Consider the following 229,975-nt stretch of genomic DNA (forward strand, 5'->3'; position numbering starts at 1 on the left):
GAAAGCCCACGGCCGCCATCGCGATCAGGCCGATCATCAGCGGGAACGCGACGAAGTCCCAGCGGTTCGGCAGCACGCGCCACGCCGAGGCGTTGGCCGTGCGGTTCAGGTTGAAGCTGAACTCCATCTAGACGCCCTCCGCGCCGGGTTTCAGGAAAGCGGACGACGAGGCGTCCGTGCCGCCGGACAGGTGTGGGACTTGCTGCGGAGATGGCGGATCGACAAGGGCAAGACGCATGGACACAGTTTTCGTTGGCGTTGATGACACGGCGACGATGCCGCGGTGGTACGCACCGCCCGCGCCGTCAATGCAACTGACGGCCGACGGCTCGCGACTGGGCTTGCCTCGACTGAAACGGCACGACACTACTACAACCTTCATGACACTCACAACCGCGCGCCCCACACTGCGAAAGCCAGCCCCACGGGCTTTCGCGGCGCTTTCGCAGGCCTTCTGGCGAGCTTCCAGAGCGCGCCGCACACGGCTTCTGGGGGACATCGTGATGACGCATCGATGACGTCTTGATGACACAACAATCGCCCTGCTGGCTGCCCCCTGCCTCATCAGAGCCGCCAACGCCAGTGGGCGTCGCTTGCGCGCCACACGCTTGCTCACGCGCGAACCCCGTGCGCGAAGCCACACTGACCACGCTGGCGCTCCCTCCACCCCCGCTCACTGCCGCGTATCGCCGTGCTGACGGCATGCTGCTTGCATGTTAGCGATCCGCCAACGCGCCGCCGCCCCTCGCGCGCAGCCTCGCAAAGCCGCGCCGCCGCTTCGAGAGCGGGTTCGCGAGCCGCTTTCGAGGGGTAAAATCGACACGCTCTGTCAGTGGCGCTCCAAAGCCCACGGGCGCCGACAACCACGCCTCAATACCACTCACGAACCAGAAGGCCGATGAACAGGAGACTCTTGCGTCAGGCAGCCGGACCCCTCGGGGTCGTGGTGGTCGCGCTCGTCTGCTGGGCGGCGGCCGACTGGCTCGCGGACCGCATGGTCCGCCAGGAGTTCGCGGCGGCGCTCACCGCGCAGCGCACGATGATGCGCTCGGTCGTGGACAACATGGCCGAAGTGATCGCAAGCGACCTCGCCATGTCTCGCGCCATTCCGGCGACGATGGCCGAAACCCGCGTCGTCCAGCAGGCGCTCACCGGGGCCGCGCATTATGCCGCGTCGAGCGAGTCGACGGAACTGGCGCGGCGCAAGGAACTGCAAAGCGTGCCGGCGCTCGCCGGCGTCGACCGCTTCCTCCACGACGCCCAGGGCTTCTCCGGGCTCGATGCGATCTGGCTCGTCAACGCCAACGGCATCTGCATCGCGTCGAGCAATGCGCTCGAAAAAATCTCCTATGTCGGCGTGGACATGCGCCCGCGAGCGTATCTGAACGACACGCTGCTCGGGGCATTCTCCGAGGCCTACGGCGTGGGGACGGCCAGCGGCGAGCCCGGCATCTTCGTCGCCGCGCCCGCTTATGACGACGGGCTGCTGGTCGGCGCCGTGGTCGCAAAGGTGAGCATCGCGCGGCTGCGCCACTGGGTGACCCACCCGGGCACGTTCGTCGCGGACAGCAACGGCGTCATCATCATGGCCCATGACAGCGCGCTCGAAGGACGCGCACTGCCGGGCTCGCACGTCGCGGAAATGAACGCGGTGGACCGCGTGAACACCTATTTGCGCGAGCTTTTCGCGCCGCTCGAGCTGCGCTCGGCTTCGAAAGCCGCGTTGGGAATGGCGCCGTGGATCCCGAGCGCCGACGCAGCGCAAATGATCGAATTGCCGGGCCAGCGCTCGCCTGCCCTTTACGAGCAGCGCGGCGGCCTGAACTCCGGACTCTCGGCGCACCTCGTGGATCCGGTCAACTCGTGGTCCGAACTGATCGCGAACCACCAGCGCGACCGGCTTCTCATTTTCCTCACGCTCGCGGGCACGGCGGCGCTCGCCGCGGTGATCTCGGTCTCATGGGTGCGCGAGCGGCGTCTGCACCACGCGAGCCGCGATCTCGCCGGGCAACTGCAGGCCGCGAACGCCCTGCTCGCCGCCGAGGCGCGCCACGACGCCCTGACCGGCGCGCTCTCGCGGCGCTACTTCCTCGACCTGCTGCGCCGCGAGATCGACACGGCCTATGCGGAGAGTCAGCCACTGTGCATGGCGATCGCCGACCTCGACTACTTCAAGCAGATCAACGACCGCTTCGGCCATCCGGCAGGTGACCGCGCACTCCAGCATTTCGTGGAAACCTGCCGTGCCGAACTGCGCGCCGACGACGCCGTCGGCCGTCTGGGCGGCGAGGAGTTCGGCATCCTGCTGCCCGCGACCTCGCTCGCCGCGGGCCTCGCCGTGCTCGACCGCCTGCGCCAGCAGGTCGGCAAGCGCATTTGCGCGGAACTGCCCGAGGAAGCGAGCGTGAGCGTGAGCATCGGCGTGACCGAGCTTGCCGCCGCGCAGGATCAGCCCGAGCGTCTGATGAGCCGCGCCGACCTCGCGCTCTACATGGCGAAGGCGGCCGGGCGCGACCGATGCGAGGCCATGACGGCCGAGGGCGTCGTGCCGCCGCGCGCCGCGGCGCCGACATGGTGAGTGCGCAACGAGCTGACGCAACACATCAACCGGGTGATGTCCGTACCGGGCTGCGGGACTCGCCCGGCTCAACCGGCGAGGCGCGGTATGATGGGATGAACGGTGCGTGCCAGTCCAAGCGGCGCGCATGAGTCAAACCGCGCCACTTCGGTGTTCCGCATAAATCTGGAGGCATGCATGAAGGGAAATCTGGTCATTGTCTGCCGCGATCAGGATGCGCTCGCGTTCGACCAGTTGATGGTCGAGTACGGCGCGTTTCAGACGCGCCTGTCATCGACCGCGTGGTACCTGAAACTCGACGCCACGCCCGAGTTGATTCAGGAAGAGATTCTTGCCCGCCTCGGCAAGTACACCACGCACTACATCTTCGAGGCCGACACGGTGACCTATAACACGGTCGATAACGACGCCGCCGCCGCGCTCGACACGCTGTTCACGGCCTGAGCGGCTGCGTCCAATCTCACTTGGCGTCCCTGGCGTCGCTGAGGCGGCGCCTTCGGCCGGAAGGCCGGGCAAAGCCAGGTCACCCCAGGCACACCTGTCCGGCCATGCCCCACCTGAACGGTGCGGGCTCCCGCAAGCCATTCAAACGCGAATCACCAGATCTGCGCCGCTTCGGTCACGGTGCGCTCCACCACGTCGAACGCAAACGTCATGCGCACCGCGAGCCCGCCGCTCTCGCCGTTGCCGATCGAGAGCTCGCCGCCTGCACGGCGCACGAGGCGCTCGACGATCGCGAGACCGAGGCCGCTGTGGCCGTTGCCGCCGCGCGCGGGGTCGAGGCGCACGAACGGCCGGCTCGCCTGCGTGAGATCCTGGTCGGGAATGCCCTTGCCGTGGTCGCGCACGGTGAGCGTGAAACCCGTTGCGCCGCGCTCGCTCTCAATCACGACAGGCGGTGCGCCATACGCATGCGCGTTGTCGAGCAGGTTCGAGACCACGCGCTCGAGCGTGGCCGCGGGCAGGCGAAAATCCGGGCCCGCGCGCAGGCGCGTTTCGATCGCAATCGGCTCGCCATTCGCGGTGCGGTGGTTGCGCGCAATGCGCTCGCACTGATCGTCGACCTCGACGGGCTCGCTGCGATCGGCGCCGTCGTGCGCGAACACGAGGAACTGGTCGACGATGTGAGCCATCGACTCCACGTCGCGCACCACGCCGTCGCGCACCCGTTGTTCATCCATCATTTCGGCGCGCAGGCGCAGCCGCGCCAGCGGCGTCTTGAGATCGTGCGCCACGCCCGCCAGCATGACGGCGCGGTCTTTCTCGGTGCGCTCCACTTCCTTGACCATCTGGTTAAAGCCGAGCGTGAGCTGGCGCAGCTCGCGCGGCCCGCGCTCGGGCACGGGCGGTACCGGCTCGCCGCGGCCAAAGCGGCCCACCGCCTGAGCGAGGGCGCGCAAGGGCTGTTGCAGCATCCAGGCGGCTACGAGCGCAGCGATCACCGCCGCCGTAAAAATGATGACGAACCAGGGGATGAGCTTGTCGAGTGGCCGCATGATATGCAGCGGCTGGCCGGGCAGCACGATCCAGCGCGCGTCCTGCGGCCCGCGCACCCAGAGAGTGGGCGGCCGGCCGGGCGGCCCGGCGCGCACGTCGGTGCCAGGCGGCATGCGCTCGCGCATGTCGTCGATGAAATGGCGTAGCGGCTCGGGCATCTTGCCGTCTGCCACCGGCACTTCGGGGCTCGCCGGATCGACCAGTTGCACGCGCGAAGGCAACGGCCGGTCAGGCTCGGCGGCCACGTGCTGGCGCACCGCTTCAACGAGGAAAGTCGCTTCCTCGACGGCGTAGCGCGTCTGCATCTGGTTGTGCTCGAGGCGCATCAGCGCGAACCAGGCGACGTGCGAGATCAGGAGGACGCCGATGAAGAGGACCGCGAGGCGCCCGAACAGCGAATCAACCGGCCGGCGCATGGTTGCCCTGCTCTCCGTCTGGCACGAACACGTAGCCGCGCCCGCGCACGGTCTGGATGAAGCGCGGCGTGGACGGGTCGCTTTCGAGGATGCGCCGCAGACGCCACACCTGCACGTCGATGCCGCGGTCGGTGCCGTCGTACTCGGGACCGTGCAGCAATTCCAGCAGGCGCTCGCGCGTGAGCGTGCGCATGGGGTGATTCACGAAAATCTTCAGCAGCGCGAACTCGCTGCCCGACAGCATGATGGGCTTGCCTTCCTGCTGGAGCGTGCGCGACTGGAAATCGAGCGTGAAGCGGCCGAACGCGTACGGCTCGCGCTGCTCGGGCGCCGCCGCCGAAGGCAGCGTGCGGCGCCGGCGCAGCACCGCCTGCACGCGCGCAAGCAGCTCGCGCGGATTGAATGGCTTGCCGAGATAGTCGTCCGCGCCGAGTTCGAGGCCGACGATGCGGTCCACGTCGTCAGCGCGCGCCGTAAGCATGATGACCGGGATGTCGTCGCCGGACGCGCGCAGCTTGCGCAGCGCGGTCAGGCCGTCCACGCCCGGCATCATCAGGTCGAGCACGATCAGGTCGGGGCGCTCGCGCTCGAGCCGCCGCTCCAGCGAGCCGGCGTCGTGCAGCACCGAGACTTCCATGCCCTGGCGCGCCAGATAGTCGCGCAGGAGGTCGCGTAGTTCGAGGTCGTCGTCGACGACAAGGATTTGAGTAGCCATGGGATGAAGTGTAACGCGCGCGCAGGGGCCGTTTGCTTACAGGTCTTCCACCTGGGTTACGAGGTGTTACGGCGAAAGGCGTGTGTAATGTCACGTAATCTCGGCGGCTTGCCGCGTAACACGCGCTCCCTGCCCGGCCGATACGCTAGGGACACCGGTTGCGAGCGCCACCACTTTTCGAAAGCGCCGCGCCAGACCGGATAAAACCCTCATGGATTTGTCAGGAGCATCACCATGTACAAGACGACTTCGCGCCTTCTCGCCATCGCCGCTGCCTCGCTCGCGCTCACCGTGGGCGCCACCGCCGCCAACGCCCAGACCCCGCCGCCCCCGGGCGGTCCCGGCATGATGCACGGCGGCATGCATGGCGGCCCCGGCATGCACGGCGATTTCATGCTCGGCTTCAAGAAACTGCACGACAAGCTGAACCTGAACGCCGCGCAGGAAAAGCAGTGGCAGGCCGCGCTCGACACGATGAAACAGAACGGCCAGGCCATGCGCAAGAATCACGAGCAGATGAAGCAGCAGTTCGATTCGATGAAGAACCAGCCGATCCTCGACCTGAATGCCATGCACACGGCGCACGAGCAGGTCGAGCAGCAGAACCAGCAGCTGCGCGAACAAACCACGCAAGCGTGGCTCGCCTTCTACAACGGCCTGAACGACCAGCAGAAGACGACCGTGAGCACGGCGATCAAGGAGCGCTTCGCGAAGATGGAAGAGCGCCACGAAAAGATGCGTGAGCGCTGGGAGCAGCACAAGGGCGCAGCTTCGGCGCCGGCCGCGCAGCAGTAATCGGCCTGTTCACGCGCCGCCTTGCTGCGGCGCGCGACAAAGCGCCGCGGGATTCGCATCCCGCGGCGCTTTTTTCATGGCGCGGGCGGTTGCCTGCGCGTGGCGGTCAAACGTTCAGGCGCTCAGGCGAGATCGAACAGCAACACTTCGGCCGCTGCGCCGTTCGCGAGCGCGACACCCGCTTCGGCTTCGATCATCGCGGCATCGCCGGCTTCGAGGCGTTCGCCGTTCACGTCGAGCGCGCCGCGCGCCACGTGCAGATACACGCGCCGCCCGGCGGGCACCGCATAGTCGATGCGCTCCCCGCCGTCCACGAGCCCCGCGTAGATCGAGGCGTCCGACTGCACGGTCACCGAGCCGTCACGCCCGTCGGGCGAGGCGACGAGGCGCAGCCGTCCGCGCTTGTCGGCGTCCTCGAAACGCCTTTCCTCGTAGCCGGGCGCCCCGCCGCGCTCGCGCGGCAGCAGCCAGATCTGCAGCAGGTGCGCTTCCTCTTCCTTCGAGCCGTTGAATTCGCTGTGCATTACGCCCGTGCCGGCGCTCATGCGCTGCACGTCGCCGGGGCGGATGGTCGAGCCGTTGCCCATGCTGTCGCGGTGCGCGAGCGCGCCGGACAGCACGTAGGTCACGATCTCCATGTCGCGGTGGCCGTGCGCGCCAAAGCCCTGGCCGCCTGCGATACGGTCGTCGTTGAGCACCCGCAGCGCACCGTAGTGCATGTGCGATTCGTCGAAATAGTCGGCAAACGAAAAGCTGTGGTACGAGTCGAGCCAGCCGTGGTTGGCGTGGCCGCGTTCGTCGGCGCGTCGGATGGTCAGCATGGCAATCTCCGGTCAATCATGTCGATGTCAGAAGGTAAGGGCGGCGGCCCGCTTGCACAACCCGCAGCGGCGCACCGCATCGTTTCACCAGCGACATCAATGGGCTGCACTGCCGACATCGCCCTCTGTCAGACTGGCACGCACTCCGGCTTCGGGTAAAATACCGCGCTTTTCGGCCAGCGCGCGCCCAATGGCCCGGGGTCCACACCCCGGGGCGGCTACCCCGCCCCGCCAACGCGAGTTGCCACCGGGGCCGGAATGCATCGCGCTTTCCGACCCGCATTTTTGATCGCCTAGAATGGCGGCCAACGGCCACGAGCCGTAGCCGCCCCGCGCCGGCCGCGCGCCCTTTACCGCGCCGCGCCGCCCGTTTCAGCCGTGCATGGGACCGGAGTCAGTGGAAAACCACACACCCCGGCTCGACAGGAGAATGATGAAGACGTTTGCAGTGTGCGTGGCGCTCGCCCTGATCGCGGGCAGCGCCGCCGCCAAAGAGTGGAAAACGGTGCGCATCGGCGTGGACGCCAGCTATGCGCCGTTCGAGTCCAAAGCGCCGAACGGGCAGATCGTCGGCTTCGATGTCGACCTCACGAAAGCCCTGTGCGCACGCATGGACGTGAAGTGCGTCTGGGTCGAGAACGACCTCGACGGCATCATCCCGGCGCTCAAGGCCCGCAAGTTCGACGCGATCGTGTCCTCGCTGACCATCACGCCGCAGCGCGCCCAGCAAATCGACTACTCCGCGAAGATGTTCGATGCGCCCGCACGCATGCTCGCGCGCACCGGTTCGCCGCTTCTGCCCACGCCTGCTTCGCTCAAGGGCAAGAACGTGGGCGTCGAGCAGGGCTCGACCCAGGAAGCGTATGCGAAGGCGCACTGGGCGACGCAAGGCGTGAACGTGATCTCGTACCAGAATCAGGATCAGGTCTACCAGGATCTGATCGCCGGGCGCCTCGACGCCACGCTGCAAGACGAAGTCCAGGCGGACTTCGGTTTCCTGAAGACGCCGCGCGGCAAGGGCTTCGCGTGGGCGGGCCCGGAGGTGGAAGATCCGGCGACGATCGGCGACGGCACCGCAATCGGCCTGCGCAAGGCCGACGCCGACCTGAAGGCGAAGTTCAACACGGCGCTGGCCGCGATTCATGCCGACGGAACGTTCGACAAAATCGCGAAGCAGTACTTCGACTTCGATATCTACAAAGGCAAGTGAACGGGAAAGCACACGCAGGTAAATAAACAACGAGACATTACCGCTCGCGCCGCGCGCCACGACACATGAAAGCCCTGATGGATCGCCACCGGGCTTCGTATACAGTCACAGGCGCGCTCACGAGCGCAATCGCATCGGCCGCGCGCGAAAGCAGCACCCGCACAACAAACGCGCGGCCATGAACGGATTTGAACCGCGGCAGACAAGCGCCGCGCCTTTCGCGGTGTGAGAAGCGCACCGTCAAGGACTCGCCCATGTTTCTTCAAGGCTACGGCCCGCTGATCCTCGCCGGCACCTGGCAGACCGTCAAGCTCGCCGTGCTGTCGCTCGCGCTCTCGTTCGTGCTCGGACTGATCGGCGCGGCGGCCAAGCTCTCCAAAAACCGCGTCGCGCACGGCGCGGGCACGCTCTATACCACGCTCATTCGCGGCGTGCCCGATCTCGTGCTCATGCTGCTGCTCTTCTACAGCATCCAGATCTGGCTGAACAACCTCACCGACATGCTCGGCTGGGATCAGATCGACATCAACCCGTTCCTCGCGGGCGTGGTCGTGCTCGGCTTCATCTACGGCGCGTATTTCACCGAGACCTTCCGCGGCGCGTTTCTCGCCGTGCCGCGCGGCCAGCTCGAAGCGGGCCACGCCTACGGCATGACGGGCTGGCAGGTGTTCACGCGCATCATGTTCCCGCAGATGATGCGCTTCGCCCTGCCCGGCATCGGCAACAACTGGCAGGTGCTCGTGAAGTCCACGGCGCTCGTCTCGATCATCGGCCTCGCCGATGTCGTGAAGGCGAGCCAGGACGCCGGCAAAGGCACGCTGCGGTTCTTTTTCTTCACGCTGCTCGCCGGCGCGATCTATCTCGTCATCACCACGGTCTCCAACTTCGTGCTGATGTATCTCGACAAGCGCTACTCCACCGGTGTGCGCAAGGCGGATCTCTGAATCGCGCGAGGCCAAGACCATGCAAGACTTCGTCCAACTGATCCAGCAATACTGGCGCAACTACCTCTACTCCGACGGCTACCACTTCAGCGGCGTCGCCATCACGCTGTGGCTGCTCGTCATCTCGATCGGGCTCGGCTTCTGCCTCTCCGTGCCGCTCGCCGTGGCGCGCGTGTCGAAGAAGAAGTGGCTCGCCGGGCTCGTGTGGCTCTACACGTACATCTTCCGCGGCACGCCGCTCTACGTGCAGTTGCTGCTGTGCTACACGGGCCTTTACAGCCTCGAGATCGTGCGCAACCACGAACTCACGAGCGCGTTCTTCCGTAGCGGCATGAACTGCACGCTGCTCGCGTTCACGCTCAACACCTGTGCGTACACCACCGAAATCTTCGCGGGCGCGATCAAGGCAACGCCCTACGGCGAGATCGAAGCCGCGCGCGCGTACGGCATGTCGCAGTTCACGCTGTACCGCCGCGTGATCCTGCCTTCGGCGCTGCGCCGCGCACTGCCCTACTACAGCAACGAAGTCATTCTGATGCTGCACGCGACAACCGTGGCCTTCACGGCCACCGTGCCGGACATCCTGAAGATCGCGCGCGACGTGAACTCCGCGACGTACCAGTCGTTCGGCGCGTTCGGCATCGCCGCCCTGCTGTACCTGATCATTTCTTTCACGCTCGTGTGGCTGTTCCGCCGCGCCGAGCGCCGCTGGCTCGCATACCTGCGACCGCAAGGCAAGTGAGCCCGCTAGAGGTCAATAGATGAATTCCCAGAAGCAGAAGCTGTTCGTCGACTCCATCCACAAGAAGTACGGCGACAACGAAGTCTTGAAGGGCGTGTCCCTGCAAGCCAATGCAGGCGACGTGATCAGCGTGATCGGCTCGTCCGGATCGGGCAAGAGCACGATGCTGCGCTGCATTAACTTCCTCGAGCAGCCCAACGCCGGGCGCATCGTGGTGGACGGCGAGGAAGTCGCGACGCGCGCCGACAAGCGCACGGGCGCGCTGCATCCTGCGGACGCGAAGCAGCTCCAGCGCGTGCGCACCAAGCTCGCGATGGTGTTTCAGCACTTCAACCTGTGGTCGCACATGTCGGTGCTCGAGAACGTGATCGAAGCGCCGGTGCACGTGCTGGGCCTGCCGCGCAAGGAAGCGGAAGAGCGCGCGCGCACCTATCTGGAGAAGGTCGGTCTCGCGCCGCGCGTGGAGAAGCAATATCCCTCGCACCTCTCGGGCGGCCAGCAGCAGCGCGTGGCGATTGCCCGCGCGCTCGCCATGCATCCCGACGTCATGCTGTTCGACGAACCGACCTCGGCGCTCGACCCCGAACTCGTGGGCGAAGTGCTCAAGGTCATGCAGAAGCTCGCAGAGGAAGGCCGCACGATGATTGTGGTCACACACGAAATGGGTTTCGCGCGCAACGTTTCGAACCACGTCATGTTCCTGCACCAGGGACGCGTGGAAGAGGAAGGCCAGCCTGCGGAAGTCTTCGCCAATCCAAAGAGCGAGCGTCTGCGCCAGTTCCTTTCAGGCAGCCTCAAGTAAGACGACCCCAAGGGTCGCCGCCTTTCGGCGATGTAGTAAAAGTAGTTTTACAAGGCGCTTACAGCGCCTTTTCTTTTTTCCTCTTTTGCCCTCGAAAAGCCGTCCGTTTACGATCAAAAACCGCGTTTTTCGCATTACTCCTTGTGAAATCGCTCGTCAATAGTGGCAATCCTGAACTTAGCCATTCAATAGACGTGAGTCCCTTATTCCGTAAGGCTTTCGACCTATTTGTAGTACCTCTCTGACCACCATCCAGGAAGACCATATTGCAATTTGACGACATCCCGGGGTGCGAGCACGAATTAGTTCGCCAGCGCGGACCTTTTTTGCTAAATTAGTAACCAAAGTAGCAAAACAAAGTTCATTAAAAGTAGTTTCACTTCAAAAAGAACGGGAGATGCCAGTCAACCAGGGGACCTGCAAGACGACCCAGCCCGGGTCATGCAGCGGCACCAGCCCGTACGCCGGTCCTCAGGGTAATTCTCCCTCACGCGACGATTTCTGTTCGCGGCGCCGCCAAGCGCACGGACGTCTTTCGCAGTACTAAGGTTGACTCTTTGACAGGGTATGGAGGAGAAGATGAAGAAAGCTTTGCTCGCCGCAGCACTGATGTCGGCTGGCGTGATCGCGCATGCACAAAGCAGCGTCACGCTCTACGGCCGCCTCGACATGGGTGTGGCGTATATGAATGGCATTGGTGCCGGCAGCGGCGCGAATGGCCAAGCCACCCACGGCTCCAGCCAGGTTCAGCTCGAAAGCGGCTACTGGGGCACCAGCCTCTGGGGCATGAAGGGCGTTGAAGACATCGGTGGCGGCAACAAGGTTCTGTTCCACCTGGAAGGCAGCTTCAGCACCGCCAACGGCTCGCTCGGCTCGGCCGGCTCGCTCTGGAATCGCTGGGCAACTATCGGTGTCGCCAACGACCAGTTCGGTACGCTGCTCGCCGGCCGCATGCTGTTCATCTCGAACGGCATTTGGGACTTCGACCCGTTCGGTCAGTCGAACTGGTCGTCGGCTTCGATGGTCCGTGGCCGCAACTGGCCGCAATCGAGCAACAACATTTCGTACCAGTCGCCGAACTGGATGGGCTTCGACGTGTACGGCCAGTACGCGTTCTCGAACGCGACGAACTGGAACGGCAACAACACGACGCCGTCAGGTCGCGAGGCTGGCCTGCAACTGACGTACACGAGCTCGCTGTTCCAGATCCGCGGTCTGTATGACGAAATCCGCAATCCGAACAACGGTCAACTGGGCGGCCTCTACAACGCGCTCGACGGCAGCACGAAAACGCCGCTCGCGACCTCGCAAGGCAACGGCAACGGCGTGTTCGCGTACTCGCGCGACTACATGGCCATGTTCAACGTGTTCCTCGGCGCATTCAAGATTCAGGGCGGCTACGAAGCCATCCGTTCGTCGGGCATGAACCCGGGCATTGTTGGCCAGCCGACCACGCTCGACCACGAGTGGGGCGGTGTGACGTGGCAAATGACGCCGGCTGCAGCCCTGATCGCAGCGGTCTACCACGTCAATGCGAACAACGGCGGCGGCAACGCCACGCTGTACACGATTGGTGGTTCGTACAACCTGTCCAAGCGCACGCTGCTCGACATCCAGGCAGGCACGGTGCAGAACAGCAAGGCGGCCAACTTCGGTCTGAACGCCAACAACTTCGGTACGGCGGCAAGCACTGGCAACCCGGTTCCGGGCCACAGCCAGGTTGGTGTGTACGCAGGTATCCAGCACTCGTTCTAATTTGAAGCGAGTGTAGAAAGAACAGCTACATCGACGTTTTCACGCTGCTGCGAGAGGCGCGTATCGGTGCGATGTCCGAAAGGGTATCGCACCGTTTTTTATGCTGGGGACGGGCCGCGCAAGCGGCGCCGTCCCCTTTTCTATTGGTGCATCAGGTGCTTCGTGCGCTTCGGGGACCGGCGATGCGAAGGTCGCAGCCTCAAACCGCCGCTTCGTTCTCTTCGCCCGTGCGGATGCGGATCACGCGCTCCACGTCGGTCACGAAGATCTTGCCGTCGCCGATCTTGCCGGTGCGCGCCGCGCCGATGATCGCGTCGATCACCTGGTCGGCCTGAGCGTTCGCGACCACCACTTCGATCTTCACCTTCGGCAGGAAGTCGACCACGTATTCTGCGCCGCGGTACAGCTCCGTATGGCCCTTCTGGCGGCCGAAACCCTTGACCTCGGTGACGGTCAGGCCCGTGAGGCCCACTTCGGCGAGCGCTTCGCGCACTTCGTCGAGCTTGAACGGTTTGATCACGGCAGTAATGCGTTTCATGGCGAACCTCGTCTCGTTATCGGATTTGTCGGAAATTTCGGAACATATCGGGATTCTACGCTGTGCGGCCGGGGCTCACGCCGAGGGCTTGCCCGCAGGCGCCGCGCTCGCTTCATCGGGTACGCGCTCCAGATCGGCGAGCCACACCACCGACTCCGAATCGCTCGGCGCGCGCCAGTCGCCGCGCGGCGAGAGCGAGCCGCCCGAGCCGACCTTCGGCGCGTTCGGAATGCAGGTGCGTTTGAACTGGCTCTGGCGGAAGAAGCGGTCGAGGAAAATACGCAGATTGCGCTTGATCGCTGCGAGATCGTACTGATTGCGCGCGACCTTCGCGTTCTCGGGCCACGCGCCCGCTTCGCGATCGCCCCACGCGTGGCGCGCAAGAAACGCGACCTTCGAAGGCGCGAAGCCAAAGCGCAGCGTGTAGTAGAGGTTGAAATCCTGCAGCTCGTACGGCCCAATCGTGCTCTCGGTTTTCTGCTCGGGCGCGCCATCGGTCTTGCCGGGAATCAGCTCCGGGCTGATGTCGGTCGCGAGAATCGCTTCGAGCACGTCGCGGCCGCTCTCCCCGTTCTGGCCGATCTGGCCGGTTTCGGCCACCCAGCGCACGAGGTGCGTGATGAGCGTTTTCGGCACGCTGGCGTTCACGTTGTAGTGCGACATGTGATCGCCCACACCATACGTGCACCAGCCGAGCGCTAGCTCCGAGAGATCGCCCGTGCCGATCACGATGGCATGATTGAAGTTGGCGAGGCGGAACAGGTGGTTCGTGCGCTCGCCGGCCTGCACGTTCTCGAAGGTGATGTCGTAGGTTTCCTTGCCTTCCGAGTACGGATGGCCGAGGTCTTCGAGCATCTGCATGCAGCTTTGGCGAATGTCGATTTCGCGCGCAGTGCAGCCCACGAGCGCCATCAGTTCGCGCGCCTGGCGCAACGTGCGCTCGCTCGTGGCGAAACCCGGCATGGTGTACGCGAGGATGTTCGCGCGCGGCAGCTTCAGGCGATCCATCGCCTTCGCGCACACGAGCAGCGCATGCGTGGAGTCGAGCCCGCCCGACACGCCGATCACCACCTTCTTGATGCCCGCCTGCGAAAGCCGCTGCACGAGCGCCTGCACCTGGATGTTGTAGACCTCGTTGCAGCGCTCGTCGCGGCGCTTCGGATCGGCCGGCACGTAAGGGAAGCGTTCCACGCGGCGCGACAGCGCGAGCGTTTCGCGCTGCCACGCGCCCTCGCCCGCCAGCTCGCACGCGATCACGCGAAACTTCCCGGCTTCATCGGCGTGGCGGCGGATCGAATCGCCGAACGTGGTCTGGCGAATGCGCTCCTGCTGCAGCCGTGCGAGATCGACATCGGCGAAGATGAGGTGCGAGTCGTCGGAGAAGCGCTCCGATTGCGCGAGCAGCTCGCCGTTTTCGCACACGAGCGCGTGGCCGTCCCAGGCCATGTCGGTGGTCGACTCGCCCTTGCCCGCCGAGGTGTACAGATACGCGGCGAGACAACGCGCCGACTGCTGCGACACCAGCTGCTGCCGGTAACCCGCCTTGCCGACCACGACGTTCGACGCCGAGAGATTCACGAGCACCGAAGCACCCGCGAGCGCCGCGAACGACGACGGCGGAATCGGCACCCAGACGTCTTCGCAGATCTCCACGTGAAAGCGCAGGCCCGCGACCTGTGGCACCTCGAACAGCAGCGACGCGCCGAACGGCACGTCCGCGCCGGCGAGGCGTACGGTGTCGGTGCTCGCGACATCGGCGGGACTGAACTGGCGTGGCTCGTAGAATTCGCCGTAGTTCGGCAGGAAGCTCTTCGGTACGACGCCCGCCACGCGGCCGCCGGCTACCACCGCGGCGCAGTTGAAGAGCGAATGCCCCGCGCGCACCGGCAGCCCCACGATCATCACGAGCGGCAGCGTGGCCGACGCTTCCACGATCTGCGCGAGCGCGCGCTCGCACGCGTCGAGCAACGCTTGCTGATGGAACAGGTCGTCGCAGGTATACGCCGAAAGACCCAGCTCGGGGAACGCAACGAGCGCCGCGCCCTGCGCGGCGGCATCACGCGCGAGCGCCAGCGTTTCGGTGGCGTTGAATGCGGGCTCGGCCACGCGGCAGCGGGGCACGCCCACGGCCACGCGCGCAAAGCCGTGCGTATAGAGATTGAAGAAGCGCTCTTTCATTTCGATAACCTTGAGGCGGGCGCGCTGCGCACGAAAGCGCGCGCTCTGACGTTCGGGCTGCTTGATGACGCTTGCTGCCGCATGATGCCGGTTGGCTGCCGCCGCACGAGGCGCGGGGGTCCTCACCCGCTCGCGACGTTTGCTTTACCATGACCGTTTGCCGCGGCAGGCGCTCTTGAAACACCCATGCCGCTTCCCACGCCAACGGGCACGCAAGTTGAAACAGGAACATTTCGATTATCGCACGGGCATCCTCGGCTCACTGTCCGAGGTCGACGCCGCCGAATGGAACGCGCTGCTCGCCTGCCAGGCGCAGCCCACGCCCTTTTTGCGCCACGAATTCCTCGCGGCGCTCGACGCCACGCGCTGCACCACGCCGAACGAGGGCTGGGCCGCGCAGTTCGTCACGCTCACCGATACGCGCACGGGGCGCCTCGCCGCCGCCGCGCCGGCGTATCTCAAAGGCCACTCGTACGGGGAGTACGTGTTCGACTGGGCCTGGGCCGACGCGTACAAGCGCAACGGCCTCGAGTACTACCCGAAGCTCCTGTGCGCCGTTCCGTTCACGCCGGTGCAGGGCACGCGCCTGATCGCCGCCGACGCCACCGCGCGCCGCCATCTGGCCGCGACGCTGCTCGCGTTCGCCGAGCAGGCAGATGTCTCGTCATTACACGTGCTCTTCCCGACCACGGAAGACGCCGAGGCGCTGACCGACCTCGGCATGATGCAGCGCGAAGGCGTGCAGTTTCACTGGCTCAACGACGGCTATCGCGACTTCGAGGACTTCCTCTCGACGCTCGAGCAGAAGAAGCGCAAGAACATCCGCGCGGAACGCCGCAAGGTGCACGACGCGGGCGTGACGATGCGACGTGTGCGCGGCGAGGACATCAGCGACGCCGAGTGGCGCTTTTTCAGCCGCTGCTATCGGCAGACTTACCGCGAGCATTTCTCTTCGCCGTATCTGAATTTCGACTTCTTCCGCATGATCGGCGAGACGATGCCGGAGAATCTGCTGCTCGTGATCGCGGAACGCGAAGGCAAGCCGATCGCGAGTTCGCTCGTGGTCTGGCAGCGCGGCGAGAACGGCCAGGGCGGCACGCTCTATGGCCGCTACTGGGGCGCGCTCGAACACGTGCCCTGCCTGCACTTCGAGACCGCGTATTATCAGCCGCTCGAATTCTGCATCGAGGAAAAGCTCGACGTGTTCGAAGGAGGCGCGCAAGGCGAACACAAGATGGCGCGCGGCTTCCTGCCCACCGCCACGCGCTCGGCGCACTGGCTCGCCCATCCCGCGTTCTCCGATGCCGTCGCGCGCTTTCTCGAAAGCGAGACGAACCACATTCACGCCTACATGCACGAGCTCAATGAGCGCAATCCCTTTCGTGCGTGAAGCACGCGCGCAGTGTGGCCTGAACCGACCTCGCCCATAACGATCATCGCTTCCAGAACTATGCCGTGGTTCCTCTACATGCTCGAATGCGCCGACGGCAGCGTCTACACGGGCATTGCCATCGACGTGGCCGCGCGCTTCGCCCAGCACGCGAGCGGCACGGGCGCGCGCTACACGCGCTCGCGCAAGCCGGTGCAGGTGCTCGCGCAATTCGAATTCGCCGACCGCGCGCGCGCATCGAGCGCCGAATACTGGGTCAAGCGCCTCACGCCGCGCGAAAAGCGCGCGCTCGCGGCCGGCGCACGCACGCTCGAATCGGTCCTGCCTCCGCCCCCCGCTCCGCCCCTCGATACGGCCCCGGAAACGGAAGCGTCAGAATGAGCAAACTGAGCAAACGCCCCGCCGCACGGGCGTTTGCTCTTTTCGTCGAACAACCCGCCTAAAGCCTAAAGGCGCTCTCAGCCTCCGCCGTTATTGCTCACAAGACGCCGGTCTTAGCCCCCGGCGTGCGCTCTCATTTCACCTCGCCAGCCACAAAGGGACACCGGTGAAGCATGAAGAGACCCCATAAAACGGAGACGAGCCGGCTTGCCCCCGGTTGGCACGGATTGCGGCGCACGACCGCGGTCCTGCTGCCACTATGGCTGCTCGCTGCCGTCATGGCGGTGATCGCCGCGGCGAGCCTCGCGATCATGGCGATCCTGCTGGCCTATGTGGCGGGGGAAAGCAGCTGGTCGAAGGGCCAGAAGGACGCGGTTCACGCGCTGGAGCGCTACGCGCGCACCGGCGACGAGGCCGACTACCGCACGTTCCTCGCCGGCATTGCCGTGCCGCTCGGCGACCGCGCGGCCAAGCTGGAGATGAACCGCGCACAGCCGGACGCCGCGGCGATCCGGCACGGCTTCGAGCTCGGCCGCATCGCGCCCGACGATATGGACGGCATGACCTGGGGTTACCGCACGCTCAAGAACACGCCTTGGATGCGACCGGCCGTGGCGTTCTGGGACATCGGCGATCACTTTATTCTGCGTCTCGCCGATACGGGCGAACGCCTGCACGCGCTCGTGCAGGCGGGTGGACTGCACGCGCCGGAGTCCGCCAACCTCGTGCGCGAATTGCGCGAAATCGACAGCCAGCTCGCGCCCATCGAAAGCGGCTTCTCCCGCTCGCTCGACGACGCGGCGCGCGCCACGCGCTCGCTCCTCACACTCGCACTCGCCGCCTCGGCGATCTTGCTGCTCGGCGTGTTCTCGCAATTCATCCGGCGCGCGCTCGCGCGCAGCGACCGCCTCGAAGCCGAGGTGCGCAAAAACGAGGAGCGCCTCACGCTAGGCTTCGAAGGCATCAACGCCGGACTCTGGGACTGGGAGGTCGGCAGCCGCCAGTGCTACTTCTCGAACTGGCTCTACGAGCAGCTCGGCTACGACGTCGGCACGCGCTTCGAAAGCGACACGGGACTCACCCAACTCGTCCACCCCGACGATCTCACGCTCGTGCGCCACGCGCTGCGTCAACACCTCGCGCGAGCCACGCCTTTCGACGTCGAATTCCGCCTGCGCACGCTCGCGGGCAGCTACTGCTGGTGCCGCGCGCGCGGCCAGGCGGTGCGCGACGCGCGCGGACGCGCCGTGCGCATGGTCGGCTGCCTCTTCGACATCTCCGAACTAAGGACCGCCGAAGCGAAGGCCTACACGGAACGCGAACTGGCCGAGGTCACGCTGGCCTCGATCGGCGAAGCCGTGATCCGAACCGACGAAAACGCGCGCGTGACCTACTGCAACGCCGTGGCCGAACGCATGCTCGGCCGCGCGGCCACCGATATGCTCGCGCAGCCGTTCGATGCGATCTGCGATCTGCGCAACGATGCGCACGAACCGCAGTGCTTCGATATCCTGATCAATTCTCAAGCAATGTGTGGCGCAGGTGGCGCGACGCTCCAGGTGATGCGCCCGAACGGCACGCGCCTCGCGGTCGATTACTCGGTGTCGAAACTGCGCGATGCGCAACGCCGCGTGATCGGCACCGTGATCGTGCTCTACGACGTGAGCGCGCTGCGCGAGCACGCCGAGCGCCTCGCCTACCAGGCGACGCACGACGAGCTCACCGATATCTACAACCGCCGCGAGTTCGAGCGGCGCCTCGCTGCGTTGCTCGAAGATGGAGGCAATGCACAGTCCGGCCATGCGGTCATGTTCCTCGACCTCGACCAGTTCAAGGTCGTGAACGACACCTGCGGCCACTCGACCGGCGACGAGTTGATCCGCCAGGTCTGCCGCGTCCTCAAGAGCGAGTTGCGCGGCGACGACATCATTGCTCGCCTGGGCGGCGACGAATTCGGCGTCGTGCTGCCGCACTGCTCGGCGGCGCACGCGTCGCTGCTCGCGGAGAACCTGCGTGCGGGCATCGCCGCGATCCGCTTCACGGGCGCCGGCCGGATCGTGCAGACGAGCGTGAGTATCGGCCTGGTCGGCGACGCGGCCGGTCTCGTTTCCGTGAAAGAGGTGATGAAGGCCGCGGACGTAGCGTGCTACATGGCGAAGAAAAAAGGCCGCAACCGCGTGCACCGTTTTCGCTACGACGACGAGGAACTCTCTCAAACGCACGCGCAGATGGCGTGGGTCTCCGACATCAAGGCCGCGCTCGAAAACGGCCAGTTCTGCCTGTTCGGCCAGAAGATTCTCTCGCTCGCGCCAGCATCGTCAGCCGACGACACGCACGTCGAACTGCTGCTGCGCATGCAGACCGCGTCGGGCGCGCTCGTGGAACCATCTGCCTTCATCGGCGCGGCGGAGCGCTTCGATCTCATGCCGGCCATCGACCGCTGGGTGATCGCCAGCGCCTTCGCGATGATCGCAGAAGGCACGCACGATTACGGCACCTGGTCGATCAATCTATCGGGCGCCTCGCTCGGCGACGAGCAGCTCGCCAACTATATCGAGGAGCAGCAGCGCATCTGGTCCATCCCGTTCGAGCGCGTGTGCTTCGAGATCACCGAAACCGCCGCTATCACGAACATGGACGACGCGATCAAGCTCATCGAGCGCCTGCGCGCGCAGGGCTGCCGCTTCGCGCTCGACGACTTCGGCGCGGGCATGTCGTCGTTCAACTATCTCAAGCACCTGCACGTCGATTATCTGAAGATCGACGGCAGCTTCATCCGCGGCATCATCGACAGTCCGCTGGATCAGGCCATCGTGCGATCGATCAACCAGGTCGCGCACGCTGCCGGCAAGCTGACGATCGCCGAGTGCGTGGAGGACGCCGCCATCGTGGACTGGATGATCGCGATGGGCGTGGACTATGCGCAGGGCTATGGCGTGGGCATGCCCGCGCGGCTCGGCATTCTGCGCGGGCCGCAGCTGCGCGATGTCGCCGAAATCGACTAATCGAGCGCCCATGAAAAAACCGCACGGCCCTGGCAGGCGCGTGCGGCTTTTTTCAATCAAGCCGTGAGGCGTGCGATTTACTTCTTGAAGTTCGCGACGCCGTCGGTGATTTCCTTGTGGGCGGCTTCGATGCCGACCCAGCCTTCGACCTTGACCCACTTGCCCTTTTCGAGCGCCTTGTAGTTCTCGAAGAAGTGCTTGATCTGGTCCATCAGGTACGCGGGCACGTCTTCCAGCGACTTGATGTTGGCCGTCATCGGGCAGACCTTGTCGTGCGGGACCGCGATCAGCTTCGCGTCGACGCCCGACTCGTCGGTCATCTGCAGCATGCCGAGCGCGCGCGAGCGCACAACCGAGCCAGCCAGCAGCGGGAACGGCGTGATCACGAGCACGTCGACCGGGTCGCCGTCGCCGGAAAGCGTCTGCGGAATGAAGCCATAGTTCACGGGATAGCGCATGCCCGTGCCGACGAAACGGTCGACGACGAGCAGGCCCAGGTCCTTGTCGGCTTCGTATTTCACCGGATCGCTTTGCGCGGGAATCTCGATGATCACGTTGAAGTCTTGCGGCAGATCCTTGCCGGCGGGGACATTTGCAAAGCTCATGAGCGCTCTCTGTTGAGAAGGGAAAACCGACGGCTCGCGCGTAAAACCGGCGCAGAACCGAACATTGGAGGATGGACGCCATTATAGCCAATCGGCCAGGGCGTCCGGCGGATCGGCCCAGGGGTTTCCCGCACGCAGATGAAGTGTCTGCTGAATTCCTGCGCGTGGCGCCCGCAATTGGCGCGATAATGAACCTGCCGGCGCGGCCCTCCATCGGGCGATCCAAGGCACGCTCGCGCGGCGTTTCCCGTTTTGCGTTTCCCCTCCCTCGTTTCACCCCCATTTACGAGGCGCATGCATGGAAGAAGCGAAGCACTTCATCGGCGGCGAGTGGCAATCGCCCGCCAGCGGCGAGACGCTCGCCGCGATCGATCCCTCCACCGGCCAGCCGTTCGCGCAGCTCGCGCGCGGCAATGCTGCCGACATCAACGACGCGGTGAGCGCCGCACGCAAGGCCTTCGAAGGCGCATGGGGCGCATTGAGCGCCACTGAGCGCGGGCGGCTGCTGTTCGCGCTTTCGGGCCTCGTCCTCCAGCACAAGGAAGAACTCGCGCAGCTCGAAGCGCGCGACACCGGCAAGCCGCTCAAGCAGGCGCGCGCCGACGCCGCCGCGCTCGCGCGCTATTTCGAGTTCTACGCCGGCGCCGCCGACAAGCTGCACGGCGAAACGCTGCCCTACCAGGCGGGCTACACGGTGCTCACGGTGCGCGAGCCGCACGGGGTGACGGGCCACATCGTGCCCTGGAATTACCCGATGCAAATCTTCGGCCGCAGCGTTGGCGCAGCGCTCGCCACCGGCAACGCGTGCGTGGTGAAGCCCGCCGAGGACGCCTGCGTGTCGCTCTTGCGCGTAGCCGAACTGGCGCGCGAAGCCGGCCTGCCCGCCGGTGCGCTCAACATCGTCACCGGGCTCGGGCATGAGGCGGGCGCGGCGCTCTCATCGCACCCAGGCATCGACCACATCTCGTTCACGGGCTCGCCGCAAACGGGCAAGCTCGTCGCGCAGATGGCCGCCGAGCACCACGTGCCCGTCACGCTCGAACTGGGCGGCAAGTCGCCGCAGATCGTTTTCGCCGATGCCGATCTCGACGCCGCGCTACCCGTGCTCGTGGCCGCGATCGTGCAGAACGCGGGGCAGACCTGCTCGGCGGGCAGCCGCGTGCTGATCGAGCGCAGTGCGTACGAGCCGCTCATCGACCGGCTCGCCGCGTCGTTCGGCAAGTTGCGAGTGGGTCCGGCCAGCGCCGATCTCGACTGCGGCCCGCTCATCAACGAGAAGCAGCGCCAGCGCGTGCGCGGCTTTCTCGACGAGGCGGCCGCAGACCGCATCGCCACGGCGGCAAGCGGCAGGCTCCAAGCCGATGCGCCCAGCGGCGGCTTCTACGAAGTCCCGACGCTCCTGCGCGACGTGCCGGCGCAAAGCCGCCTCGCGCAGGAAGAGGTGTTCGGGCCGGTGCTCGCGGCCATGCCGTTCGAGAGCGAGGAAGAAGCGCTCGCGCTCGCCAACGGCACGCTTTACGGGCTCGTCGCTGGCATCTGGACGCGCGACGGCGCGCGCCAGATGCGTCTCGCCCGGCGCGTGCGCGCGGGCCAGGTGTTCATCAACAACTACGGCGCAGGAGGCGGCGTCGAATTGCCGTTCGGCGGTACGCGGCATTCCGGGCATGGGCGCGAAAAAGGCTTCGAGGCGCTCTACGGCTTCACGGTGCTGAAGACCATTGCGATCCGGCACGGCTGAACGCGTCCGCAGTCAATCAAGCGACACACAAACGGAGACACCATGCGACTCAAAGGCAAGACGGCTGTCGTGACGGGCGCCGGCTCGGGCTTCGGCGAAGGGATTGCAAAAACCTATGCGCGCGAAGGCGCGAACGTCGTCATCAACGACTTGAACGGTGAAGCGGCCGAACGCGTAGCGAGCGAGATCGCGCTCGCGGGCGGCAAGGCTATCGCGGTGCAAGGCGACATCACGCGCGAAGCCGACTGGCACGCGCTGCGCGAAGCGGCCATCGAAGACTTCGGCAGCGTGCAGATCGTCGTCAACAATGCGGGCACCACGCATCGCAACAAGCCCGTGCTCGAAGTGAGCGAAGCGGAATTCGACCGCGTCTACGCCGTCAACGTGAAGGGGCTCTACTGGAGCGTGCGCGCGTTCGTGCCGCACTTTCGCGAGCGCGGCGGCGGCGCGTTCGTCAACATCGCATCGACCGCGGGCATCCGGCCCCGGCCTGGGCTCGTCTGGTACAACGGCAGCAAGGGCGCGATGATCGTGGCCAGCAAGGCGCTCGCCGCCGAGCTGGGCCCCGACCAGATTCGCGTGAACTGCGTGAATCCCGTGATCGGCGACACGGGTCTCACGGCGGAATTCATGGGCGTGCCCGACACGCCCGAGAACCGCCAGCGCTTCGTCGCGACCATTCCGCTCGGGCGCTTTTCTACGCCACAGGACGTGGCCAATGCGTGTCTCTACCTCGCCTCGGACGATGCGGCATTCATCACCGGCACCTGCATTGAAGTGGATGGCGGGCGTTGCGTGTAGCTGTTTCGGGCGTTCGATAAGTCATTGACTGATCGGTATTTTCCCCGACTTTTACGCGCTGCCGCGCTGCGGCGGCGCGTATAGAATGATCGTGCTTTCGCGTCGAATACCCGCCATCACGAGGCGGCAATACAACAAGCACGACCGATCTGACTTGGAGACACCATGGCCAGTCCAGCGAATCATCTGCCGCAAGCGGGAGCGGGCGCCCCGCCCTCCGCCTTCGAAGAAGCCACATATCGCAAAGTCGCGTGGCGCCTCATTCCGCTTCTCATGCTCTGCTATGTGGTCGCGTATCTGGACCGCGTGAACGTGGGCTTCGCCAAGCTGCAGATGAGCAGCGCGCTCAATCTCTCCGATGCGGTTTATGGCTTCGGCGCGGGCATTTTCTTCGTCGGCTACTTTCTGTTCGAAGTGCCAAGCAATATCATCCTGCATCGCGTGGGCGCGCGCGTGTGGATCGCGCGCATCATGGTCACGTGGGGCCTCGTCTCCATCCTGACGATGTTCGTCACCACGCCCACCATGTTCTACGTGATGCGCTTTCTGCTCGGCCTGTGCGAGGCGGGCTTCTTCCCCGGCATCATCCTTTACCTCACCTACTGGTATCCGGCGCACCGGCGCGGACGCATGACCACGTGGTTCATGACGGCCATCGCGCTTTCGGGCGTGATCGGCGGCCCGGTGTCGGGCTGGATCCTCAAGTCCTTCGACGGCGCAAACGGCTGGCAAGGCTGGCAGTGGCTCTTCCTGCTCGAAGGACTGCCTTCGGTAATCGTCGGCGTGCTGGTGTTCTTCGTGCTCGACGACCGCATCGGCAAAGCCAAGTGGCTCACCGAGGAAGAGCGCGCGCTGCTCGAACGCAACATCGCCGCGGAAGACGCCACGAAAGAAGACCCGCCGCTCATGACCGTGCTCACGAGCGCGCGCGTGCTCGTGATGAGCTTCACCTACTTCTCGTTCGTGATGGGCCTGTACGGCGTGAGCTTCTGGCTGCCCACCATCATCAAGGCGACGGGCGTGAAAGATGCGCTCACGATCGGCCTGCTTTCGGCCATTCCGTTCGCCGCGGCCGTTGTCGGCATGGTGCTGGTGGCGAAGAGCGCCGACCGAACGCGCGAGCGCCGCTGGCACATCGCCGTTCCCGCCGCCATTGGCGCGCTCGGCCTCGTGCTTTCGGTCACGTGGGCGCACGACACCACGCTCGCCATGACGGCGCTCACTATCGCGACCATGGGCATTCTCACCACGCTGCCGCTGTTCTGGAGCTTGCCCACGGCCTGGCTCGCGGGCACGGGTGCGGCGGCCGGCATCGCGCTCATCAATTCGATCGGCAATCTCGCGGGCTTCCTGAGCCCGTATGCGGTGGGCTGGCTCAAGCAGGCCACCTCGGCCAACGACTCGGGCATGTACATGCTCGCGGCGTTCATGATTCTGGGCGGCCTGCTCGCGCTTTCGGCGCCCGCGAAGCTCGTGAACCGCTAAACGTTCTTCGAGGTCCCCAAAAACAAACGGCCGCCTGTTTTGCAGGCGGCCGTTTTCGTTGGGACTTGAGCTTACTTAAACCACGTTCATCGAGAGCGCGCTTTCGCGGTAGTGCGAGGCCGCCTTCTCGCCGTCGCCAAGCTGCTCGTGCAAACGCGCGAGCGCACGATGCGAGCGGATCTTGAGCGGCTCGTTCTGCGTTGCGTCGGCGGACTTGATCGCCGCTTCGAGGAACGATTGCGCCTTGCCCCAAAGCTGCTGCTTCAGGCACAGGCGGCCCAGCGCGAACAGCAGGTCGCCGTCCTCGGGGCGCTCCTTGCGCCACGCCTCGGCCTTCTGGATGAGCGGCAACGCGTCGCTGCCCGCCGTGTCCGGATAGCGGCGCAAGAGGCGCGCGTCCCAGTTCTGCGCGAGCGCTTCCTCGACGATCTTGCGTGCGTCGGCCTGGCGATCGAGCGCGATCAGCAGTTCGGCGGCGCAGTCGGCGAGACGCGGCGAGTGACGCTCGACGTTCGAGAGCGACTGCCACAGTTCGAGCAGCGCATCGGCGTTGTGACGACGGTCGCGCAGCAGGTTTTCCGCCGCGAGCTGGCGCAGGCGCACGGCGACGGCCGGGTGCAGCGCCTCGCGCTTTTCGAGCGTCTTCACGAGCTTGAGCACTTCGCTCCAGTTCTTGAGCTGCTGCTGCGCGCGCAGCGCGATCTGCTGCGCGTGAATGCGACGGCCGCCCTGCGTGCGCATTTCGGTGAGCGCGGCAAGCGCACCATCGGCGTCGCGGCCGTCGGCGCGCATGTCGGCGGTCGCCATGAGGCGCGCTTCCTGCAGGTCGGGATCGTCGACCTGGGTGAGCCATTCGTCGCGACGCGCGTATTCATGCAGACGATGCGCGGCCGTCGCGGCGATGAGGCCCGCGGCGCTCGTGTTCTTGACGTCGGCGAGCGAATCGCGTGCGGCCTTCTCGGCGCGCGAGAAGCGGCCCGCGTAGAGATTGCCCACGGCGTCGCGCAGCGCGGAGTTCGCCTTCTCGGCGCGCATGCGTGCGCGGTAGGCGGCCACGCGGCGCGGCATCGTCACGATGTTGCGCGCGAAACGCAGGATCGCGTACAGCAGCAGGAAGGCCACCACGATGCCGACCACGAACAGGTTGAGCGAGACGTCCACGCGATACGGCGGATAGACGAGCAGCACCTGCCCGGTGTCGAAGCGCCCGACGGTCGCGAGTGCGACGGCAATCGCGAAAAGGAGCGCGAGCCAGAGGAGTCCACGGATCGCCATGTCTTACCCCCGGCTCCGGTATTGCTGGATCGCCTTCAGGCTCGTGTCGAGCGTGGGCAGCGCGACGGCGGCCGAGCCGTCGTTCACTGCCTTGAGCATCTCGCGCACGGTTTGCGTGTCTTTCGACGCGCCGTCGAAGTAGCGCGCGAGCGTGGCGTCGGCGGCCGCGAGGTCGGACTTAAGCGTTTCCTGATTGCGCGAGAGGAGCGACAGGCGCGCCGAAAGCAGACGCAGTTTCAGGTTCTGGCGCACGAAGTAGCCTTGATCGGGCGAGACGAGCATCGCGTCCGCGTTGTCGATGCGGCGCACTTGCACGAGGCTCGCGATCTGCTTGCCCACGCCGTCGACGAATGTATGGACCCACACCTTCCATTTCGGCTCGTTGGTCGCGGCGGCAACCTGCGCGATGTCGGCAGGCGCGGCAGCTTCGGGCTTCGTATGCGCGACGATCGCTTCGCCCGAGAGCGGCAGCGAATCGATCTGGCCGAGCGCCGTGTCGAGCTTGATGGCGAGGCCCGTGAGGTCCGTTGAAGGTGCGGCCTTGAGCTTGTCGATATCCTGCGCGATGGCCTTGCGCACGGCGATGGCCTGCGCGTTGTCCGAGGCGGCGAGGCGCGTGTCGGCGCTTTGCAGCGCGAAGAGCGCGAGCTGCGTGTTGCCCGTGAGCTGGAGCTGTTCGCTCGCGCTCGAGAGCATCTGGCCGACTTCGGCGAGCGTCCAGTCGTCGCGGCTCTTCGAAAGATCGGAATATTGCTGCGCGAGCGCCTGCTGCGAATTCTGCGCGTCGGCGATCTTGCCTTCGAGCTGGGTGATCTGCTTGTCGAGCTGCTGCGAGCCTGCCGCGACCTGGTCGGCGCGCGCGCGCAGCGCGGCGATTTGCTGCTCGGCCGCCTGCTGGCGCTGGATGGCCTGCATGCCGAGGCCGTCGAGCTTGCGATTGAGGAGATACCCGCCCGCGCCCGAGCCCGCCGCGACCAGCACCAACACTAGCCACAGCAGCGCCGTGCCCGCGCCGCGCCGCCCGTTGCCCGCACCTGGCGGCTGGGTCGGCGGCACGGAAGACCCCGCGCCCGACGACGCATACGACGTCCGCGCGGAGGTGCTTCCCGAAGCCGACGCGCTGCCGGTGGAAACCGCCGCGCCCGTGGCGACGGCGCCCTGGTTGGTTGTGCTGCTTGAGTTGTTCGAATCTGTCATGCGTGCGTTGGTCGGCGTCTGGGCCGGAGTGTTCTGAACCGGTTGAACAACGGAAGAAGCGAGGCCTAGCAGCGTCTCGACGATGCGGTCGTCGCCCGCGCCGGACACCGTAATCCTATCAAAACCCATTGAGCGCGCCGTCTCGGCGATCCGCGGATGGGGCGCGACGAGCGGCGCGTGGCGCAGCTCGACGATCTCGCCCGCCGTGAGGTGCTCACGCGCGAGTTCGTCGAGGTTGCGCGCGCCCTCGGAGCTCGTGACGAGCCAGGCGTGCGGCGCGCCTTCAAGCAACGCGTGAATCTGTGTCCACGCGGCGATGGGCGGCTCGGGCACGACGCGGCGGTAGGCCGCGACGGTCTCCACCTCGGCGCCCGCTTCGCGCAGGCGCTCGGCGAGCCACTCGCGGCCACCGTCGCCGCGCACGATCAGCACGCGCTTGCCCGCAAAGGCGTTCGCGCCGAAGCTCTTTTCGAGCGCCGCGTAAAGCGACTCCGAATCGAAGCGCGCGGGCTCTTCCTCCCCCGCGCCCGACGGGCTCACCACCCGGTGCTCGGGTGCCGCCACGCCATGACGTTCCAGCGCGGCCACGCTAGCCGGGCCGACCACGGCCACGGGCAGCGCAGGCGGCCAGATCGAGGACACCGAGGCATAGCATGCGAACGCGCGATCGACGGCGTTGGGCGAAACGAACACGACGAGCGCATAGCGCTCCAGCGCACCGAGCGCGGCGCGCAACGGCGCTTCGTCGACCACGGGCGCAATGGCGATGAGCGGGAAGTCAAGCGTGCGCATGCCGTGCTGCGCAAGTTGCCCGGCGAGCCCATCCGACTGACCGACCGGCCGGGTAATGACGACGGTGAATGGTGTGCCGCCCTCATTGCCGCTGGCCGGCGTTGTGCGCTTCGCGCCTGCTGAGGCGTCGCCAGGGCCACCCCATTCGTCGGGTTGGCTGGCGTTGCCGCGCGGTTGCCAGGGGCCGGCCATCATCGGGAGGCCGGGCCTTCGCCCGTGCCGGTGGGGTTGATGGAGGCGTCGGCCTTTGCGGGCGCCACGTTCGGACCATCCGCGGCCTGGGCCGCGTCCGCGAGTGCGCGCACGATGTCGAGCGCGCCCTGAGCGATGAGGTCGTCGGCAACGCGGCGGCCGAGCGCCATGGCATCGTCGACCGTGGACGCCGCGGTGGATTCCTGCGCGGCGAGCACGCGGCTCGCGTCGGGCGTGGCGATGGTGCCGCGCAGCGCGAGCTTGCCGTCGTGCCACTGGGCGTAGGCTGCAAGCGGCACCGTGCAGCTGCCGCCCAGCGCGCGCGAAACCATACGCTCGGCCTCGACGGCTTTCGCAGTGGCGTCGTCGTGCAGCGGCGCGAGCCATGCCGCGATATCGGCCCGATCGGCGCGGATCTCGATGCCGAGCGCGCCCTGGCCCGCCGCCGGCAAGCTGTCCTCGGGCTCGATGAGCGCGCGGATACGCCCGCCAAGGCCAAGACGCTTCAAGCCTGCGGCCGCGAGAATGATGGCCGCGTAATCGCCGCGGTCGAGCTTGGCGAGGCGCGTGTCGAGATTGCCGCGCAGCGGCTTCACATCGAGATGCGGATAGCGCGCGCGGATCATCGACTCGCGGCGCAGGCTCGACGTGCCCACCACGCTGCCCGGCGGCAACGCGCCGAGCGAATCGTAGTCGTTGGAGACGAACGCGTCGCGCGGGTCCTCGCGCTCCATGATGGCCGCGAGCGTGAAGCCTTCAGGCAGCTCCATCGGCACGTCCTTGAGCGAGTGCACGGCGAGATCGGCGCGGCCCTCGGCCAGCGCCTGCTCGAGCTCCTTCACGAAAAGTCCCTTACCACCGACTTTCGAGAGTGTGCGGTCGAGAATTTGATCGCCGCGTGTCGTCATTCCAACAATTTTCACGTCACAGGCTGGATATAATTTGTGCAGCGCAGCTTGCACATGCTCTGCCTGCCACATCGCGAGGCGGCTCTCCCGCGAAGCGATCACCAGGGTGCGGGGCATGGGCGCGGATAACGTCTCGGAGTTCATGGCAAGTACATCGAATGACGGGATGAAAAGCAGGATCGGATAACAGGCAATGTTAGCACGCGCCCTTTTTACCGCCTCCCCGCTGGGACAGGCTTACAAGGCGCGGGCGGCGGCAAGGAAGAGACTCAGGCGTTGCAAGCGGCGCGTACAGTACCCATCGTAGGCAATTTGGTACGCAATGCGCTGCGAGCCCGACATTAGCGATACGTCTTGCGCACGGCGGCCCGAAGTGGCTGCGTGTCTGGTACGCGTGAGACACGTGTGACGCGTGCGCGGCCCGCGAGGCCCCGGCCATGGCCGCGGCACCGCTTCGGCTTGCGCTCGCCTTCGCAGCGGCGCACTCTCCAGCAAGGCCTGAACCCGGCGCACCGCGATGGGTACCGCCATTAGCGGCCCAGCCCGCCTCTGCCCTATCCGCACGGCTCGCACAGGGTGGCACCTTCCACCCTCCCCAGGTTGCACCCGCAGTACAAGGCCCGGCACGCGCCGCGGCCATGCAGTTGGCAGTCCTCCGACTAACCTGCCCATATCCTGGCAAGCCTCAAGGAAAACATCGTGAAGTCTTCAGGCTCGGCGCGCGCAGAGCGCCGCAACACCGCATCGCAGAACGCAACTTCGAAGGCCGCATCGGCCACGCCGTCCACGAAACCGGCGAAAACGACGAAGACCACGAAGACCACGAAATCCACGGCGACCAAACCGGTGGCCCAGACCAAACAGGCCGCCGAGGCCGTCAAGGCAGCCAAGGCGGTGAAGACGCCGAAGGCCGCAAAAGTCGCGAAGGCGCCGAAAGCGCCCGCAGGCGCCTCGCGCAATGGCCGCGCGCGCGACGACAAGGACCAGCCGCTCTTCGAAGACATCCGCTATCTCGGGCGCCTGCTCGGTGAAGTGCTGCGCGAGCAGGAAGGCGACGCCGTGTTCGACGTGGTGGAAACCATTCGTCAGACAGCCGTGCGCTTTCGCCGCGAAGACGACAACGCTGACGCACTCGCACTGGAAAAGCAGTTGCGCGCGCTCTCGCCCGAAGAGACCGTAACGGTCGTGCGCGCGTTCAGCTACTTCTCGCATCTCGCGAACATCGCTGAAGACCGCCACCGCAACCGCCGCCGCCGCATTCACGACCTCGCGGGCTCGGCGCCGCAGGCGGGCACCATCGCGCATTCGCTCGAACGCCTCGCACAAGTGGGCGCGGCGGCCACGCCGGTGCTCCAGCAGTTCTTCAACGACGCGCTCATCGTCCCCGTGCTCACCGCGCACCCCACCGAAGTGCAGCGCAAGAGCACGCTCGACTCGCAGCACGACATCGCGCGCCTGCTCACCGAGCGCGACCAGCCGCTCACGCATCGCGAACTCGAGCACAACGAGTCGCTCTTGCGCGCACGCGTGACTTCGCTCTGGCAAACGCGCATGCTGCGCGACTCGCGCCTGACCGTGGGCGATGAAATCGAGAACGCGCTTTCGTATTACCACACGACCTTCCTCACCGAGATCCCTGCGCTCTACAGCGAGATCGAAACGCAGCTGAAGGAACACGGCCTTTCGGCGCGCCTGCCCGCGTTCTTCCAGATGGGCAGCTGGATTGGCGGCGACCGCGACGGCAACCCGAACGTCACCGCCTCCACGCTCGAAGAAGCGAGCGAGCGCCAGGCGCAGGTGATCCTGCAGCACTACCTCGACGAAGTGCACCGTCTGGGCGCCGAGCTTTCGGTGTCGAACCTGCTCGCGGGCGCGAGCGTCGAACTGAAAGCGCTGGCCGATGCCTCGCCCGACCAGTCGCCGCACCGCGTGGACGAGCCGTATCGCCGCGCGCTGATCGGCGTGTACACACGCCTCGCCGCGAGCGCGCGCGTGCGCCTGGGCGAAGGCGTGGTGGCCGTGCGCAGCGCGGGCCGCAACGCCGCGCCCGTGCGCGCCAAGCCCTATGCCGACGCGGACGAGTTCTCGCGCGACCTGCATATCCTGATGGATTCGCTCGCCGAGCATCACGGGGCGTCGCTTGCGACCACGCGTCTCGCGCCGCTCATGCGCGCTGTCGACGTGTTCGGCTTCCATCTCGCGTCGATCGACCTGCGCCAAAGCTCGGATATCCACGAAGCCGTGATCACGGAGCTGCTCGCGCGCGCCGGTGTCGAAGCCGACTATGCGGGGCTGTCCGAAGAAGACAAGCAGATCGTGCTGCTCGCGCAGCTTAGCGATCCGCGCACGCTGCGCTCGCCGTACCTCGACTATTCGGACCTCGTGAAGAGCGAGCTGGGCGTGCTGGAAATGGCGCGCGTGACGCGCGAGAAGTTCGGCGCGCGCGCGGTGCGCAACTACATCATCTCGCACACCGAAACGGTTTCCGACCTGCTCGAAGTGATGTTGCTGCAGAAGGAAACCGGCCTCATGAGCGGGCGCCTCGGCCACGCGGAAGATCCCGCGAAGGCCGCGCTGATGGTGATCCCGCTCTTCGAGACGATTCCCGACTTGCGCCACGCGCCGGGCATCATGCGCGACCTGCTCGCGCTGCCGGGCCTCGACGGCATTGTCGAGCACCAGGGCAACGAGCAGGAAATCATGCTCGGCTACTCGGACAGCAACAAGGACGGCGGCTTCCTCACCTCGAACTGGGAGCTTTACCGCGCGGAACTGGCACTCATCGCACTGTTCAAGCAGCGCGGCATCACGCTGCGTCTGTTCCACGGCCGCGGGGGCACGGTTGGCCGCGGAGGCGGCCCGACCTACAACGCGATCCTCTCGCAGCCGCCGGGCACGGTGGAAGGCCAGATCCGCCTCACCGAACAGGGCGAAGTCATCGCAAGCAAGTTCGGCAATCCGGAGATCGGCCGCCGCAACCTCGAAACGGTGATCGCGGCGACGCTCGAAGCGACGCTGCTGCCGATGGGCGGGGCGAGCAACGCGCCCGATCAACTGCCCGCATTTGAAGAGACGATGCAGCAGCTCTCCGACGCCGCGATGGCCGCGTACCGCTCGCTCGTGTACGAGACGCCGGGCTTCACCGACTACTTCTTCGCCTCCACGCCGATCACGGAAATCGCGGAACTGAACATCGGCAGCCGTCCGGCCTCGCGCAAACTGCAGGACCCGAAGAACCGCAAGATCGACGACCTGCGCGCGATTCCGTGGGGCTTCTCGTGGGGCCAGTGCCGCTTGCTGCTCACGGGCTGGTACGGCTTTGGCAGCGCGGTGGCCTCATATCTCGACGAAGCGGGCAGCGACGCGGAGCGCACGCGCCGTCTGGCGATGTTCAAGAAGATGTACAAGACCTGGCCGTTCTTCTCGAACCTGCTATCGAACATGGACATGACGCTCGCGAAGACGGACCTCGCGGTGGCCTCGCGCTACGCGCAGCTCGTGGCGGACAAGAAGCTGCGCAAGCTCGTGTTCGAGCGCATCGTGGCCGAGTGGGAGCGCACGACGAAGGTGCTCGGCGAGATCACGGGCGCGCCCGAACGGCTTGCGGATAACCCGCTGCTCGCGCGTTCGATCAAGAACCGCTTCCCGTATCTCGATCCGTTGAATCACTTGCAGGTCGAGCTGATCAAGCGTTATCGCGCTGGTGACCCGAGCCCGCGCGTGCGCCGCGGTATTCATCTGACGATCAACGGGATCGCGGCGGGCTTGCGTAATACGGGTTGAGCGTTTGCGCTTGGTTCATGTGAAAACGGCGTCGTGTCCTCGCGGACACGACGCCGTTTTTTTGTTGCGCGAAGCGACGGACGTCAATCCCTGCGCGTCGCCTCGATCATCAGCGCATCGAGCTTGAACGACAAATCGCTCTGTACATCGAAGTATTGACGCACTTCATCGGGCGCGCGTTCCCACATCGAGCGGATCGCGGTGACGCGCTCGGGCGGCGTGCGCATGCGCGCCACCCACGAATCGAAATCGAGCGCGATACGCCAGCGCTCGCTCACCTTTGCGTCGAAGCCGGCGGCGTTGAGCATCGCGATCCATTCGTCGGCGCGGTAGTCGCGAATGTGCGAGGCGTCGCGCAACAGTTCGATCGCCTGAATATGCGTGTCGTAAAGCGGATCGTCGATGCCCGCGATGTCGATGAACTTCACCCGTCCGCCCGGCTTGAGCACGCGATGCACTTCGGCCAGCGCGCGCGGCACATCGCGCCAGTGGTGCGCGCTCATGCGGCTCACGGCCCAGTTGAAGCTCGCGTCGGCGAACGGCAGCGTTTCCGCCGCGCCCTGCTGCGTGCGCACGGTCGTCAAGCCGCGCTCCTTCGCGGCGGCTTCGACGGTGGCGAGCATCTGCGGCGCGATGTCGTAGGCCACGACTTCGCGCACGTGCGGCGCCACGGCGAAGCTTGCGTGGCCCGCGCCGCAGCCCATGTCCAGCACCGTCGCATTGCCGCAGGTGGCCGCGAAGGTCGCGGCGAGGTTCTCCAGATCCGCGCCGCTCGCGTGGACCTGGCTCGTGAGGTAGGCGGCGGCGGTCGAGCCGAATGCGTCGGCGACCTGATCGTGATGCTTCATCGCATGCTCCTTGTTCGGGTTCTTATGCGGCGTGTTATGTGGGGCGCGAAGCGTCGAGCGCTGCGTGCCGCGGGTTCTGCAATCTCCGGGCGGTCTGACGTGGCGGCCCGTCGCCGCGTCAGACGCTACAATAGAGGCCGTTTTGTACCAGTACAAGTTAAGCAATTATTCTGGTATCGCCGCCACCTGCCCCACATCCAATGAGCCTCGACACGCCCACCGGCACCGCCAAAACCCTCGACGCGACGCCCGCCCGCGCGCTGGGCGAATTCATCCGCGCCCACCGCGAACGTCTTTCGCCCGCGGAGGTCGGCCTGCCGCCGGGCCCGCGCCGCCGCACGCCGGGCCTGCGCCGCGAAGAAGTCGCGCAGCTGTGCGGCGTGAGCCCGACCTGGTACACGTGGATCGAGCAGGGCCGCCCCGTTTCGGCTTCGGCGGATGCGCTCGCGCGCATCGCGGTGGCGCTGCGGCTCTCGCGCGCCGAGCGCGCCTATCTGTTCGAACTGGCCGCGCAGCGCGACCCCGCCGAGCCCGATCCGGCCACTGCCGCCGACGCGCCCGCCACGCTGCTGCAAACGGTGAAGCTCGTTGACGCCCCCGCGTACGTGCTCGACCGCCAGTGGACCGCGCTCGCCTGGAACGCGCACGCCGCGGACCTTTTCACGGGCTGGCTCGACGGCGAGCACGACCGCAACCTGCTGCGCTTCACGTTCACCGAGCCGCTTGGGCGCGAGCTGATCGTCGACTGGGAAACGCGCGCGCGCCGGCTTGCCGCCGAATTCCGCGCCGACTCCATCCGCCACCTGAACGACGCCCCGACGCGTGCGCTGATCGACTCGCTGATCGCCGCGAGCGACGAGTTCGCGCGCTTCTGGGCCTCGCAGGACGTGTTCGAGCGCGAAGGCGGCCGCCGCGAGTTCAACCATCCGCGGCACGGCCGCATCGCCTACGACCAGATCACCTTCAAGCCCGCGCACCGCGAGGACCTCAAGCTCGTGGTGCTGGTGCGGCTCTGAGCGCCGCCTGGCGACGGTCAGCCAGGCGGCCAATGCTAAAATTGTGATCTTTCATGCCGTGCGTGGCGCCAAGCGCCGCGCGGCCCGCTTTCTTACGCTCGCTCACGCCCCATCACCATGACGTCCCAACTGCACAAAAAAGGCGAAGCCTGGTCGGCTCGCTTCTCCGAACCCATGTCGGAGCTGGTCAAGCGCTACACGTCGTCGGTCTTCTTCGACAAGCGTCTCGCGCTCGTCGATATCGAGGGCTCGCTCGCGCACGCGTCGATGCTGGCCGCGCAGAAGATCATCTCCGCCGACGACCTCGCCGCCATCCAGGGCGGCATGGCGAAGATCAAGGGCGAGATCGAGCGAGGCGAGTTCGAGTGGCTGCTCGATCTCGAAGACGTGCACCTGAACATCGAAGCGCGCCTCACCGCCCTGATCGGCGATGCAGGCAAGCGCCTGCACACGGGCCGCTCGCGCAACGACCAGGTTGCGACCGACATCCGCCTGTGGCTGCGCGGCGAGATCGACCGCATCGGCGGCCTGCTCGGCGACCTGCGCGGCGCGCTGCTCGACCTCGCTGAACAGCACTCGGGCACGATCATGCCCGGCTTCACGCACCTGCAAGTGGCGCAGCCGGTCACGTTCGGCCATCACCTGCTCGCCTACGTGGAAATGTTCACGCGCGACGCCGAGCGCATGGTGGACTGCCGCAAGCGCGTGAACCGTCTGCCGCTGGGCGCGGCGGCGCTCGCGGGCACGAGCTATCCGATCGACCGCTTCGCCGTGGCGAAGACGCTGGGCTTCGACGGCATCTGCGCGAACTCGCTCGATGCCGTCTCCGACCGCGACTTCGCGATCGAATTCACGGCGGCGGCCGCGCTCGTGATGACGCACGTCTCGCGCTTCTCGGAAGAACTGGTGCTGTGGATGAGCCCGCGCGTGGGCTTCATCGATCTGGCCGACCGTTTCTGCACGGGCTCCTCGATCATGCCGCAGAAGAAGAACCCGGACGTGCCGGAACTCGCGCGCGGCAAGACCGGCCGTGTGAACGGCCATCTCATGGCGCTCCTCACGCTCATGAAGGGCCAGCCGCTCGCGTACAACAAGGACAACCAGGAAGACAAGGAGCCGTTGTTCGATACCGTCGATACGGTCGCGGACACGCTGCGCATCTTCGCGGAGATGGTTGCCGGCATCACGGTCAAGGAGCAGGCAATGCGCGCAGCGGCGCTGCAAGGCTTCTCCACGGCTACCGATCTGGCCGACTACCTCGTGAAGAAGGGCCTGCCGTTCCGCGACGCGCACGAAGCCGTGGCGCACGCGGTTCGCATCTGCGTGGACCGCAACTGCGATCTCGCGGACCTCACGCTCGACGAAATGCGCCGCGAACTGCCGGCGGTGTCGAATCTGCTGGCCGAAGACGTGTTCGAAGTGCTGACGCTCGAAGGCTCGGTCTCGGCGCGCAACCATGCGGGCGGCACTGCGCCCGAGCAGGTGCGTGCGGCCATCGCGGCGGCGCGCGCGGCGCTCAAGTAAGCGCAGCGTAGCGGGCGCAAAGCGCCCACACTCGACGCTCAACCGGGCGCGCGACGGACAACGTCGCGCGCCCGGTTCGCTTTTGGGCGGCACACAACAGGGCAATGCGCATGACGACGCGCATGACAGCGCGCTGTACCCGCAGCAAAATGTCGGAAGTGTGCGCCCGGCAGTCACGCGTCATGGCCTACGATCCCGCGCCATACTGACGAATTGTTCCGTCAGGTTTTGTCCTCGCTCCGACCACCTGCCCCATGATCGTCCGCCCTCATCTCCACTGGTTCCGCATGCTGCTCGCGTGGCGCGGCTCCGTGCTGCCGCAGCTTCTGCCGCGCCTTTTCATCGTGCTGGCCCTCTCGATCGTCGCGGTGGCCGCGCACGATCACATCCTCAAGCTCACGGTGAACCTGAGCACGGTGCCGTTTTCGCTGATCGGCATCGCGCTCGCGGTGTTTCTCGGCTTTCGCAACAGCGCGAGTTACGACCGCTACTGGGAAGGCCGCAAGCTCTGGGGGCAAATGCTCAACGAAACGCGCTCGCTGGTGCGCCAGGCGCTTACGCTCCCGCGCGGCGGCGACGCAGCAACACGCGAGAGCGCCCACGAACTGATGAGTCTGCTCGCCGCGCTGCCGCATGCGCTGCGCCATCAATTACGCAGCACGGACCCGCGCGCCGATCTCGAATCTCACCTGCCGCCCGCACTCTTCGAGCGCGTGATGGCCGCGCGCTACCGCCCGGCCATGCTCATGCTCTGCGCTTCGGAATGGGTCCAGCGCGAGACGCGCGAAGGCCGCCTCGACGGCTACGCCGTGCTCGCGTTCGAACACAATCTCAATGGACTTTCGGATGTGATCGGCGGGTGCGAGCGCATCGTCTCCACGCCGCTGCCGTTCGCCTATACGGTGATGATTCATCGCACCGTGTACTTCTTTTGCGCGATGCTGCCGTTCGGCCTCGTGGACAGCATCGGCGGTTTGACGCCGATCTTCGCCGTGTTCGTGGCCTACGCGTTCATGGCCCACGAGGCGATCGCCTCGCAGCTCGAAGACCCGTTCGGCACCGAAGACAACGACCTCGCGCTCAACCTGATGTCGACCGGCATCGAGGTCGCGTTGCACGACCTGATGGGCGAGCCCACTTCGCTGCCGGCGCGTGCGCCGGAGCAGTTCATCATCGACTGAAGGCGCGGCCTCAGCGGTTGTTCACCGTTTCGGCCAGGCGCTTCAGGGTTGCAAGGCGCCCGCCTAGCAGATCGAGCCGCGCGTGCTCGTCGATGAGCGGCGTGGTCGCGTCGCGATACGCGCGCCAATCGCTCTGTGCGCGAGCAACCGCCGGCCGTGCGGGCTTCGGCATACGCGCATAGAACTGACGGTAGTAGCGATTGAGGTCGTAGCTCACGTGCTCGCAGCGCGCGTCGGCACTGCACGCGCGCGCCTTCGGCGTGTCGCCGTCGTACATGGCCGCCTGGTTGCGCAGCGCGAGCGCGCGGTCGCGCACCGGCTGCAGACGCATGTCCGCCTCGTACAGCTGATAGGTGCTCCCGCTCGTGGTCGCGAACGCGGCGCCGAGCATGGTGTCCTCGGCGTCGCGCCAGGCGGCCCACTTCTGCTGGCTCAGTTGCCAGCGCTTTTGCTGCGCGGCCGGCAACTTCGCGAGCAGTTGCGTGAGCGCGGTGTCGGCGGCCGTGCGCCATGCGGTGCGCGCGTCGTCCATGCACTGGATCTGACCGGCCGTCGACGACCGGTCCGCGCGCGCGAGACACGTGCGCATGGCCGTGTCGATCGGATCGGCCGCCGCGACTTCGGCGCGCGCCGCCGGCGCCACGGCGAACAGCACCGTGGCCACTGACACGAACGACAGCGCCGACACCATCGCAGCAAGGAAACGCGCTAGCCGCGCCGATGAGCCACCCAACATGCCCCTCCCCTCGCGCGTTCAGTCGCGCACGCAGTCCACGAAATACTCGATGCGGCCGTTGATGGTCTCGCCCACGAGCCCGTGGATGTCGGTGTGGAAGCCCGGGAAGCGCTCGTTGAACTCGCGCGCGAACTTCAGATAATTCACGATCGTCTTGTTGAAACGCTCGCCCGGAATCAGCAGGGGAATGCCCGGCGGATACGGCGTGAGCAGGATCGACGTGACACGGCCTTCGAGTTCGTCCACAGGCACGCGGTCGATCTCGCGGTGCGCGAGCTTCGCAAAGGCGTCCGAAGGCTTCATCGCGGGCTCCATGCTCGAGAGGTACATCTCGGTCGTGAGGCGCGCGATGTCGTTGGCGCGGTAGACGCTGTGGATCTGCTGGCACAGGTCGCGCAGGCCCACGCGCTCGTACATCGGATGCTGCGCGACGAACTCGGGCAGCACGCGCCACAGCGGCTGGTTGTTGTCGTAGTCGTCCTTGAACTGCTGGAGCTCGGTCACCATCGAGTTCCAGCGGCCCTTCGTAATGCCGATCGTGAACATGATGAAGAACGAGTACAGGCCCGTCTTCTCCACGATGATGCCATGCTCGGCCAGGTACTTCGTGACGATCGCAGCCGGAATGCCCGTGTCGCCGAACTCGCCGTCCACGTCCAGACCCGGCGTGACGATAGTCGCCTTGATCGGGTCGAGCATGTTGAAGCCTTCCGCCAGCGCGCCGAAGCCGTGCCAGTGGTCGTTCGGGCGCAGCATCCAGTCTTCGCGCGAGCCGATGCCTTCCTCGGCCAGCTCGTCCGGCCCCCAGACCTGGAAGAACCACTCGTCGCCGTATTCTGCGTCCACCTTGCGCATGGCGCGGCGGAAGTCGAGCGCTTCGGCGATCGATTCTTCGACCAGGGCCGGGCCGCCCGGCGCTTCCATCATTGCCGCGGCCACGTCGCACGACGCGATGATCGCGTACTGCGGGCTCGTGGACGTATGCATGAGATACGCCTCGTTGAAGCGGTGGCGGTCGAACGCGCTGTCTTCCGAGTCCTGCACGACGATCTGCGAAGCCTGCGAGATGCCGGCGAGCAGCTTGTGCGTGGAGTGCGTCGCGAACACGAGCGCCTTGGTGCGCGGACGGCCTGCGCCGATCGCGTGCATGTCCTGGTAGAACTCGTGGAATTCGGCGTGCGGCAGCCAGGCTTCGTCGAAGTGCAGCGTGTCGAGCATGTCGCCGAGCAGATCCTTGATCATTTCGACGTTGTAGACCACGCCGTCGTACGTGCTTTGCGTGATCGTGAGAATGCGCGGCTTGGCGTTCGGATTCTTCGCGAGCACTTCGCGGGCGAACGGGTTCGCCTCGATCTTCTTGCGGATGTTTTCCGGCTTGAACTCGTCGCGCGGAATCGGGCCGATGATGCCGAAGTTGTTGCGCGTCGGCGTGAGGAACACGGGAATCGCGCCCGTCATCGTGATCGCGTGCAGGATCGACTTGTGGCAGTTGCGGTCCACCAGCACGATGTCGCCAGGCGCCACGGTGGCGTGCCAGACGATCTTGTTCGACGTCGACGTGCCGTTGGTCACGAAGAACACGTGGTCGGCGCTGAAAATGCGCGCCGCGTTGCGCTCCGAAGCCGCGACCGGGCCCGTGTGATCGAGCAGCTGGCCGAGTTCCTCGACCGCGTTGCAGACGTCCGCGCGCAGCATGTTCTCGCCGAAGAACTGGTGGAACATCTGCCCAAGTGGATTCTTCAGGAACGCGACGCCGCCCGAGTGGCCCGGGCAGTGCCACGAGTACGAACCTTCGTCGGCGTACTTCACCAGTTCCTTGAAGAACGGCGGCGCAAGCGCGTCGAGGTACACGCGCGCTTCACGAATCACGTGACGCGCGACGAACTCCGGCGTGTCCTCGAACATGTGGATGAAGCCGTGCAGTTCGCGCAGGATGTCGTTGGGCAGATGGCGCGAGGTGCGCGTCTCGCCGTACAGGAAGATGGGGATGTCGGCGTTGCGCGTGCGCACCGCTTCCATGAACGCGCGCAGCGCGACGATGGCGGGCGCGTGCTCCGGCGCTTCGCCGTCCGAGCCTTCCACGTAGGGCAGCAGTTCGTCGTCGTCGATCGAGAGGATGAAGCATGCCGCGCGGCTCGACTGTTGCGCGAACGACGTGAGGTCGCCGTAGCTCGTCAGCCCGAGGACTTCCGCGCCCTCTTTCTCGATGGCTTCGGCGAGCGCGCGGATGCCGGAACCCGAGATGTTCTCGGAGCGAAAGTCTTCGTCGATGATGACGACGGGAAAACGAAACTTCATGGGCGATTCTCCAAAAGAAACGACCGCTGCATATGACGCGCAGCGGTCCCCGTATGTCGTTGTGTCCGGTGGTTGTGTGCGTCAGGTCTTCGGCAGGGTGACGCCGTGCTGGCCTTGATATTTGCCGCCGCGATCCGCGTAGGAGACCTCGCAGATCTCATCGCTTTCGAAGAACAGCACTTGAGCCACACCCTCGTTCGCGTAGATTTTCGCAGGCAAAGGTGTCGTATTTGAGAATTCGAGCGTCACATAGCCTTCCCACTCGGGCTCGAACGGCGTGACGTTCACGATGATCCCGCAGCGCGCATAGGTGGACTTGCCCAGACACACGGTCAGGACGTTGCGCGGAATGCGGAAATACTCGACCGTGCGCGCAAGCGCGAACGAATTGGGCGGGATGATGCAGACGTCGCCCTTGAAGTCCACGAACGACTTTTCGTCGAAGTTCTTCGGATCGACGATGGTCGAATTGATGTTCGTGAAGATCTTGAATTCGTCGGCGCAGCGGATGTCGTAGCCGTAGCTCGAGGTGCCGTAGCTCACGATCTTGCGGCCGTCTTCCGACATACGGACCTGATCGCGCACGAACGGCTCGATCATCTTCTGCTCTTCGGCCATGCGCCGGATCCACTTGTCGGACTTGATTGCCATGTTCGCTACGTAACGAAAAAATCGGGTCGGGAAAGCATGCGGACGGACCCACAGGGCGCGCGCCGCGTGCGAAAGGCGCCTATTTTACGCGATGTGGATCGGCATGCCTGGAACTGCGTTTCGCGCCACCGCAAACGCTACGCTCACTGGGCGCGGATCAGTCCGCAAGCGAGCGCCGGGCCCGTGCCGCGCTGCGGGTAAGCGTAGGGGTCGATGGCGTCCCGATGCACGATCACCGCGCGTTGCAGCACGGAGCGCACGCCGTCGAGCGAGACGTCGGGTGCGACGATAAAGCCCGTCGCCACGCCATTCGAATCCGCATGGATATTGCCGAGGTCGCCTTCCACGCGCGCGCCGGGCTTCAGGCGCTCCGCGGCGGGCGCGAACACCGCGCCGGCGCTCGAAGCGTCGGTGGCGTTGCAGTCGCCGCGCTCGTGCACCTGCAAGGCGTGATCGCTGTCGGGCGGCAGGCCCGCGAGGTTGTAGCTCACCTGCACGCCGTCCGAGTGTTCGACGAACGAGACCGTACCACGCACCTGGCTGCCGACAGTGGGCAGCAACTGCGCGACCGCGCGTTTGTCCTGCTGGCCCATGAAGCTCGTGCACCCCGCGAGCAGCGCGCAGCCGCAAAGCGCCACGAGGGCGATCATCCGTACGACGTGCGAATTCCCCGCTTGCCTGTCGTGTCCTTTATCCATGCGATCCTCTTGCCGGGCGGCGGCAGCCCCGTTGCTGCCGCCATACCGGACCCGATGAAGTCCACATGATACCGCGCACGCGGCGCGCCGCGCGCCTATCTGTCCCCATGCGCGGGGCGCCGCACAAGCGCCGCGGCCCCCACTGGAGCTCAGGTGTTCTGCACGACGATGGTCGGGAACTTCGAGGTCATGTCGCGGGCGCGCTCGGCGATCTGGATCGCCACGCGGCGCGCGATGGCGCGATAGATTTCCGCCACCGGCCCCTGCGGCGCGGCCACTACGGTGGGGTTGCCCGAATCGGCCTGCTCGCGAATGGCAATGTCGAGCGGCAGGCTGCCGAGCACTTCCACGCCGTACTCCTTCGCCATGCGCTCGCCGCCGCCCGCGCCGAAGATATGTTCGGCGTGGCCGCAGTTCGAGCAGATGTGCACGGCCATGTTCTCGACGATGCCGAGAATCGGAATGCCCACCTTCTCGAACATCTTGAGGCCCTTCTTCGCGTCGAGCAGCGCGATGTCCTGCGGCGTCGTGACGATCACGGCGCCCGTGACGGGCACTTTCTGCGAAAGCGTGAGCTGGATGTCGCCGGTGCCCGGCGGCATGTCGACCACGAGATAGTCGAGCTCGCGCCAGTTCGTCTGACGCAGCAACTGCTCGAGCGCGGAAGTCGCCATCGGGCCGCGCCAGACCATCGGGTTGTCCTGCTCGATCAGAAAACCGATCGAGTTGGCCTGCACGCCGTGGCCTTCGAGCGGATTCATCGACTGGCCGTCGGGCGACTCCGGGCGGCCCTCGATGCCGAGCATCATCGGCAGCGAAGGGCCGTAGATGTCCGCGTCGAGCACGCCGACCGATGCGCCTTCGGCCGCGAGCGCGAGCGCGAGATTCACGGCGGTCGTGCTCTTGCCCACGCCGCCCTTGCCCGAGGCCACCGCCACGATGTTCTTCACATTCGGCAACAGCTTCACACCGCGCTGCACCGTATGCGCGGTAATCTCGCTTCTGACCGCGACGCGGCTCACCTGCACGCCCGGCACGGCGGCGAGCGCCGCCTCGACCTGCTTGCGCACGCCTTCGAACTGGCTCTTCGCCGGATAGCCGAGCACGATTTCGACGCCGACCGTATCGCCTTCGACGGTGACGTTGCGCACGCCCTTGGCCACCGCGTAGGGGTGGCCCGTGTTCGGATCCGTCAAGGCCGCGAGCGCGGCGTCGACCAATGCCCGATCTATGCTCATTGAAACTCCGTGGGGAGAAATGCCGGTCTGCGTAAGCGCCTATCCGAGTGAGGACTGATCGCCTACGCGCCGGAAATCGAAAGAAATTGTTAAGCTGCATTGCGCAAAATCGCCCAAAAGGGCACGCTTCGCGCAGCATCGATTTCGTGTGCCAGCCAGGCGCTCGCAAAGCTGCTCTCCAGCAGCTTTTCGCCTGGCGGCGCAAACCTCAAGGCGTCATTGTAGTAGCTGCCGCCGCGTGCCGTTCGAAGACCCTGTTCACATACGGGACCGCGAACGCCGCGGGCAGCGTCCGTTCCACTCAAGAAAGGAAAGCAAATGAACACAAGAATCCTGACTCGCCTGTCCGTCTTCGCCGTTGCCGGCGCGCTCGTCGCCGGCTGCGCGACGCAGCAGGGCACCAACACGGCCGTCGGCACCGGTGTCGGCGCAGGCACGGGCGCGGCGATCGGCGCCATCTTCGGCGGCGGCAAGGGCGCGGCGATCGGCGCAGGCGCGGGCGCGCTGGTCGGCGGCGTCACCGGCTACAACTGGCAGAACATCAAGAACAGGCTGTCGGGCTCCACCAAGGGCACGGGCACGCAGATCACCGAGCAGCCGGACGGCTCGCTCAAGCTCAACATTCCGAGCAACGTGACGTTCGATACCAGCAGCTACGCGATCAAGCCGTCGTTCGCGCCGGTGCTCGACCAGGTCGCGCAGACGCTCCAGCAGAACCCGGAAGTCGTCGCGCAAGTCGTGGGCCATACGGATAACACCGGCCAGCCCGCGTACAACCAGACGCTGTCGGCCAACCGCGCGCAGAGCGTGGTGAACTACCTCGCCTCGCGCGGCATCCAGATGCAGCGCATGTCGGCCGAAGGCCGCGGCGACACCCAGCCGATCGCCGACAACAGCACGGAAGCCGGCCGCGCCGCGAACCGCCGCGTGGAAATCTATCTGCGCGCAACGGCGCAGCACCAGGGCGGCTAAGCCGGCCTGGCGCGGTTGCGGGCAACTGCGCAGGATAAATGGCGACACATCAGCGGGACGGCTTCCATGCCGTCCCGTTTGCATTCCGAGGGGCGGATGCGCGCGTCGAAACCCGTGCCGGACAGCCATCAAGCGCCCCGCTGAAAGTGCGGGCAGAGAATCGAAAAATTTTTCGAACTCTCGGGAAATCGTGCTGTCTGTCTTTACGGTACGTGTGCGGCAGTGCCGCCGCGTCACCATTCTCCTCTTGTCGTTGTTGCTCCGGGGCCATTCTTGCCCCGGTTTTTTTTGCCTGTAATTTGTGCAACGCAGCATGACGCTTGCTTGCGCGGCCCGCGTTCCTCCAGGCACTTCGCATAAGCGCGCCCACCCGCTGGCTGAACGGCGGTGCGTCCGCCCTGCTAAAATCGCCCTTTCCCCCCGCAACATCGGACTTCCCCTCACTTATGTCAGCACCCGCCACCGACCTCGCAGCAGCCGGCGCGCATGCCAATCAAAGCGGCCGCCGCCAGATTCTCGTTACGTCTGCTCTGCCGTACGCCAACGGTCAGATCCACATCGGCCACCTGGTCGAGTACATCCAGACGGACATCTGGGTCCGCGCGCTGCGAATGCATGGCCACGAGGTCTATTACGTCGGTGCCGACGACACGCACGGCACGCCCGTCATGCTGCGCGCGGAGAAGGAAGGCCTCACGCCGCAGCAGCTGATCGCGCGCGTGTGGCAGGAGCACAAGCGCGACTTCGACAGCTTCGGCGTGTCGTTCGACAACTACTACTCGACGGACTCCGAAGAGAACCGCGTGCTTTCCGAGTCGGTGTATCTGGCGCTCAAGGAAGCGGGTTTCATCGAGACGCGCGACATCGAGCAGGCCTACGACCCGGTCAAGAACATGTTCCTGCCGGACCGCTTCATCAAGGGCGAGTGCCCGAAGTGCGGCGCGAAGGACCAGTACGGCGACAGCTGCGAAGTGTGCGGCTCGACCTACCTGCCTACCGACCTGAAGAATCCGTACTCGGTGGTTTCGGGCGCGACGCCCATTCGCAAGACCTCGACGCACTACTTCTTCCGCCTCTCGGACCCGCGCTGCGAAGACTTCCTGCGCGGCTGGGTGAGCGGCCTGGCTCAGCCCGAAGCAACCAACAAAATGCGCGAGTGGCTGGGCGACTCGGGCGAATCGAAGCTCGCCGACTGGGACATCTCGCGTGACGCGCCCTACTTCGGCTTTGAGATTCCGGGTGCGCCCGGCAAGTACTTCTACGTGTGGCTCGACGCGCCGGTGGGCTATTACGCGAGCTTCAAGAACCTGTGCGAGAAGCGCGGCATCGACTTCGAAGCGTGGGTGAAGGCCGGTTCGAAGACGGAGCAGTACCACTTCATCGGCAAGGACATCCTGTATTTCCATACGCTGTTCTGGCCGGCCATGCTGCAGTTCTCGGGTCACCGCACGCCGACGAACGTGTTCGCGCACGGCTTCCTGACCGTGGACGGCGCGAAGATGTCGAAGTCGCGCGGCACCTTCATCACGGCGGAAAGCTATGTGACCACGGGCTTGAACCCCGAGTGGCTGCGCTACTACTTCGCCGCGAAGCTCAACAGCACGATGGAAGACCTCGACCTGAACCTCGAAGACTTCCAGGCGCGCGTGAACAGCGACCTCGTCGGCAAATACATCAACATCGCGAGCCGCGCAGCGGGCTTCCTGATCAAGCGCTTCGAAGGCCGCGTGCAGGACAGCGCGATGAACCATCCGCTCATCGCGCAGATGCGCGCCGCGATTCCGCAAATCGCTGCGCACTACGAAGCACGCGAATACAGCCGCGCGCTGCGTCAGACGATGGAGCTCGCCGACGCCGTCAACGGTTACGTCGATACGGCCAAGCCGTGGGAACAGGCCAAGGATCCGGCCAACGCGCTGGCGCTGCACGAGACTTGCAGCGTGAGCCTCGAAGCGTTCCGCCTGCTTTCGCTTGCGTTGAAGCCGGTGCTGCCGCAACTCGCTGAAGGCGTCGAACAATTCCTCGCCATCGCGCCGCTCACGTGGGCCGATGCAGGCAAGGCGCTCTCGTCGCAACAGCCGATCAACGCGTACAAGCACCTGATGACGCGCGTCGATCCGAAGCAGATCGAAGCGCTGCTCGCCGCCAATCGCGATTCGCTGCAGGCCACCGATGCGCCCGCCGCTGCGGCTGCGGACGCAAACAAGAAGTCGAAGGCTGCGAAGGAAGCGAAGAAGCCCGCCGCCGATGAAACGCCGGAAGTCATCTCCATCGACGACTTCGCGAAGATCGACCTGCGCGTGGCGCTGATCGTCGACTGCAACATCGTCGAAGGTTCGGACAAGCTGCTGCAACTCACGCTCGACGTGGGCGAGGAAAAAACGCGCAACGTGTTCTCGGGCATCCGCTCCGCATACAAGCCGGAGGACCTCAAGGGCAAACTGACGGTGATGGTCGCGAACCTCGCGCCGCGCAAGATGAAGTTCGGGATGTCCGAAGGGATGGTGCTCGCGGCCTCCGCCGCGAATGAGAAGGCCGAACCGGGCCTGTACATTCTCGAGCCGCATAGCGGCGCGAAGCCGGGCATGCGCGTGCGCTAAGGCGCACCAGCGTACGGACACATCGGCGCAAAGCACACCTTCGGGTGTGCTTTTTTTTCGCGCCGCGCGCAAGCCTTCCTACTTGCGAAACCGATCAAACCTTCGCGTATAAAGAATATCGGCGCCATTGAACGTGCCGCCGTACACAACCAGCGACCAGAAACGCGTGAGGTTGATCGTGGCCTTCACCGCGTTCGACGCCGACTGCAGGCCCTGCTCATAACCAATTACGAGACGTTGGTTGATGACCTTCGCGATCATCACGACCTCGGTGTCGGTCAGCCCTACCTCGCTGCGTCCGATCGAAAATTCGTCGAGACCGATGCTCTGCGCAATGCGCTTGCCTTGCGCGCTGCCGAGCAAGGCGAGCGCCGTCGTCATCGCGTTCTGCTGGCCGAGGTTGTTGCCCTGGTCGGTGCCGTGCCCGAACAGCAGCCATGAGAGCTTTTCGTTATCGGGCACGTTGGGCTCGGAAACGAGGCGCACCGCCGGCGTCTGCACGGTGCCGGTGACCTGCACACCGGCTTCGACCTGCTGGTTGCGCCGCATGGCGAGAATGTTGATGCCCGGATTGCCTACCGGCCCGTTGAACGTGAAGAAGCCGTTTTCGATGTTGAGCTTGGTGCCGAACGCCGTGTACGTGGAGCCTTCGGTCACGCGCACGTTGCCGACCGCGCGCAGCGGCACGTCCGGCGCGCTGTTGACCGAAATCATGCCAGCGAGGCCCAGATCCGCGCCCTGCCCGCGGAAACGGAAGTCGCGGCCGAGATCGATGTCGACGTTGGCGCGCGGAGCAAAGCGCGGGGCGGGCTTGGTCGAGGCCGTTTCTTCGATGGGCGGCCTGCCGCCGACCGTCGTGCCGTCGGGGCGCACGATCACGACGTCGTCGCCGAGCGAGGGTGCGGGCAACTGGGGCATGTCGAACAGCGCGTGATCGACAATGAACTTGCCGTCGATCTGCATGCCGCCCAGATGCCCGCCGTTGGCGATGCTCGCGCTGCCGGAAAGCGAGAGCTTGCGGTCGGGCGAAGCGAACAGCTCGAGCTTGTCGGCAACGATGCTCGCCGTGAGATCGGGTTCGGCGTTGTCCAGACGCACGCGGCCCGTCGCGCGCAGCGTGCCGCTCGTCGCGCCGTGGAACTCCACTTGCTGGAAGTCGACGAGGTTCTGCGAGAGCGCGATGCGGATCACGCCGTCCTTGAGCTCCAGGCCCTGATCGACCACGGTGGCCGAAAGCCCGTCGCCGATCAGCGAGCCCGTGAGATTCGGCTTCGCGACGGTGCCGCCGAGCGCGAGCTGCAACGCGAGATGACCATCGAGCAGATACGTCGGGCCCAGCATGCCGCCCGTGTTTCTGAGCGAGGGCACGTTCGCCTTGATGGTGCCGCCGATCGGCGCTTCGTCCGCGACGGTGAGGATGCCGTCGCGCGGCGCGAGCGTCGTGTAGGCGTCGATGTCGAGCGTGCCCACGCGGCTCGCCTTCGCCTGCACCGTGAGCGCGAGGCGGTTGCCGCCGCTGAAGGCCGCGCGCGCGTTGAGGTCGGCCACGCCGAGCGAGGCGAAACCGCGGCCGACCTCGGTCGTGACGTCGCCCGAGCGGCGCTTGATCTGCGCGTAGCCAGTGGCCGTCTGGCCGACGGAGAAGTCCCAGTCGCCGTCGAAGACCAGATCGGTCCTGAGCGTGGACGGCACGCCCGTGAACTGCGCCCGGATCTGCATGATGCGCGCGAGCGACACGTTGGTGAGCGTGCCCGCCGAGCGGATGCGGCCGTGGTCGAGATCAAACGATTTCAGGTCGAGCGACGCGCCTTCGCCCACCAGACGCGTCGCGCCCAGCGTGACCTTGCCGGGGCCCGCGCTCACCGTCATCGGCGATTGCAGCTTCACGCCGGGCACGCCGCGGTTCTCGAGCTGCGTGAGCGTGCCGTTCCAGCGCGTGCCTTCGCGCGTGTCCTGGAGGCCGCCGTTCGCCGCCACCACGAAGTCGATCGGCTGGCCCTGCACCTTGCCCTTCGCGCTCGCGCTGAGCGTGTGCTTCGCGCGCGTGCCGTCGAGGTGCGCGGTGAGCGTCGTGATATCGACGCCCGCCACGGCGATGTCGCTCGCGTCGGTGCTGAAGGCAAGGGCGCCGTTCGCGCCGTCACGCGCGAGCGCCCGGCCCTCGGCATGGCCGACGCGGTTCTCGCCGAACACCACGTGCTCGGCCTTGTAGTCGAGCGAAACGTCGGGATGCGCGAAGGTGCCGGTCACGTCGCCGTTGGCCGCGAGCTGGCCCGCAATGCCGAAGCCCAGGCGGTCAAGCTGCGGCGCATCCACGCGAAAGCGCAGACGGTCGCCACGCGCGCCGAAGCTGCCTTGCAGATCGACGGTATTGCCCGCGATCGAGAGGTTCGCGCGGCTTGGCAGAATGCGCGAGCCCGCCAGCTGGATGAGGCCCTCGCCCGTGAGCGGCAAGTCGTCGTACACGCTCGGGCCGAGCTTGAACTCGGCCTTCGTCGTGAAGGTGGGCGCAAGCGTGCCGCTCGCGTTGAGGGTTCCGTTCACGCGCGCTTCGATGCGCCGTCCGGCGGGACGCGCCGCGGGTCTCGGCTTTGCCTCGGGGTGGCCCGCCCCGCCCTGCTCGGTCTGCTTCGCGATCTCCACGCGCTTTTGCTCGGCTGCCTGCTCGCCCGATTCCGCGGCATTGAGCGACGGATTCAGCGCCGGATTGAGCGCGAGATTGCGTCTCGGATTGAGCGCGTCGGCGGCGGGCTGGGCCGCGGGCGCAGGCCGCGGCCGCGCAGCCGGGCCTGGCGCCTTCGGGGCCGTGCGCGCCGGGATCTGCGACGTGAGCGTCAGCGGGTCGAAGTTGGTCAGCACCGCCTTGAGTTGATACGTCGAACTGGCGTCGTGCTTGAGCGCCCCCGACAGGTCGATACGGCCCGCACCCGAAGTCAGCCGCACGTCGCTGAGCGACAGGCGCGCGGGGTCCTGCGTGACCTTGCCCTGCACGCGCAGCGCCGCGCGCGGATCGGCGAGATCGAGCGTGACGCTCTGCACGTCGCCGTTCAGCCGCACGCCGACCGGCCCCGCGAATTGCGTCGCGCGCACGCTCGACTGGATCGCGTTGAGGTCGAGCCCGGCCACCCTCAGATCGAAGCGTCCGTCGCGCCCGCTGATCGTGCCGCCGCCGGTGATCGTCGCGTTCTTCACGAGACGTACGGCGAGCTTCTGAATGCGCTGCATCTTCGCATCGAGCACGACGTCGGCGTGGGCGTCGATGAGCGGCAACAGCTTTTCGTCGATGGCGCCAGGCTTCGCGTTCACGATCGAGACCGCGCCCGCCACCGTGAAGCCCGCCGCGTTGCTGCGCGCGCGGGCCGCGGCGGCCGTGGCCGATGCAGCGGAGGCAGCCGCGGCATCGGGCTTCGCGCCCCCCGCAGGCGCCGATGCCAACATCGGCACGGAAGCCGGCGTCACTGCCGACGCGGCCGCAGCCCCCGAAGCCACCGCCGCGAGCGCTGCCGGCACGCCCGCCGCACCGCCCGGCACGGGCTGCAACTGCGCACGCACCGCGAGGTCTGCGAACGGCGCGCCCGGCGCGAACGCCTGCGGATTGACGTGATCGAACGCGAGCGTGGCGCGCTGCAAGGGCACGGAGGCGAACGGCGTGGCCTCCACATGCGCGCGGCCGGTGAGCTTCATGCCGCTCGCCTCGATGTCGGCCGTGAGCGCTTCGAGCGAGCCGGCGAGATTCGCACTCACCTGCACCTCCTCGCCGTTCACCTTGCCGGAGTAGCCCAGGTCGCCCGTGAGCGCAAACGGCCGCACGCCATCGAGCTTCGCCTCGGCGCTCACCGCGCCGAAGGGTGTGTCCAGACGCTCGATGGCGGCCTCGTGATGGCGGCCGTCGCTGCGCCCGTGGAACTGGAACTGCGAGAACTCGTTGGTCGAGGTGCCTTCGTGCAGCGTGAGCTTGTCCACCTGCAGGTCGCGAATCTCGAGCCCAAGCGGCAACTGCAGGTTCTCAGGCAGCTTCATGGGCGAAGAAGGCTCGTGCGACGGCACGATGCGCATCTCTGCATCGCCGACATGCAGATAGTCCACCACGAAGCGCCAGGGTTTCTGGCCGAAGCCGTGCAACTCCCATTGGCCGCCAATGCGGTCGACCTTGAGCGTGGTGCCGTCCGTGCCGCGCCAGCTCACGTTGGAAAAACGCACGCCGCTCGCGAGCGTGCCGCCTTCGAGCCTCCCCGCGAGCTTGCCGTCGAGCAGCTTGACCGCCACGCGCCAGGCGTAGGCCGTGCCGCGCTCGGTGGTCAGCACGCCATAGAGCAAGCCGGCGACGAGCCCGACAAGCAGCACCGGCATGACGATCGCCCACGCAAGCGCCTTCCAGAGCCTCGGCCCACGTCGCGGCGGCGGCGCACCGGCGTCACCGCCATTGCGTCCGGATTCACCGCGCGCTTCTTCGTCCGGGCCGCTGCCAGCCTCGCCCGGCGGAATCGCAAACGCGGCGGGCAGCCACGCCAAAGCAGCGAAACGACGCGCGCTCATACGACCACCTCGCCGTGCGGCGCAGCGGTCGTGGCGATTCGGGGCAGCGAGCGCGTCATCATCAGAAGGCGATCCCGAGTGTCAGATAAGGCTTCACGCTGTGAGTGCGGAAGCCATAGGCGAGATCGAGGTTGACCGGCCCGACGGGGCTGCGCCAGCGCGCGCCGATACCTGCGCCCGGATCGAACTCCTTTTCGCCCCAGGTGTCGGTGGCGGTGCCGACGTCGAAGAACGCCGCGCCGCCCCAGTCGTGGCTGAACCAGTGCTGGTACTCGGCTGACCCGGTGACGAGATACTTGGTCGGCAGGATCGAGCCCGACTGGTCGTTACCGATGCTCTGGAACGAGTAGCCGCGCACCGAGTTCGACCCGCCCGCGCGGAACAAGAGCGACGCGGGGATGCCGCTCGACGGGCCGCTCGTGAACACGCCGCCCAGTTCCGCGCGAAACACCATGATGTCGCTGCGGCCGATCGGCAGGTATTGCTGGCCACGCATGTAGGCGCGCAAGAAGCTTTGCTCGGTGCCTATGTTCTTGACCGCGAAGCCCGCCTCCATGCGAATGATGTTGCCCGAGCGCGGAAAGAGCGGGTCGTCGACGTTGCGGCGCGTCCAGCCCCAGGTCGGCACGAGCGCCCAGGCTCGCGAGGACGGCCCCACGTTCTGCGTGAGCCGGTCGTCGTAGAACATCAGCGCGTAGGCGTAGTCGATGTTCTGCGAGGTGCGCGTGCGCTGCACGCCAACGCGCGCGCTATAGATGTTCGTGTCCGAGACGTCGGTGGTCGTGTAGGACGCAACGAGGCTGTTGGTCCAGGCGCGCGGACCCGGCGGCATCGAAAGCTGGACCTGGCCGAACTTCTGGATCTGGTCGAGTCGCCCCTGCACCTGGAACGGCCATGCCGCCCCGAACGTATTCAGATACGTGTACGAGCCCTGGACGTGCGCGCCGGTATCGGTCGAATAACCCACGCCGCCGCGGAAGTTGTTGTACGGGAACTCGCTCACCTTCACGTGCACGGGCGTATCGAGCGGCTTTTGCGTGTTCGCGTCCACGTCGATCGCCACGCTCGCGTAGTACGGCGTGTTCTGCACCTGGCGCTGCAGTTCGGCCACGCGGTTCAGGTCGTAGATCTCGCCCGGCGAGAGCGGATTCACGTTGTCGATGATGTAGCCCGGATAGCGCCGCGGGCCTGAAACATCGAGCTTGCCCAGCGTGAAGGTCGGCCCGCTGTCGAACGTTACGGAAAGTTGCGCGTCGTGCCTGAGCGGATCGATTCGCGCTTCCGAGTACGCGATCTTGGCGCCGAGGTAGCGGCGCGCCTGCAGCGCCTTGAGCGACGCGTTCTTGGCGTCGTCCCAGCCGGACTGCGAAAAGGCGTCGCCGTCGTGCAGCGAGAACGCGAAGCGCGCGGTGTTCTCCTGCGCCGGGTCTTCCGTGAGGACGGGGCCGCGAAAGACGAGCTTCACCGACGAAATCGTCGTGCGCGGCCCCGAGTCGACGCTCACCCGCACGTGCCGCCTGCCGTCGATCGTGCGCACATCGGTGCGCACGACCGGCGTGAAATAGCCCGCGGTCGAGGCGAGGTCTCGCACCTGCTGCGGCGTCGCGGTCACGAGGAACTCGAACTGGTCCTCGTTCACGTCGGCGCGCGTGGCGAAGCGCGCAATGTCGAGGTGCGCCTCGAGGAGCTTGCGCAGATCGCGCGGAGTGGCCTGGATGTCGACGTCGTAGTAGGTGCGCGGGCGCATCCACGGCAGGAGGGTAGTCAGGATGTCGGCCCGAGCGGGCGTCGCCATGGCGCAGAACTCGGCGAGACAGACGACCAGGCACGCGGCGAGCCGTGGCCGCGCCGCCCGCGAGGGGCGCCGCCGTGCGCGCAATGCTTCGATCACCCATCCTGCCAAACGCCACCTCCGGCCGTCGTGGAACTGGTTGGCGCCGGTTGCGCCGCTCGCGCGCAGGGCACGGGGGGCGGCAACGGGCACAAACGCGTTATTTCACCACATCGGCGCGTCAAAACCCCAGGAGGAGGCGCAAAGGGGCGGGAAGACCACGGCACAGGCCATGCAGCACGAAAGTCGGCGCGGATGTTCCGCGGCCCTGGCTTGCGGTAAAATTGCCGCCGACAGAATTAGCGGCGCGGTGCAATCAGGCGCCCCGCCTTACTGGACGGACGTCAGCCATGTATCAGTCGGACATCACGCAGTTCATCAACCAGCTCAAGCAGCAAAAGCCGCAGCTCGAAGAACAGCAACGCAAGGGCCGCGCGCTCCTGTGGGACAAGCAGCCGATCGACCTCGACGAACGCGAGCGCCAGCAGGCTTCGCGCGTGAAGCAAACGTCCTACGTCTACTACCAGAACTTCTGATGGCCGAGGCCGACGGGGCCGGCGCGCCGCCAGCAGGCGAGCACGCGGCCAGTCACGCGGGCCACGCTGCCGGGCAAACACCCGGTGAGGCGCTGACCACACCCGCGACCGACTCGACGCCCGACACGGTCGACGGCGTCGCGTTCGCACGCCTTTACGGCGAGCCGCTCTTCAAGCTCCCGCAGGACCTCTATATCCCGCCGGACGCGCTCGAGGTTTTCCTCGAGACCTTCGAAGGTCCGCTCGACCTGCTGCTGTACCTCATCCGCAAGCAGAACTTCAACGTCCTCGACATCCCGATGGCGGAGGTCACGAACCAGTACCTCGGCTATGTCGAGCAGCTGCGCAAGACCAACCTCGAACTCGCGGCCGAATATCTGCTGATGGCGGCCATGCTCATCGAGATCAAGTCGCGCATGCTGCTGCCGGTCAAGAAGGCCGACACCGGCGAGGAAGCCGAAGACCCCCGCGCCGAACTCGTGCGCCGCCTGCTCGAATACGAGCAGATGAAGCTCGCCGCCCAGCGCCTCGACCAGTTGCCGCAACTCGGCCGCGACTTCCTGCGCGCCGAGGTGTATATCGAGCAGAGCATCACGCCGCGCTTTCCCGACGTGGACAGCAACGACCTGCGCGCCGCGTGGGCCGACGTCATCAAGCGCGCGAAGCTCGTCCAGCATCACAAGATCTCGCGCGAGGAGCTTTCGGTGCGCGAGCACATGAGCATCATCCTGCGCCGGCTCCAGGGCGAGCGCTTCATGGAGTTCTCCGAGCTGTTCGACACCACGCGCGGCGTGCCCGTCGTGGTCGTGAACTTCATCGCCATGCTGGAGTTGTCGCGCGAATCGCTCATCGAGATCACCCAGCCCGAACCGTTTGCGCCGATTTACGTGCGGCTCGCGTATCTGCCGGCCTGATTCCCGGCGATAAATAGGGCCACCTCGAGGACGGCATCGCACAGGGAGTTCCACCGGGCCGCTCAAAGGAACGCCAGGACAACCCCCTACCCGAGGCGGGTGCGCGGCATTCACAAATCCACTACAATCGCCCGCGCCTGCCCGGTCTCGTCCCATCTATGGGGCACACGAAACACTTGCCGCGCCACCTGCGCGGACCGGGCGCGCGACGTCCGCTCGCGGCCCATCGTCCGGGTCTCGCGCTTGCGGCCGTGCAACCCAAGTCTTGCCCCGCGCGAGGCATAAAGCACCCGATCATGAAAGTCATTAGCTCGATTCAGGAATTGCGCGACCAGTTGCGCGGCCAAAACCGCACCGCGTTCGTGCCGACCATGGGCAACCTGCACGAAGGCCATCTCTCGCTGATGCGCCTCGCGCGCCAGCACGGCGACCCGGTCGTGGCGAGCATCTTCGTCAACCGGCTGCAGTTCGGCCCGAACGAAGACTTCGACAAGTATCCGCGCACGCTCCAGGACGACATCGAGAAGCTGCAGAAGGAAAACGTCTACGTGCTGTTCGCGCCCACCGAGCGCGACATGTATCCGCAGCCGCAGGAATACCGCGTACGCCCGCCGCACGACCTGGGCGACATTCTGGAAGGCGAATTCCGCCCCGGCTTCTTCGAGGGCGTGTGCACGGTCGTCATGAAGCTGATGTCCTGCGTGCAGCCGCGGGTGGCCGTATTCGGCAAGAAGGACTACCAGCAGCTCATGATCGTGCGCGCGATGTGCAACCAGTTCGCGCTGCCCACCGAGGTGATCGCCGCCGAAACGGTGCGCGACGCCGACGGCCTCGCGCTCAGTTCGCGCAACCGCTACCTGACCGAAGCCGAGCGCGCCGAGGCGCCGCAACTGGCGGGCGTGCTGCGCGCGATCCGCGAGTCGGTGCTGTCGGGCCGCCGCGACTTCCAGCAGCTCGAGCTCGACGCCATGGCGACGCTCGCCGCGCGCGGCTGGAAGCCCGACTACATTGCGATCCGCAAGCGCTCGAACCTGCTGCCGCCAGCTCCTGGCGTGGCCGGTGACGCAGAGTCGCCGCTCGTCGTGCTGGCCGCCGCCAGGATCGGCGCCACGCGCCTGATCGACAACCTCGAGATCTGAGGCCCGCGGGACGGCCACGCCGCCCCGCTTTGCGCAGATTTCGCCAGATTCCGCTTACCCGCGGCGGGCCGCGCGCCCGCCCGCCTGAGGAGACCCTCCATGCAACGCCATATGCTCAAGTCGAAGATCCACCGCGTCGCGGTCACGCACTGCGAGCTGCACTACGAAGGCTCGTGCGCCATCGACGAAAACCTGCTCGAAGCGGCGAACATCGTCGAAAACGAGCGCATCGACATCTGGAACATCAACAACGGCGAGCGTTTCACGACCTACGCGATCAAGGGCGAGCGCGGCAGCGGCATGATTTCGCTGAACGGCTCGGCCGCGCGCCGCGCGCAACTGGGCGACCTTGTGATCATCGCGGCCTTCGCGAACGTGGAAGAGGAAGAGCTCAAGGCCGGCTGGAAGCCGGACCTCGTGTTCGTGGACGAGAACAACCGCATCAAGGGCAGCCGCGACCACGTACCGACGCAAAGCTGGAGCTAAAACGGGAGTCTGGCCGGCGCGGCACATCGGGCCCGCGCCGCCGTACCTGTTCGCTTATTTGCCGCTTATTTGCCGCTTATTTGCCGTCCACCCAGCCGATAATCGACTGCCACTGGTCGAGGTCCTTCTCGACCCGGCTCTTCGCGACGTCCCACAGCGTGAGGCCGTGTGCGGCGAGCTGCACGTAGTTCTGGGTGTCGCGCAGATAGCCCAGCACCGGCAGCTCCAGCCCCTCCACGAAGCGCTGCAGCTGCTCGGCCGAGCGCGTGCGCGCATCCACCCGCATCCCCACCACGCCCACCTTGATCGCGCCCTTGCGCACGGCCTTCTCCTTGGCGAGGCGGTTCAGGAAGTCCTGGGTGGCGAGGATGTCGAACATCGAGGGCTGCAGCGGCACGATCACCTTGTCCGCCAGTTCGATGATCGCCCCGAGCCGGTTGCCGTGCAGGCCCGCGGGCGTGTCGATGACGGCGTGCTCGAGCCCCTTGGGCGGCTTCGCCGGGTTGTCCAGATCGACCTGCCAGCTTTCGATGGGCGGCAGCGTCGCGGCCCGCAGATCGAGCCAGGCGTGCGAGGACTGCTGCCGGTCGAGGTCCGCAAGCGCCACCCACTCGCCTTGTGCGGCGAAATAGCCGGCCAGATTGGTGGACAGCGTGCTCTTTCCCACGCCGCCCTTGGGATTCGCCACCACGATTACCGTCATGAATGCTCCCGTCAGGATGGCTGGCGCATGGCCAGCCGGATTGCCGTGATTTTTGCGTAACGTTGTTCGATACCTTGCGAGGCGACTTGCGGACGAGCCTGCGCCCCGAATCAACCGTCCGATATTATCGGCAAATTGCGCGCCGCCGAAGTCCCTCACGTGCGCGCACCCGCATTGTTCATATCAAACCAAGGAGACTGACCGACCATGAGCACCCTACGCGACGACGTCACGATCGCATCCCTGCTCGAACGCCAGCGTGGCCGCCTGCCCGATTTGCTGGGCTTTCGCCCGATCGCGCTCGAGCAAGGCCTGCTGCGCGCCGAACTCGACGTGCGCAGCGACCTGCTCGCTCCCAACGGCTTCCTGCACGCCGCCACGGTAATCGGCCTCGCGGACACGGCCTGCGGCTACGCCTGCCTCGCCCACCTGCCCCCGAACGCGAAAAACTTCACGACCATCGAGATCAAGAGCAATCATCTGGGCACCGCGCGCGAAGGCACGATCTCGGCTGTGGCGACGGGCGTGCACCTCGGGCGCAGCACCCAGGTCTGGGACGCCACCGTAAGCGGCCCTGACGGCAAGACCATCGCCCTGTTCCGCTGCACGCAGATGGTGCTTTACTGAGCAGCGGGCGCGGCTCTCAGCCGCGCATTGGATCGCGCGCTAGCAGATCGCGCCGAACACCTTCTCCAGATCGAGGCTCGCCGCGAGCGTATCTGCCAGCCGCTCCAGCGATGCCTCTCGCAGCGCCGGATAGTCCACCGCACGCGCCTGCGCGAGCCCGGCCCAGTGCAGGAGCGCCGCACACGCCTCGGGCGTGTCGAACAGGCCGTGCACATAGGTCGCGAGAATCTGGCCGTCTGCCGAGCGAGCGCCATCCGGGCGCGTCGCCCCCTCTTCTCCCGCAGCAAGCCACAGCGCGGGCAAATCGAGTGCCCGCCCGCGCGTCTCACCCATGTGAATCTCGTAGCCCGCCACGCGCGCCGGGCCCGCGTCCGTGCCTTCCAGCGCGAGCGCGCCCGTCACGTTCTTCAGTGTCTTCTCGCGCGTGAGCACGGTCTCGTAGTCGAGCCAGCCGAAGCCCTCGAGCGCGCCCGGCTCGCCCTCCACGCCATGCGGATCGGCAATCGAGCGCCCGAGCATCTGCATGCCGCCGCAAATGCCGATCACGCGCCCGCCATATCGCAGATGCCGCGCGAGCGCCGTCTCCCAGCCCTGGGCGCGCAGCCACGCAAGGTCGTCGCGCACGTTTTTCGAGCCCGGCAGGATCACGAGGTCGGCGGCGGGCGGCGCTTCGCCCGTGCGCACATACGTGAAGTCGACTTGCGGATGGGCGCGCAGCGCGTCGAAGTCGGTGTGGTTGCTGATGTGCGGCAGCGCCGGCACGACGACGCGCAGCGTCTCGCCCTCGGCCTGCGCGCCGCTGTGGGCCGCGCCCGGCAGCATGTCCTCGGCGTCGAGCGTGAGGCCGTGCAGATACGGCACGACGCCGAGCACCGGCTTGCCCGTCTGCTCCTCGAGCCAGGCGAGGCCGGGTTCCAGCAACGTGCGGTCGCCGCGAAAGCGGTTGATCACGAAGCCTTTCACGCGCGCGCGCTCGCTCTGCGAAAGACAAGCCAGCGTGCCGATCAGATGCGCGAACACGCCGCCACGGTCGATATCGGCCACGAGCACGACCGGGCAGTCAACCGCCTCCGCGAAGCCCATATTGGCGATGTCGTTGGCGCGCAGGTTGACTTCGGCGGGACTGCCCGCGCCTTCCACGAACACCGTGTCGTAGCGCGCGCGCAGACGCGCATAAGACTCCAGCACGGCCTCGCGCGCGAGCGGCTTGTAGTCCTGGTACGCGCGCGCGTTGAGGTTCATGCGCGCCTTGCCGTGGATGATGACCTGCGAGCCAAGATCGCTATTGGGCTTGAGCAGCACCGGATTGAGGTCGGTGTGCGCCTCGATGCCCGCGGCGACGGCTTGCAGCGCCTGGGCGCGGCCGATTTCGCCGCCATCCACCGTCACGGCGCTGTTGAGCGCCATGTTCTGCGGCTTGAACGGCGCGACGCGCGCGCCCGCGCGGCGCGCGAGGCGGCACAGCCCGGCGACGAGCGTGCTCTTGCCGGCGTCGGAGGTCGTGCCCTGGATCATCAGCGTGCCGGTCGGTACGGGGGGCACGGCGGGTAGCGTGGCGGTCATGAAGCGGATGAATGGGCCTGAAGTGGGCGTGATAGTCACGAAAAGGCGAACGCGCATTATCCCATCGCCCCGCCACGCCATGCCGGACGCGTCCTCAACGTTGGCCGAACGGACAACGGCATGCCTAACCGCAGCCGTTACAATCACGCGATGAATTCGCGCGATCTCACCTTCATCGTCGGCGGCGCACGCTCGGGCAAGAGCGCGCACGCCGAACGCCTCGCCGCCGGGAGCGGCCTGCCGGTCACTTACATAGCCACCGCGCGCGTGACGCTCGACACCGAGTTCGCCGAACGCATCGCGCACCATCGCGCGCGGCGGCCCACGCACTGGGCACTTGCCGAGGCACCGCTCGATCTCGCGGGCGCACTCGACGCAGCAGCGGCGCACGGCCAGTGCGTTCTGATCGACTGCCTCACGCTGTGGCTCGCGAACCTGCTTTGCCCTGCCGATTCCGACTCGCCGCTGCCCGACTGGCGCGAGCGCCTCGACGCCTTCGCCGCCGCCTGCGAGCGCGCGCAAGGCACGGTGCTCGTGGTAAGCAACGAGATCGGCATGGGCGTCGTGCCGATGGGCGCGGCCACGCGCCTTTACGTCGACGAGCTCGGCCGCCTCAATCAACGCATCGCGGCGCTCGCCGACCGCGCCACGCTCGTCGCGGCGGGCCTGCCTCTGGTGCTCAAGGCGCCGCGCGAGACCTCATGATGCTCACGCTCCCCGTTACCGCCGCGCTCGCCGTGGCCGGCGTCGCCGTGGACCGCTGGCTCGGCGAGCCGCGGCGCGCGCATCCGCTCGTCGCCTTCGGCCGCTACGCGAGCCATATCGAAGCGCGCATGAACACGGGCCGCCGCGGCCGTCCGCTCGGCCTGCTCGCATGGCTCGCCGCTGTCGCGCCGCCTGTCATCGTCACCGCGTTGCTGTGCGCGCTCTTGCCGTGGCCGCTCACGTGGGCGTTGCATGTCGCGCTGCTTTGGTTCGCGCTCGGTGCGCGCAGTCTGACCGAGCACATCGCGCCGATCGGCGCCGCGTTGGCGCGGCGCGATCTCGCAACGGCGCGCGAGCTGACCGGCCGCATCGTCTCGCGCGACACGGCTGGCGCAGACGCCACCGCGCTCTCGCGCGCCGCCGTGGAATCGGCGCTCGAAAACGGCAACGACGCGATCTTCGGCGCGTTGTTCTGGTTCGCGATCGCGGGCGGTCCTGGCGCCCTCGCGTTTCGTCTCGCCAACACGCTCGACGCGATGTGGGGCTACCGCACACCGCGCTTCCTGCGCTTTGGCTGGGCGGCCGCGCGCATCGACGATGTGCTCAACTGGATTCCCGCGCGCCTTACCGCCGCGAGCTACGCGCTGCTCGGCGACACGCGCATGGCGCTGCGCTGCTGGCGCGAGCAGGCACATCGCTGGGAGAGCCCGAACGCGGGTCCGGTGATGGCCGCAGGCGCGGGCAGCCTGAACGTTCTTCTGGGCGGAGCGGCCGTCTATCACGGCACGCTGGAGGAGCGCCCGGCGCTCGGCGCGGGCTCGCCGCCGCGCGCGCAGCACGTGGATGCAGCTTTGCGGCTCGTCGAGCGCACCACCATTTTGTGGCTCGCGGCGATGCTCGCACTGGCCTTCGTGAGCGCGGCGACCCATGTCTGAGCATCCGACCGCTCTCGTCGCCCACGGCGGCAATCTGCACGAAGCCGCCGAGCGTTACGGCATCGCCTGGGACGCTTGGGTCGATCTCTCGACGGGCATCAACCCGCATGGCTATCCGGTGCCGCCCGTACCGCCCACGGCATGGCGGCGCCTGCCCGACGATGGCGACGGCTTCGCCGCGTGCGCCGCGCGCTACTACGGCGCGCCCGACGCACGCCACGTTTTGCCCGTAGCGGGCAGCCAGGCCGCGATCCGCGCGCTGCCCGCCCTGCTTGCGTCAGCACGCGTAGCGATCGCGCCGCTCACCTACGGCGAGTACGCGCCGGCGTTCGCGCGCGCAGGCCACGAAATCGTGCCGCTCGACGTCACGCACGACGCGCTGCCCGATGCCGTCACGCATGCGGTCGTCGTGAACCCCAACAATCCGACGGCCACGCATCTTACTGCTGCCCGCCTGCTGCAATGGCATGCGCAACTCGCGGCGCGCGGCGGCACGCTGATCGTCGACGAAGCTTTCGCCGATGCGTTCGGCCACGAGCGATCCGAAACGCTTGCGCACGCAACCAGCCGCGAAGGACTCGTCGTGCTGCGCTCCCCGGGCAAGTTCTTCGGGCTCGCGGGCGCGCGTTGCGGTTTCGTGCTTGCCGCACCTACCCTGTTAGGCGCGTTGCGCGCGCATCTGGGCGCGTGGACCGTGAGCGGGCCGGCGCGCCACGCCGTCACCCATGCGTTCGAAGACAGCGCATGGCAAAGCGAAATGCGCGCTCGCCTCGCCGCCGAAAGCGCGCGCCTCGTCGCGCTGTTGCGCGCTCACGGCTTCGCGCCGCACGCCACGCCGCTTTTCGCGTGGATCACGGACCCGCGCGCGGCAGCGCTGCAGGACGCGCTCGCGCGCCACGCGGTGTGGACGCGCCGCTTCGACGCGCCGGCCAGCCTGCGCTTCGGCCTGCCCGCCTGCGAAGACGAATGGCAGCGCTTTGAAAACGCGCTCGATCAATCCATGCGGGCGATCGGTTGATGCGCGCGTCGATCCTGGCGTTAGCGTTTGTCGTCGCGGCGCTCAGCCCGTGCGCCGCTAACGCGACCGTCACCGCCATCGACGACGCCGGTAACGCCGTCACCCTCCCCGCGCCCGCGCGGCGCGTCGTGAGCCTCGCGCCTCACGTGACCGAGCTGCTCTATGCCGCGGGCGGCGGTGCGAAACTGGTCGGCGCCGTGGCCTACAGCGACTATCCGCCCGAAGCCCAGAAAGTGCCGCGCGTGGGCGACAACCGCGCGCTGGACCTCGAACGCATCGCCGCGCTCAAGCCCGATCTCATCGTGGTCTGGCGTCATGGCAACGCGCAGCAACAGCTCGACCGTCTGCGCGCACTGCACATCCCGCTCTTTTTCAGCGAGCCGCACAAGCTCGACGATGTCGCGACCTCGCTCACGCGCCTCGGCGTGCTGCTCGGCACCGAATCTGAGGCGCAGGCTGCGGCGAACACTTACCGGCACGACATCGCGCAACTGCGCGCACACTATGCGCAGCGCGCGCCCGTGAGCGTCTTCTATGAAGTCTGGGATCAGCCGCTGATGACCATCAACGGCTCGCACATGATCAGCGACGTGATCACGCTGTGCGGAGGCCGCAACGTGTTCGCGGCGCTCGATCCGCTCGTGCCGACGGTTTCCACGGAAGCCGTGCTCGCCGCCAATCCCGATGCGATCGTCACCGCTTCGCAAGGCGCGACTTCGCCGGACCGCCCGCTGCCGAGCCTCGAGCGCTGGCGCGCCTGGCCCGCGCTCACCGCGGTTGCGCGCGGCAATCTCTTCGCCATCGACGGCGATCTGCTCACGCGCCCCGCGCCGCGCATCGCCCAGGGCGCGGCGCAACTGTGCAAGGATCTCAATCTCGCCCGCTCGCGCAATGCCGCGACAAATTGATTCGATATCCGAATCGATTGATCAGGCGTTCCAGCGCGCGAGCAGCCACTGCGCGTTATAGACGTCGTAACGCAGGCAGACAATCGCGCCCATCTCCAGCGGCCAGCGCACGCAACGCGCGAGCGGCATGCCGAGCGCGCGCGCCGTGACCGTGCGAATCACGCCCGCATGCGTGACGGCCCAAACGGTGGACTTCTCGGGCGCGTTTAGCGTGTCGAACCACCCGCTCACGCGCGCATCGAACTGCGCAACGCTCTCGCCGCCATGCTCGCGCGCGTGCTCGAAATTCGCGGCCCATGCGTCGATCTGCGCGCGTTCAATCGCGTCCCAGCGCTGCATTTCCCACGCGCCGAAATCCATCTCGGCGAGCCGTGATTCTGCTCGAGGCGTGTGGCCGCGCTCGGTGGCAAGCGCCACCGCAACGCTCGCGCAGCGCGTGAGCGGGCTCGTTTCAATCCGTTGCGGTTCGCGCACGCCGAGCGACGCGAGCCGTGTGGCAAGCAACGCCGCTTCCTGCGCCGCGTCGCCCGCGAGCCGCACGTCGCTTGCGCCGTAGCACACGCCCGCATCCACGGCCACGGCGGGATGGCGGATCAGAACGAGATCCATGCAAGCCCCACGAGGTAGATGGCGATCTCGAACACCTGCTGCGCGAAGCCCAGACAATCGCCCGTATAGCCGCCGATGCGGCGCACGAAGTAACGCCCCAGCACATAGCGCAATACGGCGAGCACGACGAGCGTCGCGACGCCCGCGCGCCAGTCGGGCGCGCCGGACCACATCGGCCAGAAAAGCCACGGCAGGCCGAACACGCACGCGCACAACCACGCGGGCACGCTCATGCGCTGCGCCACGGGCTTGGCCTTGCCCTCGGGACGCACATATTCGAGCGAGACGAGATAGCTGATCGCGCACGCGCGGCTCGCGGCGTGGCCGGCGATCATCAACATGGCGGCGCGCGCGGGCGGCAGCGCTGCGAGCGTCTGCCACTTGAGCGCGAGCGCCACCACAAGACCAATCGCACCGAATGCGCCGATGCGCGAATCGTGCATGATGCGCAGCACGTCCTCACGGGTGTAGCCGCCGCCGAATGCGTCGAGGCAATCGGCGAGTCCATCCTCGTGGAAGGCGCCCGTCGCGAGGAGCGTGACAGCCATCGAAAGCAAGACGGCCACGCTCGGCGGAAACACGCGCAACGCGGCGAGATACACGAGCGCCCCAAGCGCCCCGATCAACGCGCCGACGAGCGGAAAGTAGCGCGCCGCCGCATTGAGCCACGCAGGCTCGAAGCCCACCCAGCGCGGCACCGGCACGCGCGTGAAATAGCCCAGCGCCGTGAAAAAATAACGCAGTTCCGCAAGCGGATTCATCGTGCGGCGCTCAGGCGTGGCGATCGTTGCGATTGTCGACGCCGGCCGACTCGAAGCTCGCCATTTCGTTCAGGAACGCCACCGCCGCGCGCAGCAGCGGCACAGCGAGCGCCGCGCCCGTGCCCTCGCCCAGACGCAGATCGAGCGCGAGCAGTTCGCGCGCGCCGAAGTGATCGAGCATGCGGCGGTGCCCCGCTTCGTTCGATGCGTGCGCAAACACGCAGTAGTCGCGCACGCTCGGCGCGAGCGAGTCGGCCACGAGCAGCGCCGAGGTCGCGATGAAGCCGTCCACGAGAATTGCCATGCGCGAGCGCGCCGCTTCGAGGTACGCGCCCGCCATCATCGCGATCTCGAAGCCGCCGAACGCGGCGAGCACGTCGAGCGGCTCGCGCGCGTCGGCATGATGCGCAAGCGCCGCCGCCAGCACGTTGCGCTTTTTCGCGAGGCCCGCATTGTCGAGGCCCGTGCCGCGCCCGACGCATTCGTCGATCGGTACGCCGCACAGCCGGCTCATCAGGCACGCGGCCGACGACGTGTTCGCAATGCCCATTTCGCCAAAGCCGATCACGTTCGTGCCGAGCGCCGCGTGATGACGCACGCGCTCAGCGCCCGCCGCGAGCGCGGCGAGGGCTTCGTCGCGGGTCATGGCGCGCTCGTGCGCGAAGTTGCGCGTACCTCGCGCGATGGGCACGTCGACGAGCGTGGGCGACGGCGGCAGCGGTGTGGCCACTCCCGCGTTGACGACTTCGAGCGTAAGTCCCGCCACGTCGCTGAACGCGTTGATGGCCGCGCCCCCGGCGACGAAGTTCGCGACCATCTGCGCGGTCACGGCCTGCGGGTACGGGCTCACGCCTTCGGCGGCAATGCCGTGGTCGCCCGCGAACACGATCATCACAGGACGTTCGACGCTCGGGCGCGTCGTGCCCTGGATCATGCCGAGCTGGCGCGCCAGCGTTTCGAGGCGGCCAAGACTGCCGGGCGGCTTGGTCTTGGTGTCGATGAGGCGTTGCAGTTCGTCGCGCAACGAGAGGTCGAGCGGTTCGACGGCGAGGAGTTCAGTGAGCGATGACGTCATGGTGTATTTCGTTTCGAAGTGATGCGGGCGCGAGCGGCGCACTAGTGCGCGCCGTTCGATCCCGCCGAATGCGATCTGGAAGATGTCAAACCGAGCGCAGGCACGAGTGCTTCGTGCTCGCCCTCGCGTATCAGCACGAGCGGATGACCGAATGCGGCGCTCGCCCTCTCCGGCGTGAGCACCTCGCGCACGGGTCCCGCGTGAAAGCCGCCTCGGCCATCGAGTAGTAGCGCGTGCGTTGCAAAACGCCGCGCAAGATTGAGGTCGTGGCAGGAAAACAGCAGCGTACGCGCATCACTGCGCACCCAGCGCGAAAGCGCTTCAAGGCACGCAATCTGATGATGCAAGTCGAGATGCGCGAGCGGCTCGTCGAGCAGCAGCAGCGGCGCATCCTGGCACAGCGCAGCCGCAAGCGCGACACGCTGGCGCTCACCGCCCGAGAGCGAAAGCACATCGCGCACGGCGAATGCTTCGAGGCCAAGCGTGGCGAGCGCGGCGTGCGAGGCGGCGCGATCGGCGTCGCCTTCCCAGCCCCAGCCCGAAAGATGCGGATAGCGATTGAGCAGCACGGTGTCGATCACGCTCGCGCTGAATGCGTCGCGCTGGTCCTGGGGCATCAGCGCGCGGCGCTGTGCGAGACGCACCGGCGGCCACTGTGCGAGCGCGATGCCCTCCACTTCCACGCGTCCCGCCGCGGGCTCGCGCAGTCCCGCGAGCGCGCCGATCAGCGTGGTCTTGCCCGCGCCATTCGCGCCGGCTACACACCAGATTTCGCCAGCGGCAAACCTTTGCGTGAGCGATTCGACGAGCGTACGTGCGCCTACTCGCAACGTGAGCGCGTGGGCAGCGAGAAGTGGTGTACGCGCATCACTCATCGCGCACGCCTCGCAAGAAGCATCCACAGGAAAACGGGCACACCTGCGAGCGCAGTGACAACGCCCACCGGCAACTGCGCGGGCGCCGCGACCGTACGTGCAATGAGGTCCGCGCCCATCACGGCCACGCCGCCAGCGAGCGCGGCAGCGGGTACGAGCATGCGCTGATCGTTGCCGAACGCGAGGCGCAGCATGTGGGGCACGACGAGCCCGACGAAGCCAATGGTGCCGCCCGTCGTCACGGCCGCGGCCGCCGCGAGCGACGCGGCAAGATAAATGCCCACACGCACACGCAGCACCGGCACGCCAAGCGCCTGCGCAGCGGCGTCGCCGCGCAGCAGCACGTTGAGCATCGGCGCGGCGGGCACGATGCACGCAAGGACCACGCCAAGTGTCACGAGCGCAGGCCATGGCATGCCCGCGCCATTGAGGTCGCCCGTGAGCCAGAACAGCATGCCGCGCAGGCGCGTGTCGGGCGCGAGCGTGAGCAGCAACGTGATCAATGCGCCCCAGCCCGCCGCCGTCACCGCGCCCGTCAACAGCAGCCGTGGCGAGCTGTCCTGAGGTTCGCCGCGCCACAACTCGCGGCGCGCGAGGCCGAGCACGAGCAGGATCGAAACAAACGCACCCGCACATGCGCTTGCCTGCACGCCCCACCACGCCACGCCCGCGATCATCGCCACCAGTGCGAACGCGGCGGCGCCGCCCGAAACACCTAGCACGTAGGGCTCCGCAAGCGGATTGCGCAGCAGCACCTGCAACAGCGCGCCCGCCAGCGCGAGCAACGCGCCACAGGCAAAACCCGCCAATGCGCGCGGTAAGCGCAGCGTGCGCACGATTTCGATTGCCATGTCGGGGACGCCGTGCATGTTATGTGCGGGAGCGAGCGCCGCCAGCGCCTGCGCAAACGTCACACTCACGCTGCCGGTTGCGAGCGATGCAACGAACACCACGAGCGCCGCCGCGGCGAGCGCGCCCCAGATCACGCACGCGCGGCGCGCGCTCATCGAGCGGCGCGGCAGCGCGCGCAACGGCGGCACGGCATGGGACTCATCGCGGCTCATGGAACGCATCGGGGAACTCGGCGGCGGATTTCAATCAAGCTCACACAGAAAGACAGCAGGGATATCTGAAGCCATGACAGCACGCAGTCTTTTTGTCACTAAAGAGTCTGCATGGTGCGAGGCAGAAACGGCATGGCAAAAGCCGATCGCAAAAGCACTGGCAAAATGACCTGAATTCGTGATGTTATAACGCGCGGACCACGATCGAAACGACGCGCTGCGCGCGCGGCCTTGGCAATTTACGTTCCCGCTGGGCCTATGCAGCACACGTAGCGAGGGATTCGGGCCTGATTCGGGTAAGAAGCCGGGTTGTTACGTCTGGAAACGACACAATTATCAAAATACGCGTTAATCCGCGCTAGAATGCCTGTCTTTAGAGGACGCAGCACATGCTCAACGAACTCGAAACACTCTCACAAAACATCGGGCGGCTGATCGAGATTAATCAGCGCCAACACGAAGCACGCCTCGCACTCGAAGAGCAACTCGCGCAGCTGCGTGCGCAATGCGACGAAACGCGCACTGAACTCGAACAGGTCCGCGAGGAGCGCGCCGCGCTGCAAGCAGAGCGCGATGCACTCTCGGCCAAGATCGACGATGCGCAGGTGCGTCTGAACGCGATCCTCGAAAAGCTGCCACGCGCACGCGCAGGTAACGAGCGCGACAATCAGCTCGATCTGCTCGAACCGTCGCAGAGCAACGACGACGACAGCAACGCGGCCCGCCACGGAGAAAATGCATGACCACCAAGCAGATCGAAGCGACGATACTCGGGCAGGCCTATCGCCTCGTATGTTCGCCGGAAACGGAACAGGCGCTGCTCGAAGCCGTGGCGCGCGTGGACGCCGAAATGTCGAAGATCCGCAATCACAGCAACGTGCGCGGCACCGATCGCATCGCCGTCATGGCGGCGCTCTCGCTCGCTTCGGAACTGCTGCGCCTGCAAACCAGCGTGCGACACGGAGAAGCATTCCCAGCCGAAGAAATCCGTCGTACAATGCGCCAAATGAACGAACAACTTGGCGCTGTGATTCACCAGTATGGCGTGCAATAAGCGCTGTATTTCGCAGCTTCAGGCATCAACGTGCGGTATGATGTTGTTCATAGGTAGCGGTGAATTGTTTAGAAACGCGCGTTGCTAAACACACGCTGCCGACCAGTTTAGTCAGCTTCCCTGCCTGGTTCGCCAAGGTCATATATTCCTTGAACCAATGCCATGTGCACGGTTGCGGAAATTTGTAGCACGGGCGTGCGCGTCACACAGTCTGATGTACCCAAAGTGCTGCTAACTGCGACCAATTCTGAACCCTCGGTTCAGGATGCCGGCCTAGCGGCTATGGCGGGGACCTATTCAAACGGCATCGGACCACAGTCCGATGCCGTTTTCCATTGTGCGGCCCGTATTCGCGTTTTTTCACAGCACGCACGCTCGCCCCTCTCCCCTTTCGACGTGAACTTCGACTCATGCGCTACTGGCTGATGAAGTCCGAACCCGACGAAGCAAGCATCGACGACCTCGCCAACGCGCCGCAGCGCACGCTGCCCTGGACCGGCGTACGAAACTACCAGGCGCGCAATTTCATGCGCGACACCATGCAGCAAGGCGACGGCGTGCTGTTCTATCACTCGAGCTGCCCCGAACCCGGCATTGCAGGCATTGCGCAGGTATCGTCCACGGCCTATCCCGACCCTACGCAGTTCGATCCGACAAGCCCTTACTACGACGCGAAATCGACGCACGAGAATCCGCGCTGGATGCTCGTCGACGTCGTGTTCAAGAAGAAGTGCCCGCTGATTGCGCTCGCCGCCTTGCGCGAGCACGAGGCACTCGCGGACATGCGCGTGCTCGCCAAGGGCAATCGCCTGTCGATCACGCCGGTCACCACGGCCGAGTGGAACTTCATCACAAAACATCTGATGTGATGCGGTTCGGTTCTGTTCGACGCATGCGGCCGGGCACGCCCACAGCATTCGTGCGCGACTTCAAGCACAATCGCGCACAGTCGCGCGTCGCTACGTCGCCGTGATGCGCTTGGCGCGCGCGACGCAAGTTCTGCAAGGAGCCTCAATGAACCGAAAAACCGCCGTTACGCTCGCCGCCGCATTCGCTGCCGCCCTTCCTCTCGCCATGACGCTCGCGCCGGGCGCCGCGTTCGCACAAAGCGACGCGCGTTTCCAGCAGCCCTCGGGCGTGCTTTCGCTTTCCGCGCAGGCTAGCGCCGAAGTACCTCAGGACGTCGTCAACATTACGCTGTTCTACGAACAGGAAGCGAGCGATCCCGCGTCGCTCACCGCAACGCTCAATCAGCGCGCCGACGCCGCGCTGCAACGCGCACGAGGCGTTGCGGGCGTGACCGCGCACTCGGGCCAGTTCTCGATCTTCCCGTCTACGGATCGCGACGGGCGCATCTCAGCGTGGCGCGGCCGCACGGAAGTCGTGCTCGAGTCGCATGATTTCGCGGCGGCGTCGAAGCTCGCCGGCGATCTCGGCTCGATCATGCAAGTGGGCAACGTGCAGTTTTCGCTGTCGCCCGAAGCGCAGCGCGCCGCCGAGCAAAAGCTTCAGGGCCAGGCCATCGCCTCGTTTCGCGACCAGGCCCTCTCGGCCACGCGCGCGTTCGGCTACAGCAGCTACACGATTCGCGACGTGAACGTGGGGCACTCGGGCGTGATGCCGCGCCCCATGATGATGATGAGCGCGCGCGCCGCTACGGCTGACGCGAAGATGTCGTCGCCTGTGCCGCTCGAAGGCGGCACGTCCACGGTGACGGTCAATGTCTCCGGCTCGGTGCAGATGAAGTAAGGCGCGCCATAGAAGCCCGGCAAGCAGCAAGCAAAAAGGCCACGGCGAAAACCGTGGCCTTTTTCATGGGCTCAAACGCGTGATGTGCGTGTGCGCGTGTCAGCTCTTCGCGCCCGCTACCTGCGCGCCATCGTTGCCGTTCTTGCTACGCTTTGCACGGCGATACGCCCACGCCATCAAGCCAATACCCGCGATGATCATCGGCAGCGAGAGCCACTGGCCCATCGAAAGACCGAGTGCGAGCAGACCGAGGAAGTCGTCGGGCTCGCGTGCGAATTCGACCGTGAAGCGCGCGAGACCATAGCCGATCAGGAACATGGCCGAAATGGCGCCAACGGGGCGCGGCTTGCGCGCGAAAAGAATCAGCACGATGAAGAGCGCGATGCCTTCCAGCGCGATTTCATAGAGTTCCGAAGGATGACGCGGCAGCAGGTGGTACTGCGCGAACACTTCGTTCAGATGCCACTGCGCAGCCAGTTGCGGATGCGCGGTGAGCCACGCGGCATCGTCGTTTGCCGCGCCCGGGAACAGCATGGCCCACGGCGAGTCGGGCGAGGTCACGCGGCCCCACAGCTCACCGTTGATGAAATTGCCGAGCCGCCCAAAGGCGAGCCCCGTGGGCACCATCGGCGCGACGAAGTCCGTGACCTGCAGCCACGTGCGGCCGCGTTGCCACGCGAACAGCACCATCGCGAAGGTCACGCCGAGGAAGCCGCCGTGAAACGACATGCCCCCTTCCCACACCTTGAAGATGTCGAGCGGATGCGCGAAATACCAGCTCGCCTTGTAGAACAGCACATAGCCTAAGCGCCCGCCGAGGATCGTGCCGAGCACGCCGTAGAACAGCATGTCGTCGATGTCTTTCGCGGTCCAGCCCTGGGCGGCCACGTACGGCAGACGCAGGCGCAGACGGCCGATCACGATCGCCAGAATAAAGCCGACGAGATACATGAGACCGTACCAGCGCACGGCGAGCGGCCCCAGGTGAATGGCGACGGGGTCGAAGTTCGGGTGGATGAGCATCGTGGATGAAGTCTTGTCGGCGAGTTCGATTGAAATCGGGTTGTAAGCAGTCGCGCGCCGTTCACAAAAGCGGGCAAAGCGCGTTGGACGTTTGCAAAGCGGCGAGGTTCGCCGCCAGCGCGTCATGGCGTGACATTATCGCCGACGCGAGGGAGCACGAACCAAAATGCACGTTTGGCCATTCCAGGATCTGCCGCGAGTGTAACGGTGACAGATGACGCGCCGTGCGAGGTTAGCCCTCGCGGGTCCGCCAGCTCGCGGTTGCCGCATGCGCGCGCACGATCTCGATAAACGCCGCGAGCACCGGGCTCACTTCGGCCGCGCGCCAGACGAGTCCCGTTTCGATAGCCGGCACCGCCCCGGCGAGCGGCCGGTACGCGACGCCCGTGCGCCGCAGATGGCGCAGCGACTGCGGCACGAGCGCGACGCCCATGCCGGCGGAGACGAGGCTCACGATCGTCTGCATCTGGATCGCTTCCTGGCCGATGAGGGGCGCGAGGCCCGCCGCGCCGTAGCAGTCCATGATGGTGTCGTAGAACCCCGGGGCCAGATGACGCGGGAAGACGACGAGCGGCGCATCGGCGAGTTCGCGCAGGCTCACGGGCGCGTCGTGCCAGTCGTCGCTAGCCGGGCCGCCAAGGCGCGCCGAAAGCGCCGACGGCATCGCGACCACGAGCGGCTCGCGCGCGATCGGCTGGTAGGCAAGCTGAGCCGCGTAGCGCGGCGGCACGGGTGCGATCACAAGACCGGCATCGATGCGCCCTGCCACCAGCTCTTCCACCTGCACGTCGCTCGTCGCTTCGGCGAGCTGCAGGCGCACGCGCGGATAGCGCGCGCCGAAATCGCGCAGCAACAGCGGCAGCAAGCCGTAGTCGGCGGTCGAAACGAAGGCCAGCGCGAGCACGCCCGCCTCGCCGCGCGCGAGGCTCTGCGCGAGCGGCCGCAACGCTTCGGCGCTCGCCAGCAGGCGTCTGACCTCCGGCAACAGATCAGCGCCCACGGCCGTCAATTCCACCGAACGGCGCGTGCGCGCGAACAACTCCACGCCCAGCGTCTCCTCCAGCGCGCGGATGGCCTGAGAGAGCGGCGGCTGCGTCATCGAAAGGCGCGCCGCTGCGCGGCCGAAATGCTGCTCCTCGGCCACGGCGACGAAATAGCGAAGCTGGCGCAGATCGGGGATAGTCGGATTCATCGGCATCGGTCTCGCGTCGTGGTCTTGTTGATACTTTTTTCGACTCAATAGACCACGAATAATATATTGGACAGCGTTCTCGCGAAATCGCATGCTTCAATAGACGTGCCGGCGCTCCCCAAACCAGAACACGCACCCGGCATCCGAGACGAAATCCACCGGAGGTCCCCATGCCCTATAACCGTCGTTCGAAGCACATCACGCAAGGCGTCGCGCGCTCGCCCAACCGTTCGATGTATTACGCGCTCGGCTACGAGAAGGCCGACTTCGACAAGCCGATGATCGGTGTCGCGAATGGCCACTCGACGATCACGCCCTGCAACGCCGGCCTGCAGCGCCTGGCCGACGCGGCCGTGGGCGCCATCAAGGGCGCCGACGCGAACCCGCAGACCTTCGGCACGCCCACGATCTCGGACGGCATGTCGATGGGCACCGAGGGCATGAAGTACTCGCTCGTCTCGCGCGAAGTCATCGCGGACTGCATCGAAACCTGCGTGCAAGGCCAGTGGATGGACGGCGTGGTCGTGATCGGCGGCTGCGACAAGAACATGCCCGGCGGCATGATCGCGCTCGCGCGCATCAACGTGCCCGGCATCTACGTGTACGGCGGCACGATCCGCCCAGGCAACTGGAAAGGCCGTGCTCTCACCATCGTCTCGGCGTTCGAGGCCGTGGGCGAATTCACCGCGGGGCGCATGAGCGAAGAAGATTTCGAAGGCGTCGAGAAAAACGCCTGCCCCTCCACGGGTTCGTGCGGCGGCATGTACACGGCGAACACCATGAGCTCGTCGTTCGAGGCGCTCGGCATGTCGCTCATGTACTCGTCGACGATGGCCAACCCCGATCAGGAGAAAGTCGACTCGGCGGCGGAATCGGCGCGCGTGCTGGTCGAAGCCGTGAAGCAGGACCTCAAGCCGCGCGACATCATCACGAAGAAGTCGATCGAGAACGCCGTGGCGCTCATCATGGCGACGGGCGGCTCGACCAACGCCGTGCTGCACTATCTCGCCATCGCGCACGCCGCGGAAATCGAGTGGACCATCGACGACTTCGAGCGCATGCGCAAGAAGGTGCCGGTGATCTGCGATCTGAAGCCCTCGGGCCAGTACGTCGCGACCGACCTGCACGAGGCCGGCGGCATTCCCCAGGTGCTCAAGATCCTGCTCGATGCGGGCCTCCTGCATGGCGACTGCATCACCATCACGGGCAAGACTATCGGCGAAGAACTCAAGGACGTGCCGTCCACGCCACGCGCGGACCAGAAGGTGATCTTCCCGATCAGCCAGGCGCTGTACAAGGAAGGCCATCTGGCGATCCTCAAGGGCAACCTCGCGACGGAAGGCGCGGTAGCCAAGATCACGGGCCTGAAGAATCCGGTCATCACGGGCCCCGCACGCGTGTTCGACGACGAGCAGAGCGCGATGGACGCGATCCTCGCAGACAAGATCCAGGCAGGCGACGTGGTCGTGCTGCGCTACCTCGGCCCGAAGGGCGGCCCCGGCATGCCGGAAATGCTCGCGCCGACTTCGGCGATCATCGGCAAGGGACTTGGTGAATCGGTGGGGCTCATCACCGATGGGCGCTTCTCGGGCGGCACCTGGGGCATGGTGGTGGGCCACGTCGCGCCGGAAGCGTTCGAAGGCGGCACGATCGCGCTGGTGCAGGAAGGCGACTCGATCACCATCGACGCGCACAAGCTCCTGCTGCAACTGAACGTGGACGACGCGGAACTCGCGCGCCGCCGCGCGGCCTGGAAGCAGCCCGAGCCACGCTATACACGCGGTGTGATGGCGAAGTACGCGGCGCTCGCGCGCCCGGCGAACCAGGGCGCGGTAACTGGCTAAGCCGGGCTCGAGTCTCGACCTGTAGCAAAGAAGGGCGCACGTCCTGAACGTGCGCCCTTTGCTTTTATAATGCGACGACACAGCCGGCGCACACGCGGGCGGAGACCAGTATGAAACGGAAGTCGCAAGCGAAGAACAAGACAGCGACGCTCGCCGCCGCGCTCGCCATCGGCATTGCCGGCGCGCTCGGGGCAGCCCCGGCCCGCGCCCAGCATGGTCCAACCGGCCTCGCGCTCGCCCAGCAGCAGAACTGCATGAGTTGCCATTCGGTGACCCGCAATTTCATGGGTCCCTCCCTGCGCGATGTCGCCGCGAAATACGCGGGCAAGCCCGACGCGCAGACCTATCTCACACACAAGATTCTGGAAGGCAGCACCGGCGTATGGGGCACGGTGCCGATGCCGGCCAACACGCAGCTGAACCCCGGCCAGGCGGCCCAGCTCGCGAGCTGGATCCTCACGCTCAAATGACGCCTGGCTAACAGTCAGGCCGAAGAAGGCGGTTGCCCCGCGCGCGCCGCCAGCTCTTCGCGCACGGCGGCCTTCACCCAGTTCGTGAGCTCGGTTTCGAGCGCGAGACCGATCTCGCGCGACACCTGACCGACGAGCCAGTTCGTATGTTCCTGCATCGCGGCGCTGCAGCGGGCCTCGATCACAGCGCGCCCTTCACCGGTGAGCCAGGTCAGGCAGCGGCCGCGCAGGCGCTCGACGAGCGCGTCGGCGTCGTGCGCGAAAAGACCCTCTTCGCGCTCGGCCACGGCGGCCTTCACGGCGGCGGCCGTCGCGCTTTTCGCCTCCTCGACGTTATGGGCGCGCAGCGGATTGCCGGTCACCATCACTTCGTTCAGGAGCGGAATCGCAGCATCTTCCGATTCGTGCATGCTGGACATGTATACCTCCATCGATCGGAGCAGTCGGCTCGGCGCCGGTACGCCTCTCGCGTCCGGCCTCAGCCGCCCTGCTTGTAGTTGTTGAGCGCGTAACCGCGGTCGCGGTAGAAACGATAGCGCTCGCGGCCCGACGCGAGTTCGTCGGGCGCATCGCCAATCACCTCGAGCAGGCGCTCGAAGCGTGCGAACTGGGGCGGGACCTGCGCGCCGAGGTTGAGCAGCACACGATGATGCGGCGCACGCTCGAGATCCGTGGCCAGCACGATGGGCGATTCGCTCTCGTGCGGGCTCCCGGCCATGCAGTGCGGCACGAAGTCGAGCGGAGAAAAGGTCCACAACATCTCGTCGAACGCGCGCAGGCGCGCGGGCTCGGCCAGCACCACCGCCTGCTGGCCCGCCTGATACGCCTTGCGCACGAGGCGGCACGCATACAGCAGCGAGTCGCCGACGTTCGTGTGGAAATCGATGCGCGTCATGCCCACACCACTTTACACACCGTGAGGTGTGCAGCAATCACCATGCCTGCCCTCATTGCGCCGCGCGATCGATGAGGAACTGCGCGAGCAGCGGCACCGGACGGCCCGTTGCACCCTTGGCCGCCCCGCTCTTCCACGCCGTGCCCGCGATGTCGAGGTGGGCCCACGGGTAGTTTTCGGTGAAGCGCGAGAGGAAGCACGCCGCCGTCACGCTGCCCGCCGGACGCCCGCCAATGTTGGCGAGGTCGGCAAAGTTCGACTTGAGCTGATCCTGATACTCGTCGTCGAGCGGCAGGCGCCAGGCCGGATCGTTCGCTTCGCGCGAGGCGTCGAGCAGTTCGCCCGCGAGTGCGTCGTCCTTCGAGAAGAGGCCGCTGTTGTGATGGCCGAGCGCGATGATGCACGCGCCCGTGAGCGTGGCGATGTCGACCACGGCGGCCGGCTTGAAGCGCTCGGCGTAGGTGAGCGCGTCGCACAGAATGAGGCGGCCTTCGGCGTCGGTGTTGAGCACTTCGACCGTGAGGCCCGCCATCGTCGTGACGATGTCGCCCGGCTTCGTGGCGTTGCCCGCGGGCATGTTCTCGCAGGTCGGGATGATGCCGATCACGTTGAGCTTGAGCCCCATTTCGGCGACCGCGCGGATCGTGCCGAGCACCGAGCCCGCGCCGCACATGTCGTACTTCATCTCGTCCATGCCCTCGCCCGGCTTGAGCGAGATGCCGCCCGTGTCGAACGTGATGCCCTTGCCGACCAGCACGATGGGCGCGGCCTTGGCGCTTGCGCCCTGATAGTGCAGCACGATGAACTGCGGCGGCTCGACCGAACCCTTTGTTACGGAAAGAAACGAACCCATCTTGAGCGTCTCGATCTGGCGCTGGCCGAGCACCTCGACCTTGAGCTTCCAGTCGCGCGCGAGCTTCTTGGCCGTAGCCGCGAGATAGGTGGGCGTGCAGACGTTGCCCGGCAGATTGCCGAGGTCGCGCGTGAGGTCCATGCCATTGGCGAGCGCGACAGACTGCTTCGCCGCGAGCTTCGCGGCCTTCTCTTCCGCGGCGTCGATGCTGAAGACCACGCGCTTGAGGGCACGCTGCGAGACGTCGGGCTTGCTCTTCATCTGCGTAAAGCGATAGGTCTCGTTGCGCAGCGCGAGAATGGCGGCGCGCACGCCCCAGTCGCCCGTGCGCTCCTTCACCGGCAGTTGCGCGAGCGTGAAGGTGGCCTGTGCGATCTTCGTGCCGAGAATGGCGCGCCAGGCGGCCTTGACCGCATCGCCGTAAGCCTTCTGGCCGAACGAATCCTGCTTGCCGAGACCCACGAGCAGCACGCGCGAGGCGCCGATGCCGCTCACTTCCGGCAGAAACAGCGTGGAGCCTGCCTTGCCGTCGATGTCGCCGGCCTTGACGACGCGCGCGATTGCGCCGCCAATGGCGCTGTCGATCGCGAATGCCGCGCCCGAAAGGGTTTGCGCCTCGAACACACCGACTACGACACAATCCGACTTGCCGGTCAGGAAGGGGCCTTCCCCGCCTTTGCTCCAGTCACAGGCTTTTATGCTAAAGTCCATCGCGCTTGTCCTCGGATAAAATCTGGGCTTAGGATGAAAGCCGCAATTATCCGCTATTTTTCCCGCGGCGGCTCCTGGGCGGTTGCGCGAGCTGCGCGCCTCCCGGCACGGGCCGCCCGCCCTGCCCATCAAGAATGATCTTCGAACGTTCCCTGCAGCGCGAACTCGCGTACACGGCCGGCGCCGTGTTCATGGTTCTGCTCACGATCATGCTGACGACGATGATGATCCGCATCGTCGGCTTCGCCGCGTCCGGTCAGATCGACCCGCGCGACGTGCTGGTGCTGATCGGACTGACCGTGATCGGCTACATGGCCGTCATGCTCATCGTCACGCTCTTCGTGTCGATCCTGTTCGTCCTCACGCGCTGGTACAAGGATTCCGAAATGGTCGTCTGGCTCTCCTCCGGGGTGAGCCTCACGCGCCTGATCAAACCGGTCGCCACCTTTGCCGCGCCGATCATCCTGCTCATCGTGTTCTTCGCCTTCATCGGCTGGCCGTGGTCGAATGCGCAAAGCAAGCTCATTCGCGCGCGCTTCCAGCAGCGCGATGAAGTGTCGCTGCTCGCCCCTGGCCAGTTCCGCGAATCGCCCACCACGCACCGCGTGTTCTTCATCGAGAGCATGAGCCCCGACCAGGGCCGCGTGGAGAACGTGTTCGTCACGAGCACGGAAAACGGCAAGGTGAGCGTGATCGTCTCGAAAACCGGCCACACCGAAACCATGAAGGGCGGCGACCGTTTCGTCGTGCTCGAAAACGGCCGCCGCTACGACGGCGAGCCTGGCCACCCGGACTTTCGCATCAGCGAGTTCCAGCGCTATGGCGTGAAGATCACGAGCCAGCCTCTCGTGAACACGCCGTCGGCGAGCACCACGTCGACGCCGGGCCTCCTGCGTCACCCAACCGACGACAACCTGGGCGAGCTCGCCTGGCGCGCCGGCCTGCCGCTCATCGCGATCAACCTGATGCTGCTCGGCATTCCGCTTGCGTACCAGAACCCGCGCCGCAGCCGCACGATCAATCTGGTGATGGCGGTGCTGATCTACCTCACCTATTCGAACCTGCTCAACGTCGTGCAATCGCAGATCGAGCAAGGCAAGATGCCGTTCGGCCTCGGCCTCGTCTTGCTGCACGCCGTGGTGCTCGCGCTCGTCGTGTTCATCTTCTGGATACGCGTGCGTAACCGGCCGCTCTTTACACGTGCGATGTTCCGGCGCGCCTCTCCTGGAAACTGAGAGGAAAACTGACCGATGCGCATCTACGAAAAATACTTTGCTCGCCAGGTTTACCTGACGTTCATCTTCATTCTGTTCGCCTTCTCCGGCCTGTTCTTCTTCTTCGACCTCATCAACGAGCTGAACTCGGTCGGCCACGGCAACTACAAGTTCCAGTACGCGGTGCTGCGCGTGGCGCTCCAGGCGCCTTCGCGACTCTACGAGATCATCCCGGTCGCGGCGCTCATCGCCGCGATCTACGTGTTCGCGCAAATGGCGGCGAATTCCGAGTACACGATCTTTCGCGTGTCGGGCCTCGCCACGAACCAGGCGCTGCGCTCGCTGCTCAAGATCGGCGTGCCGCTCGTGCTGCTGACCTACCTGATCGGCGAAGTCGTCGGCCCCTACACCGATCAGCTCTCCGAGCGCGTGCGTCTCGAGGCGTTGGGCTCGGCAGTGTCGAGCAACTTCGAGTCGGGCGTATGGGTGAAGGACACGCTCACCGCACGCGCCGACGGCGAGCAGGTCACGCGTTTCGTGAACGTCGGCGAACTGCTGCCCGACGCGACCATCACGAATGTGCGCATCTACGAATTCGATTCGAAGTTCCAGCTGACCAACGTGCGCCTCGCGAAGCGCGGCACGTTCCAGCCGCCCGGCCACTGGCTGCTCAAGGACGTGACCGATACGGAACTCATCAGCGTGCCGCCGCCGCAGAACCAGCCGGTCGACTCGCTCAATCCGGTCTATCGCGCACAGCAGACCTCGGTGCCCGAATACTCGCTGCGCTCGGAACTCACGCCGAACATTCTCTCGGTGCTGCTCGTTTCGCCCGACCGGATGTCGATGTTCAACCTGTTCCGCTATATCCAGCATCTGACCGAGAACCATCAGGACGCGCAGCGCTACCAGATCGCGTTCTGGCGCAAGCTGCTCTACCCGTTCGCCGTGTTCGTGATGCTGGTGCTCTCGCTGCCGTTCGCGTATCTGCATACGCGCGCGGGCGTGGTGGGCATGAAGGTGTTCGGCGGGATCATGCTCGGCATGAGCTTCCAGCTCGTGAACACGCTGTTCTCGCACGTGGGTACACTGAACACTTGGCCCGCGCCGCTCACGGCGGCGACACCGGGGCTCATTTACCTCGCGGTTGGGCTGATCGGGCTCAAATGGGTCGACCGGCATTGATGCCGGAAGCCCTCGTCCGCTAACTCGCACAGGCTCGCAGGCATGGGCACGCACGGCATGATCCTCTTCGGCCACGGCGCGCGCGACGCGCGCTGGCAAGAGCCGTTTCAACGCCTCGCCGGGAAACTTGCCGCCGCACGCGGCGATGCGGGTCCGGTCGGCCTCGCCTTTCTCGAACTCATGACACCGAGCCTGCCCGACGCCATCGCCTCACAGGCCGCGGCGGGCTGCGACACGATCACGGTCGTGCCTGTGTTCTTTGGCCAGGGCGGCCACGTGCGCCGCGATCTGCCCGCGCTGATCGCGCAATGCCAGAGCGAGCATCCGGACGTGCGCCTGCGTTGCGCGGGAGCCGTCGGCGAGGACGACGCGGTGCTCGATGCGATCGTGCGCTATTGCATCGAAAACGAACGCGACTAACAACGCTCACGCATAAAAAACGGGCTCGCTTTTCAGCGAGCCCGTTTTGCTTTCTTAGCCTCTTTCGCTCGGCGCTTATGCAGCGGCGCGACGGCCTCGATGGTCGTCCTGCGCCTCGTCCTCACGCTGCATCTGCCCTGCCCGCTCGGCGAACGCGTCGCCGATCATGAGCAGACTCGGCTGCGCCGGGTCGAGCCAGTCCTGCGCCTCACCCGCTTCGAGGCCCGCCAGCGTGAGTGTGAGCGTGCGCTCGCGCGCGGTGCTGCAAGCTTCGACGATCGCCACGGGCGTCGCACCCGCGCGGCCCGCGTCGATGAGCTGGCGCGCGATCTCGGGCGCGCTGTCGCGGCCCATGTAGAACACGAGCGAATCGGCGTTGACCTGCTCGCGAATCTCCTCGCTGCCCGCCGCGCGCGAATACGTCGCGAGCGCCACGCTGCGCGCGACGCCACGCAGCGTGAGCGAGCGTTGCAGCGTCGCGGCGCTCGCCAGCGCCGCCGTAATGCCCGGCACGACTTCGAACTCAATGCCCGCGGCTTCGAGCGCACGCATTTCCTCGTCGGCACGGCCGAACAGCATCGGGTCGCCGCCCTTCAGGCGCACGACCACGGCGTGCTCGCGCGCCGCATCGACGAGTTGCTTGTTGATGAAGTGCTGCGCCGTGGAACGCTGCCCGCAGCGCTTGCCGACTGCGATGAACTTCGCGGTTTGCGGCGCGTACTCCAGCATGGCCGGCTCGACAAGCGCGTCGTGCAGCACGACATCGGCGCTCTCGAGCAGGCGTGCGCCGCGCACCGTGATGAGGTCCGCTGCGCCTGGTCCTGCGCCGATCAGATATACCTTGCCCATTTGCTTCGAATCCATTGTTACGGCCGCGCGCGGCCGTAACCTCGCGCGAGCGCCTTACGCCGAGAACGCGCGGATCATGCCCGCGGCCACCGTGTGATGCGTCGCTTCGTCGATCAGCACGAATGCGCCGGTCCCAGGATTCGCATCATACAGGTCGCAGACCAAAGGCTTTTGCAGCGAGAGCGCCACGCGGCCAATATCGTTCATCGCGAGCTCATGGCGGTCGGTGGCGTGCGAGAGCGTGTGCACGTCGAGGACCTGCTTGACCGCGCCGATCTTCGCGAACACCGTGCTCGTGGTCTGCTTGAGCAGGTACTTGCGCTGCGGCGAGAGCGGCTCCTCGTCGAACCAGCAGAGGTCCGCCTCGAGCTTCTTCGCGGGCTGCGCGCTGTCCGAGGCCGGCACGAAGGTGTCGCCGCGCGAAACATCCACGTCTTCGGCGAGGCGGATCGTGACCGTCTGGCCCGCGAACGCGCGGTCGACCTGCGCCGTGCCGCCCGGCACCGGCGCGATGATTTCCGCGACCGTTGCGCTGCGGCCCGCCGGCAGCACCGAGATGGCGTCGCCGACCTTCACTTCGCCCGCTTCGACGCGGCCCATGTAGCCGCGGAAGTCGTCGGCGCTCGAACCGTCCTGGCGCGCGACCCACTGCACCGGGAAGCGCAGCGCTTCGCCCGTCGCCTGCGCGACCGGCAGTTGCTCGAGCACGTCGAGGAGCGGCTCGCCCGCGTACCACGGCATGCGCTCGCTCGCGGCCACGATGTTGTCGCCCTTGAGCGCCGAGACCGGCACGAAGCGCACGTCGTTCAGGCCAAGCTGGCGCGCGAGCGCCACGTACGCATCGCGGATCAGGTCGAACGTCGCTTCGCTGTAATCGACGAGATCCATCTTGTTGATCGCCACGATCACGTGTTGCAGACCGAGCAGCTTGACGATGGCGCTATGGCGCTTGGTTTGCGGCAGCAGTTGCGTCACGCCGTTCTCGACCGTCACACGCGTCGGGTCGATCAGGATGATCGCAGCGTGCGCCGTCGAAGCGCCCGTGACCATGTTGCGCGTGTACTGCTCGTGGCCAGGCGTGTCGGCGATGATGAACTTGCGCTTGGCCGTAGCGAAGTAGCGATACGCAACGTCGATCGTGATGCCCTGCTCGCGCTCGGCTTCGAGGCCGTCCGTGAGCAGCGACAGGTCGATCTCGTCGCCGACGGTGCGCTTGTTCTTCGCGCGCGAAAGCGCCGAGAGCTGATCCGAAAGAACTGCCTTGCTGTCGTACAGCAGGCGGCCGATCAGCGTGCTCTTGCCGTCGTCCACGCTGCCGGCCGTGATGAAGCGCAGCACGCCGAGGTCTTCAGGTTGATGCGTCGTAACCATGTCTAATCTTTCCTCTGCGTGCTCTTTAGAAATAACCTTGCTTCTTGCGCTGTTCCATCGCGGCTTCCGACGCCTGGTCGTCCATGCGCGTCGCACCGCGTTCCGTGATTTCGGTCACGGCCGTTTCGGCGATGATCTTCTCGACGTTGTCGGCATCGCTCGCCACCGGGCACGTGCAGCTGATGTCGCCCACGGTGCGGAAACGCACTTGCGCCATTTCGCTGACTTCGCCTTCCTTCATCGGCGTGAGCGGCGTGACCGGCACGAGCAGGCCGTTGCGGCGCACGATCTCGCGCTGGTGCGCGTAGTAGATCGACGGCAGTTCGAGCTTTTCGCGCTCGATGTATTGCCACACATCGAGTTCCGTCCAGTTCGAGATCGGGAACACGCGCAGATGCTCGCCGTTGTGCAGGCGCGCGTTGTACAGGCTCCAGAGTTCCGGGCGCTGCGCCTTCGGATCCCACTGGCCGAACTCGTCGCGGAACGAGAAGATGCGCTCTTTCGCGCGGGCCTTCTCTTCGTCGCGGCGCGCACCGCCGATCATCGCCGTGTAGCCGTATTGCTCGATGGTTTCGAGCAGCGTGACCGCTTGCGCGGCGTTGCGCGAATCGGTTTCGCGGCGCAGGCGCACGGTGCCCTTCTTGATCGAATCTTCCACGTGACCGACCACGAGCTCCGCGCCGATTTCGGCTGCGCGGCGATCGCGGAAGTCGATCACTTCTTCGTAGTTGTGACCCGTGTCGATGTGCACGAGCGGGAACGGCAGCGAGGTCTTGCGGTTCGCGCCGAGGCCGAACGCCTTCAGTGCGAGCGCCAGCACGACGACCGAGTCCTTGCCGCCCGAGAACAGCAGCGCAGGCTTGCTGCATTCGGCGACGAGTTCACGCAGGATGTGGATCGACTCGGCTTCGAGCCAGTCGAGATGGTCCATGCGGTTCGCCGTGACCTGGAGCGGTGCGTTCACTGCTGAGTCGAGCGTGGTGCTCATGTTCGGATCCTTCGTTAATTCGCGCCCTTTTTACGGGGCACGCAGTACTCGGTATTCGGTAGCGCGCCGGTCTTGACGACGGCGCGACAAACTTGAATCTTAGTTCGTCTGGCTGATCGACGACACTTCGACGACCGGAATGGCTGACACAGACGTGATGTGCAAGCCGCACTCCTTCGTGTCGCGCGATTCCCACCACCAGCGCCCCGCGCGGCTGTCCTCGCCGGCACGGATCGCACGCGTACACGGCTCGCAGCCGATGCTCGGATAGCCGCGCGCATGCAGCGGGTTCACCGGCACCTCAAAGCCGCGCAGGTAGGCCCAGACATCGGCTTCGGTCCAGTCCGCGAGCGGATTGAACTTGTCGATGTTGCGTGCTTCGTCGCGCTCTTCCTCGTGCAGTTCCGCGCGCGTGACCGACTGCTCGCGGCGCTGGCCAGTGACCCAGGCGGAAACGCTTGAGAGCGCGCGGTTCAGCGGCTCGACCTTGCGGATTTCGCAGCAACGCTTGCGCAGGTCCACGCTCTCATAGAACGCGTTCAAGCCGTGCTGGGCGACGTAGTCGTCCACCGCGTCCTGTTGCGGATGAAACTGCTCGATCTCGTAGCCGTAGCGCTCGCGCACCGCGTCGATCATGCCGAGCGTTTCCGCGTGCAGACGTCCCGTGTTCAGCGAGAAGATGCCGATCTTCACGCCGCGCGAAAGAATCGCGTGCGTGAGCAGCATGTCTTCGGCTGCGAGGCTGCTGGCTAGCTTCACGTTGGCGTGACGCGCGGCGATCGAATCGAGCAGCGCGTCGAGGCGCTCGATCTTCGCTTGCAGGTCAGCCGTGATTTCGCTGGCTACCGAACTCATGCTGCGGCACCTTGTTGTGCCTGACGGCGGCGGAACAGCGGCGACGGTTCATCGAACGCGCCCTGGTATTGGACCGTGAACTCGGTGAACGCCTTGAGCGCGTCGTTGATGTCCTTGTCGGCGCGCACGGCGAACGCATCGAAGCCGCAGCGCTCGTGGAAACGCAGCTGGTCGCGCAGCACGTCGCCGATCGCGCGCAGTTCGCCCTTGTAGCCATAGCGCTCGCGCAGCAGACGGCCGATCGAAAAGCCGCGGCCATCGCGGAACACCGGGAAATCCACGCCGATCACCGCCAGCTTGTCGAAGTCGCCGGCGATATCGGCCGGTTCGCTGTCCGGCGCGAGCCACACGCCGAGTTCGTCCTTGCCGCGCGAAGCGACGAGCGCATCGCGCTGCGCTTGCCAATAGGCGAGCGGCACCAGCACCTTGCCTGCGGGCAGCGCGGCAACTTCGGGCAGTGCGCCGTCTTCGGCCGCACGCACGACTTGCCAGTTGTCTTCAACGATCTCGCGTTTTTTGATGATCAATGCCATTGCTTAACTCTCGTATCTCGTTGCGGACGACTTATGCGTGGGCCGGCTGGCGCGATGCATACACGCGCTCCTTGAAGGGCGCGATGCCGAGGCGGTCGTACGTGTCGATGAAACGCTCACCGTCGATACGCAGTTCGACGAACGTGTCGACCACCTTCTGGATCACGTCGGGCATTTCTTCCGCCGAGAACGACGGGCCGATCACGCGGCCAAGGCGTGCGCCGTTGGCGCCGTTGCCCTGCTCGCCGCCGAGCGACACCTGGTACCACTCCGAGCCGTCCTTATCCACGCCCAGAATGCCGATGTTGCCGACGTGGTGGTGACCGCACGAGTTCATGCAACCCGAGATGTTCAGCGACAGGTCGCCCAGGTCGTAGACGAAGTCGAGGTTGTCGAAACGCTCCTGGATCGCAAGCGCGATGGGGATCGACTTCGCGTTGGCGAGCGAGCAGAAGTCGCCGCCCGGGCACGCGATGATGTCGGTCAACAGGCCGATGTTCGCCGTCGCGAAACCTTGCGCCTTGGCCTTCTCCCACAGCGCGAACAGGTCGCGCTTCTTCACATCCGCGAGGATCAGGTTCTGCTCGTGCGAGACGCGGATCTGGCCAAACGAGTATTCGTCGGCCCAGTCGGCCACGGCTTCCATCTGTGCGTCGGTGGCGTCGCCCGGCGCGATGTCGCGCGGCTTGAGCGAAAGCGTGACCGACGAGTAACCCGGCACGCGGTGCGGGCGCACGTTGCGCTCGACCCAGCGCGCGAACGCACGGTTTTCCAGCAGATGCTTTTCGTACGACGTATCCGTGTCGGCGATCTTTTCGTACACGGGCGGCACGAAGTACTGCGAGACGCGATCGACTTCTTCCTGCGTGAGCGTCGAGGGGCCGTCCTTCAGGTGCTGCCACTCTTCTTCGACCTGCTCGGCGAACTTCGCCGGCGAGAGCGCCTTCACGAGAATCTTGATGCGCGCCTTGTACATGTTGTCGCGGCGGCCGTAGCGGTTGTACACGCGCAGCACGGCTTCGCAGTAGGTCAGCAGGTGCTGCCACGGCAGGTCGCGCTTGATGATGGCGCCGACGATCGGCGTGCGGCCAAGGCCGCCGCCCGCGAGGATGCTCGCGACGATCTCGCCCTTCTCATTGCGGTCGAGGTAGACGCCCAGATCGTGGATCTGCACGGCGGCGCGGTCTTCCTTCGTGCCCGACACGGCGATCTTGAACTTGCGCGGCAGCCACGCGAATTCGGGGTGGAACGTCGACCACTGGCGCAGGATTTCCGACCACGGACGCGGATCGACGACTTCGTCGGGCGCGACGCCTGCAAACTGGTCGGCGGTGATGTTGCGGATGCAATTGCCCGACGTCTGGATGCCGTGCATCTGGACCGAAGCGAGCTTGCGCAGGATTTCCGGCGTTTCTTCGAGCTTGATCCAGTTGTACTGGATGTTCGAGCGCGTCGAGAAATGGCCGTAGCCGCGGTCGTGCTCGCGCGCGATCGTGCCGAGCATGCGGAGCTGGTCGCTGCGCAGATTGCCGTACGGAATCGCGATGCGGTGCATGTAGGCGTGGCGCTGGTAGTACAGGCCGTTTTGCAGACGCAGCGGGCGGAACTCTTCTTCGCTCAATTCGCCCGACAGGCGGCGGCGAACCTGGTCGCTGTATTGCGCGACGCGTTCGTCGACGATGGTCTGGTCGTACTGATCGTATTGGTACATTCGGGGACCCCAGGGTTTGGTTCAATCGCGGCGTTCCGGTTACGCCGCGCTCCGACTTCTCGACTTCGCTCTTTCCGCTCTGTTTCGCCTCGCCGAGGCGGCCGCGCCTTCAATCGCGCCGGTCATTTGCTAATGACCAAAACAGATATCCATATTGGAAAAGTTGGAGGAATGGTAATAAACTCGCCTTATATTTCAAACGACTCAAAAATCAGGTCAATATGCAATCAGGTTATAAGGGTTATCTATGAACCTGCACCAGTTTCGCTTCGTCCGCGAGGCCGTACGCCAGAATTTCAATCTCACGGAAGCGGCCAAGGCACTGTATACAAGCCAGCCGGGCGTCTCGAAGGCGATCATCGAGCTGGAAGACGAGCTTGGGGTCGAAATCTTTACGCGCCACGGCAAGCGCGTGCGCTCGCTCACGGAGCCGGGCCGGATCATCCTCGCTTCGGTGGAGCGCATTCTGCAGGAAGTGGAAAGCCTGAAGCGCGTGGGCAAGGACTACGCCGCGCAGGACCAGGGCAACCTGACCATCGCCGCCACGCACACGCAGGCGCGCTACTCGCTGCCCGCCGCCATCGCCGAGTTCAAGCGGCGCTTTCCGAAGGTGCACCTCTCGATCCTGCAGGGCAGCCCCACGCAGGTCGCGGAGATGGTGCTCCATGACCAGGCCGACCTCTGCATCGCGACCGAGGCGATTTCCGGCTACAAGGAACTGGTGTCGCTGCCCTGCTTCACCTGGCACCACGTGGCGGTGATGCTGCCCGACCACCCGCTGCTCGAGCGCAAGCCGCTTTCGCTCGACGATCTGGCCCAATATCCGCTGATCACTTACGACAATGCCTTCGCCGGGCGCACCAAGATCAACGACGCGTTCCGCCTGCGCGCCCTCTCGCCCGACATCGTGCTGGAAGCCATCGACGCCGACGTGATCAAAACCTACGTGGAGCTGGGCCTGGGCGTCGGGATCATGGCCGACATCGCCTTCAACGCCGAGCGCGACCGGCACCTGCGCGCGCTGCCCGTGGGGCACCTGTTCGGCAGCAACGTCACGCGCGTGGCGCTCAAGCAGGGCGCCTACCTGCGCAGCTATGTGTATACGCTCGTCGAACTGCTGTCGCCGACCCTGAACCGCAAGCTGATCGAGCAGGCGCTCAAGGGCGAGCACGAGAGTTACGAGCTGTAGCGGCGCGTTGCTGGGGCGCGCCGGAAGAAAAATCAGACAAAAACCGCATCACAACAACATCACTTCCCGCTTCACTTTTCGCCTGGAGACCCAACGGATGAAGCTGTCCTCCTTCCTGCGCCCCCTCGTCGCGGCGGCCACTGCTGCATTTGTCCTTGTTTCACCCGCCGCGCATGCCGACATCAAGGTCGGCATCGACCTCTCGAGCACGGGGCCGGCTGCCGCCATCGGCATCACGAGCAAAAACGCCATGCTGATGTGGCCCGACACGATCGCGGGCCAGAAGGCCGACTACATCGTGCTCGACGACGGCTCGGACCCCGGCGCCGCCGTGCGCAACATCCACAAGCTCATCAACGAAGATCACGTAGACGTGATCGTCGGGCCGAACATCACACCGGCCGCGCTCGCGGCGCTCGACCCGGTGGCGGAAAGCAAGACGCCGATGATCACGCTGGTCGGCTCGGGCTCGGTGGTCGAGCCGCAGCAAGGCGCACGCGTGTGGGCCTTCAAGATGGCGCAGACCGACGCCGCCATGGCCGACGTCATGACGCGCTACATGGCCGCGCACGGCGTGAAGACCGTGGGCTTCATCGGCTTCGCGGATAGCTACGGCGACAGCTGGCTCAACGAATTCGCGAAGTACGCGAAGGAGCGCAACATCCAGATTGTTGCGACCGAGCGCTACAACCGCACCGACGCGAGCGTGACGGGCCAGATCCTCAAGCTGATGTCGGCCAAACCCGACGCCATGCTGATTGCCGGCGCAGGTACGCCGACCGTGCTGCCGCAGCGCACGCTGATCGAACGCGGCTACAAGGGGCCGATTTACCAGACGCACGGCATCGCGACGCCAGAATTCATCAAGCTGGGCGGCAAGGACGTGGAAGGCACCCTGTTCCCGACCCAGCCCGTGGTGGTGGCGCGCACGCTGCCCGCCGACCAGCCGGCGCAGAAAGCCGCGCTCGCCTTCGTCGATGCCTACGAAGCGAAGTACGGCCCCGGCACAGTCACACAGTTCGCGGGCGACGCGGCCGGCGTGTACCCGCGCTTGCAGGACGCGGTCGCGCGCGCGCTCAAGACTGCGCAACCGGGTACGGAGGCGTTCCGCGTGGCGTTGCGCAGCGAGCTGGAGCACGCACACGAAGTGGTCGTGCCCAACGGCATGGTGAACACGAGCCCGACCGACCACGTGGGCCTCGACCAGCGCGCGAGCGTGATGGGCACGGTACGCGGCGGCAAGTTCGTGTATCTCGGGCAGTAAGCGCTACGAGCGGCGGCACGTAGTGCAACCCCGCCGCCGCTCATTCGATATCGTCCGGCCAGCGGCGCGCGTTGTGCGGGACGCGCAATATCGTGAGCGCCTCAATTCAATTGAATGACGTTAGACATGCTCCACCTTTAAAGCGGGTTAAACATGTCGCAAGTTTCGTTGCCTCGCCTTATGCGCTCAATTCATCCGAATGGCCAATCACGGCCGCGCGATGCTGCGCCACGCGCCGCCCGCCGCGCTGCTCGCCAGCACGGCTTCGATGAAGCGCAAACCCTCCACGCCGTCGTCGACCGTCGTCAGTAGCCGGCTCTCCGGCGGCACAGGCTCGCCGGCCTCGCACGCATGGATCTGCGCAGCGGCGTCGCGATAAAGCTGCGCGAACGCCTCCAGATAGCCTTCGGGATGCCCCGGCGGCACGCGCGTGGCGTGCAACGCGGCGGCCCCTGTCACGCGGCCGCGCGTGAGACGCTGCGCCTCGCCGCCCTGAGGCGTGAACCACAGCACATTAGGCTCCTCCTGATCGAACGCGAGGCCCGCCTTCGTGCCGTACACGCGCAGCCGCAACGCGTTCTCCGCGCCGCTCGCCACCTGGCTCGCCCACAGCATGCCGCGCGCACCGTTCGCATAGCGCAGCATGGCCTGCACGTGATCGTCCACGCGGCGGCCCGGCACGAAGGTATGCACTTCCGCGGCAAGCGATGCCGGCACGAGAGCGCTCACGAACGCCGCAAGCTGGTAAGCATGCGTACCGATATCGCCGAGACACCCTGCTGGCCCCGCGAGCGCCGGATCGGTGCGCCACGTCGCCTGACGATTCACGCCGCTGCGCTCGACCGGGTTGGCGAGCCAGTCCTGCGCGTACTCGACCTGCACGATGCGCACCTCGCCAACCTCGCCCGCCTCGACCAGTTCGCGTGCATGCCGCGCGAGCGGATAGCCCGAATACGTATGCGTGAGCGCGAACACGAGATTGGCTTCGCGCGCGTGCTGGGCGAGCGCTTCGCCCTCGGCAAGCGAGACCGCGAGCGGCTTGTCGCAGATCACGTGAATGCCCGCATCCATGAACGCATGCGCAACCGGCGCGTGGAGATGATTCGGCGTGACGATGGCCACCGCGTCGATGCCGTCCGCGCGCGCGCCTTCCACGCTCGCCATCTCGCGCCAGTCGGCATAGCTGCGCGCAAGGCCGAGCGCCTCGGCGCTCGACTGCGCGCGCGCCGCATCGGACGACAGCGCGCCGGCGACGAGCTCGAAACCATCGTCAAGACGGGCCGCGATGCGATGCACCGCGCCGATGAACGCCCCCTCGCCGCCGCCGACCATGCCGAGCCTGAGTCTTCGAGTCATTGCCTTGCTCCTGCGAGAAACGCGTTCAGAGGCCCAGCACGCCCTTGAGTTGAGCCGCATCGACGCCGCTGCCCGCAAAGTCGTCGAACGCATGCTCCGCCACGCGGATGATGTGCCGTTTGATGAACTCCGCGCCCTCGCGCGCGCCATCGTGCGGATGCTTGAGCGCGCACTCCCATTCGAGCACCGCCCAGCCCGGATAGCCGTACTGCGTGAGCTTCGAGAAGATCGCGCCGAAGTCGATCTGCCCGTCGCCGAGCGAGCGAAAGCGCCCCGCGCGCTCCACCCATCCGCTGTAGCCGCCGTACACGCCTTGTTTGCCCGTGGGGCGGAATTCGGCGTCCTTCACGTGAAAGGCCTTGATGCGCGCGTGATAGAGGTCGATGAACGCGAGGTAATCGAGTTGCTGCAGCACGAAGTGGCTCGGGTCATAGAGGATGTTCGCGCGCGGGTGATCGTCTAGCGCGGCGAGAAAGCGCTCGAACGTCACGCCGTCGTGCAGGTCCTCCCCCGGGTGCAGTTCGTAGCAGACGTCCACGCCCGCCGCATCGAACGCGTCGAGGATCGGACGCCAGCGGCGCGCGAGTTCGTCGAAGGCGGCTTCGACGAGACCCGCCGGCCGCTGCGGCCACGGATAGAAATACGGCCACGCCAGCGCACCCGAAAACGTCACGTGTGTGCTCAGCCCCAGGTTCTTCGACGCGCGCGCCGCCAGCATCAACTGCTCGATGGCCCACGCTGTGCGCGCTTCGCGGTTGCCGCGCACCTGCGGCGGCGCGAAGCCGTCGAACAGCGTGTCGTAGGCGGGATGCACGGCCACGAGCTGTCCTTGCAGATGCGTGGAAAGCTCGGTGATCGTCACGCCCGCGTCGTCGGCCTGCTGGCGCAGGTCGTCGCAGTACGCCACGCTCGACGCCGCCTGCGCGAGATCGACGAGGCGCTCATCCGTGGGCACCTGGATGCCCTTGTAGCCGAGCTGGGCCGCCCAGCCGGCCATGTGCCCGAAGCTGTCGAACGGCGCGTCGTCGCCGAGAAACTGCGCGAGGAATATGGCGGGGCCTTTGATCGTCTTCATCGCAAGCCCCATCCTTAGAACGGCGAATCGGGGAAGTAGAACTGCTTCGCGTTCTCCTTGGTGATCAGCACGGACGGGATGATCGTCGTAGGCGGCAGCGCCTTGCCCTGCAACCGCGCTTCGGCCGTGAGCTTGATCGCGTCGTAGATGAACTTCGGCGAGTACGAGACATCGGCCTTGATGAGCGGATCGCCGTCCATCACGCGCTTGACCATGTCTTTGGACCCCGCGCCGCCGAACACGATCTTGATGTCGTTGCGCTTGGCCTGGTCGATCGCCTTGAGCACACCCACGGCCATGTCGTCGTCGGCGGCCCAGACGGCGTCGATGTGCTTGAAGCGCGTGAGGTAGTCCTGCATCGTGCGGAACGCGTCGTCGCGGTTCCAGTTCGCGTACTTCGCGTCGAGTATCTTGATGTCCGGATAGCCCTTGAGCACCGTTGTGAACGCGGTCCAGCGCTCGTTGTCGAGCGTGGTCGGAATGCCGCGCAGCGCGACGATATCGCCCTTGCCGCCGAGCTGCTTCGCGAGGTATTCGGCGGGGATCTTGCCGAAAGCGGTATTGTCGCCGGCCACATAGGCGTCCTGCGCGCTCGTGTCGGTCAAGCCGCGATCGACCACCGTCACGTACACGCCCTGCTTCTTCACCTGCGCAACCGGCTGCGTGAGCGAAGCCGATTCATACGGGAAGATCACGAGCGCATTGATCTTGTTGACGGTCACGAGGTCCTGCAACTGGTTCGCCTGATCGGGCGCGTTCGCCGCCGTCTTGACGATGACCTTGAGGTCCGGGTGCGCCTTTTCCAGATCCTTCTTCGCTTGATTCGCCCACCAGACGATGCCGCCCGTGAAGCCGTGATCGGCCGTGGGAATCGCCACGCCCAGCGTGACTTTGTCGTCGGCGCGCGCCGCGCCCGCACCGAACGTCGCCGCTACGCCAAGCGCCAGCGCGCCCGCACACATCGTTCGAATCATCTTCTTCATGATGCCGTCTCCTATCGTGCGGGCCCGCGCCCGTTCTTGCGTTGAGTTTTCGCTGCCTCCTTGAACTACCTGACTGCCTGTCCAACTCTGCTTCGATATTCTTACCGCCTGCCGCGCTGCAGGAAGGCCACCGCAATGATCGCCACGCCCTGCACCGCCGCGTTCAGATACACGCTGATGATGCTCGTGAGATTGAGAATATTGGCGATGACCGACAGCAGCACCGCGCCGACCACGGTGCCCGCCACGCGCCCTTCACCACCCTTGAGCGCGGTGCCACCCACCACCACGGCGGCGATCGCCTCCAGCTCCCACAGCAAACCCGTAGTCGGCGTGGCGGAACCCAGCCGCGGCACGTAAAGCACGGTCGCCACGCCCACGCACACGCCCAGCAGCACGTACGTTGCGCACTTCACGCGATCGACGCGTATCGCCGCATAGCGCGCGACCTGCTCGTTCGAGCCGATCGCCTGCACGTGCCGCCCGAACGCCGTGCGGTTGAGAATGAGCGCGCCGCCCGCCGCGGTGAGCGCGAACACCCACACGGGCACCGGAATGCCGAAAAGGCTCGCGTAATACACCGGCCCGTAGAGATCGACGAGATTGTTCTGCAGCGTGAGCGCACCGCCATCGGCGAGCCAGGTGAGCACCGAGCGGAAGATGCCGAGCGTGCCGAGCGTGACGATAAAAGGCTCGATGCGTCCGCGCGTGATCAGCAAGCCATGCGCGAGGCCGAACGCCGCGCCGAGCACGAGCGCGATCGCAATGCCGATCGCCACGATCGCAAGCGGCGCGAGCCCATGCGCGTCGGCCAGCGTGTTCATCGTCCAGATCATCACGCCCGCAATGAGCGCGGCCATCGACCCGACCGACAGATCGATGCCGCCCGAAATGATCACGAACGTCATGCCCACGGAAATGATGCCGATGAACGACGTGCGCGTGAGCACGTTGAGCAGGTTGCCCGCGGTGGCGAAATCGCGGTTGAGCAGCGTGCCGAGCACGCACAGCAGGATCAGGCCGATGAGCGGCCCAACGCCCGCCAGCCGGCGCACGAAGCGCGCCGCGGCCGAGCGCGCGCCACGGCCTTCGGACGCCGCGTCAGTGGGTGCCGGTTGCATGAGCGATCAGCTCCTCTTCGTTCAGATGTTCGTGCCCGAGCGTGGCGACGAGCCGGCCCGCGCGCATCACGGCCACGCGATGCGCGAGCCCGATCAGCTCGACCAGTTCGGACGAGATCACGACGACCGCACGCCCGGAGGCCGCGAGCCGCTGGATCAGGAAATAGATGTCGCGCTTCGCGCCCACGTCCACGCCGCGCGTGGGCTCGTCGAGCACGATCACGCGCGGGTCGGGCTGCAGGAATTTGGCGAGCGCGAGCTTTTGCTGGTTGCCGCCCGAGAGCATGCGCGCGCGGCTGTCGAGGTCGCCGGTGCGGATGCCGAATTCGCGCACTGCCTTTTCCAGCGCGCGGCGGCCCGCCTTCAGATCGAGCAGCGGATGGCCGTAGCGCTCGAGCGTCATGAGCGTGAGGTTGTCCTGCAGCGTGAGGTTCATGTGCAGGCCGCGGCCCTTGCGGTCTTCGCTCAGGTACGTGAGGCCATGGCGCATCGCGTCGCGCGGGTGGCGCAGCGTTACCGTGTGACCGTCGACCTCGATCTCGCCCGCGTGCTTGTGGCGCAGACCCACGATCGCTTCGAACGCCTCGCTGCGCCCCGCGCCCACGAGCCCCGCGAAGCCGAGTATCTCGCCCGCGCGCACCTCGAAGGAGAGAGCCTCGACCCAGCCCGGCACGGCGAGATTCGTCACGCGCAGCGCGACGGGGGCATTGTCGGGCGCTTCACTTTTCTCCGGAAACATGTCGGAGACGTCACGGCCCACCATGAGGTTCGCCATCTGCTGGCGCGCGAGCCCCGCCGTCGCGCTCGCGGCCACGAAGCGGCCGTCGCGCATCACGACCACGTCGTCGGTGATTTTCTCCACCTCGTCGAGCTTGTGCGAGATGTAGACGAGCGTCGTGCCCGCGGCGCGCAGCTTCGTCATCAGCGCGAAGAGGCGTGCGGTTTCGGCGGGCGTGAGCGTGGCCGTGGGCTCGTCCATGATGAGCAGTCTCGCGTGCCGCGAAAGCGCCTTGGCGATTTCCACGAGCTGCTTTTCGGCGACGATCAGGTCGCGCACCTTCACGTCCGGGTCGCGCGCGAGTCCCACCTGCGCGAGCAGTTCGCGCGCTTCGCGGCGCATGGCGGTGTCGTCGACCAGCCAGCCTTTGCGTTTCTCGTGGCCGAGGAAGATGTTCTGCGCGATCGTCAGGTGCTCGGCCAGGTTGAACTCCTGGTGGATCAGCACGATGCCCGCGGCCTCGGCCTCGCGCGAACCCTCGAAGCGGCGCGGCGCGCCATCGACGAGCATTTCGCCCGCGCTTGCTTCCTCGTAGCCCGCGAGGATCTTCATGAGCGTGGACTTGCCCGCGCCGTTCTCGCCCAGCAGCCCGTGAATGCGCCCCGGCGCCAGCTCGAAGCTCACGCCGTGCAGCACGCGCACGGGACCGAAGTCCTTGCGGATGTCGTTGAACTTCACGGCGACGCTCATGCGCGTGCGCTCCTCCAGTGGCTTTGTCGGCGGGCTCCGGCGGGCGGCATTTGCCGCCCGCCTTCACGCCGCTGGTCTCCCCTGCTATGTGTTCGCTTACGTTTTCTGACTTCACCCGCTCTCGCGCACCACCAGCTTGTGCGGCAACAGCACGCCCGGCACGCTCGCGCGCGGGTCCGCGAAACGCCGCAGCAGGAGCCGCGCGGCCGTCTCGCCCAGTTCCCGCATGGGCTGCGCGATTGTCGTGAGCGGCGGGTCGATTTGCGCCGCGAGCGCGATATCGTCGAAACCCACCACGGCGACGTCGTGCGGCACGCGCCGTCCCGCGCCGCGCAGGCCGTTGAGCACGCCCACCGCGAGCGTGTCCGACACCGCGAAAATCGCGTCGGGCGCCTCGTCAGCGGGCAACTGCATGAGCGCGGCGGCGGCCTGCGCGCCCGCGTCGTAGTCGAGGCAGTTGACGTTCACGCGCCAGGCGTCGCGCACCGCGATGCCCGCTTCGGCCAGCGCGTCGCGCCAGCCGTCACGGCGCTGCTGCGCGTAAAGGTAGTGCTCGTCGGAATTGATGAGCGCGACACGTCGCCGTCCCCGCGCGATCAGATGCCGCACGGCGTCGTGCGCGGCCCGGTAGTTGTCGATGCCCACATACGGCACGCCCACGTCCGGATCGAACTCGCAGCAGGCCACCCACGGCAGCGCTGTCGATTCGGCGGCCATCACCTGGTTAGCGTGCTGCACGGTCGCCGGGTCGAGGCAGATCGCCCCGTCCGCGCGATGGCGGCGCAGCAGGTCGAAGTAGCTGCGCTCGCGGCCGGCGTCGGCGCCCGTGTCGCACAGCAGCAGGAAAAAACCGTGCTGGCGCGCCACGCTGTCGATCCCGCGCACGATCTCCGCGTAAAAAGGATTGCCGAAGTCGGGCACCATCGTCAGGAGCAGGCGGCTTTCGGCGGTGCGCAGGTTGCGCGCGAGTTCGTTCACGCGATAGCCGCTCGTCTCGATCTCGGCGAGCACGCGCTCGCGCGTCGCGGCGCGCACGTTCGCATGGCCGTTGAGCACCCGCGAGACCGTCGCCACTGAAACGCCCGCGCGCTGCGCCACCGCCGCGATCGAGCCGCCGCGGGCCGTGGCGGCGGCGGTGTCGGCGCCGGCGTCTTCCTCCTGCGGTTGCGGCGATCGGGACATGCGAGCGGACATGGGCGCAGTGGATCGTGAAAGCGATCGTGAGCGAAAATGTAATCGATTACATTTTTGGTACGAGAACCGCAAAACCGCAAGGCTCACGAAGCCAGGACAAACACCGATCCGTTAATCCCCCCCGGAACGCGCTCCCGTTGCCGGCGGGGCGGCCAGGCCAGAAGCCGGTTTGCTACAATTCTCCGATTGCCCGACGCCCTTTTTGCCGGGCTTTGACACGAACCGATTCCGCCCACAACGCCGACCACAACGCCGAGTCACCATGAACATCGAACAAGCGCGTTTCAACATGATCGAACAGCAGATTCGCCCCTGGGAAGTGCTCGACCAGGACGTGCTGAACCTGCTTTCGATCGTCAAGCGTGAGCATTTCGTCCCCGAGGCCTATACCGCCCTCGCGTTCGCCGACCTCGAACTGCCGCTGCCGAACGGCCAGCACATGCTGGCGCCGCGCGTCGAAGCGCGCGTGCTGCAGGAACTCGCGGTCAAGAAGCACGAGAGCGTGCTGGAAATCGGCGCTGGCTCCGGCTACATGGCGGCGCTGCTCGCGCACCGGGCGCAGAAGGTGCTGACCGTGGAAATCGACACGGAACTCGCCGAATTCGCGCGCGCGAACTTCGTCAAGAACGGCGTGCTGAACGCCGAAGTCGTGGCCGGCGACGGTGCGCGCGGCTGGGCCGCGAATGCGCCGTACGACGTGATCTGCGTCTCGGGCGGCCTGCCGGTCGTGCCGCAGGAACTGCTCGAGCAGCTCAAGGTGGGCGGGCGTCTGGCCGCTTTCGTGGGCGGCGCGCCCGTCATGGAAGCGCAGATCATCACGCGCATCGACGAAAAGCAGTTCCGCATTGCCGGCGTGTTCGAGACCTACGTCGAGCCGCTGCAGAACGCCGTGCATCCGCCGCGCTTCAAGTTCTAAGCGCTGCCAACCTGCCGCATCGCCGGGTTCCATGCACGGCACCCGGCTTACTTACCCGATTGAGTGTTCCATGCAGAATCTGACCGCCCCCGCCCTCGCCGAATGGCTTGCCGACACCGCACGCCAGGCCCCCGTACTGCTCGACGTGCGCGAGCCCTGGGAAATCGAAACGGCAAAAATCGCCGGCAGCATGTCGATCCCCATGCGCGAGATTCCCGCGCGCAGCGAGGAACTGGACGACGAAGCGCAGATCGTCTGCATTTGCCACCACGGCGCGCGCAGCGCCCAGGTGGCGATGTTCCTCGAGTCGCGCGGCTACACGAAGGTGTTCAACCTGCAAGGCGGCATCGACGCCTGGTCGCGTCAGGTCGACCCCAAGGTGCCGACGTACTAAGCAGGCTCACGCCAGCTAGTCAGAAGGGCGCGGCTTAGGCCGCGCCTTTGTCATTTCTGGACCGTCCACGTCGGTCCACTCCGTGCAGCACGAGCGCGGCGCACATGCACAACGATGCAGCGCGCCCTGCCGCACCGGCCGTCCCGCTCCATGCATGTGCGCACTGAGACGATGCAGCGCGCCCGAACATGCATCTCACTGCACCACAATCGCCCGTCCGTTGCGCGCTCACCGATGCGCCCTGCATCGCCGCGCGCCTTATGGCGCAAGCCTCTGGGTTTACCTTCGCGCTGGCACAACGCTTGCAGAAGGGTATGCGCAAGACTGGCCACACACAAACCGGGCGGCGCGCAAGACGATAACGACCACGCGCCACGGCCCACGACTTACTCACGGACAAGAGGCACAAAAATGAAACGTCGCAGTCTGTTGAAACTCGGGACGATGTCGGGCGCACTCGCGGCTGCAGGGCGCATGCCGTTCGCGCACGCGGACACCGGCAGCGGCCCGATCAAGGTCGGCATCCTGCATTCGCTCTCGGGCACGATGGCCATTTCGGAGACCTCACTGAAAGACACGGCGTTGATGACGATTGCGGACATCAACAAGAACGGCGGCGTGATGGGGCGTCAGATCCAGCCCGTGGTGGTCGATCCGGCGTCCAACTGGCCGCTCTTCGCCGAAAAGGCACGCCAGCTCCTGACCCAGGACAAGGTGGCCTGCGTGTTCGGCTGCTGGACCTCCGTGTCGCGCAAGTCGGTGCTGCCGGTGTTCGAGGAACTGAACGGCCTGCTCTACTACCCCGTGCAATATGAAGGGGAGGAAATGTCGCGCAACGTGTTCTACACGGGCGCGGCGCCCAACCAGCAGGCCATTCCCGCAGTGGAATACATCATGAGCGCCGAAGGCGGCGGCGCGAAGCGCTTCTTCCTGCTCGGCACCGACTATGTGTATCCGCGCACGACCAACAAGATCCTGCGCGCGTTCCTGCATTCGAAGGGCGTGCAGGACAGCGATATTCAGGAGGTCTACACGCCGTTCGGCCACAGCGACTATCAGACCATCGTCGCCAACATCAAGACGTTCTCGCAAGGCGGCAAGACCACCGTCATTTCGACCATCAACGGCGACTCGAACGTGCCGTTCTACAAGGAACTCGGCAACCAGGGCATCAAGGCCACCGACGTCCCGGTGGTCGCGTTCTCCGTGGGCGAGGAAGAGTTGCGCGGCATCGATACGAAGCCGCTCGTGGGTCACCTTGCGGCATGGAACTACTTCATGTCGGTGAAGGGCGCGCAAAACACGAAGTTCAAGGACCAGTTCGAGGCGTGGGTGAAGACGAACAACCTGCCCGGCGGCGCCAAGCGCGTGACCAATGATCCGATGGAAGCGACCTTCGTGGGCATCCACATGTGGAAGCAGGCCGTGGAAAAGGCGAAGAGCACGGACGTCGACAAGGTGCGCGTGGCCATGATCGGCCAGACCGTGGCGGCGCCTTCGGGTTTCACGCTCACGATGGACGGCAACCATCACCTGCACAAGCCGGTGATGATCGGCGAGATTCGCGGCGACGGCCAGTTCAACGTGGTGTGGAAGACGAAGACCGCCGTGCGCGCGCAGCCGTGGAGCCCGTTCATCGCCGGCAACGAAGGCAAGCCGGACGTGGTCACCTCGACCACGCTGCCCGCCTTCCTGCGCCGCTCGCGCGTGGCCTGACGTGGTATTCGCGAGCGCCGCGCCGCAGCGTGGCGCGCGCTTGCGTGCTCTGTCTACGGGCCGTGGCAAGCTGTTGCTGTCGTTACGCCGCGGCCCGCACCAACAAGAAAACATCATGGCTCTCTCACTCCCGAGGTACGCGCGCGCGGGCTTGCGCCACGCGCTCGCCGCGGCTGCGCTCTTCACGACGCTATGCACTGGCGCGCACGCACTCGATGCGGCCGACGTCGCCCCGCTCGGCGGCGACGACTTCGACGCGAAATCCGCGGCCATCGACAAGCTCATCGCCACGCACGACGCCGCTTCGCTTGCGCTCCTGAAAGCGCTCGCCGAAGACAACGTCACGGCAACAGATTCCGGCGAAGTGCTCGTGCAGGATGGCGACACTGCACGCGATGCAGCGACGGGCAAGCCCGTCGCCGCAAACGTCGCTTCGAGCGCTCAGCCCATCACGCTGAACAACCTCTTGCGCTCGAAGGTCGCGGGTGCGGTCTCGGGCCTGCAACTCGCCTCGCCCGACCTGGAAACGCGCCGCGCCGCCATCGCCGGGCTGCTGAAAAATCCCGACCCGGCCATGAAGCCGATGATCGACGCCGCGCGCGCGAAAGAAACCGACCCCGCGCTCAAACGGCGTCTCGACACGCTCTGGGCCATGACGGCGCTGCACGATCCGAATGCGGCCACGCGCCTCGAAGCGGCGAAGCTCGTCGCGGCGCGCCACGACCTCGACATGTACGAACTGCTGCGTCCGCTCGTCGCGAAGAACGCGAGCGGCGCGTACAGCGAGCCCGACGCCGAGGTGCGCGCCGCAGCGCAACAGGGCATCGACTCGCTCGACGCCATCCAGCGCCGCAGCGAGATTGCCGGCACGCTGTTCGCGGGCCTTTCGCTCGGCAGCGTGCTGCTGCTCGCGGCGCTCGGTCTCGCCATCACGTATGGGCTCATTGGCGTCATCAACATGGCGCACGGCGAGTTCCTCATGATCGGTGCGTACGCAACCTATGTCGTGCAAACGCTCGTGCAGCGCTATGCGCCCGGCGCGTTCGACTGGTATCCGCTTTTCGCGATCCCCGCTTCGTTCGTCGCCGCAGCGCTCGTGGGCGCCGTGATCGAGCGGCTCGTGATCCGCCACCTCTACGGCCGCCCGCTGGAGACGCTGCTCACCACGTTCGGCATCAGCCTCATTCTCATTCAGGCCACGCGCATGATCTTCGGCGCGCAGAACGTGCAGGTGGAAAATCCCTCGTGGATGAGCGGAGGCGTGACCGTCATGCCCAACCTCATCCTGCCGTACAACCGCCTCGCGATCCTCGCGTTCTCGCTGATCGTGGTGGGCATCGCGTGGACCGTGCTTACGAAAACGCGTCTTGGCCTCTTCGTGCGCGCCGTCACGCAAAACCGCCGCATGGCCGCCTGCGTGGGCGTGCGCACCGCGCGCGTCGATGCGTGGGCCTTCGCGTTTGGCGCGGGCGTAGCGGGCCTCGGCGGCTGTGCGCTTTCGCAGATCGGCAACGTCGGGCCCGATCTCGGCCAGAGCTACATCATCGATTCGTTCATGGCCGTGGTGCTCGGCGGCGTCGGGCAGATCGCGGGCACCGTGATTGGCGGCTTCGGTCTCGGGCTCGTCTCCAAGGCCATCGAGCCGTTCTGGGGCGCCGTGCTTGCGAAGATCGCCGTGCTCGTGCTGATCGTGCTCTTCATCCAGAAGCGTCCGCAGGGGCTTTTCGCCCTCAAGGGCCGCAGCGCGGAGGCATGACATGACGAGCGTGACTTCCACTTCTGCGCGCCATACGCTGGGCGCCCCGCATTCCGAAGGCGATCGCGCCGAAACATTCGCTCTCGGCTTGCCCGCGCGTCCTGCCCTCCTCTCGCCGCGCGCCTGGCTTGCGCTCATCGTCCTGATCCTCGTAATCGGCTTAGGTGTGCCGCTTTGCGCGCTGGTGCTGCCGCAATCGAGCGCGCTGCATCTTTCCGCCTATGCGATGACGCTCGTCGGCAAGCTCATGTGCTACGCGATCGCCGCGCTCGCGCTCGATCTCGTGTGGGGTTACTGCGGCATTCTGAGCCTCGGCCACGGTCTCTTTTTCGCGCTGGGCGGCTACGCCATCGGCATGTACCTCATGCGCGAGATCGGTCACGACGGCAAGTACGGCAGCGACCTGCCCGACTTCATGGTGTTTCTCGACTGGCACGCGCTGCCGTGGTACTGGCAAGGCACGGAGCATCTCTGGTATGCACTCGCGCTCGTCGTGCTCGCGCCCGCCGTGGTCGCCTGGGTGTTCGGCTTCTTCACGTTCCGCTCGCGCGTGAAAGGCGTGTACCTCTCGATCATCACGCAGGCCATGACGTTCGCCGCGATGCTGCTCTTCTACCGCAACGAAACGGGCTTCGGCGGCAATAACGGCTTCACCGACTTCAAGCGCATCGCGGGCATGCCGATCACGCATCCGGGCACGCGCACCGTGCTGTTCCTGCTGACGTTCGCCGTGCTCGTGCTCGCGTTTCTCGGCGCGCGGGCCATCGTCACCTCGAAGCTCGGGCGTGTAGTCACCGCCGTGCGCGACGGCGAAACGCGCCTCATGTTTCTTGGCTACAGCCCGCTCGGCTACAAGCTGTTCGTGTGGACCGTCTCGGCCGTCCTGTGCGGCATCGCGGGCGCGCTCTACGTGCCGCAGGTCGGCATCATCAACCCGAGTGAGATGTCGCCTGGCAACTCGATCGAAATGGCGATCTGGGTGGCTGTGGGCGGACGCGGCACGCTCATCGGACCGATCATCGGCGCGTTCGCCGTGAACGGCGCAAAGAGCTTCTTCACCGCGCATTTCGCGGAGTACTGGCTGTTCTTCCTCGGCCTGATGTTCGTGCTCGTGCCGCTGCTTCTGCCCAACGGCATCATGGGTCTCATCGAACTCATCCGGAACCGGATCACCACGCGGAGCGAACGCCCATGAACGGACATAGCGTGATCAGCGACCCGCTCAACCACAACCCCTTCGACGACGCACTCAAGTACGACGAGATTGCCCTCTCTGGGGTGGCCGATCTAGGACACGTGGTCGAACCCGGTGTGATCGATACTTCGCACGGCACGATCCTCTATCTGGAAGACGTGACCGTGAGCTTCGACGGCTTTCGTGCGCTCAACAAGCTCACGCTCACGATCGACGTGGGCGAATTGCGCTGCGTGATCGGCCCGAACGGCGCGGGCAAAACGACGATGATGGACGTCATCACCGGCAAGACCGCGCCCGATTCGGGCAAGGTGTTCCTCGGGCAGACGCTCGACCTCACGCGTATGAACGAGCCCGCCATCGCGCGCGCGGGCATTGGTCGCAAGTTTCAGAAGCCCACGGTGTTCGAGCAGCATCCCGTATGGGAGAACCTCGAACTCGCGATGAAGGCCGACAAGGGCTGGTTCGCCACATTGCGCGCGCGCTTGGGGCGCGACGCGCAGGCGAAGATCGAGGAAACGCTCGAAGTGATTCGCCTCGAAAGCGACGCGCGTCGCCTTGCGGGCGAGCTTTCGCACGGCCAGAAGCAGCGGCTCGAAATCGGCATGCTGCTCATGCAAAAGCCGCAACTGCTGCTGCTCGACGAGCCCGCCGCCGGCATGACCGACGACGAAACCATGGAGCTCGCCACGCTGCTCAACCGCTTGCGCGGCAGCTGCTCGATGATGGTGGTCGAGCACGACATGGAGTTCGTCGCGGCGCTCGCGGGAGAAACGGGCCGCGTGACGGTGATGGCCGAGGGCAGCGTGCTCGCGCACGGCTCGCTCGACGAAGTCAAGCGCGACGAAGCGGTGATCGAATCGTATCTGGGCCGCTAGGTCCGCATCGACATTATCAGCCATGCTAACTATCGAATCGCTGAACCAGTACTACGGTGGCAGCCACATCCTGCGCAACGTCTCGATGACGGTGCCCGAGGGCGAACTCACCGTGCTGCTCGGCCGCAACGGCGTGGGCAAGACCACGCTGCTGCGCTGCCTCATGGGCGTCGTGCCCACGAAGAACGGCTCGATCGCCTGGCGCGGCGAGGCGCTCACGAAGATGCCCACGCATGCGCGTGTGGCACACGGCCTCGCTTACGTGCCGCAAGGGCGCGACATCTTTCCGCGCCTGAGCGTCGAAGAGAATCTGCTGGTCGGTGCGGCGAGCAGGAAACGCATGCCCTCTGGCGTGCCCGCGCATATCTACGAACTCTTTCCCGTGCTCAAGGACATGAAGGCGCGGCGCGGCGGCGATCTCTCTGGCGGCCAGCAGCAGCAGCTCGCCATTGGCCGCGCGCTGATGAGCGATCCGCAGTTGCTGATACTCGATGAGCCGACTGAAGGCATCCAGCCTTCGATCATCCAGGACATCGGCCGGACGTTGCGGCGACTGGTGGAAGAGATGCACATGACGGTGTTGCTGGTCGAGCAGTATTACGACTTCGCCAAGGCCATTGCGGACCGCTACTGGGTGATGAGCCGCGGCGAAATCGTGGCCGGCGGTGCGGGCGCGAGCATGGATGCGGATGGGGTGCGGGAGTTGATCGCGGTTTGAAGCCTGGAATTGGCGACCCGCCGCCACAACGAATGCCGGGCAGCCTGACGAACGTTCTACGTAGATCTGCCGGGACCGGGCGGCGCTCGTCGCCCCTGAACCGCCCTTCAGGCACATTCAAAGTCGAGGCGGCTTCCGAAGCGCAACAGCCCGCTGGTTGTGCGCTGCGCATCTGGCGTTATGAAAGAACATATTCGAATTTTTCAATCATCTGGTCGACAAGATTCGTGTCGATACTTTTCTTGTTGGGAACGATGAACAGGCACTGTCGGCCGAATGTGTCGGCGCGAGAAATGAAGTCCTCGACTATATGATAATGGGGACGATTTGTGTAATCGTCGAAGATAATTTTCGTTCCTTCATTGGACAATTTTAGTGTTGTTAAAAAACATAGAACGCGAAACCGGCCGTCAATAAGAACGATGTCGGGGTTCTGATGATTTACCCATGGAGCATTGGCGTATCTAAGAAAATTTTCCCTTTTTTGGTAATTGATTGGAGCGCCCCATTTCCCCAGTTCGCCGCAATCTACCCACTCAATTGTGGCATCTTTCCCGTCAATTCTATTTCCCACATAGTCAATCCATTCTTTGCTCGTGTCTATGCTATGAATTTTTGCGTTGGTATTCTCTGCTACCCAAATCGTGCTTTCTCCGCAGCCGTACTCGAAATAGAGGTTCGATGAGGCCGTGAGTCGCTTGAACATTGCGTCATCGCCATCGAAAAGAACCTTCTTCTTTTCGGGGGATAGCAATTTCCTGGCTCCAATGGCAATCAGAGGGGGAGTGATAAGTTTAAGGCATTTAATTGCTGACATTGTTGTCTCCATTCATAATTTGAGACAATAGAAATCCATCAATTTGGGTGGTGCAGTTTCCGAATAACCTTTAACGAACGCTTTCAGAAAAGTTTACGATTTCCTGTCTGTTACGCCGCGAACGTTTCCCCCATGACCATGCAGGACATACAGGCGATTTTCTGTGGCTTTTCGCACAGTAGTGCCACTAACCAGGGATCCGCGCAGGCAGGCGCCATCTCCCCGGTCCGCCCTTCCTGGCGTTGGGCTTAGCTGCGAGTTTCGCGGCGACATGTCTGGGGACTACGCACGCGCTGGCACACGCCGTGCGCACGGCGGCTTTTCGGTCTGCGATGCGTTGCGTCCCCGCTCTATCCCTTGTTGAACACACTTAAAACACGCGAGGTCATTTTCGCGGCCAGAACCAGCAGCGCGCCGAACACGCTGTAGTCGACGTGATGCATGACTTCGGCCAGATAGAAAACGGATAGCGCAATGATCGGGTGGTACATCGCACGGCTTATCAGGCGTTTCATCGGTATCTCACGCTATCGCATTGCCCGAAGCGGTAAGCCACTGTGTGTGAACCGACTCGCGCAACTTGGGTGAATCGAAGAATTTTCAGCGACCGAGGAAGACTTGATTGCGAAGTGCGGTTGACGCGGACCAGTGATGTTCCCTTCCTGTGATTCACTCTGCCTGCGGCAAGCCATTGCCGTCCTGCCCGTACGTCGGTCTTTTTTGACCGATCGTCCATTTCTCCATTTCTCGCCGAAACATCGTCCGCGATCCGTGGTTTGCGCGGTTGCATGGCAAGCGGCTAGACACGCGAAGCACTTCATTAAGCATATCGAAATCATCGGTAAGCAAACTGTCATCGAACGAAGCTGCGGGTATAAGATGTAGCGCTTGGCCCTGGTGACGAACGATCGGCGGCCAGATTGATCACCCAGGAAAAACGCATTTCACGCGAGCGATCCATGGATGCTGTCTCCGATGTTCTGCGCGCTATTCGTCTGAGCGGCGCCGTGTTTCTGAACGGGACATTCACTGCGCCGTGGTGTCTGATCGGCCGCGCCGATGCAACGCTCTGCGGCGCCTATTTGCCGGCTTCCGAGCGGGTCGTTTCCTATCATCTGGTCGTCGAGGGGAATTGCTGGGTGACGCTGTCCGACGATCCGGGCTCGGCTATTTACGTTCATGCCGGAGAACTGATCGTGGTGCCTCAGGGCGAAACACACATCATTGGCAGTGCAATCGATCTCTCACCCGTGCCGTCGGACTCACTGCTCGCCACGGAGATGGCGTCGGCACCGGGCGAAGTGATGGCGTTGTCCCATGGCGGCGGTGGCTCGGTCACGCGCCTTGTGTGCGGTTTTCTGGCTTGCGACGATACGTTGAACAACCCGCTGCTCTCGTCGCTGCCGCGACTCTTCAAGATCGACATGCGCCAGGATCCGCGCGCGGCATGGCTCGAGTCGTCGCTCGAACTTGCAGCCGCTGAAGCAGCCGAATCACGCGCCGGCGGCACGATTGTGCTTGCCAGGCTATCGGAGCTGCTGTTCGTCGAGGCGATTCGCAGCTGTATTGAAGCGCTACCTGAGAACCAGACCGGGTGGCTTGCCGGCGTGCGTGATCGCTACGTTGGACGCGCGCTCTCGTTGCTTCATGCCCAGGCGGCGCATCCCTGGACCGTCGACGAGCTTGCGCGCAAAGTGGGCCTGTCGCGTTCCGCGCTGGCACAACGCTTTGCCGACCTTCTCGGGCAACCGCCCATGCAGTACCTCGCGAGATGGCGCATGCAGATTGCGGCGCACGAACTTCTGACCGGCAGCAAGCCGCTCACCGCTGTTGCGGAACAAATTGGCTATGAGTCGGAAGCCGCGTTCAGCCGCGCGTTCAGACGCGAATTCGGCATGCCGCCCGCAGGCTGGCGCAAGAGCAAAGAAAAAGCTGGCGACGTGGCCGCATAAGCGCAGCACCCGGAACATACGAGCGGTGTTGCGGCCCTACCGTTCCATTGGCGTATCGCTCGAAACGCGGTGCGCTCCGAAGCGCATCGTCTGCTTCGCGTTGTGCATCAATGAGCCAAACCGGCGTTTCAGTCATGTCGTTCGGCGGCTCGATCATGGAAGTTCAAGACTCCCAATCGTAAATTGAGCGTGCCGGCTGCCAGAACATTGGACTGGCTATGCCGGGTGAACCGACACTCAACGCGGGACCGCCTCACGGTCCATATCTGGAGAACTTCCATGAACGCAGTATTGCGCCCGTCCGATCGTGATCGCTACGCCCGATGCATTCGAGCCTCGAAAATGGTCAATTGGGACATCGATCGTGACGTGATTGGCGGACGCGCCTTCGACATGTCGCAGAAGTATTTGCCAGACGGTCTCTCGCTGGTGCCGGATTTCACCATGCTCTCGGAGAACGAGAAGCGCTTCGTCAGCCAGATTCAGGGGCGCACCTACGCGAACGTGTTCGGGCTGGTAGAGCGCTTCATCAACGCCAAGGTTCTCGAGGTGAGCCGTGACTACTGGCTAGGTGATCAGGTGGCGCTCGAAGCGCTCGTGCGCTTCAGCGACGAAGAGCTCAAGCACCAGGAACTGTTCCGGCGCATCGAGAAAATGATCGGCGAGACGCTGCCTGCCGGTTATCGCTTCGACGTGGATCCCGATGCGGTTGCCTCGGTAGTGCTCGGCAAGAGCACGTGGGCCGTGCAGGCCATGACGCTGCATATCGAACTCTTCACGCAAATTCACTACCGCCAGAGCATTCATCCTGACGATCAGTTATCCGAACTTTTCAGGAATGTATTTCTTTACCACTGGAAGGAAGAAAGTCAGCACGCAATTCTCGACGAACTCGAATGGAAGCGGCACGACGCCACGCTGACGGCTGCGGAGCGCGACCAGGCGATCAATGAATTCATCGAACTGGTCGTGGCGATCGACGGCATTTTGCGCGTGCAGGCGGCAGCGGACTCGCGGTATTTCATTGCGAACTGCGGGCGTACCGTCGACCAGCCTGAAGCCACCTCGATCGAAGCGAGTTTCCATCACGCATACCGGTGGCAGTACATCCATTCCGGCATGCATCATCCCCATTTCGCGCAAGTGCTGGATCGGCTCGTCTCCGAAGAGCAGGGGATGCGTATCCGGGCCGCGCTCGCCACGCTGCACTAAGCGAGGTGCGGCATGAGCGCAGCACTTAACCTGAAGGAGAGCAGCATGAATGCCAATGTACAGTTGAATGACGCGCACATCGTCAACGGACTCAACGTCGACGATCTGCGTGCGCTGATTGAAGACGTCAGGCGCGATGCCTCGAAAGCCGCGACCCGTTGGCGGGTCGCAACCGCCTGGCTGGGCCAGGCGCACAGCCGCGCGGCGGTCGAAGGGTTTTCAATGGGTGGCCAGCAGGTGCCGCGCCGCTTCACGATCGATATCGACGAGCCTTGCGAACTCGGCGGTTCGAACCGGTTTGCAAATCCTCAAGAGCATCTGATTGCCGCCTTGAACGCATGCATGACGGTGGGCTATGTCGCTCAGTGCGCCCTTCGCGGGCTCACGCTGCAATCGCTCGAGATCGAAACCGAGGGCGATATCGACCTGAGGGGGTTTCTCGGACTCGACCCGCAGATCGCGAACGGCTACGAGTGTTTGCGCTACACCGTTCGTATCAGGGGAAGCGGGACCAGGGAGCAATTCGCGCAAGTGCATGACGCGGTGATGGCAACGTCGCCGAACGTCTACAACCTCGCGAATGCGGTTGGTTTGAAGTCGACGCTCGTAGTCGAGTGAACGGCCGACTTGCGTCGCGGTTTGAAGGGCATCAGAGGCAGCTTCCGTCCAAGCCTATGCGCCGCCATCCTGGCTTTTGCGAACGAGACAGGATGGCGCGCAAGTTATTGAGTGATGAAGCCTTCACCACGCGGCAATCGCGCTACCGCCGCGGCACGCCGTCGCGCCATTCGCCCCAGTGCGTGACGATGTCCTGCACGAGCGGATTGCCCGTGAGGAACAGATTGTCGATCGCAATAGTGAAGCCACCCTGCGACGCGTAGTTGAGCAGATTGTCCGCGCTCGATTGGCCCGCGTATGGCCGGTCGAAGTCCGAGCCAGCGCGCAGCACCGCGACACGGTTCAGGTCGACGCGATGCGTGCTTGCCGCGCGCGTGAGCGCCTCGTAGGTGGCGTTGTCCTCCTGCTGCGTCGTGCAATAGGTGCCCTTGCCGTCAGTCAGGATCTTCGTCCATTGGCGCGCGCGCTCGCCGAGGTCGGTGCCCGACCACCAGGTGTCGCCCGCGAGCGTGTCGCACTGGAGCACGGTCGGCGGACGGTTCGCGGGCGCATAGCCGTACTTGGCGCGGGCGGCTTGCGCCTGTGCATCGTCGCTCAGCGTCACGTTGCGCGAGAGCGCGAATGCCGCGTTCGAGAGCGCCGGATTGAGCTGGAACACTTCCGTGCGATAGTCGAGCGGCGGCTTTTGCGTCGGGCTCGTCGTGTTGATGCCGAGATAGCCGGTGTTCCAGCCCGCCGGAATTTCGCGCCCGTCGATTTCCCACTGGATGCCAAAGTCGACGAGCCAGTTCGCCCAGGCAGCGGAACCGACCGTCCCCTGCTGCGGATCGATACCGGCGATGCCGGCCACCATGAAGTACGTATGTCGCAAGTCGAAACGAGGCGAGAACGTCAGCGCCATGATCGACGCGGCGGCATTCGCGTGCCCCATGCCCGTCGTCATCACGCAGACGTCCTGACGATTGCAGTGCACGGTCGGGTAGTCAGGAGACAGCCCCGCGACCGTGATGTCCTGCCACGGTCCGAGATGATCGAGCCACACCTGGCCTTCCGGTCCGAACATCGAAATGATCATCACCTTGACCGCACGGCCATGCGAGCCGCCGTCGTCCTGCGAGACGCTGTCGTCGGCATGCGCGATGCATGGCGCAACGGCCGCGCCGGCCACGAGCAACGATGAAATCACTGCACCACAAGCACGATTTAGCATAAGAGGCCCCACCTTATGGAAGAACTGCGGTTGCGAAACGTGAATCGCGTGCCGTGTTGTCGACTGACGTTGTGCTTTTTATCGGCGTGCAGCGTGGGACCTGGGCGTGAGCCGTTCAGGTGGAGGTGAGTATAAGCGGAGAAAATAAAATGGTTCTTCGCGAATTTCCGGGGAGACTGATTGCAGACAGGCTGGCCGCTATGAGGTGTCGAGCCAAGCCGTCGCTTCGGGCCAGCGTCGCTTCTCCCGAATATCCTCGCCGACGTTTGACCTTCCGAGCTTCGCCGCAGAGTGTACCAATTACGAGTGACGCAACGCGATGTAGGTCGCTATCGAAACCACGAACACAATCGCCGCAGTGTAGAAGATCGCATCCGTACGGAGCACGTCGAGCCTCGTGGGTTGCGTGTCATCCTCGCTGTCCAGATTCCAGTAGTCGTAGATAGATTTTCGCGGCCCGGCGATATTGATGATCAGCACTGCGCCCGAAAATACGATCAGCGCAGCGAGCAGCAGAAATGTGGATGTCGACATAGTTACTGGACCAACCATGTGTTGAATTCGTCGAGTTCGTCCTGGTAGACATCGTTCAGAGCCTCACCTGCCATTCCGCCGAGACTGCTGCCGATATAGACCAACGCAACGGCGCACACGGGCTCTGCCGGGCCGCAAATGAACGAAACTCCGAATCCAGCAAGTCCACCGCCCAACATCCCGCCGGCAATGATGCTGCCCTGGCGCGCAGCTTCCCGCACCTTGTCCTTGGCGTTGATTATGCTGTCTGCCGCGAGAAGGGCTGTAATGATGAGAAACACCTTTCCCCGCACTTGCAAATTGCGGACCTTAGTGTTGACGGTCGCGTTGGAACGGCCGGCTGATTCGATCACCGAGTAGTAGATCTTGCTACGCTCGGCTTCGCTCAGCGTGTTGAACGGCCTCCCGAACTGCTTCTGGGCATACTTGTCCAAATAATAGTCGAATCCGCGCGAGGTCAGCTTCAAGCGTTCAGCCTCCGCAACGCCGACGGATGACGTGTATTTCCGATATTCGACAAAGAGTTGATCACGCATGCGATTGCAGTATTCGGCACCTTCTTTCACGGACATCGTGCCGTTTGCGACTTCGTTTCGAACCTCGTCAGAGATTGCTTTCACGTGTGCGCCGTATCGTTGACGCGTGTTCGCATCCTTGATGGCGTCCGCGCCGAACTTGGTAGCAGCGGCTTCCCAGTTGGTAATCGCGGCATCAAGGATGCCGCTACCGAGATCGTGCTTTTGCTGCACGCTATAGTTGCCCGTGAAGGTGGGCGTCGCCGTTTGTGTGTCGGACATCGCTTATCCCAACATCGCGCCCATCAGGTCGCCGAGCACGGAACCTGACGCGGCGTCGCCTTTGTTTTGCAGAATCTCAACTCGTGTGCAAGGACTGCTGGTCTCCCTTGCAAACCTGATGGCGTTGTTCGCGTCGAACGTCCCATGCTCGACGGTGCCGTCCGCGAAATGCGCAGCGCATTGAAGTCCTTCACAATTGCCTTTCTCCGACAGGGCGAACTTGATCCAGTGGGGACTGGTCGACGCCCCGATCGGCAGTCCATTTGGACCAAATCCCATGCTCGCCAATGCGTTCGAGTCGAACGACTCGACCATGCTCGACTGAGACGCGATCATCGTCGGCTGCGGGTCGCATTTGCACGCGCAAAGGTCGCGTTCGAGCGCGCGGTCTTTCCCCATCATTTTCATCGGCAAGCGTGGACCGGTGGCGACGATGTGCCCAATGGAGTGGCATGACGGACAGTTCACTTTCGCACCAACGAAGGTGATTTCTGTCCCTTCGTGGGAGCAGAACGGAATCCCTTCGATCACCACGCCGTTTGCGGTGGACTTGTCGCCGACCTTCAAATAGCTGCGCTTCATTCTCGACCTCTATGGAAGGTCGTAACAAATACCGCAACCGGGCGCGAAAGTCGACAGGTATCGTCGGACGATAACCTGCGCTTTATCCGTTTCGCATAAAGCCGAATAGGGGGACGCCGGAGTTCCCTTCATGAGATTAAACGCCCCGCTCGCCCGCAAGATGACTTGCTAGCCATTGTTTCATCATCGGTATGCGCTTGGTCATCCCCTACGCTACGACCTGATCGCGCTGTAGAAGTTGGCTGGCGTAGTCGCGTAGAACAGCCCGCAATTGGCCCCCCTTCCTTGTCGGGCCACGTTGTAGAAGATCTCCCACTGTTTCAGTTCATTGACCAGACCGTTGTTGAGCTGCATGGAGTAGCCCAGAACCAGTATTTTCCTGCAGTTGCAGGATCAAGCGCTAGCTGCAGATCGAGCGTTCCCGTGTCGAGCGCAACGATGCGTGAATGAACTTCTTTCTCGCTTCCAAATTCCCTTGCGACTTCGCATACATGTCCAACAGAGCGACGCCAGGCCGAAGGCAAAATAAAATTCATCGAGGATTACCGGGAAACGCGGCCCGGATCTTGAGGAAGAAGTATTCCTCGTCGCCGTACCCGTAAGCTCTGCGCTTGATGACCTTGATCGTTTTGTTGATCCCTTCAACGACGCTCGTATCGAGTGGGTGGCGGCAGCGCGCCAAGATTCCATGACAGTAGCCTCGCAGGAGCCGGGCGAACAGTTGAAGGGAAGCGAGCCTTGCTCACCGGCTTCAGGTATAGCAACTGCGTATGACCTTCGTCTTGCGGCCATTCCACACGTTCGAGCCGATTCGTCGAGCAACGCAGCGCCTGAAGTGACTTGCGATCAAGCAACGCTGCCTCCTGACCTCCACAAAGTCAGGTCTCACGTTACGCAATCGCTCCTTAAAGCTCCACGGTTTCCTGCGATGAACCAAAAAAATGCATCGACTCTGGCGTGCAGGGTCTCTCGCGGGCCTGAACAGCGCTCGCGGGCACGCATGCTATCCTCCACGCCATTCCCCGCCTTTTATCCTCGTCACGCATGTCGCTCTACGTCGATCACGCCGCCCTCGCCAACACCACGTTTCGCAGCACCGCACACCAGGAATGGGCCGCGAAGCTCGAACTCGGCTTCGAGTGCCAAGGCGCGCGCACGGCGCTCACCCATCGCCTGCACGCGGGACCGTTGCGCGTGCAACGGCCGCTCTACCCCGAAGGCGACGCGATCTGTCACGCGGTGATCGTGCATCCGCCGGCGGGCATCGCGGGCGGCGACCGGCTCGACATCGACGTGAACGTGGGCGATGGCGCGCACGCCGTGCTCACCACGCCGGGCGCGACCAAGTGGTACAAGTCCAATGGCCGCGTGGCGCGCCAGCGCATCAACGTGCGCGTGGGCGCGGGCGCGAAACTCGACTGGCTGCCGCAGAACAACCTCGTGTTCGACCACGCCCACGCCGAACTCGAGTTCGCGCTCACGCTTGGCGAGGGGGCCACGGCCATCGGCTGGGACGCGACGCAACTGGGCCGCCAGGCTGCGGGCGAGCGCTGGTCGGCGGGCATGGTGCGAGCGCTCACGCGCGTGACACGCGCGGCCTCTGAAAGCGACGCAGACGATCAGCTGCTCTGGCTGGAACGCGCGCTCATCGACGCCAACGACCCGCTGCGCGACGCGCCGCAAGGGCTCGCCGGCTACCCCGCTTTCGGCGTGCTGTGGGCGATCGGCCCTGCGTGCAACGAGGCGCTCGCACAAGACCTCGCGGCCATCCTCCCCTTCGACGACGCCCTGCGCTCGGGCGCGACCTGCATCGCGCCGGGCGTCCTGCTCGTGCGCGTGGTCGCGCGTTCGATGGAACCGCTGCAAAACACGCTCACGCAGTGCTGGACGGCGCTGCGTCCGTTCGTGCATGGCGTGAAGGCCGCGCCGTTGCGCTTGTGGACGACCTGAGCGCGCATCACACGCACCTCATCGGTGCGCGCGAGCATCGTTACGCACACTAGCGCAGCGCAGCAACGCCAACGCGGTGCAAAAGCGCCTCGAAAATGGTGCATCCACGCTGGCCCCTTCATTGGCACACACCTTGCTGTGGGCTTGCATCGATGCGTGCGCGCCGCGCGCGAGGCCGCAAGCTGCGCCTAGCCTTGTTCCAATGCGCTGGCTCCCGTAAGCTGGGCCGCCAGACTTGCCCCAACCGACCCAGAACGATGAAGCTCACGCCACGCGAGAAAGACAAGCTCCTGATCTTCACCGCCGCGCTGCTCGCCGAAAGGCGCCGCGCCCGCGGACTCAAGCTCAACTACCCGGAGGCAGTCGCCTTCATCAGCGCGGCGCTCATGGAAGCGGCCCGCGACGGCAAGACCGTCGCCGAGGTCATGCACTACGGCACCACGCTGCTCACGCGCGACGACGTGATGGAAGGCGTGCCCGAGATGATCCCCGACATCCAGGTCGAAGCGACCTTCCCCGACGGCACCAAGCTCGTCACCGTCCATCATCCGATCCCCTGAGTCGGGAGGAGCCACACATGATCCCCGGCGAAATGCTGATCGACGACGGCGAAATCGAACTCAACGCGGGCCGCGACACCGTCACCGTGAAGGTGGCGAACACGGGCGACCGCCCCGTGCAGATCGGCTCGCACTTCCACTTCTACGAAGTCAACGACGCACTCTCGTTCGATCGTGAAGCCGCTCGCGGCTTTCGCCTGAACATTGCGGCGGGCACGGCCGTGCGCTTCGAGCCCGGACAGGAGCGGACCGTCGAACTTGTGGCGCTCGCGGGAGACCGCGCCGTGTACGGCTTCAACGGCCGGGTGATGGGCCCGCTCTGAGCGCGGTCGAGCGAACAAAAGCGATTTCATCAGGAATCCGATATGACATTGAAGATCGGCCGCCGCGCCTACGCGGAGATGTTCGGCCCCACCACCGGCGACCGCGTGCGTCTCGCCGACACCGAACTCATCATCGAGATCGAGCGCGACTACACCGTCTATGGCGACGAAGTGAAGTTCGGCGGCGGCAAGGTGATCCGCGACGGCATGGGCCAGTCGCAGCGAGTGCACGCGGAAGTCGCGGACACCGTCGTCACGAACGCGGTGATCATCGACCACTGGGGCATCGTAAAGGCCGACATCGGCATCAAGGACGGCCGTGTCTGGAAGATCGGCAAGGCGGGCAACCCCGACGTGCAGCCGGGCGTGACGATTCCCATCGGCGCTTCGACCGAAGTGATCGCGGGCGAAGGCCAGATCGTCACCGCGGGCGGCATCGACACGCACATCCACTTCATCAGCCCGCAGCAGATCGACGAAGCGCTCGCCTCGGGCGTGACCACTATGCTCGGCGGCGGTACCGGCCCCGCGACGGGCACCAACGCCACCACCTGCACGCCGGGCCCGTGGCATATGGAGCGCATGCTGCAGGCCGCGGACGGCTGGCCGATCAACCTCGGCTTTCTCGGCAAGGGCAACGTGAGCTTGCCCAAACCCGCTGAAGAGCAGATCGCCGCGGGCGCGATCGGCCTGAAGCTGCATGAAGACTGGGGCTCGACGCCCGCAGCCATCGACAATTGCCTGAGCGTTGCGGACGCAACGGATACGCAGGTGGCCATCCACACCGACACGCTCAACGAGTCGGGCTTCGTGGAAGCGACGGTGGCCGCCTTCAAGGGCCGCACGATCCACACGTACCACACTGAAGGCGCGGGCGGCGGCCACGCGCCCGACATCATCAAGGTGTGCGGCGAAGCGAACGTGCTGCCCTCCTCGACGAACCCCACGCGCCCGTACACGATCAACACGCTCGACGAGCATCTCGACATGCTGATGGTGTGCCATCACCTCGACCCGTCGATTGCCGAAGATATTGCGTTTGCCGAGTCGCGCATCCGCCGTGAGACCATCGCCGCCGAAGATATCCTCCATGATCTCGGCGCACTGTCGATGCTCTCTTCGGATTCCCAGGCAATGGGCCGTGTGGGCGAAGTGATCATCCGCACGTGGCAGACCGCGCACAAGATGAAGGTGCAGCGCGGCGCCCTGCCCGGGGACAACGCGCGCAACGACAATTTCCGCGTGAAGCGCTATGTCGCGAAGTACACGATCAACCCTGCGCTCACGCATGGCATCGCACACGAAGTGGGTTCGCTCGAGCCCGGCAAATGGGCCGATCTCGTGTTCTGGGAGCCGGCGTTCTTCGGCATCAAGCCTTCGCTCATCCTTAAGGGCGGCATGATTGCGCTCGCGCAGATGGGCGACCCGAACGCTTCGATTCCGACGCCGCAGCCCGTGCATTACCGCGAGATGTTCGCCACGCGCGGGCGCGCGCTCGCCCAAACCTCGCTCACCTTCGTTTCGCAGCTCTCGCTCGACAAGCGCGTTCACGAACGCTACGGCCTGCAAAAGCGCGTCGTGGCAGTCCGCAACTGCCGCAGCGTGACGAAGGCCGACATGATTCACAATGCGTGGCAGCCCACGATCAGCGTCGATCCCGAGACGTACCAGGTCGTCGCCGACGGCCAGTTGCTCACCTGCGAGCCCGCCACGGTACTGCCGATGGCACAGCGTTATTTCCTGTTCTAAAGTTTAGCCATGCGCACGATCGACAAACTACTCAACGCGAAGCTGGCGCCCGTGCTCATGCAGCGCGCGCCCACGCTCACGCTCCCCTACGACGCGCGCTGCAAGAGCCGCTTCGCGGCCACGCTCGACACGGGCGAGGAAGTGGGCGTGGTGCTGCCGCGCGGCACGGTGCTGCGCGACGGCGACATGCTCGTGGCCGACGACGGCGGTCTCGTGCGCGTGATCGCGGCGGCCGAAAGCGTGCTGCGTGTACGTGCGCCGGACCGCCTCACGCTCACGCGCGCGGCGTATCACCTGGGCAATCGCCACACGCCAGTGGAAGTGGGCGCCGACGAGCTCAAGCTCGAAGCGGACCCCGTGCTCGAAGATATGCTCAAGCGCCTGGGAGCACAAGTGGAGCGCGCGCAGTTGCCGTTCCAGCCGGAATCGGGCGCTTACGGCGGCGGCCACCGCCACGGCCACGACGAAACCTTCGCCGACGACTACGCACTCGCGCAACGCGTGTACGACGATCACCACGGCCACGCGCATGCGCACAATCACGCCCATGGCGACGATCACGCGCATGACCACGATTGCGGCCACGATCACGGTCATTGCGACGGCCACGCGCACGACCACAGCCATGAACATCGCTGAACTCACGGCCCTGCTGCATCTTGCGTCGCCCGCATTGCCCATCGGCGCATTCAGCTACTCACAGGGACTCGAGGCCGCAATCGATGCGCAACTCGTCACGAACGCCGACGACGCCGCGCACTGGATTGCAGGCGGCCTCGCAAACGTGCTCGCTTGCGGCGAGCTACCCTTTTTAGCGCACCAGATCGAACGCTGGCGCACGCATGACGCGCAGGCGCTCATCGTGGCGAATGAGGAGTTCGTCGCGAGCCGCGAATCGGCTGAACTGCGGCGCGAAACCGCGCAGATGGGCTGGTCGCTGCGCCAGCTCTGCGCGCAGCTCGAATGGGGTGACGCCGAGCGTCGTGCCACGCTCGCGCGCATGACGCCCATTGCGCAGCCCACGGCCTTCGCGTTTGCCGCTTGGGCCCACGATGCCGCGCCACAAGCTGCGCTCGCCGCTTACGCGTTCAGCTGGATCGAGAACCAGACGGCGGCCGCGCTCAAGGCGGTGCCGCTCGGCCAGCTCGCGGGCCAACGCATCATCGTCTCGCTGCGGCCCGAAATCGAAAAAGCGGTGGTGCGCGCGCTCGCTACGCCCCCCGAGGCGCTCAACACCTTCGCGCCGCAGCTCGGCGTTCTTTCTGCGCGCCACGAATCGCAGTACTCGCGGCTTTTCCGCTCCTGATACACACACGAACCATGAATTCGCACGCACCCAGCAAACGAACGAAGAAACTGCCGCCGCTGCGCGTCGGCGTGGGCGGCCCGGTCGGCTCCGGCAAGACGACCTTGCTCGAAATGCTCTGCAAGGCCATGCGCGAGCGCTACGACCTCGTCGCCATTACCAACGACATCTACACGAAGGAAGACCAGCGCCTCCTGACCGTCGCGGGCGCCCTGCCCGCCGAGCGCATCATGGGCGTGGAGACGGGCGGCTGCCCGCACACGGCGATCCGCGAAGACGCGTCGATCAACCTCGAAGCCGTCGATCAGATGCTCACGCGCTTTCCCGACGCGGACATCGTCTTCATCGAATCGGGCGGCGACAATCTCGCGGCGACCTTCAGCCCCGAGCTATCGGACCTCACGATCTACGTGATCGACGTGGCCGGCGGAGAAAAGATTCCGCGCAAGGGCGGCCCAGGCATCACGAAGTCGGACCTGCTCGTCATCAACAAGACCGACCTCGCGCCGCTCGTGGGCGCGAACCTCGACGTCATGGCCTCCGACGCGAAGAAAATGCGCAGCGAGCGCCCCTTCGTGATGTGCAACCTGAAGGCGCTCGACGGGCTCGACCAGGTGATCGCGTTCATTGAAAAGCGGGGCCTGCTGGTCACCGATAACGCTTGAAGACATCGGGGTCACACCACCGATCGCTCAGATTGACGGATCGATGTAGTCGGCGTGCTTCACGAGCCAGTCCGGGTTCAGATGTGATCTGTCCTCGTAGAGGGCCGACCATTTGCCCGTCACGCGGATGCAAGCTTCATCCACACACAGGGGTGCGTCGGGGTCGATGAGTAAGGCATGATCGCGCTCGGCAAGCGCGATCAGCTGCTTGCGAACGCTCTGTTGCAGGCCGTCGATTTTCACCCGCTGCTCAGCCTGGCGTGGGTCGAAACGCCCGATTCTCGACAGGAATACGTGCGGGTCAAACGGGTCACCGATCGGATTGTCGAGCAGCACGTAGACCTTTTTGTGCTCCGCCTGCAACTCTCTGACCTCCCGATCGAGTTCGGCGAATGCTGCCGCCCTTCCTTCTGGCGTGGCCAGACTCAGTTGCTTTTGCCCGCGAACCACGTAATAGCCCGCGGCGTTGAAGTAATAACTCCAATATCCGCCGATCACAACCGCGGTAATTCGGCTATTTGCTGCCTTCGCGAGTGCTTCGCGCCGGACCGACCAGCATCCTGAATCGGCCGGAAGACTTTGATCGAAAACGTGGGGGATCGGGGGGCAAGCCGCAGCAACAGCAAAGATGGCTCCGTTGCGTGAAGCGTTGCGCTCTTCATCATCGTAGATTCGTTCGGCATATTGAGCGACATGCGAGTCGCCGAGAAAGAGCGTCGTGGCCTTCCGGTCTTCGTGCAACGGATAGATGCCGTCACGAACCTGCCCATCTGGCGTCCTCGACGCGAGGAAGTCCCACCCAGTGCGCGTCGCGAGGTTCACAGCGTCGAAGCGGGGTTTGATGAGCGCGTCCTTGATCACCACGCCGCCCACCAGCATTAGCACGAGACCGGCAGATAACAGAAGCGCCGTTCGATTCGCGGAGCGATGCCAGCGAATCTTCTTCTCGACGAAGCGGTGCGTGAGCCAGGCCAGCAAGATGGAAAGCAATACCACCGCAATCTTCGTGGCGTGACCATTGTCCGGCCAGACGAAATGCGCGAAAGACAACAGCGGCCAGTGCCATAGATAAAGCGGGTAGCTAATCAGCCCGCAAGTCACGACGGGTCGACTCGAGAGAATAGTGCGATTGATCCACGCGCCTGAACCCGCTGCAATGACGAGGAAAGTCCCCAACGTTGGCAATAGTGCCCAAAATCCTGGGAACGCTCGCTCATGATTGGTCAGCATGAATCCCGAGAGCAAGAGCCCCATCCCCAGCACACAGAGGAGGTTGCCGTACCGGCCGACCAGATCTGAGCGATGCAAAGCGGCATAGGCAAGCGAGCCGCCAACCATGAGTTCCCAGAAGCGGGAAAGGGGCGAGTAGAAAGCAGCAACAGGATCCCGAAAGGCAAGCCATACGCTAAGGCCAAAGGAGACCACAATGATCACGCCATTCATGACCGTGAATCGCCAGCGATGCGTCCATGCATAACTCAAGAGCAAGGGCCAGAATATGTAGTATTGCTCTTCGACCGCCAGACTCCAGAGATGCAACAGGGGCTTTGCCTCGTGATCGCCATCGAAGTAACCGCTCTCACCCCACAAGACAAAGTTCTGAACGAAGGAGGTTCCACCGATGATGTGTTTGCCAAGTTGGCGGTACTCGTCGCGCAACAGCACAAGCCAGCCAGCCGACGCACAGAAGAGCAACACAAGAAGAAGCGCGGGGAAGATTCGGCGAATACGCTTCCCATAAAAATCAGTGATACTGAATTTTTCGCGCTCGAGGTTGGTGAGAATAATGGTGGTAATGAGATATCCGGATATAACGAAGAAGACGTCGACCCCGATGAATCCGCCTGCCATCCGGCTTGGGAACGCATGAAAGAGAATCACTCCCATCACTGCAATCGCTCGCAGGCCGTCGACGTGGGGCCGGTATTCATGCGTCGCTACGCTGCGGGTCGCGGCACGATTGGGCGAGCTGTCGAGGATTTCCGTCGCGGACGGAACCGGCAGCACTTGCGGGGTAATCGTCGGTGGCATGGACGGTCCTTCGCTGCCTGCATATCGGTGCGGCCGACGCCAGCGATCCCGATATCGAGCAGTGCGTTCCTTACGAAAGACGTGGCTCGAACGCAAATCAACCACGTGGACCCAGTACACATGCGCCCAGACTTGAGCGTATGTGCGCACACGTACGCATTGTCGTGCGTGAAGGCATGCAATCGCCCTACCCTTTCATGCATCTATATGCCACCCTTCAGGGGTCTATAGATTGCCCTTCACGTACCCGCGTTTGACCCTTTCAAACATCGAACTTACAGATAACAGACAATCGCTCAGTGGCGCAGCGATCGCTGAATAACAATCAGTTTTCCTACGTTAAATTTGGCTGTCGCGTGACGACATGAAGATTCGCATCAGTCAGATACGACGATTTCGGAATGTCATCGGGGGGAGCAATCGTTGCCTGTTTGATCAGCCGATTTCGCACCCGCAAAGAGCTCGCGAGCGTGTGCCCCGTCAACGCGCTGTGCTGAATGCCGCGAGGAATGCCTGCACCCGGTGGTCGCAAGTATGGTGCTGCATGACTTCCCGGTAACCGTTCGCGCTGACTCGCAGGCGCTCGTCCTCGTTGTCGAGAAGCCATCGCAGCTTTCGCTGCATGTCTTCGAGATCCTGATAGACGCACAAATGCTCGTTATCGGCAAAGTACGTGTGAAGATCGAGCGCGTTATCCGTCAGCAGACATGATCGGCTGGCGAGCACTTCGAAGTACCTCATGTTCAGGCCCAGCCGTACCGTCCGGTCGGCGTTGAGGACCACGCGCGCCTTGTTGTGAAGCGCGTTCAGAGGCGCACCGAGGATCAAGTCCCCCTTGTGAATGCGACGCAGCATATCGCGTGGCAGCCGGCTTTTCTTGAGCCAGGAATGCCCATAGAGCGCGATGTCCTGAGTCACCTCGAATGCGCTCGCAATGACCTGATCGCGCCAAGGACTCCATGCGCCGACAAATACCAGGTCAATTTCCTTAGCACTACCATCAATCGGGTAATGCTGACGAACATTTGCACCGTGCGGCAGGTAGCGAGCTTCACCCCCATGCGACTGTATCGCCTCAACGACAGCCGGTGCGAATGCGAAGTAGAGGTCAAAGTCGCGCGTTGACGCTTCCAGGTCAGCCCAATTGTCGCTTTGCTCGACCCACCAGCCGGCCTTCAAAACCTTTGACTCTCGCAGCTGGAAAATCTCGGCCCTTTTGCCGTGAATGCAAAGCACGACATCGGGCGCATAGGCTGCCACTACTTCGCTGAGCCGGGTCGCAACATGGTTTTCTTCGCCGAGATGGTGCTTACGAAATAAATCTGTGCCTCTCGGCACCAGGCGAAGCGTACGGGCGAGCTTGTTGATCCTGCGAAAGACGTAGCGGTAGACCCAGTGGACGTGCTCCTCAATGATGAAGGTCTTCGCCTCCACACCCGCCTTCTCAAAGGCATCGACATAGTCGTCGGCCAACGGTGGAAAGCGGGGATGCGCGATGAGGATTCGCGAGATCGTCTTCGTCATAAGCGCTGGTCCAGCAGTGTCCATGTTGTCGTTGAGCGACTTGCGCACGCGCTACCGCGCACGAAGTCATACATCTGAGACGAGAGCCTGAATAACGTCCACCGTGCGCGCCGTCGCACCGCGGTGGCGCGACGCGAACGCAGCTGCAGCTGCGCCCATGGCAACCCGGCGCGACTTGTCGTTGAAGAGTTCGCGCAAGGCACGCGCGAGATCGGCGGGATCCTGCACCTGCAGGGCCGCGCCTGCGGCCGTAGCATCGGCGGTAGCCTGCGTGAAGTTGAACACGTGCGGCCCGATCAGCACCGGTACGCCCACGGCGCACGCTTCGATCAGATTCTGTCCGCCGAGCGGCAAGAGACTGCCGCCAATGAACGCGAGATCGGCGGCAGCATAGTAAGCGCCCATCTCCCCCATCGAGTCGCCGAGCAGAACGCTCACGTCCTGGGGCAGCACGCGCACGCCCTCATGCGCAGAAGCCGCGGCAGCCGCGGCCGGCGCCCAGCGCGAACGCCGCTCGAGCTTGAAGTTCTTGCGCTCCACGAGCGCGGCCACTTCGTCGAAGCGCTGCGGGTGGCGCGGCACGAGAATCAGCAGCGCGTCGGGCACGTTGAGTGCCGCGAAGGCCTGCAGCACGAGTTCCTCTTCGCCTTCGCGCGTGCTCGCCGCAACCCACACTGGCCGCTCGCCGATCGCGCGACGCCAGTCTCGGCCACGCGCGATCAGCGCCGGCGGGCTCGCCATGTCGAACTTGAGGTTGCCGAGCACCGCGACGTTGCGCGCGCCGAGCGCGGTCAGGCGCTCCGCATCGGACGGGCTTTGCGCGAGTACACGCGTGAAGCCACCGAACACCTCGCGCGTCCCCGCGCCAAATTTCGCCGCGCGCTTGAACGAGCGCGCCGACATGCGCGCGTTGGTGAGCACGAGCGGCACGTCGGCGTGCTTGCATTCGTCGATGAGCGTGGGCCAGACCTCGGTTTCCATCACGAGCCCGAGCGACGGCCGCCATGCGCGCAGGAAGCGCCGCACCGCGTGCGGCATGTCGTACGGCACGTAGCAGCGCAGCACGCGATCACCGAAGAGCTGCTCGCTGGTGGCGCGGCCGCCCGGCGTCATGTGCGTGAGGAGGATGCGCGCGTCGGGGCGCGCCGCCAGCAGCGCGTCGACGAGCGGTTGCGCCGCGCGCGTCTCGCCCACGGAGACGGCATGCACCCAGATGAGCGGCGCATCGTCTTCAGGCAAGCGCCCTGCGCTATAGCCAAAACGCTCGCCGATATGCTCGCGATAGCCGCGCTCGCGCCGCGAGCGGATGAAAAGCCGCAGCACCGCGAGCGGTGCAATGAGCCACCAGGCCGCGCGATAGATCGCTCTCAGCATCGGGCCTCCGCGACGGCCAGGGTGATGCGAAACGCCGCGGCCGCGCGGCAGGAGGCGCCCGTTGACACGTTGATCGGCACGTCGATCGGCAGACTCATCGCGTGTGGATTCAAACCAGTTCCTTGCCCTTGAGGCGTTCGAGAATGCCGAGCGGCGCCCATTCGGGATGCACCATGTTTTTCGCCGGCAGGAAGAAGGTCTGCTCCATCATGAACTGACCGGACATCACCGCATGCGACGTGTGATCGGAGAAGCACACCCACACGCAGCCCGGCGGAAAGCCGATGGTCTCCTGCGGGCTCGCTTTCTGATACTCGAGATCGGCCTTCATGCCGTCGTGGAGGTTGAGCATCAGATGGTCGTACTCGCTGCGCGGCGACTTCGTGATGTGCAGCAGATTCTGCAGCCACGCCGAGCCCGGAAACTGCGGCTTGATGTTCGGCAGGAAGCGCCTGGCCATGTCCTCGAACGGCTCACCCACGCGCCACACGCGCGGCACGCCGTTCGGGTTGACGTTGGTGAACACGCGCAGGATGCGCTCGCCGTAGTTCGGGCGCGAGGGAAACGCATCCACGTGCAGGCGCGAATCGTCCTTGCGCCACGAGGTCTCACGCGTTTCCACCTGATGCAGACGCAGGCTCGTGGGCGCGACGCGCAGCTTGCCTATGTACTCGGGGAAGAGGCCATCGACCAGCGTGCGCGCGCACGTCTGGTAGCGCGCGATCAACGCGCGCACGGCCGTCTGCGTGACGGTGTCGCCGAGCACGCCGTGGAGCGCGCCGCCGTTCGGGTCGAGGCTGATGTTCTTGCGCTTGGGGTCGGCGATCGCGGGGTCGAGCAGCGCGCGCTCGCCGCCTTCGATCGCAAAGGCCAGGTTCGGGAAATACAGCACCTTGCCCTGCTCGACGGCATCGAGCAGCGTTTCGCGCGGTTGCGAGAGCTGCTGGCCTTGCCAATCGGCGGAAGTGATTTCGATGATCTGGGATTCGTTCATGAGTCGCCCCTGGAAGCGATGGATCTGATTGCCTGCCGGTGTAGGCCATGCCGGCCAGGCCCTGGCGCTCACTTTGCACGTTCGTGCACCGTCGTGAGCGCCGATTCTTATACCCGCAGCCTCTGGGGCGCGCCTTGACGCGCCGCAGTCTGCCGGGCGCCCGCGCTGCGACGGCGCGCCGCTACAGCAACCCGAAGCCCGCCAGCGCGCCCTTCACCTGCGCGAGCGTTGGCGGCTGGCCTGCCGTGCCCAGATTGACGACGTTCGGCGACCAGTAACCGCCCGTGCGCCAGGCGGTCGCGAAATTGTACAACTCGACGCTCGGGCGCTTCAGCGCCGCCGCGATGTGCACGAGGCCCGTGTCCACGCCCACCGTGGCCGCCGCGCCGTCGATGAGGCCGACCACCGCTGGCAGCGAAAGCCTGGGCGGCACGATCGCCGCTTCGCCGAATTCGCGCGCGAGGCGCTCGCTCGTGGCGCGCTCGGCCTCGCTGCCCCAGGGCAGCACGAGCGACGCACCGCGCCGCACGAGCGCCTGGCCCAGCTCGATCCAGTGCTGGTCAGGCCACTGCTTGTCGGCGCGCGAGGTGGCATGCACGAACACCACATAGGGCACCGGCAGGTTCAGCCCGACGCCGGCGAGCGCCTGCGCGGCGCGATAGGTGTCGAGGCCGAAGTCGATGTCGTCGGTAACCGAAGGCGGCGCGAGATCGAGCGCGCCCGCAACCAGTTGGCGCGTGCGCTCGACCACGTGGGTGCGCGGCTCGATGCGAATCGAGCGGTCGTAGAAAAAGCGCACGGGCCATTCGTAGCCGGCGCCATCGGTGCGGTTGCCCAGACCAACAAGCGGCCCGCGCGCCCAGCTCGCGACCCAGGCCGTCTTGATGAGGCCCTGGCAGTCGATCACGAGGTCGTACTTCTCCGCCGCGAGCGCACGCCGGAACGCGCCGATCTCGCGCCAGTTGGCGGCCGAGAAGAGGCCTTTGCGCCAGCGGCGCAGCGAAAACGGGATCGCGCGGCGCACGCCCTCCACGAGCTCGACGAGCGACTGGAAGCTCTCTTCGACGAGCCAGTCGATCTGCGCGTCGGGGTAGCGTCGCCGGATATCGGCGATGGCGGGCATGTTGTGGACGACGTCGCCAAGCGACGACACGCGCACGATGAGGATCTTTTGCACGCTCAGGGTTCTTTGTGCGGACGAATTAAAAAGGTCCGCAATTTTAGCGCGCCGGGCGAAGATAAGCGAAAAAGGGGGGAGAAAGCGCGGGCATGTGCGCCACTCCCCCAAAGGCCTCGGGGCCCAAAGAAGCCGCCGCCACGCAAACCCGTATCGAGGCGCAAGCGGCACGCCGCTTGCGCTCTCCGGCGGCAAAACTTGCTTACTGAACCAGCCTCGGCGGTGTGTACGCCCCGTAACTCGGCCCAACCCCACCCGAATTGGCGGTCTCGCAGTGGCTCATGTCGTTGGACATCTGCACGAGCACATAGGGCGTCGAGCCGTTGCTCGCATCGAGAATGTGCAGGCAAGCAAATGCCAGGACCGGCTGATACCCGCTCGTCGACGGGTCGCTCACCACAGTCACCGTCGCCCAGGCGCATTGCCCGTTGCCCGCGGCGCTACACTGGGCAGCATTCTTGAACACCGAGTTTTCCTCGCCTGTCTGGATATACGTCCCCGGCGAAGCACCGATCGAGAGCGTGGTGGGGTTGCCGCTCGTCAACAGGCCACTGGCATAGCTGGCACTGTTATTAGTCGAGCTAAATGTGGTCCATTGACCGGATTGACAGGTTCCGTACTGGTAGCTGGATCCGATCTGGAAGATGTACGGCTGTCCCGCAACCTGGGGCGTTGAGAAGCCGGACACGGTGCCGCTGGTGGGCGAGAGCTTCGGTGAATTGGTCGACGAATTCCAGTAAGTGTTGTACAGGCATTGCGACATCGCCATGGGAAAGAGCCCGCCAGGTCCCACATTGCCAGGCGAAGACAGCACGGCCGTTGCCACCGCACTGGCTTTGAGGATATTGATGCCGAACACGTTGCTCAGAAAGCCCTTCACCGATCCGTTCGTGTTCGAGCCGTCCTTGCGGATGGTCACCTGCACGGCGGCCAGGTCGTTCGCTCCCGGTGTGAACGGCAACGCCTCGAGGCCGTAGGGTGTTCCCGTAGCGTTCCAGTATCCCGTCGCGACCGTACTCGTCTGCACATAGGCACCCTGGACCTGGTTGGTCGAGGTCGACGTCGAGAACGTTGACGCTGTCGCTGACGCCGTCGTGAAATCCGGCTGGGTCGCGGTGGTGTTGCTGCACTCGCTGCGCGGTTTCAGACAGCCCGCGCCCGCCAGCGCGGCCGCGTCAGCCGCATTCTGAAGTTCGTTTCGGGCGACCATCAGATTGCCGATGTCGATGGCCATCGCCGCGGTCCCCAGCAGAAAGATCATGAAGACGGCGACCGTGATGGCCACTGCCCCTCTCTCCTTGCGTCTTCTCCCCGTGCGCATGATTGCCCCCTTTATTCGTTGTTCATGACGGTCGTGGAGGACAGCGTCAGTGCCCCTGTGATGGGCGCCACCATGCGTCCCAAAGCCAGGCCGTTGTACTGGTACGTGACGGTCACCGAAAGCGGTTGGCCGAAATTGCCGCCAGCCCCGGTCGTCGTGACCACCGGCGTATTCTGCGTACCGAACGTCAGCAGGTAGCTCGACGTGTAGTTCGTCACGACTGTCTGGACGTCGCTTGCAGTGGGCTTCGGGCTCTTGAGCACGACTCCGGCGCGGGCGCCTTCCCGACTGGCGTTGGTGATCACGGCCTTGTCGTAAAGGAACAAGCCCATTTCGATGATGCCGAACAGCAAGATGAGCAGCACCGGCAGCACGAGGGCAAACTCCACCGCAGCCACGCCACGCTGTGCGCGCCGGCCGCGCCTGCGCCGTGGGCTCGTTGCGCCCCTATTTCCCCGTCCCGGGCCTGACGGAAGTGACAGCGCGCCGGTCTTTGCAGTTTTCATGACTTCCCCCGATCAAAACGCCCTTGCTGGGCTTGCTCTATTCGTGTCGCGCGTTCCAGCCCGCCGCTAGCCGCCGTTCATGGTCGGCAGCATCGTCCGATAGATATGCAGCATCGCCGGCCCCATCAGCACCACCATCAGCGCCGGAAAGATGCAGAACATCAGCGGAAACAGCAGCTTGAGCGCGATCTTTGCGGCCTTTTCCTCGGCAAGCATGCGACGGCGCGTGCGCAGCGTATCGGAGAGCACACGCAGCGAATCGCCGATGCTGGTGCCGAAACGCTCTGCCTGGATGAGCATCGTGCTGAAGGAGTCGACGTCTTCAACACCTGTGCGCATGGCGAGGTTGCGCAACGCTTTTTCCTTCGTGTAACCCGAGCGCATCTCCAGAAGCGTGAGGTCCAGTTCGTCGGCGACCACTGCGCTGCGCAACCTGATCTCCTGTGCCACGCGCATCAACGCGGCATCGAGACCGAGGCCCGCCTCGACGCAGACCGTCAGCAGATCGATGGCGTCGGGGAAGTCCTCGAAGATCGCGCGTTTGCGGCGCGCAACCACGCGCGCGATCACCAGTGCCGGCAGGTAGTAGCCGAACGCCACCAGCGTCACCAGAACCACTGCAAACTTCGTGACCGAACTTGCCGCCCCGCCGCCGCTAATCATCCACATGGCCGCAAGCGTGGGCAGCAGCAGTGCCAGCACGGTACGAGTGCCGAAGAAGATCGCGACGGCACCCGGCGAGCGCCAGCCCGCGTTCATCAGTCTCACGCGCAGCGCCGAGACCTCCCAGCCTTCCTTCGGCGTCGAGAGCCGGGAAAGCGGCTCGGAGATCTGCACGAGCTTTTCGTACCAGGCCTCCCCGGTGGCATCCGGCTGCATCCCCGGAACAGGCGCGCTGCGGCCGCCACCCACTTGTTCAATGCGCCGCCGCATGGCCTTGGGTGCAAGGACATACATGGCTGCCAAAGACAGGCCGAACACGCAGGCAAACAGACAGACCAGCAACAGCAACCGCGTCGAATCGAGCGCTAACATGGCTCCCCCCTTGAGTTTTGATGATGGTGCGGGTCGTGGCACCTTCATACGCGAATCCGCACGATGCGCCGCCCCCAAACCATGCCGGCCAGCAGCATCACGGTGCCGGCTTGAAGCATCAGCACGCCCGCCGGGTCCTGCCACAGCACCTCGAGAAAGTCCGGATTCACGAAGGAGATGGCCCCGCCCGTGACCACCGGCAGCAGACCCAGCACCCGCGCCGAGAGGACCCCTTCCGCGGAGAGCACGCGCACCTTGTCGAACAGCTTGAAGCGCTCGCGCACGAGGCTCGCAATGCCGTCCAGCAGCTCGGCCAGGTTGCCGCCTGTCTCGCGCTGGATCAGCACGGCGATGACGAGGTAACGCAGGTCCCCCACCGGCACGCGCTGCGCAAGCGCCGTCAACGCCTCGTTGAGCGACACGCCATAGTTGATTTCGTCAAACGTGGTGCGGAACTCGGCGCCCATCGGGTCGGCGAATTCGGTGCCGACCAGATCGATCGCACCCGAGAACGCATGGCCCGAGCGCAACGCGCGCGCCAGCGTGTCGCAGGCATCCGGCAACTGCTTCTGGAAGCGGCGCATGCGCTTCGTGCGCCGAGAGCGCACGTACATCAACGGCACCAGCGTCGACGCCGCCGCACCCGACGCCAGCATGACGAGCGGCACGCGGATGAACATCCCCGCTACGATCACGAGAACCGGCATGAGGGCGCACATCGCGAGGACGCGTGACGCCGTCCAACTGATGCCCGACTGCTGCACCCACGCCTCGAACGAGCGGATGCCCGGCATGAGCAGCAGCATGCGCTGGCCAAACGTCGACCCATCGAGCTTGCGCGCCTTGAGGATGGACATCGCCTCCTTGCGCCCCACGCCCCCCGTCGCCACGGCCTCGATGCGCGATTCGAGGCGGCGCGCGACCGCGCCATGCCGGCTGTTCCACCATTCCCACGCGCCCTGGCTGGCAAGCACTACGGCTACGAAGAGCAGCAGGATTGCCAAAATGAAGGTTGTACTCATGCCACGCTCCCCCGAATGAACGTCGTGAATATCAGACCGTGTCGTAACGGCGGCCCGGATCGAAAATCTGCTCGGGCAGGTTCACGCCAAACGCCGCGAACCGTTCGCAGAATTTCGGCCGCACACCCGTCGCACAGAAGTGGCCACGCACGTTGCCATTCGAATCCATGCCCGTGCGCTTGAACGTGAAGATTTCCTGCATGTTGATGATGTCGCCCTCCATGCCGGTCAGCTCCGAAATGCTCACGATCTTGCGTCGGCCATCGGTCAGGCGCGCGGCCTGCACGACGACCGAGATCGCGGAGGAGATCTGATGGCGCATCGTGCGCGGCGGCAAGGCGAGACCGCCCATGCTGATCATGTTCTCGAGGCGCGTGAGCGCATCGCGCGGCGTGTTGGCGTGGATCGTCGCGAGCGAGCCTTCGTGGCCGGTGTTCATCGCGTTGAGCATGTCGAGCGCTTCCGCGCCGCGCACTTCGCCGAGGATGATGCGGTCAGGACGCATACGCAGCGCGTTGCGCACGAGCGCGCGCTGGGCGATCTCGCCTTTGCCTTCGATGTTCGGCGGACGGGTCTCGAGGCGCAGCACGTGATCCTGGCGCAGCTGAAGTTCGGCTGCGTCCTCGATCGTCACGATGCGCTCGTCGTTCGGAATGAAGCCCGAGAGCACGTTGAGCATGGTCGTCTTGCCGCTGCCGGTGCCGCCGGAGACGAGAATGTTGACTTTGGCGCGCGCGAGGCCCTCCAGCACCTGGGCCATGGGCGGCGTGAGCGTTTGCAGCTCGATCAGATCCGAAACCAGCAGCGGCTTGACGGCAAAACGCCGGATCGACACAAGCGGCCCGTCGACAGCCGAAGGCGGAATGATCGCGTTCACGCGCGAGCCGTCGGGCAGGCGTGCGTCCACCATCGGGCTTGATTCATCGATGCGCCGCCCTACCCGCGAGACGATCTTCTCGATCACCTTCATGAGGTGGGCGTCGTCGTAGAAGTTGACGTCCGTGAGTTCGAGCTTGCCGCGGCGCTCCACGTAAGTCTGGCACCACGTGTTCACGAGAATGTCCGACACAGTGGGGTCGCGCAGCAGCGGCTCGAGCGGACCGAAGCCGAACATCTCGTCGTACACGTCGATGGCCAGCTGCTTGCGCTCGAGGTCGTTCGCAAGCGCCTTCTGCTCTTCGAGGATGCGGCCCACGAGCGCGTTGATCTCGCTACGGATCTGCTCCTGGGGCATGCGCGAGAGACGCTCGAGTTCCACCCGTTCGAGCACCGCATGATGCGTGTCGTACTTCAGCTTCTGGTACGCCTCGGTCTTCACCCGGGACGGGGCCGCGGAGGCTGCGGCGGCCGCGCCACCCGTATCGGTGCGCTCGACGATCGTCGGCTCGAGGCGCTGCGCAAAGATCTGCTCTCGAAGAGACATAATTTTTCTCCTTTACATCAAACCAAGTTTGGCTGGCGCCTGACGCCCGAGCATGCGCGCGAACAGGGATTCGCCCTTGCCCCGCGCGCTCGCGTCTGTCGCGTTCGGGAGTGCGACGCTCGCCGCCAGCGTGCGCAGGCTGCGCGTCACGGCGCTGCCGGGCGCTGCCACGGCAATCGGCACACCCTGATTGACCGCTTCGGCAACGGCGCGCGCATCGTCGGGAATGACGAGGAACGGCTTCATGCCGAGCACGGTGTCGGCGGCTTCGCGCACGCGCTCGCCGTGACGCGTCTGCCGGTTCAGAAGCAGGCGCATGCGCTCCCGCCCGTAGCCGAGCGACTGCAAGATCTCCTGCAGACGGCGCCCCGCCTGCAGATGCGGCATGCTCGCCTGCAAGACGATGTGGATCTCGTCACTGCGATCGAGCGCGAGCATGGAAAGCGGATTGATCGTCTGGCCGAGATCGAGGATCACGCAGTCGTAACGGGGCGCGGCGACGCCGAGCACCCATTCGAGCCTGTCCTGGCGCATCTCGCCCGCCTTGATCGGATCGCCTGCGCCCGCCAGGATGTCGAAGTTCCCGGTGGCGTGCATCACACTCGCTTCGAAGAGCGCCACGTCCATGCGGTCGACCTCGGCGCACAACTGCGGAAGCGTCGAGGGCGGCGTCTCCGCGGTCACGAGAAACGCCGCGTCCGCGTAAAGCTGGTTCAGATCGATCAGCAGCACGCGACGGTCCTGCGTCTGCGAGACGATATGCGCGACATTCGCCGCGATGAAGCTCGTCCCGACTCCGCCCTTGCACGACATGAACGACACGATGCGCGACGTCCGTGTGCTTCCATGCGCGCGCTGACCGATTGCACGCTGCAGCGCCTCGCCTATCGTGCGGCCGTCCGGCTGCCCCGTGACGACATCGCGAAAGCCCGCGCGCATTGCTGCAATGAGTTCGTCAGGCGACGCCTCCGGAATCAGCAGAATGCACGTGAGCCGTTCGCAACGACGGCACAGCTCGCTCACGGAAGGCAACTGGGCCTCCTGCAACCCGCGCGCGTCGACGATCAGGACATCGAACGCGTCGAGCGTGTCGCCGCGCTCGACGAGATCGAACGGTGTGCCAACGCTACGCGTCGTGCGGTACGGGCCGCATGCCGCGATCGTGCGCATGATCTGCGCAAGCCGCTCTGCGTCCGTCGAGGTAATGAGTATGTCGATCATGATCGTATGTCCCCGCTGTTGTTCCCTTCTCCGGCCAGTAGCGTGAGTGTGTGTGCGTAACACCGCTCACTGGCTACCGCCACCGCCACCACTGCTTACGCCAATCGTGTAGGGGTTCGCAGATGCCGCCGGATGCTGGAACGACTTGTCGTAGTTATCCATCGCCGATGCCGCCGACTTGCCGTCCACACCCGGCTGCGACGCGTGTTGGCCCGCGTCCGGGTCGATGATTTGCGCCTGCATCGAGTGGCGCACGGCTTCCCCGAAGTGCGCTTCCCAGATCGGCGAGCTGGTCATGCAGCCACCGAGCGCAGCGCCGAGCGGCGCGATCAGCAGGAACCGGCGAACGAATGCAAAGTTTTCGAGTTTCATTTTGGCCTCCTGATCGGCTGGTCAATGAGCGGTGGTTTCGTTCGACGCGATCCGTGCCGCCTCGCGCTCGATTCGCTGCGCGCGTGCCGCGCTGTCCTCACCCGGTGGAGGCACGAGGGCCTGCGCGTTCACCTGCTGCGTGGGTACGGACTGCGCGAGCGCTTCAGCGGGCGGCGCTGTCGGCGCTGGCGATTCCTCGCGTCTGGAGGAGACCTGCGGTGCGGGCAGTGCAGCCGGCGTCTGCGGTGCGGCCGGGACGGCCGGCGTAGCGGGCGCAGCGGGCGCGGCGGACGAATCGGCAGGTGCACCCGGTACGGCTTGCGTGCCAGCAGGTGCGGGCGGCGGCGCAAAACGACCCTGGTTGCGATTGGCGCGGCCTTCCATGTTGCCCGTTGCGTACACGTCGGCTTCGTGGACCTGCGAGAAGCTGTCCGTGGGCATCTGGAGTTGCGCGACATCCGCCACCGGCTTCACGAGGTGCGGCGTGATGATGAAGATCAGCTCAGAGCGGTCTTGCTGGAACGACGTGCTCCTGAGCAGCGCGCCCAGAACCGGAACCTCACCGAGACCTGGCACTGCCTTGAGCGAGCCGGTAATGTTGTTGCTGATGAGCCCACCGATCGCAAACGATTCGCCATCGTGCATCTGAACCGTGGTGGAAGCACGCCGCGTCGTGATGAGCGGCAGGATGCTCACGCCACTGACGTTCGACGCGCTCAGCGTGACGCCCGTGGGAGACAGTTCCGAGACTTCCGGCGCCACCTTCAGGTTGATGCGCCCGCCGTTGAGCACCGTAGGCGTGAACTTGAGCCCCACGCCGAACTCCTCTTCCTGCAGCGTGATCGCCGTGGCCGACGTGCCGCCACCGCTTTGCGGCACCGGGATGAAGATCTTGCCGCCGGCGAGGAAGGTGGCTTCCTGACCGCTGATGGTGACGAGGTTAGGCTCGGCCAGGATCTTCACGAGGTTGTCGGTCTTCTGCGCGTCGATGGCAAACTTGAGCGGCAGGTGGTTCGCCTTCGAGAAACCGAATGCGCTCGACACGCCTGCGAGCAGATTGCTCACCAGCGCCCCCGTCCAGGACCCGAAGCCGCCCTGGATGTTGACGGCTGAGCCGAGCTGGTCGATCAGCGTCTTGTCGACTTCGGCAACCTTCACTTCGAGCATGACCTGCTGGGGCGAATCGACGCTCAGCATGTTGATCACGCCGCCCGTGTGCGATCCGTTGTTGCTCTGCCCGCTCACGCCGAACACCTGCGCGATTTCCACGGCCTGCTGGGCAGCCTGCGCGCTCGACACATGGCCGGCCAGCACGATGTTGTCGGCCGCGGTCGACACGCGGATGTCGCGCTCTTGCGGCATGAGTTGCGCAAGTGCCGCCTGAAGGCCGCCGGAGTCGGCGCTCACGATCACATCGATCACCTGGCATGCGCCGCTCTTGCCCTGGACGATCATGTTGGTCGTCCCGACCGCCTGGCCGACGATGTAGAGTGTTTGCGGCGAAACCATGGTCGCCTGCGCGACCTCCGGATTGCCGAGCGTACGGTTGCGCACCGGTTCGTCGATCGGCACGAGCGTCGACTTGCCAAGCGGCACGACTACGTTGCTTTCGTTGCGAATCGCCCCCACGCAGTTCGGTCCGCGCAGCGGTCCCGCCACGGCTTTGGGCGGCGCGCTGCTGCCTTGCGGCGGCCCCATGCTGATGGTCATCTGCATGGGACCTTTGCCCATGGGAACCGCAGCGCCTGCGGCCGGCTTCTCCTGCCCTGAGTTCCCGTTTGACTGCTGTGCCCAGCCCGGAGTCGAAGTCATCAACCCGGCGCAAACCCAGGCAAGCGTTGCAACACGCCACGGACGAACGCCGTTGCGGGCCCCCGAGGACCCCACGTTTACTTTGGTATCCATATCGTTATACCCCGTACTTACCTACGTTTTAATGGCGGCGGCTGCGCCGCTCACTCGCCCTCTGCCCGGATGGTCATCGCCGGGTTCAGGCAGCCGTTCTGCTTTATTTCAGAAACATTCCTGACTGCCGGTCACGCCCGACAGCACACCGATACAGTTGCGCTTGGCAGGCGCACCGGCGTACTTCACACGCACCGGATGTGCCGGTTCCGGCAGCGGCACGGGTGGCGGCAACGGACCACCGAGCAAGGTCTGCTTGGTCGCGCCGTCGGTCGCGAGCTTGTTGTCGTCCACCTGGTTGCGCAGCACGAGTGAGAGCGTGCCCACGCTGCGCGCCAGATCGAGCTTCTCCGCCTGCTCGGGCGTCACCTCCAGGGTCACCGCGTTCACGACCTTGGGTGCGGTGTCGTCGCGATTGACCTGCTGCGCAACGGCCAGCACCAGAATTTTTTCGAGCACGATCTTCGAGATGCTCTGCTGTTGGGTATCGGCTTTCTTCTCCGGCTCCTGCGTGTTGACGATCACGTCGACGTAGTTGCCAGGCAACGCGAAGCCGGCAACGCCCACGACGTCATTCACGCGGACCGTGATCGCGCGATGTCCGTCGCCAATCACAGCCGATAGTCCGCCTTTCGTGCCCACCGGCGCGAGCTTCGACTCGAGCACCGGCTCGCCACGCGTGAGGCTTGCGCGCACCACCCGTCCGTCGAGTTCCTTTGGTACTGCGAATGTTCCAGGCGGCAAGCTGTCCTTTGGCCAGCTGACCGTTCTGATCATCGTTTCATTGATCGGCTGACCGAGATTGATATCGTCCGATGCGACGGCAACGGGTACCGTGGCCCCCGACGACGTTTGAAGCAACCATTTGGAAGCGAACACCACTGCGGCCAGACCGGCCAGCAGAGCGATCGCGAGCATGACAAACGCGCGGCTGTTTTTCATGACATCCCCCGTAAGCATTCCATAACAATTAATAATCGACGAACCGAAGATTCGGCCCTTGTCCCGCGGGCACCGGCCAGCGCTTTAACTCACCATCGTGAACAGCGCTGCAACGGTCCCCCCGGCGATCGCGACACCATACGGAATCGATCCGACCGATTCACGTACCGTCCCTGGCGATGCACCTGCCATGCACGCGGCGCGGCTCGCTCCTGCAAGCAACGCTGCGACGTTTCCCGTCAGGCGGCCCAGTTGTCCCCGCATCAGGGCAACCCCTAACGACCACACTCCGCCGATGATGAAAGTATTCACTGCGATATCGACGGTCGCCGCAGCGCCAAGCCACGCACCCAGCATCATCAGCAACTTGACGTCACCGGCCGCCATGCCGCGTAGCAAATAGAACGGCAGCAGAAGCGCGAACCCGGTCGCCGCGCCACCTAGCCAGATCGCGCAGCCCGGAACGGCGCCGCGCAGCGCGATCTGCACCGCGAGCGCCAAGACAAGGCCGAACACGATCAGCAGGTTCGGAATCCGTCGGCTAACGATGTCCGTGCTGGCGGCCAGGATCGCCAGCGCGATCACACACAGCGGAACCGGCTGCGGCGGCAAGGAAACAGACAGCATCGTGAATTCCATTTGTGCGCTCCCGGGTTAAACCTGCTTTGCCATGACCAGCCTCGCTCGCGAGCGCGCGGGTTAGAGCGTATTGACAATGTCGGCGAAGACGTTTTGAAGCGTCGAGCCGATCGATGCAATGCTCGCCATGATCAGCACCGTGATCAGTGCCGCGAGCATCCCGTACTCGAGTGCCGTAATGCCGTTTTCGTCGCGAGCGAACTGCTTTGCCTGAGCGATGATCTTTTGCATTTTTGATCCCCTGTTAGGTGTGTGATGCAGGGCGAGCGCAGCTTGCGTTGAGCGCTTACTCGCCCTGCGCATCCGTCAGATCGCGACAGCGACGTCGGAGAACACGTTCTTCAGCGTCGAGCCGATCGATGCGATGCTGGCAATGATGAGCACCGTAATCAGACCCGCGAGCATCCCGTATTCGAGTGCCGTGATGCCGTTTTCGTCACGTGCGAAGGTCTTTCCCTGAGCGATGAGCTTTTGCATTTTTTGATCTCCTGCGAGTTATGAATGTGTTTAATCCGGTCCTTTCAGCGATTGGAGTGAGTGAGGCTTGCGTTGCGTACCCACTCGCCCCGGCGCCGATCAGATCGCGACCGCAACGTCGGAGAACACGTTCTTCAGTGTCGAACCGATCGATGCGACGCTGGCGATGATCAACACCGTGATCAGACCCGCGAGCATCCCGTATTCGAGTGCCGTGATGCCGTTTTCGTCACGAGCGAAGGTCTTTGCCTGAGCGATGAGCTTTTGCATTTTTGGTCTCCAGCAAGTTATGAATGTGTTTAATCCGGTCCTTTCAGCGATTGGAGCGCGTGAGGCTTGCGTTGCGTACCCACTCGCCCCGGCGCCGATCAGATCGCGACCGCAACGTCGGAGAACACGTTCTTTAGTGTCGAGCCGATCGATGCGACGCTGGCGATGATCAGTACCGTGATCAGGCCAGCGAGCATGCCGTACTCGAGAGCCGTGATGCCGTTTTCGTCACGAGCGAAGGACTTTGCGTGAGCGATGATCTTTTGCATTTTGTGATCTCCAATCGATGTGTACATGGTTAACCCCCGATTCCGTTTCCATGTGGTTTTGAGGGTGGCGTGGGCTACTTCGCCGGGTTCGGTGCTGCAGCCACAGGCGCAGTTCTACGCGTGTCAATTCGATGACTTTGTGCGCTTCGCCACACGCGCAACAATTTCCTGTTCCCGACCACACCAAATCGGCAAATTTGACACGTCACGTGTGACTCACCCCTCTCAATTTGACGACGTCACCTCGGCAGACAGCATGCTTTATCCACTACTTCTCAAGTCACTAAAAAGCGAGACGTTTGCCATATCGAGAACCTTGATGCGTATTTACCCGCGCTTTTATAGGTCTTTTCGTATTTAAACCTAGTACGATCGTTCGTGACGAATTCAATACGAATAGTAGTTACGTTGACATATCAACTATATATTTAATTAGGATGACGAGCGTTAAGCACACGCTTATACCAAACTCACGAGGCGCACCTCGCTACAAAACTGGTAGTTACCCGATGACATCCCCGCTTCAACGCGCGAAACGAGGCGTCTTTTTTTTCAGCGCTTTACTCATTGAAGGTGACCCTGCGCGCCAGTGTTCGCGCGCGAACATTGGCAATGCAGTCCGCATTGCTCCCGACGCGCGCGTCTCACAATAATCAGGCAACACGCAGGGACTGCCGTACACCGCACTGCTTGCGTGTTCGGGGGAAAAAATAGGCGGCAAAGCCGCCAACTGAAAATAGTCAACGGGGACCGAAAACAAATGCGACCACTTGAGCGGGATGGCTCACGCTTGCAGTCGACGGCGTGCGCCTGGCTTTCGCGCGAGAGACTCATTGCCTACAGCACCGTCATGCTCGTCATCGGTGTCGGCTTCGTAGCGCTCTGGGCTTGGGTGACTCACGGTTTTTCCGCTACAGGCGGCTGGCGTCCGGGCTCCGACCTGCTTGTGTTCTGGTCGGCCAGCCACGCAGTCCTGCACGGCCAGGCCTCCACAGTCTTCGACTACTCCGCGTTTTCCCGGATCGTGTCCGCAGTGACAGGTGGCCTGCCCAAGAGCGCGTTCATTCCCTGGCTTTATCCGCCCACGTTCCTGTTGTTCGTCACGCCACTCGCGCTGTTGCCGCTTCCGCTGGCTTATTTCGTTTTCCTGGGCGCAAGCGCATTCGCGTTCGTCTGCGCAACCGTTCGCGTTTCCGGACTCGCGCAGAGCCCGCTTGGCACCGCAACCGCACGCTATGTCGTGCTCGCCATGCCGTGCGTGATGGTGTGTGCCATCTTCGGGCAAAACGCGCTGATTACCGCAGCACTCGCCGCGTTTGCGATCGCGTCGATCGACCGGCGCCCCGCGATCGCCGGGATCTGCATCGGACTGCTGGTGATCAAGCCGCAGCTCGGCATCCTGTTCCCGCTCGTTCTGATCGCGGCACGGGCATGGAAAGTCTTCGGATACGCCGCCGCGACGGCCGTGCTTTTTTCTCTTGCAAGCATGGCGCTCTGCGGGTCCCCATCGCTTCGGCTGCTCGCAGGGAACGTCGGCATGGCGCGCGAACTCATCCTCGAGCACGACGTCCGCTTCTGGCTTGCCTCTCCGTCCGTGTTCGCGTCGCTGCGACTGATTGGCGCTTCGCTTGCCGCAGCGGGACTGATGCACGCTGCGATTGCCGCCATCGCAGCGTGCAGCGCATGGAAAATCTGGCGCACGACGAGCGACACTGCCCTGCGTGCAGCCGCGCTCGGAACGGCCACGCTCATCGTCACGCCCTATGTCTGGCACTACGAACTAACTTGGGTCGGCTTGTCATGCGCGGGGTTGCTCGCAACCGGATTGCGCCGCGGGTGGCTGCCCGGCGAGCAGCCCGTATTGCTTCTCGTCTGGCTCCTCCCATTGTTCGAGTTCGCCAACCAGATTTTCAGGCTGCCGCAGACGGGACCCGTGATCCTGTTGCTCTTGCTGCTCGCGGTGCTCCGCCGCACACGTATCGATCCCATCCTTTAGGCGAGAGACCACGCCATGAACCAGACGACCTTCCGCGAATTCATGCGCGCATCCAGGGCCGCGCACGCTCAGCCCCTTGGCGCGACACAGCCCGGCTCGCACTGGTTGAGCGGCCAACGCCTTTGGATCTACCCGCTTGCCGCGCTTGCTTACTATTTCTGTGTTGCGGTGGCTTACGCGTATCACCTGGTGTGGCTCAAGGATCCGCAGTTGAGCGTGCTTGCCGTGGACTGCCTGCCGTTCTGGAGCGCCTCGCATCTCGCCCTGCAAGGACACGCAGTAGATGCGTATAACTTTGGCATCCTGAAGCCCATCGAGGAATACGCGGCTGGCCGCCCCGTCGGCGTCCTTCCGTGGCTATACCCGCCAACGTTCCTCTTGTTCGTCTATCCGCTGGCCCTGCTGCCGTTCACGATTGCTGCTCCTATCTTCCTGTTCGGCACGCTCGCCCTCTTCGTCAAAGTGGTCACGACGATCGCGCCTCACCCGCGCACTGCGCTCCTCGCAATCGCCTTCCCGGGTTCCGCACTGGTGCTGACGGCAGGCCAGAATGGGTTGCTCACGGCTTCACTGGTGGGGCTCGGACTGGTCTTGCTGCGCGCACGCCCGATCCTCGCCGGGTTGTGCTTTGCGCTCGTCGCCATGAAGCCGCAGCTTTGCGTGCTCATTCCGCTCGCGCTGCTCGCTTCGCGCTCGTGGCGTGCACTGGCCGCAATGAGCGTGGGAGTGGCGACCTCGCTTCTGCTCTCTGTCCTGGCGTTCGGCAGCGACACGCTTGTCGCATTCATTCATAACATGGGACTCGCCAACAGCTTCGTCGAAACGGGACGGGCCCACCTCTTTCGTGTACCCACCGTGTTTGGGGCTCTCAAGCTGCTCCACGCGCCAACCGCGCTTGCCAGTGTCGCGCAGGCCGCATCCGCCCTGTGCGCCGCCGCCGCCGTCTGCTACGCATGGGGCCGCCCCAGCGCCTTCGGTCTGCGCGCCGCCGTGCTCGTGTGCGCCAGCATGCTCGTGAGCCCATACCTCTATGACTATGACCTGACATGGTATGGAATCCTGATTGCATGGATCGTCCATCACGCAAGAGAGCACGGCTTTCAGCGCGGACAGCGCGAATGGCTGGCCGTACTGTGGCTTGCTCCCATCGCCGGTCTCACGCTCGTTTCTCATCTGCACGTTCCGTTCACTCCGCTCATCTCGATTGCGACGCTCTGGATGCTGATCGCACAGATCGCTCGCGAGCGAAGCGCGCAGGCAATGTCCAACACCGCCGCCTCAGCGTAAAAGGGAAAAACATCATGAACATGCCTATCAGCGAGGAAGCGCGTCGCTTCGGACCCGGGCTCGAGACGCCGCTCATCTCTATCGTCGCTCCGTTCTATAACGAGGAGGACGGCGTCGGAGTATTCTTCGAACAGATCATTGCGACGATGGAGTCCATCGCATCCGTGCGCTTCGAGATCGTCTGTGTCAACGACGGCAGCAGGGACACCACGCTTGAAAAGCTGGTCCTCGTGAGCCAACGCGACAGGCGCGTGAAGGTCATCGACCTCACACGCAACTTCGGCAAGGAAGCTGCACTCACGGCGGGCCTGAACGAAACGTCGGGCGACGCTGTCGTCGTCATCGATGCAGACCTGCAGGATCCGCCCTCGTTGATTCCCGAAATGATCCAGCGTTGGCGTGACGGCGCCGAAGTCGTGCTCGCCCGGCGCGCCAGCCGCGCGTGTGATTCCTTTCTCAAGCGCACGACCGCGGCGTTGTTCTATCGCATCCACAACGCACTATCGGAACTGAAAATCCCGGAAAACGTCGGCGATTTCAGACTCATGGATCGCCAGGTGGTCAATGCGCTGCGCGGTCTTCCAGAGCGGCATCGGTTCATGAAAGGACTGTTCGCTTGGGTCGGATTCAACACCGTTACGATCGACTACGAACGCACGCCACGCAGCGCCGGCAAAACCAAGTTCTCGGGCTGGCGCCTGTGGAACTTCGCCCTGGAAGGCATTACAAGTTTCAGCACCGTGCCGTTGCGCGGCTGGACGTATATCGGTGGGGCGCTAGCCGCGCTCGCGCTTTGCTACGGCACGTTTATGGTTGGCCGCACGTTGCTGTTCGGCAATCCCGTTCCGGGCTACGCGTCCCTGCTTTCCGTAGTGTTGTTCTTGAGCGGCATCCAGCTGGTTGGCATCGGTGTCGTTGGCGAATACATCGGGCGCATCTACGACGAGTCTAAAAAGCGGCCTGTCTACCTCGTGCGCCGGCGCTACGAGTCGCGTGTGAGGATCAGCGTTCTGCCGGTCGAACGTGCAGAGGCCCGTACCCATGGCGCACCGCTGGAGCTAGTTCGTTGGGGTGGCACGTCCCAGGTGCGAGCAGCGGGCCGATGACGATGAATCGATCGAGGGCCGCGGGAGATGCGCAGGGCTTCGCGATACGCGTCGTGGGCCACTGCAACTGCGAGACAGGAAGACTATGAAAACGACAATCAAGAGTCTTGAAGGACTACGTGGCGTAGCGGCAGTGCTCGTTGTATTGCATCATATGTTCTACTCCCCCCCGAACCGACTCTTCGCCAACGGTTATCTTGCCGTTGACCTGTTTTTTGTCCTGAGCGGCTTCATCATTTGCCGCACGTATGCCGACGAGCTAACTGACGGGGTACAGATTGCAGCGTTCGTCCTTCGTCGGTTTGGTCGACTTTGGCCAGTGTATGCAATCACCGGGGTAATCGCAGTTGCCGCCTCCTTCGCTTTTCATCTTCCCACGTTGGGCGACGCATTCTCTATCATCTCGCTAACCCAAGGGCTCGGGCTTTTCAGCCCATCCACTGTTGGCGGTGTAAGCTGGAGCGCAAGCGATGAATTTTATGTCTACCTGTTGTTTGCCGCACTATGCTTCACATTTCGAAGAAAATCACGTAACGCCGCATTTTTGGGACTCGCATTCGTCGGTTATGTGGCCGCTGTCGACGTATCACTACATCATTCCTGCCTGCAGCGTGGAGGATGTCTTGGCAGTCTGACCGGAAGCTATGGTTGGATACGCTGCGTCGTCGGATTTTGCATTGGCGCGCTTCTGTGCGAGGTTCGAGGGCGCTTGTCCATCCTGGCGAATAGCAAGGCTGCACAATTGATCTCATTTGCCACTACGCTGTCGCTAGTGTTGTTTGCCGATCAACTGCCTGGAGCGGCGTTTGCTGCTCCGCTCGTGTTCGCTCTGCTCGTGGCAACGCTAGCGGATGACAGCGGCCCAATTGCGAGCTTTTTCCAAAATCGACTTGCTCAATACCTTGGGAGAATTTCTTACCCTCTATATCTATCACACGGTGCGATGTTTTTCCCCCTTGTTGCCGTAACCTGGGGGGTGCCTCTTAGCGGGAGAATCATTCCCTACAGCATGTTCCTCTTTTGGGCGTTCGCTTCTGCGCACTTGTTGAACAAATACGTCGAAATCCCGTGCCGCGACCGTTTCAATGGTTGGGCGCGAATCATACAATTGCCGCGCAAGGCCCCCGGCAGAGCGGCAAGCTAGTCACACGCAGCTTGATTCGGTTCGACCGTTATCGTTAGAGCATCGGTCTCCTTTCGTCACAACCTCCTTCGCAATTGAAAAACGCGATACAAGGACTTGGCCAAGAGCGCGGCGCAGATGTTCAACCTGTCTACTTTGGTCAAAGTGAGATCTCGGATACGAGCAACACGCACTTCGATCGCTAAACTCCTAACATTCTAAAATCGCAAGCTGCCTTGCCCCACGCACGGAATAAGCTCATTGATCAGCGTTTCCATAGCGGCAGAACAAGTTGTTGGCATTCGAATGCTCGGCTACTCAGCTTGATATGCTGGAGCGCCCCCTGCTCGGGCGGAATATGGGGGACTTGCTTGTGATCAAGCCGCAGATGACTGTGTCGTTCCACTTGTTTTGCGCGGAATGGGTTACGCCGCAGTCGCCCTTACGGAAGTGCTAGCCGCTTCGATGAGCCGGGCATGCTTGTATAAACCTCGAAACGCTTCCCGCTGCCGGCACCGTCATCGTGCCCGCGCACCACGGCGCTTTCATCCACGACCAGGAACCGGCTAAGTCGGTTACACGCCTTACTGGTATTCAACCGCCGCGACCAACATGCGAGCAGCGATACCTGAGGCGTCGTGCGTCCCGCGAACGTCGAATAAGCGAAGTGCTCGGCTCGAAGAATAGATCAGCGAAAAACCGTCCTCGCTTCCTTGCCGATTCTCATCGTTCCAGATGCGGGGTTGGTCTTTGTAGAGCCGCCCTTCTGAGCTGCAGTAAGCGCCCACAGGAAAGCGACAATCCAGCCGATCACGGTCCATCCGAGGAGCATGTTAAGCCTCGTGATGGCGCGTCGCTTACGGTGCATACAGTGGAATGCGAGGATCGAAGGAGCGAAATACACCAACACCAACATGACGAGAGGTCCGCCCGAATCGCTCGGCGTGTCGGCGGCCCCGGTGCTCGATTGATAGTTACTCATGTTGTCCCCCGTAAGTCACAACGCAAGCGTGAAATCACGCGATGCGCCTCTGACGCCTCATGGCTGTGCACCAGCTCTGAATGAAATCTTTCTGAGGCTAACCCACTACCTACACTTATATCTGCCAGCTGCAACTCGGTCCATGTGGTGCCAAACAATACGAGATCCAAAGTGATACCTGCAGACAATCGCTGAATGGGCGTCGTTTATCGTACGCAGACGTTCGATCCACTTTGCTCGTACGCCAAGGCCGTACTGGCGCCCTCACCGGCATGTGCAGCGTGTTGCGCCAGGTGGCGCCGCACGACGACCATCAACATTGCCAATACGATAACCGGTACATAAACGCCGGCAGCCCAATCTCCCGGCGTATAGAAGATAAGCGGCGAAAGCCATGCGCTCACCATCGCGACCCCGTCGCCTCGAAGCCAGCCATTGCGGCCCCCGTCGCGCACGAGCCATAGAATCGGCAAGCCCAGCCAAAGCAGGTCGTAGGGCATCACATAGGTCGGCACCAGCAGCGTGGCGAGCACGAGCACCGACGCGCGCAACTCGAACGTCGCGCGCGTGGCCCAAAGCCAGGCAACGGCGCTCGCGGCCAGCGCCGCCACGACCGCGTGCAAGCCATAAGCGGTCGGCACGGCTACGCCGAAATGGCGCGCGGCGCCGAACACCGTCAAGATGCCGCGCGGCCAGCGGTCCGAATACTCGACGACGAATTGGCTAAAGGCTGGCAACGCCTGCGCAAAACGGGCGAACGTATCGAATCCGAGCACCATTCCAGCGAGCGCGCAAAACACGCCGACAGTCAGCGACGCCGACGCTAAGGCTCGCCAATGCCTGCCGAACAGCAACGCAACGGGAATCACGAGGCCCAGTTGCGGCTTGATGGCCAGTAGTCCAAAGCAAATGCCTGCGAGCCACGGCCGCCTGTCGAGGGCGATGAGGCCAAGCCCCATGAGCCCAAAAGTTAAAAATGAGTTCTGCCCAGCGGCTGCCGCGACCCAGATTGCAGGAAAAGCGATAACCGGCAGCCACCATCCCGGGTTCCGTACGGTTGGCAGGATCCTCACACACGCGTGGTACGCAAAAGCAATCCCTGCCGAAACGTACACGAAACACGAGACCGCGAAAGGCAACAACGCAGCGGGAAGCATGACCAGCAAGAACGTGGGCGGATAGGTCCACGGCGTGACAAACGGCGTCGGCAGCATGTTCTGCAGCGGCAGCGCGATCCGCTCGATGAGGGCAGTGTCGAACACGCTGGCTGCCGGCCCGTGCAGCGCGAGCCAGGAGGCGCTCCAGAATACGGCGTAATCCCATCCTGGCGGGCTGACGTTGGGTATCCGATCGATACACCCAAACCATATCCGCAGCGAAAGGTAGCCGATATTCACAAGCAGCACGAAGGCTGCATAGAGACAGATGCGCTGAGCGTCCAGCCAGCCGGGCGGGGTGCGCAATGGCCGGGGACCGCGATGGAGGGAGTCGTTGTGCGCCATCATGCCGCCTGATAGACCCATTGGGCCGGCAAGCCGCTGATCAAGATCGGGAGAAATAAGGCTCCGGAGGTACCGCGCCCGAGCCAGTTACACTCAGCCTTGGCAATCGAAGCGCGATCGCCGATCGCAACGACCCCAGCGACTCCGAATCTGACGACATGCAGCATCCCCCGGTCCTCCTCAACATGCGCGACGCTTGCGCCGGAGTACCGCGACGCCCCGCCTTTCAGTCTGGCGGCGCATCTCGTGCCGGTCGTGCCTCGCGATAGCTTGTGTCGCCAAGTATGGAGGAACAGCTTGTCGCGCGACAGGGAAAATGAGCACGTAAACGTTCGCGAGCCCGCATACGGCCGCTGATTCGGTCGTGTGCAGGCTCGCTGTATACGGACCGGCCGGCTTGCGCGGCCGTCGTCGTCAGAACGGCAGCTTCGCGTCCGGCTTCTCGGCGAGAATCACGCGCTTGAAGTCGGCCTGGATGCGCGCGAGCGCGGCATCGTTGTCGGCTTCGAAGCGCATCACGACCACGGGCGTGGTGTTCGACGAGCGGGCAAGCCCAAAGCCGTCCGGGTATTCCACGCGCAGACCGTCGATGGTGATGACCTCGTCCTCGCCCGTGAACTTCGCGTTCTTCTGCAGCTTCGCGATCAGCTCGAAGTTCTCGCCTTCCTCGAGCTTCAGTTGCAGCTCGGGCGTAGCGTGCGAGTTCGGCAGGTCGTTGAGCAGCTTGCTCGGATCGGCCACGCGCGAGAGGATTTCGAGCAGACGCGCGCCCGTGTACAGGCCGTCGTCGAAGCCGTACCAGCGGTCCTTGAAGAACACGTGGCCGCTCATCTCGCCCGCGAGCGGCGCGCCGGTTTCGCGCAGCTTCGCCTTCACGAGCGAGTGGCCCGTCTTCCACATGAGCGGCTCGCCGCCCTTTTCCTTCACCCACTTCGCGAGATTGCGCGTGCACTTCACGTCGTAGATGATCTGCTTGCCCGGGTTGCGCGAGAGCACTTCCTCGGCGAACAGCATGAGCTGGCGATCGGGGTAGATGATCTGACCGTCCTTGGTCACGACGCCCAGACGGTCGCCGTCGCCGTCGAACGCGAAGCCGATCTCCGCATCCGTTTCCTTGAGCGCGCGGATCACGTCCTGAAGATTCTCAGGGTGCGCCGGGTCCGGGTGGTGGTTCGGGAAAGTGCCGTCCACTTCGGTGAAGAGCTCGACCAGCTCGCAGCCCATCGCCTTGAAGAGCCGCGGAGCCAGGTCGCCCGCCACGCCGTTGCCGGTGTCGACGACGATCTTGATCGGGCGCGCGAGCTTCACGTCGCTCAAGATGCGATCGACATAGGCGTCGGCGATGTCGTACTTCGTGTAGCTGCCCTCGCCCGCGTCGAAGCGGCCCGCAACGATACGGTCGTGGAGCGCGAGGATCTGGTCGCCGTAAATCGCCTTGCCGCGCAGGACCATCTTGAAGCCGTTGTAGTCCGGGGGATTGTGGCTGCCCGTCACGACGATGCAGGAGTCGACGTTGCGCTCGCCGCCCACCAGCTTGAGCGGCACGCTCGCGGCGAAGTAGCCCACGGGCGTGGGCACCATGCCGACGTCGACCACGTCCACACCGGCTTCGCACAGGCCGTCGGCCAGCGCACGCGAGAGATCGGGACCCGAGAGCCGGCCGTCACGCGCGATCACCACGGCGTCGCCGCCCTGCGCACGCACTTCGCTGCCGAAGGCACGGCCGATGGCGCGTGCCGTGTCGGTGTCGAGCGTCTTGCCGATCACGCCGCGGATGTCATATGCCTTGAAAATCGATTTGGAAATCATGTTGGGGCTCACGTCCTGATGGGGATTCGGGTCTATTCGTAACACAGACAGGCGACTGTAAGCCTCCAGCGTTACGAAAAGTGGGATCCGTTACAAACTATAATTGCCGTTTTTCGGCAGTGGTATGCACCCATTTTAATGCTTCGCCGTTTCCTTTTATCGCCAAAATATTCGTCAAAAATGGCGGAGAGATCGCGCATGCCGCGTGCCTGCCCCTTTTTTAGCGCCTGCCGCCGTGGCGAGGCACGATGCTGAGCCTCAAGCGCTTTGGAAACCCCGACGTCGCCCGTGCGTTTGCAAACATCGTGTGGCTCGGCCTCGAGCGCGTCACGCAGATCGCGGTGGCCATCGTCATCAGCGGCGTGCTCGCGCGCTACTTCGGTCCTGACGTATTCGGCAAGTGGCAGTACGCCAACACGCTGCTGCTCGTGCTCGCGCCCATTACGTGGGTGTGCGGGGCCGAGATCCTCGTGCCCACCATCGTCAACCGGCCGCCCGAGCAGCTCGGCACGGTGCTTGGGAGCGCGTTCGCGCTGCGCATCGGCGTGTCGGCGGCGGCGCTCCTCGTCACGTGGGCCGGCATTGCGCTGGGCGTGACCGATCCGCTCGTGGGCGCCATGCTCGCCGGGCTCGCCGTGACGATGCTGTTTCGCGAGCCGTTCGTGGGCGTGATCAACGCCTGGCTCCAGAGCATGACGTACAGCAAGCCGCAATTGCTCGCGAGCATGACGACGGCCGTGATCAAGGCGCTGCTCGTCTACCTGCTCGCGCGCGCGGCGTTCGCGCCTGCCACCTTCGGCTGGCTCTGGGCGCTCGAATCGGCGGCGATCGGCGCGGCGCTCGTGCTCTACTTCCGGCGCAGGCATGGTGGCAAGCTCGGCTGGGACGTGGACCGCTCGCTCTTCCGGCATTTCGCGAGCGCGGGCACGGTGTTCTGGCTCGGCCTCATTTGCATGTACCTGTTCCTGAAGCTCGACCGCTTGATGCTCGAGCGCACGATTTCGTTCGCCGATCTCGGCCGCTATTCCGCCGCGCAGCAGCTCAACGAGAACTGGATCACGCTCGCGCTCATGCTCTCGCAGACCATCGCGCCGGCCTTCGTCTACCGCGTGCAGCAGACCGCGCAGCTGCGCCGCAACCTCATGCGCCTCTTCGCGATGACAGCCGTGCTGATGGTGGCGGGCGCGCTCGTGCTCGATGCGCTTGCGGGCTTTATCATCGGCCGCGTGTTCGGGCCTGACTATGAAGGCGCGATTGGGATCTTCCGCTGGGCCGTTTGGCTCTCCGTGCCGGCAGGGCTCGAGGCTATCGGCAACCTCGTCGTGCTCAAGTATCAGGCGAAGTTCGTGCTGCTCTCGAAATGGCTGCTCGCGCTCGCTGTGGCGTTCGCCGTGAATCTCGTGGCGATCCCGCGCCTGGGTTCGTATGGCGCGCTTTGCGGCCTCGCGGCGGGCTATCTCGCGGCGGCCTGCGTGAATCTCTACTACATCCGCTTCAAACTCGCTCCATGATGAATTCCGCCGCGCTCCCTACGAGCGACGCACGCGAAGGCGCGCTCGCCGACGTCGCCGTGCTCATGCCCGCGTTCAACGGCCAGGACGATGTTGCGCGCACGCTCGCCTCGTTCGATGAAGACGCAACAATCTTTGCGCTCGTCGTCGATGATGGCAGCACGCCGCCCATCGTCGCGCCGGAGGTGCCGGGCATGTGCGTGGAAGTCTTGCGCATCGCGAAGAACGGCGGCATCGAGCGAGCCTTGCAGGCAGGCATTGAGGCGCTCGCGGCGCGGGGTTTTCGCTACGCGGCGCGCATCGACGCGGGCGACCTTGCCGCGCCGCGGCGCTTGGCGAAGCAGCGCGCTCGCATGGAAGCGGAGCCCGCGCTCGCAGCGCTCGGCACGTGGACCCAGGTGGTCAATCGTGCGGGTGAGCCGCTTTTTATGCTGCGCCCAAGCGCCGATGCGCGCGCGTTGCGCCGCACGCGCCTCTTGCGTTCGCCGCTCGTGCATCCTTCGGTGATGCTGCGTATCGACGCCGTGCTCGCCGTGGGCAACTATCGCGTGATGTATCCGGCCGCCGAAGACCTCGACCTGTTTCTGCGCCTCATGGAACGCTACGAGTGCGCGAACCTGCCCGATCTTGGCCTGTACTACGAACTAAATGAAGGCGGGATTAGCGCGACGAAGCGGCGGCGGCAAATCGTATCTACGCTGCGCCTGCAACTGCGCTACCTGAACGTGCTGAACTGGCGCGACTGGGCCGGTGTCGCGAAGAGCCTGCTGCACTTCGTGACGCCGTATCGCACCCTGCAGAAGATGAAGCGCGCGCTGTTTGCGAACCGCTCAGCCTAGATCCAACGCAGCAGCACGGGCAACAGCAACGGCACGACGAACGCCGTGAACACGCCGTTTAAGCCCATCCCGAGCCCCGAAAACGCCCCCATCTCCTCGCTCACCTGAAACGCACGCGCGGTGCCGATGCCATGCGAGGCCACGCCGATCGCGAAGCCGCGCACCTCGGTCTCGCGTACGCGAATGGCATTGAGAATCCAGCGCGCGCTCACTGCGCCGAACACGCCCGTCGATATCACGAGCACAGCAGTGAGCGACGGAATGCCGCCGATCTTGTCGGCGACGGCCATGGCGATCGGCGTGGTGACGGACTTCGGCGCGAGCGAGGCAATGGTCTGATGCGAAGCGCCAAAGAGCTTCGCGACGCCGACCGCCGACACGATCGCCGTGAGAGAGCCCGCAACAAGTCCGCCGAGCAACGGCAGCGCGCCGCGCCTTAGCTTGTCCCACTGACGATAGAGCGGCAGGGCGAGCGCGACCGTGGCGGGGCCGAGCAGAAAGTGCACGAACTGGGCGCCTTCGAAATACGTGCGATACGGGGTATCCGTGATCTTGAGCGCGGCGACGACGAGCGCCACGGCGATGAGCACCGGATTCGCGAGCGGATTGTACTTTGCCCGCGCGTAGATATTGATGGCGATGAGATAGGCGACGAGCGTCACCGTCAAGCCGAGCAGCGGCGTGGCGGCGAGATAGACCCAGATCGCGTCGAGCTTTGTGATGGGCAGGTGGCTGTTCACGATGCGCCCTCTCCAGCCGTCGTGTTACGCCGCTGGCGACGCAGCAGGGCGCGCGTGACGAGTGCCGTCACCGCGATACCTAGCGTCGTGCTCACGACGAGGCTCGCGATCACCGCGAGCGCCTCACCGCGCACCGCCTGCGCGGACACCATGATGCCCACGCCCGCCGGAATGAAGAGCAACGAAAGATGACGCAGCAATTCGAGCGCGGTCGGCTCGATGGCCTCGGCGGCAGCGGGCCGGATCAACGCGAAGGCGAACAGGAGCAGCATGCCTATCACGGGACCGGGCACGGGAAGCGAGAACACGTAGGACACGCTCTCACCCAGACACTGGAAGATCAGGAGGGCGGCAAGGGAACGAAGCATGGCGGAGGGTCGGGCGAGGCTGGAAACATGCGAGGCGCGCGCAGTGTAGCCCAACGACGCGCGAGGCGCACCGAATCCTCTTACCACAGGGCGTTGCGTGCCCCTTCTCTCGTGCGGGCTGCAGACCGCATACGCTCTGTTTGATCCCTATTTTTTGGCGGTGGCGATCACCTCCGTAGCGCGCAGATCATGGGAGCAGCGTCGAGCGCGCAACTTCTATGCGTACAATAGTGGGTTTCGCGTCACGCTCCGCACCCACAAAGCTGCGTAGTGAGAACGTAACACGGGGACGCAGTGCAAACACCCCCGCCCCTACAGACAACAGCAGTGTAGCGATGCCCACAGCAGTTACGATTGATTCCCGACGCACCGTGCCCGGCGACTGGCTGACCGCGGCTTTTCTGCTCGCCTTTCCTTCTATCGCCATGCTCGTGCAAGGCGCTTCGAGCGCCGTATCGATTGGCGCGGGCGTCATTTCACTGGCAGCGCTGTGCTGGCGACCCGCTGGCGCACCCTATGGATATGCGCCGCTTGAGCGTCACGGGCTCGCGTTTTGCATTGCGCTGTGCGGCCCCCTTGCCGCCGTGGCGCTCAGTACGCTCTCGCATGGGCATCCAATGTTGCGGACCTGGGATTCGCCGTCGCGGTTCCTGCTCGCGATCCCGATCTTTCTGGCGCTGCGGCGCGCGCCACAGCGAATCTTCGTCTGGGCGGACCTCTCCTTTACGCTGGGCGCCCTGTCCGCGCTGGCACTTGCCCTCTTGATGCCACGCGATTGGGGCGATGGCCGCATCGGCAGTTCGTTCCTGAACCCGATCCATTTTGGCGATCTCGCGCTCGCGCTCGGCGTGCTGTCGGCGATCGCCCTGAACTGGTGGCGCAAGGACTCGGCACTCTGGCGCGCACTCAAGATCGCGGGACTGTTTGCAGGCCTCGCTGCTTCGCTACTTTCTGGCGCGCGCGGGGGCTGGGCGGCAATTCCGCTCGTAGCCTTGCTCATCGTGTGGGAGCTCGGCCGTAACAAACCGCTCCACTGGAAGTTGCTGATGCCAGTGGCTGTTGCACTACTGCTCGGGCTCGTGTACGGCCTTTCGGGGACAGTGCGCGACCGCGTCAACGACGTGTCATCGAACCTGACACAGTACACACAAGGCCACCGCGATACGTCGGTCGGCATCCGTCTGCAACTCTATGAGGCAGCATCCACACTAATCGCCGAACATCCGGTACTGGGCCTCGGCGGTGACGGTTTTCGCGACAAGATGGCATCGATGGCGAAGCAAGGTGCAATCACTCCAACCGCAGCGGCATTCGGCGAGGGCGAAGTGCACAACCAGCTGCTCGCCTACATGGCCAACTACGGCATTGTCGGCGGTCTCGCGCTGCTCGCGATCTACATCGTGCCTGCCGTCTTTTTCGCGGCGAAGCTCAAATCCGCATCGAGGATAACGCGGCGTACGGCACTCATGGGGCTGTCCTTCGTCCTGATGTTTTTCGTCTTCGGGCTGACGGTTGAGACCTTCGACCTGAAGAGCACTGTGTCTTTCTACGCGACCGCGCTAGCTGTTCTTGGAGCAATCACGGAACGCACGGATGTCAAATCCGACTCTTTATAGGACGCATCGTCGGGCATGGCAGCGAACAAGGCGCCCGGCTCTTCATGGACAACTGGCCTGCGTGAGTAAGCAGTGCAGCGCGACCGTCACGTCCGCGTGCCGCCAGCCATGCAGTGAATACCAAATCGCGTGCGTGCGAGCACTGAAAGTCCTGCCTGTCTGGCTACGCGCGGTCAGCAGCGGTGAACAAGATAAACACAAGGGCGACACATGGAGGGGATGGTAGACTGCCGGCAAAACTAGAATCCGCCGACAATGCAGCCAACATCTCAGCTCACGCACCCAAGAGACAACTTCGACGCAATCCGCCTGATCGCTGCCGTAATCGTGGTGTACGGACATTCCTTCCCACTCACCGGCACGGTGAGCCCCGGAATACTCGGGAACGCTGTTCAGACACTCGCCGTCAAGGTGTTCTTCGTGCTAAGCGGCTATCTCGTGCTTGGTAGCTGGGTCGCTGATCGGTCGCCAGTGCGGTATCTCTGGCGCAGATGCCTTCGAATCTTTCCGGGGCTCGTTGCCTGCATTTTGCTGACCATGTTCGTCGTTGGCCCGGCGCTCACAGACATTCCCCTCGCCGAGTACTTCAGGAATCCATGGTTCAGGTGGTACGCGGAGAACATCGCTCTGCATCCGTCGTACGCGTTGCCCGGCGTGTTCGAGCACAACGTCTATCCGAATGCAGTGAATGGATCGTTGTGGAGTCTTCCGGTCGAATTTTCGATGTATCTCCTGGCGCCTTTAGTCCTCTTGTGGGGACGTGGCCAGAAGGTGCGCCTCGTGACGGCGACGGTCATTCTCTGTGCGCTCAGCCTTCGGATGGTTCGCATCGCGCCCCCGACGACGCCGATTGTCCTCTACGCAACCAGCATCGTGTCAGCACTGGATGCGGCACCGTACTTCTTCCTCGGCGCTTGCTGGCGCGTCATTGCCACGAGAAAAGCCTATGACATTCAAGGCGCGCTGATCGCGATACTTTTGCTTGCAGCCATCCCGGAGGGGAAGGTGCCCTATGAGATCGGGCTCTATGTGGTGCTGCCGTACGCGATTCTTTCGTTCTGCCTCGCCAAGCCTGCCTTGTTTGGCTGGATGGGCCGCTGGGGAGACCTCTCGTACGGCGTCTACATCTACGGTTTTTTGATCCAGCAGATCGTATCCCATCTGTTCCATACTGACGGGAGGCCGCTCCTGAATTTCGGATTGTCGATCGTGCCGACGCTTCTCCTCGCCGCCGCCTCGTGGCATTGGCTGGAGAAGCGATTCCTGCTGCTGAAGCCTCGTCGACGGCGACTACCGGACCTTGCGCAGCCAGATACTGCCACCGAACCCGCGCAGACATAGCGGCATATGCTCGGCGAAGTATGGCTTGTGAAAGTGCTCCATGAACGAATTGAACATCACGATCTCGTAGTCATGGTTGTTCTGCAGGAAAGCGCGCAGTAGATAAGCCTCGTTCCAGGCCCGCCCCTCTTCTAGCCAGAACCTGAAGTACTCGAACGGATAGATAATGTCGTGGAAGTGGATGATCACTCCCGGCTTGATCGAAGGCAGGACGTTAAAGAGGATGTGATTTACATCACTACCGACGCGACTAACGTGTGTCGAGTCAATAAAAAGAATATCGTTCGGCTCTAGCGCAGAATAGATGTCAAGTGGGACGTCCTGAACGCGGTCCGGATATATCGTGATTCGATCGAGGTCACCCGGTTTTAGCAGGGAGTGCAGAAGTTCGGGGTACGGCTCGATGAATGAACACTCTATCTTGTTGTCGAACCACAGTTCGTTCGTATCGAGAAGCATGCATGACGAATGACCCGATCCCACTTCGATGACTCGCCTCGGCTGTGCATGGCGGATCATCGCGTTGAGCATAATTGCGTCGGTGTATATGAAAGCCTGGTTCACGTACTGATACCGGAGCCCATCGACCTTATCATCCTGAAACGGAAGATCTGAATAGAACTTCCGTGCAACTTCGATGAACTTCAGCTGCTCCTCTTCTCGAAGATCAATGTCCGGCAACGTGCGGGGAAACGACTTGAAAGCCTCGGCGCAATAAGCCTCGATTTCATGTCGAGGCGGTATCGGCGAGTAAAAATGTCCGTTCGGTACCCAAGGCATCTCTTCGCCGAATCGAGCGATATCGCGATCCTTCTGTCCCAGCGCCTCACGCAGCGCATGCAACTCCTGGGCTTGCTCCAACTCGGCGACTCTGTTCTGCGCGTTCTCGAGCGACTGGGACATCTCTTGCTTCAACGATTCCAGGGCCTCTAGTTCTCGCTTGAGTCCGATTTGCTCGATGCGCAGGTCATAAACTTCCTGGTGTGCCGATAGCACTGACATCGCCAAATTGTCACGTTGATCGGACAGTCGCTTGATGGGTGGGATCCACAAGGCTGTGTCCCTTAGAATGCGCCGCGCAAGTCTCATTTGCTAGTCAAGTCCTATTTTCGTGATGCACCTCGGAAGTTCTAAAGAGATACTATCTTAATATTGTTACAGCGTAATATTTTGGAAGACATTGGATTGACGCGGCCCGGGATGTGCCGATGATGCGAAAGGCTTGGTCGAGGCCACGCGGCGGATGGCGTCGCTGACAGCAAACGCTGTTCGACGCGACGTCGTGTAGGCAAAAAAGCAACAAGGAATACGACAAAGATCCCTATTCCCGCTGGCACGCTTTCATGGCGAGCCTCAACCAGCGAACCCTGTCGGAGAACGGTTCCATGCGCGGCTCACGGCGGCGCATGAATGACGAGGATTACCCTCTCAAAGCTGACCGAAGCGGCAGGGACATGATTTACGCACGCGCGGCGGCTCGGTCACATACGGAGCCGGCGGCTTGCCGGCGACCGAACGACACCGCGGCGAAAGTCGCGGTCGCTGCGCCGTGGCTGCGCCACGCCCGCGTGACCGCCCGCTCCCTGACGGCGGGTGTCTGCACCCGGAAACACGACGACGACAAGCGCCATGGCCGCCGACACCGGGTTCGGGAGCGGATTATGCTTTGCGCATTTAGATATTGATAACGATCCGGTAAGCGCGACGGGAGCGTCGAGCCGGGCAACGCCGTGGCGGCAAGATCAAACGCGACCCCTTTGCCGCATCAAACCAAACAACTCCAGATCTAGTTCGTTGGCGTTTTCAATGACACGGCGGTCACCAGCCGAAAGCTCCTCGCGGGGACCAGGGAACACGTTCTCTCTCGCGATGACCAAGCCACCCTGGCTCACTCCTAACCATTTCGCAAGAAAATCAGCGGTCTGCGGCAATTCATCTACAAAGCCGATGTGAGAAAAATATTTGTCGAGATTCTTAAGTGCGCGCCGCAAGCGGAATCCTTCATTAATCTGCCTGGTCGGCAATTTCTTTGTCACGCTCCACCAGTGATTTGCCAATCGATCCTCTAAAAGCGGGAGATAGCGATAGCTTGCCGAAAAAATGCGGACCATCTCATTATTAGTCTCTGGCGTCACGCATGATTCCACAAAATCTCGCAACGAAAGCTTTTCTTTTTTTATAAATTCGAAGTAAGGGGAACTATCGAATCGAGCGTGATGACGGTAAAGAGAAACCACGCGCTCCAAAGGGTCGCGCATGACAGTCGCGTACGTTGGATTCTTATCCCCGAATAGCACGTGCGCACCAAACGCGAAATGTCCGAACACGACGGAATCGCTCGTTAAACTAGAACGCGCCTCATCCGCCATTCGCTTATTCAACCCGGAATAGATTGGATAAACCGAAGAAGTGGCCGACTGCGCGCCAAATACCGCCGCGCCCAACGATGTTCCCGCTGTCTTGGGAACATGAACAAAATATTTCATAACACTCCACTTGTCTGCAAGCGATTGACAATGCCTGCAATTATGCCCTTTCGTTTCGAGTTCGTAGCCGAATTGGCTCAATGGCCAGCGCGAAATTGGCAGCTGCCTGTCTCGGCGTATTCTAGCGCACCAGGTTTTTTCGATAGGGATATCGGACGGAGATTGACGCACGCAACGCACGCGCGCCATGGCGCGAAAGCTTACCGTGACCCGGCGCGCATCACAGCGCGAGCGGCCTGCAGCAAAAAAACTCATGGACGCGGGTTAATTGCCGATAACCCAGATAGGGAGCACTCAAGCTGATCAGGGTTACACAATGAATATCGTTCCAGTCGTCCTTTGCGGCGGCAGCGGAAGTCGCCTCTGGCCGATGTCGCGAGGCAGCTATCCGAAGCAATACCTCAAGTTGATCGGCGCGCAATCGCTAGTCCAGCAGACGGTCCTGCGCCTGCGCGCCATCAACGGCGTCGCTGCGCCTATCGTCATCACGAACAACGAACAGCGCTTCGTCGTTGCCGAGCAACTCCGCCAGGCGGGCGTGACGCCCTCCTCGATCGTGCTCGAGCCATTCGGCCGCAATACTGCCCCGGCGATCGCGGTGGCGGCCCACTTCGCGCTACAGCACAACGCCGATGCTCTCCTGCTCGTGCTGCCTTCCGACCATGTGATCCGCAACGAGAGGGCATTTTGTGAGGCAATTGGCGAGGCGGCTCAAATCGCCGTCGATCAGTACCTCGTGACATTCGGCATCGCGCCTGATGAGCCGCATACAGGCTACGGATACATCCGCCGCGGCGACGCCCTGAACTGCAACGCGTCCGCGTATACAGTGAGCTCATTCGTCGAGAAGCCCGATGCGCAGACAGCCGCGCGTTTCCTCGCCGACGGACGCTACGACTGGAACAGCGGCATGTTCATGCTGAAGGCCTCGACATATCTCGACGAACTGCGTCGCTACGAACCGGACATCGCTGAGCACGCCGAACTGTCGTTCAATCATGCCCAAAGGGACAACGACTTTCTTCGCCTCGAGCCCGAGGCATTCGCCGCCTGCCCGAACATCTCCGTCGACTACGCTGTCATGGAGAAAACCTCGCGTGCGGCGGTGGTTGTAACGCACGACCTCGGCTGGAACGATATCGGTTCATGGACGGCGCTGTTCGATCTCACGGATCTCGACGAGTCGGGCAACGCCCTGCTCGGCGACGTGCTCGCCGAGTCGGTTTCGAATTCGTATGTACGCGCCGAACATCGCATGGTGGCTGCCGTTGGCGTGGACAATCTGATCGTCGTCGAAACGGCCGATGCGGTGCTCGTCGCGCATCGCGACAACGCGCAGGATGTCAAGAAGATCGTCGAGCGTCTGAACGCCTCAGGCCGCCGCGAGTCGGTCACGCAACGCCGCGTGGTTCGCCCCTGGGGCTCATATGAAGGCGTCGACGAGGGTGATCGCTTCCAGGTGAAACGCATCGTGGTGAATCCGGGCGCGCAGTTGAGCCTGCAAATGCACCATCACCGCGCCGAGCACTGGATCGTCGTGAAAGGCACGGCGCGCGTGACGAACGGCGACAAAACCATCCTGCTCTGCGAAAACCAGTCGACCTTCATTCCGCTTGGCAACAAGCATCGTCTGGAGAACCCGGGCAAGATTCCGCTGGAACTCATCGAAGTCCAGTCAGGCTCTTATCTCGGCGAGGACGACATCGTTCGTTTCGAGGATAAGTATGGGCGGACGTCGTCTTAGACTGTGCGTGCTTTCCCGGTAAACTACGGCCTTCTCCGGAACTCCCGCCGGCCTTGCCAGAACCGGCACGCACGCTTTCGTGAAATTCAACGACAACAGCGCCACCTCGCGCGCCCGCACACTTCACGTCGCCCTCGTCTGCAACACGGCTTGGGCGATCTACACCTACCGCCGTGGACTGCTGCGCGCGCTGACACAAAGCAGCGCGCGCGTCACCATCATCGCCCCGAGAGACCCCACGTTCGAACCCCTAGAGCAAATGGGCTGTCGTTGCGTGGAACTGCCAGTGGCATCGAAAGGCACCAACCCGCTTCACGACCTGCGTACCCTCCTCGCGCTTTATCGCCACTATCGTGGGCTCAAGCCCGACGTCGTCTTCCATTACACAATCAAGCCCAATATCTACGGCTCGATTGCCGCGTGGCTCGCGTGCGTGCCTTCCGTCGCCGTGACTACTGGGCTCGGCTACGTGTTCATCCAGAAGAGCCGCGCGGCCGAGGTCGCAAAGCGCCTCTACCGCTTCGCATTTCGCTTCCCGCGCGAAGTCTGGTTCCTCAATCGCGATGACGAGGCCGCCTTCAAGGACGGCAATCTCCTCGTGCATCCCGAGCGCGCCCGGCTGCTCCACGGTGAAGGCGTCGATCTCGAGGACTTCCCGTTCACTCCGCTGCCCGCGCGCGCCGAATTTGCCTTCGTTTTGATTGGCCGGCTGCTCTGGGACAAAGGCGTCGGCGAATATGTCGAAGCCGCCCGCGCACTGCGCGCGCGCTATCCGCATACGCGCTTTCAGTTGCTCGGCCCGGTCGGCGTGGACAACCCGAGCGCCATCTCGCGCGAAGAGGTCGCCTCGTGGGAACGCGAAGGCGTAATCGAATATCTCGGCGAGACAGCGGACGTGCGGCCCTATATCTCCGATGCGGACTGCGTCGTGCTCCCGTCATACCGCGAAGGCGTGCCGCGTACGCTCATGGAGGCGAGTGCAATGGGCAGGCCGATCGTGGCCACCGATGTGCCCGGCTGCCGCGAAGTCGTCGCCGACGGCGTGAACGGCTTGCTGTGCACGGTACGCGACGCGGACTCGCTCGGGCAGGCGCTCGCGCGCATGCTCGACCTCGGCGACGCCGCACGCGCTGCCATGGCCGAGCGTGGCCGAAAAAAAATCGAGAAAGAATTCGATGAGCGCGTTGTGGTACAACGCTACCGGGAACTGATCCGGGAAATTACCGGGTCGACGTTTTGATCGAAACTTGATTTCTCGGGAATGAACACGGCATGACTGCGACGAATTCAAAGGGCACCATCCTCGTCACCGGCGGCGCGGGCTATATCGGCTCGCACACCTGCGTCGAACTGCTCGATGACGGCTATGACGTGGTCGCCGTCGACAATCTCGTGAACAGTAGTAGCGAATCGCTCAAGCGCGTCGAGCAGATCACCGGCAAACCGGTCGCGTTTTATGAAGCCGACGTGCGCGACGCGACAGCTCTGACGCGTATTTTCGAGGCGCATCGCATCACCGGCGTGATCCATTTCGCGGCGCTGAAGGCCGTGGGCGAGTCGGTTGCGAAGCCCATCGAGTATTACCGCAACAATGTGGACGGCCTGCTGGTCGTACTCGACGTCATGCGCCAGCATGGCGTGAAGCAGTTTGTATTCAGCTCATCGGCAACGGTGTACGGGGTGCCAGAACGCTCGCCCATCGACGAATCGTCTCCGCTTACCGCGACTAATCCGTACGGCCAGTCGAAACTCATCGCGGAGCAGATCCTGCACGATGTCGCGATCTCGGACCCGTCGTGGCGCATGGCAGTGCTGCGCTATTTCAATCCTGTGGGCGCGCATGAAAGCGGACTGATCGGCGAAGATCCGGCTGGCGTTCCTAACAATCTCATGCCGTATGTGGCACAAGTGGCGGTCGGCAAACTCGAGAAGCTGCGCGTTTTTGGGGGCGATTACCCGACGACGGATGGTACGGGCGTGCGCGACTACATCCATGTGGTCGATCTAGCCAAGGGGCACCTCAAGGCGATCGATGCGCTTGCGTTGCGCGGCGAAGGCTTTGTCGTGAATCTCGGCACCGGGTGCGGCTATAGCGTGCTGGAAGTCGTGAAGGCGTTTGAGCAGGCTTCGGGGCGGCCCGTGCCATATGAGATCGTCGCGCGTCGGCCCGGGGATATTGCCGAGTGCTATGCGAATCCGATCGCGGCGGAAAGGCTTATCGGGTGGAAGGCGGAGTTTGGGATCGAGCGGATGTGCGTCGATCACTGGCGATGGCAGGAAATGAATCCGCGCGGGTTCGAGTGAAGAAAGACGACATTACATCGAGTTACTTCCCTGCAAAATTGTTGCGTTTTATTACGTAGACGTTACAACGGCGACTTTGACGTTACAATTGCTCGTGATTCGCATTGAACTCGGAGTAACGCGAAGTGGAAACACCAACGCCGGCAGGAGTCGTCGTCTGGCTGACCGGCATGTCAGGTGCCGGCAAATCAACGATTGCGCGGGCTCTGGTCAATCGACTGCAAACGTTTGCGCTTAGGGCGACGATGCTCGACGGTGACGTGCTGCGCACAGGTCTCAACGCGGACCTTGGTTTCAGCGGCGCTGAGCGCACAGAAAACCTTCGACGCGTCGCCCATGTGGCTGCGCTCTTTTGTGAAGAGGGATTTGTGGCCGTCACGGCCACAATTTCACCCGAGCCCGAGCATCGAGACAATGCACGGCGCATCGTGGGCGACGATAATTTTGTCGAGATTTTTGTCGACACGCCGCTGACCGTCTGTGAGCAGCGCGATCCCAAAGGGCTATACCGTCGCGCTCGGCGCGGAGAAATCCCGCAGTTCACCGGCATCGGCTCGCCGTATCATCCGCCGCTCCATCCTGAACTTTGCTTGCATACCCACGGCAACAGCGTCGACCATTGCGTCGACCTGATCATTGACTATCTCGTTGAAGAGCGCCATCTCGACATCGGTAGCCGGCGCGATCGCGCCAAATCGCAAGTAACCGTATAAGCGACTCAACGCTGAGCGCTAGTCGATTTGCGCTAACCCTAGCCAGTAGCGCGCACTGAGGTTCCACCGACGCTCTGCAGTTTTGGCGTGGTCGATGGCTGATACTCAGGCACCCAGCGCCGCAGGTCGCGACGCACTTCGTCGTCGCCAGGCACGCGGTGCTGCATGAGCCACGGCAGCAACTCGTCCAACAGATTGTCCGGCACTTCACGCGCCTTCGCCGTACGCAACTTCGCATGCGGCGTGCGCGTCGTGGTTTCGTCGTCGGCTAGCAGCTCTTCGTAGAGCTTCTCGCCGGGCCGTAGGCCCGTGAACACCACGCGAATCTGTTCTTCCGAGTAGCCATAAAGGCGGATCAAGTCTTTCGCGAGATTGACGATCTTGACCGGCTCGCCCATATCGAGAATGAAAATCTCGCCCCCACGGCCCATGCTGGAGGCCTGGAGCACGAGCTGCGACGCCTCGGGAATCGTCATGAAGAAACGCGTGACTTCCGGGTGCGTGACGGTCACCGGGCCGCCCTTCGCGATCTGCTGCTGGAACTTTGGAATCACGCTGCCGGCACTACCCAGTACATTGCCGAACCGCACAGTCTCAAATTGCGTGCGCTCGCTAGTCTGCTGCAGCGCCTGGCAGGCCATCTCCGCAAGGCGCTTGCTTGCACCCATTACGTTGGTCGGGTTGACAGCCTTGTCGGTCGAGATCAGAACGAAATGCCTCACCTGATGCTTGATCGCCGCACGCGCCACGCGATACGTGCCCAGCACGTTGTTTCTAATTGCCTGCCACGCGTTGAGCTCCTCCATCAGCGGCACGTGCTTGTACGCAGCGGCATGGAATACGATGTGAGGCGTGTAGCGCGCCATGACCTGATCGAGCAGCAGGGCATCTTTCGCGTCGCCGACGATCGGCATGACGGAAAGCTCGGGAAAGCGTTCGCGGATCTCCTCAGTCAGGCGATACATCGCGTATTCAGATACATCGAGTGCAACGAGTTGCGCGGGCGCAAAACGCAGAATCTGACGGCATAGTTCGGAGCCGATCGAGCCGCCCGCCCCCGTGACCATGACCACTCTGCCGCTCAGCAGCGCCTCGACGTGCGGCGTGTCAATGTTGACCGCATCGCGCCCCAGCAGATCCTCGAGGTCGATATTGCGCACCTGGGAAAGAAAACCCTGACCAGGCAGCAAATCGCTCAATGAAGGCAGCATCAGCGCCTTCACGCCCGCTCGAACGCACTGTGTGGCGACACGCCGTTGCACTTCGGCTGACGCCGACGGTATGGCGATGATGGCAAATTCGCAGCGCAGCGCCTGCGCCCAGTGTGCGATGTCATCGATCGGGCCCAGCACTTTGTAGCCGTAGATCTCGCGCCGTTGTTTCGCGGGCTCGTCGTCGAGCAGACCAACGAGGCGCCATTCGGCGGAGCGCGAGAGTTCGCGCGCGAGACTCGCGCCGGCACCGCCCGCGCCAATCACGATCACGGGTTTGCCCTGTGCGACGAGACCGCCGTAAAGGTAGAACTCCTTGCTTGCGCGATAGAGCGCCCTCGAACCGCCCATGACGAAAAATACGAGGAGCGGCGAAACGATCAGCACCGAGCGAGGAATGATCGGCGTAGGCTGCAGCATGACCGAACCGATCATAACGACCAAAGCAGCCGCTATGATCGCCTTCGAGATACGCAGTAGATCCGGCAGGCTCGCGAAGACCCACATCCCGCGATACAGGCCAAATATGCGGAACATCACCGCATAGACTGGGAGCACCCAGATCAGGGTGTGCATCGCGCCGCGCCAGAACTCGGGCGGGACTGATGCGTTAAAGCGCAGAAAATAGGCCGTCAACCAAGCGGCGGCCACAGCACCGATATCAAAGAGAAAGGCGCTGAACGAGAGCCAGGAGGCTTTATTGCGGATCATCAGCGTTCGCCTCAAGGTTGTCTGGTGAGAGACTGGAATCGCCGCCAGCGTGTGTCAATTGCTACGCCCAGCAGAACGAGAACGACAGCCCAACCTGCAACGCCCACCCACTGCTGGGCCGTGGATAACCGCAAGGCCCAAACCGCAAGTATTATGCCTGCAAACATGACCAGATACCACGTTAGTGCGGTTACTGCATGACCAATCCCGAGCCGGACCATGCGCTGATAGTAATGTTCGCGGTGCGCATGCCAAAATTTTTCGCCGCGCAAAAGGCGCCGGATCAAGGTCACCGAGGCATCACCAATAAAGGGCGAGAACACTAGTGCCGGGAACCAGATCGGCCACGCGCCGCTGCGCCAGCCCCAGTAGCCCAATGCGCCCGCCAAAAAGCCCATTGGGATCGATCCGGCATCGCCGAGAAAAATCGTGGCCGGATGGAAATTAAAGAGTAAAAAGCCTCCCGCTGCACCTGAAACAGCGGCGCAGGCCAAACTCAGCTCAAGCGACGGCGCCGGCCCGAGCAACGCCGCAACGGAATACGCCGCAAAGCCAAATAACGCCATGCCGCCGGCCAGGCCGTCCGAGCCGTCCATGAAATTGTAGAGGTTGACGAGCCACACCATCAGGAAGCCGATCGCGACGAGAATCCACCACGGCACCGGCGCCGGATTTAATGCGATTAGCAGCGCCACCGCGCCCACATGCGCACCGAAGCGCACTCGTGCAGGCAAACCGCGACGGTCATCGATCTGTGAGACAGCGGCGAGCAGCGCGGCGAGCACGGCGACCTGCCAAAGCGAGGGCGTCGTGGTTAGCATGACGATCACGCTCACCGGCACGATGCCCCAACCGCCGACTCGCGGCGTTGGGCGCGTATGCATCGAACGCGCGTTCGGGATGTCTGTGGCAAGTCTCCATGCGAGACCGGTGCGCAGGAGAATCGCAAGGATCAGCGCACAACCAGCGAGCGCCAGCAGAGATACGCAAAGCGCGCCAAACCACGGCGAATGGATAAAGAGGGGTAACAACGGCAGGGTCATTTCGCAATTATCGGTACTGTCGGGCGGAATGCTTGAGGCTGTGATATCGCCGTTTTTTTGATCGTTGGCGTGTTTCCAGCACTTATTGGTTGATACTGGACGTAAAGTGCTCCGTCGAGCCCCCGGCCCGATACCAGGCGGCCGTCGCGGCGAGTCCGGCATCTAGCGAGAACGGAGGGCGCCAGCCTAACACATCCCGGATATGGCCCGAATCGACGCGCAAATTGCCCGTAAGCCGGTCGATCTGCGCGGACTTGCCGATGACCCGCCCGAGCGCGTTCAGCAGGCCAGCGGGGACCGGCATGAGCCGCGCGGGACGGTCCAGATGCCGGCCGAGTCGGCGCGCGAGTTCCGCCACGGTCAGGTCCTCGCCGTCGGTGATGTGGAATAGCTGCCCCGCCGCACGAGGAAGCGTCGCGCAGGCGCTCAGCGCGCTCGCGAGATTGTCAACGTAGACCATACTGCGCCGCGCTTGAATCGAACCGATCGGCAGCGGCACGCCGCGGGCGACCGCGCGCATCAGGTTCAGGAAGTTCGCCCGCACGTTTGGGCCGTAGACCAGTGGCGGACGCGCGATCACGATCTCCATTCCCGTACGGGCGCCGAACGCCCGCAGCATGACTTCGGCTTCGGCCTTCGAGATGCCGTAAGGGTCGGGCGGATTGCAGACGTCGGTTTCGACGAGAGGACGACCGGGATCGAGTTCCGCGAGCGCCTTGATGCTGCTCACAAAAACGAAGCGCCTGGCTCCGGCGCGCATCGCGGCTTCGGCAACTTTCAGCGTGCCATCTACATTCGTCGCACGGAAGGCGGCAAGCGGATCGGCGGCGGCGTCGCGCATCACGTGGACACGAGCCGCGAGGTGGACCACCGAATCAACGCGCGCGAAGGCATCGGGCGTGATCGCGTCGAGCGACGCGATGTGCATCGCCTCCTCGCCCGGCTCCAGCATCACGCCATCGCGCACGATGCCGACCGACTGCATGCAGGCATCACGCAAGGCGCGCGTGAGCGCGCGTCCTACGAAGCCGTTGGCGCCGGTGATGGCGATGCGCGAGGTCATATCCGGGCGCCCCGGACGCACCGCGCCTCTCCGCTGGAGGCCGGCTTGCAGAAATCCTTGTGTAGTATCATCCATGATCCTCGGTGTTCAATCCCGGCCCCACTTGCCAGCTCCATGCAGAATCTGAAACCCGCCACGAATTCCGACGTGTCTCGCCAGCTTTCTCATCCGCGCGACAACTTCGACGCCATCCGCCTCATCGCGGCGTTGGTCGTCGTGTACGGCCATGCGTTTCCACTCAGCGGTGTGGTGGCCCCGGGCATGCTCGGCAACGAAGTGCAGACGCTCGCGGTCAAGGTGTTCTTCGCGATCAGCGGTTATCTCGTGATCGAGAGCTGGCGCCGCGACCCCTCGCCCTACCGCTATCTGTGGCGCCGCGGCCTGCGCATTTTCCCGGGTCTTGTCGTCTGCGTCATGCTCAGCGCGTTTGTGCTCGGGCCGATCATCTCGTGGTTGCCGCTCAAGGAATACCTCGCCAATGAGTGGACGCGCCGCTATCTCGGAAACATCGTACTCTACCCGTCATACGCGTTACCGGGCGTCTTCGACAAGATCACCTATCCGAACGCTGTAAACGGCTCGCTGTGGACCTTGCCGGTCGAGTTCTCCATGTACCTGCTGTGCCCACTCGTCGTTCTGTGGGGCCGCGGCGAAAAGGTGCGCATTCTCATCGCGACGATCATGCTGTGCGCGGCAGGATTGTATATGGTGCGCTTTGCCCGGCCCGACCATCAGATCGTTTTTTACGCGACCGATATTGTGTCGGCCCTCGACGCCGCGCCCTACTTCTTCCTTGGCGCGAGCTGGCGCATTCTCGCGCCGCAGAGGGCCTACAACCTCCAGGCCGCCCTACTCGCGGTGCTGATGCTGGCTGCGATTCCGCAGGGCACGATCACCTACGAGATCGGACTCTATCTCGTGCTGCCCTACGCGATCCTGTCGCTTTCACTGGCCAAACCGGCAATATTCGGATGGGCTGGGCGCTTCGGTGACTTCTCGTATGGCGTCTACATCTACGGCTTTGTCGTTCAGCAGACCGTCTCGTATCTGTTCAATACGGGCGGGCGGCCGTACGTCAATTTCCTCATATCGGTTGGGCCGACGCTCGTGCTCGCAGCGATTTCGTGGCATCTGATCGAGAAGAAATTCCTGCTGCTCAAGCCGAGGAAGCGCCGTGCCGCCGCGGCTACGCTAGTGACGTCCTGAGCACGCGCGTCACAGCCACTTCCAGCCGAAGCGACGAAAGAAGATCCAGGCCGACTGCGCGAACAGCATGATGTGCTTCAGCCCCTTGTTCGCGGCACCTCCACCGTGGTGGATCACTTCGACTTCCGGCACGAAGACGACGCGCGCGAGCTTGCGGGTGCGCAGGCTGAGGTCGTAGTCCTCGAAGTAGAGGAAGTAGCGCGGATCGAAGCCGTCGAGACGCTTAAGCGTTTCGGTGCGAAACAGCATGAAACAGCCGCTGACGATGGGCGGATCCCAGAACACGCGCTTCGCGTCCATCACGTCGCGCATCTCGTAGTGAGCCAGCCGCCGCGCGAATGGACGCCGCAGCGGTACGGGCAAAAAGCCGCGCACGAACAGATCTAGCACCGACGGGTAGCGCCGGCATAAGAACGCCTGCTCGCCGTTATCCTCGCGAATCAGCGGCGAGAGCAAACCCGCCTCGCGATGCGCTTCGAGAAAATCGAGCGCCTCGCGCAGCGCATTCTCGTCTACTTCGATATCGGGATTCAGCACCAGGTAGTAGCGGCTGCACGCCTGATCGAGCGCGAGATTGTGGCCGCGTCCGTAGCCGACGTTGCCGTGGCCGCGAAGCTCGTGTAGTTCGAACAGATCGCGCCGCGCGGCGTCGGGAACCGGCGCCGCTTGTTCCGGCGCGCCGTTATCGATGAGATACAGCGGCGTTTTCTCTGCGAGCCCCAAGCGCCGGAGCGCAGCTGCAAGCGTCTCCAGCGTGCGTTCGAGCATCGCCAGATCCGGACGATAGACGACGATCGACACGCTCAACAGTGGCGCCGCGTCCAGCGCGCGCGCGCCTGCTGGAACGGGGCCTTGATTCATCACATTCATACAGCGAAGACGGCTCGGCGGGATGACAAAGAAGGGGAAAGTCTGCCTGACGCCGCGTGGTTCGGCAAGCATGGCCCGTAGCCCGTCAGCGGCAGATGGGCTGCGACGATGCGAGGCCGTGGGTGATCAGTACAGCTGGACGTAGCAACTCCGAATTGGCCGAACGTACCATTCCAGCCCACGTTCGCATTTACGACCATCGCAAATGGTCAGTGCCCGATGTTCAGGTGCGCGCCCAACCTTCGTCTTTAATCGCAGCGCCGGCAGAGGCGCGCAATTTGGCGCTATTTCTGACGTAGTTGTTGAAGTCGTCTGGAAACTGCTCGCAACATGAAAGAGAGCCTGGATTGCGATCCGAATACGCGCGTCAATACCGGATATTTCGCCGCAAAGCGCCTTGCGCTGCGCCGGGAAACATAAACCAGCGATTGGGAACGCGCCTGTTCGTCCACCATCGCGACGACTTCGCGTGGCGACATCGTGATGCGCATTGACTTCTGCATTTCGACCGCACGCTCGTAGCTCTGATGCAGCTTGTGCTGGCGCGTCGCCGCAACTGCGTGCGACTGGGGCACGCGCGCGCGCGATGTGGTCTTGCGCACCGCGTAGAAATCGCCATCGAGCGCGTAACGTGTCCACAGCAGCCAGTCCTCAAGCTGGTCCATCGATTCGTCAAAGCCGCCATGACGCTCGTAGAGCTCGCGTTTGAAAACGACCGACTGGATCGTGACCAGATTCTCCTGCCACATCGCGATCTGCGAAAACGTTCGGAAGTGTGCGTACGGCTCTCCCTCTTCGATCTCGAGATGGCCCTGCGCGTCGTGGCGCACGGTCGACGGCACAAAGTCCGCAGCGCCGTAGGCGGCGTTGGCGCGGCGTTCGGCCGCCGCCGTCATCAGCACCTCGATGTGATCCGCGTAGAGTTGGTCGTCGTCATCGAGGAAACACAGCCACTCACCACGTGCCAACGCCAGTGCGCGATTGCCGGCTGCGCTGCGTCCAACAGGCTCACCGGTCGCTTCGTAGCGAATCGCCAGGCGCGAGCTGAACTCGGCTTCGACCATCGCCTTCGCGGTGGGCGCGCCATCCTCCACCACCACGGTCTCGATGTTCGGATACGTCTGGTGAGCAATGGAAAGCAGCGCGTAACGCAGCAGATCCGCGCGCGCGTGAGTGCGCACAATCACGCTAACGAGCGGCCACGCGTCCTTCGCGAGTGGCTCGGTGGCCAACGGATGAAATGCGCCGAGACGGCGGCGGCCATAGTTCCACAGCAGGAATTCGCCCCGAAAGCCGCGTTCCCGGAATATCGCGCCGCTGGACCGGAAATAGCGCAACGAGCGCGCGAAACGCCACAGGCTGTCGAGCGTCGCACGGCGGCCGCGCGGCAGCTTGCGGATGCCGCTCAGTTCGACCAGCGACAGCGCGAGCCCGGCGGCAATATCCCGCCAGGTGCCGAAACGCGCCCGCAAACACAGTGACGCATAGATGCCATTGAAAATCTGGGCTGGCTTGACTTCGCCGCCTGTCGCGTAGGTGCGATGAACGACAACAGCGCGCGGCACGTACTTGAGCGCATAGCCGCTTGCGCGTAGTCGCCAGGAGAGATCAACGTCCTCGCCGTACAAAAAGATTCGCTCGTCGAAACCGCCGACAGCGTCGAACGCATCACGTCGGAACAACACCGCAGCGCCACTGACCCAACTCGTCGTTAGCAAAGACGGGTCGTAGTCTTTCGGATGTTCAAAGGGCGTCTGCCGCATTTCCCAGGCAGCGACGGGCGTGTTCGGCTCGACTTCGGCGAGTAATTCCTCAAGCGCGTTCGGAAACAGTTCAAGATCTGGATTGAGCACCAGCACGAAGGGCGCATCACCGAGCGCAATGTTCGTGTTGTGCGCGTGGCCGAAGCCGACGTTCTCTTCGGAGTGCGTCACCGAGACGGAGACGACGCGCGACGGCGCTTCGTTGCACCGCGCCGCAAGCGTCTCCCATTGCTCGGCAAGCGTGCGGTCGTTGTTGCGGATCCGCACGTGCAGTTTGAGCCGCGCGGCCACCGTCTGCCGCGCGATGCTGTCGAGGAGACACTCGACCTCCTCCACCGTGTTGCGGTAGACAACCAGCGAGATGTCAATAACCCGCTCCCCCGCGAGCCACAGGGTAGCAGCCGAGCCCTCGCGGCCAGATTCGACCGCCATCACGCTCAACGCAGGCGCCGCACGATACGTCGCCCGACCTGCCGCGCCACCTTGTTCGAACGCGACGCGAAAGTCAGCAGCGTCGGATGACGATGCAGGAACTCGAGCACCGAGCGCTTTGCGGACCTTGTGTAGCTCCTGCGCGCGATGTCGTTTTCGAGCTTGATGATCCACTTGCGCTGATCGTTGATCAATTTGATCGTACCCGGCGGGAACACGTGATATTGCTGGTCGATCTTGGTCAGGATCGTGTGATAGTCGCGCTCCCAATCGCTTTGCGAATGGATCGAGTATGACGACTCGCCCTTCTTCCACTTGCGATAGATGCAGGTGATCTCGGGCGACGCTTCGACGCCACACATCAGCACGCAGCGCAGCTCAAAATCCCAGTCCTCGGCCGTATTGAGCGACTCGTCGAAGCGCAAGCCCAACTCGTGAAACACGGCGCGCGGGAACGAAATCGCCACCGGCGGCGAGTAGTTCTGCAACAAATGCGCATAGAGGTCGTACGTCGCCGGAAATGGATGGCGGATCGCGCTTACGACCGAGTAGCCCTTGCCGCCAGCAGCCGTGCCCGGCGTCTCGGCGATGTCCTGCTCGGCCGCCACCGCGCGCAGCATGCGGCCCGGCGCTCTTTCGGCCATTTTCTGGAACGTCTCCACCCAGTGGGCAAAGATCATTTCGTCGTCGTCGAGAATCGTGATGTAGTGACCGCGCGCCAGCTCAAAGCCAAGATTGAGCGGCGCGGTGCGGCCACCGCGATCACATAGCACGATGCGCGAGCGGTTGCGAATGGCTTCGGGCATGTCCTCGACGACACGCTCGATGCGTTTCTGCAACTCAAATTCCACCTTGTGCGGAATCACGATCAGCTCGAAGTCCTGCGACGTCTGCGCCGTGAGCGCCAGCAGCAGATCGCGGAAGTTCGCAAGGCGGCGGCCTTGGGTACGCATCACGATGGAGAGGAATGGACGCTCCACAGAGGGCTCGACGACAAGCGGGACCGCCTTACGCGCGCCCGGCAGATAAGCGCGCACCAGTTCGTTCACCGTCGAAAACTCGTCGGCGGCCGCGCGAATCTGGCCGAGGTAGCGGTTCAGCGGTGTGGTGTCCGAGACGAGCGGATCAAACGTCGGGAAATACTGATCGCTGCGCTGACGGTGGAAGTCAGCTCGCGCCACTTCTGTCCAGCCCGCGTTCGACATCATCGCGTTGAGCAGACGGTCGGTGTGGTGGATGACGTGCGTGTGGTCCAGCAGACCTTCGACGGTGTAGTCCCAACGGCCACCCAGGAGCTTCGCGCCGAGATCGCGGTGCGCAGCGTTCGGCACCGCGGCCACGAACAGCGCCGCGCGGTTCTCCGCGAAGTCGCGCAGCGCGTTCAGAAACTGTGGTCCATTGGTGATGTGCTCGAGCGTGTCGATCATGCTGATCGATGCAAGCTTGCGCTCGCCCAGCGCAGAGCGCAGGGTGGCGATGGCCGCATGCTCGTCTGAGAGATCGATCGCGCGGGTCTCGAAACCGCGCTCGCCGATCGCCTGCAGACGGCCGGCGTCGAGATCGAGGCCGACATATGTCAACCCCATTTCAAGCACCGGTTCGGCGATCGCGCCGTATCCGCAGCCGATGTCGAGGTGAACGCCGTCGGTGTCCGCATGCGCGCGCAGAAGCTCGACGACGCAACTGTAGACGGTGCCGGATGCGTAAGGATGGTCGTATACGTTACTCATGTTGTCCGGTCAGAATCTATGTTTGCTGTAGAAGCCATCGATGAACTGCGCGACCTTGTGGTCCGCATCGATCTGCACCGGCAACTTGCCGCTCTCTTTCAGCGACTGGAATTTGCGCGCCGCTTTCTTTTCCGTTTCACTGCCGGCGTCGAGCAATTGCCGCTCGATGCGATCGGCCAGATCCGCGCGCGAGTACTTGTAGCTCAGCATCATCGCGGCTTCGGCGGAGAAGTACTCTTCCGCCGCGCCTACGATCCACTTGCCGTCCTGCGACAAGCGCTTATCGTGAAAAATGACCGCCGACGGCTGGAACACCAGCTTGTAGCCGGAAAGCCGGATGCGCCAGGAGAAGTCGACGTCGTCGCAGTAGAGGAAGAACGACTCGGAGTCGAAGCCATTCACTTCCCGGGCAACGGCGGCCGTCACCAGCGCGCACGCCGTCGTCACCCAACCCGTCTCGCCGCTCGCGACGTTGTAGTCCTTTGGATGCTCGATCGGAACCTGACGCGCTTCGACTACGGCCACGCGCGGACGCTCGCGCATCGGCTTGACCAGTTCGATGAACAGATCTGGCGCGACGATCGTATCCGGGTTCAGGATCAGTACGAGTTCGGAATCGAGGCGTTGGAGCAGACGGTTGTGACCGGCGGCCGAGCCCAGATTCTTGTCATAGAACTCGTATTGAATGTCGCCGAGACCTTGCGCCTCGAAACGCTTGCGGCGCGCCTCGACTTCCTCGTCGTTGAAGACGGGCTCGGGCGAACAATCGCCGAACGCCATCTGTACTTTCGTCAAAGCACCGGCCGCAATAGCCAGATCAACCGCACGTGCGAGACTCGCGAGCGATTGATCGACGTGCTGCTGCGCGTTTCCGTAAAGAATCGACTGGATGCGCAGTGAGGCCGGGCCATTTAGTTGAGTGTCGTGTTGGGTCAAACCGCGCTCCTATGCCTGTTTGCTTTCTTCGCTGGCGATCCAGTCCTGCAATTGCGCGAGGCCCGCATCGAGCTTGACCTGCGGCGTCCAGCGCAGGCCGGCGAGCGTGGTCGACAGATCGCACGCGGCGTGGCGAACATCGCCATCGCGGAACTGGCCGTTCACTTGCGGTGCGGGCGCACCGTAGTATTCCGCGATCAGCGAGGCGAGCGTGTGAATGGAGGTCGCGACACCTGAGCCGACATCAAAATACTGGCTGGCCGCCGGCGGCGCTGCCAGTGCTGCGACGATCGCCGAGGCGACATCCCGGATCGACACGAAGTCGCGCGTGACTTCACCGTCCTCATATAGCGGAATGGACTTCTTCGCGCGCGCGAGCCGCGAGAACAGCGCGACGATGCCCGTATACGAGTTGGTGAGCGACTGGCCCGGGCCGTAGACGTTCTGCAGACGCAGGATCGAGACCGGCACCTTCATCGACAGGGACCAGGCTGCGAGGATGTGCTCCTGTGCGAGCTTGGTCGCGCCGTACACGCTGGTGGGATGCGGGACTGTGCTGGCGACGCTCGATGGCTGCGACACCGAGCCGGGGAAGTCCCACTGCGCCGCTTCGAGTTGCGCGTGGCCGCGCTGACCCGGATAGCTAATCCGGCCATCAGCCGTGCGCCATGCACCTTCGCCGTAGACGGCGCGGCTACTGGTCAGCAGCACGTGCTGCACCGCGATCTTGTGACGGCCCACGGCGTCGGTCATCTGCGTGGTGCCGACCACGTTCACGAGACCGTGACGGCTCGCCTCGGTCAGCGACTGGCCGGTGCCGGTCTCCGCCGCCAGATGCACAATGATCTCGGGCTGGAACTGGGCAAACACCCTGTCCCAGTCAGCGGGCACGGTGACATCGCCGACCATCAGCTCAGCGCGCTCGTGCAGCGCCACGGGGCGCGACTGCGTCTTGTGCACCTGCGGGTGCAGGTTGTCCAACACCACATAGCGCGCTGCCTCGGGCGCGAGTAGTGCCGCGATCGCGCAGCCGATAAAACCCGCGCCGCCCGTCACGAGAATGCGCTTGCCGGCGAAATGCCGCATTGTGTTCTGGTCGCTCATGCTTCCCTCTCTCATTTTCAATATTGTCGATCTCGTCCCGTGCGGTCGGACGTGGCGCCCTGCACCGCCCTCACGCCACGCGTCTGCCCGCCGACGCGAGCGTCATTCGCTCTCCAGCTCGACTGAGCGCATTGGCAAGCCCAGCAAGCCGGTGCTCACGCTCGTCGAATGCGACTTGAAGATGATCGCATCGTGAAGCCAGTGATGGACGACATGCTCGCCCTGTGTCCCATCGGCAATGGCGGCTGTGATCGAATAATCCCCGACCGGCATGCGCGGCATGTGGAAGCGGAAGCGCGCCGTCAGCTTCGTGCCGGCACCGGTGTGCATTGGTGCGACCTGCGTCGTAATATACGTATTTTCGCCGAACAGATTCTGGCCGAGGCGGTCTCGCACCAGAAAACCGATGATTGGACGCGCGAGCGGCTGCAGCGTCTCCGCCCGCACCTCGACGCACACCGACTCCCCGCCGACCACCCAGGTCAGACGTCGACGTTCGTCGTCAAGCAGTCCCACATGCGTGATCTTTGCGCCGCCCAGGCCAAAGCCATTGGCCTCCTCCTCGAAGGTGAACACTTCGATATCGTTGCGACACGCCGAGCCATTGATCACGTCGCTGCGCTGATCGTGATAATGCTGATCCACCTGGACCGAGCCGCTCAGCACCGCGTTGCGCTGCCCCGATGGCGTGGCGCCCGAAGCCTCGTGCTGTACCTGATAGTACGCTTCGAGATACTGCTCGCAGATTTCCTTGGCCGGCCCGACGGCTCGCACGCAGCCCTTGTCGAGCCAAACAACGCGCTCGCAAAGATTGACGACGGCGTTCGTATCGTGGCTCACGAACAGCACCGTGCCGGTCTTCATGAAGGCGCGCAGAAAGCGCATGCACTTCTGCGTGAAGAACGCGTCACCCACCGCGAGCGCCTCGTCGATGATCAGCACATCGGCGTCGACGTGCGCAAGCACCGCGAACGCAAGCCGCACATACATGCCGCTCGAATACTTCTTGACCGGCTGATCGACGAACGCACCGATATCTGCGAACTCGAAGATGGATTCGAGCCGCGCTTCGATCTGCTTGCGGTTCAATCCGAGCAGCGCGGCGTTGAGGTAGACGTTCTCACGCCCCGTGAACTCGGGATTGAAGCCGGCACCCAGTTCGAGCAGCGCGGCAACTCGACCGCGCACCTGCACGTCGCCAGTCGAAGGCGCGAGCGTGCCGCAGATGATCTGCAGCAAGGTCGATTTCCCTGAGCCATTGCGCCCGATCACGCCGACGGTTTGCCCGCGCGCGATGTCGAGCGACACGTCCTTGAGCGCATGAAACTCAGTCGCGGCAGCTTGTGCGCGCACGTTGAAGCTCGGCAGCAGCAACCCGAGCCGCTGGAACATTGCGCGCTTGAGGCGATCCTGTGGCCGGTCGTAGATCGAATAGCTCTTGCTGACGTGATTCACGCGGATCGCGAGATTGTCAGATGACATCGGCGAACCCCCCACGCGCAGACTGGAACCACCAGTAGCCCAGCCAAGCCACCACTACGCTGCCGAGGAGATACAGCCCAAGCGTGGCGAAGTTCGGCAGACTGCCGCTGACAAGCACGGCCCGACTCTCCTCGATGAAGAAGGTCAACGGATTGAGCTGCAACCAGATGCGGTATTTCTCCGGCAATGCGGAGATCGGATAGAAGACGGGCGACAGGAACATCAGTACGGAGGCGAGAAACGCCGTAGCCTGCGCGATGTCGCGCACGTAGACGCCCGTCGCGGCCAGAAACCAGCCCACCCCGAGCGACAGCAGAAACAGCGGCAGCACGACGAGCGGAAACAGCAGCGCCGTCAGGTGCACCGATCCGCTCACGAACAGCAGACCCACGATCAGCACCAGCACGCTGATGAACAGATGGAACACCGCCGAGCACAGCGCAATGACAGGAAAAATCTCGAGCGGGAAGATGACTTTCTTCACGTAGCTCGCGTTCTGCAACACCAGCAGCGGCGAACGGTTGATGCATTCGGCGAACAGCGCGTGCACCGTCATGCCGACAAACAGCATCATCGCGAATTCACCGTGACCAACCGGCGCGGCGGCTGCGCCGCCCCAGCGGGACTTGAAAACGAACGAAAAGACGAACGTGTAGACCGCCAGCATCAGGACCGGGTTAAAGAACGACCACGCGAGTCCGAACACCGACCCCCTATAGCGGCCAATGACCTCCCGTTTGGTCATCTGATAAATGAGCCCGCGATTGCCGTATAAAGAAACCGCCAGCGATGTTAAGGATTTCGAAGTCGCGTCCATATTGTGAAGAAACCGTACCGCGTGGCCGGGCACGCCCTCCTGTCGAAGTGTCGTGAAACGTTCCCGCGCTTAGCAGGACGCAGCGAGCAGGTCGGCCAGGCAAAGCGACATGCCGACGCGCCAGTCCGGCAGGCGAACACCGAAACGCGCATTCAGCGCGTCGTTGGACAACACCGAATTGGCCGGACGCGGCGCTGGCAGCGGGTACTCGTCGGTGCAGATGGCCGTGACCGATTTCACCATGTACTCTCTGTCGGGCCGCAAGCGGCGCGCCTCCGCGACGATCGCTTCGGCGTACCCGTGCCAGCTGGTTGAACCGGCCGCCGACAGATTGAACAGTCCCGAACAGAATGTACCGGCACGCCGCTCGGCTAGCGCGCGGCTCACGATCTGCGCGGTGGCGTCGGCGATGTTGCGTGCCCACGTCGGGGCCCCGAACTGGTCGCCGACAATGCGCATTTCGTCGCGGCTCGCTGCCAGACGCAACATAGTGCGCATGAAGTTGCTGCCACGCGCAGCATAGACCCAGGTCGTGCGGAACACCAGCCAGTCGCCGCCCGCCTCACGCGTGGCGAGCTCGCCCACGAGCTTGCTGCGGCCGTAGGCGTTGACGGCGCAGGTGTCGTCCGTTTCCAGATACGCACCCTGCTTCGAGCCGTCGAACACGTAGTCGGTCGAGTAATGGATGAACAGGGCGCCGCACTCGCGCGCCGCGCGCGCAAGTTCGCCGACTGCCTCGCCGTTGATCGTGGTAGCGTGCGCTTCCTCGCTTTCGGCCTTGTCGACTGCCGTGTAGGCCGCTGCGTTGACGACCACGTCCGGGCGGAAATCGAGCACAGACTGACGCAAGGTGTCAGGCTTCGAGAGATCGCAGCTGCGGCGGTCGACGGCGCGCACTTCGCCCAGCACCGACAGGCTGCGCGCAAGTTCCCAGCCAACCTGACCGTTCGCGCCGGTGACGAGAATCTTCATGCAAACACCTCGGCTTCCGACAGCCTCTTGCCCGCCGCATCCTTCGCCGCGAGCAACGGCTCGAAGTCGATCGGCCATTCGATGCCGATCTCCGGGTCGTTCCACGCGATGCTGCGCTCGTGCGCCTGATACCAGTAGTCGGTCGTCTTATAGAGGAACTGCGCCGATTCCGACAGCACAACGAAACCATGCGCAAAGCCCGGCGGCACCCACAGTTGGCGATGGTTGTCGACCGACAGGATCACCCCCACCCACTTGCCGAAATTCGGCGAACTCTTGCGGATGTCGACCGCGACGTCGAACACCTCGCCCTCGACCACGCGCACCAGCTTGCCCTGCGCATGTTCGATTTGATAGTGCAGCCCGCGCAGCACACCCTTCGCCGAACGCGAATGGTTGTCCTGCACGAACTCGACGCTGGCGTCCACCTGCTCGGCGAATTCACGCGCGTTGAAGCTCTCGAAGAAGAAGCCGCGCGCGTCACCGAACACCTTCGGCTCGATGATCTTGACTTCGGGGAGCGCCGTAGCGGTTACTTGGATGGCCATGCGACCTGGTCCTTCGGAAGATTGAGCAAATATTGACCGTAGCCGTTCTTCGACAGTGGCCGGGCGAGCGCGAGCAACTGCTCCTCGCCGATCCAGCGCCGGCGAAACGCGATCTCCTCAGGACATGCCACCACCAGTCCCTGCCTCTTCTGCAATGTCGCGATGAACGTAGCCGCCTCGATCAGCGATTCATGCGTGCCGGTGTCGAGCCACGCATAGCCGCGCCCCATGATCTCGACATTCAGCGCACCCACGCTCAGATAGCGCGAATTCACGTCGGTGATTTCGTACTCGCCGCGCGGCGACGGTTTGATCTCTGCGGCAATGTCACACACCTGGTTGTCGTAGAAATAGAGACCCGTCACTGCGTAGTTGGAACGCGGCTTTGCCGGTTTTTCCTCGATCGAAAGCGCGCGGAACTGACCGTCGAATTCGACCACGCCGTAACGCTCCGGATCGTGCACGTGGTAGGCGAACACCGTCGCGCCCGACTCCTGCGCATTCGCGCGCTCAAGCTGCCTCGCGAGATCGTGGCCGTAGAAGATGTTGTCGCCGAGAATGAGCGCCGACGGATCGTTACCCACAAACTCCTTGCCGATGACGAACGCTTGAGCAAGCCCGTCCGGCGACGGCTGCACCGCGTACTGGATGTTCATGCCCCACTGACTGCCGTCGCCGAGCATCGACTCGAAGCGCGGCGTGTCCTGCGGCGTCGAAATCACGAGGACGTCGCGGATGCCCGCGATCATCAGTGTCGACAGCGGATAGTAGATCATCGGCTTGTCGTACACCGGCAGCAGTTGTTTCGAGACCGCGTGGGTGATCGGATACAGCCGCGTGCCGGAGCCGCCTGCGAGAATAATGCCTTTGCGCGCCATGTCAGGATCCCTTATGCACGCTGCGCATAGTTCGTTTCGACCCATTTGAGATAGTCGCCCGAAGCAACTTCGTCGGACCATACCTGGTTGTCCAGGTACCACCGCACCGTCTTCGCAAGACCGGTTTCGAACGTCTCGGCAGGTTTCCAGCCGAGCTCGAGCTCGAGCTTGCGCGCGTCGATCGCATAGCGGCGATCGTGGCCGGGGCGATCTTTCACGTAGGTGATCTGGTCGCGATACGAACCGGCCGCATTCGGGCGCATTTCATCGAGCAGGTCGCAAAGCGTGTGTACAACTTCGAGATTTTTTTTCTCATTCCAGCCGCCCACGTTGTACGTTTCGCCAGGCTGGCCGCGCCCGAGCACTTCGCGGATCGCGCTGCAGTGGTCGCCCACGTAGAGCCAGTCGCGCACATTCTGGCCGTCACCATAGACAGGCAGCGGCTTGCCAGCGAGCGCATTCGCAATCATCAGCGGAATAAGCTTTTCGGGGAACTGATACGGACCGTAGTTGTTCGAGCAGTTAGTCGTGAGCGTGGGCAGGCCATACGTGTGCTGGTACGCACGCACGAGGTGATCGGAGCCTGCCTTGGTGGCCGAATACGGGCTGTTCGGCGCGTAAGGGGTGGTTTCCGAGAACTGGGGATCGGTCGCGGAAAGCGATCCGAACACCTCGTCAGTCGAGACGTGCAGGAAACGGAACGCGGCCTTCTCTGCCTCGCCGAGCGTATTCCAGTGCTGGCGCGCGGCTTCGAGCAGCGTGAACGTGCCTACGACATTGGTCTGAACAAAATCGGCCGGACCATGGATCGAACGATCGACGTGACTTTCCGCTGCAAAATGCAACACAGCTCGCGGCCGATATTCGGCGAACAGCGCGTCCATGGCAGCGCGATCGCAGATATCCGCACGGACAAAGACGTGCTTCGGATCGTCCCGCAGCGACTTCAGGGTCCCAAGATTGCCCGCGTAGGTCAGCTTGTCGACGTTGAGGATGGCCTCGTCCGATTGACGCAACCAGTCAAGCACAAAGTTGGCGCCGATAAAGCCGGCACCGCCTGTTACCAGGATCATGGAACTCCTCATTGGCGAGATTGGCAGCCGATCTGCTGGGGACCACCGCAGTCAGGCATTTGAAATAATGCTGTAAAACCCAAATAGTTGAAACAAAGCCCGCCAGTCAGATATCAATCCCATTCATCCCGCATGCTCAGGCTCTGTTTTTAGACCGGTAATTATACGGCGAGCCAGCGGGAAAACCATAGTACTAACATCTTGAAACAGCTTGACAAATTGGAGCAGGCGCAAACTATGCGCGCACGCGGTTTTGTCTTGTCAAATCCTGTTGCGCGACCTGTGGTACCGTCTGCGATTGCCTGTACCCAATACGCAACCGTATTCGATTCAATGTCCATGTCCTTGTTGCGCCCTGCCCCGCTAGCCTTCGGCGATCTTCAGGGGTGTCTCACGCCGTTTCGTGAGTTGCTCGCCAAAGCCGCACCAGCCGCCGACACCCCGCTCTGGTTCGCGGGCGACCTGATCAATCGCGGCCCCGCATCGCTCGAAACGCTGCGCGAAGTCATCGATCTCGGCGAACGCGGCGTAGCCGTGCTGGGCAATCACGATCTACACCTGCTGTCGGTGTCGGCGGGCATTCGCAAGTCGAAGAAGGGCGACACCATCGACGATATCCTGAACGCACCCGACACCGAAGACCTACTGCACTGGGTGCGCCACCGCCCGATCGCGCACTACGAGAACGGCTTGCTGATGGTGCACGCGGGCGTATTGCCGCAGTGGGATCTCGAGCTCACGATGGAACTCGCGCACGAACTCGAAAATGCATTGCGCAGCGACAACTGGCGAGAGACGCTTGCCGGCCTCTACGGCAACGAGCCGAACCGCTGGTCGAAGAACTTGAAAGGTATCGATCGACTGCGCGTAACCTGCAGCGCGCTCACGCGTATGCGTTTTTGCGATCGCGACGGTGTGATGGACTTCTCGTCGAGTGGCGGCCTCGACTCCGCGCCGCCGGGCTTCATGCCGTGGTTCGACGTACCCGATCGCAAAACGGCCGACACGACCGTGGTGTTCGGCCACTGGGCCGCGCTTGGCCTCACTCTGCGCAAGAACCTGGTCGGGCTCGACTCGGGCTGCGTCTGGGGCGAACAGCTTTCGGCGATCCATCTCGTCGACGATCCGCGCGAGCGCATCCTCACGCAGGTGCCCTGTGAGAGTTGCCGCGCGACGAACGGCTAAAACACCCGAATTCGCGCAGGCGCACGCCTTCTGGTGTCAAATGACCTGCGCCACGCCACGCGGATGCGCCGTCGGCTCCGCCCGCATCGTCTCCAAGGCCTGCCCCACCGCTTCCTGCGCACGCACCGCCAGCTTGCGTCGGTCGTCGCCGGCTTCGATTGCTTCGCCCACGTAGAGATGGGCGGTCAGCGGCCCAGCCTTGAGCATTGCGTCGAGCGAATCCTTCAGCGAAAGATCGTCGATATACGCAGGCGCCACCGACTGCCGCCCCTGTGCATCCTCATACAAAATGCAAAGTGGCTGCACCGGCTTCCCAGCCGATACCGCCGCCTGGAACATATTCGAGTGAAACGGCTTGAGCGCGAGGCCATCCGTGGTCGTGCCCTCGGGAAACACGCACATCAGCTCGCCACGCGTAAGACGCTCGGCCAACTCATGCATGATGCGCTTCGCGTCGCTGCGCTTCTCGCGTTCGACGAACACCGTGTCGAGGTTCTGCGCGAACCAGCCGATGAGCGGCCAGTTGCGGATCTCGGCCTTCGAGACGAACGGCGTGGGACGCCACGCGTTGATCACGTAGATATCGATCCACGAAATGTGGTTGCTCACGACGAGCGCACCCGCGTCGAGCCGCGCCGCGTCGTTGTGCACGACGAGCCTCATGCCACACAGCTCGAGCATCTTGAGCGACCATGCCCGGTTCATGGCGTGGCGCCGATCGGCGCTCGCGCGCGAAAAACGCAGCGCGACTGTCAACGCGCCGCGCAGCAGATGCGCGAGCAGGCGGGTCTTGCGAATGAAAAGGCTCATATTCGACGATAGGCTGAATCGCGTGATCCTAGCAGACGCGCATGACACAAATCTGTCATGCGTGTTGGAAGCGTCAATCGAAGCCTCAATCGAACCCGCGCTCGAAGCCCACGCGCCCCGCCACGAGCGTCGCACGGACCACCGCGGGCAGCTCGTAGCCGAGGAACGGCGTGTTGTGCCCCTGGCTCTTCAGCGCTCGCGGCTCGACGCGCCAGTGCGCCAGGGGATCGAACACGCAGAGGTCCGCGCTCGCGCCCACGGCGAGCCGTCCCGCGTCGCGCTGCATCACGGCCGCCGGCGCCGACGTCACATGGGCGAGCGCCTTCGCAAGTGGCACACGCGCTTCCTGCGCCCATTTCACGGTGAGCGAGAGGAACAACTCGAGGCCCGTCGCGCCCGGCGTCGCTTCAGCGAAGGGCAACAGCTTTTCGTCGTCGTCCACGGGCGTGTGCTGCGAGCAGATCGCGTCGATCGTGCCGTCTGCGAGACCCGCGCGAATCGCCTCGCGATCGCGCTGCTGGCGCAGTGGCGGATCGAGCCGGAACTGCGCGTCGAAATAGCCGATGTCCATGTCGATCAGATGCAGATGGTTGGCCGTCACGTCGCAGGTCACGGGCAGGCCCTCGGCCTTCGCCGCGCGCACGAGCGCCACGCCCGCCACCGACGAAAGATGCTGCACGTGCACGCGCGCGCCCGTCACACGCATCAGTTCGAAATGCGTATGCAGCGCGATCGTCTCCGCACTCACCGGCACGCCGGAGAGGCCGAGGCGCGAAGCCAGCGCGCCGCTCGCGGCCACGCCGCCCTTCGAGAGATATGCATCCAGCGGCCGCAGCCACACGGCGTAGCCGTACGTGCTCGCGTATTGCAGCGCGCGCAGCAGGACCTGGGTATCGGCGACCGGCGCGTCGGCCTGCGTGAAGCCGATGCAGCCCGCCTCGGTCAGCGACACCATCTCTGTGATCACCTGCCCTTTCAGCCCCACGGTGAGCGCGCCTAGCGGATGCACGTGCGCACGCGCGAGCTTGCCCGCACGGTGCTTGAGCATTTCGACCAAGCCCGCCTCGTCGAGCACGGGGTCGGTATCGGGCGGGCACACGAGGCTCGTCACGCCGCCCGCGAGCGCCGCGTTCATTTCCGAGTCAAGTGTCGCCTTGTGCTCGTAGCCCGGCTCGCGCAGTCGTGCGCTCAGGTCGACGAGACCCGGCGCGACCACGAGGCCGCGCGCATCGAGCGTTCGGTCCGCCTGGAAGCCCGCGGGCGCCGCGCCAATCGCGGCAATCTTGCCCGCTTCGATGTACACGTCCTGCTGCTGTTCCGTTCCGGCCGCCGGATCGATCAGCGTGCCGCCTTGAATATGGATCTTCATGTGCTGCCCTTATCGTTCTCGTCGCGTCAGTCGTTGTTACCGGCGACGATGCCCATCACCGCCATGCGCACCGCAATGCCGAAGCTCACCTGGTCGAGGATCACCGACTGCGGGCCGTCGGCGACCTGCGAGTCGATCTCCACGCCGCGATTCATCGGCCCCGGATGCATCACAATCGCGTCGGGCGCGGCGAGCGCGAGGCGCTCTGGCGTCAAGCCCCAGCTCTTGAAGTACTCCTGCGCGGAGGGCAACAGCGCACCGCTCATGCGCTCGTTCTGCAGGCGCAGCATGATGATGACATCGACGTCCTTCAGGCCTTCGTCGAGGTTATGAAACACGCGCACGCCCATTTGCTCCAGGCCGCCCGGCAGCAGCGTGCGCGGGCCGATCGCGCGCACCTCGGGCACGCCGAGCGTGGTGAGCGCGTGAATGTCCGAGCGCGCCACGCGCGAATGCAGGATGTCGCCGACGATCGCCACGCGCAGGTTCGTGAAGTCGCGCTTGTAGTGGCGGATCGTGTACATGTCGAGCAAGCCTTGCGTCGGGTGCGCGTGGCGCCCGTCGCCGGCGTTGATAACGTGCACGTGCGGCGCGCAGTGCTCGGCGATCAAGTACGGCGCGCCGCTCGACGCATGGCGCACGACGAACATGTCGGCGTGCATTGCCGAGAGGTTGCCGATGGTGTCGAGCAGCGACTCGCCCTTGCTCGTCGATGAAGCATTGATGTTCAGGTTGAGCACGTCCGCCGAAAGACGCTTGGCCGCAATCTCGAACGTGGTGCGCGTGCGCGTGGAGTTCTCGAAGAACAGGTTGAACACCGACTTGCCGCGCAGCAGCGGCACCTTCTTCACGTCGCGATCGGTCACGCTCACAAACTGCGTGGCGGTGTCGAGCACATGCGTGAGGATCGCGCGCGACAGGCCCTCGATCGACAGGAGGTGCTTGAGTTCACCGTTCTTCGTGAGCTGCGGATTGCCCTTGAGAAAGCCGTAGCGAAAACGCTTGTCGTCCGCTGTGGACGCCGCGGGCGTGGGCTGTGTGTTCATCGCTTGAATCCTGGATGTGATGGGCGGCGTGTGGCCATGCGTGCACGACTGTGCGTCTGCCGTCGCTGCCGCCGAATTGATGCAATGCGCCCGATGCGCGCGTCAGGCGCCGTTGCCCTGCTCGACGAGAAACGCGAAGCGACCGTCGGCGCTGTGTTCGAGCACAAGCGTTTCGCGCGCATCGACGCTCACCGCGCCGCCAGTGAAACGCGCGGACACCGGCAGCTCGCGCCCGCCGCGCTCGGCGAGCACCGCGAGTTCGACGGAGGCCGGCCGCCCGTAGTCGTACAGCTCGTTGATCGCGGCGCGCACGGTGCGGCCCGTGTACAGCACGTCGTCGACGAGCAGAATGTGGCGGCCATCCACCGCGAACGGCAGCGCCGTGGGGCTCGCCTTGCTGTGCAAGCCCTTTTTCGCGTAGTCATCACGGTGCAGCGCAACGTTGAGCACGCCCCATTCGAGCGCCCCGACATCCTGCGCGAGCCGCTCGGCGATCCACGCGCCGCCGCTATGAATGCCGACGATCGCCACGCCGCCGGGCGCGCCAAACGCATCGGCGTGATAGGCCGCGCGGATCTCATCGAGAAGGGCGTAATACAGCGCTTCAGCGTCGGGAATCATCATCGGGCAACTCGCAGGCTAGTTAGAGCGGGAGTTCGTCGAGGTACTGCTGGAGAATCACGGAGGCCGCTTCGGCGTCGACATGTTCGACGCGTTCGCCGCGCTCACGCAGCCGCGCTTCGGCGTCGACGGACGAATAGCGCTCGTCCACCCACACCACCCGCAAACCGAAGCGGCCGTTGAGCTGGTTGCCAAAGCGCTTCGCGTGCTGCGTCATGAAGTGCGGCGTGCCGTCCGGATGGCACGGCAAGCCGACCACGAGCAGATCGGGCTGCCATTCGCGCAGCAACTCGCCTATCGCTTCGAAGCGGTAGTCGCGACTCTTGTTGGGAATGACGGTGAGCGCGCGGGCGCTGCGCGTGAGGGCATTGCCTAGCGCCACGCCAATGCGTTTTTCGCCGTAGTCGAACGCAAGCAAGGTGGCCTCGCCGGCCCCTCGCCCAGCGGCCACGCTCATGCGTGGCCCGCCTCGCCCGAGAGCATCGTCGAGGAAATGCCAAGCAGCGCGAGCGCCGCCTCGAAGCGCTCTTCGGCGGGTACGTCGAACACGATCTTCGGATCGGCTTCGACCGTGAGCCAGCCGTTCTTCGAGATTTCGTCCTCGAGCTGACCCGCGCCCCAGCCGGCATGGCCAAGCGTGAGCAGGAACCTTTCAGGGCCGCTGCCGTTGGCGACGGCTTCGAGCACGTCCTTCGACGTGGTCATTTCAAGCCCGCCCGGCACCGACATCGAAGACGTATAGCTCGTGCCCTCGGCGGGCGCGTGCAGCACGAAGCCCCGCTCGGTCTGCACCGGGCCGCCGAAATAGACGGGCACATGCAGGAGCGGCTCGATTTCGAGCTTCAGGTCGATGCGGGAAAAGAGCGCCTCGAGATCGATGTCGGTAGGCCGATTGATGACGAGACCGAGCGCGCCGCGCTCCGAATGATCGCAAAGGTAGACCACCGTTCCTGAAAACGTGGGGTCCGCCATGTTCGGCATGGCGATCAGGAACTGGTTGGTCAGATTGATGCGATCGGTACTCTTGGACATGGTTTGAATTCTAGCAAAGACGATGCGCAATGGCGGCGCGCTGCAAGGCCGGAGGTCGGGCGCCCGATGGCTGCCTCGCACCTTGCCAGCCGCTGCGCGTTGCGCATTGCAGGGAATCACTCACTCTAACACGCGCATGCTGTGCCCTTGCAGGCAATCGGCCGATGGCGCAAGGCCGATGCCCGGCGCCTGCGAGGCACGGCCCGCGCGGCGAATCCACAGGCCCGGCGCAGTCAGTGTGCAATATTTTGCACCGCATTTTGTACGGCACCTGGTGCGGCACTTTGCGCTGCGCCGCTGACGATCGCCGCGCAAAGCGAGCGCACCGCGGGCGTAGCGTCGGGCTGCGCGACACCTGCGGCGACCTTGTGCAGCATGGCGCGCAGCGCCTCGCTGGCGTGCTCGATCGCCTCGGCGCCGGGCGGACGAACCGACGGCGCGCCCCGCGCCTCGAGCGCCGCGAGCGTTGCCGCGTGCGCGGTGCGCCGCCAGGCGAGTGCCAGTGCGTCGGCGAGCTGGCCGATGTGGCCGAGGCCAAGCGCCCACGCGGCGGCACCGATGCGGTACGCCGCTTCGGCCGCGACCAGCGCGTCTGCTGGCTCCGGGGTCGTGCCCCCGCTGCGCAGCGTCAGCGTGCGCGAGTGGGTGCCGAGCGCGACCATCGACGCATCGGCGGTCTGCAGAAAATCTTCATACGCGTTGCCGTTCACGACCAGCGCGCCCAGCTCGCGCGTGGGCGCCACGCGCGCCGCGAGCGCGCCGGCCTGCGCGCTGCCGGCTTCCCACAGCGCCTCCGAGGCTTGCGTGCCGGCAATGTGCCACTCCACGGTCAAGCCGTAGTCATGGAGCAGTTCGACGTCGGCGGTGTCTTCCGCGGCAGCACCGAAAAGCGCGTAGTCGCGCCATAGCAACGCCAGCGTCGAGCGCACGAGCGTTTGCGGCGCGAAACGCAGCCCGCGCGCGTGCTCGCCGATCAGCAGGTTGCAGCGCGTGTAAAGACGCCGCACGCCGTCGTCGCCCCACGACGCCGCGCCGCGCCGCAGCACGCGTGCGCACGCAGCGGCAAGCCGCCAGAAGTCGTACGGATCGGAACTCGAGAGCTCGGCCATGCAGGCGTCCATCTCGTCGAACGCCGCCAGCGCGAGCGCGTTCGCCGCGCGGCTGCCGTTGCCGGGATTCGATTTCAGCGCATGCAGCAGCGCCTGCTCGAAGCGCGCGCGCACCTGGCCAAACCGTTGCGCCGGCTGCGGATGCAGCGAAGCGGGCGCGAGCGGCCGGCCCTGGAGCGCCACATCCTCATAGGCGAGCGCGACGCCCGGCACGTGCTCCGCGAGCGCAGCCACGAGCGCGTACTGCCGCGCGAAAAGCGCGGGCGAGCACGTCAGCTCGCGCAGATTGCGGCGCTCCAGCGCGGCGACGAGATCTTCGAGCGCCTCGCTGAACAAGCCGCGAAATTCGGCGCCCTGCGCTTCCTCGGGCGCATGTAGCGGCCGCGCGGGCAAGCCCGGCGGCGGCGCTACGGGCACCGGCGCGGCAAGCGCGAGCGGGGAAGCGAGGAGCAGCGTGTCGGCAAAGCGCGCGGCGGCGAACCAGCCGGCGTCGTGCAGCGTGCGCGCAGCCTGGCGCAGCGGCCGGGCCACGTCACGCTGCTCTGAGAGCGCAGCGAGCGCCTGGGCGAGCGCGCCGTGCGCGAACGGCACCGTGCCGCCGCGCGGATTCGGCAACGCTTCGAACCGCACATCAGAGCTTGAAGGATGACTCATAGGGCAGCGCCGAAAACGTTAGCGGGCCGACCAGGCGGACAGTCTCGACAACGGTATCGACGAAAAACGTCGACAAGCGCGACAACAAGCGCAAATACGGTGCCTGCCGAAAACGTAGGTAACGTACGAAACTCGCGCGAAAAACGCGCTCAGCCGCCAGCGTGGTCTCAGATCTGGACCATCTCGAAGTCTTCCTTGCGCGCGCCGCACTCAGGGCAGGTCCAGTTGATCGGGACATCCTCCCAGCGCGTGCCGGGGGCAATGCCTTCGTCTGGCAAACCGGCTTCTTCGTCATAAATCCAGCCGCAGATCAGGCACATCCAGCTTCTATATTCCATTCTTATGCCGCGTCGAAAAGTCCGAAACCAGTCGGAAAAAAAATCGGGGAAACGAGAGCCATGATGGTACCTTGTTGCCGTTTCCATGCCTAGCAAGAGGAAATCTGGCCTGCACGGGATCAAACACAATGCGTTGCCGCGAGCGGCACGCGGAGCGCGCAAAAATCCTCGTGCGCGCCGGGCTCATCCGTCCCCCGGATTCATCGATAAGCCGCATAATTAAAGCATTCGCTTATGACGGCCCGGTACGCCGCGCCCGAACTTCAATCCATCTCGCCACGTTCATGCCCAGCGACACACCTCCCATCGTCCTCACATTCGGCCTTTCCGACCCAACGGGCGGCGGCGGACTCCAGGCCGACCTGCTCACGCTCGCCAGCATGGGCTGCCACGGCGTCACCGCGCTGACCGGCTACACGGTGCGCGACTCCGCGGGCTGCGACGAAGTGACCGGGCTCGACCCGGAAACCGTCGCCACCCAAGCGCGAATGCTGCTCGAAGACATGCCCATTGCGGCGTTCAAGGTCGGTGCGGGCGCGCGCGCCGAAGTCGTGAGCGCGATCGCCGAAGTGGTCGCCGACTACGACGACGTGCCGCTCATCCTCGCCCCCGACTTCACGCTCGACGACGAACACGTGCTCGCCGCCGACGAACTGCGCGAAGCCATGGCCGACCTGCTCGTGCCGCAGACCACGCTGCTCGTGGCCGACTCCGCAACGCTGATCGCGCTCGCGCAGCCGGACGGCGACGCCGAGGCGCCCAGCGTCGACGCGGCCATTGCGCACCTGCTCGCCACGGGTTGCGAGTACATCCTGGCGATGGAAACGGGCACGCATCGCGTGGTCAACACGCTGTATTGCGAAGACGGCCAGCTACGCCAGGATCTGTGGGATCGCTCCACGCAGCCAACGATGGGCATCACCGACACGCTCGGCGCCGCCATCGCCGCGCTGCTTGCGAACGGCCAGGAGCCGCCCGAGGCGGTGCGCGAGGCGCAGGAGTATGTGTATCAGGCAGTGCAGGCCGCGTTCAGGCCGGGCATGGGCGCCTGGCTGCCCGACCGGTTCTTCTGGGCACGCAGCAACGACGCGGACACGGACGAAGCCTCACCGGGCGAAGCGAAGCAATAACGCTCGCGGCGCGGCGTTCGGTTCCCGTGCAGGGTGCGACTGCAATTGCGCCGCCCCCTGCTCGATATTACGCCGCTGATGTTTGCGCGCGGGCCGTTGCCCGGCGAGCCGTCTCCGGCGCGGTCTCCCACGCAAATACGCAGTAGAAAAGCAGCATCAGGCCGACAGGGAAGATGACACGATCGGCGCTTGTCGCCAGGTGCCAATGAAGATCATGCGGCGTGGACAGATAGACGAAATAGAGTACAGCGGCATATCCGAACGCAGGCAGCCCGTAAAACAGTGCCAATTTCGCCTGTCCTCTAAGCCAAACGGAGATGACGTAAAGCGCGAATGGCACCAGGAACGTCGACTGCCAGAATACCCGGCGCAAGATCAGCAAATGTGCATCGGCATCGAAGAGTCGACCCATCAACTGATGCTTCAAATCCGATCCTGCAAGATCGTTCACGATTCCGTGGCGATGGACCAGGTATTTCCAGATCGCCACTAGGACGAGGCTGAGAATCACCAGGGACAGACAGGCGAATCGGCGCGGTGATCGCCAGACAAATGCGAACATTAGCGTCGAACCCGCCAGGATCATGAAGAGCACCAATCCTTCGTTCTTGATGAGGCTCAAGCTGGACCAAAAAAACAATGTACAGCCGTAAAAGAACAGCGACGAGCCCTTTTTCTGAAATGAAACAAGATCAAATACGAGAACGGCTCCGCATATGCCGGCACACGCAAAATAAACGGCAAGCAAGCCATCCATGTATCCGCTGATCAGTTGATCCGAGCAGACAAAGACTGCCGCCACGATAAGCATCGCGGCGCCCCGTGCCCGCGTCGACACGGATGCGAACAGAAGGAAGGCCGGCACAAGCGCAAATACCGACGCGACTTTGGGATAGATCTCGTTCCAGTAGCCGACGACGCGGGCTAACGACGCGGAAATGACGGGAATGAATATGGGGTAGTCGTTATGCGACCAGTTTGAATACCCATCGAGCTGCGAAAAAAAATCGCGGTCGACAAATATCCGCTTGGCGTGAAACAGCCAGATCGAACGGGCATCCCATCCGCCCGTCGGCGTTCCGAGGCAAATGACTGCGAGAGCGACTAGGGCGAGCCGTGCATACCAGTGGCCCGGACCCGCATTGAGTGGAACCAGGACTAGCAGGACGACCAGCACGACAAGCGCACTCTCGACGAAGCGTCCCGGATCGCCCAACAGCCATGCGCAATAGTTCAGCAGCAGCAGGACGCTACAAGCAAACGGAATCTTGAAGCGCGCACCGTCAATTTGTTCCATGATTACAAACGTACAACGCAATGTGAGCAGAACTATCCAGTAGTTTGCACGCCGAATATTTCGCGTTACCGTTCGCCGCAACGACTACGGGTGCAAGGTCGCTTTCGCGGCTTGGATACATCGATTCCAAAATCCGCTGATAAAACTGAAAATCCTTGGTCAAGTCAGCATCAATAGAGAAGGCATTGATTTTGTTTTTCAACAGCAATGCTCTCGCCTCCACTACATTTGCAGGCAGCGATTCGTCGACTCCCGCCTGCCTCGAAAATGCGTGCGTCAGCAAATCGTGCTCAAAGGTGGTCCGACGTAACACGCCCCAAAAGCAGTAAACCAGAGCGATTACGACGATGACATCGATCAGGATCGAGCGCGTTTTGACGTTCAAGACCATCGGCCGAAGTCCATAAAGGTGGTTTGACGGAGCGCGAGTGCAACCGGCTCAGTCGCTTCCAAACAGATCGCGCGTATAGATCTTGTCCGCCACATCGTGAAGGGCCTCGGTCATGCGGTTGCTGATGATCAGATCGGCCTCGCGCTTGAACTCGTCGATATCGGCAACGACACGGGAGTGGAAGAAATGCGACGTCGTCAGACTCGGCTCGTAGACGATCACCTCGATCCCCTTGGCCTTGATTCGCTTCATCACACCCTGAATGCTGGAAGCGCGGAAATTGTCCGAACCGCTCTTCATGATCAACCGATAGATTCCGACAACTTTCGGAGCGCGGCGCAGAATGTCGTCGGCGATGAAATCTTTGCGCGTCGTGTTCGAATCGACGATCGCGCGGATCAGGGTCTGCGGCACGTCGCGGTAGTTCGCCAGGAGCTGCTTCGTATCCTTCGGCAGGCAATACCCGCCATAGCCGAATGACGGGTTGTTGTAATGACTGCCGATGCGCGGATCGAGCCCGACGCCTTCAATGATTTGCTTCGTGTTCAGCTCATGCGTAGCAGCGAAGGTGTCAAGCTCGTTGAAATACGACACGCGCATCGCGAGATACGTATTAGCGAAAAGCTTGATCGCCTCGGCTTCCGTCGGATCGGTAAAAAGCAGCGAAACGTCCTTTTTGATCGCACTGTCTTGAAGAAGCTGCGCGAAGGCACGGGCGCGCTCCGAACGCTCGCCAACGACGATGCGCGAAGGATGCAGGTTGTCATGCAAGGCATGACCTTCGCGCAGAAACTCAGGCGAAAAAATGATATTGGGACACGCCATCGACTTCCTGATCTTGGCGACGTACCCGACCGGAATCGTCGACTTGATGATCATCAGCGCTTCCGGGTTGATCGCCATGACGTCCCGAATCACCGAGTCGATGGACGTCGTATTAAAGTAATTCGTGTCCGGATCGTAGTCGGTTGGCGTCGCGATAATGACGTAGCTCGCCCCCTCGAAAGCATCGCGCTTGTCGAGCGTAGCCCGAAAGTTGAGCGGCTTGGTCTTGAGAAAGTCCTCGATCTCCGCATCGATGATCGGCGACTCTTTGCGATTGAGCATCGCGACCTTCTCAGGCACCACGTCGAGCGCAACAACTTCGTGGTGCTGCGAAAGTAAAATTCCATTGGACAGGCCTACATAGCCCGTCCCCGCGATGGCGATCTTCATATGCCGGCTCTGCCAAAAATCGAATTAAGTAATCGTTCGTGTCGAATGTGCGTCGCGTGACCCACTGTCGAGGCACGCGTCAGTGACATGTGTAGTCGGGCGTTGCTTCGCTGTGCTTGAACGGATTGTTCAACGCATCCGTGTACTGGCCGAGCAACAGACGGCGCTTAGGCAACATGTTTTCCCGGAAAAGCAGGCTGAGCGTCGCGAGTTTGTCGCCCCACGGCGTGAGCTTGACACAACCGTCCTGAATGACGATGGTGCCGGATTGAAGCTGCTCCGTAAGCCGGATTGCCATCAGATGATGCTCTTTGACGTATTCGTTCGTGAAGACATAATTGATCTTGTCCTCCTGGATGCCGCCGCCGCGCTGCTGTATTTTCTCGAGAATATAGAACGACAGCGACCGGTCGATCACGGTCGGGACACTGATCGCGTAGATATAGCCAAGCAGGAAGCACACGGCGATCGTCTGCACTTTCTCGAGCGTCGAAAAGACCCGGAAGTACGGCAGCACGAAGACGAAACCTGCAAAGATGGCCGTTGCAATGATCGCCGAATAAATCGACGAATAGAAAACAACGTTCACCTCGAACAACTTGATGTACGCGATGTACACCACCAGCAACAGGACAATGAAAACCGCAATTGCGGCAACCGTTTTAACGTATTTCAAGCTAGCCCCTTTACCGGGCGGCAGCGCGTCGTTTAAAGACGAACTGCTTTCCGCCCAAATAACTCAACAAAAACTGCGCCACCGTCGTCAACAGAAAGCCACTGCGGTAGCCAAGCCCGTAGACATCGCTCCAGATGTACATGACGCCACCGTTGAGTATCGCGATGGCCGCATAGAGCCCCAGAAACCTCAAGGCCTGGCTGCCGATGGGCTCCCCGGCTCCGCCGAAAACAAAATAACGGTTGCCGAGGAACGACGAGGTAATGCCGAACACCGACCCAATAAAATTGGCCAAACCGGCCGACCGCAGGTGCAGAACCTCAATGCAAGTATGCAGGACTCCGTAGTTGACTGCCGTGGCCACCAGCCCATTGATCACGTAGCGAATCAACTCATTCAGTGACCGATGCATCTCTCGCCCTGGTTCTGGCCGACTCGGCAACACTGTCGATAAAGTCGTGATATGCGATCGTGGTTGTGACTGTCCCGCCGCGAATCACGCCGGTCAGCATCAACGACATCAACGCAAGCGCCCCCGTTTGCAATAACGTGAGCATGAGGATGCCGAAGGCCACGGAAAACCAACCGGGCGTGGAAAAGCCCGTCATTTTCAAGATGACCGTCAGGACGGCCGCGAACAGTGACACGGCGGCTATGAATGCGCATGCGATGCCGACGCGCACGAGAACATCTTCCGCGAAGACCATCAACGCGCGGAAACCGTGCAACGCCAGGCCGACAAAATTCATCTTCGATTGGCCCGCATAGCGCGGGCCGCGATCCAGGAGGCACCCCTTGGCACGCAGCTTCGAAGCAAGGACGGCTGCCGCGACGTGAATCGCAAGGTCCTGCATCGCGGCGAGACGCTTGACGGAATGCGCCTTGAGCGCCATGAAGTTGCCGAAGCTGATAGCGCGTCCGGTCAACAGGCCAAACAAGCGCTTGTAGACAGCGTAAAAAGCCTTGAAGCGGAATGTCTCTACACGGCTTCTACGCTGACCAACAGCCACGTCGACCTGATCGGATTCGAGTTGCTGCAGCAGGACGGGAATTGTCGAAGGCAAATCTTCGCCGTCGGAATCCATCACCACGACGCGCTGGTGCGGCCGAATCTTCTCGGCGACGTAGCCCAGGCCAATCGCGATGGCACGCTGATGGCCGACATTGCGACGCAGTTTCAGCACGACGCCGGCGACATTCGCGGCATCGAGACTGGAAACCTCGACCGGCTGGCGCACAGAGCCATCGTCGACTGCGACGATGAAAATGTCGTTACCGAGTTCCGCAGCCAACTCCTTGAACAGTCGGCTGCTCGCCTCGACATCCTCATAGACTGGCGTCACGACGATCAGACTTGCTTCGGCCAAGCTCATAGCCCGAGAAAGCTCCGGAAATAGTTGACAGTCTTCGCCAGGCCCTGCTCCAGTTTCACCTGAGGCTCCCAGCCAAGCTTGCCGCGTGCGAGCGTGATATCGGGCTGGCGCTGCTTCGGATCATCCTTGGGCAACGGAGAAAAGATCAGCTTCGAGCGGCCACCGACCATCTTCAGGACGGTTTCAGCCAGTTCGCGAATCGTGAACTCGGCCGGATTGCCGATATTGATCGGGCCGGTGACGTCCGACGGCGTCGCCATCATGCGGACGAAGCCTTCGATCAGGTCGTCCACGTAGCAGAAACTGCGCGTTTGCGAGCCGTCGCCGTAGACCGTAATGTCTTCGCCGCGCAGCGCCTGCACAATGAAGTTGCTGACGACACGGCCGTCGTTCGGATGCATGCGCGGGCCATACGTGTTGAAGATTCGCACGACCTTGATGTCCAGACCGTGTTGCTGGCGATAGTCGAAGAAGAGCGTCTCGGCGCAGCGCTTGCCCTCGTCATAGCACGACCGCACGCCGATGGGGTTCACATGCCCCCAGTACCCTTCCGGTTGCGGATGCACTTCCGGGTCGCCGTAGACCTCACTCGTGGACGCTTGCAGGATACGCGCCTTCGTGCGCTTCGCAAGGCCGAGCATATTGATGGCGCCATGCACGCTCGTCTTCGTGGTCTGAACCGGATCTCGCTGGTAGTGAACCGGGGATGCGGGGCACGCGAGGTTGTAGATTTCGTCAACCTCGACGTAAAGCGGAAACGTCACGTCGTGACGCATGAGTTCGAAATGGGGATTGCCGACCAGATGGGCAACGTTATCCTTCGTGCCGCTGTAGAAGTTATCGACACAAAGAACGTCGTTACCCTCGGCCAGCAGACGTTCACAGAGATGCGAACCCAAAAAGCCCGCTCCCCCAGTGATCATTACCCTCTTTCTGTTCGTAACTCGCATAACACTTCCAAAGTGACGCCAATATGTCAATGAATCGGCAGCCGTGCTCGATACCGACAAAGTCTGCGCAAAATGCGGCGATCATTGCCCAACGCTAGCTGCCTACCAGAGAACAAGCACGATGGGCGCAATTGCCGCGTCATCTTGTCGGAGCTGACCGAGGTAGGAGGGCCTTATGGGTTGCGTTATGAACTTCGGCTGGCTGAAATTAGCGAGCGATAGTATCACACCTTGCAGCTCCCCAGAATCACATCAGTTCGCGCTTCCGCCACGATAATCGCGACGCATCGGATCCAAATTGAAAGGCCTGAGTCTGCGTAATGCAGGACTCAGGCCTAAGGCTCCCACTAGATTTTAACTGCCCAACTTCACGGAGTGCAGTTCGTCACTGCGGGAGTTACTCGTTGGTCGGGGGAAACACTTCTCACGACGTGTCCCCTGCACTTCGATGTAGTTCCGGCGTGAGCCGAATTTACATGTCCATGCCCATGCCGCCCATGCCGCCGGGCATGCCGCCAGGCATCGGAGCATCTTCCTTCGGCACTTCAGCAACAGCTGCGTCCGTCGTCAGGAGCAGGCCAGCAACCGAAGCTGCGTTTTGCAGCGCGGTGCGCGTGACCTTCGTCGGGTCGACCACGCCGGCTTCAACCATGTCGACGTACTCACCCGTCGCTGCGTTGTAGCCGTAGTTGCCTTGACCAGCAGCAACTGCTGCCACGACGACCGACGCTTCTTCGCCGCCGTTCGTGACGATCTGGCGCAGCGGCTCTTCCATCGCGCGCAGGACGATCTTGATACCTGCGTCCTGGTCAGCGTTGGCGCCCTTGACGCTGGCGATTGCCGTACGTGCACGGATCAGCGCAACGCCGCCGCCCGGGACGATGCCTTCTTCAACGGCAGCGCGGGTTGCGTGCAGCGCGTCTTCCACGCGTGCCTTCTTTTCCTTCATTTCGACTTCGGTCGCAGCGCCGACCTTGATCACTGCCACGCCGCCTGCCAGCTTGGCAACGCGCTCTTGCAGCTTTTCACGGTCGTAGTCCGACGTCGCTTCTTCGATCTGCGTGCGGATTTGCTTCACGCGCGCTTCGATGTTCACGGCTTCGCCTGCGCCGTCGATGATCGTCGTGTTTTCCTTGCCCACTTCGATGCGCTTCGCTTGACCGAGTTCGTTCAGCGTTGCCTTTTCGAGCGTGAGGCCGGTTTCTTCAGCGATGACTTGACCGCCGGTCAGGATCGCGATGTCTTCCAGCATGGCCTTGCGACGGTCGCCGAAGCCCGGAGCCTTGACAGCAACGGTCTTCAGGATGCCGCGGATGTTGTTGACGACCAGCGTTGCCAGAGCTTCGCCTTCGACGTCTTCAGCGATGATCAGCAGCGGACGGCCAGCCTTCGCGACTTGTTCCAAAACCGGCAGCAGATCACGGATGTTCGAGATCTTCTTGTCGAACAGCAGGACGAACGGGCTTTCCAGCACGGCGACTTGCTTGTCCGGGTTGTTGATGAAGTACGGCGAGAGGTAGCCGCGGTCGAACTGCATACCTTCGACGACTTCCAGCTCGTCTTGCAGCGACTTGCCGTCTTCGACGGTGATGACGCCTTCCTTGCCAACCTTGTCCATCGCTTCAGCGATACGGTCGCCGATCGACGTGTCGCTGTTTGCCGAGATCGAGCCGACTTGAGCGATTTCCTTGTTGGTCGTGCAGGGCTTGCTGACCTTGCGCAGCTCTTCGATTGCTGCTGCGACGGCCTTGTCGATGCCGCGCTTCAGGTCCATCGGGTTCATGCCCGATGCGACGTACTTCATGCCTTCGCGGACGATCGACTGGGCCAGAACCGTAGCCGTCGTCGTGCCGTCACCGGCGTTGTCGCTGGTCTTGGAAGCCACTTCCTTGACCATTTGCGCGCCCATGTTCTGGAGCTTGTCCTTGAGCTCGATTTCCTTTGCGACCGAGACACCGTCCTTGGTGACCGTCGGGCCGCCGAACGAGCGCTCGAGAACCACGTTGCGGCCCTTCGGACCCAGCGTGACCTTCACTGCGTTGGCGAGAATGTTCACGCCTTCAACCATCTTGGAACGGGCGGAATCGCCGAACACGACGTCTTTAGCTGCCATCTTCTAACTCCTTGAATTCTTGATGAATGTGCGGTGGGCTGAACTTACTTGTTCACCACGGCCATGATGTCTTCTTCACGCATCACGAGCAGTTCGTTGCCATCGACCTTGACGGTCTGGCCAGCGTACTTGCCGAACAGGACGCGATCGCCGACCTTCACGTCGAGCGCGATCAGGGCGCCCTTGTCGTCGCGCTTGCCCGGGCCGATGGCCAGGACTTCGCCTTGATCCGGCTTTTCTGCCGCTGCGTCCGGGATCACGATGCCCGAAGCGGTCTTGGTTTCTTGATCCAGGCGCTTGACGATCACGCGATCATGCAAAGGACGAAGGTTCATGGATGTTCCTCTGTTGATTGGGACTTGAAGAGACTCAAGAAAACCTGGCTGCCGGTTACCGCCAGCCAGAGATGTTTGTGCACCGAGCGTTGTTAGCACTCTCATGCGGTGAGTGCTAATTATATGGACGGGGAGTGACAAATTCAAGAAGGGGCGGAATGGGGAATTTCCGCAGAGGTCGATACAACTTTGCAGCCAGTTTTCCTGACCGAAGTTAGGGCTACCGGCCGCTTGAATTAAGTGCCAGATTTAAATATTTTCCAATTAAAACAATACGATAGGCGACCATGACGCGTGGCTCGACAAGGAACCGAGTGGATCTGGGGGGTAGATGCCTCCAGCAAGCGCGCCTCGATGCGGCGAGCAATCTGGGAAATCTCTCGGGGAAATCCCCAACCCTGCGGCGACGGTTACGGCGATCTATTAGAGGGCCAGAGCGTTGTACGGACATGGCACCCAACAAACCGCGCCCCGTGGTTACAGATAGTCGGTCAAGCCGGCTTCGTCGCCCAGAACCGCGCCGGATCTGACTTGAGTTCGGTCGTACGGCGGCAACGTATATGTGCGGTAGACAACACTGGCAATTTGCGTATGAATGGAAAATCACCCATATGATGATTTAAGCGGCCGTGCCCGGTCAGGCACCGCCGCTCTCCTGCGCATGCAGATCGTGGGTTCCGCGAGGCCTCGCCGATCGCTTCAACGACGATCCTGAACATGCCGAAATGGCGTCGCCATGACGGTGGAACGACAGCATGTCCGCTCAGATGACTTCCGACCAGAGTTTCCCCACATCTTGCAAGCGCTGTGGCGGAGTGCTCTACCAGTACGTCGATTCCTGCCCTCACTGCGGCACGGATCACCCGTTCGACACGGCTGCGCACGCGCGCCCGAAAGCCACGTTAAGAGTCATTGGATCCGCGGCAACGCCTATGCTTGCCGGCGCGGCCGCATCCAATCGCCCGTCGGTGCACGCAGACTATTTGCACCACTATCGACTCGAGGAACACCGCCCGTTCTGGCGCACCGGTAAAGGGCTCTTCCTGAAGGGCGTATTGCTCGCCTGGCTCATTGTCGCAATCGCATACGCGGTGTTTCTGCTGTACGGCGAAAGGCACGGGCAGGAAAGAGAAATACGCGCCACGCGTACGAGCCTCGCTCAGAAAAGCTTGCCGATGGCGAATGACGCACTTACGCCTGACGCGAACAATGAGGAGGCCCGCAAGATACAGCGCGGTAGCGCTCCGGCGCAGCAACGCCGCGATAACGCGTTGCAAAGCGCGGACCGATGTGCCTCGCAACATGCCTGGGATTGCGTGCGAGAACAGGCATCGGAGGCACTCGCGATTGATCCGGGCAACCTGCACGCGCGGTCGTTGATGGAGCGCGCCATCCTGGCGACGGGTTGGTCGCCGCTGCGTTCGCCGAATAGCACCGCGCACGCGGACGCGGCCGTGCCACTGCCGCGCGGCGCACGCACCGTACCGCTGCCTTCGTCGCGAGATTGGGGCGCCGCCAGGCCGGCCGTACCCAGCGAGCGGACCGCAATCGCGCCCCCTCCACCGCTGCCGAGCGCGGCCAGCACAACAACGAACGGGAATCCACCGGACCTCGGCAGTGCTAGCGCGAGCGTTACGACAACCGCCACGAGCGAATCCGCAACCGCCGACGCCGCCAGTCCGGCCAGCAACGACAACGGCGTCGATGCCCAGGAGCGCGCCATTCTCCAGCCTGAGTTGAAAGAGGCTCCATCCTCCGAAGCCAGTCATTAAATAGGATTCGGGAAGATTCAAGTCTGCCGTACGACGTACACAAAGGCGGGAGAGAGACCATGCTGAAAGCGATACTCGCGGTACTGGCGGCGCTGATCACCCAGCTTTTTTCGACGGCCGCGCTCGCCGCCGCCGCAGACGCGAACTACAAGATCGTGACCGGCCCCGAGCGCGGTACATACATTCAGATCGGCCAGGACCTCGCGAAATGGGTGGCGCAGCCGGCGGGCATCGACCTCGAAGTGATTCCATCGAAGGGCTCGGCCGAAAACGTGCAGCGCATGCGTTTCGAGCCCGGCGTGAAGCTCGCGCTCGTGCAGTCCGACGTCTACCAGGCCTATGTCGATATGGCCAACTCCGGCAACGAAGACGCGGGCAAGCTGATCCGGCCGCTACGACTCATCATGCCACTCTATGACGAAGAGATTTACTTCGTCGTGCGTAACGACTCGCCGATGAAGAACATCAACGAAATCAAGGACAAGGTGATGAGCGTCGGCCTGATCGGCAGCGGTACCGCGCAGTCGGCAACGACGCTGTACCGCCTCATGTTCGGCCAGCCCATTCCCGAGCAGAATGCGCAGCACTTGAGCAACGAAGACGCGCTGGCCGCGCTCATCGTCAAGAAGATCGATGTGGCGATCATTGTCGCGGGGCAACCGGCCAAGCTCTTCACCGACATGAACCCCGAACTGCTGCAGCAGATCCGCTTCCTGCGCGTCGATCCGAACGCGCCAGAAACGGCGCGCGCAAAGCAAACCTATTTTCCCGCGACGATCCACGTATCGAGCTATCCGAACTGGCTGAAAGAAGACGTGCCGACGTGGACGGTCAAGGCGTTCCTCGTCACCTACGACTACAACCTGCGCGATACGGTCGGCAACCTGAAGCGCTTTGGCGATTCGCTCTGCGAAAACTTCAGCAACCTGCAGGAGCACGGCCATCCGAAGTGGAAGCAGGTGAAGCTCGACCTACCTGGCCTCGGCAAAGGCTGGCAATACTACCGCCCCGTTGAGCGACGCCTGAAGGCGTGTTTCGCGCATCGAGCCGCGGTGCAGGCGGCCGCGCCGACACGAGCCGCCGCCACCACCGAACAAGTCAATGCACGGCCGTGCTCGGACCAGGAGCGCCTGCTGCTGCTTTGCAAGTAATTTGACACGGAATGGACATCCTCCAAAAGGCGGCGCGAACCGGGCAACCAGGAAATAATATCGAGCCAAATGAATCAAAGCAGAATCAAGGCGAAGCAAATCCTCACGCTGAGCTCAGTCATACGCATGATTACAATCGTCTGAGCTCAGACAAATGGCAGGCTTGTTCCGCCACGGGACACCGCAGCGCCCCCGGATGCGCTAAAAATACAGCGCGCCGATCGCGGATGACCACGCGGTGCGCTCGCCTCGCGTTTGGCGACGCCACGCGTCGTTTTTTCTTAGGTACGTCTCACGACCGAATGGGAGCGCCTGTGATCCCGAACGCAGTCAGCCACGGATCACGCGCGTGCTCGAAGGCGGCCTTTGTGCTCCGGCGCACGGTAATCCCGGGGCAGCCTGCCTAACATGCGCCAACTGTCAATTCATTGTCTGGCGACTGCACATGAGCGTTTCGAAGCTCAGTTCTTGGGGCCACTACCCGTACGCACCGCAAACCGGCCGTGAGCCGGGTTGGCGCGAGAACGCGCAATCCGCGCTACGCGACGCGGGTGCGCATTTCGGGACGACGTTGCCGTTCGGAAACGGGCGCAGCTACGGAGATAGTTGTCTCGCCGCCACCGACCACGTTCTTGCGCTGCGTGGTCTCGATCGCTTCATTGCGGCAGACTGGAAAACTGGCGTCGTACGCGCAGAGGCGGGTGTCACGCTCGGCGAAGTGCTTGCGCTCGCGGTGCCCCGCGGCTGGATGTTGCCCGTTACGCCCGGCACACAATTCGTCACGCTCGGCGGCGCGGTCGCCAACGATGTGCATGGCAAGAACCACCACGTGCGCGGCACGTTCGGTCGACACGTTCGACGATTTTCGCTTCTGCGCTCCGATTGCGAGCCACTAGAATGCGCGCCCGAAGAAAACGCGGCGTTCTTCCGCGCAACGATCGGCGGTCTTGGCCTCACGGGGATCGTCGAATGGGTCGAATTGCAACTGATGCCCGTCGAGTCGAGCCGCCTCGCTACCCAGACGATTCCGTTCGGCAATCTCGACGAGTTTCTTGCACTGTCACACGAGTACGACGCGCAGCATGAGTACGGTGTGGCATGGATCGACTGTCTGCGGCGCGGCACCTCGCTTGGCCGCGGCATCTATGTCAGCGCCGACCATGCAACCGACCAGCAATTCGACATGCCGCAACGCCCCGTGCGGAGCGTGCCGTTCGCCCCGCCCTGGTCACCCGTGAATCGCTACACGTTGAAGCTCTTCAACGAGTTCTACTACCGCCGGGCTGCGAGCAAGGCAGGCCCCTCCGTGGTCAATTGCGCCAGCTACTTTTACCCGCTAGACAGCATAAGGGACTGGAATCGCCTGTATGGGCGGCGCGGCTTCCAGCAGTATCAATTCGTCGTGCCTGATGCTACGGCCCGCGACGCGTTGCACGCCTTCCTCGACGCGATCGCGTCGACCCACGCAGGCTCGTTCCTCGCAGTCCTCAAACGCTGCGGCCCGCTCGCCTCCCCGGGGCTGCTCTCGTTCCCGATGCAGGGAATCTCGCTCGCACTCGATTTTCCCCAGCACGACACGCGCAACGTGACGCTCTTCGCCCGACTCGACGCGATCGTGCGCGAAGCGGGCGGCCGCCAGTATCCGGCGAAGGATGCTCACATGAGCGGTGCGGATTTTCGCACCGCCTATCCAGCGTGGCAGGCGCTCGAACAACTGCGCGACCCGGCCTTGATGTCGCGCTTCTGGCAACGGACAACCCGCTAATGGACAAGAACATTCTGATCGTAGGCGGTTCCTCCGCCATCGCCGTGGCCTGTGCTCGAGAATGGATCAAGGGCGGCGCGAACTTCATGCTTGCGGGTCGCCACGCTACGCGTCTCGAAGCCGTCGCGCAGGATCTCCGAGTACGTGGCGCGGGGCGCGTCGGCACCTTCGTTCTGGACGTGAACGATTTCGAACAGCACGGCCCGATGCTCGACGCCGCCATGAGCGAGCTTGGCCGCATCGACATCGTTCTGCTCGCGCACGGCACGCTTTCCGACCAGTCGGAGTGTGAACGCGATCCACAGGCCGCGGTGCGTGAAATCACCGTCAACGCACTCTCGACAATCGCACTGCTCACCCTGCTTGCCGGCGTGTTCGAAGCACAGAAGAGCGGTTCGATCGCCGTCATCTCGTCGGTAGCAGGCGACCGCGGGCGCCCTTCGAACTACGTCTACGGCACCGCCAAGGCGGCAGTGACAACTTTTTGCGAAGGGTTGCGCGCGCGGCTGTTCAAATCAAATGTGAAAGTCCTGACGATCAAGCCAGGCTTCGTGAATACGCCAATGACAGCCGGACTCGCGCTGCCCGGCCCGCTCGTCGCATCGCCCGAGCGCGTAGCGACGGATATCGTGCGCGCCGTGGAACGCGGCAAGGATTCGATCTATACGCCTTGGTTCTGGGCGGAAATTATGCTCGTGATCCGATCCCTACCCAGCTTCGTATTTAAGAGGATTTCGTTATGAGCAGCCCGGCCACGGGCGTCGTGCTGAGCCGCTCTCGCCTCGTCTTCTGGTACTCGGTGTTCGCCGCTATTTCTATCGGTGCGAATCTCGGCAGCCAGAGCCTGGCTTTTCACCTGTACCAAGGCGTTTTTGCGGTGCCAATTTCGGTCTGCGTCGGAACCGGTGTTGGCCTCGTCGTCAAATATCTGCTCGACAAGGCCTGGATATTCCGCTACGAGCACCGCAGCGTCGCACACGGCGTGCGCACGTTCACGCTGTACGTCGCCATGGGACTCGGCACGACAGTCGTTTTCTGGGCCGTTGAATTCGCCGCGGATGCGCTCTTTCACGATGAAATCGCGCGCCTCGCTGGTGGCGCACTCGGTCTGGTGATCGGCTATGTCACGAAATACCACCTCGACAAGCGTTTTGTGTTTGCTTGAGCACGTGTGCGTTGCAGCACAGAGCCTGCACGCGGCCGTCGTTACGATGCTCTGCCGGATCGCGGACCGCGCGAGTGCCGCTTGCGCTGCGCCCCGACCAACACGGCAACAACCGGTCCACCTGTTCCTGCCCCGGCACGGAGAATGAACATGGCCACGCCCGCTGCACACCCTGTCCCGCTGTGCGTGGACCTGGACGGAACGCTCACGCGCACCGACCTGTTGTTTGAAGCCTTCTTCGTACTCCTCAAGCAGAGTCCTCTGTCGATCTTCCTGTGCTTCGTGTGGGCGTTGCGCGGGCGCGCCTATTTGAAGGAGCAGATCGCACAGCGCGTCAACATCGACGTTGGCGTGCTGCCCTACAACACAGAACTGCTCTCATGGCTGCGCGACGAGCGGGCGAGCGGACGCGATCTGTATCTTTGCACGGCCACAAACCAGCGCCTCGCCTCTCAAATCGCCGCGCACATTGGACTCTTTACCGGTGTGCTCGCAAGCACGGTCAGCAACAACCTGCTCGGCAAAAACAAGGCTCGGGCGCTCGTTGAGCAGTTCGGCGACCACGGCTTCGACTATTGCGGCGATGCGCGAGCGGACTTGCCAGTATGGCGCCAGGCGCGCAAGGCGATCGTGGTCGGTGACAAGCACATCGCTGCCGCGGCCCGCAAGACGAATGCTGCGATCCTCTTTTTCGAGGAAAAGCGCCGGCTGATACCGCTGGTGCTCAAGGAAATGCGCGTGCATCAGTGGGTGAAGAACGTGCTGATCTTCGTGCCGCTTCTCACCGCACACCAATTCACGGACCGTTCCGCAGTCGCTGCCGCCTGTATCGCTTTTCTGTCGTTCAGCCTGGCCGCTTCGTCGGTGTACCTGCTTAACGACATGCTCGACCTCGACGCCGATAGGCGGCACGCGCGCAAGCGCAACCGTCCATTCGCGTCGGGCAAGCTGTCGCTGAAATTCGGCATCGTGCTCACTGCAGGACTGCTCGCCGCCGGCGGCGGCCTCGCAGCACTCCTGCCGCGCGAGTTCGGCGTCGTAATGGCCGCCTATTTCGTGACCACCGTTGCCTACTCGTTCGCGCTCAAACGCATGACACTTGTTGATGTGTTCACGCTTGCGTGCCTGTACACCGTGCGTGTGATCGCCGGTGGCGCGGCAACCGGCATCCCGCTGTCGTACTGGCTAATCTTGTTCTGCGTGCCGATTTTCCTCTCGCTTGCAATGGTCAAGCGTTATGTCGAACTCGACATGATCGTGCGCGAAGGCAAGACCGAAGCCGCCGGCCGCGGCTACATCACGCAGGACATCTCGATCTTGCGCTCGTTCGGCACGGCTTCTGCGTACCTCGCCGTGCTCGTGCTCGCACTTTATCTGAACACGCCGGAAATGAAGGCGCTGTATCACCACCCAAAGGCATTGTGGGCCACCTTTGCACTCACGCTCTTCTGGGTGAGCCGGATCTGGATGTGCGCGTTTCGCGGCACGATGCATGACGACCCGATTGTGTTTGCATTCAAGGATCGCGCGAGCCTCGCCGTGATTGGACTGTCTGGGCTGAGCATGCTGCTCGCGATCTAGCACTGCGCCAAGTACTCGGTTGCGGCACACAGCTCCCGCAAGTCGAACGGCGTTTTCGCATTTGCCTCGGTCAGCGACGTACGCTGGCGTACAGACCCAGGCACCGCCCTGCCCTAGGGTATTCCACTGAATCCGATGAAGCGCGCGTCCTTCCGCGAAGTACCTGTGGATACCGTTCGCGCTTTCTCGCTTCGAACTTAGCCACCGTGGGCTCCTCGCGTTTCGCCGACGAATCGTCGAGTATACGATCGCCCTCACGATCAAAACCCGTGCTATTTGCGCTGTGATCGGCTGGGAAATCCGAAGACGGAACATGTGTGTCCATCAACCTGCCATGGAATTTGACGGTCATTGATCGAGATGGGGGCGTAATTGAAGCTAGAGGCAGCAAGTGTTAGTAACGACAAGACATGGCGTCTATGGAGTTTATCGGCGGCTGTCTGCTTCTTATTGGTTCTCGCATTCAGCGGAAAAGCTGACTCTATTTTTTGGGACTACCACGTCTATGAGAAAGGTCTGAACTGCTATTCGTCTGGGCCTGACCCCTACACGTGTGCAGCGGGGGATTTTCCATTTGTCTATCCGCCCGTATTCCTGAAGATATTTTCGGCTATCGACTTCCCAATCTTCTTTGCTTTCCTGGTTCTAGCCTCGATAGCCGGAATCGTTCTCGTTTGCATCAGTCTCAAATCATTTATTCCATATCATCGCCTGGCTTCCTGCTTGCTTCTCGGATTTCTGATTGGGGGGTCAGGCTTTGCTTCAATCCAGACAGGCAACATAAGCGTCTTTGCGCACCTGCTGCTCGTATCACTATCATATTTTCTATACAAACACCGGTCGATCTATACTTTGACGCCGCATGTGATAGCGATCATCTTTTTCTCGGCCATCAAGCCCTATTTCCTTGCCTATGCCATTCTTTATCTTTTTCTGCCCCGACGCAGCTTGCCCTCATTCGCCGCAGTGCTGATATCAGTTGCAGGTATCTACGTATTCCAGCCCGTTTTTTACCCGCAACTATGGGCCGGATTCCGGGGCGCCATTTACGGTCAGATCGTTCAGCATGGGGACGCAGGCATCACAATTCTTGGTGTATTTTCCAGGTTTGGAATGGGAAAAGTAGGGGTTGCCCTCCATCTCCTTCTGATGCTTGCCGTTGTGCTGATATCTATCGTCCTTCGAAGCAAGCACGCGCAAAGCTCTCTCCGGATCAGATCTGAAAGCGAATTGTTTTATTTTCTCGCGATTCTCATACTACTCAATCCAAGATTGATGTCGTATGACTTCTGCGTTTTTTCCGTTTGCCTCTATTTGTCGATGATTCTTTCGTCTCGAGGTGATGGCTGGGTGGGCTTATTTTTAAGAATATTCCCCTTCCTCACCATCCTGCCACTATGCCTTGAAGGTCTGTTTGATATTCGGGTGCATTCTTTAGCCTATTACTTCCTCGCAACCTATGTCCTACTGGCTGCAGCCATAGTCTGTCAGTGGTCTTTGAGTGTTTCCCCGAAACAAAGCACCCTCTCCCGCCCCGCGCCCCGGATGTAGTCATACGTAGATGGCGCCAATGGAACCTGGACAGTTCGCCGTGAGAGTCACGCATTGGTGGCGTGGCAAGACGCAAGGACCGCAGCGAGCTTTCGGTGGCGCCGGGATTGCTGATCCGGCGCTCACGCCATCAACCTGCTTCGACGAGGGCTGCTGGTAGGGGGTCAGGCGTGTCTCAATCGTCCGGCCGCGAATCCTGCCCCTTCAGCCATCCGATTGATCAGGTAAATCAACGAAACAATCACAGGGAACACGAAAAATCTTTCCAGATAAATCGGAAAAAGAATCAGATGCAAGGAAACAAAAATCATCGACACCATGAATATATAGTCCAGCTCAGCAAGCGGGGCGCGTCTATAAAATCGCATACCAAAGAGCAACAACGAGAACATGTAGACAAGAGTGTGTTGGCTATTGTGCGTTCTCTTCGCACCCGAAATGTAGGCGCTCACATAGTCCGCAATATTCGTCGAATTCTTCATTTCCGCAGGATACGGATCAACGCCGAATAGCGTGAAATTGAACACCCGCAAAAAACCGTAGTTTCCGTTGAAGTGGTTGTCGACAACAAGTAGCCCAACAGACATTGCCGCAGAAAGCGCCACGAGCGGTTTCGGAAATAACCGGAGTGAAAACAGGCACAGGATCAGCGAGAAAATGACAAAATCGGTTCTAGCCAGTGGAAGTGCGACGATCGCCACGAATACCCATCTGCTGCGCTTCACCAGAAGCAACAGCGCCAGCAGCGATAGCAAACATGCGAGGGCATCCGGAGAAGAGATGCGCCCAATGGTGGTAAGTTTAGAAATGAAAATAATGGCTGGAAGATAAAGCTGCGAAATCTGGAAATGCTGGAGTAGCAGTGCCACGATGACCACGCAGAGCGCGGCGTAGATTGCGTTGACGAGGATCGATGAACTCGAATAAGAGTGGACGAAATGATCGACGAGTCGGATCGATTGCAGATACAGAACGCGTATCGAGTAAAAAGGTATTTGCTGTTCGAGTGAGATGGGATCGTTGAATACCGTGGCGCGATAGCTCGCGTCCGGAACCTGTTCGACCGGACTCGATCCCTGCTGGCTTCGCGAGGCCCCCGCCGTCAGCTTTTCGAGGTCGTTCTCACCAACCTCTTCAAGAACGTTCGCGAAGACCGCGCGCCGCAATGGTTCACCAGTAAGACCGTCCTGCTTGTACATGGACGCGACATAGCCAATGACGTCCCAGTTGAACCCGCTGTGATCGGGCTGGGTCAGGCCGACACGAAGTACCCAGCCAAAGCATACGGCGATGGTCAGCACGCCCAGCCACTTTTTGATGTTGTTTGTCATGCTCAACGCCTCGAGTTGATCGCCTAAACATTACGAACGACACGCCTTAGGGTGTGCCATCAGAGGGCCGAGCGGCCATTCAAACTGGATATCCGCCACGCTAGCAACGATGTCGTCGAATGAATGTGTGCCGCCGAGCACTTCTTACACGCCCTTACTCGCTGGACCATTCAATTGGGGCGGTAATTGTGCCTCGCGGCGGCCCTTGATTTCACACATGCTCCAAGGGCCCGAGGGAGTTATTTAAACGGGCGTCTTCTAGATCCGCACAGGAGGAAACTCCGCTGCGCCGAGATTCTCGATCTCGATGTAGGACGGCAGTTCGTTCGCGGTGCGCGAGTACAAGCCCGCGGCCGTTTGGGAGAACCCGAGCCGTTTGAAATAGTCGTGACAGGTTGCATTCCTGCCGGTATCGATGAGCTCGGCGCTCACTTCAGCGCCCGACTTCAGCGCCAACCGCGTCGCAATCGCCCCAACAACCAGTTCCGCGCCAAGCCCAAACACGCGGCACGACAGCACGACCTGGACGATCTTTTCGCCATTGATCAGGCAAACGGAGATGATGCCGTTGTCGATCAATTTGTCGCGCAGCGAAGAGACGACGCAGTACCCGCCCTGGCTGATGAACGTCTCAAACTCCGAGCGCTCCCATCTCTTCCCGGTCGTGTTGAATTGATTTGTCTTGTTGATGAGTTCGAACGCGCGATCGAAGTGCCTGGATTGCGGCGTCTTGATCAAGAAGAATGACTGACGAAGCTGTAACGAAGCTAGCCACTCCTCCCGCGAAACACCATTGTTGGCGTCGACACTGGCTTCGCGCTGCGAGATCGCACGCACGAGTTCGGTGCGGCGCGACGATTCTTCGGTGACGATCGGGACCTGCGTTTCGGCCGATCGCAGAATGATGCGCCGCCAGTCGTAATGGTTGCCGCCAAGGCAACGAATAGCCGGGATCGCCGCCTTCACCTCCGACAATTCACGGTCGTTGTCGTCGATGAAGACACAGTTGCCCGGAAGCAGATTCACCTCCTTGAGGATTTCAAGGATGTTCTGCGACTTGGGCTTCCAGTTGATGCGCACGCACGCGAAGTCGTCCATGGTAATGGCGCCGCGCCAGATGGCGTTGAACCGTTCAATGGTGGGCGCTTCTTCATTCTTGCTGCAGATCGCCAGCAATCCGCCGCGCTTCTTGAAGAACAGCAAGGCTTCGGCAAGACCGATCGGCCAGCCTTCGATGCGTTGCTCCTGACTTACACTATCGCCTTCCGCTGCGATGCCGCGCCACATGGTGTCGTCGAGGTCGACGATAATCAGCTTCACTGGGTCTCGCTGCTCGATGACCTTGACTATCGCTTCAATGCGGGAAAGGAATGCGAGGGTAAATTCGCGGGACGCGACTTCATAAGTCACGATATTCCCGATTGCTTTGGGCGCAATCAGCCGATTCGCGTCCAGCTTGAAGTCCCAATCATTGATGAACGAAGCATGTGAGCTGCTCAACAGGACGTCGTCCTGCAGGTGCCGGCGGCCGATAAAATTCAGTATTTCGTTGGCGTCGAGAAAGTAGCAATTATTCGTCTTGCGTACAGCGTCCGACAAAAGCCGGTTGATCTCACGCACCAGATATCCAGGCGATGTCGTACCGAACGGATCGATGAGATCGCCGTCGTAATTGAAGCTCGGCTCGAAAAACGACATGAAGACAATCGGAGCTGTCGTGATCTGCGCGGCGACCTGCGCCACTTTCTGAGCGAGGTATTCCCCGGTGCTCTCCAGAAAGGCGCGCGCTTCGTCGTCAGAACGCAGGCGCGAAAAAACCATGTCCACCACAGGTTCAGGCGTTTGCGTCACCTCGCCCAGAATGTGACGGAGCGTAAGATTCACGACGACGACGTCATCGGTTGGCGCGGCCTCTGGGATCGGGGCGTGGCGTCTCGAGCCCATCAGGATGTGCCGGATGTTGTGCCCGGAGTTTGCGCTCCGCTTGACGATCATCTCCACCGAACACGTGCCGAGCAGCAATATATTGAGCTTGCGCGCATGGATCGCGAGCGACGTCGGCGGCAGCGGTAAATTGACCTGTTTATCGGCGACGGACGAGTAAAACAAATCGCGGACAAATTGACGCATTTGGGACCTCGAAGTCGAAACGTTCTCCACACCGCCGGTTTCGGCCTTGAGATTAGAGCAGAGCGCAGATGCACCATCTGTGCGCCGACATACACAACCCCAGCCGGATGCGGTGCACGTGACGTTTATGAACGTCCTCGACAGGCCAGGGCCGATTTGGAAGATATAAAGGGGAAGAACCAGCCCTTGACGGGAGCTTCAAACTTCAAGGGGATCAAACTGGAGGGGAGGAAACTGGATCTGCAAGCTTGCCGAGTCGCCGGCTATGACTTTTATTTTTCGAGGCCGATGCAACTCAAGTCGAATAATCCTCAGCCTGGATTATCCGTCTCAATTGTTTGATTAAATTCACACCGCCCCACCCGATAACCAGCCTCGTAAATAGTGCCGCCCAATCCTTGCTGGGAATCTCGATTTCCCTCAACAAAACTCGCTCGACAATGGCAAGCCTCAAGGCAATGCTCATTTTCTTGTAAATCAAAACATTAAATACAAATGATGAGACATGCCCTTTAGACATCAGTTTGTGATATTTTTCAAAAAATACGAGGCTGGGTTCACAACTGACCGCCTTCGATATTCTCGCGGGACTTTCGCTCAAGGAATACTCGACCAGCGCATCGTGCAAATAAACGAATACGCAGCCAGCCATTTCAGCTCGAATGGCGAAATCCCAATCCTGATGACGGCGCAACGATCCATCGAAGCTGATCAGAGGGTACTGATGACGCCACATCATGATCGACGAGGTCTGAATGTAGCCGCCCTCCAGCAGGATGAAGTCGAGCATCGACTGGCCTTCGTAGGGCGAGCGGTTGCCCACGATGCGCCGCCCGGCTTCCGTTAGCACGACGTTACTGAAGAGCACCTTGGCTTCGTTCCCGGCAGGCTTGGGGCCAAACGCGGCAATGCAGCGCTCGAGCTTGTTCGGCAGCCATTGGTCGTCAGCGTCCAGGAAAGCGATCAGATCGCCGGTGGCCTCTTCAATGCCCCGGTTTCGACACCACGCCGCACCATGGTTCTCGCTTTCGCGAATCAGGCGCAAGACAATGTTGTCCCCGCAACGATTCGGCAATTCGAAATGCAGTCCGGATGCGTCATCTACGACAATAATTTCCTGCGGAACAACGGTTTGACTAGATATCGATTCTATTGCCAACCAAAGCAAGTCAACGCTGTTGTAGTGTGGAATTATCACACTCACGTTGTAGCCATTGTCAAAATCACACCGCATCCGGCACCTCGAATCTGAATTTCGACAACTTCCTCGTGCAAAGAGTAGGACTATCGATCCTGATCTGGTAGCACGTCAATCACACATATTCTTACCGTTCCTTACCGTGGAACATATCCATCCGCTGCAGACGTTGAGACATTTCTTACATAATTATTAAACATACTTTCCAATTTCATACATACGATCGACAAATCTTCCCCCTGGGCTTCGGCCCAGTTTCTTTCAAACGCCATGGAGCTGACGCAGTTCAATAACGAACGCAAGCGAGAGGCGTTCTGGAAGCCAAAGCAATAGATGATTCGTCCGGCGCCGCATCGAGTCGCAAAGGACCGTGCAGCCCAGCTACATTGGGAAAGCCTCACCGGTTTTGTGTCGACGCCTTGTTTCGGCAATTGCCGCGTCGACTCGTCGATCCCCGTACGGATGCACGCACGCAGTGCAGCGTAATTGCATCACGCTCTGATGAATCGTAGGCCGTGTCGCTAGTGTTGTTCCGTGGGTTGCCCAACAAATCCGCGAGAGTTGTATCTGTACATTCTCTGGTGCGTGTGCCACTCGTTGCGCACTCAACCGGCTGGCACGCGAAACCCCGTGCCGCACCGACTCTTCCCACCGCAAGTCGAACCAGGCCCTCAATGCTCTCGTCGCCACTCACGCCGCCAACCAGGCAAGAAGTCCATGTCTGGCAATGGGACCTTGACGCCTGCGGGAGTGATTTCGATCGGTACTGGGAGATGCTTTCCGCGCAGGAGCACGAACGGGCCGGCAACTTTCGCTTCGAGCTGCATCGCCGCCGCTACGTGACCGGACGGGGAAAACTCAGACAGATCCTTGGCCGCTATGCCGCACTCCCAGCGCGCGCGGTCGCAATTGAGTACGGTCCGGAAGGCAAACCGTATTGCACGAGCCAACCTGCCGGATGGACGATCTGCTTCAACCTGAGCCACAGCGAGAATACGGCGGCGCTCGCCATTTCGAGCGGGTTCGAGGTGGGCATCGACGTGGAAAATATTCGCCCGATCGAGGAGAGCATGCCGCTCCAGGTCTTCTCCGCACGGGAGCGTGAGCAATTCGACGCGCTCGCGGATGCAGAACGGCAAACGGTCTTTTTTGAAACCTGGGCGCGCAAGGAGGCTTGCCTGAAGGCGCTCGGCACGGGCTTCATCCTCCCGCCGGAGCATTTCGAGTTCGATCTTTCCGTTCACGGCGACACCACACCCCGCTTCGTCGGCGGTGAGGCGCAGGAAGCGACGCATTGGCGCGTTCGCGCCTTGACATCCGGCCCAGCGTGCGCGGCAGCGGTGGCCGCGAGGCGCACCGAATGGTCTATCGTCGAGATGAATTGACCTGCAAGTGGCCAGCAGCGGCGGTCTCAGCGTGCCCCCCTCCCCGGGCTACGCATACCCATTGCGCATGAGTTATGTATGTCGGCGCACAGTTGTTTCGGCGCCGCCTCGCTTAAATCGGGCAAGCGCATAACAACGCGCGGGCACGCCGCAAGCGTTTGGCGAAGCCACGCGCAAGGTGGGGGATGCCATGAACCAGGCGGTAACTGGGGGAGACGCAGACAGAACGCGCATGATCGATGCGATGCGTGGCATCGCCGCGATGGCCGTCGCGTATTTTCATTGCCGGTTGCTTACGTGGATCGGCATTCGGGCGTTCATCGAGGGGCATCACCGGGCGTTTTCGCTCGACACGGTGCTGGCCTACCTGTCGATCCCGTTCGTCTGGGGCCCGATCGGCGTACCGATCTTTTTTGTCATCAGTGGCTACTGCATTCATCGCAGTCAGGCGGTGCTGCTCGCGCACAATCCGCAGTACCGGCTCGACGCGCGAGAGTTCCTGTTGCGGCGTTTCATCCGCATCTATCCCGTGCTGCTTTGCGCATTGCTACTTACGTTCGCGCTCGACAGCATCAGTCTCCAATATTTGCCGCATAACAAGCAAATAGGCGATCTGAGTTTGCGGACCTTCTTCGCAAATCTGCTTGCGATACAGGGCGTCGCCTCGCCGGTCTACGGTTCGGATACCGTGCTCTGGACTTTGTCGCTCGAAGTTCAGTTCTATCTGCTCTATCCGCTGCTCCTGGCCGCGCAGCGACGGCTTGGGCCGAATCATCTGCTCGCGTGGCTCATGGCGCTGAGTGTGGTTTCCTATGTACTGCTCGAGCGGCGCGGGACGCTCATCTTCACGACGTATTGGTCTTCGTGGTACCTCGGTGCGTGGATCGCGGAGCGCGAGGTGCGAGGACTGCGTTTTCCGCGACGCTACCTCCTGGTCGCATCGCCGATTCTGCTGGTGTTCGGCTGTGTCGCGTCGATGCGAGATGCGCGATACCTCTGGTGCCTGCCCTGGGCGCTCGCGTTCACGCCGTTATTTGTCGCGATGCTGCATGCGCACGCGAGCCACGGCCTCGCGATGCGCGTGCTCGAGAAGATCGGGGATTTCAGCTATTCGCTCTACATCGTGCATATACCGATCTTCATGCTCCTGACCTCGTGTCTGTTTCATGGGACAAGGCAGGTCAGCATTCTCTGGTCGATTGGACTCTTTCCGGTGGGGCTCGCGACGGCTTACATCTTCCATCTTCTGGTCGAGCGCCCTGCGATGGAAGTACTGCGCAGAAGGTCGAGGCAACAGCGCGTCGTCGCCGGCGAGTTGGCGCACGGCCACAGGTAGCGCTCAAGCCTGCTGTTGACGGCTGCTGCCCTCGCCCTCTCAGCACGGCAACGGGCAGGCAAGCCAGCGCCTCGTTGCGCCAATACCCTGCCCCCGTGGGCCCCAGCGTGCGCGTCCGATGTGTTGTTGCAGTACACCATGTGTGCGACGGCGAACGGATAGGCATCCCGCGGAAGATTAACTTCCTCCTACAGCAAATTTCAAAGTTGGGACACGAGCCAGGTGAGCAAAGCCGCCTGGCGCTTGTGCTTCCCGTGACCGGCTGCCGTTCTGCGCAAGTGCCACGAGCCCACCTCCAGGCCTTGTTCAGCAGCGGACCTTAGTCAAAATTGTTGGGGGAGTAGCAAATGTCACACAGAGATGGACTTTCAGGCGTTTTGCCGGGCGGGACCGATCGTGTGCCTGGCGTGGCAGCGCGCTTCGATGCCATATGTGCCGAGTTCGGCAATCGTCTTGCTGTGATTGACGCCACGGGCGAGGAAGATTACGCCGCCCTCGGCGAGCGTTCGGCGCGGCTCGCGACCGTCCTGCACGAAATGGGACTGGAACCGGGCGAACGCTGCGCGATCATGGTTTCGCGCAGCCGCGACACGCTGGCCTTGATGCTGGCGATCCTGCGGCTGGGCGCCGTCTACGTGCCGCTGGACCGCGCCTATCCCAAGGCGCAGCTCGATTTCATCGTTGCCGATTGCGCGCCCAAGCTCATCGTCGCTGAAGCGGCGGCGCTCGCCAGCGTTGGCGAGATGAACGGCGTCTCGGTCGATCTCGAGCATGTCGTGGCGGCGGCGGAGGCGGCCGAGCCCGCACCGCTTCACGCTTGCAGTCGTGACGACGCCGCGTACATCATGTACACCTCCGGCTCGACCGGCAAGCCCAAGGGCGTGGTCGTGCCGCAGCGCGCGATCCTGCGCCTCGTGCAGGGCCAGACCTTCACCGAGCTTTCGCCCCACACGCGCTTCCTCAACCTCGCGCCGCTCGCCTTCGATGCGAGCACGCTGGAGATCTGGGGACCGCTCCTGAACGGCGGCTGCGCCGCCATCATCAACGAGGTCCAGCCCTCTCTCGACACGATCGCGTCCGAGATAGCGCGACTTGGCGTTACCAGCGCCTGGTTCACGGCTGGCCTCTTCAATGCGCTCGCCGACTATCGGCTGGAAGCCTTTCTTCCGATCAAGGAGGCGCTGACGGGCGGGGACGTGCTGTCCCCCGTCCACGTTCGCAAGGTCATGGAGGCCCATCCGGGCCTGCAGATCATCAACGGCTACGGCCCGACCGAGAACACGACCTTCACCTGCTGCTACCGCATTCCGCGCGACGGCGAGGCGCTCGCCAACGGCGACGCCATTCCCATCGGCTACGCCATCGCGGGCACGAGCGCCTACATCGTGGACGACAAGCTCGTGCCTGTTGCCGATGGAGAAGTCGGTGAGCTGGTCGCGGGCGGTGACGGCGTCGCGCTGGGCTATCTGAACCGTCCCGACATGACGGCCGAAAAGTTCGTCGACGACGTTTTCGCTCCCGGCGCCAAGCTCTACCGCACGGGCGACCTCGTGCGCCGCCGCGCGGACGGCGCAATCGAATTCCTCGGCCGCAACGACCGCCAGATCAAGATTGCAGGCAAACGCATCGAACTCGACGAAATCGAACATGCGTTGCGCGTGGCGCCCGGCGTGGCCGATGCGGCCGTGGCGGCATTCGATGGCCGCATGGGCAAGGCGATCGCGGGCTTCGTGAAAGCCGATGCCGCGGACGCCGCCGTCCTCCTGAAAGAAGTCCGCGCTTATCTCAAGTCCGCCCTGCCCGACTACATGATGCCGTCGGAGCTGCGTGTGCTGCCGGATTTCCCGCTGACGCCCAACGGCAAGATCAATCGCAAAGCGCTGCTTGCGATGATCGATACGCAATCCGAAACATCGGCAACGGCCTCGCCTGTGGACGATGATGTTGCCGACAAGCTCGCGTCGGTGTTCGAAGCGCTCCTCGGCAAACCCGTCGATCGCCGCGCGAACTTCTTTGACCTGGGCTTGCGCTCGCTCGATCTGATGCGCGCGCACGCGATCATCGCGCGCGACGTCGCGGCCAAGGTCGCGCTGGTGGATCTGTTCCGTCACCCCAATGTCGAGGCGCTGGCTGCGCAACTGCGCACGACGCTCCCGGCAGTAAGCAAAGAGGTCATCCGCCAGCGCCGCGGCGCGCAAGGCGGAGCCATCGCAGTCGTGGGCATGTCCGGACGGTTTCCGGGCGCGCGCAATGTCTCCGAACTCTGGGCCAACATCCTCGCCGGGCGCGACTGCATCACGCATTTCGACGTGGCGGAACTCGAAGACAGCTTCGAAGACGGCTTGCGCCGCGATAAGAGCTACGTCAAGGCACGTCCGATACTCACGGACGTCGACCACTTCGATGCGGGCTTTTTCGGCATGCTGGCGCGCGAGTCGGCGCTAACCGACCCGCAGCAGCGGCTCTTCCTACAGATTGCGTGGGAAGCGTTCGAAGATGCCGGCTACGACCCGGCGACGATCGCCGGCGCCGTCGGGGTGTTCGCCGGCACGTCGATGAACACCTACTTCCTCAAGCACATCCTGACCGATCGCGGGGTCATCGACGAATTTACGAGCCAGTTCCAGATCGGCGAGTATCAAAAGCTCGTGGGCGCCGGTGATTTCGTCGCCACCCGCACCGCTTACAAGCTCGGGCTCACGGGGCCGGCCATCTCCGTGCAGACGGCATGCTCCACGTCGCTCACCGCGATCAGCCTCGCCGTCGAGAACCTGCGGGCGGGACGTTGCGACATGGCGCTGGCCGGCGGCGTCTCGATCACCTTCCCGCAAAAGCGCGGTTACTTCTACGAAGAAGGCGGCATGGGCGCGCCCGACGGCGTGTGCCGTCCGTTCGATGCCGACGCGAAGGGCACGGTGTTCGGCAGCGGCGCGGGCGTGGTCCTGCTCAAACGTCTCGAAGACGCCATCGCCGACGAAGACCCGATCTATGCCGTGATCCGCGGCGTGGGCATCAACAACGACGGCTCCGACAAGGTCGGCTTCACCGCACCGAGCGTCGACGCTCAGGCCCGCGCTATCGCCATCGCGCACGCCGAGGCTGGCATCGATCCGGCCTCGATTGGCTATGTCGAGGCCCATGGTACGGCGACTCCGCTCGGCGATCCGATCGAATTCGCAGGCCTCGTACAGGCGTTTCGTCTGGGCGGCGCCGAGGGCGGCCAGTTCTGCGCGCTCGGCTCGGCCAAGGCCAACGTGGGGCACCTCGACGCGGCCGCGGGCGTGACGGGCTTCATCGCCGCGTCGCTCGCGTTGCGCAACCGCACGCTGCCGCCGCTCACGCATTTCCGTTCACCCAACCCTGGCATCGACCTCGCCAACAGCCCGTTCTTCTTCAACGTGGCTGCGCGTCCGTGGGACGACGGCCCGGTGCCGCGCCGCGCCGGTGTGAGTTCGCTCGGCGTGGGCGGGACGAACGTGCACGTGGTGCTGGAGGAAGCACCGTGCCGTAACGCCTCGGGCGAGCAAAGCGAAGGACTCCAGATCCTGCCGCTGTCGGCCCGCAGCACGGCGGCGCTCGAACGCGCGAAGGCGAATCTCGCCACGCATCTCGCGGGCCACCCGGAGGTCGCGCTAGCCGATGTGGCAGCGACGCTGCAAACGGGCCGCCGCGATTTCGCGCACCGCGCCGTCGTCGTCGCCGATAGCGTGGAGCAGGCACAGGCCAAGCTCCAGAAAGGCGCGATCGAAGCACAGGCTCCGCAGGCCGCGCCTGCAGTCGTCTTCATGTTTCCGGGCCAAGGTGCCCAGTATCCGGGCATGGGAGCCGCGCTCTATCGCACCGAGCCGGTCTATCGCGAGTGGATCGACAAGGGCGCAGAGGCGCTGGCTCCGCACCTCGGGCTCGACATCCGGACGATGCTGTTGAGCGAAGCTCCGGAAGGCGACGACACCCCGCACCCGATCCGCTCGACGATCTACGCGCAGCCGGCGCTCTTCCTCGTCGAATACGCGCTCGCGCAGTTGTGGATTTCGCGCGGCATCAAGCCGGCGGCGATGATCGGCCATAGCGTCGGCGAGCTGGTCGCGGCCTGCGTGGCTGAGGCAATCGCCTTCGAGGATGCGCTGTGCCTCATTGCGCAACGCGGCGCGCTCATGCAGTCGGCCGAACCGGGCGCGATGCTGGTCGTGCGCCTGTCGGAGGCCGAACTGAGCCCCATGCTGCCCGCCGACGTCGATCTCGCCGCGATCAATGCGCCGACGCTCAGCGTCGTGGCGGGCCCGTTCGCGGCCGTCGAAGCATTCGAGGCCACGCTCAAGGCGCGCGATATCGAGCATCGGCGCCTGCACACTTCGCATGCGTTCCACTCGCGGATGATGTCCGGCGTCGTCGACGATCTTGCCAAGGTCGCGAACAGCCTGTCTTTCGCGAGGCCGAAGATCCCGTACGTGTCCTCCGTGACCGGGCAGTGGGCGGCGATGGATCAGCCGGTCTCGGGTCAGTACTGGGCCAGCCATTGCCGCAATGTCGTGCGCTTTAGCGACGCGCTGGCGACGGTCACGGCTGAGGGCAAGCCGCTGCTGCTCGAAATCGGCCCCGGCCGCACGCTTACGACCTTTGTCCTGCAGGGCCTGCCCAAGGACCGGCATCAAGGTGCGATTGCCTCGCTGCCCGATTTCGCGACGCGCGAGCGCGAGCTTGCCATCCTCGCCGAGGCGACCGGGCGCCTGTGGCTGAACGGCGTCAAGCCGAACTGGAAGGCGCTGCGTGCTGAAGCTGGCCGCCGCGTTTCGCTACCGACCTATCCCTTCGAGCCGGAACGGCACTGGATTGACGCCCCGGCAACCGCTACTTCACGCCAGCCGACGACCGTTGCCCCAGCGATTGCCGCACAAGCCCCGTCCGAAGCCCTAATCGATATTCCTCAGACCGCCATGGCCCAAACCGTCCAAATCGACCGCAAACCGCGTCTCATTGCCGAACTGGCGTCACTGCTCGCCGAAATGTCCGGCGAAGCACCGGATACGTCCAATCCGGACGTGACCTTCTGGGATCTCGGTTACGACTCGCTGTTCATGGGGCAAGTGTCCCGGCAACTGCGCCGCCGCTACGACGTGACGATCAGCTTCCGGCAGATCATGAGCGACTATCCGACGCTGCCCGCCCTCGCGCAGTTCCTCGATGGCGCCATGCCGCCTGATCCGGAAGTGCCTGCTGAGGCCGCGCCCGTTGCTGCACCGGCTGCTGCGCCGGTCGCGGTTCAGGCAGCGGCCGCGCCTGTCGCCGTGGCGGCAGTGCAGGCGGGCGCGCCTGTGGCCGTGCAGACGATCATGGCACCGGCCACGGGCGACCTCCAGTCGGTGATCCGTGACCAGCTCGCCGCGATGCAGTCCGTGATGGCGCGTCAGCTCGAGGTGCTCCAGGGTGCGCCGCTGGCCGTGCAGCAACCCGCAGCGGCACAAATCGCGGCGCCCGCAGCCGCAGCCGTAGTGGCCGCCCCGGTCGTCGCAGCGGCAGCGCCCGCACCCGCGCACTCCGCCGGCCCCGAAATCAAGTTCGAGGAAAACCGCCCGTCGCGCTTTACCGCCTACAAGCCCGGCGCCGCGCACTCGGCCCAGATGACCGACGCCCAGAGCGCGTTCATCACCGATCTCGCGGCGCGCTACTCGGCAAAAACCGCCACCTCGAAGGCTCGTACGCAGTCCTACCGCGCCGTGCTTGCCGATCCGCGCACCGCCAGCGGCTTCCGCGAGGAATGGAAGGAACTCGTCTATCCGATCGTCGCCCAGCGCTCGAAGGGCTCGAAGATCTGGGACGTGGATGGCAATGAATATATCGACGTGGTCAACGGCTACGGCCAGACCGCGTTCGGCCACACGCCCGATTTCGTGGTCACCGCGGTCAATGCGCAACTGGCGGAAGGCTTTGCTATCGGACCGCAGTCGCCGCTCGCGGGCGAAGTCGCCCAGATGTTCTCCGAGATGACCGGCCATCAGCGCGTCACGTTCTGCAATACCGGCTCGGAAGCCGTGATGGCGGCCATGCGTCTCGCGCGCACGGTGACCGGCAAGGACAAGGTCGTCTGCTTCGATGGCGACTATCACGGCCAGTTCGACGAAGTGCTCGTGAAACCGGGCAGCGAAGCAGGCGTGCCGCGTGCGTTCCCGCTCGCTCCCGGAATTCCGCAGACGTCCGTGGGCAACATGGTCGTGCTGCCCTACGCGCGTCCCGAAAGCCTCGAGTGGATCAAGGCCAACATCGACGACATCGCCGCCGTGTTGATCGAGCCGGTGCAGTCGCGCCATCCCAACCTGCGTCCGAAGGAGTTCGTGCAGCAGTTGCGCGACGTCACGGCGGCCAATGAGTCGGCCCTCATCTTCGACGAGGTCGTGACGGGCTTTCGCGTCCATCCGGCCGGCATGCAAGGCCTGTGGGGCATCCAGGGCGACATGGCGACCTACGGCAAGGTGGTCGGCGGCGGCCTGCCGATTGGCGTGCTCGCCGGCACCACGCAGTACATGGACGCGCTCGACGGCGGTCAATGGCAATTCGGCGATGCTTCGGTACCCGAAGTGCCGCCTACGTTCTTCGCAGGCACGTTCGTGCGCCACCCCGTGGTGCTGGCCGCGATGAAAGCCGTCCTGCTGCACCTCAAGGAAGCGGGCCCGGCGCTGCAGGAAGGGCTCGGCGAACGCATGGCCGGGCTCGTGCAGCGCGTCAACGCGCATCTGGAGAAGGTCGGCATCGCCACGCGTGCTGAGTCCTTCTCGAGCTGGTTCTACGTGAATCTCGCGGGCGAAGATCGCCTCGGCAGCCTCTTCTATCCGTATATGCGCTACCTCGGCGTTCATATTATGGAAGGCTTCCCCTGCTTCCTGACGACGAGCCATTCGGACGAGGACATCCGCAAGATCGGCGACGCCTTCATCGCGAGCATCGACGCGCTCCAGCGTGTTGGCATTCTCGGCAGCGCGCAGGACGCCGCGGCGCTTGCGCCGGTCGAACCGCCGCTCACGCAGTCCGCGCTCACCGAGCCGCAAAAGGAAATCTGGATGTCGGCCCAGCAAGGGCACGAAGCCTCGCTCGCGTTCAATGAGTCGTTCACGCTCGAACTCAACGGCAAGTTGAACGAGGCCGCGTTCGAACGCGCCTTCGCCGCGACGGTTGCGCGCCACGATGCGTTGCGCGTGCACTTCTCGCGCGTCGGCGACACGATGTTCGCGGATGCAGCGACGACGGTTCCGCTGGTGCCGATCGACCTCTCCGCTCACGCCGATCCGGCGGGCGAACTGAAGGCCATCATCGACGCGGAAGCGCGCGAGGTCTTCGATCTCACCCGTGCCCCGCTCGCGCGCGCCGCACTGGTGCGCCTCGAAGCGCAGAAGTGGGCGTTCGTGTTCACGGCCCATCACATCGTCTGCGACGGATGGTCGATCAACATCATCCTGCGCGATCTGGCGGCCCTCTACGCGGCAGAAGTCTGGGGCACGCAGCCGGAACTCGACGAAGTGCAGAGCTTCCTCGCCTTCGCCAAGGCACAGGACGAGATCGGCGTGGAGAAGGAAACGCGCGAATTCTGGATGAACGTCCATCGCGAGCCGGCGCCACAACCCGATTTGCCCGGTGACCGCCCGCGTCCGGAACGCAAGAGCTTCAGCGGCGCTTCGACGACCCGCCATCTGGGCGCCGACCTGCTCAAGCAGGTCAAGACGGCCTCCTCGAAACAGGGCTGCTCGCTGTTCGCCACGCTGTTCGGCGCGGCCCAGGTGCTGTTCGGCCGTCTGTCCGGCAATGACGACGTGGTGATCGCCGCACCGATGGCTGGCCAGTCCCAGGCCGGCGAGGCGCTGCTGGTCGGCCACTGCGTCAACTTCCTGCCGCTGCGCGTGAAGTTCGATCGCGAGAAGCCTTTCGCCACGCACATGAAGGCAGTGCGCGATCACGTCTACGACGCAGGCGACCGCCAAAACTACACCTACGGCGCGCTCGTACGCGATCTGGGCATCAAGCGCGATCTCAACCGCCTGCCGCTGACCGATCTGCAGTTCAACCTGGAAAAGGTCGACGGCGAACTCGACATGGCGGGCGTGACCACGCACTTCACGCCGAACGCGAAGGCCTATAGCAATTTCGATCTGTTCCTGAACGTGATCGAATCGGCGCAGGGTCTGCGTCTCGATTGCGACTTCAACACCGACGTCTACGACGAAACGACGATCCAGCGCTGGCTCGGTTACTACGAAACCTTGCTGAGCGCGATCGCACGCGATGCCGAAACGCCGGTCGCAGCACTGCCGCTGCTGAACGAAGCCGAAATCCACCATCTGCGTGACGAGCTGAACGCTACCCAGCTCGACTACGATCTCTCGCAGACGACGCCGGCGCTGATCGCCGCGCAAGCCTGGCAAGCCCCGGATACGACGGCCGTGTCGGACGATTCGTCGAGCCTGACCTATGGCGAACTCGATGCACGCGCCAACCAGATCGCCCGCCGGCTCACCGCTGCGGGTATCGCATCGGGCTCGCGCGTCGCCATCGCGATGGAACGCAGTGCGATGACCGTGGCCGCCATGATCGGCGTGTGGCGAGCGGGCTGCGCCTACGTGCCGCTCGACATGACGATGCCGCCTGCACGCCTGCGCCAGATTCTCGATGGCGCTGGCATCGCCGCGATCCTTAGCGATGAGGAAAGCCTCACGGTGCTGGAACCGGGCGCGCATCGCATGCTGGACGTGGAGGCGCTCCTCGCGCAGGACGACGACGAAACCGTGACGCTGCCCGTCGTAACCGACGCGGATTCGGCGTACGTCATCTTCACGTCGGGCTCGACGGGTCAGCCCAAGGGCGTCGAGATCGGCCATCGCGCGCTGAGCAACTTCCTGCTGTCGATGGCGCACGCGCCGGGCTTTACGGTCAGGGACCGCATCGTCGCGGTGACGACGTTCTCCTTCGATATCTCGGGTCTCGAGCTGTTCCTGCCGCTCATCGCAGGTGGCCAGACCTTCATCGCAGGGCACGCGGAAGTGCGCACTGGCTTCGAGCTGGTGACGCGCCTGAAGGAAGAAGCCGCCACCGTTCTCCAGGCGACGCCGTCGCTCTGGCGCATGCTGCTCGAAGCGGGCTTCAAGGCGCCGAAGGGCTTCAAGATCCTGTGCGGCGGTGAGCCGTTGCCGCGCGACCTCGCCGACGACCTGCTCGCGACGGGCGCGGAGGTGTGGAATCTCTACGGCCCGACCGAGACGACGATCTGGTCCTCCGCCTCGCGTGTCGTCGCGAACGCACCGGTGGTGATCGGCGCGCCGCTCGCCAATACCGACCTGCACGTGCTGACCGACGACCTGCATCTGGCGCCGGAAGGCGTGAGCGGCGAACTGTGGATTGGCGGCGAAGGCCTCGCAAGGGGCTATTTCAACCGCCCTGACCTGACCGATGCCGCGTTCAAATCGGTTGCCATCGAAGGCGCCGCACCGCGCCGCCTCTACCGTACGGGCGATCTTGCGAAGCGCCTCGCCAACGGCTCGCTCCAGCATCTGGGCCGTCGCGACCAGCAGATCAAGCTGCGCGGCTTCCGCATCGAGATCGAGGATATCGAGGCCACCCTGCGCAAGGCGCCCGGCGTTGCCGCAGCCGCCGTCGCCCTGCATCTCGTGAGCGACAGCCCGCGCCTCGTGGGCTACGTGGTCGCAGCGGGCTCCGAGAAGGCCGACCAGAGCGCGGTGGCGGCGCACGTCGCCGGGCAACTGCCGTCCTACATGGTGCCGACGCTGTGGATGACGCTCGAAGCCCTGCCGCAGACCAGCAACGGCAAGCTCGACCGCAAGGCGCTGCCTGTGCCGACTGCGGACATGGTGGCCGTTCCGGTGCGCCAGCCGCACGCCGCGCTCAAGGTCGTGCCGCAAGCGCCGGCGCCGGTCGAACCCGCGGCCATCGAACCGGAGGCGAGCAAACCGGCGGAGATCATCGCCGCTGCGGCTGAACCCGTGGCCATGACGCCGACGCAGACCACCATCGCCGCGATCTGGGGCGAGGTGCTCGGCCTGCAGCAGATCGGCATCGACCAGAAGTTCTTCAGCCTCGGCGCGGACAGCCTGCAACTCTTCCGCATCGTCGCGCGGATGAACGAACGCGGGCTGGGCGTAGATGCGCGTCAACTCATGAAGAACGTCACGATCGAGCAACTGGCCGCAAGCCTCGATGGCGCAGTGGCTGAAGAGCTGGTTGAGGCTCCTCCCGTTGCGCGGCCGTCGATCCTCAACTTCAAGCGCAGGATTGCTGAAGGAGCCTGAGCGATGAACGGGATAGCCTTGAATATCGCGCCTGTGCAGGAGGTCGAAGCGGGCCACGTCCTCTTCCCGGCGACCGCCTGCCAGGTACGCTACTGGCACGAGCAGAAGGCGTCGCCGAAGGCCTCTGCGCTCAACATCGCCTTCCGGCTGCAATTGTCGGGGCCGCTCGACGCTGCGAGCATCGAACAGGTGCTCGGCGAACTGGTCGCGCGCCACGAGATTTTGCGCACGGGTTTCCTGATGACGGGTGCGGGCCTGCGCCAGCAGGTCTGGAGCCGCGCGCCCTTCCGGCTCGCCGTGGTGGATCTCGGCGGTCTGGACGAACAGGCCGCGCTGGCCGAGGCCCAGCGCGTGGGTCAGGAGCAGGCGCGCACGCCCTTCGACTTGTCGTGCGCGTCCTTCTTCCGGGCCGTGTGGTTGCCAAGGTCGAGCACGCAAGGCGAGTTGCAGCTGACTTTCCATTCGCTCGTGATGGACGGCTGGTCCTTCGCGATCCTCGTGCGTGAACTCGTGGAAGGACTCGCCGCGCTGCACGCGGGCCGCGATCCCGATTACCCCGATGTCGACCTTCACCATGGCGACTACGCGCTATGGAAGGGCGAGTTCCTGGCCAGCGCGGCGATCGACGGCGCTCGCGTCCATTGGCGCGAGGAGCTTCGGGGCTTCAGCCGCTTCGACGTGTCAGGCGATCGTCCCCGGCCGCCGGCGCAACGCTTCCAGGGCGTCATTCGCTCCATCCTGCTGCCGGCGGAGATGAGCGAGCGTCTGATCGCGGCCGCCAAGGCGCAAGGCGTGACGCTCTTCAGCGTGGCGGCCGCGGGCCTCGCGATGTCGCTCCAGAAGACGACCGGCCAGACCAAAGTCGCCATGGGCACGCAGATGTCGGTGCGCGATCAGCAGGAACTCGAAGGCGTAATCGGGCCGCTCATCAACACGGTGATCCTGCGCCTCGATGTGAACCAGGGCAGCACGCTCGCCGATGTCACCGCGCAGTGCGGCGCCAAGCTGAGCGACGCCATCGAACATCTTCATCTGCCGTTCGAAGAGATGATGGAAATGGCGGGCGAGGTGTCCGATATGAATCGGCCGCCGCTCTGCTCGGTCAACTTCGCCCTGCAGCAAAGCTTCGTCGGCATGGGCGACGAGGTGCGCCGCCAGGACTTCGCCGCGACGACTTCGCCCTCCTTCAACGCGGGCGCGCTCTACGACCTCAACTTCTTCATGGTGCGGCGCCCGGAAGGCTGGCGCATCTCCTGTGAGGGCGACACGGACCTCTACGACATCGCGACGATCGACCGGCATCTGGCCAACTGGCGCGCGGTGCTCGAAACCGCCGAAGTCACGCCGCAACGCACGCTCGCACCTGCACACGGCAACGACACCGCCCCAGTCGCGGGCGGCGTGGGCGTCAGCGGTTTCCTCAGCCGGGCGGAGCTCGAGGCGAAGGCGCACAACATCGTGCGCTTCAACGAGGAGGGTTCGCAAACGCCCGTCATCGTGCTCAACAACATCGCGGTCCTCTATGAGCTGGCCAAACAGGTCGGCGACGAGCGGCCCATCGTCGATGTTCCGATGGTGCCGAAGACGCCTCAGCCCAACTTCCCGTTGCGCGCTTTCGAGGATCTCGCTGCGGACGCCGTGCGACTCATCAGACTGATCCAGCCGAGCGGCCCCTATATCCTCATGGGCTACTGCGTGCTGGGTGCGATGGCGCTCGAAGCGGCCCACCAGTTGCGCCGCGAAGGCGAAACGGTGGAACTCGTCGTCCTCACCGACTCCTGGTGCCCGGGGTATCGCGAAACGATGCCCTGGTACGATCGCCTGTTGCGCAAATTCCAGGTGCGCATGGACGACATCCCGCGCGACTACCGCCTCGCAAAGCGTGGCGAGATGTCCATGATTGCGTTCCTCCAGCAGTTTCGGACCGTGCGCTGGCTTCGGCTCACCCAGCTTGCCGTGAAGTTCGGCTTCCTTAAGAACGACAGCGCGAACAACATGATCGACGACAACCTCTGGTATGGCCGCAATATCGGCTATCTGCGCGAGCAGCAGGTGCGTTATCGTCCGAAGCCGTATGACGGCAACGTCCAGATCTTTCGCAGCGGTCAGGTGCTCAAGGGCCGCCTGTTCGCGCGCGACATGGGCTGGGGTGAAGTGGTCAGCGGCAAGCTGGTCGTCACCGAGGTTCCCGGCATGCACAACCAGATGTTCCGCACGGCCGGCGCGACGGTCATGGGCAAGCAACTGCTCGACCGCTTCGCCGCAACCGCGCACAGCGAACAGGAAAACGCCCTTGAAGGGTCATGATCTCGATGCGCCACGATAGGGTAAATGGCCTATGTCCCGTTCGCGTAGGGTTTTGCTGGTCGCGCTTTTCGGCGCACTGTCCGTTACCGGCCTGTTTGTCAGACTAGCCGTACCTGGCCTGTTTCGCCGCGTGCCCGTCGCCGTCGCCAACGCGTCGGAGCCGCCCTCTGGAAGGGTGCGCCTCGCCGTGCTTGGCGACTCCAACAGCCAGTCCTACCACGACACTGTCATGTTGAGCGATCCGAACGCGCGAGGAGGCCAGTGGCGCGCGACCACCTGGCAGTGGACCGAGGTGCTCGCCCAGTTGCGGGGAGACCAGATCGACCAGGGCAAATGGGGCGTCTGGGGAACCGGGAAGTATCACGCCATTGCCAGCGAAGCGTTGGGGGCGCTCGCCCGCACGCCCCCCAAACAGGACTACCGCTATAACTTCGCGATTAGCGGGGCGACCTGCGCGCAATTGATGGGGCAATCGCAGCGCCAGGCGATCCGTCTCGTCGATTTGATGGACACCGAACCGCAAGCCTGGCGAGGCGGCATCGTGTTCATCCGGATCGGTGACAACGATCTCAGCAGCCACGAGCTATTTGATGAGATGTCGCGCGATCCAACTGCATCGCACCCCTCGGCCGTGATCGACGCTTGCATCAAGTCAATTGGCCAAGCCGTCGCGCTGATCCGCAAATATCACCCGGATACCTATGTCGTACTCTCAACTGCGGCCAGCGGCGCGGATTGGCCGGGTGAGTTCGAAAGCTGGCAATCCGCCAAAGAGATCGCCAATATCGATGCCGGCGTAGATCGCTTCAACAAAGGCTTGCGCGCGCTCGCCGCGGCAGATCGCCATGTCTATGTTCTCGAAGATGAAGCGTGGTGGAGAAGCCTGTGGGGCCAGCGCGACGATCACGGCCGCCCGAATTACAAGACCGTGCATCTGGGACCTGGCTGGGCCATCACCAATACCTCCGGCGACGATCCGCACAACACGTTCCTTTCAGACACGCATTCTGGCGTCGTCTGGAACGCGCTCTGGACCCAGTACTTTGTCACTTCGCTGAACGCCGCTTTCGGGCTGCACATCAAACCGATCACGGACGCCGAGGTCGTCGATTTTCTCCGGCCAAGCTTCGGAGCCGCCGACACAACATCGGTGACGAGTCAGGAAGCTGTCAAGTAGACCGCTCATCCCCGGGGTAAACGCCCAAAACCGGCTTGGATGTTCGTCAACGCACATCTGGCCCACAGACGCGATAGTAGCCTGCTAGCAATACCCTCTAACCTGCAAAGGTGTGCCATGTCTGTGACTAGCAATGGTGCGGCGTTGGCCGATGCATCCCCCCAACTAACCTCAGACGGAAAATTCCTGCACGCCTGCAATCAGGAATTCAAAAGCAACTTCAATCTGCATCCATTTAAATTCAATCATCTATTGCATGAGAGCGGCTTGTTCGAGATCCCAAGGATCGAAGAAGTCGCCCTGCGCATGCTTGAAAAGAATGGCAACGTCCGCGCGATCAACTTCAAGAACAGTTCGCTGGAAGCCAGGTTCAGCGCCATGCCGCACAGCACGCGGCTCAAAGAGGCGTTTGCGAGCGTTCACGAAAACGACTCATGGATCAAGCTGACCCAGGCACACCTTTACGACGCGGACTATGCCCATGTCCTTGACTCGATTACTGCCGAGCTCGAGGAGTTGTCCGATTACCCGCTGCGCAGCGACATCACGCTGGTGACGATGACGTTGCTGGTTTCGTCGCCCAAGATCTCGACGCCCTTCCACATCGATCACGAAACCAACTTCCTGTTCCAATTGCAGGGCTCGAAGGATGTATGCCTCTTCCCGGCTACCGATCGCGAGCTGGTGCCGGACCAGGAAGTGGAGCGGTATTACGCCGGCAACTTCGAGGCTGCGCGCTATCGCCGTCAATTGCAGAGTCGCGGCACGATCTTCCGGCTCAACCCGGGCGAAGTGGTGCATCACCCCCCGTTGGCGCCGCATTGGGTCAAGAACGACGACAACATTTCGGTGAGTATCAGCATCAACTACTGCATGAGGTCGCTGGAGCGACGCGCGCGGGTTTATCAGGCTAACTACGTTCTGCGCATGATGGGGCTGAAGCCGACGCCGCCCGGAGTTTCACCACTGCGCGACAGCTTGAAAAGAAAGGTCATCTCGACGCTCGAACACCGCCATCCCAAGACGTTCGCGGAAGTTGTTCACGCGCCAGTGACCCGATTGAAGTCTCCGCTGACTGCGGTTCGGCGGCTGGTCAAACGCTGAACGCTCGCGACTCAATCATTACGCCAGTCGCACAACCGCGGCATCTGCGCGAGGTAATCATGGACTATATCGGCCGCCCTCACTTTCTGGCTCCGGAGCCTCTCCTGAGGGAAGCGTCAACCGCGCCGGCTGGCGTGCGCGAAACGACTGCGCGATCCAGTCCTTCGCTTGCCGAAGCGCCTTCGGCTAACGAGCCCTGCCTGCTCTCTCTCGTCGTGCCGTTCTATAACGAGGAGGAGATGATCGGCGCCTTCTTCAGCACGGTCATTCCGGTGCTCGAATCGATCGACGGAACCGAGTTTGAAATCGTCTGCGTGAACGACGGCAGCCGCGATGACACGCTGGGCTTGCTGATCGGTATGTCGAAGGAAGACGGCCGCATCCGCGTCATCGACCTGACACGCAACTTCGGCAAGGAGGCCGCGCTTTCGGCAGGGCTCGATGAAGCGCGCGGCGCCATTGTGATTCCTTTCGACGCGGATTTGCAGGATCCGCCAAAAATCATTCCGCTATTGGTCGAAAAATGGCGCGAAGGCCACGATGTCGTCGTTGCCAAACGCGTGAGCCGCCTCACGGACTCCTTCCTGAAGCGCCAGACCGCGGCGATCTTTTATCGCATTCACAACGCGATGTGCGACACGAAGATTCCGGAGAACGTGGGGGACTTCCGTTTGATCACAAGGGAGGTCGTGGACGCACTCAAACAACTCCCCGAGACGCGCCGTTTCATGAAAGGGCTGTTTGCCTGGGTCGGCTACCGGACCGCAGTCGTCGAATATGTGCGCGAGCCTCGCCTCGCCGGCAGGTCGAAGTTTTCGGGCTGGAAACTGTGGAACTTCGCGCTGGAAGGCTTCACGAGTTTCAGCACACTGCCGCTTCGCGTATGGACTTACGTCGGCAGTTTCGTGGCGTGCATCGCCATTCTGTATGCATCGTTCCTCATTGTGCGAACCCTGATTCAGGGGGTCGCCGTTCCGGGCTACGCATCATTGATCTCGGCCGTCCTTCTGCTCGGCGGGGTTCAATTGATCGGCATTGGCGTACTTGGCGAATACATCGGCCGCATCTATTACGAATCGAAGAATCGGCCGGTTTACCTGGTCCGCCGCCGCTATCAATCTGCAGGCAGCCAAGATGCCTGATCTGCGCGCAGTACGAAGGTTTGTGGTCTATGCGGGCGTCGGTGCGATCGGCACGGTCGTGCAGTATGCGATTCTGATTGCGATGGTTCACTCCGGCTTCGCCTCGCCAGCACTCAGCTCGATGGTCGGCGCGAGCTTCGGCGCAATCGTCAACTACACGCTCAACCGCCAGATTACGTTCCGAAGCAAAAGCAATCCGCTGTCGACTGCACCGAAGTTTGGCATCATCGCCTTGCTTGGCGTGCTCACGAATGGCTTGTGCATGAAGTTCTTCGTCACGAGTCTTGGTATGAACTATCTGATTGCGCAGCTGGTGACGACTGCCCTCGTTCTCGCTTTGACCTATCTGCTCAATTCGGCCTGGACCTTCAACGAGAAGGGACGCTTCTCCGAGGCAACGTCCAATGCCTCTAACAAGGTCCAGACGGCAAACGACGCACCGCGGTCCTGAACGCTGTCCCCTTTTCGGCGAACCAGGGGACCTTGTCTGCGCGCACACATACGCCGATGCCTCTGCCTCGTTCGATCGAAAGCCGCGTTGCCCAACGCACAGAGAGGTTCGATTCCACCGGCTAAATTCATCGCGTGACTTGCCTGCACAAACGTAAGCGAGACGCCCTGCTGTCCCGTGACGGCCGGGATGACATCGAGCGATGAACGAGGCGTGCAGAAACACGCCATAGATACCGATGCTGGATCGTTCCAGACAGTGGCGGCGTTTGCGGCCGACAAGGCAGGCATCGGCCCGTGCTCATACCTCGACTGATATTGGGCGTTAATAGCTCATTTTGCTGATTGGACCACTGGGCGGTTAACTCCCTTATCGATTGATCTTCTGGCTGCAAGCGTGGAGGTGCTACATGACAATAAAGTGGTCACGGGGGAATGTGCATTTGATCCTGTCCTGGATCGTCATCGGCATACTCGGCGTCATCGAAGGCCTCTACGGTCGGACGCAATATTACGGCGACTGGATCTCCTATCTCAACGTCAGTTGGGCCGTCACGCACCTCGACTGGCGCGAAATCTTCAATCCCTTCTGGAATCCCGGATATCCCGCATTGGTTGCCGGCGCCCGGGCGCTCGCCGCCCCCACGCCGGACGGCGAGTGGTATGCCATAACGGCGATCAACTGGGTAATCTATCTGGTGGCTTATGCCGCCTGGCGCGGACTGATTCGGGGTGCCCTCGCGCTGTATTGGCCAGCTTCGCTTGCGCTCAGCAAGCACCCGTTTACGATCTGGATCGGGGTTTGCGTTTTTCTTGGCGCCTGTCTCGCGCTCGACTCCGTTTCGGCCGCGTGTCCGGACTTGCTGGTGACCACGTGCTTCCTCCTGGCTTCCGGCCTGCTTCTCTCCCTGATTCGCCGTCGGGACCTGCTGACTGCGACATTGCTTGGTCTGGTTCTGGGTCTCGGCGTTTGGGTAAAAGGGGTATTCACTCCATTTGCCTGCCTGTTCGTGTTGACGCTTTTCATCTATTGCTGCATCAGGGGCGGTTTGTGGAAATCGCTCGGTGCGGTCGTGGGAACGTTCGGTGTTTTCTTTGCCGTCTACATCGCCGGGATTTCCTGGTCCTATGGGGAATTTACGCTTGGCGCCTCCGGTGCCTTGAATGTCCCCTGGCACGTCAACGAGCTACCTCACCTCACCAATTGGCAAGGCGGACCGGCGCAGTTCGGCCGGCCAATCCACCCGACCAGTCAACTCGTAGCGGGCTTGCCGGTTTTCGGCTTTGGAACACCTTTCCACACGACTTACCCTCCCTACAACGATGTCGCGTATTGGTACAAGGGCTTTAAGTCGTTCTTCAGTCTGAAGATGCAATTGATCGCAATGGGCCGGTCGCTGTGGAGCTTGCAGCAGATACTCAAGCAACACCCGACGGTACTTGCGGTCGCTGCGGCGTTCTTGTTTATCGTTGCGAGGCGGTCATGGCGAACGTCGCTCCTCAAGACAGTGACTCGCGTTTGGCCACTGCTGTTGCCAACTGTCGGAGGCTTTGCCACCTATTTTATTGTTCACGTTGAAGATCGCTATCTCAGTGCGTTCGTGATGATCATCGCGCTTCTGTCATGGGCGCCATTGCTCGACGCAACGCTGCAATCGCGCCGCCTGCTCGCCACAGCGCTCGTCATCATCTATGGCGCAGGAGCCCTCGGTGAGCTTGCGATGACCGACGGGCCTTCGTTCGTCGCGGCGGTTAATCGAGCGGACTTTCATGACGACCCGAAATGGCGGATCGCCGACGCCCTCACTGCCTCCGGGTTGCAGCCGGGGGATCCGGTCGCCGTGATCCGGGATAGTTATCCAACGGTCAGAGTCAGCTGGGCCTATGTGTCGCGCTTGCGCATCGTCGCGGAGTTCGGCGGTCTTCCGTACCGTATCGAGCCCCAGGACCGTAACCGCCTCGATCCTAAAGACGAAGTGCTCTGGCCAAATTTCAGTGAAACATTCTGGACGAAGCTCACGGTGCAACAGCGTGAAGAGGTTATGCAGGCGTTCCATCAATCCGGAGCGCGAGCGGTCGTGTCACTCGCGATGCCGGATATTCAGCCCGGTCCCGGCTGGGTAGCCCTGAAGGGAACACCCGCGTGGCTCTACAAGTTCGACGATGCGGCCAATAGACCCACGGTCGCCAGTAATTAGTTATCGGACGTTTTCACGTCCCACGCAATTGGGTTCCCAGGTGCCAAAGGGTATTCCTTATCCCCCATTAGACTAAGAGGAGCGATCACATGGAGACTACCGCCGTTCCCCCCGTTCTCGAAGCGGCAGTGCCGGACAAATGGATCGACGCGGATGCTTCTGTGTTTCGAGAGAATTTCGAGCGGAAGAGCTTCGACGTCTCCCACCACCTGGCGTCCCATCCGCTCTTTCAGCTCCCTCAATTGATGGAATTGGCGGAGCGCACCCTGAAAACACGCCCGGATGACCTCTACTTCGACATGGGTGATGTCGCGCCCGGTCAGAAATGGAAAGATACGAACCGTGCGTTCTCGCCGCTGAATGCATTGAAGCAGCTGGAAGACTCCAACGCCTGGTTCATTTTCAGAGGCCCGCAACAAGATCCGGCCTATGCCGAGCTGTACAGGCATGCGATGGCGGAGATCAAGGGTATGGTCGGCGGCGACATCG

At 63.6% G+C, this 229,975-nt stretch carries 199 protein-coding genes, 1 other RNA gene and 1 pseudogene (1 of these 201 cut by a window edge); 91 read left to right on the plus strand and 110 right to left on the minus strand.

Annotated features, from left to right (window positions below):
• Positions 1–898: 898 nt before the first annotated feature.
• The gene (locus VSR72_RS09050) at positions 899–2,578 is read left to right on the plus strand and encodes a diguanylate cyclase (protein WP_342952054.1); all 1,680 of its coding nucleotides are present in this window, start codon (positions 899–901) and stop codon (positions 2,576–2,578) included.
• Positions 2,579–2,755: 177 nt separating this feature from the next.
• Entirely contained in the window at positions 2,756–3,022 is a 267-nt protein-coding gene (locus tag VSR72_RS09055) for a hypothetical protein (protein WP_233880697.1), read from the plus strand.
• Positions 3,023–3,174: 152 nt separating this feature from the next.
• Here VSR72_RS09055 and VSR72_RS09060 read toward each other — a convergent pair whose 3' ends face one another.
• On the minus strand, positions 3,175–4,491 hold the full coding sequence (locus VSR72_RS09060) for an ATP-binding protein (RefSeq protein WP_342952055.1): 1,317 nt from the start codon (positions 4,489–4,491) through the stop codon (positions 3,175–3,177).
• A complete protein-coding gene (locus VSR72_RS09065) occupies positions 4,475–5,206 on the minus strand; it encodes a response regulator (protein WP_342952056.1) in 732 nt (243 codons plus the stop codon). The genes VSR72_RS09060 and VSR72_RS09065 overlap by 17 nt, the downstream gene beginning before the upstream one ends.
• 234 nt (positions 5,207–5,440) lie before the next feature.
• On the opposite strand from VSR72_RS09065, the gene VSR72_RS09070 reads away from it, so the two are divergent.
• Positions 5,441–6,001 (plus strand): periplasmic heavy metal sensor, encoded by a 561-nt coding sequence (locus VSR72_RS09070; protein WP_342952057.1) that lies wholly within the window; start codon positions 5,441–5,443, stop codon positions 5,999–6,001.
• A gap of 122 nt (positions 6,002–6,123) precedes the next feature.
• Here VSR72_RS09070 and VSR72_RS09075 read toward each other — a convergent pair whose 3' ends face one another.
• A complete protein-coding gene (locus tag VSR72_RS09075) occupies positions 6,124–6,822 on the minus strand; it encodes a pirin family protein (RefSeq protein WP_342952058.1) in 699 nt (232 codons plus the stop codon).
• Between the two features lie 433 nt (positions 6,823–7,255).
• On the opposite strand from VSR72_RS09075, the gene VSR72_RS09080 reads away from it, so the two are divergent.
• The 5 genes from VSR72_RS09080 to VSR72_RS09100 all read left to right on the plus strand — a co-directional run bounded on the left by VSR72_RS09080 (position 7,256) and on the right by VSR72_RS09100 (position 12,275).
• Positions 7,256–8,032 (plus strand): ABC transporter substrate-binding protein, encoded by a 777-nt coding sequence (locus tag VSR72_RS09080; RefSeq protein ID WP_342952421.1) that lies wholly within the window; start codon positions 7,256–7,258, stop codon positions 8,030–8,032.
• Positions 8,033–8,286: 254 nt separating this feature from the next.
• Positions 8,287–8,976, plus strand: coding sequence for a histidine ABC transporter permease HisQ (hisQ, locus tag VSR72_RS09085; protein ID WP_266230694.1), 690 nt, complete (start codon positions 8,287–8,289; stop codon positions 8,974–8,976).
• A gap of 19 nt (positions 8,977–8,995) precedes the next feature.
• Complete coding sequence (locus VSR72_RS09090; protein ID WP_133181897.1) at positions 8,996–9,718, plus strand: ABC transporter permease; 723 nt, start codon at positions 8,996–8,998, stop codon at positions 9,716–9,718.
• Between the two features lie 19 nt (positions 9,719–9,737).
• A complete protein-coding gene (locus VSR72_RS09095) occupies positions 9,738–10,520 on the plus strand; it encodes an ABC transporter ATP-binding protein (protein WP_342952059.1) in 783 nt (260 codons plus the stop codon).
• A gap of 579 nt (positions 10,521–11,099) precedes the next feature.
• Positions 11,100–12,275 (plus strand): porin, encoded by a 1,176-nt coding sequence (locus VSR72_RS09100; protein ID WP_342952060.1) that lies wholly within the window; start codon positions 11,100–11,102, stop codon positions 12,273–12,275.
• A gap of 199 nt (positions 12,276–12,474) precedes the next feature.
• Here the strand turns inward: VSR72_RS09100 and VSR72_RS09105 are convergent, their stop codons facing one another.
• Together VSR72_RS09105 and VSR72_RS09110 are read right to left on the minus strand one after the other, a co-directional pair.
• Positions 12,475–12,813, minus strand: a complete 339-nt coding sequence (locus VSR72_RS09105; protein WP_028210523.1) for a P-II family nitrogen regulator — start codon at positions 12,811–12,813, stop codon at positions 12,475–12,477.
• A 75-nt stretch (positions 12,814–12,888) separates the two neighbouring features.
• Complete coding sequence (locus VSR72_RS09110; protein ID WP_342952061.1) at positions 12,889–14,991, minus strand: NAD(+) synthase; 2,103 nt, start codon at positions 14,989–14,991, stop codon at positions 12,889–12,891.
• A gap of 217 nt (positions 14,992–15,208) precedes the next feature.
• Between VSR72_RS09110 and VSR72_RS09115 the strand changes: the two genes are divergently transcribed.
• From VSR72_RS09115 to VSR72_RS09125, 3 genes are all read left to right on the plus strand, one after another.
• Entirely contained in the window at positions 15,209–16,381 is a 1,173-nt protein-coding gene (locus VSR72_RS09115; protein WP_342952062.1) for a GNAT family N-acetyltransferase, read from the plus strand.
• Between the two features lie 60 nt (positions 16,382–16,441).
• Entirely contained in the window at positions 16,442–16,762 is a 321-nt protein-coding gene (locus VSR72_RS09120; RefSeq protein ID WP_342952063.1) for a GIY-YIG nuclease family protein, read from the plus strand.
• 173 nt (positions 16,763–16,935) lie between these two features.
• Positions 16,936–19,767, plus strand: a complete 2,832-nt coding sequence (locus VSR72_RS09125) for an EAL domain-containing protein (protein WP_342952064.1) — start codon at positions 16,936–16,938, stop codon at positions 19,765–19,767.
• A gap of 77 nt (positions 19,768–19,844) precedes the next feature.
• On the opposite strand, the gene ppa is transcribed toward VSR72_RS09125, so the two are convergent.
• Positions 19,845–20,372: an inorganic diphosphatase gene (ppa, locus tag VSR72_RS09130; RefSeq protein ID WP_035527363.1), complete on the minus strand. Its 528-nt coding sequence runs from the start codon at positions 20,370–20,372 to the stop codon at positions 19,845–19,847.
• A gap of 298 nt (positions 20,373–20,670) precedes the next feature.
• Between ppa and VSR72_RS09135 the strand changes: the two genes are divergently transcribed.
• From VSR72_RS09135 to VSR72_RS09145, 3 genes are all read left to right on the plus strand, one after another.
• Positions 20,671–22,110 carry an aldehyde dehydrogenase family protein gene (locus VSR72_RS09135; protein WP_342952065.1) on the plus strand — a complete coding sequence of 480 codons (1,440 nt, stop codon included), beginning with the start codon at positions 20,671–20,673 and terminating at the stop codon, positions 22,108–22,110.
• Positions 22,111–22,152: 42 nt separating this feature from the next.
• Entirely contained in the window at positions 22,153–22,911 is a 759-nt protein-coding gene (locus tag VSR72_RS09140) for an SDR family oxidoreductase (RefSeq protein ID WP_342952066.1), read from the plus strand.
• Positions 22,912–23,076: 165 nt separating this feature from the next.
• A complete protein-coding gene (locus VSR72_RS09145; RefSeq protein WP_342952067.1) occupies positions 23,077–24,396 on the plus strand; it encodes an MFS transporter in 1,320 nt (439 codons plus the stop codon).
• A 75-nt stretch (positions 24,397–24,471) separates the two neighbouring features.
• On the opposite strand, the gene VSR72_RS09150 is transcribed toward VSR72_RS09145, so the two are convergent.
• The 4 genes from VSR72_RS09150 to VSR72_RS09165 all read right to left on the minus strand — a co-directional run bounded on the left by VSR72_RS09150 (position 24,472) and on the right by VSR72_RS09165 (position 29,620).
• Positions 24,472–25,671, minus strand: coding sequence for a heme biosynthesis protein HemY (locus tag VSR72_RS09150; RefSeq protein ID WP_342952068.1), 1,200 nt, complete (start codon positions 25,669–25,671; stop codon positions 24,472–24,474).
• Positions 25,672–25,674: 3 nt separating this feature from the next.
• Positions 25,675–27,855, minus strand: a complete 2,181-nt coding sequence (gene hemDX, locus VSR72_RS09155; RefSeq protein ID WP_342952069.1) for a fused uroporphyrinogen-III synthase HemD/membrane protein HemX — start codon at positions 27,853–27,855, stop codon at positions 25,675–25,677.
• Positions 27,852–28,904 carry a hydroxymethylbilane synthase gene (gene hemC / locus VSR72_RS09160; RefSeq protein ID WP_342952070.1) on the minus strand — a complete coding sequence of 351 codons (1,053 nt, stop codon included), beginning with the start codon at positions 28,902–28,904 and terminating at the stop codon, positions 27,852–27,854. The genes hemDX and hemC overlap by 4 nt, the downstream gene beginning before the upstream one ends.
• A gap of 515 nt (positions 28,905–29,419) precedes the next feature.
• Positions 29,420–29,620, minus strand: a complete 201-nt coding sequence (locus VSR72_RS09165) for a hypothetical protein (RefSeq protein ID WP_342952071.1) — start codon at positions 29,618–29,620, stop codon at positions 29,420–29,422.
• Here VSR72_RS09165 and ppc point away from each other — a divergent pair.
• Entirely contained in the window at positions 29,607–32,543 is a 2,937-nt protein-coding gene (gene ppc / locus VSR72_RS09170; protein WP_342952072.1) for a phosphoenolpyruvate carboxylase, read from the plus strand. The two genes, VSR72_RS09165 and ppc, sit on opposite strands and share 14 nt — an antisense overlap.
• Positions 32,544–32,626: 83 nt before the next feature.
• Here ppc and VSR72_RS09175 read toward each other — a convergent pair whose 3' ends face one another.
• Positions 32,627–33,391, minus strand: a complete 765-nt coding sequence (locus VSR72_RS09175) for a class I SAM-dependent methyltransferase (protein WP_342952073.1) — start codon at positions 33,389–33,391, stop codon at positions 32,627–32,629.
• Between the two features lie 200 nt (positions 33,392–33,591).
• Between VSR72_RS09175 and VSR72_RS09180 the strand changes: the two genes are divergently transcribed.
• The 3 genes from VSR72_RS09180 to VSR72_RS09190 all read left to right on the plus strand — a co-directional run bounded on the left by VSR72_RS09180 (position 33,592) and on the right by VSR72_RS09190 (position 37,112).
• Positions 33,592–34,407 (plus strand): helix-turn-helix transcriptional regulator, encoded by an 816-nt coding sequence (locus tag VSR72_RS09180; RefSeq protein ID WP_342952074.1) that lies wholly within the window; start codon positions 33,592–33,594, stop codon positions 34,405–34,407.
• 117 nt (positions 34,408–34,524) lie between these two features.
• Positions 34,525–35,931, plus strand: coding sequence for an argininosuccinate lyase (argH, locus tag VSR72_RS09185; RefSeq protein WP_342952075.1), 1,407 nt, complete (start codon positions 34,525–34,527; stop codon positions 35,929–35,931).
• Positions 35,932–36,185: 254 nt separating this feature from the next.
• Entirely contained in the window at positions 36,186–37,112 is a 927-nt protein-coding gene (locus tag VSR72_RS09190; protein WP_342952076.1) for a bestrophin family ion channel, read from the plus strand.
• Between the two features lie 10 nt (positions 37,113–37,122).
• Here VSR72_RS09190 and VSR72_RS09195 read toward each other — a convergent pair whose 3' ends face one another.
• The 5 genes from VSR72_RS09195 to apbC form a co-directional block, all read right to left on the minus strand.
• On the minus strand, positions 37,123–37,848 hold the full coding sequence (locus tag VSR72_RS09195) for a lysozyme inhibitor LprI family protein (RefSeq protein ID WP_342952077.1): 726 nt from the start codon (positions 37,846–37,848) through the stop codon (positions 37,123–37,125).
• Positions 37,849–37,866: 18 nt separating this feature from the next.
• Positions 37,867–40,146, minus strand: a complete 2,280-nt coding sequence (locus VSR72_RS09200) for an arginine/lysine/ornithine decarboxylase (RefSeq protein ID WP_342952078.1) — start codon at positions 40,144–40,146, stop codon at positions 37,867–37,869.
• A gap of 81 nt (positions 40,147–40,227) precedes the next feature.
• The gene (gene dcd, locus VSR72_RS09205; RefSeq protein ID WP_028207739.1) at positions 40,228–40,797 is read right to left on the minus strand and encodes a dCTP deaminase; all 570 of its coding nucleotides are present in this window, start codon (positions 40,795–40,797) and stop codon (positions 40,228–40,230) included.
• 143 nt (positions 40,798–40,940) lie between these two features.
• Positions 40,941–41,495 (minus strand): superoxide dismutase family protein, encoded by a 555-nt coding sequence (locus tag VSR72_RS09210; RefSeq protein ID WP_342952079.1) that lies wholly within the window; start codon positions 41,493–41,495, stop codon positions 40,941–40,943.
• 149 nt (positions 41,496–41,644) lie between these two features.
• Positions 41,645–42,733 (minus strand): iron-sulfur cluster carrier protein ApbC, encoded by a 1,089-nt coding sequence (apbC, locus tag VSR72_RS09215; protein ID WP_342952080.1) that lies wholly within the window; start codon positions 42,731–42,733, stop codon positions 41,645–41,647.
• 318 nt (positions 42,734–43,051) lie between these two features.
• Between apbC and VSR72_RS09220 the strand changes: the two genes are divergently transcribed.
• Together VSR72_RS09220 and metG are read left to right on the plus strand one after the other, a co-directional pair.
• Positions 43,052–43,705: an OmpA family protein gene (locus tag VSR72_RS09220; protein WP_342952081.1), complete on the plus strand. Its 654-nt coding sequence runs from the start codon at positions 43,052–43,054 to the stop codon at positions 43,703–43,705.
• A 446-nt stretch (positions 43,706–44,151) separates the two neighbouring features.
• Positions 44,152–46,305, plus strand: a complete 2,154-nt coding sequence (gene metG, locus VSR72_RS09225) for a methionine--tRNA ligase (RefSeq protein ID WP_342952082.1) — start codon at positions 44,152–44,154, stop codon at positions 46,303–46,305.
• 78 nt (positions 46,306–46,383) lie between these two features.
• Here the strand turns inward: metG and VSR72_RS09230 are convergent, their stop codons facing one another.
• Together VSR72_RS09230 and VSR72_RS09235 are read right to left on the minus strand one after the other, a co-directional pair.
• Positions 46,384–50,841, minus strand: a complete 4,458-nt coding sequence (locus VSR72_RS09230; RefSeq protein WP_342952083.1) for a translocation/assembly module TamB domain-containing protein — start codon at positions 50,839–50,841, stop codon at positions 46,384–46,386.
• 61 nt (positions 50,842–50,902) lie between these two features.
• Positions 50,903–52,588, minus strand: a complete 1,686-nt coding sequence (locus VSR72_RS09235; RefSeq protein WP_342952422.1) for an autotransporter assembly complex family protein — start codon at positions 52,586–52,588, stop codon at positions 50,903–50,905.
• 434 nt (positions 52,589–53,022) lie between these two features.
• Between VSR72_RS09235 and VSR72_RS09240 the strand changes: the two genes are divergently transcribed.
• The 4 genes from VSR72_RS09240 (at position 53,023) to panD (ending at position 55,747) form a co-directional block, all read left to right on the plus strand.
• Positions 53,023–53,208 carry a DUF3460 family protein gene (locus VSR72_RS09240; protein ID WP_069265440.1) on the plus strand — a complete coding sequence of 62 codons (186 nt, stop codon included), beginning with the start codon at positions 53,023–53,025 and terminating at the stop codon, positions 53,206–53,208.
• Positions 53,208–54,122, plus strand: a complete 915-nt coding sequence (locus VSR72_RS09245) for a ScpA family protein (RefSeq protein ID WP_342952084.1) — start codon at positions 53,208–53,210, stop codon at positions 54,120–54,122. The genes VSR72_RS09240 and VSR72_RS09245 overlap by 1 nt, the downstream gene beginning before the upstream one ends.
• Positions 54,123–54,418: 296 nt before the next feature.
• On the plus strand, positions 54,419–55,261 hold the full coding sequence (gene panC / locus VSR72_RS09250) for a pantoate--beta-alanine ligase (protein WP_342952085.1): 843 nt from the start codon (positions 54,419–54,421) through the stop codon (positions 55,259–55,261).
• Positions 55,262–55,360: 99 nt separating this feature from the next.
• Entirely contained in the window at positions 55,361–55,747 is a 387-nt protein-coding gene (panD, locus tag VSR72_RS09255) for an aspartate 1-decarboxylase (RefSeq protein WP_028207747.1), read from the plus strand.
• A gap of 76 nt (positions 55,748–55,823) precedes the next feature.
• On the opposite strand, the gene VSR72_RS09260 is transcribed toward panD, so the two are convergent.
• Positions 55,824–56,450, minus strand: a complete 627-nt coding sequence (locus tag VSR72_RS09260) for a ParA family protein (RefSeq protein WP_342952086.1) — start codon at positions 56,448–56,450, stop codon at positions 55,824–55,826.
• A gap of 207 nt (positions 56,451–56,657) precedes the next feature.
• On the opposite strand from VSR72_RS09260, the gene VSR72_RS09265 reads away from it, so the two are divergent.
• Entirely contained in the window at positions 56,658–57,077 is a 420-nt protein-coding gene (locus VSR72_RS09265) for a PaaI family thioesterase (protein WP_342952087.1), read from the plus strand.
• A 39-nt stretch (positions 57,078–57,116) separates the two neighbouring features.
• Here VSR72_RS09265 and VSR72_RS09270 read toward each other — a convergent pair whose 3' ends face one another.
• The gene (locus VSR72_RS09270; protein WP_342952088.1) at positions 57,117–58,640 is read right to left on the minus strand and encodes a cobyric acid synthase; all 1,524 of its coding nucleotides are present in this window, start codon (positions 58,638–58,640) and stop codon (positions 57,117–57,119) included.
• A gap of 150 nt (positions 58,641–58,790) precedes the next feature.
• Between VSR72_RS09270 and cobU the strand changes: the two genes are divergently transcribed.
• The 4 genes from cobU to VSR72_RS09290 are packed head-to-tail and all read left to right on the plus strand — an operon-like array spanning position 58,791 to position 62,206.
• The gene (gene cobU / locus VSR72_RS09275) at positions 58,791–59,345 is read left to right on the plus strand and encodes a bifunctional adenosylcobinamide kinase/adenosylcobinamide-phosphate guanylyltransferase (RefSeq protein ID WP_342952423.1); all 555 of its coding nucleotides are present in this window, start codon (positions 58,791–58,793) and stop codon (positions 59,343–59,345) included.
• Positions 59,342–60,280 carry an adenosylcobinamide-phosphate synthase CbiB gene (gene cbiB / locus VSR72_RS09280; RefSeq protein WP_342952089.1) on the plus strand — a complete coding sequence of 313 codons (939 nt, stop codon included), beginning with the start codon at positions 59,342–59,344 and terminating at the stop codon, positions 60,278–60,280. The genes cobU and cbiB overlap by 4 nt, the downstream gene beginning before the upstream one ends.
• Positions 60,273–61,298 (plus strand): threonine-phosphate decarboxylase CobD, encoded by a 1,026-nt coding sequence (gene cobD, locus VSR72_RS09285; RefSeq protein ID WP_342952090.1) that lies wholly within the window; start codon positions 60,273–60,275, stop codon positions 61,296–61,298. The genes cbiB and cobD overlap by 8 nt, the downstream gene beginning before the upstream one ends.
• The gene (locus VSR72_RS09290) at positions 61,298–62,206 is read left to right on the plus strand and encodes a cobalamin-binding protein (protein ID WP_342952091.1); all 909 of its coding nucleotides are present in this window, start codon (positions 61,298–61,300) and stop codon (positions 62,204–62,206) included. Before cobD ends, VSR72_RS09290 begins: the two co-directional genes overlap by 1 nt.
• A gap of 21 nt (positions 62,207–62,227) precedes the next feature.
• Here the strand turns inward: VSR72_RS09290 and cobC are convergent, their stop codons facing one another.
• The 5 genes from cobC to VSR72_RS09315 are packed head-to-tail and all read right to left on the minus strand — an operon-like array spanning position 62,228 to position 66,590.
• A complete protein-coding gene (gene cobC, locus VSR72_RS09295) occupies positions 62,228–62,815 on the minus strand; it encodes an alpha-ribazole phosphatase (protein WP_342952092.1) in 588 nt (195 codons plus the stop codon).
• Positions 62,800–63,576: an adenosylcobinamide-GDP ribazoletransferase gene (locus tag VSR72_RS09300; RefSeq protein WP_342952093.1), complete on the minus strand. Its 777-nt coding sequence runs from the start codon at positions 63,574–63,576 to the stop codon at positions 62,800–62,802. Before VSR72_RS09300 ends, cobC begins: the two co-directional genes overlap by 16 nt.
• Before the next feature lie 10 nt (positions 63,577–63,586).
• On the minus strand, positions 63,587–64,651 hold the full coding sequence (gene cobT, locus VSR72_RS09305; protein ID WP_342952094.1) for a nicotinate-nucleotide--dimethylbenzimidazole phosphoribosyltransferase: 1,065 nt from the start codon (positions 64,649–64,651) through the stop codon (positions 63,587–63,589).
• Positions 64,652–64,692: 41 nt separating this feature from the next.
• Entirely contained in the window at positions 64,693–65,526 is an 834-nt protein-coding gene (locus VSR72_RS09310) for an ABC transporter ATP-binding protein (RefSeq protein WP_342952095.1), read from the minus strand.
• Complete coding sequence (locus tag VSR72_RS09315; RefSeq protein ID WP_342952096.1) at positions 65,523–66,590, minus strand: iron ABC transporter permease; 1,068 nt, start codon at positions 66,588–66,590, stop codon at positions 65,523–65,525. Before VSR72_RS09315 ends, VSR72_RS09310 begins: the two co-directional genes overlap by 4 nt.
• Between VSR72_RS09315 and VSR72_RS09320 the strand changes: the two genes are divergently transcribed.
• From VSR72_RS09320 to VSR72_RS09345, 6 genes are all read left to right on the plus strand, one after another.
• Positions 66,589–66,759: a hypothetical protein gene (locus tag VSR72_RS09320; protein ID WP_342952097.1), complete on the plus strand. Its 171-nt coding sequence runs from the start codon at positions 66,589–66,591 to the stop codon at positions 66,757–66,759. The genes VSR72_RS09315 and VSR72_RS09320 overlap by 2 nt on opposite strands.
• Positions 66,760–66,979: 220 nt before the next feature.
• Positions 66,980–67,333: a hypothetical protein gene (locus VSR72_RS09325; RefSeq protein WP_028207759.1), complete on the plus strand. Its 354-nt coding sequence runs from the start codon at positions 66,980–66,982 to the stop codon at positions 67,331–67,333.
• Positions 67,330–67,644, plus strand: a complete 315-nt coding sequence (locus VSR72_RS09330; RefSeq protein ID WP_342952098.1) for a cell division protein ZapA — start codon at positions 67,330–67,332, stop codon at positions 67,642–67,644. The genes VSR72_RS09325 and VSR72_RS09330 overlap by 4 nt, the downstream gene beginning before the upstream one ends.
• Positions 67,645–67,758: 114 nt before the next feature.
• Positions 67,759–67,940, plus strand: a non-coding RNA gene (gene ssrS, locus VSR72_RS09335) — 6S RNA.
• A gap of 114 nt (positions 67,941–68,054) precedes the next feature.
• On the plus strand, positions 68,055–68,513 hold the full coding sequence (locus VSR72_RS09340) for an EVE domain-containing protein (RefSeq protein ID WP_342952099.1): 459 nt from the start codon (positions 68,055–68,057) through the stop codon (positions 68,511–68,513).
• A 145-nt stretch (positions 68,514–68,658) separates the two neighbouring features.
• Positions 68,659–69,393: an SIMPL domain-containing protein gene (locus VSR72_RS09345; protein WP_342952100.1), complete on the plus strand. Its 735-nt coding sequence runs from the start codon at positions 68,659–68,661 to the stop codon at positions 69,391–69,393.
• A gap of 99 nt (positions 69,394–69,492) precedes the next feature.
• Here the strand turns inward: VSR72_RS09345 and lgt are convergent, their stop codons facing one another.
• The gene (gene lgt / locus VSR72_RS09350) at positions 69,493–70,416 is read right to left on the minus strand and encodes a prolipoprotein diacylglyceryl transferase (protein ID WP_342952101.1); all 924 of its coding nucleotides are present in this window, start codon (positions 70,414–70,416) and stop codon (positions 69,493–69,495) included.
• A gap of 232 nt (positions 70,417–70,648) precedes the next feature.
• The gene (locus VSR72_RS09355) at positions 70,649–71,608 is read right to left on the minus strand and encodes a LysR family transcriptional regulator (RefSeq protein ID WP_342952102.1); all 960 of its coding nucleotides are present in this window, start codon (positions 71,606–71,608) and stop codon (positions 70,649–70,651) included.
• Between the two features lie 170 nt (positions 71,609–71,778).
• Between VSR72_RS09355 and ilvD the strand changes: the two genes are divergently transcribed.
• Both ilvD and VSR72_RS09365 read left to right on the plus strand, forming a co-directional pair.
• On the plus strand, positions 71,779–73,452 hold the full coding sequence (ilvD, locus tag VSR72_RS09360) for a dihydroxy-acid dehydratase (protein ID WP_342952103.1): 1,674 nt from the start codon (positions 71,779–71,781) through the stop codon (positions 73,450–73,452).
• A 110-nt stretch (positions 73,453–73,562) separates the two neighbouring features.
• Complete coding sequence (locus VSR72_RS09365) at positions 73,563–73,922, plus strand: c-type cytochrome (protein WP_342952104.1); 360 nt, start codon at positions 73,563–73,565, stop codon at positions 73,920–73,922.
• A gap of 14 nt (positions 73,923–73,936) precedes the next feature.
• Here VSR72_RS09365 and VSR72_RS09370 read toward each other — a convergent pair whose 3' ends face one another.
• The 3 genes from VSR72_RS09370 to VSR72_RS09380 are packed head-to-tail and all read right to left on the minus strand — an operon-like array spanning position 73,937 to position 76,381.
• Positions 73,937–74,341, minus strand: a complete 405-nt coding sequence (locus tag VSR72_RS09370) for a DUF2486 family protein (protein WP_342952105.1) — start codon at positions 74,339–74,341, stop codon at positions 73,937–73,939.
• Between the two features lie 59 nt (positions 74,342–74,400).
• On the minus strand, positions 74,401–74,817 hold the full coding sequence (locus VSR72_RS09375; protein WP_342952106.1) for a DNA polymerase III subunit chi: 417 nt from the start codon (positions 74,815–74,817) through the stop codon (positions 74,401–74,403).
• Between the two features lie 52 nt (positions 74,818–74,869).
• Positions 74,870–76,381: a leucyl aminopeptidase gene (locus tag VSR72_RS09380; RefSeq protein WP_342952107.1), complete on the minus strand. Its 1,512-nt coding sequence runs from the start codon at positions 76,379–76,381 to the stop codon at positions 74,870–74,872.
• 134 nt (positions 76,382–76,515) lie between these two features.
• Between VSR72_RS09380 and lptF the strand changes: the two genes are divergently transcribed.
• Genes lptF through VSR72_RS09395 form a run of 3 tightly spaced genes read left to right on the plus strand, consistent with a single transcriptional unit; the run spans position 76,516 to position 79,200 of the window.
• On the plus strand, positions 76,516–77,616 hold the full coding sequence (gene lptF / locus VSR72_RS09385) for an LPS export ABC transporter permease LptF (RefSeq protein ID WP_342952108.1): 1,101 nt from the start codon (positions 76,516–76,518) through the stop codon (positions 77,614–77,616).
• A 15-nt stretch (positions 77,617–77,631) separates the two neighbouring features.
• Entirely contained in the window at positions 77,632–78,780 is a 1,149-nt protein-coding gene (gene lptG / locus VSR72_RS09390; protein ID WP_342952109.1) for an LPS export ABC transporter permease LptG, read from the plus strand.
• A 42-nt stretch (positions 78,781–78,822) separates the two neighbouring features.
• Positions 78,823–79,200, plus strand: a complete 378-nt coding sequence (locus VSR72_RS09395) for a CbiX/SirB N-terminal domain-containing protein (protein WP_342952110.1) — start codon at positions 78,823–78,825, stop codon at positions 79,198–79,200.
• A gap of 75 nt (positions 79,201–79,275) precedes the next feature.
• Here the strand turns inward: VSR72_RS09395 and cobA are convergent, their stop codons facing one another.
• The 6 genes from cobA to VSR72_RS09425 all read right to left on the minus strand — a co-directional run bounded on the left by cobA (position 79,276) and on the right by VSR72_RS09425 (position 85,507).
• Entirely contained in the window at positions 79,276–80,049 is a 774-nt protein-coding gene (cobA, locus tag VSR72_RS09400; protein ID WP_342952111.1) for a uroporphyrinogen-III C-methyltransferase, read from the minus strand.
• A gap of 54 nt (positions 80,050–80,103) precedes the next feature.
• Entirely contained in the window at positions 80,104–81,420 is a 1,317-nt protein-coding gene (locus VSR72_RS09405) for a GTP-binding protein (RefSeq protein ID WP_342952112.1), read from the minus strand.
• Positions 81,421–81,445: 25 nt separating this feature from the next.
• Positions 81,446–82,408, minus strand: coding sequence for a sulfate adenylyltransferase subunit CysD (cysD, locus tag VSR72_RS09410; protein ID WP_065057314.1), 963 nt, complete (start codon positions 82,406–82,408; stop codon positions 81,446–81,448).
• 99 nt (positions 82,409–82,507) lie between these two features.
• Positions 82,508–83,263, minus strand: a complete 756-nt coding sequence (locus VSR72_RS09415; protein ID WP_342952113.1) for a phosphoadenylyl-sulfate reductase — start codon at positions 83,261–83,263, stop codon at positions 82,508–82,510.
• A complete protein-coding gene (locus VSR72_RS09420) occupies positions 83,260–83,796 on the minus strand; it encodes a DUF934 domain-containing protein (protein WP_342952114.1) in 537 nt (178 codons plus the stop codon). The genes VSR72_RS09415 and VSR72_RS09420 overlap by 4 nt, the downstream gene beginning before the upstream one ends.
• A 31-nt stretch (positions 83,797–83,827) precedes the next feature.
• Positions 83,828–85,507, minus strand: coding sequence for a nitrite/sulfite reductase (locus VSR72_RS09425; protein ID WP_342952115.1), 1,680 nt, complete (start codon positions 85,505–85,507; stop codon positions 83,828–83,830).
• A gap of 247 nt (positions 85,508–85,754) precedes the next feature.
• Here VSR72_RS09425 and VSR72_RS09430 point away from each other — a divergent pair, with 247 nt between their 5' ends.
• Entirely contained in the window at positions 85,755–86,696 is a 942-nt protein-coding gene (locus VSR72_RS09430; RefSeq protein WP_342952116.1) for a CysB family HTH-type transcriptional regulator, read from the plus strand.
• Between the two features lie 97 nt (positions 86,697–86,793).
• Positions 86,794–87,960, plus strand: a complete 1,167-nt coding sequence (locus tag VSR72_RS09435) for an ABC transporter substrate-binding protein (protein ID WP_342952117.1) — start codon at positions 86,794–86,796, stop codon at positions 87,958–87,960.
• 207 nt (positions 87,961–88,167) lie between these two features.
• Here VSR72_RS09435 and VSR72_RS09440 read toward each other — a convergent pair whose 3' ends face one another.
• From VSR72_RS09440 to VSR72_RS09465, 6 genes are all read right to left on the minus strand, one after another.
• The gene (locus VSR72_RS09440) at positions 88,168–89,316 is read right to left on the minus strand and encodes a Gfo/Idh/MocA family oxidoreductase (protein ID WP_342952118.1); all 1,149 of its coding nucleotides are present in this window, start codon (positions 89,314–89,316) and stop codon (positions 88,168–88,170) included.
• Positions 89,317–89,341: 25 nt separating this feature from the next.
• Complete coding sequence (locus VSR72_RS09445) at positions 89,342–90,391, minus strand: sugar phosphate isomerase/epimerase family protein (RefSeq protein ID WP_342952119.1); 1,050 nt, start codon at positions 90,389–90,391, stop codon at positions 89,342–89,344.
• Between the two features lie 14 nt (positions 90,392–90,405).
• On the minus strand, positions 90,406–91,374 hold the full coding sequence (locus tag VSR72_RS09450) for a substrate-binding domain-containing protein (protein ID WP_342952120.1): 969 nt from the start codon (positions 91,372–91,374) through the stop codon (positions 90,406–90,408).
• A 101-nt stretch (positions 91,375–91,475) separates the two neighbouring features.
• Positions 91,476–92,495, minus strand: a complete 1,020-nt coding sequence (locus tag VSR72_RS09455; protein WP_342952121.1) for an ABC transporter permease — start codon at positions 92,493–92,495, stop codon at positions 91,476–91,478.
• A complete protein-coding gene (locus VSR72_RS09460) occupies positions 92,476–93,963 on the minus strand; it encodes a sugar ABC transporter ATP-binding protein (protein WP_342952122.1) in 1,488 nt (495 codons plus the stop codon). The genes VSR72_RS09455 and VSR72_RS09460 overlap by 20 nt, the downstream gene beginning before the upstream one ends.
• 111 nt (positions 93,964–94,074) lie before the next feature.
• Positions 94,075–95,145, minus strand: coding sequence for a LacI family DNA-binding transcriptional regulator (locus VSR72_RS09465; RefSeq protein WP_342952123.1), 1,071 nt, complete (start codon positions 95,143–95,145; stop codon positions 94,075–94,077).
• A 274-nt stretch (positions 95,146–95,419) separates the two neighbouring features.
• Between VSR72_RS09465 and VSR72_RS09470 the strand changes: the two genes are divergently transcribed.
• The 7 genes from VSR72_RS09470 to urtE all read left to right on the plus strand — a co-directional run bounded on the left by VSR72_RS09470 (position 95,420) and on the right by urtE (position 102,730).
• On the plus strand, positions 95,420–96,073 hold the full coding sequence (locus tag VSR72_RS09470; RefSeq protein WP_342952124.1) for a protein-L-isoaspartate O-methyltransferase: 654 nt from the start codon (positions 95,420–95,422) through the stop codon (positions 96,071–96,073).
• Positions 96,074–96,143: 70 nt separating this feature from the next.
• On the plus strand, positions 96,144–96,467 hold the full coding sequence (locus VSR72_RS09475; RefSeq protein ID WP_342952125.1) for a rhodanese-like domain-containing protein: 324 nt from the start codon (positions 96,144–96,146) through the stop codon (positions 96,465–96,467).
• Positions 96,468–96,878: 411 nt separating this feature from the next.
• Positions 96,879–98,183: an urea ABC transporter substrate-binding protein gene (gene urtA / locus VSR72_RS09480; RefSeq protein WP_342952126.1), complete on the plus strand. Its 1,305-nt coding sequence runs from the start codon at positions 96,879–96,881 to the stop codon at positions 98,181–98,183.
• A 115-nt stretch (positions 98,184–98,298) separates the two neighbouring features.
• On the plus strand, positions 98,299–99,939 hold the full coding sequence (gene urtB / locus VSR72_RS09485; protein WP_342952127.1) for an urea ABC transporter permease subunit UrtB: 1,641 nt from the start codon (positions 98,299–98,301) through the stop codon (positions 99,937–99,939).
• A 1-nt stretch (position 99,940) separates the two neighbouring features.
• A complete protein-coding gene (gene urtC / locus VSR72_RS09490; protein ID WP_342952128.1) occupies positions 99,941–101,134 on the plus strand; it encodes an urea ABC transporter permease subunit UrtC in 1,194 nt (397 codons plus the stop codon).
• On the plus strand, positions 101,131–102,012 hold the full coding sequence (gene urtD / locus VSR72_RS09495) for an urea ABC transporter ATP-binding protein UrtD (RefSeq protein ID WP_342952129.1): 882 nt from the start codon (positions 101,131–101,133) through the stop codon (positions 102,010–102,012). The genes urtC and urtD overlap by 4 nt, the downstream gene beginning before the upstream one ends.
• A gap of 22 nt (positions 102,013–102,034) precedes the next feature.
• Positions 102,035–102,730: an urea ABC transporter ATP-binding subunit UrtE gene (gene urtE, locus VSR72_RS09500; protein WP_342952130.1), complete on the plus strand. Its 696-nt coding sequence runs from the start codon at positions 102,035–102,037 to the stop codon at positions 102,728–102,730.
• 178 nt (positions 102,731–102,908) lie between these two features.
• Here urtE and VSR72_RS09505 read toward each other — a convergent pair whose 3' ends face one another.
• Both VSR72_RS09505 and VSR72_RS09510 read right to left on the minus strand, forming a co-directional pair.
• Positions 102,909–103,547, minus strand: a complete 639-nt coding sequence (locus VSR72_RS09505) for a hypothetical protein (protein ID WP_342952131.1) — start codon at positions 103,545–103,547, stop codon at positions 102,909–102,911.
• A gap of 350 nt (positions 103,548–103,897) precedes the next feature.
• The gene (locus VSR72_RS09510; protein ID WP_342952132.1) at positions 103,898–104,062 is read right to left on the minus strand and encodes a hypothetical protein; all 165 of its coding nucleotides are present in this window, start codon (positions 104,060–104,062) and stop codon (positions 103,898–103,900) included.
• 444 nt (positions 104,063–104,506) lie between these two features.
• On the opposite strand from VSR72_RS09510, the gene VSR72_RS09515 reads away from it, so the two are divergent.
• The 3 genes from VSR72_RS09515 to VSR72_RS09525 all read left to right on the plus strand — a co-directional run bounded on the left by VSR72_RS09515 (position 104,507) and on the right by VSR72_RS09525 (position 107,329).
• Positions 104,507–105,499 carry an AraC family transcriptional regulator gene (locus VSR72_RS09515; protein WP_342952133.1) on the plus strand — a complete coding sequence of 331 codons (993 nt, stop codon included), beginning with the start codon at positions 104,507–104,509 and terminating at the stop codon, positions 105,497–105,499.
• Positions 105,500–105,778: 279 nt separating this feature from the next.
• The gene (locus VSR72_RS09520) at positions 105,779–106,711 is read left to right on the plus strand and encodes a hypothetical protein (RefSeq protein ID WP_342952134.1); all 933 of its coding nucleotides are present in this window, start codon (positions 105,779–105,781) and stop codon (positions 106,709–106,711) included.
• 45 nt (positions 106,712–106,756) lie between these two features.
• Complete coding sequence (locus VSR72_RS09525) at positions 106,757–107,329, plus strand: OsmC family protein (protein WP_342952135.1); 573 nt, start codon at positions 106,757–106,759, stop codon at positions 107,327–107,329.
• Positions 107,330–107,471: 142 nt separating this feature from the next.
• Here the strand turns inward: VSR72_RS09525 and VSR72_RS09530 are convergent, their stop codons facing one another.
• From VSR72_RS09530 to VSR72_RS09555, 6 genes and pseudogenes are all read right to left on the minus strand, one after another.
• Complete coding sequence (locus VSR72_RS09530; protein WP_342952136.1) at positions 107,472–108,539, minus strand: purine nucleoside permease; 1,068 nt, start codon at positions 108,537–108,539, stop codon at positions 107,472–107,474.
• Positions 108,540–108,839: 300 nt separating this feature from the next.
• Positions 108,840–109,073, minus strand: coding sequence for a hypothetical protein (locus tag VSR72_RS09535; RefSeq protein ID WP_342952137.1), 234 nt, complete (start codon positions 109,071–109,073; stop codon positions 108,840–108,842).
• A 2-nt stretch (positions 109,074–109,075) separates the two neighbouring features.
• The gene (locus tag VSR72_RS09540) at positions 109,076–109,870 is read right to left on the minus strand and encodes a hypothetical protein (RefSeq protein WP_342952138.1); all 795 of its coding nucleotides are present in this window, start codon (positions 109,868–109,870) and stop codon (positions 109,076–109,078) included.
• 3 nt (positions 109,871–109,873) lie between these two features.
• Positions 109,874–110,452 (minus strand): PAAR domain-containing protein, encoded by a 579-nt coding sequence (locus VSR72_RS09545; RefSeq protein WP_342952139.1) that lies wholly within the window; start codon positions 110,450–110,452, stop codon positions 109,874–109,876.
• 320 nt (positions 110,453–110,772) lie between these two features.
• Positions 110,773–110,988: a hypothetical protein gene (locus VSR72_RS09550; RefSeq protein WP_342952140.1), complete on the minus strand. Its 216-nt coding sequence runs from the start codon at positions 110,986–110,988 to the stop codon at positions 110,773–110,775.
• Positions 110,985–111,203: pseudogene (locus VSR72_RS09555) on the minus strand (transposase); the annotation flags it as partial. The pseudogene VSR72_RS09555 and the gene VSR72_RS09550, both read right to left, overlap by 4 nt.
• 293 nt (positions 111,204–111,496) lie before the next feature.
• Here VSR72_RS09555 and VSR72_RS09560 point away from each other — a divergent pair.
• The 7 genes from VSR72_RS09560 (at position 111,497) to ureG (ending at position 117,005) form a co-directional block, all read left to right on the plus strand.
• Entirely contained in the window at positions 111,497–112,402 is a 906-nt protein-coding gene (locus VSR72_RS09560; RefSeq protein ID WP_342952141.1) for an urease accessory protein UreD, read from the plus strand.
• Between the two features lie 257 nt (positions 112,403–112,659).
• On the plus strand, positions 112,660–112,962 hold the full coding sequence (ureA, locus tag VSR72_RS09565; RefSeq protein WP_017773123.1) for an urease subunit gamma: 303 nt from the start codon (positions 112,660–112,662) through the stop codon (positions 112,960–112,962).
• Positions 112,963–112,979: 17 nt separating this feature from the next.
• On the plus strand, positions 112,980–113,285 hold the full coding sequence (locus tag VSR72_RS09570; protein WP_342952142.1) for an urease subunit beta: 306 nt from the start codon (positions 112,980–112,982) through the stop codon (positions 113,283–113,285).
• A gap of 42 nt (positions 113,286–113,327) precedes the next feature.
• On the plus strand, positions 113,328–115,034 hold the full coding sequence (ureC, locus tag VSR72_RS09575) for an urease subunit alpha (protein WP_342952143.1): 1,707 nt from the start codon (positions 113,328–113,330) through the stop codon (positions 115,032–115,034).
• A 9-nt stretch (positions 115,035–115,043) separates the two neighbouring features.
• Positions 115,044–115,673 (plus strand): urease accessory protein UreE, encoded by a 630-nt coding sequence (gene ureE / locus VSR72_RS09580; protein ID WP_342952144.1) that lies wholly within the window; start codon positions 115,044–115,046, stop codon positions 115,671–115,673.
• Positions 115,660–116,340 (plus strand): urease accessory UreF family protein, encoded by a 681-nt coding sequence (locus VSR72_RS09585; protein WP_342952424.1) that lies wholly within the window; start codon positions 115,660–115,662, stop codon positions 116,338–116,340. The genes ureE and VSR72_RS09585 overlap by 14 nt, the downstream gene beginning before the upstream one ends.
• A 14-nt stretch (positions 116,341–116,354) precedes the next feature.
• Positions 116,355–117,005, plus strand: a complete 651-nt coding sequence (gene ureG, locus VSR72_RS09590) for an urease accessory protein UreG (RefSeq protein ID WP_342952145.1) — start codon at positions 116,355–116,357, stop codon at positions 117,003–117,005.
• Positions 117,006–117,032: 27 nt separating this feature from the next.
• Here ureG and VSR72_RS09595 read toward each other — a convergent pair whose 3' ends face one another.
• The 19 genes from VSR72_RS09595 to VSR72_RS09685 all read right to left on the minus strand — a co-directional run bounded on the left by VSR72_RS09595 (position 117,033) and on the right by VSR72_RS09685 (position 135,507).
• Positions 117,033–119,036, minus strand: coding sequence for an acyltransferase family protein (locus tag VSR72_RS09595; RefSeq protein WP_342952146.1), 2,004 nt, complete (start codon positions 119,034–119,036; stop codon positions 117,033–117,035).
• 480 nt (positions 119,037–119,516) lie between these two features.
• Complete coding sequence (locus tag VSR72_RS09600; protein ID WP_342952147.1) at positions 119,517–120,560, minus strand: glycosyltransferase; 1,044 nt, start codon at positions 120,558–120,560, stop codon at positions 119,517–119,519.
• A gap of 66 nt (positions 120,561–120,626) precedes the next feature.
• On the minus strand, positions 120,627–121,934 hold the full coding sequence (gene waaA, locus VSR72_RS09605; RefSeq protein WP_342952148.1) for a lipid IV(A) 3-deoxy-D-manno-octulosonic acid transferase: 1,308 nt from the start codon (positions 121,932–121,934) through the stop codon (positions 120,627–120,629).
• Positions 121,935–122,043: 109 nt separating this feature from the next.
• Entirely contained in the window at positions 122,044–122,928 is an 885-nt protein-coding gene (locus VSR72_RS09610; RefSeq protein ID WP_342952149.1) for a Kdo hydroxylase family protein, read from the minus strand.
• Positions 122,929–123,109: 181 nt separating this feature from the next.
• Positions 123,110–124,111, minus strand: a complete 1,002-nt coding sequence (gene waaC / locus VSR72_RS09615; RefSeq protein ID WP_342952425.1) for a lipopolysaccharide heptosyltransferase I — start codon at positions 124,109–124,111, stop codon at positions 123,110–123,112.
• Positions 124,112–124,307: 196 nt separating this feature from the next.
• Positions 124,308–125,390 carry a TadG family pilus assembly protein gene (locus VSR72_RS09620; protein ID WP_342952150.1) on the minus strand — a complete coding sequence of 361 codons (1,083 nt, stop codon included), beginning with the start codon at positions 125,388–125,390 and terminating at the stop codon, positions 124,308–124,310.
• A 47-nt stretch (positions 125,391–125,437) separates the two neighbouring features.
• Complete coding sequence (locus VSR72_RS09625; RefSeq protein WP_342952151.1) at positions 125,438–125,815, minus strand: TadE/TadG family type IV pilus assembly protein; 378 nt, start codon at positions 125,813–125,815, stop codon at positions 125,438–125,440.
• A 183-nt stretch (positions 125,816–125,998) separates the two neighbouring features.
• A complete protein-coding gene (locus VSR72_RS09630; protein WP_342952426.1) occupies positions 125,999–126,967 on the minus strand; it encodes a type II secretion system F family protein in 969 nt (322 codons plus the stop codon).
• A gap of 44 nt (positions 126,968–127,011) precedes the next feature.
• Positions 127,012–127,989 carry a type II secretion system F family protein gene (locus tag VSR72_RS09635; RefSeq protein ID WP_342952152.1) on the minus strand — a complete coding sequence of 326 codons (978 nt, stop codon included), beginning with the start codon at positions 127,987–127,989 and terminating at the stop codon, positions 127,012–127,014.
• A 31-nt stretch (positions 127,990–128,020) separates the two neighbouring features.
• On the minus strand, positions 128,021–129,412 hold the full coding sequence (locus tag VSR72_RS09640) for a CpaF family protein (RefSeq protein ID WP_342952153.1): 1,392 nt from the start codon (positions 129,410–129,412) through the stop codon (positions 128,021–128,023).
• 12 nt (positions 129,413–129,424) lie between these two features.
• A complete protein-coding gene (locus VSR72_RS09645) occupies positions 129,425–130,633 on the minus strand; it encodes an AAA family ATPase (protein WP_342952154.1) in 1,209 nt (402 codons plus the stop codon).
• Between the two features lie 66 nt (positions 130,634–130,699).
• Positions 130,700–131,005, minus strand: a complete 306-nt coding sequence (locus tag VSR72_RS09650) for a hypothetical protein (protein WP_342952155.1) — start codon at positions 131,003–131,005, stop codon at positions 130,700–130,702.
• A gap of 21 nt (positions 131,006–131,026) precedes the next feature.
• Positions 131,027–132,736 (minus strand): type II and III secretion system protein family protein, encoded by a 1,710-nt coding sequence (locus tag VSR72_RS09655; protein ID WP_342952156.1) that lies wholly within the window; start codon positions 132,734–132,736, stop codon positions 131,027–131,029.
• Between the two features lie 282 nt (positions 132,737–133,018).
• Positions 133,019–133,852 carry a Flp pilus assembly protein CpaB gene (cpaB, locus tag VSR72_RS09660; RefSeq protein WP_342952157.1) on the minus strand — a complete coding sequence of 278 codons (834 nt, stop codon included), beginning with the start codon at positions 133,850–133,852 and terminating at the stop codon, positions 133,019–133,021.
• 84 nt (positions 133,853–133,936) lie between these two features.
• Entirely contained in the window at positions 133,937–134,479 is a 543-nt protein-coding gene (locus VSR72_RS09665) for a prepilin peptidase (RefSeq protein WP_342952427.1), read from the minus strand.
• Positions 134,480–134,551: 72 nt separating this feature from the next.
• Positions 134,552–134,722, minus strand: a complete 171-nt coding sequence (locus VSR72_RS09670; RefSeq protein WP_342952158.1) for a Flp family type IVb pilin — start codon at positions 134,720–134,722, stop codon at positions 134,552–134,554.
• Between the two features lie 75 nt (positions 134,723–134,797).
• Positions 134,798–134,968 carry a Flp family type IVb pilin gene (locus VSR72_RS09675; protein WP_342952159.1) on the minus strand — a complete coding sequence of 57 codons (171 nt, stop codon included), beginning with the start codon at positions 134,966–134,968 and terminating at the stop codon, positions 134,798–134,800.
• 99 nt (positions 134,969–135,067) lie between these two features.
• Positions 135,068–135,238: a Flp family type IVb pilin gene (locus VSR72_RS09680; RefSeq protein WP_342952160.1), complete on the minus strand. Its 171-nt coding sequence runs from the start codon at positions 135,236–135,238 to the stop codon at positions 135,068–135,070.
• A 98-nt stretch (positions 135,239–135,336) separates the two neighbouring features.
• Entirely contained in the window at positions 135,337–135,507 is a 171-nt protein-coding gene (locus tag VSR72_RS09685) for a Flp family type IVb pilin (protein ID WP_342952161.1), read from the minus strand.
• A gap of 760 nt (positions 135,508–136,267) precedes the next feature.
• Between VSR72_RS09685 and VSR72_RS09690 the strand changes: the two genes are divergently transcribed.
• The 4 genes from VSR72_RS09690 (at position 136,268) to VSR72_RS09705 (ending at position 141,040) form a co-directional block, all read left to right on the plus strand.
• Positions 136,268–137,503 (plus strand): glycosyltransferase family 87 protein, encoded by a 1,236-nt coding sequence (locus tag VSR72_RS09690; protein ID WP_342952162.1) that lies wholly within the window; start codon positions 136,268–136,270, stop codon positions 137,501–137,503.
• 15 nt (positions 137,504–137,518) lie between these two features.
• Positions 137,519–138,790, plus strand: a complete 1,272-nt coding sequence (locus VSR72_RS09695) for a glycosyltransferase family 87 protein (RefSeq protein ID WP_342952163.1) — start codon at positions 137,519–137,521, stop codon at positions 138,788–138,790.
• A 20-nt stretch (positions 138,791–138,810) separates the two neighbouring features.
• Positions 138,811–139,896 carry a glycosyltransferase family 2 protein gene (locus VSR72_RS09700; RefSeq protein WP_342952428.1) on the plus strand — a complete coding sequence of 362 codons (1,086 nt, stop codon included), beginning with the start codon at positions 138,811–138,813 and terminating at the stop codon, positions 139,894–139,896.
• Between the two features lie 85 nt (positions 139,897–139,981).
• The gene (locus tag VSR72_RS09705) at positions 139,982–141,040 is read left to right on the plus strand and encodes an acyltransferase (RefSeq protein ID WP_342952164.1); all 1,059 of its coding nucleotides are present in this window, start codon (positions 139,982–139,984) and stop codon (positions 141,038–141,040) included.
• Positions 141,041–141,707: 667 nt separating this feature from the next.
• Here the strand turns inward: VSR72_RS09705 and VSR72_RS09710 are convergent.
• From VSR72_RS09710 to VSR72_RS09720, 3 genes are all read right to left on the minus strand, one after another.
• Positions 141,708–142,001: a superinfection immunity protein gene (locus tag VSR72_RS09710; protein ID WP_342952165.1), complete on the minus strand. Its 294-nt coding sequence runs from the start codon at positions 141,999–142,001 to the stop codon at positions 141,708–141,710.
• 206 nt (positions 142,002–142,207) lie between these two features.
• Positions 142,208–143,506 carry a glycosyltransferase family 87 protein gene (locus tag VSR72_RS09715; RefSeq protein WP_342952166.1) on the minus strand — a complete coding sequence of 433 codons (1,299 nt, stop codon included), beginning with the start codon at positions 143,504–143,506 and terminating at the stop codon, positions 142,208–142,210.
• A 411-nt stretch (positions 143,507–143,917) separates the two neighbouring features.
• On the minus strand, positions 143,918–145,312 hold the full coding sequence (locus VSR72_RS09720; protein ID WP_342952167.1) for a phosphomannomutase/phosphoglucomutase: 1,395 nt from the start codon (positions 145,310–145,312) through the stop codon (positions 143,918–143,920).
• A 248-nt stretch (positions 145,313–145,560) separates the two neighbouring features.
• Between VSR72_RS09720 and VSR72_RS09725 the strand changes: the two genes are divergently transcribed.
• Entirely contained in the window at positions 145,561–146,823 is a 1,263-nt protein-coding gene (locus tag VSR72_RS09725; RefSeq protein ID WP_342952168.1) for an oligosaccharide flippase family protein, read from the plus strand.
• The gene (locus VSR72_RS09730) at positions 146,823–147,662 is read left to right on the plus strand and encodes a glycosyltransferase (protein ID WP_342952429.1); all 840 of its coding nucleotides are present in this window, start codon (positions 146,823–146,825) and stop codon (positions 147,660–147,662) included. The genes VSR72_RS09725 and VSR72_RS09730 overlap by 1 nt, the downstream gene beginning before the upstream one ends.
• Here VSR72_RS09730 and VSR72_RS09735 read toward each other — a convergent pair.
• Both VSR72_RS09735 and VSR72_RS09740 read right to left on the minus strand, forming a co-directional pair.
• Complete coding sequence (locus VSR72_RS09735; RefSeq protein WP_342952169.1) at positions 147,659–148,402, minus strand: LrgB family protein; 744 nt, start codon at positions 148,400–148,402, stop codon at positions 147,659–147,661. The genes VSR72_RS09730 and VSR72_RS09735 overlap by 4 nt on opposite strands.
• The gene (locus tag VSR72_RS09740; protein WP_342952170.1) at positions 148,399–148,770 is read right to left on the minus strand and encodes a CidA/LrgA family protein; all 372 of its coding nucleotides are present in this window, start codon (positions 148,768–148,770) and stop codon (positions 148,399–148,401) included. Before VSR72_RS09740 ends, VSR72_RS09735 begins: the two co-directional genes overlap by 4 nt.
• Positions 148,771–149,141: 371 nt before the next feature.
• On the opposite strand from VSR72_RS09740, the gene VSR72_RS09745 reads away from it, so the two are divergent.
• Both VSR72_RS09745 and VSR72_RS09750 read left to right on the plus strand, forming a co-directional pair.
• The gene (locus VSR72_RS09745; protein WP_342952171.1) at positions 149,142–150,386 is read left to right on the plus strand and encodes an O-antigen ligase; all 1,245 of its coding nucleotides are present in this window, start codon (positions 149,142–149,144) and stop codon (positions 150,384–150,386) included.
• A 255-nt stretch (positions 150,387–150,641) separates the two neighbouring features.
• Complete coding sequence (locus tag VSR72_RS09750; RefSeq protein ID WP_342952172.1) at positions 150,642–151,727, plus strand: acyltransferase; 1,086 nt, start codon at positions 150,642–150,644, stop codon at positions 151,725–151,727.
• On the opposite strand, the gene VSR72_RS09755 is transcribed toward VSR72_RS09750, so the two are convergent.
• Positions 151,677–152,780 (minus strand): class I SAM-dependent methyltransferase, encoded by a 1,104-nt coding sequence (locus tag VSR72_RS09755; RefSeq protein WP_342952173.1) that lies wholly within the window; start codon positions 152,778–152,780, stop codon positions 151,677–151,679. The two genes, VSR72_RS09750 and VSR72_RS09755, sit on opposite strands and share 51 nt — an antisense overlap.
• Before the next feature lie 689 nt (positions 152,781–153,469).
• A complete protein-coding gene (locus VSR72_RS09760; protein WP_342952174.1) occupies positions 153,470–154,468 on the minus strand; it encodes a hypothetical protein in 999 nt (332 codons plus the stop codon).
• A 61-nt stretch (positions 154,469–154,529) separates the two neighbouring features.
• Between VSR72_RS09760 and VSR72_RS09765 the strand changes: the two genes are divergently transcribed.
• The 4 genes from VSR72_RS09765 (at position 154,530) to cysC (ending at position 158,974) form a co-directional block, all read left to right on the plus strand.
• Positions 154,530–155,957, plus strand: coding sequence for a mannose-1-phosphate guanylyltransferase/mannose-6-phosphate isomerase (locus tag VSR72_RS09765; protein ID WP_342952175.1), 1,428 nt, complete (start codon positions 154,530–154,532; stop codon positions 155,955–155,957).
• Between the two features lie 79 nt (positions 155,958–156,036).
• Positions 156,037–157,197 carry a glycosyltransferase family 4 protein gene (locus VSR72_RS09770; protein WP_342952176.1) on the plus strand — a complete coding sequence of 387 codons (1,161 nt, stop codon included), beginning with the start codon at positions 156,037–156,039 and terminating at the stop codon, positions 157,195–157,197.
• A gap of 32 nt (positions 157,198–157,229) precedes the next feature.
• Positions 157,230–158,261: a UDP-glucose 4-epimerase GalE gene (galE, locus tag VSR72_RS09775; RefSeq protein ID WP_342952177.1), complete on the plus strand. Its 1,032-nt coding sequence runs from the start codon at positions 157,230–157,232 to the stop codon at positions 158,259–158,261.
• 125 nt (positions 158,262–158,386) lie between these two features.
• The gene (gene cysC / locus VSR72_RS09780; protein ID WP_342952178.1) at positions 158,387–158,974 is read left to right on the plus strand and encodes an adenylyl-sulfate kinase; all 588 of its coding nucleotides are present in this window, start codon (positions 158,387–158,389) and stop codon (positions 158,972–158,974) included.
• Positions 158,975–159,012: 38 nt separating this feature from the next.
• On the opposite strand, the gene VSR72_RS09785 is transcribed toward cysC, so the two are convergent.
• The 3 genes from VSR72_RS09785 to VSR72_RS09795 all read right to left on the minus strand — a co-directional run bounded on the left by VSR72_RS09785 (position 159,013) and on the right by VSR72_RS09795 (position 163,002).
• On the minus strand, positions 159,013–160,896 hold the full coding sequence (locus VSR72_RS09785) for a nucleoside-diphosphate sugar epimerase/dehydratase (RefSeq protein ID WP_342952179.1): 1,884 nt from the start codon (positions 160,894–160,896) through the stop codon (positions 159,013–159,015).
• 11 nt (positions 160,897–160,907) lie between these two features.
• Positions 160,908–161,939, minus strand: a complete 1,032-nt coding sequence (locus tag VSR72_RS09790) for a glycosyltransferase family 4 protein (protein ID WP_342952180.1) — start codon at positions 161,937–161,939, stop codon at positions 160,908–160,910.
• Positions 161,940–162,021: 82 nt separating this feature from the next.
• Positions 162,022–163,002: an SDR family oxidoreductase gene (locus VSR72_RS09795; RefSeq protein ID WP_342952181.1), complete on the minus strand. Its 981-nt coding sequence runs from the start codon at positions 163,000–163,002 to the stop codon at positions 162,022–162,024.
• 114 nt (positions 163,003–163,116) lie between these two features.
• On the opposite strand from VSR72_RS09795, the gene VSR72_RS09800 reads away from it, so the two are divergent.
• On the plus strand, positions 163,117–164,208 hold the full coding sequence (locus VSR72_RS09800; protein ID WP_342952182.1) for an acyltransferase: 1,092 nt from the start codon (positions 163,117–163,119) through the stop codon (positions 164,206–164,208).
• Between the two features lie 9 nt (positions 164,209–164,217).
• On the opposite strand, the gene VSR72_RS09805 is transcribed toward VSR72_RS09800, so the two are convergent.
• From VSR72_RS09805 to rfbB, 11 genes are all read right to left on the minus strand, one after another.
• Positions 164,218–165,069 carry a glycosyltransferase family 2 protein gene (locus VSR72_RS09805; protein ID WP_342952183.1) on the minus strand — a complete coding sequence of 284 codons (852 nt, stop codon included), beginning with the start codon at positions 165,067–165,069 and terminating at the stop codon, positions 164,218–164,220.
• Between the two features lie 293 nt (positions 165,070–165,362).
• Entirely contained in the window at positions 165,363–167,273 is a 1,911-nt protein-coding gene (locus VSR72_RS09810) for a glycosyltransferase family 2 protein (RefSeq protein WP_342952430.1), read from the minus strand.
• Between the two features lie 5 nt (positions 167,274–167,278).
• Positions 167,279–169,003, minus strand: a complete 1,725-nt coding sequence (locus tag VSR72_RS09815) for a methyltransferase domain-containing protein (RefSeq protein WP_342952184.1) — start codon at positions 169,001–169,003, stop codon at positions 167,279–167,281.
• A 9-nt stretch (positions 169,004–169,012) separates the two neighbouring features.
• A complete protein-coding gene (locus VSR72_RS09820) occupies positions 169,013–169,939 on the minus strand; it encodes a glycosyltransferase family 2 protein (RefSeq protein ID WP_342952185.1) in 927 nt (308 codons plus the stop codon).
• A gap of 9 nt (positions 169,940–169,948) precedes the next feature.
• Entirely contained in the window at positions 169,949–171,043 is a 1,095-nt protein-coding gene (locus VSR72_RS09825; RefSeq protein WP_342952186.1) for an NAD(P)-dependent oxidoreductase, read from the minus strand.
• Between the two features lie 102 nt (positions 171,044–171,145).
• Entirely contained in the window at positions 171,146–172,525 is a 1,380-nt protein-coding gene (locus VSR72_RS09830) for an ABC transporter ATP-binding protein (protein ID WP_342952187.1), read from the minus strand.
• A complete protein-coding gene (locus VSR72_RS09835; protein ID WP_342952188.1) occupies positions 172,515–173,342 on the minus strand; it encodes an ABC transporter permease in 828 nt (275 codons plus the stop codon). The genes VSR72_RS09830 and VSR72_RS09835 overlap by 11 nt, the downstream gene beginning before the upstream one ends.
• A 69-nt stretch (positions 173,343–173,411) precedes the next feature.
• Entirely contained in the window at positions 173,412–174,314 is a 903-nt protein-coding gene (rfbD, locus tag VSR72_RS09840; RefSeq protein WP_342952189.1) for a dTDP-4-dehydrorhamnose reductase, read from the minus strand.
• Complete coding sequence (rfbC, locus tag VSR72_RS09845) at positions 174,311–174,862, minus strand: dTDP-4-dehydrorhamnose 3,5-epimerase (protein WP_342952190.1); 552 nt, start codon at positions 174,860–174,862, stop codon at positions 174,311–174,313. Before rfbC ends, rfbD begins: the two co-directional genes overlap by 4 nt.
• Positions 174,847–175,740: a glucose-1-phosphate thymidylyltransferase RfbA gene (gene rfbA, locus VSR72_RS09850; protein WP_342952191.1), complete on the minus strand. Its 894-nt coding sequence runs from the start codon at positions 175,738–175,740 to the stop codon at positions 174,847–174,849. The genes rfbC and rfbA overlap by 16 nt, the downstream gene beginning before the upstream one ends.
• Positions 175,741–175,751: 11 nt before the next feature.
• Positions 175,752–176,813 (minus strand): dTDP-glucose 4,6-dehydratase, encoded by a 1,062-nt coding sequence (rfbB, locus tag VSR72_RS09855; protein ID WP_342952192.1) that lies wholly within the window; start codon positions 176,811–176,813, stop codon positions 175,752–175,754.
• 333 nt (positions 176,814–177,146) lie between these two features.
• On the opposite strand from rfbB, the gene VSR72_RS09860 reads away from it, so the two are divergent.
• Complete coding sequence (locus tag VSR72_RS09860) at positions 177,147–177,998, plus strand: symmetrical bis(5'-nucleosyl)-tetraphosphatase (RefSeq protein WP_342952193.1); 852 nt, start codon at positions 177,147–177,149, stop codon at positions 177,996–177,998.
• A gap of 36 nt (positions 177,999–178,034) precedes the next feature.
• Here VSR72_RS09860 and VSR72_RS09865 read toward each other — a convergent pair whose 3' ends face one another.
• The 8 genes from VSR72_RS09865 to VSR72_RS09900 all read right to left on the minus strand — a co-directional run bounded on the left by VSR72_RS09865 (position 178,035) and on the right by VSR72_RS09900 (position 184,977).
• Positions 178,035–178,808, minus strand: coding sequence for a lysophospholipid acyltransferase family protein (locus VSR72_RS09865; protein WP_342952194.1), 774 nt, complete (start codon positions 178,806–178,808; stop codon positions 178,035–178,037).
• An 85-nt stretch (positions 178,809–178,893) separates the two neighbouring features.
• Complete coding sequence (locus tag VSR72_RS09870) at positions 178,894–180,177, minus strand: dihydroorotase (protein ID WP_342952195.1); 1,284 nt, start codon at positions 180,175–180,177, stop codon at positions 178,894–178,896.
• 26 nt (positions 180,178–180,203) lie between these two features.
• Positions 180,204–181,223, minus strand: coding sequence for an aspartate carbamoyltransferase catalytic subunit (locus tag VSR72_RS09875; protein WP_321912977.1), 1,020 nt, complete (start codon positions 181,221–181,223; stop codon positions 180,204–180,206).
• Between the two features lie 102 nt (positions 181,224–181,325).
• Positions 181,326–181,847 carry a bifunctional pyr operon transcriptional regulator/uracil phosphoribosyltransferase PyrR gene (gene pyrR, locus VSR72_RS09880; RefSeq protein WP_342952196.1) on the minus strand — a complete coding sequence of 174 codons (522 nt, stop codon included), beginning with the start codon at positions 181,845–181,847 and terminating at the stop codon, positions 181,326–181,328.
• Between the two features lie 19 nt (positions 181,848–181,866).
• Entirely contained in the window at positions 181,867–182,301 is a 435-nt protein-coding gene (gene ruvX / locus VSR72_RS09885; RefSeq protein ID WP_028202128.1) for a Holliday junction resolvase RuvX, read from the minus strand.
• A complete protein-coding gene (locus tag VSR72_RS09890; RefSeq protein ID WP_028202127.1) occupies positions 182,298–182,876 on the minus strand; it encodes a YqgE/AlgH family protein in 579 nt (192 codons plus the stop codon). Before VSR72_RS09890 ends, ruvX begins: the two co-directional genes overlap by 4 nt.
• 233 nt (positions 182,877–183,109) lie before the next feature.
• Positions 183,110–184,639 carry a hypothetical protein gene (locus VSR72_RS09895; protein ID WP_342952197.1) on the minus strand — a complete coding sequence of 510 codons (1,530 nt, stop codon included), beginning with the start codon at positions 184,637–184,639 and terminating at the stop codon, positions 183,110–183,112.
• A 167-nt stretch (positions 184,640–184,806) separates the two neighbouring features.
• Positions 184,807–184,977 carry a rubredoxin gene (locus tag VSR72_RS09900; protein WP_008342674.1) on the minus strand — a complete coding sequence of 57 codons (171 nt, stop codon included), beginning with the start codon at positions 184,975–184,977 and terminating at the stop codon, positions 184,807–184,809.
• 284 nt (positions 184,978–185,261) lie between these two features.
• Here VSR72_RS09900 and VSR72_RS09905 point away from each other — a divergent pair, with 284 nt between their 5' ends.
• Entirely contained in the window at positions 185,262–186,107 is an 846-nt protein-coding gene (locus tag VSR72_RS09905; protein ID WP_342952198.1) for a hydroxymethylpyrimidine/phosphomethylpyrimidine kinase, read from the plus strand.
• A 67-nt stretch (positions 186,108–186,174) separates the two neighbouring features.
• On the opposite strand, the gene VSR72_RS09910 is transcribed toward VSR72_RS09905, so the two are convergent.
• The 9 genes from VSR72_RS09910 to groES form a co-directional block, all read right to left on the minus strand.
• Positions 186,175–187,404, minus strand: a complete 1,230-nt coding sequence (locus tag VSR72_RS09910) for a hypothetical protein (RefSeq protein ID WP_342952199.1) — start codon at positions 187,402–187,404, stop codon at positions 186,175–186,177.
• Positions 187,391–187,795 carry a hypothetical protein gene (locus VSR72_RS09915; protein ID WP_342952200.1) on the minus strand — a complete coding sequence of 135 codons (405 nt, stop codon included), beginning with the start codon at positions 187,793–187,795 and terminating at the stop codon, positions 187,391–187,393. The genes VSR72_RS09910 and VSR72_RS09915 overlap by 14 nt, the downstream gene beginning before the upstream one ends.
• 48 nt (positions 187,796–187,843) lie before the next feature.
• Positions 187,844–189,010 carry a nucleotide sugar dehydrogenase gene (locus VSR72_RS09920; protein ID WP_342952201.1) on the minus strand — a complete coding sequence of 389 codons (1,167 nt, stop codon included), beginning with the start codon at positions 189,008–189,010 and terminating at the stop codon, positions 187,844–187,846.
• A gap of 79 nt (positions 189,011–189,089) precedes the next feature.
• On the minus strand, positions 189,090–189,686 hold the full coding sequence (locus tag VSR72_RS09925) for a hypothetical protein (protein WP_342952202.1): 597 nt from the start codon (positions 189,684–189,686) through the stop codon (positions 189,090–189,092).
• A 10-nt stretch (positions 189,687–189,696) separates the two neighbouring features.
• Positions 189,697–190,098, minus strand: coding sequence for a GtrA family protein (locus VSR72_RS09930; protein WP_342952203.1), 402 nt, complete (start codon positions 190,096–190,098; stop codon positions 189,697–189,699).
• Complete coding sequence (locus VSR72_RS09935; RefSeq protein WP_342952204.1) at positions 190,079–191,059, minus strand: glycosyltransferase; 981 nt, start codon at positions 191,057–191,059, stop codon at positions 190,079–190,081. Before VSR72_RS09935 ends, VSR72_RS09930 begins: the two co-directional genes overlap by 20 nt.
• On the minus strand, positions 191,056–192,009 hold the full coding sequence (locus tag VSR72_RS09940) for a UDP-glucuronic acid decarboxylase family protein (RefSeq protein ID WP_342952205.1): 954 nt from the start codon (positions 192,007–192,009) through the stop codon (positions 191,056–191,058). Before VSR72_RS09940 ends, VSR72_RS09935 begins: the two co-directional genes overlap by 4 nt.
• A 472-nt stretch (positions 192,010–192,481) precedes the next feature.
• Positions 192,482–194,122, minus strand: a complete 1,641-nt coding sequence (gene groL / locus VSR72_RS09945; RefSeq protein WP_342952206.1) for a chaperonin GroEL — start codon at positions 194,120–194,122, stop codon at positions 192,482–192,484.
• Between the two features lie 44 nt (positions 194,123–194,166).
• Positions 194,167–194,457: a co-chaperone GroES gene (gene groES, locus VSR72_RS09950; RefSeq protein ID WP_028202123.1), complete on the minus strand. Its 291-nt coding sequence runs from the start codon at positions 194,455–194,457 to the stop codon at positions 194,167–194,169.
• Between the two features lie 755 nt (positions 194,458–195,212).
• Here groES and VSR72_RS09955 point away from each other — a divergent pair.
• The 7 genes from VSR72_RS09955 (at position 195,213) to VSR72_RS09985 (ending at position 203,442) form a co-directional block, all read left to right on the plus strand.
• Positions 195,213–196,229: a hypothetical protein gene (locus VSR72_RS09955; protein ID WP_342952207.1), complete on the plus strand. Its 1,017-nt coding sequence runs from the start codon at positions 195,213–195,215 to the stop codon at positions 196,227–196,229.
• A gap of 59 nt (positions 196,230–196,288) precedes the next feature.
• Entirely contained in the window at positions 196,289–197,380 is a 1,092-nt protein-coding gene (locus VSR72_RS09960) for a TAXI family TRAP transporter solute-binding subunit (RefSeq protein ID WP_342952208.1), read from the plus strand.
• A 445-nt stretch (positions 197,381–197,825) separates the two neighbouring features.
• Positions 197,826–199,145: an FAD-binding oxidoreductase gene (locus VSR72_RS09965; protein WP_342952209.1), complete on the plus strand. Its 1,320-nt coding sequence runs from the start codon at positions 197,826–197,828 to the stop codon at positions 199,143–199,145.
• Positions 199,145–199,888 (plus strand): SDR family oxidoreductase, encoded by a 744-nt coding sequence (locus VSR72_RS09970; RefSeq protein ID WP_342952210.1) that lies wholly within the window; start codon positions 199,145–199,147, stop codon positions 199,886–199,888. The genes VSR72_RS09965 and VSR72_RS09970 overlap by 1 nt, the downstream gene beginning before the upstream one ends.
• Positions 199,885–200,310, plus strand: a complete 426-nt coding sequence (locus tag VSR72_RS09975; protein ID WP_342952211.1) for a GtrA family protein — start codon at positions 199,885–199,887, stop codon at positions 200,308–200,310. Before VSR72_RS09970 ends, VSR72_RS09975 begins: the two co-directional genes overlap by 4 nt.
• A gap of 150 nt (positions 200,311–200,460) precedes the next feature.
• Positions 200,461–201,891, plus strand: a complete 1,431-nt coding sequence (locus VSR72_RS09980; protein WP_342952212.1) for a UbiA family prenyltransferase — start codon at positions 200,461–200,463, stop codon at positions 201,889–201,891.
• 372 nt (positions 201,892–202,263) lie between these two features.
• Entirely contained in the window at positions 202,264–203,442 is a 1,179-nt protein-coding gene (locus tag VSR72_RS09985; RefSeq protein WP_342952213.1) for a hypothetical protein, read from the plus strand.
• Between the two features lie 164 nt (positions 203,443–203,606).
• On the opposite strand, the gene VSR72_RS09990 is transcribed toward VSR72_RS09985, so the two are convergent.
• The 3 genes from VSR72_RS09990 to VSR72_RS10000 form a co-directional block, all read right to left on the minus strand.
• Positions 203,607–204,773 carry a hypothetical protein gene (locus VSR72_RS09990; protein WP_342952214.1) on the minus strand — a complete coding sequence of 389 codons (1,167 nt, stop codon included), beginning with the start codon at positions 204,771–204,773 and terminating at the stop codon, positions 203,607–203,609.
• A gap of 258 nt (positions 204,774–205,031) precedes the next feature.
• Positions 205,032–206,903 carry an HAD-IIIC family phosphatase gene (locus VSR72_RS09995; RefSeq protein WP_342952215.1) on the minus strand — a complete coding sequence of 624 codons (1,872 nt, stop codon included), beginning with the start codon at positions 206,901–206,903 and terminating at the stop codon, positions 205,032–205,034.
• Between the two features lie 295 nt (positions 206,904–207,198).
• Positions 207,199–208,107 (minus strand): glycosyltransferase, encoded by a 909-nt coding sequence (locus VSR72_RS10000; protein WP_342952216.1) that lies wholly within the window; start codon positions 208,105–208,107, stop codon positions 207,199–207,201.
• 581 nt (positions 208,108–208,688) lie between these two features.
• On the opposite strand from VSR72_RS10000, the gene VSR72_RS10005 reads away from it, so the two are divergent.
• The 10 genes from VSR72_RS10005 to VSR72_RS10050 all read left to right on the plus strand — a co-directional run.
• Positions 208,689–209,486, plus strand: a complete 798-nt coding sequence (locus VSR72_RS10005; RefSeq protein WP_342952217.1) for a 4'-phosphopantetheinyl transferase superfamily protein — start codon at positions 208,689–208,691, stop codon at positions 209,484–209,486.
• A gap of 232 nt (positions 209,487–209,718) precedes the next feature.
• Positions 209,719–210,822 carry an acyltransferase gene (locus VSR72_RS10010; protein ID WP_342952218.1) on the plus strand — a complete coding sequence of 368 codons (1,104 nt, stop codon included), beginning with the start codon at positions 209,719–209,721 and terminating at the stop codon, positions 210,820–210,822.
• A 347-nt stretch (positions 210,823–211,169) separates the two neighbouring features.
• Positions 211,170–221,108 carry an amino acid adenylation domain-containing protein gene (locus VSR72_RS10015; RefSeq protein WP_342952219.1) on the plus strand — a complete coding sequence of 3,313 codons (9,939 nt, stop codon included), beginning with the start codon at positions 211,170–211,172 and terminating at the stop codon, positions 221,106–221,108.
• Positions 221,109–221,111: 3 nt separating this feature from the next.
• Positions 221,112–223,415, plus strand: a complete 2,304-nt coding sequence (locus tag VSR72_RS10020; RefSeq protein WP_342952220.1) for a condensation domain-containing protein — start codon at positions 221,112–221,114, stop codon at positions 223,413–223,415.
• Positions 223,416–223,446: 31 nt separating this feature from the next.
• Positions 223,447–224,592 (plus strand): SGNH/GDSL hydrolase family protein, encoded by a 1,146-nt coding sequence (locus tag VSR72_RS10025; RefSeq protein WP_342952221.1) that lies wholly within the window; start codon positions 223,447–223,449, stop codon positions 224,590–224,592.
• Positions 224,593–224,709: 117 nt separating this feature from the next.
• Entirely contained in the window at positions 224,710–225,696 is a 987-nt protein-coding gene (locus tag VSR72_RS10030) for a cupin-like domain-containing protein (RefSeq protein ID WP_342952222.1), read from the plus strand.
• 59 nt (positions 225,697–225,755) lie between these two features.
• Positions 225,756–226,838: a glycosyltransferase family 2 protein gene (locus tag VSR72_RS10035; RefSeq protein ID WP_342952223.1), complete on the plus strand. Its 1,083-nt coding sequence runs from the start codon at positions 225,756–225,758 to the stop codon at positions 226,836–226,838.
• Entirely contained in the window at positions 226,831–227,289 is a 459-nt protein-coding gene (locus VSR72_RS10040) for a GtrA family protein (RefSeq protein WP_342952224.1), read from the plus strand. The genes VSR72_RS10035 and VSR72_RS10040 overlap by 8 nt, the downstream gene beginning before the upstream one ends.
• 409 nt (positions 227,290–227,698) lie before the next feature.
• On the plus strand, positions 227,699–229,486 hold the full coding sequence (locus tag VSR72_RS10045; protein ID WP_342952225.1) for a hypothetical protein: 1,788 nt from the start codon (positions 227,699–227,701) through the stop codon (positions 229,484–229,486).
• An 89-nt stretch (positions 229,487–229,575) separates the two neighbouring features.
• Positions 229,576–229,975 carry the 5' portion of a transcriptional regulator gene (locus VSR72_RS10050; protein ID WP_342952226.1) on the plus strand. Its footprint extends 515 nt past the window's final position, so the window shows 400 of its 915 coding nt (coding positions 1–400); it begins with the start codon at positions 229,576–229,578; its stop codon lies off the right edge, out of view.

This window comes from Paraburkholderia sp. JHI869, assembly GCF_038900775.1.
Taxonomy (GTDB): Bacteria; Pseudomonadota; Gammaproteobacteria; order Burkholderiales; family Burkholderiaceae; genus Paraburkholderia.

What these genes read in the sequence shown, in the direction of transcription:
- VSR72_RS09050 (WP_342952054.1), top strand. Translation starts at nt 899, where the DNA reads ATGAACAGGAGACTCTTGCGTCAGGCAGCCGGACCCCTCGGGGTCGTG.
- VSR72_RS09055 (WP_233880697.1), top strand. Translation starts at nt 2,756, where the DNA reads ATGAAGGGAAATCTGGTCATTGTCTGCCGCGATCAGGATGCGCTCGCG.
- VSR72_RS09060 (WP_342952055.1), bottom strand. Translation starts at nt 4,491, where the DNA reads ATGCGCCGGCCGGTTGATTCGCTGTTCGGGCGCCTCGCGGTCCTCTTC.
- VSR72_RS09065 (WP_342952056.1), bottom strand. Translation starts at nt 5,206, where the DNA reads ATGGCTACTCAAATCCTTGTCGTCGACGACGACCTCGAACTACGCGAC.
- VSR72_RS09070 (WP_342952057.1), top strand. Translation starts at nt 5,441, where the DNA reads ATGTACAAGACGACTTCGCGCCTTCTCGCCATCGCCGCTGCCTCGCTC.
- VSR72_RS09075 (WP_342952058.1), bottom strand. Translation starts at nt 6,822, where the DNA reads ATGCTGACCATCCGACGCGCCGACGAACGCGGCCACGCCAACCACGGC.
- VSR72_RS09080 (WP_342952421.1), top strand. Translation starts at nt 7,256, where the DNA reads ATGAAGACGTTTGCAGTGTGCGTGGCGCTCGCCCTGATCGCGGGCAGC.
- hisQ (WP_266230694.1), top strand. Translation starts at nt 8,287, where the DNA reads ATGTTTCTTCAAGGCTACGGCCCGCTGATCCTCGCCGGCACCTGGCAG.
- VSR72_RS09090 (WP_133181897.1), top strand. Translation starts at nt 8,996, where the DNA reads ATGCAAGACTTCGTCCAACTGATCCAGCAATACTGGCGCAACTACCTC.
- VSR72_RS09095 (WP_342952059.1), top strand. Translation starts at nt 9,738, where the DNA reads ATGAATTCCCAGAAGCAGAAGCTGTTCGTCGACTCCATCCACAAGAAG.
- VSR72_RS09100 (WP_342952060.1), top strand. Translation starts at nt 11,100, where the DNA reads ATGAAGAAAGCTTTGCTCGCCGCAGCACTGATGTCGGCTGGCGTGATC.
- VSR72_RS09105 (WP_028210523.1), bottom strand. Translation starts at nt 12,813, where the DNA reads ATGAAACGCATTACTGCCGTGATCAAACCGTTCAAGCTCGACGAAGTG.
- VSR72_RS09110 (WP_342952061.1), bottom strand. Translation starts at nt 14,991, where the DNA reads ATGAAAGAGCGCTTCTTCAATCTCTATACGCACGGCTTTGCGCGCGTG.
- VSR72_RS09120 (WP_342952063.1), top strand. Translation starts at nt 16,442, where the DNA reads ATGCCGTGGTTCCTCTACATGCTCGAATGCGCCGACGGCAGCGTCTAC.
- VSR72_RS09125 (WP_342952064.1), top strand. Translation starts at nt 16,936, where the DNA reads ATGAAGAGACCCCATAAAACGGAGACGAGCCGGCTTGCCCCCGGTTGG.
- ppa (WP_035527363.1), bottom strand. Translation starts at nt 20,372, where the DNA reads ATGAGCTTTGCAAATGTCCCCGCCGGCAAGGATCTGCCGCAAGACTTC.
- VSR72_RS09135 (WP_342952065.1), top strand. Translation starts at nt 20,671, where the DNA reads ATGGAAGAAGCGAAGCACTTCATCGGCGGCGAGTGGCAATCGCCCGCC.
- VSR72_RS09140 (WP_342952066.1), top strand. Translation starts at nt 22,153, where the DNA reads ATGCGACTCAAAGGCAAGACGGCTGTCGTGACGGGCGCCGGCTCGGGC.
- VSR72_RS09145 (WP_342952067.1), top strand. Translation starts at nt 23,077, where the DNA reads ATGGCCAGTCCAGCGAATCATCTGCCGCAAGCGGGAGCGGGCGCCCCG.
- VSR72_RS09150 (WP_342952068.1), bottom strand. Translation starts at nt 25,671, where the DNA reads ATGGCGATCCGTGGACTCCTCTGGCTCGCGCTCCTTTTCGCGATTGCC.
- hemDX (WP_342952069.1), bottom strand. Translation starts at nt 27,855, where the DNA reads ATGATGGCCGGCCCCTGGCAACCGCGCGGCAACGCCAGCCAACCCGAC.
- hemC (WP_342952070.1), bottom strand. Translation starts at nt 28,904, where the DNA reads ATGAACTCCGAGACGTTATCCGCGCCCATGCCCCGCACCCTGGTGATC.
- VSR72_RS09175 (WP_342952073.1), bottom strand. Translation starts at nt 33,391, where the DNA reads ATGAAGCATCACGATCAGGTCGCCGACGCATTCGGCTCGACCGCCGCC.
- VSR72_RS09180 (WP_342952074.1), top strand. Translation starts at nt 33,592, where the DNA reads ATGAGCCTCGACACGCCCACCGGCACCGCCAAAACCCTCGACGCGACG.
- argH (WP_342952075.1), top strand. Translation starts at nt 34,525, where the DNA reads ATGACGTCCCAACTGCACAAAAAAGGCGAAGCCTGGTCGGCTCGCTTC.
- VSR72_RS09190 (WP_342952076.1), top strand. Translation starts at nt 36,186, where the DNA reads ATGATCGTCCGCCCTCATCTCCACTGGTTCCGCATGCTGCTCGCGTGG.
- VSR72_RS09195 (WP_342952077.1), bottom strand. Translation starts at nt 37,848, where the DNA reads ATGTTGGGTGGCTCATCGGCGCGGCTAGCGCGTTTCCTTGCTGCGATG.
- VSR72_RS09200 (WP_342952078.1), bottom strand. Translation starts at nt 40,146, where the DNA reads ATGAAGTTTCGTTTTCCCGTCGTCATCATCGACGAAGACTTTCGCTCC.
- dcd (WP_028207739.1), bottom strand. Translation starts at nt 40,797, where the DNA reads ATGGCAATCAAGTCCGACAAGTGGATCCGGCGCATGGCCGAAGAGCAG.
- VSR72_RS09210 (WP_342952079.1), bottom strand. Translation starts at nt 41,495, where the DNA reads ATGGATAAAGGACACGACAGGCAAGCGGGGAATTCGCACGTCGTACGG.
- apbC (WP_342952080.1), bottom strand. Translation starts at nt 42,733, where the DNA reads ATGAGCATAGATCGGGCATTGGTCGACGCCGCGCTCGCGGCCTTGACG.
- VSR72_RS09220 (WP_342952081.1), top strand. Translation starts at nt 43,052, where the DNA reads ATGAACACAAGAATCCTGACTCGCCTGTCCGTCTTCGCCGTTGCCGGC.
- metG (WP_342952082.1), top strand. Translation starts at nt 44,152, where the DNA reads ATGTCAGCACCCGCCACCGACCTCGCAGCAGCCGGCGCGCATGCCAAT.
- VSR72_RS09230 (WP_342952083.1), bottom strand. Translation starts at nt 50,841, where the DNA reads ATGAGCGCGCGTCGTTTCGCTGCTTTGGCGTGGCTGCCCGCCGCGTTT.
- VSR72_RS09235 (WP_342952422.1), bottom strand. Translation starts at nt 52,588, where the DNA reads ATGCGCCCGCGCACCTACTACGACGTCGACATCCAGGCCACTCCGCGC.
- VSR72_RS09240 (WP_069265440.1), top strand. Translation starts at nt 53,023, where the DNA reads ATGTATCAGTCGGACATCACGCAGTTCATCAACCAGCTCAAGCAGCAA.
- VSR72_RS09245 (WP_342952084.1), top strand. Translation starts at nt 53,208, where the DNA reads ATGGCCGAGGCCGACGGGGCCGGCGCGCCGCCAGCAGGCGAGCACGCG.
- panC (WP_342952085.1), top strand. Translation starts at nt 54,419, where the DNA reads ATGAAAGTCATTAGCTCGATTCAGGAATTGCGCGACCAGTTGCGCGGC.
- panD (WP_028207747.1), top strand. Translation starts at nt 55,361, where the DNA reads ATGCAACGCCATATGCTCAAGTCGAAGATCCACCGCGTCGCGGTCACG.
- VSR72_RS09260 (WP_342952086.1), bottom strand. Translation starts at nt 56,450, where the DNA reads ATGACGGTAATCGTGGTGGCGAATCCCAAGGGCGGCGTGGGAAAGAGC.
- VSR72_RS09265 (WP_342952087.1), top strand. Translation starts at nt 56,658, where the DNA reads ATGAGCACCCTACGCGACGACGTCACGATCGCATCCCTGCTCGAACGC.
- VSR72_RS09270 (WP_342952088.1), bottom strand. Translation starts at nt 58,640, where the DNA reads ATGACCGCCACGCTACCCGCCGTGCCCCCCGTACCGACCGGCACGCTG.
- cobU (WP_342952423.1), top strand. Translation starts at nt 58,791, where the DNA reads ATGAATTCGCGCGATCTCACCTTCATCGTCGGCGGCGCACGCTCGGGC.
- cbiB (WP_342952089.1), top strand. Translation starts at nt 59,342, where the DNA reads ATGATGCTCACGCTCCCCGTTACCGCCGCGCTCGCCGTGGCCGGCGTC.
- cobD (WP_342952090.1), top strand. Translation starts at nt 60,273, where the DNA reads ATGTCTGAGCATCCGACCGCTCTCGTCGCCCACGGCGGCAATCTGCAC.
- VSR72_RS09290 (WP_342952091.1), top strand. Translation starts at nt 61,298, where the DNA reads ATGCGCGCGTCGATCCTGGCGTTAGCGTTTGTCGTCGCGGCGCTCAGC.
- cobC (WP_342952092.1), bottom strand. Translation starts at nt 62,815, where the DNA reads ATGGATCTCGTTCTGATCCGCCATCCCGCCGTGGCCGTGGATGCGGGC.
- VSR72_RS09300 (WP_342952093.1), bottom strand. Translation starts at nt 63,576, where the DNA reads ATGAATCCGCTTGCGGAACTGCGTTATTTTTTCACGGCGCTGGGCTAT.
- cobT (WP_342952094.1), bottom strand. Translation starts at nt 64,651, where the DNA reads ATGACGTCATCGCTCACTGAACTCCTCGCCGTCGAACCGCTCGACCTC.
- VSR72_RS09310 (WP_342952095.1), bottom strand. Translation starts at nt 65,526, where the DNA reads ATGAGTGATGCGCGTACACCACTTCTCGCTGCCCACGCGCTCACGTTG.
- VSR72_RS09320 (WP_342952097.1), top strand. Translation starts at nt 66,589, where the DNA reads ATGGAACGCATCGGGGAACTCGGCGGCGGATTTCAATCAAGCTCACAC.
- VSR72_RS09315 (WP_342952096.1), bottom strand. Translation starts at nt 66,590, where the DNA reads ATGAGCCGCGATGAGTCCCATGCCGTGCCGCCGTTGCGCGCGCTGCCG.
- VSR72_RS09325 (WP_028207759.1), top strand. Translation starts at nt 66,980, where the DNA reads ATGCTCAACGAACTCGAAACACTCTCACAAAACATCGGGCGGCTGATC.
- VSR72_RS09330 (WP_342952098.1), top strand. Translation starts at nt 67,330, where the DNA reads ATGACCACCAAGCAGATCGAAGCGACGATACTCGGGCAGGCCTATCGC.
- VSR72_RS09340 (WP_342952099.1), top strand. Translation starts at nt 68,055, where the DNA reads ATGCGCTACTGGCTGATGAAGTCCGAACCCGACGAAGCAAGCATCGAC.
- VSR72_RS09345 (WP_342952100.1), top strand. Translation starts at nt 68,659, where the DNA reads ATGAACCGAAAAACCGCCGTTACGCTCGCCGCCGCATTCGCTGCCGCC.
- lgt (WP_342952101.1), bottom strand. Translation starts at nt 70,416, where the DNA reads ATGCTCATCCACCCGAACTTCGACCCCGTCGCCATTCACCTGGGGCCG.
- VSR72_RS09355 (WP_342952102.1), bottom strand. Translation starts at nt 71,608, where the DNA reads ATGAATCCGACTATCCCCGATCTGCGCCAGCTTCGCTATTTCGTCGCC.
- ilvD (WP_342952103.1), top strand. Translation starts at nt 71,779, where the DNA reads ATGCCCTATAACCGTCGTTCGAAGCACATCACGCAAGGCGTCGCGCGC.
- VSR72_RS09365 (WP_342952104.1), top strand. Translation starts at nt 73,563, where the DNA reads ATGAAACGGAAGTCGCAAGCGAAGAACAAGACAGCGACGCTCGCCGCC.
- VSR72_RS09370 (WP_342952105.1), bottom strand. Translation starts at nt 74,341, where the DNA reads ATGTCCAGCATGCACGAATCGGAAGATGCTGCGATTCCGCTCCTGAAC.
- VSR72_RS09375 (WP_342952106.1), bottom strand. Translation starts at nt 74,817, where the DNA reads ATGACGCGCATCGATTTCCACACGAACGTCGGCGACTCGCTGCTGTAT.
- VSR72_RS09380 (WP_342952107.1), bottom strand. Translation starts at nt 76,381, where the DNA reads ATGGACTTTAGCATAAAAGCCTGTGACTGGAGCAAAGGCGGGGAAGGC.
- lptF (WP_342952108.1), top strand. Translation starts at nt 76,516, where the DNA reads ATGATCTTCGAACGTTCCCTGCAGCGCGAACTCGCGTACACGGCCGGC.
- lptG (WP_342952109.1), top strand. Translation starts at nt 77,632, where the DNA reads ATGCGCATCTACGAAAAATACTTTGCTCGCCAGGTTTACCTGACGTTC.
- VSR72_RS09395 (WP_342952110.1), top strand. Translation starts at nt 78,823, where the DNA reads ATGGGCACGCACGGCATGATCCTCTTCGGCCACGGCGCGCGCGACGCG.
- cobA (WP_342952111.1), bottom strand. Translation starts at nt 80,049, where the DNA reads ATGGGCAAGGTATATCTGATCGGCGCAGGACCAGGCGCAGCGGACCTC.
- VSR72_RS09405 (WP_342952112.1), bottom strand. Translation starts at nt 81,420, where the DNA reads ATGGTTACGACGCATCAACCTGAAGACCTCGGCGTGCTGCGCTTCATC.
- cysD (WP_065057314.1), bottom strand. Translation starts at nt 82,408, where the DNA reads ATGAGCACCACGCTCGACTCAGCAGTGAACGCACCGCTCCAGGTCACG.
- VSR72_RS09415 (WP_342952113.1), bottom strand. Translation starts at nt 83,263, where the DNA reads ATGAGTTCGGTAGCCAGCGAAATCACGGCTGACCTGCAAGCGAAGATC.
- VSR72_RS09420 (WP_342952114.1), bottom strand. Translation starts at nt 83,796, where the DNA reads ATGGCATTGATCATCAAAAAACGCGAGATCGTTGAAGACAACTGGCAA.
- VSR72_RS09425 (WP_342952115.1), bottom strand. Translation starts at nt 85,507, where the DNA reads ATGTACCAATACGATCAGTACGACCAGACCATCGTCGACGAACGCGTC.
- VSR72_RS09430 (WP_342952116.1), top strand. Translation starts at nt 85,755, where the DNA reads ATGAACCTGCACCAGTTTCGCTTCGTCCGCGAGGCCGTACGCCAGAAT.
- VSR72_RS09435 (WP_342952117.1), top strand. Translation starts at nt 86,794, where the DNA reads ATGAAGCTGTCCTCCTTCCTGCGCCCCCTCGTCGCGGCGGCCACTGCT.
- VSR72_RS09440 (WP_342952118.1), bottom strand. Translation starts at nt 89,316, where the DNA reads ATGACTCGAAGACTCAGGCTCGGCATGGTCGGCGGCGGCGAGGGGGCG.
- VSR72_RS09445 (WP_342952119.1), bottom strand. Translation starts at nt 90,391, where the DNA reads ATGAAGACGATCAAAGGCCCCGCCATATTCCTCGCGCAGTTTCTCGGC.
- VSR72_RS09450 (WP_342952120.1), bottom strand. Translation starts at nt 91,374, where the DNA reads ATGAAGAAGATGATTCGAACGATGTGTGCGGGCGCGCTGGCGCTTGGC.
- VSR72_RS09455 (WP_342952121.1), bottom strand. Translation starts at nt 92,495, where the DNA reads ATGCAACCGGCACCCACTGACGCGGCGTCCGAAGGCCGTGGCGCGCGC.
- VSR72_RS09460 (WP_342952122.1), bottom strand. Translation starts at nt 93,963, where the DNA reads ATGAGCGTCGCCGTGAAGTTCAACGACATCCGCAAGGACTTCGGTCCC.
- VSR72_RS09465 (WP_342952123.1), bottom strand. Translation starts at nt 95,145, where the DNA reads ATGTCCCGATCGCCGCAACCGCAGGAGGAAGACGCCGGCGCCGACACC.
- VSR72_RS09470 (WP_342952124.1), top strand. Translation starts at nt 95,420, where the DNA reads ATGAACATCGAACAAGCGCGTTTCAACATGATCGAACAGCAGATTCGC.
- VSR72_RS09475 (WP_342952125.1), top strand. Translation starts at nt 96,144, where the DNA reads ATGCAGAATCTGACCGCCCCCGCCCTCGCCGAATGGCTTGCCGACACC.
- urtA (WP_342952126.1), top strand. Translation starts at nt 96,879, where the DNA reads ATGAAACGTCGCAGTCTGTTGAAACTCGGGACGATGTCGGGCGCACTC.
- urtB (WP_342952127.1), top strand. Translation starts at nt 98,299, where the DNA reads ATGGCTCTCTCACTCCCGAGGTACGCGCGCGCGGGCTTGCGCCACGCG.
- urtC (WP_342952128.1), top strand. Translation starts at nt 99,941, where the DNA reads ATGACGAGCGTGACTTCCACTTCTGCGCGCCATACGCTGGGCGCCCCG.
- urtD (WP_342952129.1), top strand. Translation starts at nt 101,131, where the DNA reads ATGAACGGACATAGCGTGATCAGCGACCCGCTCAACCACAACCCCTTC.
- urtE (WP_342952130.1), top strand. Translation starts at nt 102,035, where the DNA reads ATGCTAACTATCGAATCGCTGAACCAGTACTACGGTGGCAGCCACATC.
- VSR72_RS09505 (WP_342952131.1), bottom strand. Translation starts at nt 103,547, where the DNA reads ATGTCAGCAATTAAATGCCTTAAACTTATCACTCCCCCTCTGATTGCC.
- VSR72_RS09510 (WP_342952132.1), bottom strand. Translation starts at nt 104,062, where the DNA reads ATGAAACGCCTGATAAGCCGTGCGATGTACCACCCGATCATTGCGCTA.
- VSR72_RS09515 (WP_342952133.1), top strand. Translation starts at nt 104,507, where the DNA reads ATGGATGCTGTCTCCGATGTTCTGCGCGCTATTCGTCTGAGCGGCGCC.
- VSR72_RS09520 (WP_342952134.1), top strand. Translation starts at nt 105,779, where the DNA reads ATGAACGCAGTATTGCGCCCGTCCGATCGTGATCGCTACGCCCGATGC.
- VSR72_RS09525 (WP_342952135.1), top strand. Translation starts at nt 106,757, where the DNA reads ATGAATGCCAATGTACAGTTGAATGACGCGCACATCGTCAACGGACTC.
- VSR72_RS09530 (WP_342952136.1), bottom strand. Translation starts at nt 108,539, where the DNA reads ATGCTAAATCGTGCTTGTGGTGCAGTGATTTCATCGTTGCTCGTGGCC.
- VSR72_RS09535 (WP_342952137.1), bottom strand. Translation starts at nt 109,073, where the DNA reads ATGTCGACATCCACATTTCTGCTGCTCGCTGCGCTGATCGTATTTTCG.
- VSR72_RS09540 (WP_342952138.1), bottom strand. Translation starts at nt 109,870, where the DNA reads ATGTCCGACACACAAACGGCGACGCCCACCTTCACGGGCAACTATAGC.
- VSR72_RS09545 (WP_342952139.1), bottom strand. Translation starts at nt 110,452, where the DNA reads ATGAAGCGCAGCTATTTGAAGGTCGGCGACAAGTCCACCGCAAACGGC.
- VSR72_RS09550 (WP_342952140.1), bottom strand. Translation starts at nt 110,988, where the DNA reads ATGAATTTTATTTTGCCTTCGGCCTGGCGTCGCTCTGTTGGACATGTA.
- VSR72_RS09560 (WP_342952141.1), top strand. Translation starts at nt 111,497, where the DNA reads ATGTCGCTCTACGTCGATCACGCCGCCCTCGCCAACACCACGTTTCGC.
- ureA (WP_017773123.1), top strand. Translation starts at nt 112,660, where the DNA reads ATGAAGCTCACGCCACGCGAGAAAGACAAGCTCCTGATCTTCACCGCC.
- VSR72_RS09570 (WP_342952142.1), top strand. Translation starts at nt 112,980, where the DNA reads ATGATCCCCGGCGAAATGCTGATCGACGACGGCGAAATCGAACTCAAC.
- ureC (WP_342952143.1), top strand. Translation starts at nt 113,328, where the DNA reads ATGACATTGAAGATCGGCCGCCGCGCCTACGCGGAGATGTTCGGCCCC.
- ureE (WP_342952144.1), top strand. Translation starts at nt 115,044, where the DNA reads ATGCGCACGATCGACAAACTACTCAACGCGAAGCTGGCGCCCGTGCTC.
- VSR72_RS09585 (WP_342952424.1), top strand. Translation starts at nt 115,660, where the DNA reads ATGAACATCGCTGAACTCACGGCCCTGCTGCATCTTGCGTCGCCCGCA.
- ureG (WP_342952145.1), top strand. Translation starts at nt 116,355, where the DNA reads ATGAATTCGCACGCACCCAGCAAACGAACGAAGAAACTGCCGCCGCTG.
- VSR72_RS09595 (WP_342952146.1), bottom strand. Translation starts at nt 119,036, where the DNA reads ATGCCACCGACGATTACCCCGCAAGTGCTGCCGGTTCCGTCCGCGACG.
- VSR72_RS09600 (WP_342952147.1), bottom strand. Translation starts at nt 120,560, where the DNA reads ATGACGAAGACGATCTCGCGAATCCTCATCGCGCATCCCCGCTTTCCA.
- waaA (WP_342952148.1), bottom strand. Translation starts at nt 121,934, where the DNA reads ATGCTGAGAGCGATCTATCGCGCGGCCTGGTGGCTCATTGCACCGCTC.
- VSR72_RS09610 (WP_342952149.1), bottom strand. Translation starts at nt 122,928, where the DNA reads ATGAACGAATCCCAGATCATCGAAATCACTTCCGCCGATTGGCAAGGC.
- VSR72_RS09630 (WP_342952426.1), bottom strand. Translation starts at nt 126,967, where the DNA reads ATGTTAGCGCTCGATTCGACGCGGTTGCTGTTGCTGGTCTGTCTGTTT.
- VSR72_RS09635 (WP_342952152.1), bottom strand. Translation starts at nt 127,989, where the DNA reads ATGAGTACAACCTTCATTTTGGCAATCCTGCTGCTCTTCGTAGCCGTA.
- VSR72_RS09640 (WP_342952153.1), bottom strand. Translation starts at nt 129,412, where the DNA reads ATGTCTCTTCGAGAGCAGATCTTTGCGCAGCGCCTCGAGCCGACGATC.
- VSR72_RS09645 (WP_342952154.1), bottom strand. Translation starts at nt 130,633, where the DNA reads ATGATCGACATACTCATTACCTCGACGGACGCAGAGCGGCTTGCGCAG.
- VSR72_RS09650 (WP_342952155.1), bottom strand. Translation starts at nt 131,005, where the DNA reads ATGAAACTCGAAAACTTTGCATTCGTTCGCCGGTTCCTGCTGATCGCG.
- VSR72_RS09655 (WP_342952156.1), bottom strand. Translation starts at nt 132,736, where the DNA reads ATGGGCAAAGGTCCCATGCAGATGACCATCAGCATGGGGCCGCCGCAA.
- cpaB (WP_342952157.1), bottom strand. Translation starts at nt 133,852, where the DNA reads ATGAAAAACAGCCGCGCGTTTGTCATGCTCGCGATCGCTCTGCTGGCC.
- VSR72_RS09665 (WP_342952427.1), bottom strand. Translation starts at nt 134,479, where the DNA reads ATGCTGTCTGTTTCCTTGCCGCCGCAGCCGGTTCCGCTGTGTGTGATC.
- VSR72_RS09670 (WP_342952158.1), bottom strand. Translation starts at nt 134,722, where the DNA reads ATGCAAAAGATCATCGCTCAGGCAAAGCAGTTCGCTCGCGACGAAAAC.
- VSR72_RS09675 (WP_342952159.1), bottom strand. Translation starts at nt 134,968, where the DNA reads ATGCAAAAGCTCATCGCTCAGGGAAAGACCTTCGCACGTGACGAAAAC.
- VSR72_RS09680 (WP_342952160.1), bottom strand. Translation starts at nt 135,238, where the DNA reads ATGCAAAAGCTCATCGCTCAGGCAAAGACCTTCGCTCGTGACGAAAAC.
- VSR72_RS09685 (WP_342952161.1), bottom strand. Translation starts at nt 135,507, where the DNA reads ATGCAAAAGATCATCGCTCACGCAAAGTCCTTCGCTCGTGACGAAAAC.
- VSR72_RS09690 (WP_342952162.1), top strand. Translation starts at nt 136,268, where the DNA reads ATGCGACCACTTGAGCGGGATGGCTCACGCTTGCAGTCGACGGCGTGC.
- VSR72_RS09695 (WP_342952163.1), top strand. Translation starts at nt 137,519, where the DNA reads ATGAACCAGACGACCTTCCGCGAATTCATGCGCGCATCCAGGGCCGCG.
- VSR72_RS09700 (WP_342952428.1), top strand. Translation starts at nt 138,811, where the DNA reads ATGCCTATCAGCGAGGAAGCGCGTCGCTTCGGACCCGGGCTCGAGACG.
- VSR72_RS09705 (WP_342952164.1), top strand. Translation starts at nt 139,982, where the DNA reads ATGAAAACGACAATCAAGAGTCTTGAAGGACTACGTGGCGTAGCGGCA.
- VSR72_RS09710 (WP_342952165.1), bottom strand. Translation starts at nt 142,001, where the DNA reads ATGAGTAACTATCAATCGAGCACCGGGGCCGCCGACACGCCGAGCGAT.
- VSR72_RS09715 (WP_342952166.1), bottom strand. Translation starts at nt 143,506, where the DNA reads ATGATGGCGCACAACGACTCCCTCCATCGCGGTCCCCGGCCATTGCGC.
- VSR72_RS09720 (WP_342952167.1), bottom strand. Translation starts at nt 145,312, where the DNA reads ATGATTTCCAAATCGATTTTCAAGGCATATGACATCCGCGGCGTGATC.
- VSR72_RS09725 (WP_342952168.1), top strand. Translation starts at nt 145,561, where the DNA reads ATGCTGAGCCTCAAGCGCTTTGGAAACCCCGACGTCGCCCGTGCGTTT.
- VSR72_RS09730 (WP_342952429.1), top strand. Translation starts at nt 146,823, where the DNA reads ATGAATTCCGCCGCGCTCCCTACGAGCGACGCACGCGAAGGCGCGCTC.
- VSR72_RS09740 (WP_342952170.1), bottom strand. Translation starts at nt 148,770, where the DNA reads ATGCTTCGTTCCCTTGCCGCCCTCCTGATCTTCCAGTGTCTGGGTGAG.
- VSR72_RS09750 (WP_342952172.1), top strand. Translation starts at nt 150,642, where the DNA reads ATGCAGCCAACATCTCAGCTCACGCACCCAAGAGACAACTTCGACGCA.
- VSR72_RS09760 (WP_342952174.1), bottom strand. Translation starts at nt 154,468, where the DNA reads ATGAGTTTTTTTGCTGCAGGCCGCTCGCGCTGTGATGCGCGCCGGGTC.
- VSR72_RS09765 (WP_342952175.1), top strand. Translation starts at nt 154,530, where the DNA reads ATGAATATCGTTCCAGTCGTCCTTTGCGGCGGCAGCGGAAGTCGCCTC.
- galE (WP_342952177.1), top strand. Translation starts at nt 157,230, where the DNA reads ATGACTGCGACGAATTCAAAGGGCACCATCCTCGTCACCGGCGGCGCG.
- VSR72_RS09785 (WP_342952179.1), bottom strand. Translation starts at nt 160,896, where the DNA reads ATGATCCGCAATAAAGCCTCCTGGCTCTCGTTCAGCGCCTTTCTCTTT.
- VSR72_RS09790 (WP_342952180.1), bottom strand. Translation starts at nt 161,939, where the DNA reads ATGACCCTGCCGTTGTTACCCCTCTTTATCCATTCGCCGTGGTTTGGC.
- VSR72_RS09795 (WP_342952181.1), bottom strand. Translation starts at nt 163,002, where the DNA reads ATGACCTCGCGCATCGCCATCACCGGCGCCAACGGCTTCGTAGGACGC.
- VSR72_RS09800 (WP_342952182.1), top strand. Translation starts at nt 163,117, where the DNA reads ATGCAGAATCTGAAACCCGCCACGAATTCCGACGTGTCTCGCCAGCTT.
- VSR72_RS09805 (WP_342952183.1), bottom strand. Translation starts at nt 165,069, where the DNA reads ATGAATCAAGGCCCCGTTCCAGCAGGCGCGCGCGCGCTGGACGCGGCG.
- VSR72_RS09810 (WP_342952430.1), bottom strand. Translation starts at nt 167,273, where the DNA reads ATGGCGGTCGAATCTGGCCGCGAGGGCTCGGCTGCTACCCTGTGGCTC.
- VSR72_RS09815 (WP_342952184.1), bottom strand. Translation starts at nt 169,003, where the DNA reads ATGAGTAACGTATACGACCATCCTTACGCATCCGGCACCGTCTACAGT.
- VSR72_RS09825 (WP_342952186.1), bottom strand. Translation starts at nt 171,043, where the DNA reads ATGAGCGACCAGAACACAATGCGGCATTTCGCCGGCAAGCGCATTCTC.
- VSR72_RS09830 (WP_342952187.1), bottom strand. Translation starts at nt 172,525, where the DNA reads ATGTCATCTGACAATCTCGCGATCCGCGTGAATCACGTCAGCAAGAGC.
- VSR72_RS09835 (WP_342952188.1), bottom strand. Translation starts at nt 173,342, where the DNA reads ATGGACGCGACTTCGAAATCCTTAACATCGCTGGCGGTTTCTTTATAC.
- rfbD (WP_342952189.1), bottom strand. Translation starts at nt 174,314, where the DNA reads ATGAAGATTCTCGTCACCGGCGCGAACGGTCAGGTTGGCTGGGAACTT.
- rfbC (WP_342952190.1), bottom strand. Translation starts at nt 174,862, where the DNA reads ATGGCCATCCAAGTAACCGCTACGGCGCTCCCCGAAGTCAAGATCATC.
- rfbA (WP_342952191.1), bottom strand. Translation starts at nt 175,740, where the DNA reads ATGGCGCGCAAAGGCATTATTCTCGCAGGCGGCTCCGGCACGCGGCTG.
- rfbB (WP_342952192.1), bottom strand. Translation starts at nt 176,813, where the DNA reads ATGATCCTGGTAACAGGCGGTGCCGGCTTTATCGGCGCCAACTTTGTG.
- VSR72_RS09860 (WP_342952193.1), top strand. Translation starts at nt 177,147, where the DNA reads ATGTCCATGTCCTTGTTGCGCCCTGCCCCGCTAGCCTTCGGCGATCTT.
- VSR72_RS09865 (WP_342952194.1), bottom strand. Translation starts at nt 178,808, where the DNA reads ATGAGCCTTTTCATTCGCAAGACCCGCCTGCTCGCGCATCTGCTGCGC.
- VSR72_RS09870 (WP_342952195.1), bottom strand. Translation starts at nt 180,177, where the DNA reads ATGAAGATCCATATTCAAGGCGGCACGCTGATCGATCCGGCGGCCGGA.
- VSR72_RS09875 (WP_321912977.1), bottom strand. Translation starts at nt 181,223, where the DNA reads ATGAACACACAGCCCACGCCCGCGGCGTCCACAGCGGACGACAAGCGT.
- pyrR (WP_342952196.1), bottom strand. Translation starts at nt 181,847, where the DNA reads ATGATGATTCCCGACGCTGAAGCGCTGTATTACGCCCTTCTCGATGAG.
- ruvX (WP_028202128.1), bottom strand. Translation starts at nt 182,301, where the DNA reads ATGAGCGTGGCCGCTGGGCGAGGGGCCGGCGAGGCCACCTTGCTTGCG.
- VSR72_RS09890 (WP_028202127.1), bottom strand. Translation starts at nt 182,876, where the DNA reads ATGTCCAAGAGTACCGATCGCATCAATCTGACCAACCAGTTCCTGATC.
- VSR72_RS09895 (WP_342952197.1), bottom strand. Translation starts at nt 184,639, where the DNA reads ATGAGTCATCCTTCAAGCTCTGATGTGCGGTTCGAAGCGTTGCCGAAT.
- VSR72_RS09900 (WP_008342674.1), bottom strand. Translation starts at nt 184,977, where the DNA reads ATGGAATATAGAAGCTGGATGTGCCTGATCTGCGGCTGGATTTATGAC.
- VSR72_RS09905 (WP_342952198.1), top strand. Translation starts at nt 185,262, where the DNA reads ATGCCCAGCGACACACCTCCCATCGTCCTCACATTCGGCCTTTCCGAC.
- VSR72_RS09910 (WP_342952199.1), bottom strand. Translation starts at nt 187,404, where the DNA reads ATGGAACAAATTGACGGTGCGCGCTTCAAGATTCCGTTTGCTTGTAGC.
- VSR72_RS09915 (WP_342952200.1), bottom strand. Translation starts at nt 187,795, where the DNA reads ATGGTCTTGAACGTCAAAACGCGCTCGATCCTGATCGATGTCATCGTC.
- VSR72_RS09920 (WP_342952201.1), bottom strand. Translation starts at nt 189,010, where the DNA reads ATGAAGATCGCCATCGCGGGGACGGGCTATGTAGGCCTGTCCAATGGA.
- VSR72_RS09930 (WP_342952203.1), bottom strand. Translation starts at nt 190,098, where the DNA reads ATGCATCGGTCACTGAATGAGTTGATTCGCTACGTGATCAATGGGCTG.
- VSR72_RS09935 (WP_342952204.1), bottom strand. Translation starts at nt 191,059, where the DNA reads ATGAGCTTGGCCGAAGCAAGTCTGATCGTCGTGACGCCAGTCTATGAG.
- VSR72_RS09940 (WP_342952205.1), bottom strand. Translation starts at nt 192,009, where the DNA reads ATGCGAGTTACGAACAGAAAGAGGGTAATGATCACTGGGGGAGCGGGC.
- groL (WP_342952206.1), bottom strand. Translation starts at nt 194,122, where the DNA reads ATGGCAGCTAAAGACGTCGTGTTCGGCGATTCCGCCCGTTCCAAGATG.
- groES (WP_028202123.1), bottom strand. Translation starts at nt 194,457, where the DNA reads ATGAACCTTCGTCCTTTGCATGATCGCGTGATCGTCAAGCGCCTGGAT.
- VSR72_RS09955 (WP_342952207.1), top strand. Translation starts at nt 195,213, where the DNA reads ATGTCCGCTCAGATGACTTCCGACCAGAGTTTCCCCACATCTTGCAAG.
- VSR72_RS09960 (WP_342952208.1), top strand. Translation starts at nt 196,289, where the DNA reads ATGCTGAAAGCGATACTCGCGGTACTGGCGGCGCTGATCACCCAGCTT.
- VSR72_RS09965 (WP_342952209.1), top strand. Translation starts at nt 197,826, where the DNA reads ATGAGCGTTTCGAAGCTCAGTTCTTGGGGCCACTACCCGTACGCACCG.
- VSR72_RS09970 (WP_342952210.1), top strand. Translation starts at nt 199,145, where the DNA reads ATGGACAAGAACATTCTGATCGTAGGCGGTTCCTCCGCCATCGCCGTG.
- VSR72_RS09975 (WP_342952211.1), top strand. Translation starts at nt 199,885, where the DNA reads ATGAGCAGCCCGGCCACGGGCGTCGTGCTGAGCCGCTCTCGCCTCGTC.
- VSR72_RS09980 (WP_342952212.1), top strand. Translation starts at nt 200,461, where the DNA reads ATGGCCACGCCCGCTGCACACCCTGTCCCGCTGTGCGTGGACCTGGAC.
- VSR72_RS09990 (WP_342952214.1), bottom strand. Translation starts at nt 204,773, where the DNA reads ATGACAAACAACATCAAAAAGTGGCTGGGCGTGCTGACCATCGCCGTA.
- VSR72_RS09995 (WP_342952215.1), bottom strand. Translation starts at nt 206,903, where the DNA reads ATGCGTCAATTTGTCCGCGATTTGTTTTACTCGTCCGTCGCCGATAAA.
- VSR72_RS10010 (WP_342952218.1), top strand. Translation starts at nt 209,719, where the DNA reads ATGATCGATGCGATGCGTGGCATCGCCGCGATGGCCGTCGCGTATTTT.
- VSR72_RS10015 (WP_342952219.1), top strand. Translation starts at nt 211,170, where the DNA reads ATGTCACACAGAGATGGACTTTCAGGCGTTTTGCCGGGCGGGACCGAT.
- VSR72_RS10020 (WP_342952220.1), top strand. Translation starts at nt 221,112, where the DNA reads ATGAACGGGATAGCCTTGAATATCGCGCCTGTGCAGGAGGTCGAAGCG.
- VSR72_RS10025 (WP_342952221.1), top strand. Translation starts at nt 223,447, where the DNA reads ATGTCCCGTTCGCGTAGGGTTTTGCTGGTCGCGCTTTTCGGCGCACTG.
- VSR72_RS10030 (WP_342952222.1), top strand. Translation starts at nt 224,710, where the DNA reads ATGTCTGTGACTAGCAATGGTGCGGCGTTGGCCGATGCATCCCCCCAA.
- VSR72_RS10035 (WP_342952223.1), top strand. Translation starts at nt 225,756, where the DNA reads ATGGACTATATCGGCCGCCCTCACTTTCTGGCTCCGGAGCCTCTCCTG.
- VSR72_RS10040 (WP_342952224.1), top strand. Translation starts at nt 226,831, where the DNA reads ATGCCTGATCTGCGCGCAGTACGAAGGTTTGTGGTCTATGCGGGCGTC.
- VSR72_RS10045 (WP_342952225.1), top strand. Translation starts at nt 227,699, where the DNA reads ATGACAATAAAGTGGTCACGGGGGAATGTGCATTTGATCCTGTCCTGG.